205 protein-coding genes, 4 tRNA genes, 3 pseudogenes and 1 CRISPR repeat array are annotated in these 213,698 nt (G+C 70.9%); of the genes and pseudogenes, 66 read left to right on the forward strand and 146 right to left on the reverse strand.

Annotation, left to right across the window (positions count from 1 at the left end; translation table 11 throughout):
• Nucleotides 1-25 precede the first annotated feature (25 nt).
• On the forward strand, nucleotides 26-400 hold the full coding sequence (locus ACWCWD_RS21295; protein WP_450774535.1) for a hypothetical protein: 375 nt from the start codon (nucleotides 26-28) through the stop codon (nucleotides 398-400).
• A gap of 95 nt (nucleotides 401-495) precedes the next feature.
• Here the strand turns inward: ACWCWD_RS21295 and ACWCWD_RS21300 are convergent, their stop codons facing one another.
• The 3 genes from ACWCWD_RS21300 to ACWCWD_RS21310 all read right to left on the reverse strand — a co-directional run bounded on the left by ACWCWD_RS21300 (nucleotide 496) and on the right by ACWCWD_RS21310 (nucleotide 3,014).
• Nucleotides 496-1,065 (reverse strand): hypothetical protein, encoded by a 570-nt coding sequence (locus ACWCWD_RS21300; RefSeq protein ID WP_450774537.1) that lies wholly within the window; start codon nucleotides 1,063-1,065, stop codon nucleotides 496-498.
• Between the two features lie 198 nt (nucleotides 1,066-1,263).
• Nucleotides 1,264-2,118 carry a MurR/RpiR family transcriptional regulator gene (locus ACWCWD_RS21305; RefSeq protein WP_450774539.1) on the reverse strand — a complete coding sequence of 285 codons (855 nt, stop codon included), beginning with the start codon at nucleotides 2,116-2,118 and terminating at the stop codon, nucleotides 1,264-1,266.
• A gap of 188 nt (nucleotides 2,119-2,306) precedes the next feature.
• A complete protein-coding gene (locus ACWCWD_RS21310) occupies nucleotides 2,307-3,014 on the reverse strand; it encodes a B3/B4 domain-containing protein (protein ID WP_450774541.1) in 708 nt (235 codons plus the stop codon).
• Nucleotides 3,015-3,244: 230 nt separating this feature from the next.
• Between ACWCWD_RS21310 and ACWCWD_RS21315 the strand changes: the two genes are divergently transcribed.
• Entirely contained in the window at nucleotides 3,245-3,820 is a 576-nt protein-coding gene (locus tag ACWCWD_RS21315) for a cupin domain-containing protein (RefSeq protein WP_450774543.1), read from the forward strand.
• Between the two features lie 519 nt (nucleotides 3,821-4,339).
• Here the strand turns inward: ACWCWD_RS21315 and ACWCWD_RS21320 are convergent.
• Nucleotides 4,340-5,743 carry a cystathionine beta-synthase gene (locus ACWCWD_RS21320; protein ID WP_450774545.1) on the reverse strand — a complete coding sequence of 468 codons (1,404 nt, stop codon included), beginning with the start codon at nucleotides 5,741-5,743 and terminating at the stop codon, nucleotides 4,340-4,342.
• A 156-nt stretch (nucleotides 5,744-5,899) separates the two neighbouring features.
• Between ACWCWD_RS21320 and ACWCWD_RS21325 the strand changes: the two are divergent.
• From ACWCWD_RS21325 to ACWCWD_RS21335, 3 genes and pseudogenes are all read left to right on the forward strand, one after another.
• Nucleotides 5,900-6,868: pseudogene (locus ACWCWD_RS21325) on the forward strand (SGNH/GDSL hydrolase family protein); the annotation flags it as partial.
• Nucleotides 6,869-7,405: 537 nt separating this feature from the next.
• Complete coding sequence (locus tag ACWCWD_RS21330) at nucleotides 7,406-8,626, forward strand: acetyl-CoA C-acetyltransferase (protein WP_450774547.1); 1,221 nt, start codon at nucleotides 7,406-7,408, stop codon at nucleotides 8,624-8,626.
• Between the two features lie 306 nt (nucleotides 8,627-8,932).
• Nucleotides 8,933-9,841, forward strand: coding sequence for a hypothetical protein (locus tag ACWCWD_RS21335; RefSeq protein WP_450774549.1), 909 nt, complete (start codon nucleotides 8,933-8,935; stop codon nucleotides 9,839-9,841).
• 70 nt (nucleotides 9,842-9,911) lie between these two features.
• Here ACWCWD_RS21335 and ACWCWD_RS21340 read toward each other — a convergent pair whose 3' ends face one another.
• The gene (locus ACWCWD_RS21340) at nucleotides 9,912-10,229 is read right to left on the reverse strand and encodes a hypothetical protein (RefSeq protein WP_450774551.1); all 318 of its coding nucleotides are present in this window, start codon (nucleotides 10,227-10,229) and stop codon (nucleotides 9,912-9,914) included.
• A gap of 119 nt (nucleotides 10,230-10,348) precedes the next feature.
• A complete protein-coding gene (locus ACWCWD_RS21345) occupies nucleotides 10,349-11,212 on the reverse strand; it encodes a Bax inhibitor-1/YccA family protein (protein WP_450774553.1) in 864 nt (287 codons plus the stop codon).
• A gap of 379 nt (nucleotides 11,213-11,591) precedes the next feature.
• Between ACWCWD_RS21345 and ACWCWD_RS21350 the strand changes: the two genes are divergently transcribed.
• Entirely contained in the window at nucleotides 11,592-12,365 is a 774-nt protein-coding gene (locus ACWCWD_RS21350) for an SDR family NAD(P)-dependent oxidoreductase (RefSeq protein WP_450774554.1), read from the forward strand.
• Between the two features lie 124 nt (nucleotides 12,366-12,489).
• On the opposite strand, the gene groL is transcribed toward ACWCWD_RS21350, so the two are convergent.
• The 3 genes from groL to ACWCWD_RS21365 all read right to left on the reverse strand — a co-directional run bounded on the left by groL (nucleotide 12,490) and on the right by ACWCWD_RS21365 (nucleotide 15,830).
• A complete protein-coding gene (gene groL, locus ACWCWD_RS21355) occupies nucleotides 12,490-14,112 on the reverse strand; it encodes a chaperonin GroEL (protein WP_266705118.1) in 1,623 nt (540 codons plus the stop codon).
• Nucleotides 14,113-14,210: 98 nt separating this feature from the next.
• Nucleotides 14,211-14,519 carry a co-chaperone GroES gene (gene groES, locus ACWCWD_RS21360; RefSeq protein WP_028439209.1) on the reverse strand — a complete coding sequence of 103 codons (309 nt, stop codon included), beginning with the start codon at nucleotides 14,517-14,519 and terminating at the stop codon, nucleotides 14,211-14,213.
• Nucleotides 14,520-14,873: 354 nt separating this feature from the next.
• Nucleotides 14,874-15,830, reverse strand: a complete 957-nt coding sequence (locus tag ACWCWD_RS21365) for a polysaccharide deacetylase family protein (protein WP_450774557.1) — start codon at nucleotides 15,828-15,830, stop codon at nucleotides 14,874-14,876.
• A 244-nt stretch (nucleotides 15,831-16,074) separates the two neighbouring features.
• On the opposite strand from ACWCWD_RS21365, the gene ACWCWD_RS21370 reads away from it, so the two are divergent.
• Complete coding sequence (locus tag ACWCWD_RS21370) at nucleotides 16,075-17,310, forward strand: THUMP-like domain-containing protein (protein ID WP_450774559.1); 1,236 nt, start codon at nucleotides 16,075-16,077, stop codon at nucleotides 17,308-17,310.
• On the opposite strand, the gene ACWCWD_RS21375 is transcribed toward ACWCWD_RS21370, so the two are convergent.
• Nucleotides 17,311-17,961: a hypothetical protein gene (locus tag ACWCWD_RS21375; RefSeq protein WP_450774561.1), complete on the reverse strand. Its 651-nt coding sequence runs from the start codon at nucleotides 17,959-17,961 to the stop codon at nucleotides 17,311-17,313. It lies immediately after the preceding gene.
• Nucleotides 17,962-18,135: 174 nt separating this feature from the next.
• Here ACWCWD_RS21375 and ACWCWD_RS21380 point away from each other — a divergent pair, with 174 nt between their 5' ends.
• Entirely contained in the window at nucleotides 18,136-19,962 is a 1,827-nt protein-coding gene (locus tag ACWCWD_RS21380; RefSeq protein WP_450774563.1) for a serine/threonine-protein kinase, read from the forward strand.
• Nucleotides 19,963-20,011: 49 nt separating this feature from the next.
• On the opposite strand, the gene ACWCWD_RS21385 is transcribed toward ACWCWD_RS21380, so the two are convergent.
• The 5 genes from ACWCWD_RS21385 to tsaB all read right to left on the reverse strand — a co-directional run bounded on the left by ACWCWD_RS21385 (nucleotide 20,012) and on the right by tsaB (nucleotide 23,170).
• The gene (locus ACWCWD_RS21385) at nucleotides 20,012-20,476 is read right to left on the reverse strand and encodes a VOC family protein (RefSeq protein WP_450774564.1); all 465 of its coding nucleotides are present in this window, start codon (nucleotides 20,474-20,476) and stop codon (nucleotides 20,012-20,014) included.
• Nucleotides 20,477-20,653: 177 nt separating this feature from the next.
• Nucleotides 20,654-20,923 (reverse strand): hypothetical protein, encoded by a 270-nt coding sequence (locus ACWCWD_RS21390; protein ID WP_266705137.1) that lies wholly within the window; start codon nucleotides 20,921-20,923, stop codon nucleotides 20,654-20,656.
• Nucleotides 20,920-22,029: a tRNA (adenosine(37)-N6)-threonylcarbamoyltransferase complex transferase subunit TsaD gene (gene tsaD / locus ACWCWD_RS21395; RefSeq protein ID WP_450774818.1), complete on the reverse strand. Its 1,110-nt coding sequence runs from the start codon at nucleotides 22,027-22,029 to the stop codon at nucleotides 20,920-20,922. Before tsaD ends, ACWCWD_RS21390 begins: the two co-directional genes overlap by 4 nt.
• A gap of 5 nt (nucleotides 22,030-22,034) precedes the next feature.
• Nucleotides 22,035-22,526 carry a ribosomal protein S18-alanine N-acetyltransferase gene (gene rimI / locus ACWCWD_RS21400; RefSeq protein ID WP_450774567.1) on the reverse strand — a complete coding sequence of 164 codons (492 nt, stop codon included), beginning with the start codon at nucleotides 22,524-22,526 and terminating at the stop codon, nucleotides 22,035-22,037.
• Complete coding sequence (gene tsaB, locus ACWCWD_RS21405; protein WP_450774820.1) at nucleotides 22,523-23,170, reverse strand: tRNA (adenosine(37)-N6)-threonylcarbamoyltransferase complex dimerization subunit type 1 TsaB; 648 nt, start codon at nucleotides 23,168-23,170, stop codon at nucleotides 22,523-22,525. Before tsaB ends, rimI begins: the two co-directional genes overlap by 4 nt.
• 205 nt (nucleotides 23,171-23,375) lie before the next feature.
• Here tsaB and ACWCWD_RS21410 point away from each other — a divergent pair, with 205 nt between their 5' ends.
• The gene (locus ACWCWD_RS21410; RefSeq protein ID WP_450774822.1) at nucleotides 23,376-23,915 is read left to right on the forward strand and encodes a hypothetical protein; all 540 of its coding nucleotides are present in this window, start codon (nucleotides 23,376-23,378) and stop codon (nucleotides 23,913-23,915) included.
• A 31-nt stretch (nucleotides 23,916-23,946) separates the two neighbouring features.
• On the opposite strand, the gene ACWCWD_RS21415 is transcribed toward ACWCWD_RS21410, so the two are convergent.
• The 9 genes from ACWCWD_RS21415 to ACWCWD_RS21455 form a co-directional block, all read right to left on the reverse strand.
• A complete protein-coding gene (locus ACWCWD_RS21415) occupies nucleotides 23,947-24,168 on the reverse strand; it encodes a hypothetical protein (RefSeq protein ID WP_450774568.1) in 222 nt (73 codons plus the stop codon).
• A gap of 204 nt (nucleotides 24,169-24,372) precedes the next feature.
• On the reverse strand, nucleotides 24,373-24,915 hold the full coding sequence (gene tsaE / locus ACWCWD_RS21420) for a tRNA (adenosine(37)-N6)-threonylcarbamoyltransferase complex ATPase subunit type 1 TsaE (RefSeq protein WP_450774570.1): 543 nt from the start codon (nucleotides 24,913-24,915) through the stop codon (nucleotides 24,373-24,375).
• A 1-nt stretch (nucleotide 24,916) separates the two neighbouring features.
• Complete coding sequence (locus tag ACWCWD_RS21425; protein WP_450774572.1) at nucleotides 24,917-26,140, reverse strand: alpha/beta fold hydrolase; 1,224 nt, start codon at nucleotides 26,138-26,140, stop codon at nucleotides 24,917-24,919.
• A gap of 75 nt (nucleotides 26,141-26,215) precedes the next feature.
• The gene (gene alr / locus ACWCWD_RS21430) at nucleotides 26,216-27,355 is read right to left on the reverse strand and encodes an alanine racemase (protein WP_450774574.1); all 1,140 of its coding nucleotides are present in this window, start codon (nucleotides 27,353-27,355) and stop codon (nucleotides 26,216-26,218) included.
• A gap of 63 nt (nucleotides 27,356-27,418) precedes the next feature.
• On the reverse strand, nucleotides 27,419-27,829 hold the full coding sequence (locus ACWCWD_RS21435) for a DUF488 domain-containing protein (protein WP_450774824.1): 411 nt from the start codon (nucleotides 27,827-27,829) through the stop codon (nucleotides 27,419-27,421).
• Between the two features lie 62 nt (nucleotides 27,830-27,891).
• A complete protein-coding gene (locus tag ACWCWD_RS21440) occupies nucleotides 27,892-29,343 on the reverse strand; it encodes an NAD(P)H-hydrate dehydratase (RefSeq protein WP_450774576.1) in 1,452 nt (483 codons plus the stop codon).
• Between the two features lie 107 nt (nucleotides 29,344-29,450).
• Nucleotides 29,451-29,819: a holo-ACP synthase gene (locus ACWCWD_RS21445; protein ID WP_450774578.1), complete on the reverse strand. Its 369-nt coding sequence runs from the start codon at nucleotides 29,817-29,819 to the stop codon at nucleotides 29,451-29,453.
• Nucleotides 29,820-29,848: 29 nt separating this feature from the next.
• On the reverse strand, nucleotides 29,849-31,723 hold the full coding sequence (gene glmS / locus ACWCWD_RS21450; protein WP_450774580.1) for a glutamine--fructose-6-phosphate transaminase (isomerizing): 1,875 nt from the start codon (nucleotides 31,721-31,723) through the stop codon (nucleotides 29,849-29,851).
• A 72-nt stretch (nucleotides 31,724-31,795) separates the two neighbouring features.
• Entirely contained in the window at nucleotides 31,796-32,158 is a 363-nt protein-coding gene (locus tag ACWCWD_RS21455) for a DoxX family protein (RefSeq protein ID WP_450774582.1), read from the reverse strand.
• 116 nt (nucleotides 32,159-32,274) lie between these two features.
• Here ACWCWD_RS21455 and ACWCWD_RS21460 point away from each other — a divergent pair, with 116 nt between their 5' ends.
• Nucleotides 32,275-32,652: a winged helix-turn-helix transcriptional regulator gene (locus ACWCWD_RS21460; protein ID WP_450774584.1), complete on the forward strand. Its 378-nt coding sequence runs from the start codon at nucleotides 32,275-32,277 to the stop codon at nucleotides 32,650-32,652.
• Between the two features lie 45 nt (nucleotides 32,653-32,697).
• Here the strand turns inward: ACWCWD_RS21460 and ACWCWD_RS21465 are convergent, their stop codons facing one another.
• Both ACWCWD_RS21465 and ACWCWD_RS21470 read right to left on the reverse strand, forming a co-directional pair.
• Nucleotides 32,698-33,051, reverse strand: coding sequence for a hypothetical protein (locus ACWCWD_RS21465; protein WP_450774586.1), 354 nt, complete (start codon nucleotides 33,049-33,051; stop codon nucleotides 32,698-32,700).
• Nucleotides 33,052-33,376: 325 nt separating this feature from the next.
• Complete coding sequence (locus tag ACWCWD_RS21470) at nucleotides 33,377-33,808, reverse strand: DUF4265 domain-containing protein (RefSeq protein ID WP_450774588.1); 432 nt, start codon at nucleotides 33,806-33,808, stop codon at nucleotides 33,377-33,379.
• Between the two features lie 574 nt (nucleotides 33,809-34,382).
• On the opposite strand from ACWCWD_RS21470, the gene coaA reads away from it, so the two are divergent.
• Complete coding sequence (gene coaA / locus ACWCWD_RS21475) at nucleotides 34,383-35,378, forward strand: type I pantothenate kinase (RefSeq protein WP_450774590.1); 996 nt, start codon at nucleotides 34,383-34,385, stop codon at nucleotides 35,376-35,378.
• A gap of 68 nt (nucleotides 35,379-35,446) precedes the next feature.
• Here coaA and glmM read toward each other — a convergent pair whose 3' ends face one another.
• From glmM to ACWCWD_RS21495, 4 genes are all read right to left on the reverse strand, one after another.
• Nucleotides 35,447-36,805: a phosphoglucosamine mutase gene (gene glmM, locus ACWCWD_RS21480; RefSeq protein ID WP_450774592.1), complete on the reverse strand. Its 1,359-nt coding sequence runs from the start codon at nucleotides 36,803-36,805 to the stop codon at nucleotides 35,447-35,449.
• A 222-nt stretch (nucleotides 36,806-37,027) separates the two neighbouring features.
• A complete protein-coding gene (rpsI, locus tag ACWCWD_RS21485) occupies nucleotides 37,028-37,552 on the reverse strand; it encodes a 30S ribosomal protein S9 (RefSeq protein WP_266705178.1) in 525 nt (174 codons plus the stop codon).
• A gap of 44 nt (nucleotides 37,553-37,596) precedes the next feature.
• Entirely contained in the window at nucleotides 37,597-38,040 is a 444-nt protein-coding gene (gene rplM / locus ACWCWD_RS21490) for a 50S ribosomal protein L13 (protein ID WP_266705180.1), read from the reverse strand.
• A 407-nt stretch (nucleotides 38,041-38,447) separates the two neighbouring features.
• Entirely contained in the window at nucleotides 38,448-40,067 is a 1,620-nt protein-coding gene (locus tag ACWCWD_RS21495; RefSeq protein ID WP_450774595.1) for an ABC-F family ATP-binding cassette domain-containing protein, read from the reverse strand.
• A 101-nt stretch (nucleotides 40,068-40,168) separates the two neighbouring features.
• On the opposite strand from ACWCWD_RS21495, the gene ACWCWD_RS21500 reads away from it, so the two are divergent.
• Both ACWCWD_RS21500 and ACWCWD_RS21505 read left to right on the forward strand, forming a co-directional pair.
• Nucleotides 40,169-41,026: a hypothetical protein gene (locus tag ACWCWD_RS21500; protein WP_450774597.1), complete on the forward strand. Its 858-nt coding sequence runs from the start codon at nucleotides 40,169-40,171 to the stop codon at nucleotides 41,024-41,026.
• Between the two features lie 133 nt (nucleotides 41,027-41,159).
• Nucleotides 41,160-44,255 carry a glycosyltransferase family 2 protein gene (locus ACWCWD_RS21505; RefSeq protein ID WP_450774599.1) on the forward strand — a complete coding sequence of 1,032 codons (3,096 nt, stop codon included), beginning with the start codon at nucleotides 41,160-41,162 and terminating at the stop codon, nucleotides 44,253-44,255.
• Nucleotides 44,256-44,282: 27 nt separating this feature from the next.
• Here the strand turns inward: ACWCWD_RS21505 and truA are convergent, their stop codons facing one another.
• The 31 genes from truA to rpsJ all read right to left on the reverse strand — a co-directional run bounded on the left by truA (nucleotide 44,283) and on the right by rpsJ (nucleotide 61,647).
• Nucleotides 44,283-45,158 (reverse strand): tRNA pseudouridine(38-40) synthase TruA, encoded by an 876-nt coding sequence (truA, locus tag ACWCWD_RS21510; protein ID WP_450774601.1) that lies wholly within the window; start codon nucleotides 45,156-45,158, stop codon nucleotides 44,283-44,285.
• 130 nt (nucleotides 45,159-45,288) lie between these two features.
• Entirely contained in the window at nucleotides 45,289-45,777 is a 489-nt protein-coding gene (rplQ, locus tag ACWCWD_RS21515; protein WP_450774603.1) for a 50S ribosomal protein L17, read from the reverse strand.
• Nucleotides 45,778-45,933: 156 nt separating this feature from the next.
• Complete coding sequence (locus ACWCWD_RS21520; protein ID WP_024755423.1) at nucleotides 45,934-46,956, reverse strand: DNA-directed RNA polymerase subunit alpha; 1,023 nt, start codon at nucleotides 46,954-46,956, stop codon at nucleotides 45,934-45,936.
• Between the two features lie 142 nt (nucleotides 46,957-47,098).
• Nucleotides 47,099-47,503: a 30S ribosomal protein S11 gene (rpsK, locus tag ACWCWD_RS21525; RefSeq protein WP_003956432.1), complete on the reverse strand. Its 405-nt coding sequence runs from the start codon at nucleotides 47,501-47,503 to the stop codon at nucleotides 47,099-47,101.
• Nucleotides 47,504-47,604: 101 nt separating this feature from the next.
• Nucleotides 47,605-47,985, reverse strand: coding sequence for a 30S ribosomal protein S13 (gene rpsM, locus ACWCWD_RS21530; protein ID WP_266705192.1), 381 nt, complete (start codon nucleotides 47,983-47,985; stop codon nucleotides 47,605-47,607).
• A 194-nt stretch (nucleotides 47,986-48,179) separates the two neighbouring features.
• Nucleotides 48,180-48,293, reverse strand: a complete 114-nt coding sequence (gene rpmJ, locus ACWCWD_RS21535; protein ID WP_009740505.1) for a 50S ribosomal protein L36 — start codon at nucleotides 48,291-48,293, stop codon at nucleotides 48,180-48,182.
• Between the two features lie 60 nt (nucleotides 48,294-48,353).
• Nucleotides 48,354-48,575: a translation initiation factor IF-1 gene (gene infA / locus ACWCWD_RS21540; protein WP_014047798.1), complete on the reverse strand. Its 222-nt coding sequence runs from the start codon at nucleotides 48,573-48,575 to the stop codon at nucleotides 48,354-48,356.
• A 185-nt stretch (nucleotides 48,576-48,760) separates the two neighbouring features.
• Nucleotides 48,761-49,597 (reverse strand): type I methionyl aminopeptidase, encoded by an 837-nt coding sequence (gene map, locus ACWCWD_RS21545; RefSeq protein ID WP_450774606.1) that lies wholly within the window; start codon nucleotides 49,595-49,597, stop codon nucleotides 48,761-48,763.
• 151 nt (nucleotides 49,598-49,748) lie between these two features.
• On the reverse strand, nucleotides 49,749-50,405 hold the full coding sequence (locus ACWCWD_RS21550) for an adenylate kinase (protein WP_450774608.1): 657 nt from the start codon (nucleotides 50,403-50,405) through the stop codon (nucleotides 49,749-49,751).
• Nucleotides 50,405-51,724, reverse strand: a complete 1,320-nt coding sequence (secY, locus tag ACWCWD_RS21555) for a preprotein translocase subunit SecY (RefSeq protein WP_327176184.1) — start codon at nucleotides 51,722-51,724, stop codon at nucleotides 50,405-50,407. Before secY ends, ACWCWD_RS21550 begins: the two co-directional genes overlap by 1 nt.
• A gap of 223 nt (nucleotides 51,725-51,947) precedes the next feature.
• Nucleotides 51,948-52,403, reverse strand: coding sequence for a 50S ribosomal protein L15 (gene rplO / locus ACWCWD_RS21560; protein WP_266705201.1), 456 nt, complete (start codon nucleotides 52,401-52,403; stop codon nucleotides 51,948-51,950).
• 1 nt (nucleotide 52,404) lies between these two features.
• Complete coding sequence (gene rpmD / locus ACWCWD_RS21565) at nucleotides 52,405-52,587, reverse strand: 50S ribosomal protein L30 (protein ID WP_219611742.1); 183 nt, start codon at nucleotides 52,585-52,587, stop codon at nucleotides 52,405-52,407.
• On the reverse strand, nucleotides 52,587-53,192 hold the full coding sequence (gene rpsE, locus ACWCWD_RS21570) for a 30S ribosomal protein S5 (protein WP_266705207.1): 606 nt from the start codon (nucleotides 53,190-53,192) through the stop codon (nucleotides 52,587-52,589). Before rpsE ends, rpmD begins: the two co-directional genes overlap by 1 nt.
• A gap of 47 nt (nucleotides 53,193-53,239) precedes the next feature.
• Nucleotides 53,240-53,623 (reverse strand): 50S ribosomal protein L18, encoded by a 384-nt coding sequence (rplR, locus tag ACWCWD_RS21575; RefSeq protein ID WP_266705209.1) that lies wholly within the window; start codon nucleotides 53,621-53,623, stop codon nucleotides 53,240-53,242.
• Between the two features lie 2 nt (nucleotides 53,624-53,625).
• Nucleotides 53,626-54,165: a 50S ribosomal protein L6 gene (gene rplF / locus ACWCWD_RS21580; protein ID WP_327176185.1), complete on the reverse strand. Its 540-nt coding sequence runs from the start codon at nucleotides 54,163-54,165 to the stop codon at nucleotides 53,626-53,628.
• 22 nt (nucleotides 54,166-54,187) lie between these two features.
• On the reverse strand, nucleotides 54,188-54,586 hold the full coding sequence (rpsH, locus tag ACWCWD_RS21585; RefSeq protein WP_266705211.1) for a 30S ribosomal protein S8: 399 nt from the start codon (nucleotides 54,584-54,586) through the stop codon (nucleotides 54,188-54,190).
• 224 nt (nucleotides 54,587-54,810) lie between these two features.
• Nucleotides 54,811-54,996 carry a type Z 30S ribosomal protein S14 gene (locus ACWCWD_RS21590; RefSeq protein ID WP_030368403.1) on the reverse strand — a complete coding sequence of 62 codons (186 nt, stop codon included), beginning with the start codon at nucleotides 54,994-54,996 and terminating at the stop codon, nucleotides 54,811-54,813.
• Nucleotides 54,997-54,998: 2 nt separating this feature from the next.
• The gene (rplE, locus tag ACWCWD_RS21595; RefSeq protein ID WP_006126888.1) at nucleotides 54,999-55,556 is read right to left on the reverse strand and encodes a 50S ribosomal protein L5; all 558 of its coding nucleotides are present in this window, start codon (nucleotides 55,554-55,556) and stop codon (nucleotides 54,999-55,001) included.
• Entirely contained in the window at nucleotides 55,556-55,879 is a 324-nt protein-coding gene (rplX, locus tag ACWCWD_RS21600) for a 50S ribosomal protein L24 (RefSeq protein ID WP_003966949.1), read from the reverse strand. The genes rplE and rplX overlap by 1 nt, the downstream gene beginning before the upstream one ends.
• 2 nt (nucleotides 55,880-55,881) lie before the next feature.
• Nucleotides 55,882-56,250 (reverse strand): 50S ribosomal protein L14, encoded by a 369-nt coding sequence (rplN, locus tag ACWCWD_RS21605; protein ID WP_003966950.1) that lies wholly within the window; start codon nucleotides 56,248-56,250, stop codon nucleotides 55,882-55,884.
• Between the two features lie 106 nt (nucleotides 56,251-56,356).
• Nucleotides 56,357-56,644: a 30S ribosomal protein S17 gene (rpsQ, locus tag ACWCWD_RS21610; RefSeq protein ID WP_386888020.1), complete on the reverse strand. Its 288-nt coding sequence runs from the start codon at nucleotides 56,642-56,644 to the stop codon at nucleotides 56,357-56,359.
• Nucleotides 56,644-56,868, reverse strand: coding sequence for a 50S ribosomal protein L29 (rpmC, locus tag ACWCWD_RS21615; RefSeq protein WP_014047786.1), 225 nt, complete (start codon nucleotides 56,866-56,868; stop codon nucleotides 56,644-56,646). Before rpmC ends, rpsQ begins: the two co-directional genes overlap by 1 nt.
• Nucleotides 56,868-57,287: a 50S ribosomal protein L16 gene (rplP, locus tag ACWCWD_RS21620; RefSeq protein WP_014047785.1), complete on the reverse strand. Its 420-nt coding sequence runs from the start codon at nucleotides 57,285-57,287 to the stop codon at nucleotides 56,868-56,870. The genes rpmC and rplP overlap by 1 nt, the downstream gene beginning before the upstream one ends.
• Before the next feature lie 5 nt (nucleotides 57,288-57,292).
• Nucleotides 57,293-58,132, reverse strand: coding sequence for a 30S ribosomal protein S3 (gene rpsC, locus ACWCWD_RS21625; RefSeq protein WP_327176188.1), 840 nt, complete (start codon nucleotides 58,130-58,132; stop codon nucleotides 57,293-57,295).
• Nucleotides 58,132-58,479, reverse strand: a complete 348-nt coding sequence (gene rplV, locus ACWCWD_RS21630; RefSeq protein WP_004571827.1) for a 50S ribosomal protein L22 — start codon at nucleotides 58,477-58,479, stop codon at nucleotides 58,132-58,134. The genes rpsC and rplV overlap by 1 nt, the downstream gene beginning before the upstream one ends.
• Before the next feature lie 42 nt (nucleotides 58,480-58,521).
• Nucleotides 58,522-58,803, reverse strand: coding sequence for a 30S ribosomal protein S19 (gene rpsS / locus ACWCWD_RS21635; protein WP_003966956.1), 282 nt, complete (start codon nucleotides 58,801-58,803; stop codon nucleotides 58,522-58,524).
• Nucleotides 58,804-58,815: 12 nt separating this feature from the next.
• Entirely contained in the window at nucleotides 58,816-59,652 is an 837-nt protein-coding gene (gene rplB / locus ACWCWD_RS21640) for a 50S ribosomal protein L2 (protein WP_390960024.1), read from the reverse strand.
• A gap of 50 nt (nucleotides 59,653-59,702) precedes the next feature.
• The gene (gene rplW, locus ACWCWD_RS21645) at nucleotides 59,703-60,026 is read right to left on the reverse strand and encodes a 50S ribosomal protein L23 (protein ID WP_327176189.1); all 324 of its coding nucleotides are present in this window, start codon (nucleotides 60,024-60,026) and stop codon (nucleotides 59,703-59,705) included.
• Nucleotides 60,026-60,676, reverse strand: coding sequence for a 50S ribosomal protein L4 (gene rplD, locus ACWCWD_RS21650; RefSeq protein WP_266705246.1), 651 nt, complete (start codon nucleotides 60,674-60,676; stop codon nucleotides 60,026-60,028). Before rplD ends, rplW begins: the two co-directional genes overlap by 1 nt.
• A gap of 4 nt (nucleotides 60,677-60,680) precedes the next feature.
• The gene (gene rplC, locus ACWCWD_RS21655; protein ID WP_266705248.1) at nucleotides 60,681-61,325 is read right to left on the reverse strand and encodes a 50S ribosomal protein L3; all 645 of its coding nucleotides are present in this window, start codon (nucleotides 61,323-61,325) and stop codon (nucleotides 60,681-60,683) included.
• 13 nt (nucleotides 61,326-61,338) lie between these two features.
• On the reverse strand, nucleotides 61,339-61,647 hold the full coding sequence (gene rpsJ, locus ACWCWD_RS21660; RefSeq protein WP_003948644.1) for a 30S ribosomal protein S10: 309 nt from the start codon (nucleotides 61,645-61,647) through the stop codon (nucleotides 61,339-61,341).
• A 542-nt stretch (nucleotides 61,648-62,189) separates the two neighbouring features.
• Between rpsJ and ACWCWD_RS21665 the strand changes: the two genes are divergently transcribed.
• Together ACWCWD_RS21665 and ACWCWD_RS21670 are read left to right on the forward strand one after the other, a co-directional pair.
• On the forward strand, nucleotides 62,190-63,074 hold the full coding sequence (locus ACWCWD_RS21665; protein WP_450774615.1) for a hypothetical protein: 885 nt from the start codon (nucleotides 62,190-62,192) through the stop codon (nucleotides 63,072-63,074).
• A 79-nt stretch (nucleotides 63,075-63,153) separates the two neighbouring features.
• A complete protein-coding gene (locus ACWCWD_RS21670) occupies nucleotides 63,154-63,981 on the forward strand; it encodes a pyrroline-5-carboxylate reductase dimerization domain-containing protein (RefSeq protein WP_450774617.1) in 828 nt (275 codons plus the stop codon).
• A 151-nt stretch (nucleotides 63,982-64,132) separates the two neighbouring features.
• Here the strand turns inward: ACWCWD_RS21670 and ACWCWD_RS21675 are convergent, their stop codons facing one another.
• The 4 genes from ACWCWD_RS21675 to ACWCWD_RS21690 all read right to left on the reverse strand — a co-directional run bounded on the left by ACWCWD_RS21675 (nucleotide 64,133) and on the right by ACWCWD_RS21690 (nucleotide 66,750).
• Nucleotides 64,133-64,810 (reverse strand): hypothetical protein, encoded by a 678-nt coding sequence (locus ACWCWD_RS21675; protein ID WP_450774619.1) that lies wholly within the window; start codon nucleotides 64,808-64,810, stop codon nucleotides 64,133-64,135.
• Between the two features lie 238 nt (nucleotides 64,811-65,048).
• The gene (locus ACWCWD_RS21680; protein WP_450774621.1) at nucleotides 65,049-65,573 is read right to left on the reverse strand and encodes a hypothetical protein; all 525 of its coding nucleotides are present in this window, start codon (nucleotides 65,571-65,573) and stop codon (nucleotides 65,049-65,051) included.
• 101 nt (nucleotides 65,574-65,674) lie between these two features.
• The gene (locus tag ACWCWD_RS21685) at nucleotides 65,675-66,370 is read right to left on the reverse strand and encodes an NUDIX domain-containing protein (RefSeq protein ID WP_450774623.1); all 696 of its coding nucleotides are present in this window, start codon (nucleotides 66,368-66,370) and stop codon (nucleotides 65,675-65,677) included.
• Nucleotides 66,367-66,750, reverse strand: a complete 384-nt coding sequence (locus ACWCWD_RS21690; protein WP_450774825.1) for a DUF4406 domain-containing protein — start codon at nucleotides 66,748-66,750, stop codon at nucleotides 66,367-66,369. The genes ACWCWD_RS21685 and ACWCWD_RS21690 overlap by 4 nt, the downstream gene beginning before the upstream one ends.
• A 60-nt stretch (nucleotides 66,751-66,810) precedes the next feature.
• Here ACWCWD_RS21690 and ACWCWD_RS21695 point away from each other — a divergent pair, with 60 nt between their 5' ends.
• From ACWCWD_RS21695 to ACWCWD_RS21740, 10 genes are all read left to right on the forward strand, one after another.
• Nucleotides 66,811-67,572 (forward strand): DeoR/GlpR family DNA-binding transcription regulator, encoded by a 762-nt coding sequence (locus ACWCWD_RS21695; RefSeq protein WP_450774625.1) that lies wholly within the window; start codon nucleotides 66,811-66,813, stop codon nucleotides 67,570-67,572.
• 385 nt (nucleotides 67,573-67,957) lie between these two features.
• Nucleotides 67,958-68,482: a DUF6879 family protein gene (locus ACWCWD_RS21700; RefSeq protein WP_450774627.1), complete on the forward strand. Its 525-nt coding sequence runs from the start codon at nucleotides 67,958-67,960 to the stop codon at nucleotides 68,480-68,482.
• Between the two features lie 18 nt (nucleotides 68,483-68,500).
• On the forward strand, nucleotides 68,501-69,349 hold the full coding sequence (locus ACWCWD_RS21705) for a helix-turn-helix domain-containing protein (protein ID WP_450774629.1): 849 nt from the start codon (nucleotides 68,501-68,503) through the stop codon (nucleotides 69,347-69,349).
• A 299-nt stretch (nucleotides 69,350-69,648) separates the two neighbouring features.
• Nucleotides 69,649-69,870 (forward strand): DUF7848 domain-containing protein, encoded by a 222-nt coding sequence (locus ACWCWD_RS21710; RefSeq protein ID WP_450774630.1) that lies wholly within the window; start codon nucleotides 69,649-69,651, stop codon nucleotides 69,868-69,870.
• Between the two features lie 133 nt (nucleotides 69,871-70,003).
• Complete coding sequence (locus tag ACWCWD_RS21715; protein ID WP_450774632.1) at nucleotides 70,004-70,906, forward strand: protein kinase domain-containing protein; 903 nt, start codon at nucleotides 70,004-70,006, stop codon at nucleotides 70,904-70,906.
• 380 nt (nucleotides 70,907-71,286) lie between these two features.
• Nucleotides 71,287-72,657 (forward strand): hypothetical protein, encoded by a 1,371-nt coding sequence (locus ACWCWD_RS21720; RefSeq protein WP_450774634.1) that lies wholly within the window; start codon nucleotides 71,287-71,289, stop codon nucleotides 72,655-72,657.
• 109 nt (nucleotides 72,658-72,766) lie between these two features.
• Entirely contained in the window at nucleotides 72,767-73,357 is a 591-nt protein-coding gene (locus ACWCWD_RS21725; RefSeq protein ID WP_450774636.1) for a GNAT family N-acetyltransferase, read from the forward strand.
• 36 nt (nucleotides 73,358-73,393) lie between these two features.
• Entirely contained in the window at nucleotides 73,394-75,166 is a 1,773-nt protein-coding gene (locus ACWCWD_RS21730) for an RNA ligase family protein (protein WP_450774638.1), read from the forward strand.
• On the forward strand, nucleotides 75,166-77,442 hold the full coding sequence (locus ACWCWD_RS21735) for a poly(A) polymerase (protein ID WP_450774640.1): 2,277 nt from the start codon (nucleotides 75,166-75,168) through the stop codon (nucleotides 77,440-77,442). Before ACWCWD_RS21730 ends, ACWCWD_RS21735 begins: the two co-directional genes overlap by 1 nt.
• Before the next feature lie 169 nt (nucleotides 77,443-77,611).
• Nucleotides 77,612-78,022 (forward strand): SHOCT domain-containing protein, encoded by a 411-nt coding sequence (locus ACWCWD_RS21740; protein WP_450774641.1) that lies wholly within the window; start codon nucleotides 77,612-77,614, stop codon nucleotides 78,020-78,022.
• 72 nt (nucleotides 78,023-78,094) lie between these two features.
• On the opposite strand, the gene ACWCWD_RS21745 is transcribed toward ACWCWD_RS21740, so the two are convergent.
• Nucleotides 78,095-78,646, reverse strand: coding sequence for a cysteine hydrolase family protein (locus ACWCWD_RS21745; protein ID WP_450774643.1), 552 nt, complete (start codon nucleotides 78,644-78,646; stop codon nucleotides 78,095-78,097).
• Nucleotides 78,647-78,805: 159 nt separating this feature from the next.
• On the opposite strand from ACWCWD_RS21745, the gene ACWCWD_RS21750 reads away from it, so the two are divergent.
• On the forward strand, nucleotides 78,806-79,291 hold the full coding sequence (locus tag ACWCWD_RS21750; RefSeq protein ID WP_450774645.1) for a GNAT family N-acetyltransferase: 486 nt from the start codon (nucleotides 78,806-78,808) through the stop codon (nucleotides 79,289-79,291).
• A 254-nt stretch (nucleotides 79,292-79,545) separates the two neighbouring features.
• Entirely contained in the window at nucleotides 79,546-80,517 is a 972-nt protein-coding gene (locus ACWCWD_RS21755; RefSeq protein ID WP_450774647.1) for an ABC transporter substrate-binding protein, read from the forward strand.
• A 119-nt stretch (nucleotides 80,518-80,636) separates the two neighbouring features.
• On the opposite strand, the gene tuf is transcribed toward ACWCWD_RS21755, so the two are convergent.
• The 4 genes from tuf to rpsL all read right to left on the reverse strand — a co-directional run bounded on the left by tuf (nucleotide 80,637) and on the right by rpsL (nucleotide 85,002).
• Entirely contained in the window at nucleotides 80,637-81,830 is a 1,194-nt protein-coding gene (tuf, locus tag ACWCWD_RS21760; RefSeq protein ID WP_327176205.1) for an elongation factor Tu, read from the reverse strand.
• A 161-nt stretch (nucleotides 81,831-81,991) separates the two neighbouring features.
• Entirely contained in the window at nucleotides 81,992-84,118 is a 2,127-nt protein-coding gene (gene fusA / locus ACWCWD_RS21765) for an elongation factor G (RefSeq protein WP_390959998.1), read from the reverse strand.
• Between the two features lie 39 nt (nucleotides 84,119-84,157).
• Nucleotides 84,158-84,628 (reverse strand): 30S ribosomal protein S7, encoded by a 471-nt coding sequence (gene rpsG / locus ACWCWD_RS21770; RefSeq protein ID WP_219611728.1) that lies wholly within the window; start codon nucleotides 84,626-84,628, stop codon nucleotides 84,158-84,160.
• Between the two features lie 2 nt (nucleotides 84,629-84,630).
• Nucleotides 84,631-85,002 (reverse strand): 30S ribosomal protein S12, encoded by a 372-nt coding sequence (gene rpsL / locus ACWCWD_RS21775; RefSeq protein WP_003948652.1) that lies wholly within the window; start codon nucleotides 85,000-85,002, stop codon nucleotides 84,631-84,633.
• Between the two features lie 578 nt (nucleotides 85,003-85,580).
• On the opposite strand from rpsL, the gene ACWCWD_RS21780 reads away from it, so the two are divergent.
• A complete protein-coding gene (locus ACWCWD_RS21780) occupies nucleotides 85,581-86,774 on the forward strand; it encodes a phage baseplate protein (protein ID WP_450774650.1) in 1,194 nt (397 codons plus the stop codon).
• Nucleotides 86,775-86,829: 55 nt separating this feature from the next.
• Here ACWCWD_RS21780 and ACWCWD_RS21785 read toward each other — a convergent pair whose 3' ends face one another.
• The 11 genes from ACWCWD_RS21785 to ACWCWD_RS21835 all read right to left on the reverse strand — a co-directional run bounded on the left by ACWCWD_RS21785 (nucleotide 86,830) and on the right by ACWCWD_RS21835 (nucleotide 101,733).
• Complete coding sequence (locus ACWCWD_RS21785; protein ID WP_450774652.1) at nucleotides 86,830-88,119, reverse strand: N,N-dimethylformamidase beta subunit family domain-containing protein; 1,290 nt, start codon at nucleotides 88,117-88,119, stop codon at nucleotides 86,830-86,832.
• A 207-nt stretch (nucleotides 88,120-88,326) separates the two neighbouring features.
• Nucleotides 88,327-92,226 carry a DNA-directed RNA polymerase subunit beta' gene (locus ACWCWD_RS21790; RefSeq protein WP_327176209.1) on the reverse strand — a complete coding sequence of 1,300 codons (3,900 nt, stop codon included), beginning with the start codon at nucleotides 92,224-92,226 and terminating at the stop codon, nucleotides 88,327-88,329.
• 129 nt (nucleotides 92,227-92,355) lie between these two features.
• A complete protein-coding gene (gene rpoB / locus ACWCWD_RS21795; RefSeq protein ID WP_450774654.1) occupies nucleotides 92,356-95,841 on the reverse strand; it encodes a DNA-directed RNA polymerase subunit beta in 3,486 nt (1,161 codons plus the stop codon).
• Between the two features lie 601 nt (nucleotides 95,842-96,442).
• Nucleotides 96,443-96,826 carry a 50S ribosomal protein L7/L12 gene (gene rplL / locus ACWCWD_RS21800; RefSeq protein WP_450774656.1) on the reverse strand — a complete coding sequence of 128 codons (384 nt, stop codon included), beginning with the start codon at nucleotides 96,824-96,826 and terminating at the stop codon, nucleotides 96,443-96,445.
• Between the two features lie 82 nt (nucleotides 96,827-96,908).
• A complete protein-coding gene (gene rplJ, locus ACWCWD_RS21805) occupies nucleotides 96,909-97,466 on the reverse strand; it encodes a 50S ribosomal protein L10 (RefSeq protein ID WP_327176212.1) in 558 nt (185 codons plus the stop codon).
• Between the two features lie 341 nt (nucleotides 97,467-97,807).
• Entirely contained in the window at nucleotides 97,808-98,719 is a 912-nt protein-coding gene (locus tag ACWCWD_RS21810) for a hypothetical protein (RefSeq protein WP_450774658.1), read from the reverse strand.
• 175 nt (nucleotides 98,720-98,894) lie between these two features.
• Nucleotides 98,895-99,617 (reverse strand): 50S ribosomal protein L1, encoded by a 723-nt coding sequence (rplA, locus tag ACWCWD_RS21815; protein ID WP_390959982.1) that lies wholly within the window; start codon nucleotides 99,615-99,617, stop codon nucleotides 98,895-98,897.
• A gap of 82 nt (nucleotides 99,618-99,699) precedes the next feature.
• Nucleotides 99,700-100,134, reverse strand: a complete 435-nt coding sequence (gene rplK / locus ACWCWD_RS21820) for a 50S ribosomal protein L11 (RefSeq protein ID WP_073740413.1) — start codon at nucleotides 100,132-100,134, stop codon at nucleotides 99,700-99,702.
• Nucleotides 100,135-100,311: 177 nt separating this feature from the next.
• Nucleotides 100,312-101,196 carry a transcription termination/antitermination protein NusG gene (nusG, locus tag ACWCWD_RS21825; protein WP_450774661.1) on the reverse strand — a complete coding sequence of 295 codons (885 nt, stop codon included), beginning with the start codon at nucleotides 101,194-101,196 and terminating at the stop codon, nucleotides 100,312-100,314.
• A gap of 73 nt (nucleotides 101,197-101,269) precedes the next feature.
• On the reverse strand, nucleotides 101,270-101,554 hold the full coding sequence (gene secE / locus ACWCWD_RS21830) for a preprotein translocase subunit SecE (RefSeq protein WP_327176216.1): 285 nt from the start codon (nucleotides 101,552-101,554) through the stop codon (nucleotides 101,270-101,272).
• A 106-nt stretch (nucleotides 101,555-101,660) separates the two neighbouring features.
• Nucleotides 101,661-101,733, reverse strand: a tRNA-Trp gene (locus tag ACWCWD_RS21835).
• Between the two features lie 300 nt (nucleotides 101,734-102,033).
• Between ACWCWD_RS21835 and ACWCWD_RS21840 the strand changes: the two genes are divergently transcribed.
• Complete coding sequence (locus tag ACWCWD_RS21840; RefSeq protein WP_450774664.1) at nucleotides 102,034-103,260, forward strand: pyridoxal phosphate-dependent aminotransferase; 1,227 nt, start codon at nucleotides 102,034-102,036, stop codon at nucleotides 103,258-103,260.
• Nucleotides 103,261-103,396: 136 nt separating this feature from the next.
• Nucleotides 103,397-104,419 (forward strand): adenosine deaminase, encoded by a 1,023-nt coding sequence (locus ACWCWD_RS21845; RefSeq protein ID WP_450774666.1) that lies wholly within the window; start codon nucleotides 103,397-103,399, stop codon nucleotides 104,417-104,419.
• A gap of 18 nt (nucleotides 104,420-104,437) precedes the next feature.
• Here the strand turns inward: ACWCWD_RS21845 and ACWCWD_RS21850 are convergent, their stop codons facing one another.
• The 8 genes and pseudogenes from ACWCWD_RS21850 to ACWCWD_RS21885 form a co-directional block, all read right to left on the reverse strand.
• A complete protein-coding gene (locus tag ACWCWD_RS21850) occupies nucleotides 104,438-105,493 on the reverse strand; it encodes a UDP-N-acetylmuramate dehydrogenase (protein ID WP_450774667.1) in 1,056 nt (351 codons plus the stop codon).
• A 95-nt stretch (nucleotides 105,494-105,588) separates the two neighbouring features.
• Entirely contained in the window at nucleotides 105,589-107,028 is a 1,440-nt protein-coding gene (locus ACWCWD_RS21855) for a DHA2 family efflux MFS transporter permease subunit (protein ID WP_450774669.1), read from the reverse strand.
• A gap of 222 nt (nucleotides 107,029-107,250) precedes the next feature.
• Nucleotides 107,251-107,784: pseudogene (locus ACWCWD_RS21860) on the reverse strand (TetR/AcrR family transcriptional regulator); the annotation flags it as partial.
• Between the two features lie 128 nt (nucleotides 107,785-107,912).
• Nucleotides 107,913-108,341 (reverse strand): MaoC family dehydratase, encoded by a 429-nt coding sequence (locus ACWCWD_RS21865; RefSeq protein WP_450774671.1) that lies wholly within the window; start codon nucleotides 108,339-108,341, stop codon nucleotides 107,913-107,915.
• Nucleotides 108,341-108,793 carry an FAS1-like dehydratase domain-containing protein gene (locus ACWCWD_RS21870; protein ID WP_450774673.1) on the reverse strand — a complete coding sequence of 151 codons (453 nt, stop codon included), beginning with the start codon at nucleotides 108,791-108,793 and terminating at the stop codon, nucleotides 108,341-108,343. Before ACWCWD_RS21870 ends, ACWCWD_RS21865 begins: the two co-directional genes overlap by 1 nt.
• A 123-nt stretch (nucleotides 108,794-108,916) precedes the next feature.
• Nucleotides 108,917-109,081, reverse strand: coding sequence for a 50S ribosomal protein L33 (gene rpmG, locus ACWCWD_RS21875; RefSeq protein WP_003956487.1), 165 nt, complete (start codon nucleotides 109,079-109,081; stop codon nucleotides 108,917-108,919).
• 89 nt (nucleotides 109,082-109,170) lie between these two features.
• Nucleotides 109,171-109,243, reverse strand: a tRNA-Met gene (locus ACWCWD_RS21880).
• 46 nt (nucleotides 109,244-109,289) lie between these two features.
• Nucleotides 109,290-109,362 (reverse strand) — tRNA-Thr (locus ACWCWD_RS21885).
• Nucleotides 109,363-109,703: 341 nt separating this feature from the next.
• On the opposite strand from ACWCWD_RS21885, the gene ACWCWD_RS21890 reads away from it, so the two are divergent.
• On the forward strand, nucleotides 109,704-111,005 hold the full coding sequence (locus ACWCWD_RS21890; RefSeq protein WP_450774675.1) for an amidohydrolase family protein: 1,302 nt from the start codon (nucleotides 109,704-109,706) through the stop codon (nucleotides 111,003-111,005).
• A 56-nt stretch (nucleotides 111,006-111,061) separates the two neighbouring features.
• Nucleotides 111,062-111,718: an SDR family oxidoreductase gene (locus tag ACWCWD_RS21895; protein WP_450774677.1), complete on the forward strand. Its 657-nt coding sequence runs from the start codon at nucleotides 111,062-111,064 to the stop codon at nucleotides 111,716-111,718.
• Between the two features lie 175 nt (nucleotides 111,719-111,893).
• On the opposite strand, the gene ACWCWD_RS21900 is transcribed toward ACWCWD_RS21895, so the two are convergent.
• Nucleotides 111,894-111,975, reverse strand: a tRNA-Tyr gene (locus ACWCWD_RS21900).
• Between the two features lie 185 nt (nucleotides 111,976-112,160).
• Between ACWCWD_RS21900 and ACWCWD_RS21905 the strand changes: the two genes are divergently transcribed.
• The 3 genes and pseudogenes from ACWCWD_RS21905 to ACWCWD_RS21915 all read left to right on the forward strand — a co-directional run bounded on the left by ACWCWD_RS21905 (nucleotide 112,161) and on the right by ACWCWD_RS21915 (nucleotide 114,121).
• On the forward strand, nucleotides 112,161-112,649 hold the full coding sequence (locus ACWCWD_RS21905) for a YajQ family cyclic di-GMP-binding protein (RefSeq protein WP_275493775.1): 489 nt from the start codon (nucleotides 112,161-112,163) through the stop codon (nucleotides 112,647-112,649).
• Between the two features lie 225 nt (nucleotides 112,650-112,874).
• A pseudogene (locus ACWCWD_RS21910) lies at nucleotides 112,875-113,357 on the forward strand (methylated-DNA--[protein]-cysteine S-methyltransferase); the annotation flags it as partial.
• Nucleotides 113,358-113,455: 98 nt separating this feature from the next.
• Complete coding sequence (locus tag ACWCWD_RS21915; RefSeq protein ID WP_450774679.1) at nucleotides 113,456-114,121, forward strand: alpha-ketoglutarate-dependent dioxygenase AlkB family protein; 666 nt, start codon at nucleotides 113,456-113,458, stop codon at nucleotides 114,119-114,121.
• 21 nt (nucleotides 114,122-114,142) lie between these two features.
• Here the strand turns inward: ACWCWD_RS21915 and ACWCWD_RS21920 are convergent, their stop codons facing one another.
• The 14 genes from ACWCWD_RS21920 to ACWCWD_RS21985 form a co-directional block, all read right to left on the reverse strand.
• Nucleotides 114,143-114,415: a GlsB/YeaQ/YmgE family stress response membrane protein gene (locus ACWCWD_RS21920; protein WP_327176228.1), complete on the reverse strand. Its 273-nt coding sequence runs from the start codon at nucleotides 114,413-114,415 to the stop codon at nucleotides 114,143-114,145.
• Nucleotides 114,416-114,505: 90 nt separating this feature from the next.
• On the reverse strand, nucleotides 114,506-114,898 hold the full coding sequence (locus tag ACWCWD_RS21925) for a YccF domain-containing protein (RefSeq protein ID WP_328721247.1): 393 nt from the start codon (nucleotides 114,896-114,898) through the stop codon (nucleotides 114,506-114,508).
• Complete coding sequence (gene htpX / locus ACWCWD_RS21930) at nucleotides 114,895-115,758, reverse strand: zinc metalloprotease HtpX (RefSeq protein ID WP_450774682.1); 864 nt, start codon at nucleotides 115,756-115,758, stop codon at nucleotides 114,895-114,897. The genes ACWCWD_RS21925 and htpX (ACWCWD_RS21930) overlap by 4 nt, the downstream gene beginning before the upstream one ends.
• 225 nt (nucleotides 115,759-115,983) lie before the next feature.
• The gene (locus tag ACWCWD_RS21935; RefSeq protein ID WP_450774684.1) at nucleotides 115,984-116,481 is read right to left on the reverse strand and encodes a large conductance mechanosensitive channel protein MscL; all 498 of its coding nucleotides are present in this window, start codon (nucleotides 116,479-116,481) and stop codon (nucleotides 115,984-115,986) included.
• 161 nt (nucleotides 116,482-116,642) lie between these two features.
• Nucleotides 116,643-118,196 (reverse strand): NADH-quinone oxidoreductase subunit N, encoded by a 1,554-nt coding sequence (locus ACWCWD_RS21940; protein ID WP_450774827.1) that lies wholly within the window; start codon nucleotides 118,194-118,196, stop codon nucleotides 116,643-116,645.
• Nucleotides 118,197-118,270: 74 nt separating this feature from the next.
• Nucleotides 118,271-119,944 carry a complex I subunit 4 family protein gene (locus ACWCWD_RS21945; RefSeq protein ID WP_450774829.1) on the reverse strand — a complete coding sequence of 558 codons (1,674 nt, stop codon included), beginning with the start codon at nucleotides 119,942-119,944 and terminating at the stop codon, nucleotides 118,271-118,273.
• 27 nt (nucleotides 119,945-119,971) lie between these two features.
• Nucleotides 119,972-121,984 (reverse strand): NADH-quinone oxidoreductase subunit 5 family protein, encoded by a 2,013-nt coding sequence (locus ACWCWD_RS21950; RefSeq protein ID WP_450774686.1) that lies wholly within the window; start codon nucleotides 121,982-121,984, stop codon nucleotides 119,972-119,974.
• A complete protein-coding gene (nuoK, locus tag ACWCWD_RS21955; RefSeq protein ID WP_450774688.1) occupies nucleotides 121,981-122,415 on the reverse strand; it encodes an NADH-quinone oxidoreductase subunit NuoK in 435 nt (144 codons plus the stop codon). Before nuoK (ACWCWD_RS21955) ends, ACWCWD_RS21950 begins: the two co-directional genes overlap by 4 nt.
• Nucleotides 122,415-123,134, reverse strand: a complete 720-nt coding sequence (locus ACWCWD_RS21960; RefSeq protein ID WP_450774691.1) for an NADH-quinone oxidoreductase subunit J family protein — start codon at nucleotides 123,132-123,134, stop codon at nucleotides 122,415-122,417. The genes nuoK (ACWCWD_RS21955) and ACWCWD_RS21960 overlap by 1 nt, the downstream gene beginning before the upstream one ends.
• Entirely contained in the window at nucleotides 123,131-123,742 is a 612-nt protein-coding gene (locus ACWCWD_RS21965; RefSeq protein ID WP_450774693.1) for a 4Fe-4S binding protein, read from the reverse strand. The genes ACWCWD_RS21960 and ACWCWD_RS21965 overlap by 4 nt, the downstream gene beginning before the upstream one ends.
• Nucleotides 123,742-124,710 (reverse strand): complex I subunit 1/NuoH family protein, encoded by a 969-nt coding sequence (locus ACWCWD_RS21970; protein ID WP_450774695.1) that lies wholly within the window; start codon nucleotides 124,708-124,710, stop codon nucleotides 123,742-123,744. Before ACWCWD_RS21970 ends, ACWCWD_RS21965 begins: the two co-directional genes overlap by 1 nt.
• Nucleotides 124,707-126,035 (reverse strand): NADH-quinone oxidoreductase subunit C, encoded by a 1,329-nt coding sequence (locus tag ACWCWD_RS21975; RefSeq protein ID WP_450774831.1) that lies wholly within the window; start codon nucleotides 126,033-126,035, stop codon nucleotides 124,707-124,709. The genes ACWCWD_RS21970 and ACWCWD_RS21975 overlap by 4 nt, the downstream gene beginning before the upstream one ends.
• A 23-nt stretch (nucleotides 126,036-126,058) precedes the next feature.
• Nucleotides 126,059-126,733, reverse strand: coding sequence for an NADH-quinone oxidoreductase subunit B (locus ACWCWD_RS21980; protein ID WP_450774697.1), 675 nt, complete (start codon nucleotides 126,731-126,733; stop codon nucleotides 126,059-126,061).
• Nucleotides 126,724-127,125: an NADH-quinone oxidoreductase subunit A gene (locus ACWCWD_RS21985; RefSeq protein WP_386888201.1), complete on the reverse strand. Its 402-nt coding sequence runs from the start codon at nucleotides 127,123-127,125 to the stop codon at nucleotides 126,724-126,726. Before ACWCWD_RS21985 ends, ACWCWD_RS21980 begins: the two co-directional genes overlap by 10 nt.
• A 226-nt stretch (nucleotides 127,126-127,351) precedes the next feature.
• Here ACWCWD_RS21985 and ACWCWD_RS21990 point away from each other — a divergent pair, with 226 nt between their 5' ends.
• The 6 genes from ACWCWD_RS21990 to ACWCWD_RS22015 all read left to right on the forward strand — a co-directional run bounded on the left by ACWCWD_RS21990 (nucleotide 127,352) and on the right by ACWCWD_RS22015 (nucleotide 135,883).
• Complete coding sequence (locus ACWCWD_RS21990) at nucleotides 127,352-128,605, forward strand: sensor histidine kinase (protein WP_450774699.1); 1,254 nt, start codon at nucleotides 127,352-127,354, stop codon at nucleotides 128,603-128,605.
• Nucleotides 128,606-128,942: 337 nt separating this feature from the next.
• Nucleotides 128,943-130,382 (forward strand): sensor histidine kinase, encoded by a 1,440-nt coding sequence (locus ACWCWD_RS21995; protein WP_450774701.1) that lies wholly within the window; start codon nucleotides 128,943-128,945, stop codon nucleotides 130,380-130,382.
• Between the two features lie 70 nt (nucleotides 130,383-130,452).
• A complete protein-coding gene (locus ACWCWD_RS22000) occupies nucleotides 130,453-131,334 on the forward strand; it encodes an aminoglycoside phosphotransferase (RefSeq protein ID WP_450774703.1) in 882 nt (293 codons plus the stop codon).
• Between the two features lie 528 nt (nucleotides 131,335-131,862).
• Nucleotides 131,863-132,522, forward strand: a complete 660-nt coding sequence (locus ACWCWD_RS22005; RefSeq protein ID WP_390959932.1) for a response regulator — start codon at nucleotides 131,863-131,865, stop codon at nucleotides 132,520-132,522.
• 360 nt (nucleotides 132,523-132,882) lie between these two features.
• Complete coding sequence (locus ACWCWD_RS22010; RefSeq protein ID WP_450774705.1) at nucleotides 132,883-134,829, forward strand: 2-oxoacid:acceptor oxidoreductase subunit alpha; 1,947 nt, start codon at nucleotides 132,883-132,885, stop codon at nucleotides 134,827-134,829.
• Nucleotides 134,822-135,883 (forward strand): 2-oxoacid:ferredoxin oxidoreductase subunit beta, encoded by a 1,062-nt coding sequence (locus ACWCWD_RS22015; RefSeq protein WP_450774707.1) that lies wholly within the window; start codon nucleotides 134,822-134,824, stop codon nucleotides 135,881-135,883. The genes ACWCWD_RS22010 and ACWCWD_RS22015 overlap by 8 nt, the downstream gene beginning before the upstream one ends.
• A 201-nt stretch (nucleotides 135,884-136,084) precedes the next feature.
• Here the strand turns inward: ACWCWD_RS22015 and ACWCWD_RS22020 are convergent, their stop codons facing one another.
• Nucleotides 136,085-136,492 carry a winged helix-turn-helix transcriptional regulator gene (locus ACWCWD_RS22020; protein WP_450774709.1) on the reverse strand — a complete coding sequence of 136 codons (408 nt, stop codon included), beginning with the start codon at nucleotides 136,490-136,492 and terminating at the stop codon, nucleotides 136,085-136,087.
• 158 nt (nucleotides 136,493-136,650) lie between these two features.
• On the opposite strand from ACWCWD_RS22020, the gene ACWCWD_RS22025 reads away from it, so the two are divergent.
• The 4 genes from ACWCWD_RS22025 (at nucleotide 136,651) to ACWCWD_RS22040 (ending at nucleotide 141,810) form a co-directional block, all read left to right on the forward strand.
• Complete coding sequence (locus ACWCWD_RS22025; protein ID WP_450774711.1) at nucleotides 136,651-137,511, forward strand: SDR family oxidoreductase; 861 nt, start codon at nucleotides 136,651-136,653, stop codon at nucleotides 137,509-137,511.
• Nucleotides 137,512-137,683: 172 nt separating this feature from the next.
• Nucleotides 137,684-138,691: an EamA family transporter RarD gene (gene rarD, locus ACWCWD_RS22030; RefSeq protein ID WP_450774713.1), complete on the forward strand. Its 1,008-nt coding sequence runs from the start codon at nucleotides 137,684-137,686 to the stop codon at nucleotides 138,689-138,691.
• 70 nt (nucleotides 138,692-138,761) lie between these two features.
• The gene (locus tag ACWCWD_RS22035) at nucleotides 138,762-140,354 is read left to right on the forward strand and encodes an FAD-dependent monooxygenase (RefSeq protein WP_450774715.1); all 1,593 of its coding nucleotides are present in this window, start codon (nucleotides 138,762-138,764) and stop codon (nucleotides 140,352-140,354) included.
• Nucleotides 140,355-140,982: 628 nt separating this feature from the next.
• Nucleotides 140,983-141,810, forward strand: a complete 828-nt coding sequence (locus tag ACWCWD_RS22040; RefSeq protein ID WP_450774717.1) for a Cof-type HAD-IIB family hydrolase — start codon at nucleotides 140,983-140,985, stop codon at nucleotides 141,808-141,810.
• Nucleotides 141,811-141,899: 89 nt separating this feature from the next.
• Here the strand turns inward: ACWCWD_RS22040 and ACWCWD_RS22045 are convergent, their stop codons facing one another.
• The 3 genes from ACWCWD_RS22045 to ACWCWD_RS22055 all read right to left on the reverse strand — a co-directional run bounded on the left by ACWCWD_RS22045 (nucleotide 141,900) and on the right by ACWCWD_RS22055 (nucleotide 145,304).
• Nucleotides 141,900-142,568: a TetR/AcrR family transcriptional regulator gene (locus ACWCWD_RS22045; RefSeq protein WP_450774719.1), complete on the reverse strand. Its 669-nt coding sequence runs from the start codon at nucleotides 142,566-142,568 to the stop codon at nucleotides 141,900-141,902.
• Between the two features lie 226 nt (nucleotides 142,569-142,794).
• A complete protein-coding gene (locus tag ACWCWD_RS22050) occupies nucleotides 142,795-144,054 on the reverse strand; it encodes a LolA family protein (RefSeq protein ID WP_450774721.1) in 1,260 nt (419 codons plus the stop codon).
• A 239-nt stretch (nucleotides 144,055-144,293) separates the two neighbouring features.
• A complete protein-coding gene (locus ACWCWD_RS22055; RefSeq protein WP_450774723.1) occupies nucleotides 144,294-145,304 on the reverse strand; it encodes a polyprenyl synthetase family protein in 1,011 nt (336 codons plus the stop codon).
• A gap of 220 nt (nucleotides 145,305-145,524) precedes the next feature.
• Here ACWCWD_RS22055 and ACWCWD_RS22060 point away from each other — a divergent pair, with 220 nt between their 5' ends.
• The 3 genes from ACWCWD_RS22060 (at nucleotide 145,525) to ACWCWD_RS22070 (ending at nucleotide 149,657) form a co-directional block, all read left to right on the forward strand.
• Nucleotides 145,525-147,519, forward strand: coding sequence for a CocE/NonD family hydrolase (locus ACWCWD_RS22060; protein ID WP_450774725.1), 1,995 nt, complete (start codon nucleotides 145,525-145,527; stop codon nucleotides 147,517-147,519).
• A 174-nt stretch (nucleotides 147,520-147,693) separates the two neighbouring features.
• A complete protein-coding gene (fahA, locus tag ACWCWD_RS22065; RefSeq protein ID WP_450774726.1) occupies nucleotides 147,694-148,926 on the forward strand; it encodes a fumarylacetoacetase in 1,233 nt (410 codons plus the stop codon).
• Between the two features lie 122 nt (nucleotides 148,927-149,048).
• Complete coding sequence (locus tag ACWCWD_RS22070; protein ID WP_450774833.1) at nucleotides 149,049-149,657, forward strand: Uma2 family endonuclease; 609 nt, start codon at nucleotides 149,049-149,051, stop codon at nucleotides 149,655-149,657.
• Between the two features lie 45 nt (nucleotides 149,658-149,702).
• Here the strand turns inward: ACWCWD_RS22070 and recQ are convergent, their stop codons facing one another.
• The 15 genes from recQ to ACWCWD_RS22145 all read right to left on the reverse strand — a co-directional run bounded on the left by recQ (nucleotide 149,703) and on the right by ACWCWD_RS22145 (nucleotide 168,103).
• Nucleotides 149,703-151,805: a DNA helicase RecQ gene (gene recQ / locus ACWCWD_RS22075; RefSeq protein ID WP_450774727.1), complete on the reverse strand. Its 2,103-nt coding sequence runs from the start codon at nucleotides 151,803-151,805 to the stop codon at nucleotides 149,703-149,705.
• Between the two features lie 136 nt (nucleotides 151,806-151,941).
• Nucleotides 151,942-153,606 (reverse strand): NADH-quinone oxidoreductase subunit NuoN, encoded by a 1,665-nt coding sequence (gene nuoN / locus ACWCWD_RS22080; RefSeq protein ID WP_450774728.1) that lies wholly within the window; start codon nucleotides 153,604-153,606, stop codon nucleotides 151,942-151,944.
• Nucleotides 153,603-155,174, reverse strand: a complete 1,572-nt coding sequence (locus ACWCWD_RS22085; protein WP_450774730.1) for an NADH-quinone oxidoreductase subunit M — start codon at nucleotides 155,172-155,174, stop codon at nucleotides 153,603-153,605. The genes nuoN and ACWCWD_RS22085 overlap by 4 nt, the downstream gene beginning before the upstream one ends.
• Nucleotides 155,175-155,178: 4 nt before the next feature.
• Complete coding sequence (gene nuoL, locus ACWCWD_RS22090) at nucleotides 155,179-157,074, reverse strand: NADH-quinone oxidoreductase subunit L (protein WP_450774732.1); 1,896 nt, start codon at nucleotides 157,072-157,074, stop codon at nucleotides 155,179-155,181.
• Nucleotides 157,075-157,085: 11 nt separating this feature from the next.
• Nucleotides 157,086-157,385 carry an NADH-quinone oxidoreductase subunit NuoK gene (gene nuoK, locus ACWCWD_RS22095; RefSeq protein WP_266705390.1) on the reverse strand — a complete coding sequence of 100 codons (300 nt, stop codon included), beginning with the start codon at nucleotides 157,383-157,385 and terminating at the stop codon, nucleotides 157,086-157,088.
• A complete protein-coding gene (locus tag ACWCWD_RS22100) occupies nucleotides 157,382-158,263 on the reverse strand; it encodes an NADH-quinone oxidoreductase subunit J (RefSeq protein ID WP_450774734.1) in 882 nt (293 codons plus the stop codon). Before ACWCWD_RS22100 ends, nuoK (ACWCWD_RS22095) begins: the two co-directional genes overlap by 4 nt.
• Nucleotides 158,260-158,967: an NADH-quinone oxidoreductase subunit NuoI gene (gene nuoI / locus ACWCWD_RS22105; RefSeq protein WP_450774736.1), complete on the reverse strand. Its 708-nt coding sequence runs from the start codon at nucleotides 158,965-158,967 to the stop codon at nucleotides 158,260-158,262. The genes ACWCWD_RS22100 and nuoI overlap by 4 nt, the downstream gene beginning before the upstream one ends.
• Entirely contained in the window at nucleotides 158,960-160,363 is a 1,404-nt protein-coding gene (gene nuoH / locus ACWCWD_RS22110; RefSeq protein ID WP_450774738.1) for an NADH-quinone oxidoreductase subunit NuoH, read from the reverse strand. The genes nuoI and nuoH overlap by 8 nt, the downstream gene beginning before the upstream one ends.
• The gene (locus tag ACWCWD_RS22115; protein WP_450774740.1) at nucleotides 160,360-162,867 is read right to left on the reverse strand and encodes an NADH-quinone oxidoreductase subunit G; all 2,508 of its coding nucleotides are present in this window, start codon (nucleotides 162,865-162,867) and stop codon (nucleotides 160,360-160,362) included. The genes nuoH and ACWCWD_RS22115 overlap by 4 nt, the downstream gene beginning before the upstream one ends.
• Nucleotides 162,864-164,243 carry an NADH-quinone oxidoreductase subunit NuoF gene (nuoF, locus tag ACWCWD_RS22120; protein ID WP_390959892.1) on the reverse strand — a complete coding sequence of 460 codons (1,380 nt, stop codon included), beginning with the start codon at nucleotides 164,241-164,243 and terminating at the stop codon, nucleotides 162,864-162,866. Before nuoF ends, ACWCWD_RS22115 begins: the two co-directional genes overlap by 4 nt.
• A complete protein-coding gene (nuoE, locus tag ACWCWD_RS22125; protein WP_450774835.1) occupies nucleotides 164,243-165,064 on the reverse strand; it encodes an NADH-quinone oxidoreductase subunit NuoE in 822 nt (273 codons plus the stop codon). Before nuoE ends, nuoF begins: the two co-directional genes overlap by 1 nt.
• Before the next feature lie 29 nt (nucleotides 165,065-165,093).
• The gene (locus ACWCWD_RS22130) at nucleotides 165,094-166,416 is read right to left on the reverse strand and encodes an NADH-quinone oxidoreductase subunit D (protein WP_450774742.1); all 1,323 of its coding nucleotides are present in this window, start codon (nucleotides 166,414-166,416) and stop codon (nucleotides 165,094-165,096) included.
• Nucleotides 166,416-167,177 carry an NADH-quinone oxidoreductase subunit C gene (locus tag ACWCWD_RS22135; RefSeq protein WP_450774744.1) on the reverse strand — a complete coding sequence of 254 codons (762 nt, stop codon included), beginning with the start codon at nucleotides 167,175-167,177 and terminating at the stop codon, nucleotides 166,416-166,418. The genes ACWCWD_RS22130 and ACWCWD_RS22135 overlap by 1 nt, the downstream gene beginning before the upstream one ends.
• The gene (locus ACWCWD_RS22140) at nucleotides 167,174-167,728 is read right to left on the reverse strand and encodes a NuoB/complex I 20 kDa subunit family protein (RefSeq protein WP_111337185.1); all 555 of its coding nucleotides are present in this window, start codon (nucleotides 167,726-167,728) and stop codon (nucleotides 167,174-167,176) included. Before ACWCWD_RS22140 ends, ACWCWD_RS22135 begins: the two co-directional genes overlap by 4 nt.
• A gap of 15 nt (nucleotides 167,729-167,743) precedes the next feature.
• Nucleotides 167,744-168,103, reverse strand: a complete 360-nt coding sequence (locus tag ACWCWD_RS22145) for an NADH-quinone oxidoreductase subunit A (RefSeq protein ID WP_266705409.1) — start codon at nucleotides 168,101-168,103, stop codon at nucleotides 167,744-167,746.
• Nucleotides 168,104-169,117: 1,014 nt separating this feature from the next.
• Between ACWCWD_RS22145 and ACWCWD_RS22150 the strand changes: the two genes are divergently transcribed.
• Entirely contained in the window at nucleotides 169,118-169,972 is an 855-nt protein-coding gene (locus tag ACWCWD_RS22150) for a C40 family peptidase (protein WP_450774746.1), read from the forward strand.
• 474 nt (nucleotides 169,973-170,446) lie between these two features.
• Nucleotides 170,447-170,903: a CRISPR direct-repeat array (repeat unit 29 nt; unit sequence GTGCTCCCCGCGCGTGCGGGGATGGTCCC).
• A 359-nt stretch (nucleotides 170,904-171,262) separates the two neighbouring features.
• On the opposite strand, the gene ACWCWD_RS22155 is transcribed toward ACWCWD_RS22150, so the two are convergent.
• The 3 genes from ACWCWD_RS22155 to ACWCWD_RS22165 all read right to left on the reverse strand — a co-directional run bounded on the left by ACWCWD_RS22155 (nucleotide 171,263) and on the right by ACWCWD_RS22165 (nucleotide 174,364).
• A complete protein-coding gene (locus tag ACWCWD_RS22155) occupies nucleotides 171,263-172,477 on the reverse strand; it encodes a lipase family alpha/beta hydrolase (protein WP_450774748.1) in 1,215 nt (404 codons plus the stop codon).
• Nucleotides 172,478-172,742: 265 nt separating this feature from the next.
• A complete protein-coding gene (locus tag ACWCWD_RS22160; protein WP_450774750.1) occupies nucleotides 172,743-173,675 on the reverse strand; it encodes an alpha/beta fold hydrolase in 933 nt (310 codons plus the stop codon).
• Between the two features lie 221 nt (nucleotides 173,676-173,896).
• Entirely contained in the window at nucleotides 173,897-174,364 is a 468-nt protein-coding gene (locus ACWCWD_RS22165; RefSeq protein WP_450774752.1) for an ATP-binding protein, read from the reverse strand.
• 255 nt (nucleotides 174,365-174,619) lie between these two features.
• On the opposite strand from ACWCWD_RS22165, the gene ACWCWD_RS22170 reads away from it, so the two are divergent.
• From ACWCWD_RS22170 to ACWCWD_RS22180, 3 genes are all read left to right on the forward strand, one after another.
• Nucleotides 174,620-175,468 carry a helix-turn-helix domain-containing protein gene (locus ACWCWD_RS22170; protein ID WP_450774754.1) on the forward strand — a complete coding sequence of 283 codons (849 nt, stop codon included), beginning with the start codon at nucleotides 174,620-174,622 and terminating at the stop codon, nucleotides 175,466-175,468.
• A 10-nt stretch (nucleotides 175,469-175,478) separates the two neighbouring features.
• On the forward strand, nucleotides 175,479-175,682 hold the full coding sequence (locus tag ACWCWD_RS22175; protein WP_450774756.1) for a DUF397 domain-containing protein: 204 nt from the start codon (nucleotides 175,479-175,481) through the stop codon (nucleotides 175,680-175,682).
• Between the two features lie 379 nt (nucleotides 175,683-176,061).
• Nucleotides 176,062-176,355: a hypothetical protein gene (locus ACWCWD_RS22180; protein ID WP_450774758.1), complete on the forward strand. Its 294-nt coding sequence runs from the start codon at nucleotides 176,062-176,064 to the stop codon at nucleotides 176,353-176,355.
• Between the two features lie 95 nt (nucleotides 176,356-176,450).
• Here the strand turns inward: ACWCWD_RS22180 and ACWCWD_RS22185 are convergent, their stop codons facing one another.
• The 4 genes from ACWCWD_RS22185 to ACWCWD_RS22200 all read right to left on the reverse strand — a co-directional run bounded on the left by ACWCWD_RS22185 (nucleotide 176,451) and on the right by ACWCWD_RS22200 (nucleotide 180,065).
• Nucleotides 176,451-177,146 carry an NUDIX domain-containing protein gene (locus tag ACWCWD_RS22185; protein WP_450774760.1) on the reverse strand — a complete coding sequence of 232 codons (696 nt, stop codon included), beginning with the start codon at nucleotides 177,144-177,146 and terminating at the stop codon, nucleotides 176,451-176,453.
• Between the two features lie 88 nt (nucleotides 177,147-177,234).
• The gene (locus tag ACWCWD_RS22190; protein WP_450774762.1) at nucleotides 177,235-177,834 is read right to left on the reverse strand and encodes a dihydrofolate reductase family protein; all 600 of its coding nucleotides are present in this window, start codon (nucleotides 177,832-177,834) and stop codon (nucleotides 177,235-177,237) included.
• 189 nt (nucleotides 177,835-178,023) lie between these two features.
• A complete protein-coding gene (locus tag ACWCWD_RS22195; RefSeq protein WP_450774764.1) occupies nucleotides 178,024-178,578 on the reverse strand; it encodes a hypothetical protein in 555 nt (184 codons plus the stop codon).
• Nucleotides 178,579-178,781: 203 nt separating this feature from the next.
• On the reverse strand, nucleotides 178,782-180,065 hold the full coding sequence (locus tag ACWCWD_RS22200; RefSeq protein WP_327176274.1) for a geranylgeranyl reductase family protein: 1,284 nt from the start codon (nucleotides 180,063-180,065) through the stop codon (nucleotides 178,782-178,784).
• 97 nt (nucleotides 180,066-180,162) lie between these two features.
• Between ACWCWD_RS22200 and ACWCWD_RS22205 the strand changes: the two genes are divergently transcribed.
• Nucleotides 180,163-180,702, forward strand: a complete 540-nt coding sequence (locus ACWCWD_RS22205; protein WP_450774766.1) for a GNAT family N-acetyltransferase — start codon at nucleotides 180,163-180,165, stop codon at nucleotides 180,700-180,702.
• 119 nt (nucleotides 180,703-180,821) lie between these two features.
• On the opposite strand, the gene ACWCWD_RS22210 is transcribed toward ACWCWD_RS22205, so the two are convergent.
• The gene (locus tag ACWCWD_RS22210) at nucleotides 180,822-181,514 is read right to left on the reverse strand and encodes a demethylmenaquinone methyltransferase (RefSeq protein WP_450774768.1); all 693 of its coding nucleotides are present in this window, start codon (nucleotides 181,512-181,514) and stop codon (nucleotides 180,822-180,824) included.
• Nucleotides 181,515-181,758: 244 nt separating this feature from the next.
• Here ACWCWD_RS22210 and ACWCWD_RS22215 point away from each other — a divergent pair, with 244 nt between their 5' ends.
• Nucleotides 181,759-182,316 (forward strand): SigE family RNA polymerase sigma factor, encoded by a 558-nt coding sequence (locus tag ACWCWD_RS22215; RefSeq protein ID WP_450774770.1) that lies wholly within the window; start codon nucleotides 181,759-181,761, stop codon nucleotides 182,314-182,316.
• 29 nt (nucleotides 182,317-182,345) lie between these two features.
• Nucleotides 182,346-183,248 carry a hypothetical protein gene (locus tag ACWCWD_RS22220; RefSeq protein ID WP_450774772.1) on the forward strand — a complete coding sequence of 301 codons (903 nt, stop codon included), beginning with the start codon at nucleotides 182,346-182,348 and terminating at the stop codon, nucleotides 183,246-183,248.
• Between the two features lie 50 nt (nucleotides 183,249-183,298).
• Here the strand turns inward: ACWCWD_RS22220 and ACWCWD_RS22225 are convergent, their stop codons facing one another.
• The 4 genes from ACWCWD_RS22225 to ACWCWD_RS22240 all read right to left on the reverse strand — a co-directional run bounded on the left by ACWCWD_RS22225 (nucleotide 183,299) and on the right by ACWCWD_RS22240 (nucleotide 189,308).
• On the reverse strand, nucleotides 183,299-183,952 hold the full coding sequence (locus ACWCWD_RS22225) for an amidohydrolase family protein (protein WP_450774774.1): 654 nt from the start codon (nucleotides 183,950-183,952) through the stop codon (nucleotides 183,299-183,301).
• A 70-nt stretch (nucleotides 183,953-184,022) separates the two neighbouring features.
• Entirely contained in the window at nucleotides 184,023-185,222 is a 1,200-nt protein-coding gene (mqnC, locus tag ACWCWD_RS22230; protein ID WP_390959860.1) for a cyclic dehypoxanthinyl futalosine synthase, read from the reverse strand.
• A 72-nt stretch (nucleotides 185,223-185,294) separates the two neighbouring features.
• Nucleotides 185,295-187,247 carry a serine/threonine-protein kinase gene (locus ACWCWD_RS22235; RefSeq protein ID WP_450774776.1) on the reverse strand — a complete coding sequence of 651 codons (1,953 nt, stop codon included), beginning with the start codon at nucleotides 187,245-187,247 and terminating at the stop codon, nucleotides 185,295-185,297.
• A 1,182-nt stretch (nucleotides 187,248-188,429) separates the two neighbouring features.
• On the reverse strand, nucleotides 188,430-189,308 hold the full coding sequence (locus tag ACWCWD_RS22240; protein WP_450774778.1) for a menaquinone biosynthetic enzyme MqnA/MqnD family protein: 879 nt from the start codon (nucleotides 189,306-189,308) through the stop codon (nucleotides 188,430-188,432).
• 737 nt (nucleotides 189,309-190,045) lie between these two features.
• On the opposite strand from ACWCWD_RS22240, the gene ACWCWD_RS22245 reads away from it, so the two are divergent.
• The 4 genes from ACWCWD_RS22245 to ACWCWD_RS22260 all read left to right on the forward strand — a co-directional run bounded on the left by ACWCWD_RS22245 (nucleotide 190,046) and on the right by ACWCWD_RS22260 (nucleotide 195,214).
• The gene (locus tag ACWCWD_RS22245) at nucleotides 190,046-190,249 is read left to right on the forward strand and encodes a cold-shock protein (protein WP_003967102.1); all 204 of its coding nucleotides are present in this window, start codon (nucleotides 190,046-190,048) and stop codon (nucleotides 190,247-190,249) included.
• A 265-nt stretch (nucleotides 190,250-190,514) separates the two neighbouring features.
• Nucleotides 190,515-191,366, forward strand: a complete 852-nt coding sequence (locus ACWCWD_RS22250; protein ID WP_450774780.1) for a MerR family transcriptional regulator — start codon at nucleotides 190,515-190,517, stop codon at nucleotides 191,364-191,366.
• A gap of 357 nt (nucleotides 191,367-191,723) precedes the next feature.
• Nucleotides 191,724-194,792, forward strand: a complete 3,069-nt coding sequence (locus ACWCWD_RS22255) for a BTAD domain-containing putative transcriptional regulator (protein ID WP_450774781.1) — start codon at nucleotides 191,724-191,726, stop codon at nucleotides 194,790-194,792.
• Between the two features lie 230 nt (nucleotides 194,793-195,022).
• Nucleotides 195,023-195,214 (forward strand): hypothetical protein, encoded by a 192-nt coding sequence (locus ACWCWD_RS22260; protein ID WP_450774783.1) that lies wholly within the window; start codon nucleotides 195,023-195,025, stop codon nucleotides 195,212-195,214.
• A gap of 275 nt (nucleotides 195,215-195,489) precedes the next feature.
• Here the strand turns inward: ACWCWD_RS22260 and ACWCWD_RS22265 are convergent, their stop codons facing one another.
• Nucleotides 195,490-196,068, reverse strand: a complete 579-nt coding sequence (locus ACWCWD_RS22265; RefSeq protein ID WP_450774785.1) for a hypothetical protein — start codon at nucleotides 196,066-196,068, stop codon at nucleotides 195,490-195,492.
• A gap of 346 nt (nucleotides 196,069-196,414) precedes the next feature.
• Between ACWCWD_RS22265 and ACWCWD_RS22270 the strand changes: the two genes are divergently transcribed.
• Nucleotides 196,415-197,035 (forward strand): hypothetical protein, encoded by a 621-nt coding sequence (locus ACWCWD_RS22270; protein ID WP_450774787.1) that lies wholly within the window; start codon nucleotides 196,415-196,417, stop codon nucleotides 197,033-197,035.
• Nucleotides 197,036-197,072: 37 nt separating this feature from the next.
• On the opposite strand, the gene ACWCWD_RS22275 is transcribed toward ACWCWD_RS22270, so the two are convergent.
• Together ACWCWD_RS22275 and ACWCWD_RS22280 are read right to left on the reverse strand one after the other, a co-directional pair.
• A complete protein-coding gene (locus ACWCWD_RS22275; RefSeq protein WP_450774789.1) occupies nucleotides 197,073-199,499 on the reverse strand; it encodes an outer membrane protein assembly factor BamB family protein in 2,427 nt (808 codons plus the stop codon).
• 441 nt (nucleotides 199,500-199,940) lie between these two features.
• Nucleotides 199,941-202,181, reverse strand: a complete 2,241-nt coding sequence (locus ACWCWD_RS22280; RefSeq protein ID WP_450774791.1) for an MMPL family transporter — start codon at nucleotides 202,179-202,181, stop codon at nucleotides 199,941-199,943.
• Between the two features lie 484 nt (nucleotides 202,182-202,665).
• On the opposite strand from ACWCWD_RS22280, the gene ACWCWD_RS22285 reads away from it, so the two are divergent.
• Nucleotides 202,666-203,949, forward strand: coding sequence for a sensor histidine kinase (locus ACWCWD_RS22285; RefSeq protein ID WP_450774793.1), 1,284 nt, complete (start codon nucleotides 202,666-202,668; stop codon nucleotides 203,947-203,949).
• A gap of 96 nt (nucleotides 203,950-204,045) precedes the next feature.
• On the opposite strand, the gene ACWCWD_RS22290 is transcribed toward ACWCWD_RS22285, so the two are convergent.
• The 3 genes from ACWCWD_RS22290 to ACWCWD_RS22300 all read right to left on the reverse strand — a co-directional run bounded on the left by ACWCWD_RS22290 (nucleotide 204,046) and on the right by ACWCWD_RS22300 (nucleotide 206,190).
• Nucleotides 204,046-204,744 (reverse strand): response regulator, encoded by a 699-nt coding sequence (locus tag ACWCWD_RS22290; protein WP_450774795.1) that lies wholly within the window; start codon nucleotides 204,742-204,744, stop codon nucleotides 204,046-204,048.
• A gap of 91 nt (nucleotides 204,745-204,835) precedes the next feature.
• On the reverse strand, nucleotides 204,836-205,249 hold the full coding sequence (locus tag ACWCWD_RS22295) for a hypothetical protein (RefSeq protein WP_450774796.1): 414 nt from the start codon (nucleotides 205,247-205,249) through the stop codon (nucleotides 204,836-204,838).
• A 128-nt stretch (nucleotides 205,250-205,377) separates the two neighbouring features.
• A complete protein-coding gene (locus ACWCWD_RS22300) occupies nucleotides 205,378-206,190 on the reverse strand; it encodes a VOC family protein (RefSeq protein ID WP_450774798.1) in 813 nt (270 codons plus the stop codon).
• Between the two features lie 428 nt (nucleotides 206,191-206,618).
• Between ACWCWD_RS22300 and ACWCWD_RS22305 the strand changes: the two genes are divergently transcribed.
• Both ACWCWD_RS22305 and ACWCWD_RS22310 read left to right on the forward strand, forming a co-directional pair.
• Nucleotides 206,619-207,269: a TetR family transcriptional regulator gene (locus ACWCWD_RS22305; protein ID WP_327176296.1), complete on the forward strand. Its 651-nt coding sequence runs from the start codon at nucleotides 206,619-206,621 to the stop codon at nucleotides 207,267-207,269.
• A 180-nt stretch (nucleotides 207,270-207,449) separates the two neighbouring features.
• A complete protein-coding gene (locus tag ACWCWD_RS22310) occupies nucleotides 207,450-208,136 on the forward strand; it encodes a pyridoxine/pyridoxamine 5'-phosphate oxidase (RefSeq protein ID WP_450774801.1) in 687 nt (228 codons plus the stop codon).
• 40 nt (nucleotides 208,137-208,176) lie between these two features.
• Here ACWCWD_RS22310 and ACWCWD_RS22315 read toward each other — a convergent pair whose 3' ends face one another.
• On the reverse strand, nucleotides 208,177-208,644 hold the full coding sequence (locus ACWCWD_RS22315) for a hypothetical protein (protein ID WP_450774803.1): 468 nt from the start codon (nucleotides 208,642-208,644) through the stop codon (nucleotides 208,177-208,179).
• 229 nt (nucleotides 208,645-208,873) lie between these two features.
• Here ACWCWD_RS22315 and ACWCWD_RS22320 point away from each other — a divergent pair, with 229 nt between their 5' ends.
• A complete protein-coding gene (locus ACWCWD_RS22320) occupies nucleotides 208,874-209,983 on the forward strand; it encodes a tyrosine-protein phosphatase (protein WP_450774805.1) in 1,110 nt (369 codons plus the stop codon).
• A gap of 94 nt (nucleotides 209,984-210,077) precedes the next feature.
• On the opposite strand, the gene ACWCWD_RS22325 is transcribed toward ACWCWD_RS22320, so the two are convergent.
• The gene (locus ACWCWD_RS22325) at nucleotides 210,078-210,863 is read right to left on the reverse strand and encodes a transglutaminase domain-containing protein (protein ID WP_450774807.1); all 786 of its coding nucleotides are present in this window, start codon (nucleotides 210,861-210,863) and stop codon (nucleotides 210,078-210,080) included.
• A 178-nt stretch (nucleotides 210,864-211,041) separates the two neighbouring features.
• Nucleotides 211,042-211,410: an FKBP-type peptidyl-prolyl cis-trans isomerase gene (locus tag ACWCWD_RS22330; RefSeq protein WP_450774809.1), complete on the reverse strand. Its 369-nt coding sequence runs from the start codon at nucleotides 211,408-211,410 to the stop codon at nucleotides 211,042-211,044.
• Nucleotides 211,411-211,564: 154 nt separating this feature from the next.
• Between ACWCWD_RS22330 and htpX (ACWCWD_RS22335) the strand changes: the two genes are divergently transcribed.
• Entirely contained in the window at nucleotides 211,565-212,476 is a 912-nt protein-coding gene (htpX, locus tag ACWCWD_RS22335) for a zinc metalloprotease HtpX (RefSeq protein WP_450774810.1), read from the forward strand.
• A gap of 44 nt (nucleotides 212,477-212,520) precedes the next feature.
• A complete protein-coding gene (gene pspAB, locus ACWCWD_RS22340) occupies nucleotides 212,521-213,105 on the forward strand; it encodes a PspA-associated protein PspAB (RefSeq protein WP_450774812.1) in 585 nt (194 codons plus the stop codon).
• A 37-nt stretch (nucleotides 213,106-213,142) separates the two neighbouring features.
• Here the strand turns inward: pspAB and ACWCWD_RS22345 are convergent, their stop codons facing one another.
• Together ACWCWD_RS22345 and ACWCWD_RS22350 are read right to left on the reverse strand one after the other, a co-directional pair.
• Nucleotides 213,143-213,391, reverse strand: coding sequence for a DUF397 domain-containing protein (locus ACWCWD_RS22345; RefSeq protein ID WP_450774814.1), 249 nt, complete (start codon nucleotides 213,389-213,391; stop codon nucleotides 213,143-213,145).
• Nucleotides 213,388-213,698 (reverse strand): DUF5753 domain-containing protein (locus ACWCWD_RS22350; protein ID WP_450774816.1); only part of this gene is annotated, 311 nt, incomplete at its 5' end. The genes ACWCWD_RS22350 and ACWCWD_RS22345, both read right to left, overlap by 4 nt.

Genomic DNA, 213,698 nt, shown 5'->3' on the forward strand with positions numbered 1-213,698 from the left:
GGTCAGGGAAAGGAAACGAGCACTCATGGCCAACACCGAAACCGCGCTCAAGGAAGCGATGACGTCCATCGAGGGATCCCTCGGTGTCGCTCTCGTCGACTACACCAGCGGCATGGCTCTGGGCACCCTCGGCGGCGGCAAGGACTTCAACCTCGAAGTCGCTGCCGCCGGGAACACCGACGTCGTCCGCGCCAAGCTGCGCACCATGGAGCACCTCGGCCTCAAGGACGAGATCGAGGACATCCTGATCACGCTGAGCGGTCAGTACCACATGATCCGGCTGCTCAAGACCCGCGGCAGCAACGGGCTCTTCCTCTACCTGGTCCTGGACGCCAACCGCGCCAACCTCGCGATGGCCCGCCACCAGCTGAAGCGGATCGAGGCCGACTTGGAGGTCTGAGGACCGCCGGAACCGGCCCGGACGCGCGGATGCCGCCGCCCCTTCCGTGCGAAGGGGACGGCGGCATCGGCATGTTCGGCCCAAGCCCGGCCCGGTCAGACGGTGACCCGGCGCGCGCCGCCGGCCCGCGCGTCGCCCGCCACCGGCCCGGTCGTCCGGTACCCCTTCACCTTCTTGCCGGCGGGCCGGCCGCGCTCCACCCAGTCCGTACGCACCCAGTAGAGGACGTCCTCGCGCTGCTCAAGACGCCCGACGCGTACGGCCCGCAGCAGCAGCCCCGCACCCGCGCCGGCCAGCACCATCCCACCGGCCCCCGGCAGCAGGAAGCCGAGGCCGAGGGCGACCAGGAAGGCGCCGAGCAGCCACCACCGGTGGGTCCGCCGCCAGTTCCGCAACGTCACGGCCCGGTCCTGGAGCACGTCGGTGCGCCCCGCCCGGGCGGACCCCTTCGCCAGCTCCGCGTACCGCTTGACCCCGACCGTCGCCACCAGGGCGAGCGTGATGATGAAGAGCGCCGCGCCCGTGAGCAGCCCGATCCGGCGGCCCGTCCCGGCGGGGACGAGCGCCCCCACGACGACGACCAGGAGACCCGGCCACCACAGGGGTGCGGCCCCGGCCCGCACGATCACGGCCACCCTCGCCAACGACTGCGCCCCGCGCCCCATGTCCGTACCCCTCTCCGCGTACCCACCGGCGCCTCAGGGGTGTCCCTGGGCCGGTTCCTCTGGGCGCGGAGATTAGTGGGTTTATCTGAGTCCTGTCTGAGAATCGGGACATCACACAGGTAGGCGGGTGCTGCCGATGAACAGCCGTCCCCCCACTCCGCCGAAGGGACGGCCCCGACTCCACTGAGGGGACGGCCCCTACTCCACGAACAGCCCCCGCGCCGCCGCCCGTGCGTCGAAGGACTCCAGCCGGGCCTGCGCGTCCGGCAGTCCGTCGCACATCGCCTCAAGCAGGACCCGGCCGAGCAGCATCGGGGCGCAGGCGGTGTCGAAGGCGAGGCCGGTGCCGACCGGGGCCGGGACGAGGAGGTCGCTGAGTGCGGCGACCGGGGCGAAGACCGAGTCGGCGACGGTCACCGTGGTGAGTCCCTGCTCGCGGGCGTGGCCGAGCGCGTCCAGGGTCTCCCTCGGGTGGCGGGGCAGCGCGAAGCAGAGGAGCACCTCGGCACCGGCCCGGCGGGCGGAGTCGATGCGGTCGTGCAGCATCGAGCCGCCCTCGTCGAGCACCCGGACGTCGGGGTGCACCTTCGCGGCGAAGTAGCCGAACCCGCGTGCCTGCGCGGACGCGGCGCGCAGCCCGAGCACCGGGAGCGGGGTCGACGCGGCGAGCAGCCGTCCGGCCCGCTCCACCGGTTCGGGGTCGGCGAGGAGTTCGGAGAGGTGGCGCAGGTTCTCGATCTCGGCGTGGACAGCCTGTTGGTAGGCGTTGTACGTGTACGGGTCCTCGGCGCCGGCCTCCCCGTCGGTGCCGGCGGGCACGGTCTCCCGCAGGTGCCGGCGGAGCGACGGGTACCCGTCGAAGCCGAGCGCCACGGCGAACCGGGTCACGGAGGGCTGGCTGACTCCGGCCAGCTCGGCGAGTTCGACGCTGGACAGGAAGGGGGCGTCGGCGGCCCGGCGTACCAGGGAGTGGGCGATCCGGCGCTGGGTCGGTGTGAGCCGCCGCCCCTCGAAGAGCCGCTGCAACCGTGCCGCGGGTCCGCTCCCGCCCATGCTCCGCCTCCGTACGTCCGTCCCCGTCGCGGCGCGGGCATGAACGCGATCCGCCGCCGTCGCGTCCATTCAGCCAGCAAGCGGAGTGCATGTCCATATACAGAGGAGCGGCGGGCAGCGGTTCCGGTCGGCGCGGTCGTACCGGCGGCGTCCGGCACGGTGAGCGGCTTCGCCGACGCGCCGTGCGCTCAGGCGGTGACCTGCGGGTGGGCCGGATCGAGGTAGTGGACGGTGCTCCCGGTGGAGTGCTCGGCGAGAAGGTCCCGCAGTTCGGCGGCGGCGGTCTTCAGAAGGTGGCCGTCGCGGGTGGCGTGGAGGGTTTCGAGGACGAAGGCGACGTGGGTGGAGTCGTCGGTGACGCGGGTGCGGTGGGCGTCGCGGTGGTTCCAGTGGCGGGTGAGGACGTCGGTGGTGTCGGTGTAGATGATCTCCCCGGCCTTGGGGTTCTCGGCCGTGCCGGGTTCGCCGAGCGGCGTGAAGGATTCGCTGCCGTCGGCGTAACGGATCTCGACGTCACCGGTGACGCGGTCGAGGTCGAAGGCTCCGGCCGGCAGGCCGTGGCGGACGGAGACGGCGTTGTAGGAGTCGACGGCCGCGTTGATCCGGGGCAGGGTGCCCTTCTTCGCCAGGCGGCGGCCGAGGGCGTCGACGCTGGGGCGGACGCGGCGGGGGTTGGTGCCGAAGGAGCGGTAGGCGGTGTGCCACGCCTCGATACGCGGGTCGCTTTCGTCGGCGGGCGCCCAGGTTCCGGCGGCGAGCCGTTGCTCCAGGTCTTCCTGGGCGGCGGTGGTCGCGGGCCAGGGTTCGTGGCCGCGCAGGCCGGTGGCGGTGACGACGGCGACGAGGGTACCGGGGAAGGCGTCGGCGACGGCGGGGCTGAGGCGGAAGGTGGTCATCGCGAAGGGGATCCGTTCCGGGAGTGGAGGGCCGGGTGGCAGGGGCAGGAAGTCGGCGCGTCCACAGGCCGGGGAGCTACCCAGGTTCAGCAGCGGAGCGATCACGGAGGTACATCCCTTACCATCATCAGAACGACTACACCGTACAACGCACCGACCGTAATGCGCCAATCGAACGACCGCACGGTGCAGCGCACTGAACTGTTCCACTGACCGAGAGGGTGGCGGCGATGGCCGAGACCGAAGCGGCGCTGCGGACGCTCGCACACAACGTCCGCGCGGCACGCACCCGCGCCGGCCTGTCACTGGACGAACTCGGCCGGCGCGCCAAGGTCAGCAAAGGTGCCCTGGTCGCCTTGGAAAAGGCACAGGGCAACCCGAACTTCGCCACTCTGGTCCGCCTCGCCGACACCCTCGGCGTCTCCGTCTCCGCGCTGATGGAGGGAAGCTCCGGGCAACGCGTCCGGGTGGTGAGCGCCGACACCGTCATGCCCCTGTGGAAGGGGGAGCGCGGCAGCGAGGCCCGGTTGATGCTGACCACCAGCGGCCCCGCGGCCACCGAGGTCTGGCGGTGGAAGCTGGAACCCGGCGAGGAGTACCCCAGTCACCCCCACCAGCCCGGTGTCGTGGAGACCGTCAGCGTCGTCACCGGACGCATGGTGCTGGTCGTCGACGGCGCCGAGCATCCCGTCGAGGCCGGACAGACCGCCACCTTCGACGCGGACCACGCGCACACCTACCGCGGCTCGGGCGCCGAACCCTGTCACCTGATCATGACCGTCCACCTTCCCCCGGGGCCCGCCTGAGGGGTGGCGCCGGTGGCCGTCCCATTGCCCGGGAGCCCCTTGCGCACGGCATCGGCGCGTCGGACGGGCGGCGGCCCTGTGACCCGCCGACCGGAGGACATGTCGGTCGCCCCGGCCCTTGAGCCCTCCGGCATACCTGCGCCAGGTACACGGCAGAAGGTGGCGTAAAGACGCCTAGGTGATGTCCGAACGCAACGGCGGCCGGCCGGTCGAAACCGGCCGGCCGTCGCCGGAAGCATGTCGCGGGGACCGCCGCACCCCCGGTCGCCCGGGGGGCGGGACGACGGCGGTCCCCGCGAGGGACGCGGTCCGGGTCAGGGCCGGGCACTCGCGTCCTGGCGACTTTGGAGGTCCGGGAGCCGCTCCGTAGTCCATGTCGCCGTCTGTGGTGCCGGCGGGTTTCCCTGCCGACACCCACCAATGTGCCGGACGCGTGTTAAGCGGGTGCTGCGCGGACGTGACGCGCTCGTACCAGTTCTGCGACGAGCCCCGACGGCATCGGACGGCGGCCCGGGAGGATCAGGCGGTGACGCCGCTCTCCTTCGCCAGGAAGGAGAGGAGATCCTGCCTGCTCACGACCCCCTTGGGCTTCCCCTCCACCAGCACGATCGCGGCGTCGGACCCGCCGGAGCCGCTGAGCACCGCCATCAGGTCCTCGACCGGTTCGCCGGATCCGACCTGGGGCAGCGGCGCCGACATGTGTTTCTCCAGCGGGTCGGTGAGCTGGGCCCGCTTGGTGAACAGGGCGTCCAGGAGTTCGCGCTCCACCACCGAGCCGACGATCTCGGCGGCCATCACGTCGGGGTGTCCGGCGCCCGGCTTCACGATCGGCATCTGGGAGACGCCGTACTCGCGCAGTACCTCGATGGCCTGGCCGACCGTCTCGTCCGGGTGCATGTGGACGAGCGAGGGCATCGGGCCCTCCTTGTGGGCGAGCACCGCGTCGACGCGGGCGGAGGGACCGGTGTCCTCCAGGAAGCCGTAGTCGGCCATCCACTCGTCGTTGAAGATCTTGCTGAGGTAGCCGCGTCCGCTGTCCGGCAGCAGGACGACCACCACGTCGTCCGGGCCGAGCCGCCGGGCGACCTCCAGGGCCGCGACGACCGCCATGCCGCAGGAGCCGCCGACGAGGAGCCCCTCCTCCTTGGCCAGGCGGCGGGTCATCTGGAAGGAGTCCTTGTCCGAGACGGCGACGATCTCGTCCGTGACGGTCCGGTCGTAGGCGGACGGCCAGAAGTCCTCGCCGACGCCCTCCACGAGGTACGGGCGCCCGGAGCCGCCGGAGTAGACCGAGCCCTCCGGGTCGGCGCCGACCACGGTGACCGCGCCGTCGCTGATCTCCTTGAGATAGCGGCCGGTTCCGGTGATGGTGCCTCCGGTGCCGACGCCCGCGACGAAGTGGGTGATCCGCCCCTCCGTCTGCTCCCACAGCTCGGGACCGGTGGTCTCGTAGTGGGAGCGCGGGTTGTTCGGGTTGGAGTACTGGTCGGGCTTCCAGGCTCCGGGGGTCTCACGGACCAGCCGGTCGGAGACGTTGTAGTACGAGTCGGGGTGCGAGGGATCGACGGCCGTCGGGCAGACGACGACCTCGGCTCCGTACGCGCGCATCACGTTGATCTTGTCCATGGACACCTTGTCCGGACAGACGAAGACGCACTTGTACCCCTTCTGCTGCGCGACGATCGCGAGGCCGACGCCGGTGTTGCCGCTCGTCGGCTCGACGATGGTGCCGCCGGGCCGCAGTTCGCCGCTCGCCTCCGCCGCCTCGATCATGCGCAGCGCGATGCGGTCCTTCACCGAGCCGCCGGGGTTGAAGTACTCGACCTTGGCCAGGACGGTCGCCTGGATGCCGGCCGAGACGCTTCGCAGCCTGACCAGCGGGGTGTTGCCGACAAGACTGATCATCGAATCGTGGAATTTCACCGTGTGCTCCGGGATCTCCGAGATGGTCCGGCTCAGAGTATGCGTACGGGCACCACATCGGGCGAAGCGATTGGACGCATCCCCCTGCGGGGCAGGTAGGTACGTGTACGGCTGAGTGGCGAGAAGGAGGTGGACCGCACGGTGTCGACGGCAAGAGTGGCACGGCGGATCGCGGCGGGCGCCGCGTTCGGCGGCGGCAGCATCGGGCTCATCGGGGCGGCGACGGTCGGCCTCGTCCTGGCCGAGGTGCAGCTCGCGAAGCGGCAGGTGGGCGGCGGTATCGCCCCGGTACCTCCGAGTGCGGACGGGCGGTACGGCGTCGCCTTCGCCGGGCCCGCCGACCCGCTCCGGCTGGCTCTGCTCGGTGACTCCACGGCGGCCGGTCAGGGGGTGCGGCGGGCCGGGCAGACCCCGGGGGCGCTGCTCGCCTCGGGTCTCGCGGCGGTCGCCGAGCGGCCGGTGGACATGCGCAACGTGGCCCTGCCCGGGGCCAGATCGGACGATCTGGAGCGGCAGGTGGCCCTGTTGCTGGCCGATCCGTCGGGTCACCCGGACGTGTGCGTGATCATGATCGGCGCGAACGACGTCACCCACCGGATGCCCGCCACGCAGTCGGTGCGCTACCTGAACACCGCCGTCCGCAGGCTGCGGACGGCGGGCGCGGAGGTGGTCGTGGCGACCTGCCCGGACCTCGGCACGATCGAGCCGGTCTACCAGCCGCTGCGGTACCTGGCCCGCCGGGTCAGCCGGCAGCTGGCGGCGGCCCAGACGATCGGCGCGGTGGAACAGGGCGGGCGCACGGTCTCGCTGGGCGATCTGCTGGGGCCGGAGTTCGAGGCGAACCCGCGCGAGCTCTTCGGCCCGGACAACTACCACCCCTCGGCCGAGGGGTACGCCACGGCGTCGATGGCGGTGCTCCCGACGCTCTGCGCGGCGCTCGGCCTCTGGCCGGAGACGGACCACCTCGACGGTTCGCGGCGCGAGGACATGCTGCCGGTGGCGAAGGCCGCGTCCCAGGCGGCCCGGGAGGCCGGTACGGAGGTCACGGGGGCGCGCGCTCCCTGGGCCCTGCTCAAGCACCGCAGGCGGCGGCGTCTCCCCGCGCACACGGAGCCCCACCCGCACCCGGCGGACCGGACGGAGGACCGGGCGACGGAGCACCCGGCGGACCACGCGCCGGAGCGCGCGCCGGACGGACGGGAGCCCGGGGAAACCGGTACGCCCCGAAGCCCGGGCCCGGGCACGGACACGGGCACGGACACGGGCACGGCTCACGGTTCCGGGTCCGGGTCCGGTCCCGGGTCCGGGTCCGGTCCCGGGTCCGGTTCCGGTCCCGCCGCACCCGGGGCGAACGCCGACGCCCGGGCGCGCGCGGCCCGGCGGCGCCCGTGAGGGGGACGGTGCGCACGGGGCGTGAACGGCCCGCCGGACCGCCCCGAACAGGCTGAGCAAGCGCTTAGAAAAGAGGCCCGCATCACACGGCCAGGCCGGTGACCCCGGCCTGGCCGCCGGGTAACTTCCCAGACAGTGATGCCGGAACGGTCCGGCGGGGGTCCGCCGTCGGCGGTGGTCCCGCCGGCCGCCCGACCGGCCGTCCGGTCGCGTCCCGCCCGGCCACGGCCGTACCGTCGTTGAGCCTTCCCCTCCCCATGGAGCCGCGTGATGCCCGAAGCCGTGATCGTCTCTGCCGCCCGTTCGCCCATCGGCCGCGCCTTCAAGGGGTCGCTCAAGGACGTCCGGGCCGACGACCTGACCGCCACCATCATCCGGACCGCGCTGGCGAAGGTCCCCGAGCTGGACCCGCGGGACATCGACGACCTGATGCTCGGCTGCGGCCTCCCCGGCGGCGAGCAGGGCAACAACCTGGGGCGCATCGTCGCCGTGCAGATGGGGATGGACCACCTGCCGGGCTGTACGGTCACCCGCTACTGCTCCTCCTCGCTCCAGACCAGCCGCATGGCGCTGCACGCCATCAAGGCCGGCGAGGGCGACGTCTTCATCTCCGCCGGTGTCGAGATGGTCTCCCGCTTCGCCAAGGGGAACTCCGACAGCCTGCCGGACACCCGCAACCCGCTCTTCGCCGAGGCCGAGGCGCGTACCGCCGCCCGCGCCGAGGCGACCGGCACCGACTGGCACGACCCGCGCGAGGACGGGCTGATCCCGGACGCGTACATCTCGATGGGGCAGACCGCGGAGAACCTCGCCCGGCTCAAGGGCATCAGCCGCGCGGAGATGGACGAGTTCGGCGTACGGTCCCAGAACCTCGCCGAGGAAGCCCTGAAGAACGGTTTCTGGGAGCGCGAGATCACCCCGGTCACCACGCCGGACGGCACGGTCGTCTCGAAGGACGACGGCCCGCGCGCGGGCGTCACGCTGGAGGGCGTCTCCGGGCTGAAGCCGGTCTTCCGCCCCGACGGCCTGGTCACCGCGGGCAACTGCTGCCCGCTCAACGACGGCGCCGCCGCCCTCGTGATCATGTCCGACACCAAGGCGCGCGAGCTGGGCCTGACCCCGCTCGCCCGGATCGTCTCCACCGGCGTCTCCGGCCTCTCCCCCGAGATCATGGGGTACGGGCCGGTCGAGGCCAGCAAGCAGGCGCTGAAGCGGGCCGGGCTGACCATCGACGACATCGACCTCGCCGAGCTCAACGAGGCCTTCGCCGCCCAGGTCATCCCCTCCTACCGGGACCTCGGCCTGCCGCTGGAGAAGGTCAACGTCAACGGCGGCGCCATCGCGGTCGGCCACCCCTTCGGCATGACGGGCGCCCGCATCACCGGCACCCTGATCAACAGCCTCCAGTTCCACGACAAGCAGTTCGGCCTGGAGACCATGTGCGTCGGCGGCGGCCAGGGCATGGCCATGGTCATCGAGCGCCTCAGCTGACCGGCTGATCGCGGCCGGGCGGAGGGAGCCCCTCCGCCCGGCCCCTCACGTGCGCCCGGCGCGGACCACCGCGGACCGCGGGCGAACCCCGCCGAGCCCGCACCGTGACCGAAACTGTCCCAGGATGTGATGTGCGTCTTCGGGAGTCATCGTTTCCGCAGGTCAGAGCGGATCGGCCAGATACGCCGGGACCAAAGACCCGTCCAGTTCATGACGTTTTGCACTGACGCTGAGCGGATGGACGGGACAAGCTGATGTAGGAAGTCGGGGGTATCGATAGAGACCGGGAGAATGTCAGTGAGCGCCATGTCGTTTGCCCTGTTGCTGACCACCGCCGCCGCCACGGCCGTGGGCGCCGCTGCCGTGCACTCCGCTCGCGGGCTGCACCGGCAGATCGCCGGGCTGCGCGACGAGCTCGCCAGGGACCGGGACCGCGCCCGTACGGTGCCCGCGCAGGGCCGTGCCGGTGCCGCGCCCGCCGACGAGATACGCGCGGCCGTGTCCGAGGCCCTCGCCGAGGAGCGGGAGCGCGAACTCGCCGAGGCGCGCGCCTTCTGGGCGGCGCAGGAGGCCCGTGACGCGGCCGACGCCCCGTCGCTGCTGGGCGGACTGGCCGGGCTGGGCGAGGACGCCTCGTACTTCCTGCCCCGGCAGGCGGACTTCGCCGGCCTGGAGGCGCTGACCTTCCCGTACGCCGAGGAGGCGGACGAGACCGACGAGACGGCGTACACCGCTTTCGCGGCCCGCCCCGCCCACCCCGAGGACGCGGCCATGAACGACGTGATGCAGGAGTTCACCGAGCCGGCGGAGGAGCCGGGGGCGGCGGAGTTCGCCGACGAGTCCCCCGAGCTGGCCGCCGCCCGCCGCCGTCACCCGTCCCACCCGGACTTCGTCCCGGTCCGGACGCCGGTGGTCACCGACCACGAGCGCACGGTCAACCGCCTGGAGGAGCTCGCCGACACGGGCACCGAGCTGGCGGACGTACGCCCCGGTCCGCTCGGCACCCTGGACGTGTACGTCTTCACCGACGGCACCACGCTCTGCATCACCCCGGGCCACCGGGAGACGGCCGAGCGGCTCGCGGACTCCCTGCGCGCGGGCGAGCAGCCGGTGCTGCTGGGCGGTTCGGGCGTCTCCGGCGCCTACGCGCTGACCTTCTCCTGCGGCACGGACAACGTCTACATCCTCGCGGACCGGGTCATCGCCTCGTTCTGACCCGGACCCGGACAGCTCCCGCGGAGGTCTCCGCGCCGGGCCCCGGGCTCCGGGGGCTGTCCCGCGGCCTTCAGGCGAAGGCCTCCGCCGCCGCCTCCGTCACGTACCGCACGGCCTCGTCCAGCTCCTCGGGCGGGGCCGTTTCCAATGCCACGGCCAGGTCGTGACCGGCGACGGCCACCTGGTCCCCGACGCCGAACATCCCGCCGTCCGGCATGACGTACGGCTCCCGCCCCGGCCGTTCCACGCGCTGCGCGCGGGCGCTCAGCTCCCGCGCGGCCTCCAGCGCCCGTGCGGCGGTGCCCTGCTGGAGGCGGCTCTGCGGGGCGGCCCGCAGCCGGTCGGCGAAACGGTCCACGGCAGTGATCAAGGGGGTTGTATCAAGCACTCCGCGACCCTACGCGCCCCGCACCCGCCCCGGCACACGCCCCGGCACATGCGGACGGCCCGCAGGCGGTGCCTGCGGGCCGTCCGTGGATCGGCGCGACGGGAGTCGGCGGTACGGGATCAGTCGTCGCCGCTGAGGATCGCGACGAGGCGCAGCATCTCCAGGTAGATCCAGACCAGGGTCACGGTGAGGCCGAAGGCGGCCGTCCATGCCTCCTCGCGCGGAGCGCCGTACGCGATGCCGTCCTCGACCACCTTGAAGTCCAGGGCGAGGACGCAGGCGCCGATCACGATGGCGACGATGCCGAAGACGACACCGAGCGCGCCGCTGCGGAAGCCGAGGCCGTCGCCGCCGCCGAAGACGGCGAAGAGGGCGTTGACGAGCATCAGCAGCACGAAGCCGATCAGGGCGGCCATGACGAAGCCGTAGAAGCGGCGGGTCACCCGGATGAGGCCGGTCCGGTACGCGAGCAGGACGCCGCCGAAGACGGCCATGGTGCCGAGCACGGCCTGCATGGCGGCGCCGGGGCTGACGTAGGCGTCGACGACGTTGCTGACGACGCCGAGGAAGATGCCCTCGAACGCCGCGTAGGCCAGGATCAGCGGCGGGGACGGCTTGCGCTTGAACGAGTTGACCATCGACAGGACGAAGCCGATGATCGCGGCTCCGGCGGCGATGCCGTAGGACGTGCCGAGGTTCTCGGTGTCGATCGGCAGGAGCCACCAGGCGAGCACGGCGCCGACGACGACCGTGCCGAGCGTCATCGCGGTGCGGCTGACGACGTCGTCGATGGTCATCGCACCGGAACGGACTCCGGGCGGCGTCTGCTGTGCGTAGGGGTTGGTGGCGTACGGATGGGCGGTGCCCTGCGCGTAGGGGTTCTCACCCGTGACGGTGGCCCCGGCCTGCGGCGCCGCGTACCCCGCGGTACCGCTGTCGCGGCTGAACCCACGTCGCGAGAAGACCGGGTTGCTGCTCCTCATCTCACTCCTCCATGGCCACACAGCGTGGCCTTGCGACAAGAGTAATGGGTAGGCAAAGGATGCACCCTCGTGCCGAGGGAGGATCTTTACGGCTTCGGAACGCCGCGTCACCCTCCTCCCCGCACCGCGCCCTCCGCCCCCGCCGTCCCTCTGTCCGTTCCCGTTTTCCGGTCCCCTGCCCGGAAAGCGCCGGGACAACCCGTTCCGGGGAGGTCGTGGCGCACGCGGTGTTGACGTCCGGTGCCGGAGGGGCGGCACCCGCCCCGGGTGCCGTACGTCAACCGGCCGCCCACCGCGCGCACCGGCGGCGGCGGCCCGCGCACCGGCGACGGTGGGACGGGTGCGCGGGGAGCGGGGCGGGACCACTAACGTGCCGCGCATGACGACTGCACTGATTACCGGCGCGACGGCGGGCATCGGCGCCGCGTTCGCGCGGCGGCTCGCGGGACAGGGGCACAACCTCGTGCTGGTCGCCCGGGACACCGAGCGGCTGCGGGACCAGGCCACCGAACTGCACGACCGGCACGGCATCGAGGCCACGGTGCTCACCGCCGACCTCTCCCGGGACGCCGGGATCGCGGCCGTCGAGGAACGCCTCCGCGACCGCGGCCATCCGGTCGAACTCCTCGTCAACAACGCGGGCTTCGGCAACAAGGGGCGCTATCTGGAGGTGCCGCTCGACGACGAGCTGGCGATGCTGAAGGTGCACTGCGAGGCGGTGCTGCGGCTGACCTCGGCGGCGGCGGCCGGGATGCGCGAGCGCGGCCGGGGCGGGATCGTCAACGTCGCCTCGGTCGCGGCGTTCGTCCCCCGCGGTACGTACGGGGCGTCGAAGGCGTGGGTCGTCCAGTTCACCCAGGGCGCCGCCAAGGACCTGGCCGGGTCCGGGGTGCGGCTGATGGCGCTCTGCCCCGGCTTCGTACGGACGGAGTTCCACCAGCGGGCCGGGATGGGCACCGGGAACATCCCCGGCTGGATGTGGCTGGACGTCGACAGACTGGTGACCGCCGCCCTGGCCGACCTGGCGCGCGGCCGGACGGTGTCGGTGCCGGACGCCCGGTACAAGGCGCTGATGGGGCTGGTGAAGGTGACCCCGCGCAGTCTGCTGGGCGAGATGACCTCGCGGACGGGACGCAAGTACGGCCCGAAGTGAGGATCCGGACCCGGGCGGGACGCCGGCCCCGGTCGGGCCGGGACGCGGCGAAGCCGGTGCCCCCGCGACGGGGGCACCGGCTTCGTGCCGCTCACCGGCCCGGGGGCCGGTGAGCGGGGCGGTACTAGTGGGAGTGACCGTGGCCGTGACCGGCCTCGGCCTCTTCCTCGGCCGGCTTCTCGACGACCAGGGTCTCGGTCGTGAGCAGCAGCGACGCGATGGACGCGGCGTTCTCCAGGGCGGAGCGGGTGACCTTGACCGGGTCGATGACGCCGGCCTTGATCAGGTCGCCGTACTCGCCGGTGGCGGCGTTGAAGCCCTGGCCCTTGTCGAGGTCCGAGACCTTCGAGGTGATGACGTAACCCTCGAGGCCGGCGTTCTCGGCGATCCAGCGCAGCGGCTCGACGGCGGCGCGGCGCACGACCGCGACACCGGTGGCCTCGTCGCCGGTCTTGCCGAGGTTGCCCTCCAGGACCTTGACGGCGTGGACGAGGGAAGAGCCACCACCGGAGACGATGCCCTCCTCGACCGCGGCGCGGGTCGCGGAGATGGCGTCCTCCAGACGGTGCTTCTTCTCCTTGAGCTCGACCTCGGTGGCGGCACCGACGCGGATCACGCACACGCCGCCGGCTAGCTTCGCGAGGCGCTCCTGGAGCTTCTCGCGGTCCCAGTCGGAGTCCGTGTTCTCGATCTCGGCCTTGATCTGGTTGACGCGGCCCTTGACGTCACCGGCGTCGCCGCCGCCGTCGACGATGGTCGTGTCGTCCTTGGAGACGGTCACGCGGCGGGCGGTGCCCAGCACGTCCAGACCGGCCTGGTCGAGCTTGAGGCCGACCTCCTCGGCGATGACGGTCGCACCCGTGAGGGTGGCGATGTCGCCGAGCATGGCCTTGCGGCGGTCACCGAAGCCCGGGGCCTTCACCGCGACGGCGTTGAAGGTGCCACGGATCTTGTTGACGACGAGGGTGGAGAGCGCCTCGCCCTCGACGTCCTCGGCGATGATCAGCAGGGGCTTCGAGCCGCCGGCCTGGATGACCTTCTCCAGCAGCGGGAGCAGCTCCTGGATCGAGCCGATCTTGCCCTGGTGGATCAGGATGTACGGGTCGTCGAGGACGGCCTCCATACGCTCCTGGTCGGTCACCATGTACGGGGACAGGTAGCCCTTGTCGAAGGCCATGCCCTCGGTGAACTCGAGGTCCAGACCGAAGGTGTTGGACTCCTCGACGGTGATGACACCGTCCTTGCCGACCTTGTCCATCGCGTCCGCGATGAGCTCGCCGACCTGCGGGTCCTGCGCGGAGAGCGCGGCCACGGCGGCGATGTCGGACTTGTCCTCGATCGGACGGGCGGTCGCGAGGAGCTCCTCGGACACGGCCTTGACCGCGGCGTCGATGCCCTTCTTCAGGGCGGCCGGGGAGGCACCCGCGGCGACGTTGCGCAGACCCTCGCGGACGAGCGCCTGGGCGAGGACGGTGGCGGTGGTGGTGCCGTCACCGGCGACGTCGTTGGTCTTGGTGGCGACCTCCTTCACCAGCTGGGCACCGAGGTTCTCGAACGGGTCGTCGAGCTCGACCTCGCGCGCGATGGTGACACCGTCGTTGGTGATGGTGGGCGCGCCGAACTTCTTGTCGATGACGACGTTGCGGCCCTTGGGGCCGATCGTCACCTTGACCGTGTCGGCAAGCTTGTTGACGCCGCGCTCAAGGGCGCGACGGGCGTCCTCGTCGAACTTCAGAATCTTCGCCATGGGCTGTTTTCCCTCTCGAACGAACTGCGCCCCTCGCCACCCGGCTTGTTATTTCGCAGGGGGCCAGGGGCGCAGAACACACAGCAAATGTGGGTGAATTACTTCTCGATGATCGCGAGGACGTCGCGGGCCGAGAGGACGAGGTACTCCTCGCCGTTGTACTTCACCTCGGTGCCGCCGTACTTGCTGTACAGGACGACATCGCCGGTCTTGACGTCGAGCGGAAGGCGCTCGCCGTTCTCGAAGCGGCCCGGGCCCACGGCCAGGACGACGCCCTCCTGGGGCTTCTCCTTGGCGGTGTCCGGAATGACCAGGCCGGAAGCCGTGGTCTGCTCGGCGTCGAGCGGCTGGACCACAATGCGGTCCTCGAGCGGCTTGATCGCAACCTTGGAGCTGGTGGTCGACACGATCCGGTCTCCCCCTTCGGAGATCTCACGGGGTTTAACAGTCTTGGGTCGCGCCGGGCCGGATCCGTCGTCGCGGGTGCCGGACCTGCCCTGTCGCGCGGTACTGCTGGCACTCTCCAGGGGGGAGTGCCAGCACCGAGACTATGACCGCGATTAGCACTCGGTCAAGCGGAGTGCCAATTCAGTACCCGTGCGTGGCGCCGCCCGCCCGCCGGGGCGGGCCGTCCGGGCGGCGGCGCGGCCGGGGACGCGCCCCCGACGCCGCGCCGGCCGGTCCCCCCGGGAGTCCGCGGGGACAACGCCGGGGCGGTACGCGGCGTTCCGGGCCGTGGCCTGCCGGACACCGCCCGGGGGTCAGACGTAGTCGTCCAGCCGGGCGACCGCGTACCCCTTCTCCGTGATGACCTTCATGACGTTGCGGACCATGTCGGCCATGGTCCCCTTCCACTGCGCGGGGCCCTGGAAGTGGGTGAGGACGATGTCGCCGGGGTGCAGGTCCCGGTCCCACTCCCGCCAGTCCATGTGGTCGGGGAACGCCTCTTCCGCCCACAGCGGCACGGCCTTGATCCCGCAGGACTTGGCGACGACGAGGGTGTCGCGGTTGTAGTTGCCGTACGGCGGGCGGAAGAGCACCGGCCGCTTGCCGAAGTGCTTCTCGATCCGGTCCTGCTGGTCGCAGATCTCCTTCTTCTGCTCGGCGTAGGAGAGCCCGGGCAGGTAGGGGTGGGTGAGGGTGTGGTTGTTGAGGGCGACGCCCTTCTTCTGCATCCCGGCGAAGTAGCCGTAGTCCTCGCTCGCGAGGTAGTCGCTGAGGAAGGCGGTGTACGGGATCTTCAGCTCGTCCATCATCCGGATGAACTCGGGATCCTTCTCGGCACCGTCGTCGATGGTGAGGAAGACGATCCGCTGGTCGGTGGGGACGGTCGTGAAGACCTGCGGCAGGTCCTCGCCGTCGTCGACCTCGAACCCCTCGCGGCTGGTGATCTCCGGCTTCTCGGCGGGCGGCGCCGGGGCGAGCAGCGGGACCTCGGCCAGCCCCCACTTCTTCGCGACGGCGACCCGCTGCGCCTGGCGCCGCTTCAGCTGTTCGGCGTACGAGACGAGGGCGCTGACCGGGCCGGCCTGCGGGGCGGCTCCGGCCGCCGGGCGGCCGCCCGCGCCCGCCGCGCCCTGGTGGGTCTGCTGGTCGGTCCCGGAGGGGCTCCGGCCGCATCCGGCGGCGAGGGCGGCGCCCAGCAGGGCCGTCAGGACGACCGTGCCGGATCTGCGCCACTTCACTGTGTTTTTTTCCTTTTGTCGTACTAGTTGCATGGCGCCGCATCCTGCCAGCCCGTCCCCCGGCCCCCCGGCCCGACACCGCCGCCCGTCCGGCCGCGTCCCCCGCCTGGCGCACAGCCCCGGCGGGACCGGAACCCGGGGACGCCGGGGGACGCCGCGGGACGCCGGGGGACGCCGCGGGACGCCGGGGGCACGGCCCGGGGCGGCCGGCGCCGCCCGCCCGACGGGAACGGCCGGACACGGCCTGGCCCACAAGCCGGACACGGCCTGGCCCACAATGGGACGGGTGAACGCACCTCTCCCCGCCGGTGACGGCCCCGCCGACCCGCTCGCCTCCTTCGCCGCCCTGCGTACGCCCGAGGGCGCCGCCCTCCTGGACGAGCTGCGGGACCACGACCCGGCGCGCGAACTGGCCACCGCCACCCGGCTGCGCCGCGACCACGCCCCGGACCTGGTCTCGGCCGCGCTGGGGCAGGCCAGGCTCCGGCAGCGGGCGGTGGCGAAGTTCGGCGCCGAGGACGCGTACCGGATGTTCTTCACGCCCGACGGCGTCGAGCAGGCGACCCGTACCTCCGTCGCCACGTACCGCGCCGGACGGTTCGCGGCGCTGGGCGGGGTGCGGCGGGTGGCGGACCTGTGCTGCGGCATCGGCGGCGACGCGATCGCGCTGGCGCGGGCGGGCATCGAGGTGCTGGCCGTCGACCGCGACCCGCTCACCGCCGAGGTGGCCCGCGCCAACGCCGAGGCGCTCGGCCTCGGCGGGCTGATCGAGGTCCGGTGCGCCGACGTGACCGGCATCGACACCGCCGGGTACGACGCCGTCTTCGTCGACCCGGCCCGGCGCGGCGGGCGCGGCCGGATCTTCGACCCGGAGGCGTACTCGCCGCCGCTCTCCTGGGCCACCGCCGCCGCGCTGAAGGCCCCGCGCGCGGCCCTGAAGATCGCGCCGGGCATCCCGCACGAGGCGATCGGCCCGGAGGCCGAGGCCGAGTGGATCTCGGACGGCGGGGACGTGAAGGAGGCGGTGCTCTGGTACGGCGAGGGCTTCGAGGCCGGTTCCTACCGGGCGACCCTGCTGCCGTCCGGCGCCACCCTCGCCACCCGCTCCCCGCTGCCGGCCCCGCCGGTGGGCCCGGTCGGCCGCTATCTGTACGAGCCGGACGGCGCGGTGATCCGCGCCAGCCTGGTCGCCGACATCGTGGCCCGGTGCGGCGGGCGGCTGATCGACGAGACGATCGCCTACGTCACCAGCGACGAGCCGTACTCCTCCCCGTACACCTCCGCGTACGAGATCACCGACCGGCTGCCGTTCAACATGAAGCGGCTGAAGGCGCTGCTGCGGGAGCGGGAGGTCGGGGTGCTGACGGTGAAGAAGCGCGGTTCGGCGGTGGAGCCGGAGGAGGTACGCCGCCGGATGAAGCTCGCGGGGCCGAACTCCGCGACGGTCCTGCTGACCCGGGTCGCCGGCGCCCCGACCATGCTGGTCGGCCGGCCCTTCCGCCCGGCCGGCTGATCAGCCCGCCGCCGGGGCGGTCCGGCGGGACCCGCCGTGCCCGAGCACCCGCACCACCCAGCGGCGGTGCGAGACCGCGGTGACCGCGCCGGTCAGCCCGGTGATCCACGCGCAGAGGCCGACCCCCATGCCGAGGACCACCAGGCCGTACGGGTCCTCGCCCGGCGTGGCCGCCGCCGGGACGGCGAAGCAGGCGAAGAGGCCCACGGCACCCAGGGCGTACGACACCAGCAGCCAGGCGAGTCCGAGGCCGGGCATCCGCAGCGGCGGGTCCCGGTCGGGGTCGTGGTCGAGCGCGCCCCAGCCGGCCAGCAGCGCGCGGACCTTGCGGGCCCGCGCGATGTCGAGGCCGAGGAAGACGGCCGCCGGTACGAGCACGGCGATGCCGACGAAGAGGACGACGACCGCGATCAGGTCGGAGATCGGGTCGAGGGACTCCTCGAAGAAGACCATCGCCGTACCGACGAGCGCCCAGCCGAGGGCGGCGAGTCCGCCCCAGGTCAGCAGCAGGGCGAGCCGTCCGCCGCCGACGTGCAGCCGCACCAGCCCGCCGAGGACCTGGGCCCGGTCGGCGCGCAGGGAGGCACGGTCCGGCCAGGACCGGATCTCCACGGGCGGCGGGGGCGGGGGCAGCGGGGCTCGGGAAGGCATGGCCTCGACCCTACCGACCGTGCGGGCTCCCCCGCCGGAGGACTCCCGCCGCCGGAGGTATCCCGCCGCACCACCCACGTCCGGCGTCGCGCACGCTGCGGGCGCGGCCAACCCCTGCCGGATAAAGTGCCGTTCGTTCGTCTCAGGCACGCTCGACCGGGGGGTTCCACAGCCATGGGCCAGCAACAGCAGGACGGCACAGGGGTGTTCCGCCCCCTGGAGGAGAACGACCCGCGCACGGTGGCCGGTTACCGGCTGACCGCGCGGCTGGGTTCCGGCGGCATGGGCAAGGTCTACCTCTCGTACACACCGGGTGGCCGGCCGGTGGCCGTCAAGGTGATCCGGCCGGACTTCGCCGAGGACCCCGAGTTCCGGCGGCGCTTCCAGCAGGAGGTGGCGGCGGCCCAGCGGGTGCAGGGGCTCTACACCGCGCCGGTCATCGACAGCGACACGGACGGCCGCCACCCGTGGCTGGCGACCGCCTACGTGCCGGGTCCCTCGCTCGCCCAGGCGGTCACCGAGCACGGTCCGCTGCCGGTCCCGACGGTGCTGCTGACCGTCGCGGGCATGGCGGAGGCGCTGCAGGTCATCCACGGGGCGGGCATCGTCCACCGCGACCTCAAGCCGTCCAACGTGCTGCTCGCGGCGGACGGGCCGCGGGTCATCGACTTCGGCATCGCCCGCGCCGCCGACGCGACCTCGCTCACCGGCAGCGGGGTCGCCGTCGGCACCCCGTCCTTCATGGCCCCGGAGCAGGCGGCCGGGCGGCCGGTCACCCCGGCGACCGACATCTTCGCGCTCGGCCAGGTCGCGGTGTTCGCGTCGACCGGGGTGCCCGCGTTCGGCGAGGGCACCTCGCACGGGGTGCTGTACCGGATCGTGCACGAGGAGCCCGTACTGGACGGCGTGCCCGACCGGCTGCGGGAGCTGGTCACCCGCTGCCTGGCGAAGGACCCGGCGGACCGGCCGTCGGTCGCCGAGGTCGTCGCGCTCTGCCGGAGCGCGAGCGGCGAGACCCAGCTGCGCCGGCCGGAGGAGTGGCTGCCGGTCGCGGTGGCCGCCGACATCACGGGCCGTACGGCGGCCCCGGCCCCGGACCGTACGCCCCCGCCGCCGGCCGCCCCGCCGGCCGTGCCCGCCGCGCACCCCGCCCACGCCCCGACCGCCCCGGCGCACGCCCCGGCCGCCGCCGCCCCGCCGGGTGTGCCCGGCGTGTTCGGTGCTCCGGTGGCTCCGGTGCCCGGCTCGTACGGTCCGGTGCCGCCCGGCTCGTACGGCCGTCCGCCGCAGGGTGGCCCGTACCCGGCACCCGCAGCCCAGGGGACGGCCGCCCCGGCGCCCGCTTCCCCGGGGCCCGGGAAGCGGGGCGGCCGGACGGTCGCGCTGGCGGTGGCCGCCGCGCTGGTCGTCGGGCTCGGCGGCGGGGCTGCCGCGTACCGGTTCCTGGACGGCGGGAGCGGCTCCACCGGTGCGAGCGGCTCCCGCCAGGGGCAGGACCGGGCGACCGGGAGCCCGCAGGCCGCCCAGGATGCCGCTCCGACGGCGGACCCGGCCTCCGGCCACGGGACACCGTCCGGCCCGGCGTCACCGGGTGCGGGCGGGGCGGCGGCGCACGATCCGGAGCCGGTCTCCTACCAGGGGATCGACCTCACCGGCGGGTACCACCTGTCGCTGGCGGACGGCACCGACAGCCCGGTGAACGGGTCGAGCGGCGATTTCGCCTACAGCTACGTCAGCGACGCGATACGGACCACGGGGTCGATGGTGCTGCTCGACCCGGGCCAGCAGGGGAGCCTCGACGTCTGCCGGTCCGAGACGCGCTTCACCGACCGGATCGACCTCGCCCGGCTGGTGAAGGGGACGCAGATCTGCGTCCGCACCGAGGCCGGGCATCTGGGGCTGATCGTGGTGCGGGCGCTGCCCTCGGAGACCGCCGCCGCCCACTACATGACGGTGGACGCGACGGTCTGGCGCAACGCCATCGAGGTCGACGACGAGTAACGGGGCCCGTCCTCAGGCGTCTGGGCGGCGTCTCCGCCTCTCCCCGTCCTCAGGCGTTGAGCAGCGCCTCCACGTCGAGCTTGCCCATGCCCATCATCGCCTTCATGGCGCGGTCGGCGCGGTCGCGGTCGGGGCCGCCGAGGATGTCGGGGAGGGCGCGCGGCACGATCTGCCAGGACAGTCCGAACTTGTCCTTGAGCCAGCCGCACTGGCTCTCCTCGCCGCCCTCGGTGAGCGCCGCCCACAGCCGGTCCACCTCGGCCTGGTCCGCGCAGTCCACGGAGAGGGAGACGGCCTCGGTGAAGCGGAAGGCGGGTCCGCCGTTGAGGCCGATGTACTCCTGGTCCGCGAGCTGGAAGCGGACGGTCATCACGGCGCCGGCCTCGCCCGGGGAGCCCTCCGGGTAGTGGCTGGTCTCCAGGACGCGCGAGTCGCCGCCGAAGGCGGAGACGTAGAAGTCGGCGGCCTCGGCGGCTTGGCCGTCGAACCAGAGACAGGGGGTGATCTTCTGCATGGCCTTCTCCTCCAGGGGTCCCGCCGGGCACCACCTGAGCGTGGGCCCGGTCACCGGTCCGGGGCGCTGGAAGGCGGACCCGTCCGGGGCTCTGGAAGGTAGACGCGGCGGGCGCCCGGAACTCATCGGACACGCGGGGCCGCCGCCCGTACGGCGGCGCCCCGCCCCCGGGGGATGTCAGGAGTCGACCGGCCCCAGCGACTCGAAGCGCCAGCGGTGCACCGCGCGGGTGATCAGCCGTTCGTCGGGCTCGGGGAGTTCCGGCAGCTGGTCGCCGTACTCCCCCGGCCACCAGGTGATCACCAGCACCCGGTCCTTCGGGGCGCGCAGCAGCTCGGTGCGGAGCGGGGTGCGGGCGAGTTCACCGGCCCGGGCGCGGGCCCACTCCAGCAGTTCCGTACCCCGCCCGTCGGCGGCGCGGGCCTCCCACATCAGTGCGACGGTCATGAGTACAGGTTGTCCTTGCTGATCTCGTGCACGTGGTCGTGATCGTGGGTGTGACCGTGCTGGGCGCCCGGTACGTGCGGGTCGGTCACCGGCAGCGAGGAGTCGGCGGAGAGCTCCCAGTCGGAGGCGGGCCGGTTGCGGGCGACCATCTCGGCGCCGAGGGCGGCGACCATCGCGCCGTTGTCGGTGCAGAGTCCGGGGCGGGGCACCCGGAGCCGGATTCCGGCGCGCTCGCAGCGCTCCTGGGCCAGTGCGCGGAGCCGGGAGTTGGCGGCGACGCCGCCGCCGATCATCAGGTGGTCGACGCCCTCGTCCTTGCAGGCGCGGACGGCCTTGCGGGTGAGCACGTCGACCACGGCCTCCTGGAAGGACGCCGCCACGTCGCGTACCGGCACCTCCTCGCCGGCCGCGCGCTTCGCCTCGATCCAGCGGGCGACGGAGGTCTTGAGCCCGGAGAAGGAGAAGTCGTACGCGGGGTCGCGGGAGCCGCTTAGGCCGCGCGGGAACGCGATCGCCTTCGGGTCGCCCTCCTTGGCCAGCCGGTCGATGACCGGGCCGCCGGGGAAGCCGAGGTCCAGCACGCGGGCGATCTTGTCGAAGGCCTCGCCCGCCGCGTCGTCGATGGTGGCGCCCAGCGGCCGTACGTCGCTGGTGATGTCGGGGGCGAGCAGCAGCGAGGAGTGGCCGCCGCTGACCAGCAGGGCCATGGTCGGCTCGGGCAGCGGGCCGTGCTCCAGCTGGTCGACGCAGATGTGCGAGGCCAGGTGGTTGACGCCGTAGAGCGGCTTGTTCAGCGCGTACGCGTACGCCTTGGCGGCCGAGACGCCGACGAGGAGCGCTCCGGCGAGGCCCGGACCCGCGGTGACGGCGATGCCGTCGAGGTCGCGGGCGCTGACCCCGGCCGTCTTCAGGGCGCGCTCGATGGTGGGGACCATCGCCTCCAGGTGGGCGCGGGAGGCGATCTCCGGGACGACTCCGCCGAAGCGTGCGTGGGTGTCCACGCTGGACGCGACGGCGTCGGCGAGGAGGGTGGTGCCGCGCACGATGCCGACGCCGGTCTCGTCGCAGGAGGTCTCGATGCCGAGAACGAGCGGTTCGTCAGCCATTGCCATCAGCCATTCTCTGTTCCTTGTACGTGGAGGCGCATGACGAGTGCGTCGATGTTGCCCGGCTGGTAGTAGCCGCGCCGGAAGCCGATCGGCTCGAAGCCGAAGCGTTCGTAGAGCTTCTGGGCGCGGGTGTTGTCGACCCGGACTTCGAGCAGCACGGTGGCGCATTCGAAGGCGGTGGCGTGCTTCAGCAGGTCGGTGAGGAGTTCCGAGCCGAGGCCGCCGCCCCAGTGGTCGCGGGTGACACCGATGGTCTGCACGTCGGCGAGGTCGCCCGCGGCGGCGAGTCCGGCGTAGCCGACGATCCGCCCGGTGTCGGGTTCCTCGGCGACGACGTAGCGCCGGGTGGCGTGCGGGCCCCGGGCGTGGGCGAGCTCGGACCAGAACATCCCGGCCGACCAGGCGTCGTCGGGGAAGAGCTCGTGTTCGAGCTCCAGCACCGGTTCGATGTCCCACCAGCGCATCTCGCGCAGTTCAGCGGTCGGGACGGTCACTTCGGGGTGACCACCTTGTAGTTCTTCGGGACCTGCGCGTCGGGCCTGCGGAGGTAGAGCGGCTGCGGGTCGAGCAGCTTCTCACCGGCGGCGAGGCGTTCGGCGGCGAGCGCGGCGAGCGCCCCGGCCGAGACGTGCTCGGGCCCGCGCGCGTCCGGGAAGGAGTCGGGGTAGAGCACCGCTCCGGCGCCGACGACGGGGAGCCCGGCCAGCTCCTCGGCGATGTCGGCGGGCCGGTCGACGGAGGGTCCGCCGGTCCGGGTGCGGGGGTCCGCGTACCGCGCCCAGTAGACCTCCTTGCGGCGGGCGTCCGTGGCGACGGCGAAGGGCCCGGTGATCCCGGCCTCTCCGGCGGCGTACGCGAGTCCGTCCAGGGTGCACAGCCCGTGCACGGGGACGGAGAGGGCGGAGGCGAAGGTCGCGGCGGTCACCAGGCCGACGCGCAGCCCGGTGTACGGGCCGGGGCCGACGCCCACGACGATGCCGGTCACGGCGTCGAGGGTGGTTCCGGCTTCGGCGAGGACGCGGTCGACGGTGGGGAGCAGCAGCTCCCCGTGGCGTCTGGCGTCCACCTGGCCGGACTCCGCGACGACGGAGGTGCCGTCGTGGAGGGCGACGGTGACGGCGGGGGTGGCGGTATCCATGGCGAGCAAGAGCACGCAAACAGCCTACGGCTCCGGCGACCGGGGCATCGCGCCCGTACGTCGTCCCGGCCCGCCCCGTGGCTGCTGCTACCGTCACCCGGGATAACGCGAGTACGACGTAAACCTTGTACGACATGCGACAGGCGGCATGCGGCGGACCGCATGCGAAAGGGGAGCTCAGGTGGCAAGGGGCAGCTCGGGAATCGTGGCCGGGCTCACGGTGGCGGCCGTCGCCGTGGTCGCATTCCTCGCTTACCAGGCGTCGGCGAACGCCCCGGATTCGGTGGCCGCCCCCTCGACGAGCGCCTCCGCGTCCGCGTCCGCGAAGCCGTCGGCGAAGAAGCCCGCCCCCAAGGTCGACCCGCTCACGGTGCCGGGCGGCTCCGGGACCGGCCTGCGGGTCGTGTACGCGCTCAAGGAGCGCCGGGTGTGGCTGGTCGGCGAGGACGGCAAGGCGTCGCGGACATTCCCGGTGGTACCGAGCGGCATCGACCCGAAGCCGGGGACGTATCCGGTCTTCTCCCGTTCCGGTTCGGGCACGGGCTCGGACGGTGTGCCGGTCGAGCACGTGGTGAGGTTCGCCGAGGCGGCGGACACGGTGGTGGGCTTCAGCGCGGCGCAGGACGGTTCCCTGCCGTCGGCCAATCCGCCGCTGAAGACGGGCGCGGTGCGGATGGCGCGCAAGGACGCCGACGCGGTGTGGTCGTTCGCCACGGTCGCCGTGAACGTGGTCGTCGTCCCGTAGACGGGCTTCCCGACCGTCGGACTTCGGGGACTCAGGCCGCTTCGCGCTGCGCGGGCGGCCTGATTCCGTGCACCCTGGCCCCGAACCCGGCGTCGTCCTCCGCCACGGCGTCGGCGTCGTCCGCCGCGGGTGCGGCCGGGGCCGCGGACGGCGGGGTCGACACGGCGCTGGCCGCCGCACACGACGCGAGCAGATCCTTCATCGGCACCCCGGAGGGGGACGGGTACCGGACTTCTCGCTCGGGCGTCGGCATGGATGCCTCCTGGGCTCCGCTGGAGGAGTAGTTAGGTATACCTAACCAGTTCGCCACCCCATACCACCACGGGCGGGGTCGTCTGCGCAACATTTTACCGACAGCTTGTCGGAAACTCATCGGGAACCCGTCGTCCCTTCACCCCCGGACACGCCTGCGGGGCGCCTCCCCGAAGGAAGACGCCCCGCGCGGAGAGTGCCGGACTCAGGCCGCGTGCCCGCCGATCCGGGTCTCCAGGTCCGCCCAGCGCGCCCCGACCCCCGCGAGGGTCACCTCGCGACGTTCGTCGTCGGTGTCGCCGGTGGCGCGGTCGATGACCACGTGGAGCCGGTCGTCGGAGAGTTCCTCGACCTTGCCGTCGCCCCACTCCACGACCACCACCGAGTCCGGCAGTGACACGTCGAGGTCCAGGTCCTCCATCTCGTCGAGCCCGCCGCCCAGGCGGTACGCGTCGACGTGGACCAGGGCGGGGCCGTCGCCCAGCGGGGGGTGGACCCGGGCGATCACGAAGGTGGGGGACGTGACGGCGCCCCGCACCCCGAGTCCCTCGCCGAGGCCCCGGGTCAGGGTCGTCTTTCCGGCGCCGAGTTCGCCGGTGAGCATCACCAGGTCGCCGGGGGCCAGCAGCCCGGCCAGCTCCCGGCCGAGCTCGGTCATCTGCTCGGGTGACTCGACGGCGATGCGTACGGTGACGGCGTCCGGGGCCGCCGCGATCTCGGCGGCCTGGCCGTTGTGCGGTGCTTCCATGTCAGACCACGTTAGCCGGAGCGGGTACGGCTCCGATCCGCACCAGCAGGTCCGCGAGCCGGTCGGTCACCGTCTCGGGGTGTTCCAGCATCACCAGATGGCCCGCGTCCGGCACGATGACCAGCTCCGCGTCGGGCAGCACGTCGGCGATGGCCTCGCTGTGCGAACTGGGCGTGACCAGGTCTTTGTCGCCCGCCAGGATCAGTACCGGCATGTCCCGGAAGACGGGCAGCGCGGCACTCTTGTCGTGCTCGGTGAACGCCGGGTAGAACTCGGCGACGACGTCGATGGGGGTCGCCTCGATGAGCCGCTCGGCGAACCGGGCGACCGCCGGGTCCACGTCCCGGGAGCCGAACGAGTACCGCTTGATCAGACTCGCGAAGAGGTCGGCGGTCGCCCTGCGGCCCCGCTCCACCAGCTCCGTCTGCGTACCGAGCGCCTTCAGCACCCCGGGGAGCACCCGGCGCACCGCGTTGACGCCCGCGACCGGCAGGCCGAAGCTGACCTCGCCGAGCCGGCCGCTGGAGGTGCCGACGAACGCGGCGGCGGCGACCCGGTCGCGGACCAGCGCCGGGTACTGGTCGGCCAGCGCCATCATCGTCATGCCGCCCATCGAGTGTCCGACCAGCACGAGGCGCCCCTCGGGGGCCGCCGCGTCGATGACGGCCTTCAGGTCCCGGCCCAGCTGGTCGATGGTGACCGGCACCCCGTCGGCCTGTGACCTGCCGCGCGCGGACCGGCCGTGGCTGCGCTGGTCCCAGTGGACGGTACGGACCAGCCCGCGCAGCGCCGCCCGCTGGAAGTGCCAGGAGTCCTGGGCGAGGCAGTAGCCGTGGCTGAAGACGACGGTGACGGGGCCGGGGGACTTGCGGCCGAAGAGGCGGCGCTTGCGCGGACCGGTGGAGCCGCCGCTCCCGGTGGCCGCCGGTTCGGCCTCGTCGATCTCGTAGTACAGCGCGGTGCCGTCGTCGGCGGCCGCCTGGCCGGGGGTGCCGCGCAGCGCCCCGTACGGCCCGGAGGCGTCCAGTGCGAGGCGCGCCCTCTTCCGCATGCCCCGGCCGACCGTGAGGCGTTCCACGGCGACCCCGGCCGCCGCACCCGCCGCGAGCACCCCTATGGCGGCCCCGGCGAACCCGGCCCGGCGCCAACCGCCCGCCGTGGCCGCGGCGGCCGCCGCCACCGCTTCCCCCGCGGCTCCTGCGGCTCCCGCACTGCTGTCGCTCACCGTGCCCGCTCCTCGTCCGTGGTCGTGGTCCGTGGTCGTGGTCCGTGCTCGTCGGTGGTTACGCCCCGAAGGTGCTCACGCGCCGACGTGTACCCGGGGGACCCGCGTACCGATCCTGGTGACGATCTCGTACGCGATGGTGTCCGCCGCCACCGCCCAGTCCTCGGCGGTCGGCTCGCCCCGGTCGCCCGGCCCGAAGAGCACCGCCTCGGCGCCCGGCTCGGTGCGGTCGCCCTCCAGGTCCACGACGAACTGGTCCATGGCGACCCGCCCGGCGACCGTTCGCACCCGGCCGGCGACCAGCACCGGGCCGCGCCCCGAGGCGTGGCGCGGGATGCCGTCGGCGTACCCGAGCGGCACCAGGGCGAGGGTGGTCTCGGCGGGGGTCGTGTAGTGGTGGCCGTAGCTGATGCCGTGCCCGGCGGGGACCTGCTTGACCAGCGCGACGGAGGCGGAGAGCGTCATCACCGGGCGCAGCCCGAAGTCGGCGGGGGTGCCCAGCTCGGGGCTGGGCGAGATGCCGTACATCGCGATCCCGGTGCGCACCAGGTCGAAGTGGGACTCCGGCACGGTCAGGGTGGCCGGGGAGTTGGCGATGTGCCGGACCTCGGGCTCCACTCCGGCCTTCTCGGCGTACGCCACCATGTCGCGGAAGACCGTGAGCTGGGCGGCGATCGAGGGGTGGCCGGGCTCGTCGGCGCAGGCGAAGTGGGACCAGAGGCCGGTGACGCGGACCGCCCCGCTCTCCTCGGCGGTACGCGCCTCGGCGACCAGCTCGGGCCAGTCGGCGGGCTGGCAGCCGTTGCGGCCGAGTCCGGTGTCGGCCTTGAGGTGGATACGGGCCGTCCTGCCCGCCTCCCCGGCCGCGGCGACGACCTCGCGGAGCGCCCAGAGGCCGCTGACGGAGACGTCGATGTCGGCCTCGATCGCCTCGCGCCAGGGGCCGCCGGGGGTCCACAGCCAGCACATGATCCGGGAGTCGAGACCGGCCGCGCGCAGCGCCAGGGCCTCCTGCGGGGTGGCGGTGCCGAGCCAGGTCGCCCCGGCTTCGAGCGCGGCGCGGGCGCAGGGCACGGCGCCGTGGCCGTAGGCGTCGGACTTCACCACGGCCATGAGCTGGGCTCCGCCCGCCCGCGCGCGCAGCTCGCGCACGTTGGCGCGGAGTGCGGCGAGGTCGATCTCGGCCCGGGCTCTCAAGGACGCTTTCTCGTTCATCGCGGCCAGTGTCTCAGGTCGGCGGCCGGGAGCCCGGCGCGCGGGGGCCTACCGCGCCGGTGCTCAGGCGCCGCCGGGGCGGTGGGCCCGCGCGTGCTCCAGGTACTCGACGAGGACCGGCACATGGCTGGCGTCGATGTCCTTGACGGAGGTCAGCAGGGTCACCGGGGTGTCCTCCTCCAGCAGGCCCAGCAGGAGGGCGACCGACTCGGCGTGCGCGGGGTCGTCGAGTTCGGCGCGGTAGCGGTCCACGAACGCGTCGTGCCGGGCGCCGGAGCGGTCCTGGTGGTACCAGCCGCGCAGCTCGTTGGAGGGGGTGATGTCCTTCAGCCACCGGTCGACGGCGGCCCGCTCCTTCGACACCCCGCGCGGCCAGAGCCGGTCGACCAGCACCCGGACGCCGTCCGCACGCGGCTCGGGCGGGTCGTAGACCCTGCGGACCCGGATGCCGCTGCCGCCTTCCTCACCGCTCATGCGTACCGCCTCCCGTTCCAGGGTGGCCCGGACCGACGGCCCGCGCACGCCCCGGGCGCTCCTCAGCCCCTGCGCACGTCGCGCCAGGCGGCCGGGATGCCCTCGGCGATGTCCTGCGCGGAGACGGGTGCCCCGTCCGCGCCGTGCCGTCCGGCGAGGCCGTGCAGGTGGGCGCCGACCGAGGCCGCGTCGCGGGGGGCGAGGCCGGCCGCGAGCAGGGAGCCGATCAGCCCGGAGAGCACGTCGCCGCTGCCCGCCGTGGCGAGCCACGCGGTGCCGGTCGGGTTCACCCGTACGGGGATGTCGCCGGTCTCCGCGATCAGTGTGGTGGACCCTTTGAGGAGGACCGTGGCGCGGTAGCGGGCGGCGAGCTCGCGTACGGCGGCGAGCCGCCCCGCCTCCACCTCCGCGCGCTCCACGCCGAGCAGGGCGGCGGCCTCCCCGGCGTGCGGGGTGAGGACGGTGGCGGCCGTGCGGGCACGCACCGCGTCGCCGTCCATCAGCCGGAGTCCGTCCGCGTCGATCAGTACGGGTACGTCGGTGGCGAGTACGTCCTCGACGGCGGCGGTGGCCGCCCGCCCGTCGCCGAGCCCGGGGCCGACCACCCAGGACTGCACCCGGCCCGCCTGCGAGGGCCGCCCCTCGTGCACCAGGGTCTCGGGGAACCGGGCGATCACCGTCTCCCCGCCCGGACCCGCGTACCGCACCGCACCGGCGCCGCCGCGCAGCGCCCCGGCGACGGCGAGGACCGCCGCGCCCGGGTAGCGCTCGGAACCGGCGACCACGCCGACGACGCCCCGTCCGTACTTGTCGCTCTCCGCGCCCGGCAACGGCAGCAGCGCCGCCACGTCCGCGAACTGGAGCGCCTCCAGGTCGGGGCGCTCCGGCAGCTCCGGGCCGAGGCCGATGTCGACCAGCCGCAGCCCGCCGGCCCGCTCGGCGCCGGGGTCGACGAGCAGACCGGGCTTGTACGCGCCGAAGGTGACGGTGGCGTCGGCGCGTACCGCCTCGCCGTGCACCTCCCCGCTGTCCGCCTCCACCCCGCTGGGCAGGTCCACCGCGAGGACCGGCGCCCCGTGCCCCTCGGTGACCGCCTTCACCAGCGCGGCGGCCTCCGCGCGCAGCCCGCCCCGGCCGCCGATGCCGGTGATCCCGTCCACCACGAGGTCCACGATCCCGGCCTCCTCGGGGCGGTCCAGCACCCGTCCGCCGGCCGCGCGGAGCGCGGTGAGGCCGCCCGCGTGGGCCTGGTCGGGGGCGGTGAGCAGGACGCTGACGCCCGCCCCGCGCCGGGCGAGGCGGGCACCCGCGTAGAGGGCGTCGCCGCCGTTGGCGCCGCTGCCGACGAGGAGCAGCACCCGGGACCCGTACACCCGGCCGTTGCGCCGGAGCAGGTCCCCGCAGGCGACGGCGAGCCCGGCGGCGGCGCGCTGCATCAGGGCGCCCTCGGGCAGCCGCGCCATCAGGGCCCGCTCGGCGGCCCGTACGGTCTCCACGCTGTAAGCGGTACGCATCGGTCAGCCCTTCACGCTTCGGGGAGCAACAGGTCCGGTGATGATCATCCGGCGGGTCGGCTCACACGTACCCGTACGCCCGCCCGCACAAGCCCCGGCCCACCCTCTCAACCTTCCGCGACCACCATGGCCGACGCCACCCCCGCGTCGTGGCTGAGGGAGATGTGCCAGCTGCGGACGCCGAGGGCCTCGGCGCGGGCGGCGACCGTGCCGGTGACCCGCAGGCGGGGCTGCCCGCTCTCCTCGACCCAGACCTCGCAGTCGGTCCAGAGGAGGCCGCCGGGCGCCCCGAGGGCCTTGGCGACGGCCTCCTTGGCGGCGAACCGGGCGGCGAGCGAGGCGATGCCGCGCCGCTCGCCGCCGGGCAGCAGCAGCTCCCGGTCGAGGAAGAGCCGCTCGGCCATCTGGGGCGTACGTTCCAGTGCGGCTTCGAACCGCGCGATCTCGGCCACATCGATCCCGACCCCGATGATCACGGGCCCACCCCTCGTTCTGTGCTCGGTGCCTATTCCACGGTCACGGACTTCGCCAGGTTGCGCGGCTGGTCCACCTCGTTGCCCCGGGCCGTCGCGAGTTCGCAGGCGAAGACCTGCAACGGGACCGTGGCGACCAGGGGCTGAAGCAGCGTAGGCGTCGGAGGAATCGTAATGAGGTGGTCGGCGTACGGGGCGACGGTCTCGTCGCCCTCCTCCGCGACGACGATGGTGCGGGCGCCCCGGGCACGGATCTCCTGGATATTGGAGACGATCTTGTCGTGCAGGACGGACCGCCCGCGCGGGGACGGCGCGACGACGACGACCGGCAGGTCCTCCTCGATGAGCGCGATCGGCCCGTGCTTCAACTCCCCCGCCGCGAACCCCTCGGCGTGCATGTACGCGAGTTCCTTCAGCTTCAACGCCCCTTCCAGCGCCACCGGGTGGCCGACGTGCCGGCCGAGGAAGAGCACGGTGTTCTTGTGCGCGAGGGAGCGGGCCAGCTCGCGGACGGGCTCCATGGTGGCGAGGACGCGTTCGACGGCGTCGGGGACTTCGGAGAGCTGGCGGACGATCGTACGGATCTCGTCGCCGAACTTCGTCCCGCGCACCTGCCCGAGGTAGAGCGCGACCAGGTAGCAGGCGACGAGCTGGGTGAGGAACGCCTTGGTGGAGGCGACCGCCACCTCGGGCCCGGCGTGCGTGTAGAGGACGGCGTCGGACTCGCGCGGGATGGTCGAGCCGTTGGTGTTGCAGATGGCGAGGACGTGCGCGCCCTGCTCCCGGGCGTGCCGGAGCGCCATCAGGGTGTCCATGGTCTCGCCGGACTGCGAGATCGCGACGACCAGGGTGTTCGGCGAGAGGATCGGGTCGCGGTAGCGGAACTCGCTGGCCAGCTCGGTCTCGCAGGGCAGCCGGGTCCAGTGCTCGATGGCGTACTTGGCGATCAGACCCGCGTGGTACGCCGTACCGCAGGCCACCACGACCACCTTGTCGATCTCCCGCAGCACGCTCGGCGGCAGCCGCACCTCGTCCAGGGTCAGCGCGCCCTCGCCGTCGATCCGCCCGAGGAGGGTGTCGGCGATGGCCCGGGGCTGCTCGGCGATCTCCTTGAGCATGAAGGAGTCGTACCCGCCCTTCTCGGCGGCGGAGGCGTCCCAGTCGACGTGGTAGCTCCGCACCTCGGCGGGCGTACCGTCGAACCCGGTGACGGTGACCCGGTCCCGGCGCACCTCCACCACCTGGTCCTGGCCCAGCTCGACGGCGTCCCGGGTGTGCGCGATGAACGCGGAGACGTCCGAGGCGAGGAACGCCTCACCGTCCCCGACCCCCACCACCAGCGGCGAGTTGCGCCGCGCGCCGACCACGGTGTCCGGCTCGTCCGCGTGTACGGCGACCAGGGTGAAGGCCCCCTCAAGCCGTCGGCAGACCCGCCGCATCGACTCGGCGAGCCCGCTGCCCGCCTCGAACTCCTCGGCCAGCAGGTGCGCCACCACCTCGGTGTCGGTGTCCGAGGTGAGGTCGTGCCCGCGCCGGGTCAGCTCGGTGCGCAGGGTCGCGAAGTTCTCGATGATCCCGTTGTGCACGACGGCGACCTTGCCCGCGTTGTCCAGGTGCGGATGCGCGTTGGCGTCCGTCGGCGCCCCGTGCGTCGCCCACCGGGTGTGCCCGATGCCGGTGAGACCGGCGGGCAGCGGGTGGTCCTTGAGCTCCTTCTCCAGGTTGACGAGCTTGCCGGCTTTGCGGGCGCTGGCGAGCCCCCCGTGCGCCCCGTCCGGCCCGTCCGCCCCGGTCGCCAGCACGGCGACCCCGGCGGAGTCGTACCCCCGGTACTCCAGCCGCTTCAACCCCGCGACGACTACGTCCTGCGCCGACTGCGATCCGACATAACCCACGATTCCACACATGTCGGCACGATAAGGCGGGAGAGGCGGTCAGGGCGGGGGTTACGGAAGGGGTGGGCGTGGGGCCCGCCGGCTCTATCTGGCGGCGGCGAGCCAGGCGGCCACGGCGGCGAGCACGATCAGCGCCGCGTTGAGCCCGGTCTCCTTGACCTCACCCCGGGACAGGTGCAGGGCACCCGCGAGGAGTTGGAGCACGACGAGGCCGAGCGCGGCAACCAGCGCGAGGACGGGGGCGATCCCGGTGAGCGGCGGCAGGATCAACCCTGCGGCACCGAGGATCTCGACAACCCCGATCCCACGGACCGCCCCCATCGGCACGGTGTCCACCCAGCCCATCATGGGCGCGAGTTGTTCCTTGCTCTGGGCGACCTTCTTGCCCCCGGCGTAGAGGTAGAAGAACGCCAGCAGCCCTGCGACGATCCAGTACGCGATGTCCATCCTCGTCCTCCGTCATGATGGTGAGCAGACCGGTGCGGACCCACATGATGGGCGCGGACGGAACCGCGTACAAAAGGCACACCGGTGTGCGTGAGACGAGAAGAGGACGGGTGCCCATGTCGAAGAACCGCGGCTCCTGCCTTATCCGCGGCGACGGCGGCCGGACGATCCGAAGCCTCCTGGACCGCATCGGCGACCGCTGGTCCCTGCTGGTCGTGGCCGTCCTCGACGGCGAACGCCTCCGCTTCGGCGAACTCCAGCAGCGCGTCCCCGGCATCTCCCAGCGCATGCTCACCCGCACCCTGCGCAACCTGGAGCGGGACGGGCTGGTGACTCGGACGTCCTACCCGGAGGTACCGCCCCGGGTCGAGTACGAGCTCACGGACCGGGGGCGGACCCTGATCGGTCCGGCGGTGGCGCTGGCGGAGTGGGCCGTGGACCACGGGCCGGCCGTTGAGGCCAGTCGGACCAGATTCGACGCGGGACGGACCTGACCCCGTCCCCCGGCATGGGCGTCCAGAGCATGAGTCCCGATCCGCTCAGCGCCGCCACCATCCATGCGCCTGCCCGCAGGGCGCCGTGCCACCAGGTTTTCTGTCCAAGAAGGTCGGTGACGGATTCCACGGCTTGGGAATCTTGGACGAGCGAAGGCCTTCCGGGTTCGGTGTGGATTGCGGCATCTGCGCGACCGACCACGGGATCTCGCCCGGCCCGCCCGGCTGCATCGACACCCGACCCACCCCGAACGACGGAGAGAAATCCACATCGACGCCGATCGCCAGCCGCTCGCATTTTGCAGGCATGTGCGGGAAGTGCACATTTGAGAAAAGGTCGTCAATGCGACTCCGCGGATCTTCCTGCAAGCCACGAAGAAGCAGCTGACGGTAGCTCACCGCATGGTGCCACATGCGAAATGGGCGCTGACATGCGGCCACGGAATCCGCTTCTGGATCCTAGACACTTAGATCCCACGAGAAAATCACCGGCGACTTTATTACCACCCATGTAAAAGGTAAGCCTACTGGCATCCAGATTTCCCACTCGGTGGGCACACTCCAGGATGACCATCTCCCTCTGCGTGGTATACCAGTTATCTCCTTGCCTCTGACTCACGGCGTCACCGAATAGCCTGACCGGAGAAGCGGCAGCCTCACCACTATTCATCGTGAAGCCGTCAAGGCGAACGTGAATTTGAGTTCAGATACTCACCGCCAGCACTCACCGCCCGTTGGCAGACCTGAATTCCTTGGAGTCACCCCACTCCCAGAGAGCCGTTCCGTTCTGGATTTCCCCCTGAACAGAGTCGAAGATCGGCTGCATCGCAGAGATGTCTGGGACATCAATCGCGACAAAGCGATCACCGTTCCACTCGCTCAGGAGCCCTGCGGAGTCCACGGCCATGCGCAGCGCAGATCGACTGTCCGTCAAGGGTCGCGGCTCAGCAAAGAGGACCCGAAGGACACGACGACCCGACTTCCTGATCAACCGGCTAACGGTTTCCGACTCGCCCTTCTCCACCACATCACCCAGCGCCAGACCGTGGGCATGGAAGGGGATACAGCAAACCTCATAGCCGCCCTCTTCGCCGATCTCCCGAAGCCAAACCTGCTCGAGCATCCCTCGAAGATCGAACGGGGCCAGATCCACCATGGCCACATAGTTCTTCTCGCCCCTCCACGCAGGGGCCTCATGGCTGACGTATGTAACTCCGCCAATCGTGACCTGCAAGATATCCTCCACCACTGAGCCGGAAACAGATTAGCGGCGGGCCACATTGCGGCCCGCCGCATTCAAGTTATGGAATTTTTCTGGGAACCGGTACGGTCGCCTGCATATTCGCCGGCCACCACGGAGGCGGCCAGAGCCCACTGTAGTTCGCTGGCGGATTCAGCGGAGCCACCTGCCGCGCTTAGAGCTGTTGCAGAATGTGCAAGCAGGCGTGGTGTTCGCGTCCGAAAGCCTCCCCCGTCAATCCGTGGCTCCACGTGATCGATAGGCACCGCGATGTTCGTGCGGCAGTATGAACACAGCACTTGATTGAGCGGCGGATGCCGCCGGCCTCCTCTGCGGGCCCGCACCCCACCCCGGGTGCGGGCCCGCAGCCGCGTCCGGGCGAGGCCCGCACCGCGCAACCCCGCCCCGCGCGCCCCGGCCCCGCGCAACCCCACGCCCGCGTGAGGGACCCCACCCCCCGCTCCGTTCAAACTCCCGTAACAATGAATACGTGATCACATCGCCGCCCCGTGGCAGCCAGCGTCGCACCGAGCACGGGCCGACGCCCTATGTCGACCTCTCGCGCGCCGAGTGGAGTGCCCTCCGCGACAAGACCCCGCTGCCGCTGACCGCCGAGGAGGTGGAGCGGCTGCGCGGGCTCGGTGACGTCATCGACCTCGACGAGGTCCGCGAGGTCTACCTCCCGCTCTCCCGGCTGCTCAACCTGTACGTGCAGGCCACCTCGGGCCTGCGCGGCGCCCTGAACACCTTCCTCGGGGACGCGGGCAACGGCCACGGGGCGCAGCGCGGTACCCCGTTCGTCATAGGGGTCGCGGGGAGCGTGGCGGTCGGCAAGTCGACCAGCGCCCGGCTGCTCCAGGCGCTGCTGGCGCGGTGGCCGGAGCACCCCAGGGTGGAGCTGGTGACCACGGACGGGTTTCTGCTGCCGATGAAGGAGCTGCGGGCGCGGGGGCTGACCTCGCGGAAGGGGTTCCCGGAGTCGTACGACCGGCGGGCGCTGACCCGGTTCGTCGCGGACATCAAGTCGGGGAAGGAGGAGGTCACCGCCCCCGTCTACTCGCACCTGATCTACGACATCGTGCCCGGCGAGCGGCTCACCGTGCGCCGCCCGGACATCCTGATCGTGGAGGGGCTGAACGTCCTCCAGCCGGCGCTGCCCGGCAGCGACGGGCGGACCAGGGTGGGGCTCGCGGACTACTTCGACTTCAGCGTGTACGTGGACGCGCGCGCGGAGGACATCGAGAGCTGGTACCTCAACCGGTTCCGCAAGCTCCGCGAGACGGCGTTCCAGGACCCGTCCTCGTACTTCACGAAGTACACCCAGGTCTCCGAGGAGGAGGCCATGGAGTACGCGCGCAACACCTGGCGGACCATCAACAAGCCGAACCTGCTGGAGAACGTGGCGCCCACCCGCAGCCGCGCCACGCTGGTGCTGCGCAAGGGGCCGGACCACAAGGTGCAGCGGCTCTCCCTGCGGAAGCTGTAGGAGCCGCGGAAAACACCGCTGGGCGGCCCCTCATGGGGCCGCCCAGCGGTGACACGCCTTCAGAACCCTCAGCCCAGCGCCGACTTCACCACGTCGGCCAGCCGGCCCGCGATGGCCTGGGCCTGGCCGAAGTCGGCGGCCTCCACCATGACGCGTACCAGCGGCTCGGTGCCGGACTTGCGGAGCAACACCCGTCCGGTTGCGCCGAGTTCACGCTCGGCCTCGGCGACGGCGGCGGCCAGTTCGGCGGAGGTGGAGACGCGCGACTTGTCGACGTCGGGGACGTTGACGAGGACCTGCGGCAGGCGCTGCATGACGCCCGCGAGCTCGGCGAGGGTGCGGCCGGTGGCGGCGACGCGGGCCGCCAGCATCAGGCCGGTCAGGGTGCCGTCGCCGGTCGTGGCGTGGTCCAGCACGATGACGTGGCCGGACTGCTCGCCGCCGAGCGCGTACCCCTCGGCCTTCATGGACTCCAGGACGTACCGGTCGCCGACGGCGGTCTGGACGAGCTCGATGCCCTCGCGCTCCATGGCCATCTTGAAGCCGAGGTTCGACATGACCGTGCCGACGACGGTGTTGCCGCGCAGCTGTCCGGCGTCGCGCATCGCGAGGGCGAGGACGGCGAGGATCTGGTCGCCGTCGATCTCGTTGCCCTGGGCGTCGACGGCGAGGCAGCGGTCGGCGTCGCCGTCGTGGGCGATGCCGAAGTCGGCGCCGTGCTCGACCACGGCGGCCTGGAGGAGGGAGAGGTGGGTGGAGCCGCAGCCGTCGTTGATGTTCAGGCCGTCGGGGTCGGCGCCGATCGTGACGACCTCCGCGCCGGCCCGGGCGAACGCCTCCGGGGAGACGTAGGCGGCGGCGCCGTGCGCCTCGTCGAGCACCACCTTGAGGCCGTCGAGCCGGTTCGGCAGGACGCCGATGAGGTGGGCGACGTACCGCTCGAAGCCCTCGGTGTAGTCGGTGACGCGGCCCACGCCGGCGCCGGTGGGGCGGGCCCAGGGCGCGCCGGTGCGGTGCTGGTCGTAGACGGTCTCGATGCGGTCCTCCAGCTCGTCGGCGAGCTTGTGGCCGCCGCGCGCGAAGAACTTGATGCCGTTGTCGGGCATGGCGTTGTGGCTGGCGGAGAGCATCACGCCGATGTCGGCGCCGAGCACGCCGGTGAGGTACGCCACGGCCGGCGTGGGCAGCACACCGACCCGCAGGACGTCGACGCCCGCGCTGGCGAGACCCGCCACCACGGCGGCTTCGAGGAACTCTCCGGAGGCCCGGGGATCGCGGCCGACCACGGCCGTGGGGCGGTGCCCCTCGAAGGTGCCCGCCTCGGCGAGTACGTGCGCCGCCGCGACCGACAGCCCGAGCGCCAGCTCGGCCGTGAGATCCGCGTTGGCGACCCCGCGCACGCCGTCCGTACCGAAGAGTCGTCCCACTGGTGTCCTCCGAAATGCTCCGACAACCGCAAAAGCACAACAATTAACAACCGACAGAAGAGCCCCAACCGCCACACTTCGCCCGTCAGAAGGCACGAAGGGCCGGATGTGCCGATGAACGTCTTATGCCGTTATACGCCCGTGAGAGGCGATAAACGAACGCCCCGACAGCACGGTGTGTGCCGCCGGGGCGAACGTGTGAAGCAGACGAGCAGGCGGGATTTAGCGCTTGCTGTACTGGGGCGCCTTGCGGGCCTTCTTGAGACCGGCCTTCTTGCGCTCGACCGCACGGTCGTCGCGGGAGAGGAAGCCGGCCTTCTTCAGCGTGGCGCGGTTGTTGTCCACGTCAGCCTCGTTCAGCGCACGGGCAACGCCGAGGCGCAGGGCGCCGGCCTGACCCGAGACGCCGCCACCCGAGATGCGGGCGATGACGTCGTAGCGGTTGTCGAGCTCGAGCACCTTGAAGGGCTCGTTGACTTCCTGCTGGTGCACCTTGTTGGGGAAGTAGTCCTCAAGGGTGCGACCGTTGATCTTCCACTTGCCGGTGCCCGGAACGATCCGGACGCGGGCGATGGCGTTCTTGCGACGGCCAAGGCCGGCGGCGGGCTGCGGGTCGCCGAAGCGGCCGGCGAGCGACTCGGAGGTGTACTCACCCTCGACGGGGACCTCGGACTCGAAGGTGGTCACCTCGGCGAAGGTCTCCTCGCCCTCGGTGCCCTCGACGGTCTCAACAGTGGTCTCGGCCACGATTCTCCTCAGATCTTTCTTATGGTCTTAGGGGGAGGCCGGAACTACTGCGCGACCTGGGTGATCTCGAACGGGACCGGCTGCTGCGCAGCGTGCGGGTGCTGGTCGCCCGCGTAGACCTTGAGCTTCGACAGCATCTGCCGACCCAGGGTGTTCTTGGGGATCATGCCCTTGATGGCCTTCTCGACGGCCTTCTCCGGGTTCTTGGAGAGCAGCTCGTCGTAGCGGACCGAGCGGAGACCACCCGGGAAGCCGGAGTGGCGGTACGCCATCTTCTGGGTCTTCTTGTTGCCGGACAGGTGAACCTTGTCGGCGTTGATGATGATGACGAAGTCGCCCATGTCCATGTGGGGGGCATAGATCGCCTTGTGCTTGCCTCGGAGGAGGTTCGCGGCCGTGGTGGCCAGACGACCCAGGACGATGTCCTGAGCGTCGATGACGTGCCACTGGCGCGTCACATCTCCGGGCTTGGGGCTGTACGTACGCACGGTCGTAGCCTTCGCTTCTTCAGTGAGTGGAGTCCTGACAAGGCCACCCGGACGATTCCACCAGCCTTGGCGGCGCTGCGGGGACGCAACCCGAGTGCCTGCCGCTGGTCATCGGCCCGGTGGACCGGCGTAAGGGCCCCTCGCGTGAGAACGACCAAGCCAATACGCATAACAAACCACGAGAATACCCGGGGGCCCCCGCACGGGTCAAAATGGCCCCCGACCGGCCCCGTCGAACCCCCTGATTACGGGGCGGACGGGGCCCGACGGAAGATCGACGACGCCCCCGACGGGGCCCGGCGGAAGATCGAAGACGCCCCCGACGACGCCCCCGACGAGGGCCCGACGGAAGATCGGCGACGCCGCCGACAGGGCCCGGCGACGGCCCCCGGGAAAGCGCCGGGCGCCTACCGCGCCCGCTCGACCCGTCGCTCGTCCCACACCGGCTCGGTCGTCTCGCGCACCACGCCGTCCGAACCGAAGACGAGGTAGCGGTCGAAGGACTTCGCGAACCAGCGGTCGTGCGTGACGGCCATCACGGTCCCGTCGTACGCCTCAAGGCCGTCCTGGAGGGCCTCCGCCGACTCCAGGTCCAGGTTGTCCGTGGGTTCGTCCAGCAGCAGCGCGGTGGTGCCGGACAGCTCCAGCAGGAGGATCTGGAAGCGGGCCTGCTGTCCGCCGGAGAGCTTCTCGAAGGGCTGGTCGCCCTGGCGCTCCAGCTCGTACCGGCGCAGTACGCCCATGGCGGCGCCCCGGTCCTTGGCCTGCTCGCTCCAGAGGATCTCCACCAGGGTCTTGCCGAGCAGTTCCGGGTGGGCGTGGGTCTGCGCGAAGTGGCCGGCGACGACCCGGGCGCCGAGCTTGAACTCGCCGGTGTGCGCGACCGGCTCCCCGGCGAGCAGCCGCAGGAAGTGGGACTTCCCGGAGCCGTTGGAGCCGAGGACGGCGACCCGCTCGCCGTAGTAGATCTCCAGGTCGAACGGCTTCATCAGGCCGGTGAGCTCCAGCGCGGTGCAGGTCACCGCCCGTACGCCGGTGCGTCCGCCGCGCAGCCGCATCCGGATGTCCTGCTCGCGGGGCGGCTCGGGGGGCGGTCCGACGTCCTCGAACTTCTTGAAGCGGGTCTGCATGGCGTGGTAGCGGTTGGCCATGTCGGGGCTGATGGCCGCCTGCTGCCGCAGCCGCAGGGTGAGGGCGCGCAGCCGGGCGTGCTCCTCCTGCCAGCGGCGCAGCAGCTCCTCGAAGCGGGCGAACCGGTCCTTGCGGGCCTGGTGGTAGGTGTCGAAGCCGCCGCCGTGCACCCAGACGTCGCTGCCGCTCGCGCCGGGCTCGACGCTGACGATCTTCTCGGCGGCCCGGGAGAGCAGCTCGCGGTCGTGGGAGACGAAGAGGACCGTCTTGCGGGTCTCCTTGAGCTTCTCCTCCAGCCAGCGCTTGCCGGGGACGTCGAGGTAGTTGTCCGGCTCGTCGAGGAGCAGCACCTCGTCGGGTCCGCGCAGCAGCGCTTCGAGGACCAGGCGCTTCTGCTCGCCGCCGCTGAGGGTGCGCGCCTCGCGGTACTGCGCCTTCTCGTACGGGACGCCGAGCGCGGCCATGGTGCACATGTCCCAGAGGGTCTCCGCCTCGTAGCCGCGCACCTCCGCCCAGTCGCTGAGGGCCTGCGCGTACGTCATCTGCGCGGCCTCGTCGTCGACGGTGAGGATCAGTTCCTCGGCGGCGTCCACGGCCGCCGCGGCGACCTTGATCTGCGGCTGTGCCACGGAGACCAGCAGGTCGCGGACGGTCTGTCCGTCGCGTACGGAACCGACGAACTGGCCCATCACGCCGAGCCCGCCGCTCACCGAGACCGTGCCGCCGTGCGGCTGGAGCTCGCCGGAGAGGAGGCGCAGCAGTGTCGTCTTGCCCGCGCCGTTGGCACCGACGAGGGCCACCACGGCACCGTCGGCGACCCGGAAGGAAGCGTCGCCGAGCAGCACCCGCCCGTCCGGTAGGTAGTACTCCAGGTGGCCCGCTTCGAGATGTCCCATACCCGCATTGTCGGGTGCGCGGGCGCTGTGACCCAACCGGATTCCCGGAGAGGCCCGCAACCCGGGCCGCTCACTCTCCGAAAACCTCTAGGATGCGCCCCATGAGCTTTGGGCATGGGGGGCCCTCCTGGGGGCCCGGGGGCAGTCAGACTCCGGACTGGGCTGCGCTGGCCGAGGAGTCCGCGGCGAAGAGCCGGCGCCGGAAGTGGCTGCTGATCGGGGGCGGTGTGCTCGCCACGGCGGCCGTCGCGGCGATCGTGGCGACGGCGGTGGTGTCGGCCGGCAAGGGTGATCCGGAGGCCGGTCCGAGCGCGAGCGCGCTGCCGGGTCCCGCGGATTTGCCGCCGGAGTCCGCGGAGCCGGCTCCGTCCTTCTCGTCGGTTGCCCCGGCTCCCCCGCCGGACCCGATGGACTTCATCACGGACGAGAAGAGGGACAAGCAGCCGATCACGGTGGACGGCTTCTTCCCGGGCAAGAAGCTCACCTCCGGCGACCGCGTCCACCTCAAGGGCCCGACGGCCCGCACCACGAAGTGCGCCGCGGGCACCCAGGGCGCGCTGGGCGCGGTGCTCACCAGGAACGGCTGCGACCAGCTGATCCGCGCCACCTACACCAGGGACGGCGTCGCGGTCACGGTCGGCGTCGCGGTGTTCGGTACGGAGGCGCAGGCGAAGAAGGCCGTCGAGGAGTCCTCGGACGGGATCGCCTCGCTCAGCGGCGGCGGTGTGCCGGTCTTCTGCCGGGCCGGGGTGATCTGCCGCCGTACGGCCAACTCCTACGGCCGGTACGCGTACTTCTCGGTGGGCGGCTTCACGAACAGCAGGAACGTCACCAAGGACGACAAGGCCGTGTTCACGGCGGGCGACGACCTGACCAACTTCACCTTCCACCAAATCCGGCACCGGGGCGAGGTCCAGGCGTCGGCGGCGGCCTCCGCGGCCGCGGCACCCGCCGTCTGATCCGCCCGGACCGTCGGCCCGGCGGCTCCCGCCCCACGCGGTTGGGCCGTACCGAGACACCTCCAAGTCACGCCTGTATAAGGTTCGGTTCATCCGCCCGGGACCGGGGGCGGCGACGAATCTGGAGTGGGCTGTGGCAGTCAAGGTGACGGTGGTTGTCCCGACGTACAACTCGGGAAGCCACATCGAGCCGCTGGTCCGGTCGATGCTGGACCAGACGCTGTCGGCCGACGAGTTCGAGGTGCTGTTCGTCGACGACGGCTCCACCGACGACACCCCGGCCCGGCTGGCGGAACTCGCCGCCGAGCACGCCCATTTCCGTACCACCTCCATCCCCAACTCGGGGTGGCCGGGCAGGCCGCGGAACATCGGGGTCGAGCAGGCGCGCGGTGAGTACGTCCAGTTCGTGGACCACGACGACCTGATGGCCCCCGAGGCGCTGGAGCGCCTGCACGCGATGGCGGTCCGCAACGGCTCGGACATCGTCATCGGCAAGGTGGCCAGCAACTTCACCAGCCGGGGCGTGCCGTACGGCCTGATGAGCACCACTCGCGAGAAGTGCACCGTGCGCACGGCCTCGCTGATCGACAGCCTCACCCCGCACAAGATGTTCCGCACCGCGTTCCTGCGCGAGCACGGCATCGTGCACCCCGAGGGCCCGTGGATCCTGGAGGACCAGCTCTTCCTGGTCCGTTCGTACCTCAAGGCCGAGGTCGTCTCGGTGCTGGGCGACTACGTCTGCTACACGTACTGGGCGCGCGACGACGCGGCGAACGCCGGTACCCGGGCGATGGACCCGCGCCGGTACTACGCCAACCTCCGCGAGATCATGGCCACGGTGGCCGACGGCACCGAGCCCGGCCCGGACCGCGACCGGCTGCTGCGGCGCTTCTACCGGGGCGAGATGCTCGGCCGACTGGGCGTTCCGGCGCGCGGGGCGGTCATCGACCCGCACTTCGACGCCGACCCCTTCGAGGCGGTACGGGAGCTGGCCGACACCTTCGTCACCGACGGGATGCACGCCTCCCTCGCCGCCAACCAGCGGGTCCGCTCGGACCTGCTGCGGGCGAACAGGCCCGCCGAGCTGACCGAGTACACCCGGCGGCAGACCGATCTGACCGCGCTCACCACGGTCGGGGAGGCGCGCTGGGACCGCGACCGGCTGAAGGTCTCCTTCACCGCCCGCTTCGCCGAGCGGGAGGACGGCCCGGGGCTGCTGCTGGCCCGCCGGGGCGACCGGTACGTCCTCGCTCCGGCGCTCACCGACGGCGTCCTCGACGAGCCGGTCGACGTGACCGACGAGCTGAAGTCGTTCCGGGTGGACGTCCTGCTCCGGCACTCGGAGACCGCGCACCTGTGGCCCGCCCTCGCCACCGTCCGGCTCACCCTGGAGGAGGAGACGGACGCGGACGGCACCGTGCTGGTACGGCCGGTGCTGACGGGGACCGCCTCGCTCGACCCGGTGCGCGGCGCGGGCGGCAGCCCGCTCGCCGCCGGCACCTGGGACGTGCGGATCCGGGTGATGGGAGCCGGGTTCGACCGTACGGTGCCGCTCGGCAACGCCGGTGCCGAGGCGTCCGCGCTGCCTGCCGGGGAGGTCCTGGCCGGGCACCGCGCCGGACCCGCGGTCGTCGCCGACGCCATGGGCACCGGTACCGGGCTCGCTCTCACGGTCGTCCCCACCACGGATGCCCCGCGCCCCCGCGGGCCGAAGGTCAGCGTCGTCGTGCCGACCGCCGGGGCCACCGCGGAGGCGCTGCGCGAGACGCTCGCCTCGCTGGACGCGCAGAGCCTCCCGCGGGAGGAGTTCGAGACGGTCCGCGTCGGGGACGGCGAGGGCGAGGTGCGCCCGGAGGCCGGTACCGAGCCCCGCAACGCCGGGATCGACGCCGCGCGCGGCGACTACGTCCTCTTCGTGGAGCCGGGCGACCGCCTCGCCCCGGAGGCGCTGGAGCGGATGTACGCGTACGGCATGGCCAACGACACCGACATCGTGGTCGGGAAGCTCGCGGGCAAGGACCGCTCCCTGCCCAAGGAGCTGTTCGTCCGCGACCGGCCTCGGGCCAGTCTCGCCAAGGACCCGCTGGCCGACAGCCTCACGGTCAACAAGCTGTACGACCGCGCGTTCCTGCTCCGGCACGCCCTGCGGTTCTCCGCCGAGGACCTGCCGCTGGCGGACCAGGCCTTCGCCGCGGAGGCGTATCTGCGGGCCGTGCACGCCTCGGTGCTGGGCTCCTACGTCTGCTACCACTACGGCCCGAAGCGGAACACCCCGGCGCCGTCGCCCGCCGACTTCTACGCGGCGGTCGCCCGGCTGATGAAGACCACCGACAGCGTCTCCGAGCCGGGCCCGGCCCGCGACCGGCTGCACCGCCGCTGGCTGCGCGTCGAGGTGCTGGACCGGATCAGCGGCAAGGCGTTCCTGGAGATGGAGGAGGAGGACCGCATCTCCCTGGTGCGCGACGTCCGGGCCGCCCTCGCGGGAGTCGCGTCGGCCGGCGCCGTCGCCGGGCTCCCCCTGGCCCGCCGGGTCACCGTCGGCCTGATCGAGGACGACCGGCCCGAGGACGTGGTCCGGCTCGCCCGCTGGGACCGCTCCCTCGCCTGCGAGCCCTCGCTGACCGGTTTCGAGCGGCGGGAGGACGGGGTCTTCCGGCTGTCGTTCACCGGCACCCCGCGCGCGGCCGAGGGCCCGGTGGGCGTGGTCACCGACGAAGAGGGGCGCCACACCCTGGCCCCGGCCGGACTGCCGCAGACCGTGCTGGACCGGTTCGCCCAGGAGTCGCTGACGGGCGGCGCCGTCCCGGAGAAGGCCACCGCCGTGCTGGTGCTGCGGGAGCGCGAGACCGGTGCCGAATACCGGCTGGCCACCGAATCCGAGGTGCGACGCACCCTGGACGGCGGCCTGACGGTCGCCGGGACGGCCGAGCTGGACCCGTCCTCCGCGGCCGGCGGCTCCGCGCTCGACGACGGCCCCTGGGACCTCTACGTCCGGCTCACCGCGCTCGGCTGGACGAAGACGGCCCGGCTCGGCCGGGACCGGACGGCCGAGGTCTCCGAGGAGCTCACCGCGGCCCCGCACCCGGCCGACCCGGCCCGCACCATCACCCCGTACTGGACCAGGCCGCACCGGGACCTCTCGCTCCGGGTGGAGACACCGGAGCCCGCACCGGCCCCGCCCAAGCAGGGGCTGCTGCGCCGGGTCGCCAAGGCCCTCAAGGGCAAGTAGCCGCCGGGGCACGGGCGTCGGGCCGCCTCAGCAGCAGCCGAAGCCGTCCGGGTCCACGCTGCCGTCGGGCAACGACCGCACGTTACGGGCCTCCTGGGCCCGGGCGGCCAGCAACTCGTCGGCGGGGTAGGCCACTTCCTCCAGGGTGAGCCCGTGCGGCTTCACCACGTGGACACCGGGGTCCCGCACCCTGGCCGCCAGCACCTCGGCGGGCCAGGGCGCGGGGCGCCGCCCGTCGCCCACGAACAGGGCGGCACCGATCAGCGCGCGCACCATGTTGTGGCAGAAGGCGTCGGCCTGCACGGTCGCGGTGAGGACGCCGGACTCCTCGTCCCGCACCCAACTCAGCTTCTGCAGCGTGCGGATGGTCGTCGCCCCCTCACGCTTCTTGCAGTACGCCGCGAAGTCGTGCTCGCCGACCATCGGCGCGGCCGCCTCGTTCATCGCGTCGACGTCCAACGGCCGGTCGTGCCACAGCACATGACCGCGCGTCAGCGGGTCGACCCCGCCGGGCCGGTCGGCCACCCGGTAGGCGTACCGCCGGTGCATCGCGGAGAAGCGGGCGTTGAACCCCGCCGGGGCCTCGGCCGCCCGCCAGATCCGTACGTCCAGCGGCAGCCGCCCCGCCATGCGGCGCAGCAGCTTCTCCCGGTGCTCCTCCCACACCTCGGCCGGCAGATCGACGTGCGCGACCTGCCCCCGGGCGTGCACCCCGGCATCCGTACGCCCCGCCACGGTCAGGTCGTACGTGCGCGAGGAGCGGGTCACGGTGCGCAGCGCGTCCTCGATCTCCCCCTGCACCGTCCGCCGGGAGGTCTGCTTCGCCCAGCCGGAGAAGTCCTTGCCGTCGTAGGACAGGTCCAGCCGTACGCGTACGGAACCGGGCTCTGGCTCGTCGCTCACCCGTGCGTCCTCTCAATCCCAGAAATCACAGAAACCACAGAAACCACAGAAACTGCGGAAGCCGCAGAAACGGAACGGGCCCGCACCGCCCCGAAGGGTGATGCGGGCCCGAACAGTGGTGTCAGAACGCTCAGGCGTCCTTGGACTCCGCGTCGGCCTCGGCCGGCTTGGCGTCCTCGACGGACTCGGCCTTGGCCGCGTCCTCCTTGACCGCACGCTTGGTGGCGGCCTCGGCCTCACCGGTGGCCTGCTGGGCCACGGTCAGGGCCTCGACGAGCTCGATGACGGCCATCGGGGCGTTGTCGCCACGACGGTTGCCGATCTTGGTGATACGGGTGTAACCACCGGGGCGGTTCTCGTACCGGGGGGCGATCTCGGTGAAGAGCGTGTGGACGATGCTCTTGTCCGTGATCGTCTGGAGCACCAGGCGACGGTTGTGGATGTCGCCCTTCTTCGCCTTCGTGACGAGACGCTCGGCGACGGGGCGCAGACGACGGGCCTTGGCCTCGGTCGTCGTGATGCGGCCGTGCTCGAACAGCGACTTCGCGAGGTTCGCGAGCAGCAGACGCTCGTGCGCGGCGCTGCCGCCCAGACGTGCACCCTTGGCGGGACGCGGCATGGTGTTTCTCCTTGTGTGCTGCACCGGCCGTATCAGGTACCGGTGTCAGTTCCCGTGAAGCGGTCGCTCCGCGGAAGTCCGTGGTTCGAGGACCGGGGGTCCTCACGGACGGGCCGACGCCGATGCGTCGGTGTCGGCCCGTCCGGGGGGGTGTTTCTAGTACTGCTCGGTCTCGACGAAGCCCGCGTCCGCGTCGTCGTCGGCGCCGAAGGCGTCGGCGGCGGCGGTCGGGTCGAATCCGGGCGGGCTGTCCTTGAGGGCCAGGCCCATGCCGGCCAGCTTCGCCTTGACCTCGTCGATCGACTTCGCACCGAAGTTGCGGATGTCGAGCAGGTCGGCCTCGGAACGCGCCACGAGCTCACCCACGGAGTGGATGCCCTCGCGCTTGAGGCAGTTGTACGAGCGGACCGTGAGCTCCAGCTCCTCGATCGGCAGCGCCAGATCGGCGGCGAGCGCGGCGTCCGTGGGCGACGGGCCCATGTCGATGCCCTCGGCGTCGATGTTGAGCTCGCGCGCCAGACCGAACAGCTCGACCAGGGTCTTACCGGCGGACGCCATGGCGTCGCGCGGGCGCATGGCCTGCTTGGTCTCGACGTCGACGATCAGCTTGTCGAAGTCGGTGCGCTGCTCGACACGGGTCGCCTCGACCTTGTACGTGACCTTGAGCACCGGCGAGTAGATGGAGTCGACCGGGATACGGCCGATCTCCTGGCCCGCCTGCTTGTTCTGGACGGCGGAGACGTAGCCGCGACCGCGCTCGACGGTCAGCTCCATCTCCAGCTTGCCCTTGCCGTTCAGCGTGGCGAGGACGAGGTCCGGGTTGTGGACCTCGACGCCGGCCGGCGGCGCGATGTCGGCAGCGGTGACCAGGCCGGGACCCTGCTTGCGCAGGTACATCACGACCGGCTCGTCGTGCTCCGAGGAGACGACCAGCTGCTTGATGTTGAGGATGAGGTCGGTCACGTCCTCCTTGACGCCCGGCACGGTGGTGAACTCGTGCAGGACACCGTCGATCCGGATGCTGGTGACAGCGGCACCGGGGATCGAGGAGAGGAGGGTACGGCGCAGGGAGTTGCCGAGGGTGTAACCGAAACCGGGCTCCAGCGGCTCGATGACGAACCGGGAGCGGAACTCGTCGACGACCTCTTCGGTCAGTGACGGGCGCTGAGCGATCAGCATGCTGATTCCTTCAGTCGTGGGCACCCACTATTTGATGCCCGACAGATACAACAAGGGTACGGGCGGTACGCCCCCGAAGGGAGGTACCGCCCGGTCCCACAGGTGTGCGTGAACACAGACGGCCGTCACCGGCCGTCATGCGTCAGACGCGGCGACGCTTCGGCGGACGGCAGCCGTTGTGCGGCGTCGGGGTGACGTCCTGGATCGAACCGACCTCGAGGCCCGTGGCCTGGAGGGAGCGGATCGCGGTCTCGCGGCCGGAGCCCGGACCCTTGACGAAGACGTCAACCTTGCGCATGCCGTGCTCCTGCGCGCGGCGGGCGGCCGACTCGGCGGCCATCTGCGCGGCGAAGGGGGTGGACTTGCGCGAGCCCTTGAAGCCGACGTGGCCGGCGGAGGCCCAGGAGATCACGTTGCCCGAGGGGTCCGTGATCGAGACGATGGTGTTGTTGAACGTGCTCTTGATGTGCGCGTGGCCGTGAGCGACGTTCTTCTTTTCCTTGCGACGCACCTTCTTGGCTGCGCCCTGACGACCCTTGGGGGGCATGTCTTACTCCAGATGGAGAGGGGAGGTGATCGGTCCTACAGCGAAGACCGCTGGTTGCTGCTCGGCCGGAAGTCCGGACCTCGCAGTGCGTCCGCTGAGGACTACTTCTTGCCCGGCTTCTTCTTACCGGCGATGGCGCGACGCGGGCCCTTGCGGGTACGCGCGTTCGTGCTGGTGCGCTGACCGTGCACCGGCAGGCCACGACGGTGGCGAATGCCCTGGTAGCAGCCGATCTCGATCTTGCGGCGGATGTCGCCCTGGATCTCGCGGCGCAGGTCACCCTCGGTGCGCAGGTTGGCGTCGACGAACTCGCGGATCTTGACGAGGTCCTCTTCGGCCAGGTCACGAACGCGGGTGTTCGGGTTCACGCCGGTCGCGGCGAGGATCTCCTTGGACCGGGTGCGCCCGATGCCGAAGACGTAGGTGAGGGCAACCTCCACGCGCTTTTCGCGCGGGATGTCAACACCTGAAACGCGTGCCATTCAATGGCTCCAGTTGTCATATCGGGGGTCTTCCACAGTGCCGCTCCCGACCGCCGACCGTCGATGACAGACGGTGGTACGCCCGGGTCCCCGGCCCCCGCCGGAGGTGTCGTCAGCCGTGGCTTGGACGGGCACTGCGTATGTACGTATTACGTGCGTCGCGCGAAGAACTGCGAGATGCAGGGGGTCGTGCGTCAGCCCTGGCGCTGCTTGTGGCGCAGGTTTTCGCAGATGACCATGACCCGACCGTGACGGCGGATCACCTTGCACTTGTCGCAGATCTTCTTGACGCTCGGCTTGACCTTCATGGGATGTCAGGTTCTCCGGGTCAGTGCCATCACCACGCGGAAGCGGGGTGGGGGCAAGATCTACTTGTACCGGTAGACGATCCGGCCACGCGTCAGGTCGTACGGAGAGAGCTCCACCACGACCCGGTCATCGGGGAGGATACGGATGTAGTGCATCCGCATCTTGCCGCTGATGTGCGCGAGGACCTTGTGACCGTTCTGGAGCTCCACCCGGAACATTGCGTTCGGGAGGGACTCGATCACGGTGCCCTCGATTTCGATGGCACCTTGCTTCTTGGCCACGCTTCGCCTTTCGAATCGGCTACCTTGATCGACTCCCGCTCTGCCCTGTGGCCACCAAGTGGACACACGGATGCACGAGAGCCGACGAGTCAGTCTACGTCAGCGGACCCCAAAAGACGAATCCGTCAAGTTTGCCCACCGGCCGTGATCCTTATGCCCGAACGGGCGAGGGGATCGGCCGGCGCTCAGGCCAGCGGGTCCGGGGCGGCCTCGACGCCGTACTGGGCGAGCTTCTCCCGGCCACCGTCGGGGGCGGTCAGCACCAGCGGGCCCTGCTCGGTCAGCGCGATGGAGTGCTCCCAGTGCGAGGACCAGCTGCCGTCGGTGGTGAGCACGGTCCAGTCGTCGCTGAGCACCTTCGTCTGCGCGGTGCCGAGCGAGACCATCGGCTCGATCGCCAGGCAGACGCCGGGGACCAGCTTGATGCCCTTGCCGCGCTTGCGGGAGACGTAGTTCAGCAGGTGCGGGTCCATGTGCATCTCGGTGCCGATGCCGTGGCCGCCGTAGTCCTCGATGATCCCGTACTTGCCGGTGGCCGGACGGGGCTGGCGGCGGATGTAGCCCTCGATGGCCTTGGAGATGTCGACCAGGCGGTTGTTCACCTTCATCGCGGCGATACCGGCCCACATCGACTCCTCGGTCACCCGGGAGAGCTCGATCAGCTCCGGAGCGTGTCCGGTGCCCACGAAGGCGGTGTACGCGGCGTCGCCGTGCCAGCCGTCCACGATCGCGCCGCAGTCGATGGAGATGATGTCGCCGTCCTTGAGGACGGTCTTCTCGTCCGGGATGCCGTGGACGACGACCTCGTTCACCGAGGTGCAGATGGTCGCGGGGAACCCGCCGTACCCGAGGAAGTTCGACTTCGCCCCGTGGTCGGCGATCACCTTGCGTGCGACCTGGTCCAGATCATGGGTGGAGGCTCCCGGTACGGCGGCCTCACGGGTGGCGGCGTGAATGGCGGCGACCACGAGGCCCGCCTCACGCATCTTGGCGATCTGCTCCGGGGTCTTGATCTGCACCATTGCTGGGCGCCTCTCTGCGTCTGCGTCTGGGGGACGGGGCCGTCGCGGGGAACGGGGGCTGAACCGTCATTCCACGATACGGCGACAAACAGCCGGCCGCGGCGCCCTGGGGCACCGCGGCCGGCTGTGGAAGGTACTGCGTGGGTGGTGCTCAGCCCTCGTCGGACTTGAGCGCCGCCATGGCCCGCTCGGTCACTTCGGCCACCTTGCCGAGGGCGGGGACGGTCACGACCAGTCCCTGCTCGCGGTAGTAGTCGATGATCGGCTCGGTCTGCGAGTGGTAGACCTCGAGACGCGTGCGGACCGTCTCCTCGGTGTCGTCGTCCCGCTGGTACAGCTCGCCGCCGCAGGCGTCGCAGACGCCCTCGGTCTTCGGCTGGTTGTACACGACGTGGAAGACGTGCGAGCTGTCGTTGCGGCAGATGCGGCGGCCCGCGATCCGCTTGACGACCTCGTCCTCGGGGACCTCAAGGTCGAGTACCGCGTCGAGGGAGAGGCCCTCGCTCTTGAGCATCTCGTCCAGCGCCTCGGCCTGGCCGACGTTGCGCGGGAAGCCATCGAGGAGGAAGCCGCCCACCGCGTCCGGCTGGGACATGCGGTCCTTGGCCATCGCGATGGTCACCTCGTCCGGCACCAGCTGACCCTTGTCCATGTAGGACCGGGCCTGCTTGCCAAGGTCGGTGCCCTGGCTGATGTTGGCGCGGAAGAGGTCGCCCGTGGAGATGTGCGGAATCGACAGGTTCTTGGCAAGGTACGCGGCCTGCGTTCCCTTGCCGGCACCAGGAGGCCCGACGAGGACGATTCGCATCAGCGGAGGAACCCTTCGTAATTGCGCTGCTGGAGCTGACTCTCGATCTGCTTCACGGTTTCCAGACCCACACCCACGATGATGAGGATGCTCGTCCCGCCGAACGGGAAGTTCTGGTTCGCACCGCCGAAGCCTGCCAACGCCATCGTCGGCACCAGAGCGATCAGGCCCAGGTACAGCGAGCCCGGCCAAGTGATCCTGTTGAGCACGTAGCTCAGGTACTCGGCTGTAGGTCGACCTGCCCGGATACCCGGGATGAACCCACCATACTTCTTCATGTTGTCGGCTACTTCTTCGGGGTTGAACGAGATCGCCACGTAGAAGAACGCGAAGAAGACGATCAGGAGGAAGTAGGACGCGATGTAGTACGGGTGGTCGCCCTTGACGAAGTGGTCCTTGATCCAGTTCGCCCAGCCCGCGTTGGAGTTGGAGAACTGGACGATCAGGGCCGGGATGTAGAGGAGCGACGAGGCGAAGATGACGGGGATGACGCCCGCCTGGTTCACCTTGAGCGGGATGTACGTGGACGTACCGCCGTAGGAACGGCGCCCGATCATGCGCTTCGCGTACTGCACCGGGATGCGGCGCTGGGCCTGCTCGACGAAGACGACGAGGCCGACCATCACCATGCCGATGAGGATGACGGTGCCGAACTCGATCCAGCCGTCGGCGAGCTTGCCGCTCTCCTTGATGGCCCACAGGGCGCTCGGGAAGCTGGCGGCGATCGAGATGAACATCAGGATCGACATGCCGTTGCCGATGCCGCGGTCGGTGATGAGCTCACCGAGCCACATGACACAGGCGGTGCCGGCCGTCATCGTGACGACCATGACGATCGTGGTGAAGATCGACTGGTTGGGGACGATCTGGTCGCCCACCGAGCAGCTGCTGAAGAGCGCGCCGCTGCGGGCGGTCGCCACCAGGCCGGTGCCCTGGAGGATGGCCAGCGCGACCGTGAGGTAACGCGTGTACTGGGTGATCTTGGTCTGCCCGGACTGTCCCTCCTTCTTGAGGGCCTCCAGTCGGGGGATGACCACGGTCAGCAGCTGAAGAATGATGCTGGCCGTGATGTACGGCATGATGCCGAGCGCGAAGATCGTGATCTGCAGCAGTGCACCACCGCTGAACATGTTGACCAGACCGAAGAGGCTGTTGTTGCCCTTGCTGGCCTGGTCGATACAGGTCTGGACGTTCTCGTAACTCACTCCCGGTACGGGGATGTGTGCCCCGAGCCGATAGAGAACGATGATGCCGAGCGTGAAGAGCAGCTTCTTGCGCAGGTCGGGCGTCTTGAACGCCCGGGCGAACGCGGTGAGCACGGTGCCTCCTGCGACCCCCGCGCTATGCGTAGAGGTGACGGTCTTGAGGTTCGACGGATACAGAAAAGTCAAAGTGTCCCAGGGCGAGTGCCCGAGGGGATAGCACACACAACGAACGCCACCTTACCGGCGACCATGCCCCCCTAGGAACGACCAACCGGGGATGCCTCTTGAAGAGGCATCCCCGGTCGGGTGTTCAGTACATCGAGTTGTCCGAGTTGTCTCAGACGAGCTCGGTGACGGTGCCGCCGGCGGCGGCAATCTTCTCCTTGGCGGAGCCGGAGACGGCGTCAACCGAAACCTGCAGCGCCACGGAGATCTCGCCCTGTCCGAGGACCTTGACGAGGTGGTTGTTGCGCACGGCACCCTTGGCGACCAGGTCGGCCACCGTGACCTCTCCACCCTCGGGGTAGAGCGTCGCGAGCTTGTCCAGGTTCACGACCTGGTACTCCGTGCGGAACGGGTTCTTGAAGCCCTTGAGCTTCGGCAGGCGCATGTGGAGGGGCATCTGGCCACCCTCGAAGCGCTGCGGAACCTGGTAACGAGCCTTCGTTCCCTTGGTACCACGACCTGCGGTCTTACCCTTGGACGCCTCACCACGACCCACACGGGTCTTGGCGGTCTTGGCGCCCGGGGCAGGCCGGAGGTTGTGGGCCTTCAGCGGGCTGTTCTCCGCCATGTCAGTCAACCTCCTCAACCGTCACGAGGTGGCGGACGGTGTGAACCATTCCGCGGAACTCGGGGCGGTCCTCCTTGACAACCACGTCGTGCAGGCGCTTGAGCCCGAGCGAACGCAGGGTGTCGCGGTGGTTCTGCTTGCTGCCGATGTACGACTTCGTCTGCGTGATCTTGAGGCTGGCCATTACGCACCAGCCCCGGCACGGGCACGAAGCAGAGCCGCGGGGGCGACGTCCTCGAGGGGCAGACCGCGGCGGGCCGCGATCTCCTCGGGACGCTGCAGGCCCTGGAGGGCCGCCACGGTCGCGTGCACGATGTTGATCGCGTTGGAAGAACCGAGCGACTTCGACAGGATGTCGTGGACGCCGGCGCACTCGAGCACGGCACGCACCGGACCACCGGCGATAACGCCGGTACCCGGGGAAGCAGGCTTGAGCAGGACGACGCCCGCAGCCTTCTCGCCCGTGATCGGGTGAGGAATCGTGCCCTGGATGCGCGGAACCTTGAAGAAGGACTTCTTCGCTTCCTCGACACCCTTGGCGATGGCCGCGGGAACTTCCTTGGCCTTGCCGTAACCGACACCGACGGTGCCGTCACCATCGCCCACCACGACCAGCGCGGTGAAGCTGAAGCGACGACCACCCTTCACAACCTTGGCGACGCGGTTGATCGCGACAACGCGCTCAACGTACGCGGTCTTCTCGGCGGCGCTGGGGCCACCGTCACGGCCCTTCCGGTCCCGCCGCTCGCCGCCACCGGCACCGCTTCCGCGGCGCTGGGGTCCAGCCATTGGAATTACCTCTCTCTGTTACGTCCGCTGTGCGTAGGAACCGGGGCTTAGAACTTCAGCCCGGCTTCACGGGCGGCGTCAGCCAGAGCGGCAATCCGCCCGGCGTACTGGTTACCACCGCGGTCAAACACGACGGCCTCGACGCCTGCGGCCTTGGCGCGCTCGGCGACCAGGGCGCCGACCTGCTGGGCCTGAGCGCTCTTGTCACCCTCGCCACCACGGATGGAGACGTCCAGGGTCGACGCCGACGCGAGCGTGTGGCCCGCGATGTCGTCGATGACCTGGGCCACGATGTGACGGTTGGAACGCGTCACGACGAGGCGGGGACGCTCCGGCGAACCGGAGACGTGCTTGCGGACGCGGATGTGGCGCCGCTTGCGGGCAGCGCGCTTGTACGCGTCGCCCTTGGCGATCTTCACGCCGTATGCCATGGCTACTTACCAGCCTTTCCGACCTTGCGGCGGATGACCTCGCCCGCGTACTTGACGCCCTTGGCCTTGTACGGGTCGGGCTTCCGCAGCTTGCGGATGTTGGCGGCTACCTCGCCGACCTTCTGCTTGTCGATGCCCTCGACGCTGAGCTTCGTGGGCGACTCGACCTTGAAGGTGATGCCTTCCGGAGCCTCGATGAGGATCGGGTGGCTGTAGCCCAGGGCGAACTCCAGGTTGGAGCCCTTCGCCTGGACGCGGTAACCGACACCGCTGATTTCGAGCGCCTTGCTGTATCCCTGGGTCACGCCGGTGATCATGTTCGCCACCAGCGTGCGGGACAGGCCGTGGAGGGCCTTGTTCTGACGCTCGTCGTTCGGGCGGACGACGTTCAGAACGCCGTCCTCACCCTTGGTGACCTCGATCGGCGCGGCAACGGTGTGCGTGAGGGAACCCTTGGGGCCCTTCACCGCGACCGTGCGGCCATCGATGGTGACGTCCACACCGGCGGGAACCTGGATGGGGAGCTTGCCGATTCGCGACATGAGCTATTCCTCCGATTCCCGACTACCAGACGTAGGCGAGGACTTCCCCACCTACGCCCTTCTTGCTGGCCTGCTGGCCGGTCAGGAGACCGTGGGACGTGGAGATGATCGCCACGCCCAGGCCGCCGAGGACCTTCGGCAGGTTGGTGGACTTTGCGTATACACGCAGACCCGGCTTCGAGATTCGCTTGATGCCGGCGATCGAGCGCTCGCGGTTCGGACCGAACTTCAGGTCGAGAACGAGGTTCTTGCCAACCTCGGCGTCCTCGACCTTCCAGCCGGTGATGAAGCCCTCCTGCTGGAGGATCTCCGCGATGTGCGACTTGATCTTGCTGTGCGGCATCACGACGGAGTCGTGGTACGCCGAGTTCGCGTTGCGCAGACGCGTGAGCATGTCTGCGATCGGATCAGTCATGGTCATGAGTTGGCCTTCGGCCTCTCTCGCCGGGGTTTCCTGTATGCGCCATCCCTCTCCCCACTCAGTGGCGGGACGGGTGCGGTGCGGGGACCTACGGCGTAGTAAGTCGGTCTTGGGCGGCAGGCGCCCAACCCTTCAAGCCTACGGCATGAAAGGAGGGGCTCCTGCCGACCAGATGCTTACCGAGAGTCTCAAGGTGTTCCCAACGCCCAGGGGGCGAGGGGAAGTTACCAGGAGCTCTTGGTCACGCCCGGCAGCTCGCCACGGTGAGCCATCTCACGAAGGCACACGCGGCACAGGCCGAACTTGCGGTAGACGGAGTGCGGGCGGCCGCAGCGCTGGCAACGCGTGTACGCGCGAACGCCGAACTTCGGCTTGCGGGCAGCCTTAGCGATCAGGGACTTCTTCGCCACGGTCAGTTCTCCTTGAACGGGAAGCCGAGGTGACGAAGGAGGGCACGACCCTCGTCGTCGTTGGTCGCCGTGGTGACCACGGTGATGTCCATGCCCCGGACCCGGTCGATCTTGTCCTGGTCGATCTCGTGGAACATGACCTGCTCCGTGAGACCGAAGGTGTAGTTACCACGGCCGTCGAACTGCTTCGGCGACAGGCCACGGAAGTCACGGATACGCGGCAGCGCGAGCGACAGCGTACGGTCCAGGAACTCCCACATCCGGTCACCACGGAGGGTGACGTGGCAGCCGATCGGCTGGCCCTCGCGCAGCTTGAACTGCGCGATGGACTTGCGGGCCTTGGTAACGGCAGGCTTCTGGCCGGTGATCGTGGTGAGGTCGCGCACGGCGCCGTCGATCAGCTTGGAGTCGCGGGCGGCGTCGCCCACACCCATGTTGACCACGATCTTGACCAGGCCGGGAACCTGCATGACGTTCTCGTACGAGAACTCCTCACGCAGCTTGCCGGCGATTTCCTCGCGGTAGCGCGTCTTGAGACGCGGCGCAGTGGTGGCAGTCATCAGATGTCCTCACCAGTCCGCTTGGCAACGCGGATCTTGTTGCCCTCGTCGTCAAAGCGGTAGCCGACGCGGGTGACGACCTTGTTGCCGTCCTTCTCCACAACCAGCTGAACGTTGCTGACGTGAATCGGGGCCTCGGTGGTGACGATGCCGCCGGTCTGCGAACCGCGAGCCGTCTGACCGGCCTTGGTGTGCTTCTTGACCCGGTTGACACCCTCGACGAGGACGCGGTCCTGAGCGGGGTAGGCCACGATGACCTTGCCCTGCTTGCCCTTGTCCTTACCGGTGATGACCTGAACCAGGTCGCCCTTCTTGATCTTCATGCTTACAGCACCTCCGGCGCGAGCGAGATGATCTTCATGAACTTCTTCTCGCGCAGCTCCCGGCCCACCGGGCCGAAGATGCGGGTGCCGCGGGGGTCGCCGTCGTTCTTCAGAATGACGGCTGCGTTCTCGTCGAAGCGGATGTACGAGCCATCCTGACGACGACGCTCCTTGACGGTGCGAACGATGACGGCCTTGACGACGTCACCCTTCTTCACGTTGCCACCGGGGATCGCGTCCTTGACGGTGGCGACGATGACGTCACCGATGCCCGCGTAGCGGCGACCCGAACCACCGAGAACACGGATGGTGAGGATTTCCTTCGCACCCGTGTTGTCGGCGACGCGAAGTCGCGACTCCTGCTGGATCACGTCTATCTCCTGATCGTCTGCCGGTTCCCGGCGGGGGCCGCTCCGTCTCCGGAACGGACCCCACCGAGCCTGGCGGAACCTGCCTGAGGGGAATCCCCCTCAGGAATTACTTGGCCTTCTCGAGGATCTCGACGATGCGCCACCGCTTCGAGGCGGACAGCGGACGCGTCTCCATGATGAGGACGCGGTCGCCGACGCCGGCGGTGTTCTGCTCGTCGTGAGCCTTGAGCTTGTTCGTACGGCGGATGACCTTGCCGTACAGAGCGTGCTTCACGCGGTCTTCGACAGCGACGACGACGGTCTTGTCCATCTTGTCACTGACGACCAGACCCTCGCGGGTCTTGCGGAAACCGCGGTCGGTGTTCGTCTCAGCAGTCACAGTCTTCTCGCTCATCAGACGCTCTCCACCGTCTCGATGCCCAGCTCGCGCTCGCGCATCAGGGTGTAGATCCGGGCGATGTCCTTACGGACGGACTTGAGCCGACCGTGGTTCTCGAGCTGTCCCGTCGCCGCCTGGAAACGGAGGTTGAACAGCTCTTCCTTGGCCTCGCGGAGCTTGTTGAGGAGCTCCTCATTGCCCAGCTCGCGCAGCTCGGACGCCTTGGTACCGGCCGACATCACGACTCACCTGCCTCGCGCCGAACGATCCGGCACTTCATCGGAAGCTTGTGAGCAGCGCGGGTAAGCGCCTCACGAGCAATCTTCTCGTTCGGGTAGGACAGCTCGAACATCACCCGACCCGGCTTGACGTTCGCGATCCACCACTCGGGAGAACCCTTACCGGAACCCATGCGGGTCTCGGCGGGCTTCTTCGTCAGGGGACGGTCCGGGTAGATGTTGATCCAGACCTTGCCGCCACGCTTGATGTGGCGGGTCATCGCGATACGAGCTGCCTCGATCTGGCGGTTCGTCACGTACGCCGGGGTCAGCGCCTGGATGCCGTACTCGCCGAACGCAACCTGCGTGCCACCCTTGGACATGCCGCTGCGCTTCGGGTGGTGCTGCTTGCGGTGCTTGACCCTACGGGGGATCAGCATTTCGGTCAGGCCTCCGTTCCGGTGCTCTCAGCAGCCGGAGCAGCGGCGGCGGGAGCGTCGGCCTTGGGGGCCTCCGCTGCCGAGCCGGTCTGCTGCGGCTTGCGTCCACGACCGCCACGCTCGCCACCGCGGCCACCACGGCCGGCCGGGCGGTCAGCGCCGCCACGGGCCGGGCGGTTGCCGGCGCGGGCAGCAGCGTTCTCGGCGCGGACCTCGGCGATGTTCTTGACGTCGCCCTTGTAGATCCAGACCTTCACGCCGATGCGGCCGAAGGTCGTCTTGGCCTCGAAGAAGCCGTAGTCGACGTTCGCGCGGAGCGTGTGCAGGGGCACGCGGCCCTCGCGGTAGAACTCCGAGCGGGACATCTCGGCGCCGCCGAGGCGGCCACCGCACTGGATCTTGATGCCCTTGGCGCCGGCCTTCATCGAGCTCTGCATGCTCTTACGCATGGCGCGACGGAAGGAGACGCGGGAGGAGAGCTGCTCGGCGACGGCCTGGGCCACCAGCTGAGCGTCAACCTCGGGGTTCTTGACCTCGAGGATGTTCAGCTGGACCTGCTTGCCGGTCAGCTTCTCCAGCTCGCCGCGGATGCGGTCGGCCTCGGCGCCGCGGCGGCCGATGACGATGCCCGGACGAGCGGTGTGGATGTCGACGCGGACGCGGTCGCGGGTGCGCTCGATCTCAACCTTCGAGATGCCGGCGCGCTCCATGCCCTTCGTCATCATGCGACGAATGGCGACGTCTTCCTTGACGTAGTCCTTGTACAGCTTGTCGGCGTACCAACGGGACTTGAAGTCCGTGGTAATGCCGAGTCGGAACCCGTGCGGGTTTACCTTCTGGCCCATTACCGGGTTCCTTCCTTGCTGCTGACGACCACGGTGATGTGGCTGGTCCGCTTACGGATCCGGTAGGCACGGCCCTGAGCACGCGGACGGAACCGCTTCAGGGTCGGGCCCTCGTCCACGTACGCCTCGCTGATGACCAGCGAAGAGGCGTCGGTGTGGTCGTAGTTGTGTGCAGCGTTGGCGATGGCGCTGTCAAGCACCTTGCCAACCGGCACGCTCGCGGCCTGCGGGGCGAAACGCAGGACCGCCTGAGCCTCCGTGGCATCCATGCCACGGATGAGGTCCACCACTCGGCGGGCCTTCATGGGCGTGACGCGGATGTACCGCGCCTGGGCCCTGGCTTCCATGGTTGTCCCTTCGGTGTGAGTCATAGTCGTTTCCACCCCGCGCTAGCGGCGCTTCGACTTCCGGTCGTCCTTGACGTGGCCGCGGAAGGTGCGAGTCGGCGAGAACTCGCCGAGCTTGTGGCCGACCATCGACTCGGTGACGAACACCGGGACGTGGATCTTGCCGTTGTGCACCGCGATGGTGTGCCCCAGCATGGCCGGGACGATCATCGAGCGACGGGACCAGGTCTTGATGACGTTCTTGGTGCCTGCCTCGTTCTGTACGTCCACCTTCTTGATGAGGTGTCCGTCGACGAAGGGCCCCTTCTTGAGACTGCGCGGCATCTAAACCCGCTCCTAGCGCTTCTTGTTCGTCTTGCGGCGGCGGACGATGTACTTGCTCGATGCCTTCTTCGGCGAGCGAGTACGACCCTCCTTCTGACCCCACGGCGAGACCGGGTGACGTCCACCGGAGGTCTTGCCTTCACCACCACCGTGCGGGTGGTCAACCGGGTTCATCGCGACACCGCGGACGGTCGGGCGAACGCCCTTCCAGCGCATGCGGCCGGCCTTGCCCCAGTTGATGTTCGACTGCTCGGCGTTGCCGACCTCGCCGATGGTGGCGCGGCAGCGGGCGTCGACCAGCCGGATTTCACCGGAGGGCATACGAAGGTGGGCCATCGTGCCCTCCTTCGCCAGCAGCTGCACGGAGGCACCCGCGGAACGGGCGAACTTCGCGCCGCCGCCGGGCCGCAGCTCGATGGCGTGGATGGTCGTACCGACCGGGATGTTGCGCAGCGCCAGGTTGTTACCGGGCTTGATGTCGGCGGTCGGGCCGTTCTCGACACGGTCGCCCTGCTTCAGGCCCTTCGGGGCGACGATGTAACGCTTCTCGCCGTCCGCGTAGTGCAGGAGCGCGATGCGCGCGGTGCGGTTGGGGTCGTACTCGATGTGCGCGACCTTGGCCGGCACGCCGTCCTTGTCGTGACGACGGAAGTCGATCACGCGGTAGGCGCGCTTGTGGCCACCACCCTGGTGGCGAACGGTCACACGACCGGCGTTGTTACGGCCGCCCTTGCTGTGCAGGGGGCGGACCAGCGACTTCTCCGGCGTGGACCGCGTGATCTCGACAAAGTCGGCGACGCTGGAGCCACGACGGCCCGGCGTCGTCGGCTTGTACTTGCGGATACCCATGTTTTCTCAGTCCTCGGAAATATTCCGGATCCTGGACGTCCCTACCTCCGTCAGGAGGTCGGGCCGCCGAAGATGTCGATACGGTCGCCCTCGGCGAGGGTCACGATGGCGCGCTTGGTGTTGGCGCGCTTGCCGAAACCGGTCTTGGTGCGCTTGCGCTTACCCTGACGGTTGATCGTGTTGACCCCGGTGACCTTGACCGAGAAGACCGCTTCGACGGCCTGCTTGATCTGGGTCTTGTTGGAGCCCGGCGCGACGATGAACGTGTACTTGTTCTCGTCGAGCAGCGCGTAGCTCTTCTCGGACACGACCGGCTTCACGAGGATGTCGCGCGGGTCCGAGTACGTCTTGCTGGTAACGGTCGCCTCGCTCATCAGGCGTCGCTCCCTTCGGTCTCAGCGGTCTGGGGGCCAGACACGAAGGACTCGAAAGCGGCCTGGGTGAAGACCACGTCGTCAGAGACGATCACGTCGTACGTGTTGAGCTGGCCCGGCTCCAGGATGTGCACCTGGGGCAGGTTGCGCGCGGAGAGCCACGCGGCCTCGTCGGCGCGGTCGACGACCAGGAGCAGGTTGGGGCGCTCCGAGATCTTGCCGAACAGCGTCTTGGCGGCCTTGGTGGAGACTCCACCCTCGACCACGCCGGTGATGACGTGGATGCGGGAGTGACGCGCCCGGTCCGAGAGGGCACCGCGGAGGGCGGCGGCCTTCATCTTCTTCGGGGTGCGCTGCGAGTAGTCACGCGGCTGCGGGCCGTGGACGACGCCACCGCCGGCGAACTGCGGCGCGCGGGTCGAACCCTGGCGGGCGCGGCCGGTGCCCTTCTGGCGGTACGGCTTGCGGCCACCACCACGGACTTCGCCGCGACGCTTGGTCTTGTGCGTGCCCTGACGGGCAGCAGCCAGCTGTGCGACAACGACCTGGTGGATCAGCGGAACGCTGGTCTTCGCGTCGAAGATCTCCGCGGGGAGCTCGACGGTACCGGCCTTGTCGCCTGCCGGCGAAAGGATGTCAATGGTGCTCATTACCTCAAGCCCCCTTGGCCGCGGTACGGACCAGTACGAGGCCGCCGTTCGGACCGGGGACCGCGCCCTTGATGAGGAGCAGACCCTTCTCCGCGTCAACCGCGTGGATGGTCAGGTTCTGGGTGGTGACGCGCTCGTTACCCATCCGACCGGCCATGCGCATGCCCTTGAAGACACGCCCAGGGGTGGCGCAGCCACCGATCGAACCGGGGGAACGGTGCTTGCGCTGGACGCCGTGACCGGCACCGAGGCCCTTGAAGTTGTGACGCTTCATGACACCGGCGAAGCCCTTGCCCTTGCTCTTGCCCGTGACGTCAACCTTGACGCCGGACTCGAACACCTCGGCAGTGACCTCCTGGCCCAGCGTGTACTCGCTGGCGTCAGGGGTGCGGAGCTCCACCAGGTGGCGGCGCGGGGTCACGTCGGCCTTGGCGAAGTGGCCCTTGAGGGGCTTGTTCACCTTGCGCGGGTCGATCTCGCCGAAGGCGATCTGGACCGACTCGTAGCCGTCGTTGTCGTTGGTGCGGACCTGGGTGACGACACAGGGCCCGGCCTTGACGACGGTCACCGGGACGACCCGGTTGTTCTCGTCCCAGACCTGGGTCATGCCGAGCTTCTCGCCCAGGACGCCCTTAATGTTCTTAGCCATCTCGCGCGTCACCTCAGAGCTTGATCTCGATGTCGACGCCGGCCGGAAGGTCGAGACGCATCAGCGAGTCAACCGTCTTCGGCGTGGGGTCGAGAATGTCGATGAGGCGCTTGTGCGTGCGCATCTCGAAGTGCTCGCGCGAGTCCTTGTACTTGTGCGGCGACTTGATGACGCAGTACACGTTCTTCTCAGTGGGCAGCGGCACCGGGCCCGCGACCGACGCACCAGTGCGGGTCACCGTCTCGACGATCTTCTTCGCCGAGGAGTCGATGACCTCGTGGTCGTAGGCCTTGAGCCGGATGCGGATCTTCTGTCCCGCCATGGCTACTAGTAGTCCTGTCTCTCGAAACGCTCTGGAACCCGGGGGTTCTCCTGACCTCCGCATCCGACCCACGCGGTCGGGCGTGTCGCATCCCCTCTACGAAAATCTCCCGAAGGAGATCCCAACCAAGGGGGTGCGGGCCCAAGGACCACGCTGCGCTCAATGAAGAGCAGATCGGGGCGGAACGCCCACCGGGTGCCTGGTCTGTGCCCCACTGACGCTTCCCGGAAGATTCCCGTACTTCCGACCCTTATAGGGCCGACGAGTACTGTGGGACTCGCTTCCGGTCCTCCCGGCGGGAGGCGCGCAGCATTGACACTCAACCGAGCAACCTGGCCAGTGTGCCACACGGAAAGCGGGCCTGGCCAATCGGCCGAGGATCTTACCCCCCGCGGTCGAATGCTCAAACGCGGGCACGCCCCGGCGGGCCCTTCCCGGCCCCGTCGAGCCCCGTCAACCCCGCGGTGACGGGCTTCACGCGTGCGAGGGAACGGGGGTACGTGTGGGTCCGTGCGCGGGCCCCGGTACGTACCGTCCGCCTCATGGTGAATTCCCCCCATGAGGCGATGCACCGCATCTTCCAGGAGGACCCGGGCATCTTCACCCGCTCCTTCCGGGCCCTGGGCGTGCGGCTCCCCGAGCCGGTGGCGGTGTCCCAGCTCCCGACCGACCTCACGGAGATCAAACCGCTGGAGCGGCGGCTCGACACCCTGCTGCGGCTGGACACGGCGGACGGCGGCGGATACCTGCTGGCGGTCGAGGCTCAGAGCAGGAAGGACCCGGACAAGCACGGGAGTTGGGCGTACTACCTGGCCCATCTGTACGCGAAGTACCGGCTCGACCCGGTGCTCCTCGTCGTCTGCCAGGAGGAGTCGACCGCCCGCTGGGCGGAGGGGCCGCTGCGTATCGGGCCGCCGACCTGGCCCTCGTTGACCGTCCGGCCGCTGGTACTGGGGCCGCACAACGTGCCGGTGGTGCGAGACCTCGCGGCTGCGGCCCGAGATGTCCCGCTCGCCGCGTTCTCGGCGATTACGCATGGTAAGAAGCCGTATGCGGTGGAGATACTGACCGCGTTGGCGGGCGCCCTGAAGACCGTCGACCCGGACACCGCGATGATCCTCGGAGAGCTGACCGAACTCGGCCTGGGGGGTACCCCGGCTGCGAAGATCTGGAGGGACCTGATGGGAGCCGATCTCTCATTCTTCCGCTCGGAGACCAGCCAGCGGCTGCGGGAGGAGGGGCGGGAAGAGGGACGCGTCGAGGCTCAAGCGGAGTTCGTACTGCTGACACTCGGCAAGCGCGGCATCACGCTCTCCCCGGAGGACACCCGCCGTATCGCGGGATGCACCGACCCCGACACGCTCCGCCGCTGGTTCGACCACGCCCTCACCGCCACCACGGCACAGGATCTCTTCGCGGAGGACTGACGCCCCGCACGCGTCCCGGCCGGGCCTGTCCCACCGGGACGCCGAAGACGTGGCCCTCGCGTCTGGAAGGCTGACCGCCATGAGCGAGTACAGAGCAGTGGGCGTGGTGGGTCTCGGCCGGATGGGGCTGACCCTGGCGGCCGGTTTCCGTATGGCGGTGGCGCCGGGCCTGCTGTTCGCGGCGGGCCGGTCCCCGGCCAGTGTGGCGCGGCTCCGGGAAGCCGTGCCCGCCGCGACGGTCCTGCCGTTGGCGGAGCTGGCCCGGCACGTGGAGGTGATCGTGCTGTGCGTACGGAACGCGGAGCTGCCGGCCGTTCTCGCCGAGCTGCGGCCCCGGCTCACCGCGCGGCACCTCGTGATCACCGTCAACAACGGTCTGCCGCTCCACACCCTCGCGGAGGCCGTCCCCGGCCCGGTGGCCAAGCTGATCCCGAGCGTCGGCAACGAGAAGGGGGCCGGGGCGACCCTGCTGGTCCCCGGCCCGCGCCTCTCGGCCGAGGCCACCGAGGACCTGCTCGCCCTGCTCCGGGCCTTCTCGACGCCGTTCGTGATCGAGGAGAGCCAGGGCCGGGCAGCGACCGACCTCGCGTCCTGCGGTCCGGCCCTGCTGGCCGGTGCCGCGCGGGCCATGGTCGACGCCCAGGAGGTACGGGGCGCCCCGCTGCCGAGGGAGCTGGCCGAGGCCCTCGTCGCGCAGAGCCTGCACGCCCTGAGCCGGCTGCTCGGGGACGGCGCCTCGCTGGAGGAGGTGGTGGACCGGGTCGCCGTACCCGGGGGCAACACGGCCGCCGGGCTGGAGGCCGCCCGGGACGGCCTCGCCGGGGCGTGGGAGGCCGCGTTCCGGACTACGGAGGCGAACGAACGGTCCAAGTCCGCGCCGGAGTTGGGCGCGGAGCGGGCAGAGTAGGGCCGAGGGCGGGTGGACAGCGATCGACGGCAGGCGGCTGTCACGGCTGCGGCTTCGGCCCGGGAGCGCACCGGGCCCCCGTGACGGGGGTGGTCGGCGCGCACCGGCACGCACCGTGCTCACCAGCGGCGGAGTGCGGGCGCGACAGCCCTCAGGCGTGGACGACCGCGGGGAATGCCGCCGTCGTGTCGACGTAGTACTTGCGGACCAGCGGGCCGAATCCGTCCGGAGACGTGCCGAGGATCATGTTCTTGATGACCTCGGTGCACTTCGCGTCAGTGAACGCCGACACCTTCGCGACGGTGCCCTTGCCGCCGAGGGCGACAGGACCCCACGCCCGCCGGGACTCCGTCGTGGCGCTGACGTCCGGGTCGAAACCCAGAAAGAAGGGGCTTCCGTCGGGCTCCTGCCCGGTGGCCAGAAGCACGATGACGTGAAAGCCGATCCCGTTCTTGGCGAGGAAAGCGCTCTTCTCTCCGCCCACGTGCCCGGGCGGCCCCTTCAGGATCACGGCGCGGTCGCCGTGCAGGATCTCGCCGATCCCTGCCCACTTGACCGCGATGTCCGGCGCCACCGCCAGATCCGCGGGGTTGTAATGCCTCCCCTGATCGGAACTGAGCCGGTCACCCACCTTCTTGGCGCGCACCTCGCAGTCCCTGTCCAGCATTTCCGTAATGAGGGAATCAGTCGGCATCTGCAGCCAGACCTTGAGATGGTCGAGAGCGGTGGCCTCCGCCGTCTCGTCTATCGCCTGCGAGATCCGAGCCCGCAGTGTTGCGATCGCCGGAGTGGTCACGTCCCCGGCTCCGACGTACGCCTGCACGATCATGAAAGCTCCACCCGGTCAACTCCCTTGCTTTCACTATGACTTACGGGGCGTGCCGTCGGTGGCGCAACCGGGGAAGAGGCGGTCGCGGTCGGTGCGGCCAGGTCTGGGACTTCGGCCTCCGGCCTCCCGGGCTTCCAACTCCTCGAACAGTGAGCCCATCCACCAGCCCTCCTCCACCATCACGGTAGAGACCCATCAGCCAGGAATACAGGCCGTCAGTGCCCGGGCAGTTCAGCGCTCAAGGCCGGCCCGGACCCCGGCTGCCGTCGAGCACGGCCGCAAGGTCCTCAAGGATCCCGACGAACTCCTCGGTCGGGACCTCCGCCACGAAAACCCTGCCCGCATGGTCTGGCTGCCTGACCAGGTGCTCCTCGCGCCAGAACTGAAGAGTGAGCACCAAGCGGTCCGCGTCCCCGAAGAGATGAGCGGTCACGTTGTCGGTGGTGGGCCCCCAGCTCAAGACCCGGAACCGGCTGCGGAGCCGGTACTCCTCTTCAGTCTCGTCATCAGCGCCCGCACGGTGCATGAGACGCCGATGGGTGGCTTCCGGGGACAGGCCGTCGAACGGCAACGGCGAGCTGGCTCCGGAGCGCAACCACGCCACCGTCTCCACCACGTCGGAGCGGAACTGCCCGACAAGCGCCATGTTGTCGTCGCAGGTCAGCCACTGCCCCGCCGTCCACAGGTCCACCCGGCGCAGTGAGTGCTCCCACTCACCGACCTCAGCAGCGAACCTGTCCTTGTCGCCCAGAAGTACGGTCACGCCCGGACCCTGACAGGCTCCACGCTCATCCGCAAGCAAGCCGATGTCGTGTGCTTCCCTTCAAAGGAACCGCACCCTCCGCGTTTCCGCCCGCCCGCCGGTCACCCCTGGCCCGGCCGCTGCCGGGGCTGATACCTCCGGGCGAACGGCCCGTCCAGCGCCGCCCATTGCAGCAGCATGATCGTCTTGCCGTCGGCGATGCGCCCGTCCCGGGTCATGGCGAGGGCTTCGGTGAAGGGCACTTCCAGGACCTCGATGTCCTCCCCCTCCTCCTCCACTCCCCCGCCGACCCCGGTCCGGTCGGCCGCCGCGTACGGGGCCGCGAAGAAGTGGAGCCGTTCGGTGACGGACCCGGGGCTCATGTACGCGTCGAAGACGTGCGTGAGCGGGCCGAGGGTGACTCCGAGCTCTTCGGCCGCCTCGCGCCGGACGGCGGTGATCGGATCGTCCTCGTCGAGCAGCCCGGCGGCGGCCTCGACGAGCATGCCGTCGGGGTGGTCGTTGACGTAGGCGGGGTACCGGAACTGCCGGGTGAGCAGCACGCGGCCCCGCTCGGTGTCGTACGGCAGGACGACGGCGCCGTTGCCCCGGTCGTACGTCTCGCGCTGCTGCGTCTCCCAACGCCCGTCGCGGCGGCGGTAGTCGAAGGTGGTGCGGCGCAGGACGTGCCAGCCCCGGGAGGTGAGTTCGACGGCCTGGACCACAACGTCAGGATTGCGGTCCAGGCCGCGCCCCGCCCGATCGAGGCCGATACGGCCCCGATGGTCGGGAGTGTCGATGCCGGGGCGGGCGGTCATGCGGCCTCGCCCGTCGTACGGCGGGGGATCTCGCCCGCCTCGAAGTAGACGGGCAGGCCACGGCCCCGGGCGGTGGCGACGTCCTGATCGGCTCCGGCGGACTCCCCGGGCAGCCGGAGTACGGCGTCGCAGTGGGCGAGCAGGCGGTGCGCGGTCGGGTAGAGGACCTCGTCCGCCAGCGGGTCGGTGGGACCGGCACCGGCGGAGCGCAGTACGGGCAGGGCGATCCACTCGCCGATGACGGGGACGTGCCCGGCGGCGAAGACCGGCCAGGCGGCAGCTTCTAGGCGGGCGAGGTTGTCGGCCATGGCCTGCGGGTCGCCGTCGGTACCGGAGCGGTAGGGACCGGCGATCAGGACGAGTAGTGGCTTATCGGTCATCTTGCTGGTCATGACGGCTACACTACATGCAGAAACGTGCAAGAACAGGAGAGAGTGCGCATGCTGGCTGCTGAACGACACGCCCATCTGCTCGGTCTGCTCGCCCGCGAGGGCAAGATCGTCGCCAAGGACGTCGCCGCCGAACTGGGGATCTCCGAGGACAGCGTGCGGCGCGACCTGCGCGACCTCGCGGCCCAGGGACTGTGCCAGCGGGTCTACGGCGGTGCGCTGCCCGTGTCCCCGGCGGTGGTCGACTACGAGGCCCGGCAGAGCGTTGCTTCGGAGGGCAAGGCGAAGGTCGCCTCGGTCGCCGCAGGCCTGGTCCGGCCGGGCGGCTCACTGATCCTCGACGGCGGAACCACGGCCCTCGCCGTCGCCCGCGCGCTCCCGACGGATCTCGCCTGCACCGTGATCACGCACAGCCCGACGATCGCCGTGGCCCTGCTCGACCACCCGCGCGCGGAGCTCTTCCTGCTCGGGGGCCGAGTCTTCAAGCACTCGGCGGTGACCTGCGGCGCGGCGGCGGTGGAGGCCGCGCAGAACGTCTCCGCCGACCTCTGCCTGCTCGGCGTCACCGGCGTACACCCCGAGGCGGGACTGACGACCGGGGACGCCGAGGAGGCGGCGATGAAGCGCGCCCTCTCGGCGCGGGCCGCGGACACGTACGTCCTGGCGTCCTCGGAGAAGATCGGCACCGCCTCGCAGTTCCGCGTCCTCCCCTGGGAGCGGGTCACCGGGCTGATCACCGACGCCGATCCTGGCAACGCGGTGATCGAGCAGATCGTGGCGGAGATCGGGGTGGAGATTCTCACCGCCGGCTGACGGCCGAGGACCGGTCGAAACAGCGTGCGCCCGGGCAGCTCCGTGCTTCGGAAGCGTGGCCGAGCGCCTCTTGAGGGTGTGGATCAGCGCGAACGGGCCTTCCCGGCCTACCGATTCCGACAAAGTGGAGAGCGCGCAACCAGGCGCGACGAGTTGGACGGGAGGGGCGCCATGGCCCTACGTTTCGTCGGTAAAGATCCCGAGTCCGGCGACCACGGATCACCCGCCGTATGGGTGGACCAAGAGTCCAAGGACCTGGTGATTCAAGGGTGGACGGCCGACGAGCAGACCGTGAGCGAAAGCTCGCAGGATGTGCGAATCCCCGGACATGAATCGGTGATCAGAGTTCCGAAGCGGATGGTCCCGCTTCTCCGGGAGGCGCTTCGTGTCGCAGAGTCTGACTGACTTTTCCGACCTCATCAGGTCCGTGCGGGAGTCAGCCGTCCACCTTGAGATGCGCGATACGTACGGCGTCGAAAACGAGATCGATGGCTTCGCCGCGTGGAAGCAGGGACACCGGCTCTCCACGGAGGACCCGGCTTCTTGGTGGCGCCCCTGGCTCGACCTCGTGCAGGAGGTCACGGCCAAGGGGGTTGTGATCCGACGGGCCCGCATCATCTCGGAGCCCGTCAGCGAATACATCGCCTTCGAGCACTCGGGCACCTTCACGAACGTCGCGGCCGGGGAACAGATCCGTTGGCTGCCTCGTCGCAGCGCCTCGGACCTTGCGCTTCCGGGCAACGATTTCTGGCTGTTCGACGGCCGACTCGTGCAGTTCAACATCTTCGACGGGGTCGGCCGCTGGGTCCACACGGACCAGACGGAGGATCCTGTCGTAGCCGAACTGTGCGCGTCGGCGTTCGAAGCGGTGTGGGAACGAGCCGTCCCGCACGAGAAGTACACCGTCTGATTCCTGACCGGCCGGCTCATGCCCTCTTCTCCACTCTCCAGCGCCCAAGCGGCACGAGCCTCAGTGGCTACCCGCTTGCAGGGCCTCATGCAGGACGCCGGCCTGACAGGGCATGAACTGGCCGTTCGGTGCGGCTGGCACAAGTCGAAGTCGTCCCGGATCGCTCGGGGGAAAACGCCTCCCTCGGACGCGGACATCCGTGCCTGGTGCGCTGCCTGCGGGGCCGGTGACCAGGCGGCTGATCTGATCGCCGCGTCCCGAAACGCAGAGTCGATGTACGTCGAGTGGCGGCAGATCCATCGAGACGGGATGCGACGGATCCACGAGCAGACCGTCCCTCTGTACCAGCGAACCCGCTCCTTTCGCGTGTACGCATCCAACCTGATGCCGGGGATGCTCCAGACTCCCGGCTACGCGACAGGACTTCTGCGGTCCATCACTGCCTTCCAGGGGACGCCCGACGATGTGGCCGAGGCCGTACGGGCCCGCATGCAAAGGTCCCGCGTCATCCGGGAGGGAGACCATCGGTTCGCCCTGGTACTCGAAGAGACGGTTCTCTACTACCGGGTGAGCGACGATGCCGCAATGGCGGCCCAGCTTGAGCACGTGCTCTCGGTGATGGGGCAGCAGAACGTATCTCTCGGCATCATCCCGGCGAGAGCCCGCCGCACTGTCTGGCCGCTCGAAGCCTTCTACGCCTTCGACGATCGGCAGGTGGCAGTCGAGACCCTGACTGCGGAGATCAACCTGACCGCACCGGGCGAGATTTCCACGTACCTCCGAGCCTTCTCCGAACTGGCCAGGACGGCTGTGCGGGGAGCTGAAGCCCGCACTCTCATCACGAAGGCGCTCGCCACCCTCGGGTGAATCTCTGCAACCGCGTGCAACAGCGTGGGCGCTCCCCAGGCGTGCTTCCTACGGTCTGTGCATCGCCCTGCGAAGTTGCACGGAAAGGCACACGGTGTGAGCGACCTACTGCGTACGACCATGAGCGGACCGGTGAACCTGGCCCTTCCCTTGCCGCCCCCGAAACCGGCACCCGGCTGCGAGGTGTGCGAGGCGCTGGCCGCACAACGTCTGGCGGCGCGAGACAGGGGTGACCTGTCGGCGGCCACCGATGCCGACGTGGAGATCAGGAGCCATCCGCACAAGACGAGGCGGACGAGGTGACGCGCTCGATCGCACGGTTCGTGCAGCATCGCATCGCGCAACACCCGGATACGGATGTGACGTTCGAGGCGGAGTGCCTCGGCTGCAAGTGGAAGGCAATGCCTTCGACAGACGGCGCGGCAGTAGATGTGGAGTGCATGAGCCACGCAGGGCGCAGCAACCATCGAGGCTTCCGCCGTATCTGCACGTCGTTCGCGGCGGTCGTCCGCGACGAGTGACCTGGGGAGCCGAGTTGCGTGGCCAGTGCCTCCCGGCTGCGACCCCAAATCCGGCCGCCGCTCTCGCGACAGCTACCGACGCCGGCGGCAACGTCTTGGAGAGCGTCCCCACCCTGTGGAAGGAGATCAGCACATGGGCCTGCCCGTTCCTCCCCCCGACGAGGCAGTCGACGTCCTCACCCGGCACATCGGCCGCATCGACCACCTCGGCGATCCCACCTCGGTCCAGCTCCTGACCGACCGGCGCGGCTCGCGGGCCTGGAGAATCCGAGGGCTCCTGGGCACGGTCGTGTTGAAGGCCAACGACCCCGACAGCGAAGACGCCCGCGCCAAGGCAGCCGAGATGGCGCAGGAGGACGACCACCTCCTGCGCCTCACCGCTGCGGGCGCCCTCGACCCCGGCTACCGCGTCGACGCCGGGACCTTCGACGGCGGGAGGTGGCTGGCCGTCGACTGGATCGACGGCGCACCTCTGTGGCGTGCTCTCGCCCCCGCCCGCAGCCCCGAAGGAGACCGCGCCTCGGCCCGCCCACAGCTCCTGGGCATCGCCCGTACCTGGGCGGAACACCTGTCCCGGATGCACGCCGCAGGATGGGCCCACGCCGACGTCCAGCCGACCAACACCCTCGTCACCGACGACGGCCGCACCGCAGTCATCGACTACGCCCTCGCCTGCGGTCCCGTCGGGCCGCCCCGCCTGCCTTACCGTGGCGCGCTCACCCACACCACGGCCCCCGAGATCGCCGCCGCGATTCTCGACACCCCCGCCGGAGTTCACGTACAGGCGCAGCCGGCCGCCGACATCTGGAGCCTGGGCGCCTCTCTGTTCTGGTCGTGGACCGGCCACCGGCCCGTCGCCTACGACGACACCACCGACCGGATCGAGAAGCTCGCGGTCATCGCCAGGGGCACCACTCTCACGCTGTCCGACGTCCGGCCGTGGAGGTTTCCCGAGTTCGAGGAGGCCGTCACCGCATGCCTGGCGCCCGACCCCGCCGACCGCCCGACCGCGCAGGAGTTGGCCGCCGCTCGGTGATTCTGCGGCCCCCTGAGTACCGACGGTCCTCCACCGGGTCCTGCCTGCCGGGACCCGGTGCGACGGGACCCCGTTTTCCGTGTCCTGGAGAGCAGGGACACGGCGCTTCGGGACTCCAAAAGCTTGAAAGAACTTGAGAAAGAACCAAACCAACCCCCCTCCCCCACCGGCCGGTTCGAGGGCCGATCCACCGGCCTCGGCGTGTCCTCACCCGGACGGGTGAGTTTCGGCAACTCGGCTGGAGTTTCGCCTGGTTGGCAGGCATATGCTCCCCCCAACAGCAGGGGCATAGGCCCCGCACCGAACATAGGACGGCCCCCGTCGGGACCGGAAACTCCCGAGCGAGGGCCTGACCAATCAGGAAGCGAAGACCTTCCCAAATGGATACCCAGAAGACTAGCGCGCGCCCGCGCGCCCAGGCGGTCGTTGACCGCAGCCGTACCCGGACTTCCGGGCTCTCGCACGTGACCGTGCCGCTCACCAGCGAGTTCGTGGTGGTCGGAAACCACCTGGCGCAGCACCCCGAACTCTCGCTCGTCGCGATCGGCATCTCGGTGCACATCCAGTCGCTGCCGCCCGGCCGCCGCGTGGGCATCAAGGCGCTCGCCGAGCGCTTCCAGGAAGGCGCCGAGACCATCGCGCGGGCCATAAGGGAGCTGGAGCGTTACGGGTACCTGGACCGCCCCCGGGACCGGGTCGGCGAGGGCCGGTTCCTGACGCGGACGATCGCGTACAACCACCCCGACGCCGCCTACCAGGACCGCGCGTCCCGGAAGGCGGTGGCCGAGCTCAAGGCGTCCGAGCGGAAGGCGTCCACCCGGACGGCACTCGGGCGGAAGTCCGCTTCCGTTCCCCGTCAGCGGGCGGGTGCCCCGGCCGCTGTCCCGCGTCACGGCACCCGGGCCGCGCACGGAAGGCGCGGTGCGCAGCAGCGTCCCGTACGGGAGATGTGCATGGCGGCCGACGCGCTGCGGGAGCTGTGGGAGCCGGGGATGGCCGCTACGGACGCGCCTGCTGCCGAAGTGCCCGCCGAGGCTCCGCCGCCGCCCGACGCCGTACCCGCCCCGCCTTCCGTACCCGCCCCGCCTGTCGTACCCGCGCTGCCTGCCGTGCCGGAAGCCGAAGTTGCCGCACCGGGGCCGGAAGTCGCCGCACCGGAAGCCGAGGTTGCCGCACCGGAAGCCGAAGTCACCGCACTCGACACCCCAGTTACCGCCCCCGAAACCACAGTCGCCGCCCCCGACGCCTCGACCATCCGCGCCTCCCTCCCCCGGCCCGTCCAGCCGTCCGCGCCCTCGGCCGCAGAGCTGGAGCGGCACGCCACCGCCGTCGCGCTGCTCAGTGGGCTGCGGGGCAGGGACGAGCGGCTGAGGCTCAGCGAGAAGGACGTGGCGAAGCTCGCGCCGTCCGTCGGCGTCTGGCTGGAACGCGGGGTGGAGCCGGACACCCTGTACCAGGCGCTCCTCGGCGAGCTGCCTGTGGTCGTGAAGTACCCGGTCAAGTTCGTCGGCCGCCGACTGATCGACCTCCTGCCCCCGCCGCTCCCCGCCGATCGCGGTCCCGGCCACCCCCACGGCCGCCGAGAGGCGCCCCGTACCCCCGCCGTCACGCCCATGCAGACCTGCGACGGTTGCGACCGGGCGTTCCGCTCCCCCGCCCCGGGCCGCTGCCGCGACTGCCGGCCGGGCGGCGCGGAAAGCACGGACGGCGCGGGGAGCACAGGCAGCACATGCAGCGCGGGACACACGTGAGCCCCGGCCCCGGGATGCTGCTGCTGCCGCCCGGCCGGGCAGACGGCCCCCACCAGTTCTTCTCCGTAACCCGTTGCGGCGGAGAATTCCACGGACCAGCATGACCGCCATGGACCGACCGAGGCACGTCATCGAGTGCGGAGACTTCGTCCTGCGCCGCTGGCGGGGGCAGAGCGATTTCGCCGGGGCGTTCACGTTGATCGAGGAGTCTCTCGACCACCTGCGTCCCTGGGGGTCCTGGGTCGCCCGGCACAGCGCGGAGAGCACCCGGGACTTCCTCGCGGCGGCCGAGTCGAAGTGGGCGAGCGGTGACGTGTACAACTACGCCATCGCCATGGACGGCGCACTCGTCGGCATGTGCCAGACCTACCGCGGGGCCGGTCCCCAGTGCCGGCGCGTGGGGTACTGGCTGCACCCCGCGGCCACTGGCCGGGGCATCGCCACCAGAGCGACGTCGGCCCTGGTCGCCGAGATGTTCACCTTGCCGGAAGTGGAGTACGTGGAGATCGCGCACGACCTGTCGAACACTTCCAGCGCCGCGATACCGAGGCGGCTGGGGTTCACCGAAGTCCTGCGCGAACAGGGAGCGACACCCACGGCTCCCTCGTGCAGCGGGATCGACGTGGTCTGGCGGCTCCACCGCCCTGCGCCGCCCCTCCGAAATCCCGTCGCCTCCCCGCCCCGCCGCTGCGTAGAGTGACGGTCGCTTTTCCATCAGACCGGGGGCCCGACCGTCATGCGTACGCACTATCCGCGCACCCCGCACCTGCCCTGGTCGCCGGGGGCCACCTCCGACGACGTGCGGGTGGTGGACCTGGCGGCGCTCGCCGGACGCGAGGTCGTCGTGACGGAGAAGCTCGACGGCGAGAACACCACGCTCTACGCGGACGGGCTGCACGCCCGCTCGCTGGACTCCGCCCACCACCCCTCGCGGGGGTGGGTGAAGGCGCTCCAGGGGCGGGTGGGTTCCCGCATACCGGCGGGGTGGCGGGTGTGCGGCGAGAACATGTTCGCGCGGCACTCGATCCCGTACGACCGGCTGGACAGCTTCTTCTACGGCTTCTCCGTCTGGAACGACGAGAACGGCGAGGACAGCGGGGGCGGCGAGGGCGGCAGAGTCGGCGAGGCCGGCGGCCGCTGCCTCGGCTGGGACCGCACCACCGCGTTCCTGCGCGGGCTGGGCATCCCCGTGCCGCCGGTGCTCTGGCGCGGGGTGTTCGACGCGCGGGCGGAGAAGGCGCTGCGCAGGCTCGCGCTCGACACCGGGCGGCAGGAGGGGTACGTCGTACGGCCCGCGGAAAGCTTCGGGGCCGCCGAGTTCGGGCGAGTCGTGGCCAAGTGGGTGCGACCGGGGCACGTGACGACGGGCACCCACTGGATGCACGCGGCGGTCGTCCCGAACGCGCTGGGCCCGTCCGCCGCCCTGTGGAACGTACGTTCCGGCGGTGCGGTCGACGCGGACGCCCTGCACGAGGCGCTCTCCACCGGTACTGCGCAGGGGGACACCGCGCCCGACGCCGACGCCCGTACGGCCCACGCCATGGGCTCTGGCGTCATGGGCACCGGCGTCGTCGGCGCCGACGGCTCCGCGCCCTTCGGTGACGAGCGGCTGGCCGGAGTCCTCGCGGGGCTGCTGCACCGTGACCGCCGGACCTCGATCGCGCCCCGCCTCGCCCCGGCCATCGGGCTGGCGCCGGCCGTCCGGGTCGCCGACCTGGTGGGGCTCCACCGTTCACTGCACCGCCCGTACCCGGACGAGGACCGCCGGACCGGGCTGACCCGCATGTCCTGGGCGGCCGATCTGGGGACCCTGCACGCGCTCGCGGCGGCCACCGCCCCGTCGGAGGAGGCGCGCGGGTACGTCGAGTGGTCCGCGCTCCACGCCGAGGAGGTCCGCGAGCCCGCCGGGCTGCGCGAGGTGTTCGACGGGCTGGAGCCGGACGCGGCCGGCCGCTGCCTGGCCGAGGCCCGCGAGGCGTACGCGCGGGGGCGGATCTCGACCGCCGAGGAGGCGGTCGCCGCGACCTGGCGTTGGCGGTCCGGCGACTTCCCGCGCCTGGTGCTGATGTGCGGGCCGTCCGGCAGCGGGAAGAGCACGTACGCCCGCGAACTGCCCGGGGTCACCACCCGCATCGCCCTCGACGACCTGCGCGAGGCGCGCGGCGACCGGGCCGACCAGAGCGCCAACGCCGAGGTGCTGCGGGAGGCGCTGGACCGGCTGGACCGCGCGCTGCAGCCCCGTACGACGACGGTCTGGGACGCCACCTCGCTCACCCCGAGACAGCGCGCGCTGGTGCACGCCGCCGCCGCGCGCCGGGACGCCATGGTCACGCACGTGGTCGCGTCGGTGGGCGCCGCGGAACTGGCCCGGCGCAACACCCGCCGCACCCATCCCGTACCGCCACAGGTGCAGGAGGCGCAGCTGCGACGCTACGTCCCGCCCTACCCCGGCGAGGCGCACCGGACCTGGTACCTGGGCACGAGCGGAACGGTGGAGGCGAGGGCCTGATGCGGACCAGCGACGAGATCTACCACCGGATCCGGTGGGACGCCCGCTTCGATCCGGCGCGGTTCACCCTCGGGGTGGCGCAGCGCGGCCGGGAGCCGAAGCGGGTGCCGATGCCGCGCTTCACGCCGGGCGGGGAGATCCCCTGGCACCGGGTGCTCTTCTTCGAGGCGGACGGCGAGACGGTGTGGGACCGGGCCTCCGGCCTGGACCGGGTGGACACGGCGGAGGCCGGGCGGGTGCGCGAGGCGCGGTCGCTGCCGTCGCCGTACTTCGCCGCCCGGACCCCGCACGCCTACGACGGCCGGGCGTGGACACCCGCACCCGCTTCGACCGAACTCACCGCACCCACAAGCGGATTGACCGTGCTGACCTGGAACACGCTCTGGGACCGGTACGACTCCGAGCACATCGCCACCGACCGCCGCCGCCCGCTCCTGCTCGACGCGCTGCGGGCCGCCGACGCGGACGTCATCGCCCTCCAGGAGGTCGAACCGCCGCTGCTGGATCTGCTGGCGGGCAGCGCCTGGGTCCGCGAGGAGTACGCGTTCGGGGCCGCCCTCGACGGGCGGGACGTCGCCGACTGCGGGCTGCTGCTGCTCAGCCGCCTGCCGGTGCGCGAGGCCGGGTGGCACCCGCTGGGGCGGCACAAGGCGGTCGCGGCGGTCGTGGTGGAGACGGCGGACGGGCCCGTCACCGTCGCGGTGACCCACCTCAGCAGCGACCACTCCCCCGAGGGCGCCGCCCGCCGGGACCACGAACTCGCCGACCTGGCCACGGGGTTGGCGGGCCTGGAGGGTGAGCTCCTGGTGGTCGGGGACTTCAACGACGGCGGCCCGAACCCGCAGTCGCGGCTCGGCCTGACGGACGCCTGGACGGCGGTGCGCGGCCCGGCCGACCGCACCCCCACCTTCGACCCCTCGGTGAACCCGCTGGCCGCCGTGGGCTCGCTCACCGGCCGGGCCTCACGGCTGGACCGGGTGCTCCACCGCCCGGGACGGCTCCGCCCGGTGGCGGCTGCGCTGGTGGGCGCGGCGCCGGACGCGACCGGCCTGTACGCCTCCGACCACTTCGGCGTACGCGTCGAACTGGCCCCGGCCGGAGCCGAATTGACCCCGACCTTCGAACTGGCGTCGACCGGTGCCGAAGCCGCCCCCGAAGTGGATTCCGGCGTCGGCGAGTCGATCCGCCACCGGGTGGCGGAGGCGCTGCCCGGCGGGAGCGTGCACCTCGTCGGGTCGCGGCGGATCGGCGGTGCGCTGCCCGGCGCGGACGTGGACCTGGTGGCGGCGCTGCCCGGCCCGGTCGGGGCCCGGGCTCTCGGGCGTCGGCTGCCGGACGCCGAGGAGGTGCGCGAGGTGGTCGGGGCCCGGGTGCCCGGGCTGCGTTTCGTCCTCGACGGCGTACGGGTGGACCTGGTGACGGTGGTCCCGGACGGGGTTCCCCCGGCCGAGGCGGTCGAGCGGCGCGAGGAGCTGGGCGCCGCGGCGGCCGTCGCGCTGAGCGCGGTGAGCGACGCGGAGGCGGTGCTCGCGGCCACGGCCCCGTACCGCTGGGCGTTCACCGGGCTGGTCCACGACGTGAAGGCCTGGGCGCGGGCGCGCGGGCTCGACTCGGCCCCGTGCGGCGGGCTGCCGGGCCTGGCCTGGACGGTGCTGGCGGCCAGGACGACCCTCGCGGCGAACAGCACGGGCACCGCCCGGCCGACGCGTACGGCGTTGCTGCGGCGGTTCTTCGCCCAGTGGGCGGAGTGGGACTGGGCCCGGCCCGTGGCGTACGCGGGCACCCCCGAAGCCCCCCGCACCGGTGCCGCCGTCACGATCCTGACGCCGACCGCCCCCGTACGTTCCTGCTCCACGCAGGTGTCGGCGGCCGGCCGGGAGCTGCTCGCCGAGGAGCTGTTCCGGGCGTGGGAGGTGCTGGAGGCGGTGGCGGACGCCGAACCCGTCCCGTACGCCCGGCTCTGCGCCCCGCCCCCGCTCCACCTGCGCCACTCCGCCTGGGCGCTGGTCTCCGTACGCGAGGGCGCGGACGAGGGCCGCTTCCGGGGGCGGCTCCTGGCGTTCCTCGACGCCCTCGCCGGGTCCGGTTCCCCCGACACCCACGCCTGGCCGCGCCCGGTCGCCGGGGGCGCGGACGCGGGGTTCGTCCGGTACGCGGTCGGGCTCGGCGCCACTCCCCCGGACACGCAGCGCCTCACGGAGATCGGCGCGGAGATCCTGCGCGGGCTGCCCGGCGCCCGGGTGAACCGGACGGTGGCGCCACCGCGGCTGAGCTGAGGGGCGCGTCTGCCCGCCACCCCCGGCCCCACCGCCGCCTCAACGCCCCGTCCCACCACCCCGTCCCACCGCCGCCGTCTCCCGCTCGCGTGGCCGACTTCCCCGACCGGACGCAGGATGGATGCTCCCGGGGGGAAGTGGCACGGCTACGGCCCGACAGGAGAGAACGATGAGCGACGGCGTGTATCTGGCCTACGACTATCCGGTCCTCGGAGCCTTCTGGACCGCGATGTGGGTCTTCATCTGGGTCCTGTGGCTGGTGCTCCTCTTCCGGATCATCGCCGACATCTTCCGCGACGACGACATGAGCGGCTGGGCCAAGACCCTCTGGCTCCTCATCGTCATCGTGCTGCCGTACATCGGCGTCTTCGCCTACGTCATCGCCCGGGGCAGGGGCATGGGCCTCCGCGAGCACAAGCACGCGAAGGACCAGCAGCACGCCTTCGAGACGTACATCCGCGAGACGGCGGGCGGCTCCGCCACCCCGGCCGAGCAGTTGTCCAAGCTCTCCGAGGTACGGGCACGGGGCGACATCTCGGACGAGGAGTTCGAGCGGGCCAAGGCGAAGATCATCGGCTGACGGCCGCACAGCGACACCGCCGGGCCCGGTCCGCTCCCCGCCACGGGGAAGGGACCGGGCCCGGCGCCGCGCTCAGCCCTTGGCCCACTCCGCCACCGTGACGACCTCGGCCTGCCTCGGGAAGACCTTCTCCGTCAGGACCTGGTGCACCTCGGGATCGGCGTCCGCGCAGGCGTCCGAGAGGACGGTGAGCCGGTAGTCGAGGTCGGCGGCCTGGCGCACGGTCGACAGCACCACCCCGCTGGTGGCGATACCGGCGAGGACCAGGTGCTCGATGCCACCGGCCCGCAGCACCATGTCGAGGTCGCTGCCGGCGAAGGCACTCACCCGACGCTTGACGACCACGACGTCCTCCGGGCGGGGCTCCACCCGGGGGTGGATCGGGTTGGGGTCCACGCCGTCGGGCGCCGCCTGGCGTCCGGCCAGGCCGGCGAACATCTTGTTCCGGGGGTGGATCTCGGGGGCCCCGGGCCGGAACCCGACCGTCACGTGGATCACCGGCATCCCCTCGCTCCGGGCGTGGCCGAGGGCCTCCTCCACCCGGTCCAGGTAGTCCGGCCCGGCAAGCCGCTCGACGATGAGTTTCTGGACGTCCATGATCAGCAGGGCGGTGCGCTCGGACATCGGGTTCCTTCTCTCGTACGGGAGCCAACCGGGTCCGACGAGAGCCACCGAGGGGCAACGGGTTCAACGGCTGCTCGTCGTGGCGACGGTACTGCGGCGCCCCGCTCAACTCCCCCGCAGGGGTGCCCCGTCCCGGTCGCGGCACTACATACTTGACGGATGAACAACAGCACCACCGCCCTCGCCTGGGCCCTGCGCCCCGCGCTCCCCGGCGACCTGGAGACCATCGCGGACCTGCGCGCCGAGACCATGCGGCCGGACCTGGAACGCCTCGGACGGTACGACGACCACCGTGTACGCCAGCGGCTGCGCGACGTCTGGGCGCCCGAGCACACCTCGGTCATCGAGGTCGACGGAGCCTTCGCCGGAAGCGTGACCCTGCGCCCCGTCGAGCGGGGCCGCTGGCTGGAGAACTTCTACATCGCCCCCGAGGCCCAGGGGCGCGGCGTGGGCACAGCGGTCCTCCGCTCGCTGCTCACCCGCGCCGACGAGGCGGGCGCGGAGGTCCGGCTGATCGTCGTCCAGGGCAGCGCCGCCCGCCCGCTGTACGAGCGCCACGGCTTCGTCGAGGAGAGCCAGGACCCGATCGACGTGTTCATGGTCCGCCGGCCGGTCCGTAACGCCTCGGCGGCCGTCACCGACTGAGGCACGGAGGCCAAAGAGCTCACAGAGGCCACAGAGGCCCCAGCAGCCACAGCGGCCACGGAGCAGCACGAGGCTTCTCCCGAACGGCTCCGGTCGGGCGCGGACGCGCGGATAGGCCCGCCCGGATCATGGGCAGGCTCCCGCCGCCCGCGCCTCCCGCCCTCAGCGATCCGGTCAACCGGAATCACAGATTCCAGGCACGTACGTGCGTACGAATCGGGCTACTGTCGCGGGGTAGCGAGTCAAGGAGAAGCATGAACACCCGCATCCGGACCGGTGCACTCGTCGCCGCGGCCTCCGCCCTGCTGCTGGCCACCGCCTGCACGGCCGACGGAACCACCCCCTCCGTCTCGGTCGAGGGCAAACTCGGCACCGCGCAGATCAAGGGAAAGCCACGCAGGGTCGTCGCGCTCGACAGCGCCAGCGCCGACATCGCGCTCTCCCTCGGCTTCAAGCCGACGGCCATGCCCACCGCCGACGAGGGAATACCCGGCGGCATCACGCCCTGGACGAAGAAGGCGCTCTCCGGCAAACAGCCCCACCTGCTCCCGGCCGGCGGCGACGTGGTCGCCGAGGTCGCCTCGTACAAGCCCGACGTGATCCTGGCGACCAGGGACCGCACCCTCGACCCCGTGTACGCGAAGCTCTCCGCCATCGCGCCCGTCGTCCACTACGTCAAGGGCCCCGACGCCGACCCCTGGCAGACCAGCACCCGCCTCATCGCCAAGGCGCTCGGCGTCGAGGACCAGGGCGCCCAGCTGATCAGCGCCGCCGAGCAGACCGCCCTCGACGCCCGCGCTGCCTACCCCGCCATGTCCGGAACCCGCTTCAACCTGCTGATCTCCCCCATGCCCCACGGGGTCGGCGCGGTGAAATCGCGCGAGGACACCTCCACGCGCGTACTGCGCAGGCTCGGAATCAAGCTCAACGAACTCATCTCCTTGCTGCCCGACGCCGGCGACCCGGCACGCACCTACCTCGACTACGCCGACGTCGGCCAGGCCGACACCGACATCGTCTTCGCCACCGGCACCACGGACGCCCTCGCCACCCTGGAGAAGACCCCCGCCTTCCGGAAGATGCCGGCCGTCACCGAAGGCCGGTACATCCCGCTCGGCCCCGCCCTCGCCCAGGCCCTCGCCGAACCCACCCCGCACAGCGTCGAATGGGCGGTCGCGGAACTGGCCCCGAAGATAGGCGCGGCAGCCCTGGCGGCCCGGCGGTAGAACCGCCGTTCATCGAACCGACCGCACAAAGAAGAAGGGCCCCGTCCCACCGCTCGCGCGGCGGGCCGGGGCCCTTCTCGGTGCTCAGTGAGGAGCAACCAGGTCAGACTCTCAAGTAATTACTTGAGGATCTTGGTGACCTGGCCGGCGCCCACGGTCCGGCCACCCTCACGGATGGCGAACTTCAGGCCCTCTTCCATGGCGACCGGCTGGATCAGCACGACGTTCATGACGGTGTTGTCGCCCGGCATGACCATCTCGGTGCCCTCGGGAAGGGTCACAACGCCCGTGACGTCCGTGGTACGGAAGTAGAACTGCGGGCGGTAGTTGTTGAAGAACGGGGTGTGACGGCCACCCTCGTCCTTCGACAGGATGTAGGACTGGGCCTCGAACTCGGTGTGCGGCGTGACCGAACCGGGCTTGATGATGACCTGGCCGCGCTCGACGTCCTCGCGCTTGATGCCACGGAGGAGCAGACCGACGTTCTCACCGGCCTGGCCCTCGTCGAGCAGCTTGCGGAACATCTCGATGCCGGTGACCGTGGTGGTGGTCTTCTCCTGCTTGATGCCCACGATGTCAACGGTCTCGTTGACCTTCAGGACACCACGCTCGATGCGGCCGGTGACGACGGTGCCACGACCGGTGATCGTGAAGACGTCCTCGATCGGCATCAGGAACGGCTTGTCGACGTCGCGCTCGGGCTGCGGGATCGACTCGTCGACGGCGGCCATCAGGTTCAGGACCGACTGGCCCCACTCCTTGTCGCCCTCGAGCGCCTTGAGCGCCGAGACCTTGACGACCGGCAGGTCGTCGCCCGGGAACTCGTACTCGGAGAGGAGCTCACGGACCTCGAGCTCGACGAGCTCCAGGATCTCCTCGTCGTCCACCATGTCGGCCTTGTTCAGGGCGACGACGATGTACGGAACGCCGACCTGGCGGGCCAGGAGCACGTGCTCCTTGGTCTGCGGCATCGGGCCGTCGGTGGCGGCGACCACGAGGATGGCGCCGTCCATCTGCGCGGCACCCGTGATCATGTTCTTGATGTAGTCCGCGTGACCCGGGCAGTCGACGTGCGCGTAGTGACGCGACTCCGTCTGGTACTCGACGTGCGCGATCGAGATCGTGATACCGCGCTGGCGCTCCTCGGGAGCCTTGTCGATCTGGTCAAAGGCCGAGGCCTCGTTCAGGTCGGGGTACGCGTCGTGCAGCACCTTGGTAATGGCGGCCGTGAGGGTCGTCTTACCGTGGTCGATGTGACCGATGGTGCCGATGTTGACGTGGGGCTTAGTCCGCTCGAACTTCGCCTTCGCCACTGGGTCCTCCTGGGGAGTGGTTCTGTACGCCTTGCTTCATCGGCGCCAGGTGATCTTTGCTGGGATGCCGGAACCCGGGGCATCCACCGTTTCCGCTTTCGCATCGACGGTGAATGCCCACCAGGCTCCGGTGACAAGCCTAAAGCGTGAGCTCGGGAGAGTTACTCGCCCTTGGCCTTCGCGATGATCTCCTCGGCGACGTTCCGCGGAACCTCGGCGTAGGAGTCGAACTGCATCGAGTAGCTTGCGCGACCCGAGGTCTTGCTACGGAGGTCTCCGACGTAGCCGAACATCTCCGAGAGGGGCACGAGGCCCTTCACGATGCGAGCACCGCTGCGCTCCTCCATGGCCTGAATCTGGCCACGGCGGGAGTTGATGTCGCCGATGACCTCACCCATGTAGTCCTCGGGCGTGGTGACCTCAACGGCCATCATGGGCTCGAGAATGACGGGAGAAGCCTTGCGCGCGGCCTCCTTGAAGGCCTGCGAACCGGCGATCTTGAACGCGAGTTCGGAGGAGTCGACCTCGTGGTAGCCACCGTCGAGAAGAATGACGCGGACGCCAGTCATCTCGTAGCCCGCCAGGATGCCGAACTGCATGGCCTCCTGCGCGCCCGCGTCCACCGAGGGGATGTACTCCTTGGGGATGCGGCCACCGGTGACCTTGTTCACGAACTCGTACGAGGCGTCGCCGCCCTCGATCGGCTCGATCGCGATCTGCACCTTGGCGAACTGGCCGGTACCACCGGTCTGCTTCTTGTGGGTGTAGTCCAGACGCTCGACGGCCTTGCGGATCGTCTCGCGGTACGCGACCTGGGGCTTGCCGACGTTCGCCTCGACCTTGAACTCGCGACGCATACGGTCGACGAGGACGTCGAGGTGGAGCTCGCCCATACCACCGATGATGGTCTGGCCGGTCTCCTCGTCCGAGTGAACCTGGAAGGAGGGGTCCTCCTCCGCGAGACGCTGGATGGCAACACCCAGCTTCTCCTGGTCACCCTTGGACTTGGGCTCGATGGCGACCTGAATGACCGGCGCCGGGAAGTCCATGGACTCCAGGATGACCGGGTTCTTGTCGTCACACAGCGTCTCACCGGTGGTGGTCTGCTTCAGGCCCATGACGGCGACGATGTCGCCGGCGCCCACCGCGTCGATCTCCTCACGCTTGTTCGCGTGCATGCGGTAGATCTTGCCGATGCGCTCCTTCTTGCCCTTGACGGAGTTCAGCACCGCGGTGCCGGCCTCCAGGCGACCCGAGTAAACCCGGATGAAGGTGAGCTTGCCGAGGTGCGGGTCGCTCGCGATCTTGAAGGCGAGCGCGGCGAGCGGCTCGTCCTCCGAAGGCTTGCGGGTGATGACCTGCTCGGCGTCGGAGACCGCGTGGCCCTCGATGCCCTCGACGTCCAGCGGCGACGGGAGGTAGCGGACGACCGCGTCGAGCAGGGGCTGAACACCCTTGTTCTTGAACGCGGTGCCACAGAACACCGGGGTGACCGTGGTGTCCCCACCCTTGCCGGAGGCAATGGTGATGCGACGGACAGCGGCGTAGATCTGCTCCTCGGTGGGCTCGGTGCCCTCCAGGAACAGCTCCATCATCTGGTCGTCGTTCTCGGCGACGGTCTCGACGAGCTTGGCGCGGTACTCGTCCGCCAGCTCCTGGAGATCGGCCGGGATGTCGACGACGTCGTACATCTCGCCCTTGGACGCGTCGGCGGACCAGACCAGGGCCTTCATGCGGACGAGGTCCACAACACCCTGGAAGTCGGCCTCGGCACCGATCGGCAGCTGCATCACGATCGGGGTCGCGCCGAGGCGGTCCACGATCATGTCGACGCAGCGGAGGAACTCCGCGCCGGTCCGGTCGAGCTTGTTGACGAAGCAGATGCGCGGGACGCCGTAGCGGTCCGCCTGACGCCAAACGGTCTCGGACTGGGGCTCGACGCCGGCAACGCCGTCGAACACCGTCACGGCGCCGTCGAGGACGCGGAGCGAACGCTCCACCTCGACGGTGAAGTCCACGTGACCCGGGGTGTCGATGATGTTGATCGTGTGATCGACATCCTCGAGGGGCCAGTGGCAGGTCGTCGCGGCAGACGTGATCGTGATGCCGCGCTCCTGCTCCTGCTCCATCCAGTCCATCGTGGCAGCGCCGTCGTGGACTTCACCGATCTTGTACGAAACGCCGGTGTAGAACAGGATCCGCTCAGTGGTGGTCGTCTTGCCCGCGTCGATGTGGGCCATGATCCCAATGTTGCGGACCTTGGCCAGGTCAAGCGAAGTGGTAGCCATAAGGCTTCAGTCTTCTCTCGGTCTCGATGTGGGTAACGACTACCAGCGGTAGTGCGCGAAGGCCTTGTTGGACTCGGCCATCTTGTGGGTGTCCTCGCGCTTCTTCACGGCCGCACCGAGGCCGTTGGAGGCGTCGAGCAGCTCGTTCATGAGGCGCTCGGTCATGGTCTTCTCACGACGGGCGCGGGAGTAACCGACGAGCCAGCGCAGAGCGAGGGTGGACGCGCGACCGGGCTTGACCTCGATCGGCACCTGGTAGGTGGCGCCACCGACACGGCGGGACTTGACCTCAAGGGCGGGCTTGACGTTCTCAAGCGCGCGCTTCAGCGTGATGACCGGGTCGTTGCCGGTCTTCTCGCGGAGGCCTTCCATGGCGCCGTACACGATCCGCTCGGCGGTGGAACGCTTGCCGTCGAGCAGGATCTTGTTGATCAGCGACGTGACAAGAGGAGAGCTGTAGACCGGGTCGATGATGACCGGGCGCTTCGGGGCGGGGCCCTTACGAGGCATTCTTACTTCTCCTTCTTGGCGCCGTAGCGGCTGCGGGCCTGCTTGCGGTTCTTGACACCCTGGGTGTCAAGGGAGCCGCGGATGATCTTGTAACGAACACCCGGCAGGTCCTTCACACGGCCACCACGCACGAGCACGATGGAGTGCTCCTGCAGGTTGTGTCCCTCACCCGGGATGTAGGCCGTGACCTCGATGCCGGAGGTCAGACGCACACGCGCGACCTTACGGAGGGCCGAGTTCGGCTTCTTCGGGGTGGTCGTGAACACACGCGTGCAGACGCCGCGGCGCTGGGGCGAACCCTCGAGCGCGGGCGTCTTGTTCTTCTCGACCTTGTCCTGCCGGCCCTTCCGGACCAGCTGCTGGATCGTAGGCACTACTTCTCCGGTTTCTGTGTGCCGTTCGTTGAAACTAACCTGGAACATCGCCGACCCACGCGGTCGGGTGTGTCGAATACTGCAGGCCTCTGCCGGAAAACAACGGATGAGGCGCAGATTGCGGTGGCCCTTTCGCGGACCCGGCCTGCGGCTGAGGACACGCATGCCGAGCCCAGGCACACCCCAGGCACAAGGCTTGAGCGTACCTACCTCATCGACTTGGGTCAAAACAAATGGGGCGCGGCCGGACGCGCGACGACCCGTCCCCCCACGGGGACGGCACCGCGGTGGCGTACGGATGACCGGTCCGGGGCCCTCGGGGAAACGTACCGCGTACTCCGTCCCCCGATCCGTGACGGCCGGTGCGCGGACGGAGCGTGGACACGGCACGGACCAAACGTCGCAGGCCCTTAGGGTGAGGCCGCCCGCAGACCACCCCACCAGGCACACGCGGGGCCCGGCGGCCACGCGGGAACGGGCCCGGCCGCCGCACGCTCCCGGAGAGGCCCGCGCGGCCTCCCGGGGCGGGCACGAGGGCCATCGGCTCAGCGTGCGCCGGCACCGTCGAAGGAAGCACTGTGATCAATCTCGCTGCCCCGGTCAACCCGGTCCTGCTCTCCGCCGCCCCGCTCCGGTCACCCAGCAGTGTGGCCCAGTCGATGTTCTGGGAAGCGACGGATCAGCTCTGGTACGTGTGCCAGCGCTACGTCACCGAGGGCGACCAGGCCCGTCTGCTGGTCAGCAGGCTGCACGCCGACGGCACGCTGCTGGACTCCATGACCCTCCTGAGGGCCGGCCACGGCGCGAACATCGGTGTCGACCGCCGGAACGACGGCATCTATCTCTGGACCGACGCGCTCGTCTCGGAGAGCCTCTGGGCCCAGGCGATAGCCCGGGTGAGATACGTGCCCGAGGGCGTCGCCGACGCGTCCGACCCGCAGTCCGTCGCCCTGCACCAGCCGAGAGCAGGCGTGTACCGGGTGTCGGCCACCGTCGACCCGGTCGCCCGGGAGCTGATCTTCCGGAGCCAGAACAGCAACGTCTCCTCCGCCACGTCCGTCGCTCTCGTCGACCGCTACGACCTCGACGCGGCCGCGGAGGGGGTCTTCGAACCCCTCGGGACCGTCAGCCAGGTGTCCGACCGGACGCTCCAGGGATACGCCAGCCTCGGCGGGTACCTCTACACGCTCTACGGCGACAGCGCGCAGGCCAACACCTACATCACCTGCACGGACTGGCGGTCCGGGAAGGTCGTCGGCGACCAGCACATCACCACGCTGGGTTCGCTCTCCGACCGGGAGCCGGAGGGGCTCTGCGTCTATCAGGCGGCCCCCGGGGACACCGCGTCCGCGACCCTGGCCTTCGGCTTCGCGGACGGGGTACCGGGCGGCCGCACGTTCTACGCGGCCCGCTTCCCCCACCCCGGCACGCCGGCGTGGGTCAAGGTCCCCTACGACACCTCGGTGTACGTACCCAACAGCGACAACTACCCGCCGCAGTACCGGCTTTCCGGGGACCAGGTCCACCTGCACTTCGGGATCTCCCGCATCGACGGGAAGCCCTGGACCAACGGGGAGGTGCTGTTCCGGCTCCCCGTCCCCGCACGGCCCGACCGCACCCAGCGGCTGGTGGGGGTCGTCTCCGGCGCCGGGGTCACCACGGACACCATGGCCGTCCGGTTCGAGGTGACCACCAGCGGCGACGTCGTCATCTACGACGAGCGCCCGCTGACCGGCTGGGTGGGCGGGGACCACAGCTTCTGGCGCTGCTGAGGCCGTTCGCCCCCGGAGAGGTGCCCGGCCCCGACCGCGACAGGGCGTCAGCCCCTCAGGCCGTCGCGGTCGTCGCGGTCCTCCGGGGGCGCTCCCCCACCATCCGGTCGAAGAGCCGGCCCGTGGCACCGCCCACCGTCGCGTCCAGGTGCTCGGGCTCACCGAGCGCCAGGGCCCAGGCCGGTCCGCCCGACACGGCCCCCGCGCGCAGGACGAGGCGGCCCCGGCCGTCCTCGTCCACCCGTACACCGTGTCCGGCGCCGGCAGGGTGGCTCGTGTCCGTCCCGTCCTGCCAGGGCCAGGCGCCGGCACCGGGCACCGTACGCCGGGCCAGCCGGATACCGGCACCGAGGCCGACGGGGCGCCGGCTGAGGAGCCGGGCGGGCCTGCCGTCCGCCGCCGGGGCCAGACGTATCCGCCCCGGGGCGCCGTCCGCGTCGAGGAGTGCCAGGCGCGTCCCGGCTCCGACCGCCGCGACGAGGCCGTCACGCATCTCCCGCGACCAGTTCGCCTCCGGGCCGGACAGCACCACGGCCGTGTAACGGGCCGGATCGACACGCCCTTCGTGCAGGTCGAGGGCGCTCGCGTAGGTCACGTCGTACCCCGCTTCCTCCACCCAGCGCGCGAGAGCGGTGTCCTGAGGGAGCGCGGCGGGCAGTCCCAGTCCCGCGTAGGGGCGGTCGAAGGACACCTGGAGGGGCCCGTCGCCGGACACCGGGCCGGGCGGCAGGGGCCAGGCGTTGTCCGCCTGGTATCCGGTGAACGGCAGCACGATCAGGACGTCCGAGCCGCGGGACTCCTCGCGGACGACGAAGGGGGTGAAGCTGCGGAACCCGTCCTCCGTGGTGAAGACCGCCAGGAAGATTCCGGAGACCCAGTCGGACGGGACGTCCAGCTTCCAGGAGACGGGCCAGTCGCAGGCGACGGCCCCGGTGCGGCGGGAGACCGCCGGCTCGTTCCGCGGGCCCACGGCTACCGGTTCCCCGGTCAGCAGATGCCGTGCCCCGGCTCCCGCGTAGTGGCCCACCCGGTAGACGGAGACCGCGCAGTCCTGGTCCCGGTGGGACGCGAGGTGGAAATCGAGCGAAGCCCCCGGCGCGACCGAGGTGGCGGAGGCGTACCCCTGGATCTCGGGCTTCCGGACGGTCACCCCGCTGGTCTCCCGGTGGCCGACCGACCAGGCGTCGGAACCGGTCGCCAGGTTCTCCCGCACCACCGGGTTGTCCCCGGTACGCGGGCCCGGACGGGCGGCGGACGCGGGGCTCGCGGCGGCCGTCACGCCGCCTCCGGCCACGGTCGCCGCTCCGAGGAAGCGCAGCAGGGACCGGCGCGACACGTGCGGCATTCGAGACCTCCACGGAGCCGTACCGGACGGGTCGGTCCGGTACGCCGGGGCCTCTGCGGCAACGACGGCCCCCGGTCCCGTCGTTGATCACTCATCGTAGAACGCCTGCTCGACCGCACCAGCGGTCCGGGTGATCACGAACCGGAAACGCCGCAGGGCGGCCACCCCAACGGGGTGACCGCCCTGCGGTTCGACTCTGCGACTCGCTTACTGGTTGTACGGACCGTAGTCGTAGTCCTCCAGCGGGACGGCCTGGCCGGAGCCGGTGCCGAACGGCGAGTAGTCGATGTCGTCGTAGCCGACGGCCGAGTACATCGCGGCCTTGGCTTCCTCGGTCGGCTCGACCCGGATGTTGCGGTAGCGGGCGAGGCCCGTACCGGCCGGGATGAGCTTACCGATGATGACGTTCTCCTTGAGGCCGATCAGGGAGTCCGACTTGGCGTTGATCGCCGCGTCGGTCAGAACCCTGGTCGTCTCCTGGAAGGACGCCGCCGACAGCCACGACTCGGTGGCGAGCGAGGCCTTGGTGATACCCATCAGCTGCGGACGGCCGGAGGCGGGGTGTCCGCCCTCGGTGACCACACGACGGTTCTCGGTCTCGAACTTCGAGCGCTCGACGAGCTCGCCCGGCAGGAGCTCCGCGTCGCCGGACTCGATGATCGTCACGCGGCGGAGCATCTGCCGGATGATGATCTCGATGTGCTTGTCGTGGATCGACACGCCCTGCGAGTTGTAGACCTTCTGGACTTCGCCGACCAGGTGGACCTGGACCGCACGCTGGCCGAGGATGCGCAGCACGTCGTGCGGGTTGGTCGCACCGAAGGTCAGCTTCTGGCCGACCTCCACGTGGTCGCCCTCGCGGACGAGCACCTTGGCGCGCTTGGAGATCGGGAAGGGAGTCTCCTCGCTTCCGTCGTCCGGCGTGACGATGATCTTCTTGGTCTTCTCGGTCTCTTCGATCCGGATGCGGCCGGCGGCCTCGGAGATCGGAGCGACACCCTTCGGCGTACGGGCTTCGAAGAGCTCGACGACACGGGGCAGACCCTGGGTGATGTCGTCACCGGCCACACCACCGGTGTGGAAGGTACGCATCGTCAGCTGGGTACCGGGCTCACCGATGGACTGGGCGGCGATGATGCCGACCGCCTCACCGATGTCGACCAGCTTGCCGGTGGCGAGCGAGCGTCCGTAGCAGAAGGCACAGGTGCCGACCGCGGACTCACAGGTCAGGACCGAACGGGTCTTGACCTCCTCGACACCCGCGTTCACGAGGGCGTCGATGAGCACGTCACCGAGGTCCACGTTGGCCGGCGCGATGACCTTGCCGTCGATGACGACGTCCTCGGCCAGCATGCGGGCGTACACCGAGGTCTCGACGTCGTCCGTCTTGCGGAGGACGCCGTCCTCACCCTTGACCGCGATCTTCAGCTTGAGGCCGCGGTCGGTGCCACAGTCCTCCTCGCGGATGATCACGTCCTGCGAGACGTCCACCAGACGACGGGTCAGGTAACCCGAGTCGGCGGTACGCAGGGCGGTGTCGGCCAGACCCTTACGGGCACCGTGCGTGGAGATGAAGTACTCGAGGACGGTGAGGCCCTCACGGAACGACGCCTTGATGGGACGCGGGATCGTCTCGTTCTTGGCGTTGGACACCAGACCACGCATACCGGCGATCTGACGCATCTGCATCATGTTTCCTCGGGCACCCGAGTCAACCATCATGAAGATGGGGTTCACCTTGGGGAAGTTCGCGTTCATCGCCTCGGCAACCTCGTTGGTCGCCTTGGTCCAGATCGCGATGAGCTCCTGCGTGCGCTCGTCCTTGGTGATCAGACCACGCTCGTACTGCTTCTGGACCTTCTCGTCCTGCTCCTCGTAGCCGCGCACGATGGCCTTCTTGGCCTCGGGCACGACGATGTCGGAGACCGCGACGGTCACACCGGAGCGGGTCGCCCAGTGGAAACCGGCCGCCTTCAGGTTGTCGAGCGTCGCCGCCACGATGACCTTGGGGTAGCGCTCGGCCAGGTCGTTGACGATCTCGGAGAGCTGCTTCTTGCCCACCGAGTAGTCGACGAACGGGTAGTCCTCGGGCAGCAGCTCGTTGAAGAGCGCGCGGCCCAGGCTCGTACGCAGACGGAAGGTGTCACCCGGCTGGTACTCGGGCTCGCCCTCCTCGGCGACCGGCGGCACCCAGCCACGCGGCGGGATGGTGCCCACCGGGAAGCGGATGTCGACCTTCGCCTGGAGCGACAGCTCGCGGGCGTCGAAGGCCATGGTGGCCTCGGCCGTGGAGCCGAACGCGCGGTCCGTGCCCTTGACGTTGCGGCCCTCTTCGTCCGTGGTGAGGAAGAAGAGACCCAGCACCATGTCCTGGGTCGGCATGGTGACGGGGCGACCGTCGGCCGGCTTCAGGATGTTGTTCGAGGACAGCATCAGGATGCGGGCCTCGGCCTGCGCCTCCGCGGAGAGCGGCAGGTGCACGGCCATCTGGTCACCGTCGAAGTCCGCGTTGAACGCGGTGCAGACGAGCGGGTGGATCTGGATGGCCTTGCCCTCGACCAGCTGGGGCTCGAAGGCCTGGATGCCGAGGCGGTGCAGGGTGGGCGCACGGTTCAGCAGCACCGGGTGCTCGGCGATGACCTCTTCGAGGACGTCGTACACGACGGTGCGGCCACGCTCGACCATGCGCTTCGCCGACTTGATGTTCTGCGCGTGGTTCAGGTCCACCAGGCGCTTCATCACGAACGGCTTGAAGAGCTCCAGCGCCATGGCCTTCGGCAGACCGCACTGGTGCAGCTTGAGCTGCGGGCCGACGACGATCACGGAACGCGCGGAGTAGTCCACGCGCTTGCCGAGGAGGTTCTGACGGAATCGACCCTGCTTGCCCTTGAGCATGTCGCTCAGGGACTTCAGCGGACGGTTGCCGGGGCCCGTGACCGGGCGACCACGACGGCCGTTGTCGAACAGCGCGTCGACGGCCTCCTGGAGCATGCGCTTCTCGTTGTTCACGATGATCTCGGGGGCACCGAGGTCGAGAAGGCGCTTCAGGCGGTTGTTGCGGTTGATCACGCGGCGGTACAGGTCGTTCAGGTCGGAGGTCGCGAAGCGGCCACCGTCCAGCTGCACCATCGGACGCAGGTCCGGCGGGATGACCGGCACGCAGTCGAGCACCATGCCCTTGGGCTTGTTGCTGGTCTGCAGGAACGCGGAGACGACCTTGAGGCGCTTGAGCGCACGGGTCTTCTTCTGGCCCTTGCCGGAACGGATGATCTCGCGGAGGCGCTCGGCCTCCTCCTCGAGGTCGAAGGACTCCAGGCGCTTCTGCAGCGCGGCGGCGCCCATGCAGCCGTCGAAGTACGTGCCGAAGCGGTCACGCAGCTCGCGGTAGAGCAGCTCGTCGCCCTCGAGGTCCTGGACCTTGAGGTTCTTGAAGCGGCTCCACACCTCGTCGAGACGGTCGATCTCGCGCTGCGCACGGTCGCGCAGCTGCTTCATCTCACGCTCGGCGCCTTCGCGCACCTTGCGGCGCACGTCGGCCTTGGCGCCCTCGGCCTCCAGCTCGGCCAGGTCGGTCTCGAGCTTCTTGGCGCGGTTCTCCAGGTCGGAGTCGCGACGGTTCTCGACCTGCTGACGCTCGACGGAGACGTGCGCCTCCAGCGACGGGAGGTCGCGGGTGCGGCGCTCCTCGTCGACGAACGTGATCATGTACGCGGCGAAGTAGATGACCTTCTCGAGGTCCTTCGGCGCGAGGTCCAGCAGGTATCCGAGGCGCGACGGGACGCCCTTGAAGTACCAGATGTGGGTGACGGGAGCGGCAAGCTCGATGTGGCCCATGCGCTCACGACGCACCTTGGCGCGCGTGACCTCGACGCCACAGCGCTCACAGATGATGCCCTTGAAGCGGACACGCTTGTACTTGCCGCAGTAGCACTCCCAGTCCCGGGTCGGACCGAAGATCTTCTCGCAGAAGAGTCCGTCCTTTTCGGGCTTGAGCGTGCGGTAGTTGATGGTCTCCGGCTTCTTCACTTCGCCGTGGGACCAGGTCCGGATGTCGTCCGCGGTGGCAAGGCCGATCCGCAGCTCGTCGAAGAAGTTGACGTCGAGCACTTGTCGTCAATCCCTCTTTCGGGGGTTCGAGCCCCTCGCCGTGAAGCGTGGAGATGGGGCACTTCAGCAATGGTCTGAACGGGTCCCGGGAGGGCCGGCCGGATCACATGGATCCGGCCGGCCTACCCGTCAGACCTCTTCGACGCTGCTCGGCTCGCGCCGGGACAGGTCGATACCGAGTTCCTCCGCCGCGCGGAAGACGTCCTCGTCCGTGTCGCGCATCTCGATGGACATGCCGTCCGAGGACAGCACCTCCACGTTGAGGCAGAGCGACTGCATTTCCTTGATGAGCACCTTGAAGGACTCAGGGATGCCCGGCTCAGGGATGTTCTCGCCCTTGACGATGGCCTCGTAGACCTTCACGCGGCCGGTCACGTCGTCGGACTTGATCGTCAGCAGCTCCTGGAGGGCGTACGCGGCGCCGTAAGCCTCAAGGGCCCACACCTCCATCTCTCCGAAGCGCTGACCACCGAACTGAGCCTTACCACCGAGCGGCTGCTGGGTGATCATGGAGTACGGGCCGGTCGAACGAGCGTGGAGCTTGTCGTCGACCAGGTGGTGCAGCTTGAGGATGTACATGTACCCGACCGAGACCGGGTCCGGGAACGGCTCACCGGAGCGGCCGTCGAACAGGTTGGCCTTTCCGGAGGGCTGAACCAGGCGGGCGCCGTCGCGGTTCGGGATCGTGGCGTTGAACAGGCCGCTGATCTCGTCCTCGCGCGCACCGTCGAAGACGGGCGTGGCGACGTTGGTGCCGGGCGCGACCTGGTCGGCGCCGATGGCCTGGAGCCGCTGGGCCCACTCGTCACCGAGGCCGGAGACGTCCCAGCCGCGGCTGGCGAGCCAGCCGAGGTGGATCTCCAGGACCTGTCCCGGGTTCATTCGGGACGGGACACCCAGCGGGTTGAGGATGATGTCGACCGGGGTGCCGTCCTCGAGGAACGGCATGTCCTCGATCGGCAGGATCTTCGAGATGACGCCCTTGTTGCCGTGACGGCCGGCGAGCTTGTCACCATCGGTGATCTTGCGCTTCTGCGCGACGTAGACGCGGACCAGCTGGTTCACGCCCGGCGGCAGCTCGTCGCCCTCTTCGCGGTCGAAGACGCGGACGCCGATGACCTTGCCGATCTCACCGTGCGGCACCTTCAGCGAGGTGTCGCGCACCTCGCGCGCCTTCTCACCGAAGATCGCGCGGAGCAGGCGCTCCTCGGGGGTCAGCTCGGTCTCGCCCTTGGGCGTGACCTTGCCGACGAGGATGTCGCCGGCGACGACCTCGGCACCGATACGGATGATGCCGCGCTCGTCGAGGTCGGCGAGGACCTCCTCGGAGACGTTCGGGATGTCCCGGGTGATCTCCTCCGGGCCGAGCTTGGTGTCACGGGCGTCGACCTCGTGCTCCTCGATGTGGATCGAGGAGAGGACGTCGTCCTGCACGAGGCGCTGCGACAGGATGATCGCGTCCTCGTAGTTGTGACCCTCCCACGGCATGAACGCCACGAGCAGGTTCTTGCCCAGGGCCATCTCACCGTTCTCGGTGGCCGGTCCGTCGGCGAGCACCTGGTCGGCGATGACCCGGTCGCCCTCGGAGACGACGACCTTCTGGTTGACCGAGGTGCCCTGGTTGGAGCGCATGAACTTGGCGATGCGGTACGTGGTGTACGTGCCGTCGTCGTTCGTGACGGTGATGTAGTCCGCGGAGACCTCCTGGACCACACCGTCCTTCTCGGCCTTCAGTACGTCACCGGCGTCGGTGGCGCAGCGGTACTCCATGCCGGTGCCGACGAGGGGCGCCTCGCTCTTGATGAGCGGGACGGCCTGACGCATCATGTTCGCGCCCATGAGGGCACGGTTGGCGTCGTCGTGCTCCAGGAAGGGGATCATCGCGGTGGCGACGGACACCATCTGGCGCGGCGAGACGTCCATGTAGTCGACCTCGGCCGGCGGCACGTAGTCGACCTCACCGCCGCGGCGGCGGACCAGGACGCGGGGCTCGGTGAAGCGCAGCTCGTCGGAGAGGGTCGCGTTCGCCTGGGCGATGACGTAGCGGTCCTCCTCGTCGGCCGTGATGTAGTCGACCTCGTCGGTGACCTGGCCGTCGGTGACCTTGCGGTACGGCGTCTCGATGAAGCCGAACGCGTTGACGCGGCCGTACGAGGCGAGCGAACCGATCAGACCGATGTTCGGGCCTTCGGGGGTCTCGATCGGGCACATGCGTCCGTAGTGGGACGGGTGCACGTCTCGGACCTCGAAGCCGGCCCGCTCACGGGAGAGACCACCCGGGCCAAGAGCCGACAGACGGCGCTTGTGGGTGAGACCCGACAGCGGGTTGTTCTGGTCCATGAACTGCGACAGCTGGCTGGTGCCGAAGAACTCCTTGATGGAGGCGACGACCGGCCGGATGTTGATCAGGGTCTGCGGCGTGATCGCCTCGACGTCCTGGGTCGTCATGCGCTCGCGCACGACGCGCTCCATACGGGCGAGACCCGTACGGACCTGGTTCTGGATCAGCTCGCCGACGTTGCGCAGGCGGCGGTTGCCGAAGTGGTCGATGTCGTCGGTCTCGACGACGATCGAACGTCCGGACTCGCCGACCGTCTCGGTCTCACCGGCGTGCAGCTTGACCAGGTACTTGATGGTCGCGATGACGTCGTCGGTGGTGAGCACGCCGGCGTCCAGCGGCTCGTCCGCGCCGAGCTTCTTGTTCACCTTGTAGCGGCCGACCTTCGCGAGGTCGTAGCGCTTCGGGTTGAAGTAGAGGTTCTCGAGCAGCGTCTGAGCGGCCTCACGGGTCGGCGGCTCGCCCGGGCGCAGCTTGCGGTAGATGTCGAGCAGTGCGTCGTCCTGGCCCTGGGTGTGGTCCTTCTCCAGGGTGGCGCGCATCGACTCGTACTCGCCGAACTCCTCCAGGATCTGCTCGGTCGTCCAGCCGAGAGCCTTCAGGAGGACGGTGACCGACTGCTTGCGCTTGCGGTCGATGCGGACACCGACCATGTCGCGCTTGTCGATCTCCATCTCCAGCCAGGCACCCCGGGAGGGGATGATCTTGGCGGAGTAGATGTCCTTGTCGGACGTCTTGTCGATCGAGGAATCGAAGTAGACGCCGGGGGAACGGACGAGCTGCGACACCACGACACGCTCGGTGCCGTTGATGACGAAGGTGCCCTTGTTGGTCATGAGCGGGAAGTCGCCCATGAAGACCGTCTGGGACTTGATCTCGCCGGTCTCGTTGTTGGTGAACTCGGCGGTGACGAAGAGCGGGGCGGCGAACGTGAAGTCGCGCTCCTTGCACTCGTCGATCGAGTTCTTCGGGGGCTCGAATCGGTGGTCGCGGAACGTAAGCGACATCGACCCGGAGAAGTCCTCGATCGGGGAGATCTCCTCGAAGATTTCCTCCAGGCCGGACTTGGTGGGGACGTCTTGTCCACTGTCCAGAGCAGCCTCGACGCGAGCCTTCCAGGCGGCGTTGCCGAGGAGCCAGTCAAAGCTCTCGGTCTGCAGCGCGAGGAGGTTCGGAACCTCGAGGGGCTCCTTGATCTTTGCAAAGGAGATGCGCAGCGGGGCGGTGCTGGCACCGTTGTTCGTATTCGCGGTCGAGGCGTTGCGCGAGGCGGCCAAGAGGGGGTCCTTCCGAGGGCTCGGACTCACTACGCGCGTACCGGTCCCATGCCGACACGAGGACGGAAATCCCAGTTCAGGGAGGTTCTGTCATCGATGCTCAAGCGTGGGCATGCCCCTGGTGACGGGCAGGAGGCAGCTAACAGGCAGCGCAAAGGGACAGTGTAGCCAAGCGGCACACTGATGTCCAGTCGGGGTTCTCAGAGACCCGCGTCGCTGTCAACAGCTGTTCTCAACACCTTTTCAGCCCTCGCGCGGCGACTGCCGCGCGCTTCTTTACTTCCCGCTTCGCTCTCGATCCATGCCTCGGATACGGACCGAGATGAAGACGCGTCCTGAGAATTGCGCGCCGCGTGCGGTTCGTCAAGGCCCCCCGGCCCGCACGCACCTCCTGTGGCCGCGTCTGCGGCTCGGAGGCCCTCTCCGACGCCCTCAGGAGGCGTACGGCGATGATCACCCTACTACCCACCGACGGAAGAGCAAGGCAGCCGCCTCGGGTACGCCGAAGGGCGACCACCCGGTCGGGTGATCGCCCTTCGCGTTCGCGACGGACCCCGCCTCACGGCAGGGGCGTCACAGGTGAGTCAGAAGACTCGTGAAGTCACTTGACCTCGACGGACGCGCCGGCGCCCTTGAGGGACTCGGCGGCCTTCTCAGCGGCCTCCTTGGCGACCTTCTCGAGGACCGGCTTCGGAGCGCCGTCGACGAGGTCCTTGGCCTCCTTCAGGCCGAGGGAGGTCAGCTCACGCACGACCTTGATGACCTGGATCTTCTTCTCGCCGGCACCCGTGAGGATGACGTCGAACTCGTCCTGCTCCTCGACGGCCTCAGCGGCGACACCGGCGCCACCGGCGGCGGCAACGGCGACCGGGGCGGCGGCCGTGACGTCGAACTTCTCCTCGAACGCCTTGACGAACTCGGCCAGCTCGATGAGGGTCAGGGTCTCGAACTGCTCGAGCAGCTCTTCCTGGGACAGCTTCGCCATGATGGCGTCCTTCCACTAAGTCGGCAGGTGCCGGATGTATATGTCGGCGGGCGTACGAAGGGCCCGCTGGACCGCTGAGTGGTTACTCGGCAGCCTCGGCGGGCGCCGGCGTACCGGCACCGCCCTGCTCTTCCTTCTTGGCACGAAGAGCTTCCGCGGTGCGGACGAACTTCGAGGGGAGCGCCTGGAAGAGCGCCGCAGCCTGAGACTGCTTGCCCTTCAGTGCACCTGCCAGCTTGGCGAGCAGAACCTCGCGGGACTCGAGGTCCGCGAGCTTCTTGATCTCATCGGCGGACAGCGCCTTACCGTCAAGGACACCGCCCTTGATGATGAGGTTCGGGTTGTCCTTGGCGAAGTCACGAAGACCCTTCGCCGACTCCACCGGGTCACCGGTGACGAAGGCAACCGCCGTCGGGCCTGCGAACAGGTCGTCCAGCGTGTCGATCCCGGCCTCGTTGGCCGCGATCTTGGTCAGCGTGTTCTTCACCACGGCGTACTGGGCGTTCTCACCGAGCGAACGGCGCAGCTGCTTGAGCTGGGCCACGGTGAGACCCCGGTACTCGGTCAGCACGGCGGCGTTCGAGCTGCGGAACTGGTCCGCGAGCTCGGCTACCGCGGCAGCCTTGTCGGGCCTTGCCATGAGCGTCGGCCTCCTTCCGGGTGATGAGGACCGCTCAGAAGGGGCCGGGAAAGACGAAACGCCCCAGCACAAGTGCCAGGGCGCGGCTCGACCGGAACGAGTCCGGGAGCAGTTCCACAGTCACCTGCGCAGGTCGTCCGTCTGTACGGAACCTTCGGTCGATGCTCCTTCTTGCGAAAGCACACCGACGACCAGCGGTCTTTGGCTTCTCAAGGAGCGTACGCGACCGGGACCGTGCGGGGCAAATCCGTCCGGAATCCGCGGGGTGCGGGAGGTTTGGACCCGCACCCCATGGGCCATGGAGACGTGTCGGAGCCGAGGCTGCGACGGGGGGATAGACGTCAGGAGGCGGTGGTCGCGGCCTGGCCGGCGATCTCCTTGAAGTCCACCGTGTCGCCCGCGTCGGGCATCACGACGCTCACCGCGGCGCCGTAGTCGCTGTAGAACGACGTGGTCTTCATCGCCCCGGTGGCGGTGTCGGCGCTCGTCGACGCCTTGATCGGCAGATCGTTCTTGTCGATCCAGAGATCGACGGTCTCGGTGGTGATCCCCGACTTGTCCAGCTGCTCCTTGAGCTCCTTGAGCTGCTCGGCGTCGAGGTTGGTGCTCGTCCCGGACAGTGCGGCCACGTCGACCACACCGGAGTAGTGCGTGGTCGCGACGCCCCGGACGTTCTCCTCGCCGACCTTCTTGACGGCGCCGGACGCCAGGAGGGGCTCCACGCCCTTCTCGGGCGTGGAGCCCTGCATCTGGTCCTTGAGCACCTCGCCGGAGGCGCCGGCGACCGCGGCGAGGTCCTCGTAGCCGTACCGGATCCAGTGCTTGCCGCCGATGGCCTGCGCGAAGGCGTCGCCCATGTTCGCGTAGTAGGCGTCCTTGAGGTACACCGTCCGCATGGTTCCGTCGGAGCCCATCTTCTTCATGGTCTCCGCCATCGTGCCGCCGGTGTACTTGATGGTGATGTCACCGGTGATGCCGTCGGACCAGTCCATGGACCCGGTCGACGTCATCGACATGGTCGTCCCCACCTCGATGGTGCTTTCGACCTTGGCGGAGTGGGCGCTCCCGCTCTTCTGCTGCACCTTCTTCAGCGCGGCGATCGGCGACACCACGGCCGCCGCGGCCGGGCTCTTGTCGCCGTTCTTGCCGCCGGAGCCGCTCGCCTCGTCGGACCCCCCGCACGCCGCCACCGACGTCAGTGCCGCCATCGTCACGACCGACACGCACACGCGCCGCAGTGTCCTGCTCGTCATCGTTGAACCCCACCCCTCGTACGTACTGTCGACCCACCCTTGCACAGGGGGCTGACAGCAACCGGAGCGGTCCGATCCGTCCGGCCCGTCTCCGGATACGAAGACGGGCCCCGCAACCAAAAGGTTGCAGGGCCCATCTACACGCGTGACGCGGCTACCTGGTGAGCACGGGGGCTCAGACGGCGGCCGGGTCCTCCTCGACGAGGAGGTTGCGGGTGCGGTTCGAGTCCAGCGGGATGCCGGGGCCCATCGTGGTGGCCAGTGCGGCCTTCTTGATGTAGCGGCCCTTGGCGGCCGACGGCTTCAGACGGAGGATCTCCTCCAGCGCGGCGGCGTAGTTCTCCACCAGCTTCGTCTCGTCGAAGGAGACCTTGCCGATGATGAAGTGCAGGTTCGAGTGCTTGTCGACGCGGAACTCGATCTTGCCGCCCTTGATGTCGTTGACAGCCTTGACGACATCGGGGGTGACGGTGCCGGTCTTCGGGTTCGGCATCAGACCACGCGGACCGAGCACGCGGCCGAGGCGGCCGACCTTGCCCATGAGGTCCGGGGTGGCGACGACGGCGTCGAAGTCCAGGCGGCCCTTCGCGACCTCGTCGATGAGCTCGTCGGAGCCGACGATGTCGGCGCCCGCGGCTTCCGCGGCCGCAGCACGGTCACCGGTCGCGAAGACCAGGACCCGGGCGGTCTTGCCGGTGCCGTGCGGGAGGTTCACGGTGCCACGGACCATCTGGTCGGCCTTGCGAGGGTCAACGCCCAGGCGGAAGGCGACCTCGACGGTGCCGTCGAACTTGGTGGTCGCGGTCTCCTTGGCGAGACGGACGGCCTCGAGCGGGGCGTAGACGCGCTCCCGGTCGATCTTCGCGTCCGCAGCGCGGAGGTTCTTGCTGCGCTTCACTGCTGCTCCTGTGTGTTCAGAGTGTGGAGTCGTGGTGCGGACCAGCGCCTGGTCCTACCACTTGAGGCCTGGAAGGCTGGACTCAGCCTTCGACCGTGATGCCCATGGAACGGGCGGTGCCAGCGATGATCTTCGACGCGGCGTCGAGGTCGTTGGCGTTCAGGTCGGGGAGCTTGGTCGTGGCGATCTCGCGGACCTGGGCAGCCGTCAGCTTGGCGACCTTGGTCTTGTGCGGCTCGCCGGAGCCCTTGTCCACACCAGCGGCCTTGAGGATCAGCTTGGCGGCCGGCGGAGTCTTGGTGATGAAGGTGAAGGAACGGTCGTCGTAGACCGTGATCTCCACCGGCACGACCATGCCACGCTGCGACTCGGTCGCGGCGTTGTAGGCCTTGCAGAACTCCATGATGTTGACGCCGTGCTGACCCAGCGCGGGGCCGACCGGCGGGGCCGGGTTGGCGGCACCGGCGTTGATCTGGAGCTTGATAAGCCCCGTGATCTTCTTCTTCTTGGGAGGCATTGCTCTCTCCGGGTCCTAGTGAGAGTGTTTCGCCGCCATTCCGGTCATCCGGACGGAGGCATACCGCACAACGATAACGGGTATAGCTGCGCAACCAAAAACCGAGCAGGTCAGACCGGCTGCGAAGCCTGTCTGACCTGCTCGGTAGGCATGTGTCCAGAAAGGAGACGGAAACCGTCAGTTCTTCTGGATCTGGTCGAAGCTGAGCTCGACCGGGGTCTCGCGGCCGAAGATCTCGACGAGGCCCTTGACCTTCTTCGAGTCGGCGTTGATCTCGTTGATCGTCGCCTGCAGCGTCGCGAACGGGCCGTCGGTGACGGTGACCGAGTCGCCCACCTCGAAGTCGAGCACCTGGACCTCGACCCGACGGGCCGGAGCCGGCTTGCCCGCGGCCTCGGCGGCCTCGCGGGCGGCCTTCTCCTCGGCCTCGGGGGCGAGCATCTTGACGATCTCGTCCAGGGTCAGCGGGTACGGGTCGTAGGCGTTGCCCACGAAGCCGGTGACGCCGGGCGTGTTGCGGACGACGCCCCAGGACTCGTTCGTCAGGTCCATGCGCACCAGGACGTAGCCCGGGAGCTTGTTCTGGCGGACGTTCTTGCGCTCGCCGTTCTTGATCTGGACGATCTCTTCCTCGGGGACTTCCGCCTGGTAGACGAACTCCTCGACGTTGAGCGAGACGGCGCGCTGCTCCAGGTTGGCCTTCACGCGCTTCTCGTACCCGGCGTACGTGTGGATGACGTACCACTCGCCGGGCAGGGTGCGGAGTTCCTCGCGCAGGGCGGCGACGGGGTCGACGGGGGCGGCCGGCTCGGCGGCTTCCTCGGACTCCTCGTCGGCGTCGTCCTCGACGGGCTCGTCGTCGGACTCGGCGGCGAGCGCCTCGTCGTCGTCGGCCTCGTCGGTGTCGAGCTCGGCTTCAGCGCTCTCGTCAGCAGCTTCGACCTGGTCCGAGGACTCGGAGGACTCGGACTCCGAGGCCTCAACGATGTCGTGCTGGTCCTCGGCGGACTCGAAGGCGTCCGTCCCGGACTCGGCGGCGTCGTTCAGGTTCGGGTCAGACACGATGGCTGCTTCTTCCTGGATACAAATGGGTGGAACATGCGAAAGGGGCGCCGGTGAGGCGCCCTCCGCGGGATCAGCCGAAGACGTACTTGATGACCCGCTGGAATCCGAAGTCAATCACGGTAACAAGACCAATCATGACGACTACGAACACAATCACCACGGTGGTGTACGTGCTCAGCTGCTTGCGCGTGGGCCAGACGACCTTGCGCAGCTCGGCGATGATCTGACGGTAAAAGAGCGCGAGACGGCCGAACGGGCCTTTCTTGCCGCGCTTGCCGCCCTTCCGAGCCTTCTTCGACTCGGGCGCTTCATCCTCAGCATCAGGCATGTCGATGGAGCCCACGGCGTCCGTCACGCTACTCACCTGATTCCGGGTCGTGGCCGTGCCGCGCCCGGTGGAGCCGCACGGCTGTGCAATGAAGTACGTACATGCGCACACATCCTGGCGAAGGAGTGTGTAGCAGGGCCGGAGGGACTTGAACCCCCAACCGCTGGTTTTGGAGACCAGTGCTCTACCAATTGAGCTACGACCCTTTGTGGTTTCCCCAACCTACCGCATGTCCCCTGGTGACCAGGAAGTCATTCGGTGCGGCTGGTGAAGGCCAACGACAGGTGAGTGTACGTGTTCATGGGCTCCGCGTCGAACAGAAGTTGAGCGGGCCATCCGGACGAGGGTCGGCGGGGAGTGTCACGGGGCTTCCCCGTGGCTTTCCCCGGGCCTCGTTCCGGCCCTGGCCAGGGCCCGTACGAGGACCCGTACGAGGGCCTTCCGGGCGCTGTCCAGCCGCTGGAACTGCCGCGCCGAGGGGGGTTCCGTTCATGCACCATGGGGGCATGAGCGCTGCAACTTCTCCGTCCGAACGCCGGGTCTCGGTCCGCGTCGGCGCGATCTCCGAGTCCGCCACCCTCGCCGTCGACGCCAAGGCGAAGGCCCTCAAGGCCGCCGGCCGTCCGGTGATCGGGTTCGGTGCCGGTGAGCCCGACTTCCCGACGCCCGGCTACATCGTCGAGGCCGCGGTCGAGGCGTGCCGCAACCCGAAGTACCACCGCTACACCCCGGCGGGCGGGCTGCCGGAGCTCAAGGAGGCGATCGCGGCGAAGACGCTGCGCGACTCCGGCTACGAGGTCGACGCCTCGCAGGTCCTGGTGACCAACGGCGGCAAGCAGGCCATCTACGAGGCCTTCGCCGCGATCCTCGACCCGGGCGACGAGGTCATCGTCCCCGCGCCCTACTGGACCACCTACCCCGAGTCGATCCGGCTGGCCGGCGTTGTCCCGGTGGACGTGGTGGCCGACGAGACCACCGGGTACAAGGTCACGGTCGAGCAGCTGGAGGCCGCCCGCACGGAGCGGACGAAGGTCGTGCTGTTCGTCTCGCCGTCCAACCCGACCGGCGCCGTCTACACCGAGGCCGAGGCCGAGGCGATCGGCCGCTGGGCCGTCGAGCACGGGCTCTGGGTGCTGACCGACGAGATCTACGAGCACCTCGTCTACGGCGACGCGAAGTTCACCTCGCTGCCGGCCCTGCTGCCGGAGCTGCGGGACAAGTGCATCGTGGTCAACGGTGTCGCCAAGACGTACGCGATGACCGGCTGGCGGGTGGGGTGGATCGTCGGCCCGAAGGACATCGTGAAGGCCGCTACCAACCTCCAGTCGCACGCCACCTCGAACGTCTCCAACGTCGCCCAGGTCGCCGCGCTGGCCGCCGTCTCCGGACCGCTGGACGCGGTCGCCGAGATGCGGACCGCCTTCGACCGCCGGCGGAGGACGATCGTGCGGATGCTCAACGAGATCGACGGGGTCCTCTGCCCCGAGCCCGAGGGCGCGTTCTACGCGTACCCCTCGGTGAAGGGCCTGCTCGGCAAGGAGATCCGCGGCCGGCGCCCGGCGAGCTCGGCCGAGCTGGCGGCGCTCGTCCTGGACGAGGCCGAGGTCGCCGTCGTTCCCGGTGAGGCCTTCGGCACGCCGGGTTACCTCCGGCTCTCCTACGCGCTGGGCGACGACGACCTGGTCGAGGGCGTCTCGCGGATCCAGAAGCTGCTGGCGGAGGCGCGCGACTGACCCCGTACCGAACACGGGAGGGTGCCCCCGGTCCGCGGACTTCATGTCCCGGGCCGGGGGCGCTTTTTTGTTCGCCCCCCTCCTCGAAAGGGGAAGCGGCTTCCGCTCCGGGGCGCGGGTGCGGCAGGATCTTCCAATGGAGCGTGATGTACGTCTGTTGCCCAAGGCCCACCTGCACCTGCACTTCACGGGGTCGATGCGGCCGACCACCCTGCTCGAACTCGCCGACAAGTACGGCGTACGCCTGCCCGAGGCCCTCACCGGCGGTGAACCTCCCGAACTGCGGGCGACCGACGAGCGGGGCTGGTTCCGCTTCCAGCGGCTCTACGACATCGCCCGGTCCTGCCTGCGGGAGCCGGAGGACATCCAGCGCCTGGTGCGGGAGACCGCGCGGGAGGACGTCGCGGACGGTTCCGGCTGGCTGGAGATCCAGGTCGACCCCACCTCGTACGCACCGCTGCTCGGCGGGCTGATCCCGGCGATCGAGATCATCCTGGACGCCGTGGACAGCGCCTCCCGGGAGACCGGGCTGGGGATGCGGGTGGTGATCGCGGCGAACCGGATGAAGCACCCGCTGGACGCCCGCACGCTGGCCCGGCTGGCGGTGCGGTACGCGGACCGGGGGGTCGTCGGGTTCGGGCTCTCCAACGACGAGCGCCGGGGCATGGCCCGGGACTTCGACCGCGCCTTCGCCATCGCCCGCGAGGGCGGGCTGATCGCGGCCCCGCACGGCGGCGAGCTGGCCGGTCCTTCCAGCGTCCGGGACTGCCTGGACGACCTGGACGCGTACCGGATCGGGCACGGGGTGCGGGCCGCCGAGGACCCGCGGCTGATGCGCAGGCTGGCGGAGCGCGGGATCACCTGCGAGGTCTGCCCGGCGTCCAACGTGGCGCTGGGGGTCTACGAGAAGCCCGGCGACGTGCCGCTGCGGGCCCTGTTCGACGCGGGGGTGCCGATGGCGCTCGGCGCGGACGACCCGCTGCTCTTCGGCGCCCGGCTGGCGGACCAGTACGACCTGGTGCGCAAGCACCACGCCTTCACCGACGAGGAGCTCGCGGAACTCGCCCGGCAGTCGGTGCGCGGCTCGGTGGCGCCCGAGGACGTGCGGCGGAAGCTGCTGGACGGGATCGAGGAGTGGCTGGCCCCGCAGGCCGCCTGAGCGGCCCGCGCGGCTGCCTCAGAGGCTGACGCCGACCGTCACCGGTTCGTTGACGAGGGTCACGCCGAACGCCTCGCGCACCCCGGCAACGACCTCGCGGGCGAGGGCGAGGAGGTCCTCGGTGGTGGCCTCGCCCCGGTTGGTGAGGGCGAGGGTGTGCTTGGTGGAGATGCGGGCGGGCCCGGTGCCGTACCCCTTGGTGAAACCGGCCTTGTCGATCAGCCAGGCGGCCGAGGTCTTGGTCCGCCCGTCGCCCGCCGGGTAGGCGGGCGGGGCGGTGTCCGGGCCGAGGCGCTCGGCGGCGCGGGCGAGGAGCTCCGCGTACTCCCGCTCGTCGAGCTCCGGGTTGGTGAAGAAGGAGCCGGCGGACCAGGTGTCGTGGTCCTCGGGGTCCAGCACCATGCCCTTGCCCGCGCGCAGGGCGAGGACGGTCTCGCGGGCGGCGGCGGCCGGGACCCGGTCGCCGGGTTCGACACCGAGGGTGCGGGCCATCTCCGCGTACTTGACGGGCGCCGACAGCCCTTCCGCGTCCTCCAGCTCGAAGCGGACGCGCAGGACGACGTACCGGTCGGGGTGGTGCTTGAAGGTGCTGTGCCGGTAGGAGAAGCCGCACGCGGCGTTGGAGAGGGTGACCGTCTCCCCGGAGCGGCGGTCGTAGGCGACGACCTCGCTGATGGTGGCGGCGACCTCCTGGCCGTACGCCCCCACGTTCTGGATCGGCGTGGCACCGGCGGATCCGGGGATTCCGGCGAGGCACTCGATGCCCGCGAGCCCGGCTTCGACGGTACGGGCGACGGCGTCGGTCCAGACCTCGCCCGCCGCGAGTTCGAGGCGGGTGCCGGTGAGCTCGAAGCCGGTGGTGGCGATGCGCAGGGCGGTGCCGTCGAAGCCCTTGTCGCCGATGACGAGGTTGGAGCCGCCGCCGACGATCAGCAGCGGGGTGCCCGCGTCGTCGGCCTCGCGGACGGCCGCGATCACCTCGGCGTCGGTCGTCGCGGTGACGAGCCGGGTGGCCGGGCCGCCGAGCCGGAAGGTCGTCAGGGGGGCGAGGGGGGCGTCGTGGAGTACCTGCACGGGACCAAGAGTACGGGCCCCGGTCCCGCCGGCCCCGTCGCTCGGGTGGGGTCGGCGGGACCGGGGCCCGTACGACGGGGCGGGCGGGGCGGCCGTCAGGCCGGGACGCGGACGCCCGGGGCCGCGGGCTCGGGCTCCGGCGCCGGCGAGCCGCCCCGGCGGCCGGGCACCAGCAGGGCGACCAGCGCGGCGAGCGCCACCACACCGGCCCCGATCCAGACCGCGGGCACGGTCCCGTCGGTGAACTGCTGCGGGGAGCCGTAGCCGCCCCGGGCGGAGAAGACGGAGGCCAGTACGGCGACCCCGAGGGCGCCGCCGACCTCGCGCAGCGCGTTGTTGGCGCCGGAGGCGATGCCCTGCTCGCCGGGCCGGACGCTGGACATGACGAGTCCGGAGGCGGGCGCGAAGTACATCGCCATGCCGACGCCGCCGATGATCAGGCCGGGCAGCTGGGCGGTGTAGGCGACGTCGGGGCTGAGGACCCGGGCGAAGAGCGCGAGGCCCACGGCCTGGAGCACGAGTCCGGTGACGACGACGGGGCGGCCGCCGAACCGGTCGCTGAGGTAGCCGGCGACGGGCGCGACCAGGATCGGCATGCCGGTCCAGGGCAGCATCCGCAGTCCGGCCTCGGTGGGCGAGTAGCCGAGGGCGCTCTGCAGGAACTGGCTGAGCAGGAAGATCGAGCCGAACATCCCGAGGAACATCAGCAGGCTCGCGATGTTGATGCCGAAGAAGGCCCGGCTGCGGAAGAGCCGCATGGGGAGCATCGGGCGCTTCGCCCGGAAGCCGTGGACGACGAAGGCGGCCAGGAGCACGCTGCCGGCGATCAGACCGGTGAGGACGGGCGCGCTGGTCCAGCCCTCGGAGTTGGCGCTGACGAGGGCGTACACGATCCCGAAGAGGCCGCCGCTGACCAGCAGGGTGCCCGGGACGTCGAGCCGGGCGTCGGGGGCGTACGACTCCGTCAGCCGCAGCCGGGCCAGCGGCAGCAGGACGAGGCCCACGGGCACGTTCAGCCAGAAGATCCACTGCCAGGAGATGTGCTCGGTGATGCTGCCGCCGATCAGCGGGCCGCTCGCCACGGCGAGGCCGGTGACCGCGCTGTAGATGCCGAGCACCGCGCCCCGGCGGGCGGCCGGGACGGCCGCCGTGAGGAGCGTGAGGGTGAGCGGCATCATGATCGCGGCGCCGACGCCCTGGACCGCCCGGAAGGCGATGAGTTCACCGATGCCGGGCGAAAGGGCCGCCGCGGCGGAGGCGCCGGTGAAGACGGAGAGCCCGACGAGGAAGAGCCGGCGGCGGCCGAACCGGTCGCCCAGGGCCGCGCCCGTCATCAGGAGGACCGCGAAGGTGAGCGTGTAGGCGTTCACCGTCCATTCGAGCTCCTTCAGCCCGCCGCCGAGGCTCACGCGGATGGACGGCAGGGCCGTGGTCACGACGAGGTTGTCGAGCGCCGCCATGAAACTGGCGAGGCTGGTGACGACGAGAGCCCAGAGGGCTCCCCCGCGCAGAGCTGTGGGCGTGGGCTGGTTCATGGTTCCCCCGATGACGAGTGATTAGTTATTGATGACTAACTTTTGCGGGCAGAGAGCGGGGCGAGCTCCGGACGAGGTGTCCGCCGGGGCCCGGTCGCGCTGTTCTCAGCCGGGGACCGGCCCGGAGCCGGCCCCCTCGGTGTCGCCGGTGTCGCCGGTGTCGCCGGTGTCGCCGGTCGCGCCGGTCTTGTCGGTGTCGCTGCTCTCGCCGGTCTCGCCGGACATCGGGCGGGCGGTGTCCCAGAAGGACGACCAGACCCGGTGGCCGGCCGGGAAGCCGAGCGAGGTGAGGGTGTTGATGAGCATGCCGTGGGCGAAGTAGTTCTTGGTCTCCTCGTCGTCGGCACCGAGAGCGAGGTGGACCTCGTCCCACATGCGCGCCCAGCAGGCCCGCACCGAGACGCCGAACTCGTGGTCCCCGGACGCCTCGGCCGCCGCGACCGCCGCATACGTCTGCATCTGCATGAGCAGCTTGTCGGGATCCTCGGCGATCAGCCGCCCGTACGCCGCCGCCATGCACTGGGCGGCGTCTTCGGCCTCGCCCGCCTCCAGGAGGATGCCCATGGTGTCCGTCAGGCAGCGTTCGGCGGCGGCGAGGAACATCGCCTGCTTGCTGGGGAACAGGCGGAAGAGATACGGCTGCGAGACGCCGACGGCCCGCGCGATCGTCTCGGTGGAAGTCCCGTCGTACCCGCCGCGTGCGAACGCGGTGATCGCCGCATGGATGACGCTCTCGCGCCGCTCGTCCGCACTCATTCTCACCATGGACGTAAGTTATTGCTCAATCACTAACCACGTCAAGGGGTGTACCGGAACACGCGGAAGGGGCACCCGCCGAAGCGGGTGCCCCTTGCCGTACACCTGTGGGCGACCGTACGGAGTACTCAGGCGAGGCGGACCACGGCGCGGGACATGCCCAGCACCTTCTGGCCGTCGCACACGGCGACCAGGTCGACCCGGACCTGGTTGTCGTCCAGCTTGGCGGCGACCTTGCCGCTGACCTCGATCAGCGCGCCCTTGTCGTCGTTCGGCACGACGACTGGCTTGGTGAAGCGCACGCCGTACTCGACGACCGCGCCCGGGTCGCCGGCCCAGTCCGTGACCACCCGGACCGCCTCGGCCATGGTGAACATGCCGTGCGCGATGACGTCCGGCAGTCCGACCTCGACCGCGAACCTCTCGTTCCAGTGGATCGGGTTGAAGTCGCCGGACGCACCCGCGTACCGCACCAGCGAGGCCCGGGTGACCGGGAAGGAGCGGGACGGCAGCTCCGTACCGACCTCGACCGACTCGTAAGCGACCTTCGCCGTCATCACGCCTCCTCGGCGGCTCGCGCCACCAGCTTCGTCCAGGCCGTCACGACGTGTGCGCCGGACTCGTCGTGGACCTCGCCGCGGATGTCCAGGATGTCGTTCCCGGCCATCGACTTGATCCGCTCGATCGTCGAGGTGACCGTCAGCCGGTCCCCCGCCCGCACCGGGCGCGCGTAGGCGAACTTCTGGTCGCCGTGCACGACCCGGCTGTAGTCGAGCCCCAGCTGCGGGTCCTCGATCACCTGCCCGGCGGCCTTGAACGTGATGGAGAAGACGAAGGTGGGCGGCGCGATCACGTCCGGGTGACCGAGCGCACGGGCCGCCTCCGCGTCGACGTACGCCGGATGGGTGTCGCCCACCGCCTCGGCGAACTCGCGGATCTTCTCCCGGCCGACCTCGTACGCCGGGGTGGGCGGATAGGTCCGCCCCACGAAGGACTGGTCGAGCGCCATGAGCTCGCTACCTCCTGATGAAGTGAAAAAAAGGGGTCGAGGGAAGCCGAAGGACCATCCCACGACCCCATACAACGACACGAGGCCGCCCCCAGTGGGGACGGCCTCGTGTACGAGCCTGTTTCAGCGCGTTTCGCGGTGCGCAGTGTGCGAGTTGCAGCGCGGGCAGTGCTTCTTCATCTCAAGACGGTCCGGGTTGTTACGCCGGTTCTTCTTGGTGATGTAGTTCCGCTCCTTGCACTCCACGCAGGCCAGCGTGATCTTCGGGCGGACGTCGGTGGCAGCCACGTGAGTGCTCCTAAGACGGACGGATGGACGGATGAACGCATAAAAGAGTAGCCGATCGAAGGACCGACCCCACAATCGGCTACCGTTTGTAGCGGTGACCGGACTTGAACCGGTGACACAGCGATTATGAGCCGCTTGCTCTACCGACTGAGCTACACCGCTTTGATGAAAAGGTCCCCCTGCCGAAGCAGGGTTTCCCGATCACCAGAGCCCCAATGCGGAATCGAACCGCAGACCTTCTCCTTACCATGGAGACGCTCTACCGACTGAGCTATTGGGGCGAGCGAGGAAGACATTACACGGTTCTCCGCCGATCCCCCAAATCCGTTTCCGCGGCCCCCCTCGCGGGCCCTCCCCAAGGCGGCCCCGAGGCCCCGCCAGGCCTCTGATCAGGGGCTGAACCCCGGGGCGCGGAACCCCAGCAGCCCCACGGAACCCCTCCGTCCGGGGCGCCCCGCACCGCCTCGCCGGTATGACTATTTCGCTCCTCCCTGGGACAGGTCGGACTCCGCCCTAGGCTCAGGCCGGTTCGATCTTGAAAACGGCCGTTCCGGCGGCGTTCCGGCACCGTTCCGGCGGCCGTCGGGGCGTGGCGGGACCACCACCCCTCCCAGGAGCGCCAATGCCCGACAGCCGGCCGGGGCGACCCGGCCACGACCCGGTGGACGGCCCCGGCGCGGCCCCCGAGCCGCTCCTGCTGTGCGGCGCACGGCTCGCCGACGGCCGCCCGGTGGACGTACGGGTGGCGGGGCCGCGGATCGAGGCCGTCGGGGACCCCGGCAGCCTCGGCACCCGGGGCGCGCGGGTCGACCTGCGCGGCTACCTGCTGCTCCCCGCCCCCGCCGAACCCCACGCCCACGGCGACACCGCCCTCACCGCCTCCGACTGCGGCGCCGACCCGCGCGGCCCCCAGGACCTGCGCCGGCGCGCGACCGAGGCCGCCCTGCTCCAGCTGGGCCACGGCGCGACCGCGCTGCGCACCCACGTGCGGGTGGGCGGCACGCAGGGCCTCGGGCCGCTGGAGGCCGTCCTGCAGGCCCGGTACGCGCTGCGCGGGCTGACCGACCTCACGCCCGTGGCGGTCCCCAGGCGCCTCACCGGAGCCTCCGGCGGGGACGGTACGGCTCTGCTCAGGGACGCCGTGGCGATGGGCGCGGGCGTGATCGGCGGGCGCCCGGACCTCGACCCCGACCCGGACGGGCACGCGGAGCGGGCCCTCACCGTCGCCGCCGAGCACGGGCTCCCGGTGGACCTGCACACGGACGCCTCCGACCCCGCCCGGCTGGCCCGGTTCGCCGCGATGGCGGCCGACCTGCGAGCGGGTCCGGGACCGGAGGCGGGGGGTGGATCCTCGCCGCAGGGGCCGAGGGTGACCATCGGCCCCTGCGGCGGCCTCTCGCGGCTGCCGCCCGAGCTCGTGGCTCAGGCGGCCCGTCAACTCGCGGCGGCGGGAGTGGCGGTGGTCTGTCTGCCCCAGGGCTGCTGCTCCGGCGCGAAGCGCCGACTCACCGCCCCCGTACGCCTGTTGCGCGCGGCCGGGGTCATCGTGGCGGCGGGCAGCGGGGCGTTGCGCGACACGGTCAACCCGGTCGGGCGCGGGGACCCGCTGGAGGCGGCGTACCTGCTGGCCTCGCAGCACGGACTGCCCGTCAGAACCGCGTACGACGCCGTCGCGAACACCGCCCGGCAGGCGATGGGGCTGCCCGAAGTGCGGGTGGAGGCGGGCGCCCCGGCCGAACTCCTCGCCGTGCGCGGCGACGGCCTCGCGGGCGTGCTCTCGCTCGCGTACAGCCGGATCGTGGTGCACCGGGGGCGGATCGTCGCCCGGACGAGCGCGGTGCGCGAGTACTGCGATCCGGAGCTGCCGGAGCCGTACGGGCTGCCGCGCCAGGGCCGGCCGGGCCCCGGTCCGGGCCCTGGTTGACCAAGAGCCGGGCGCGCTCCCGGCGGGCGGGCCCGGTCCGGCGTACGGTCGTGACCATGCGCATTGTCATCGCAGGTGGACATGGTCAGATCGCACTGCGGCTGGAGCGTCTGCTCGCCGCGCGCGGGGACGAGGCGGTCGGCATCGTCCGCGATCCGGGTCAGCGCGGGGACTTGGAGGCGGTGGGCGCCCGAGCGGCCGTGCTGGACCTCGAATCGGCCTCCGTGGACGAGGTGGCCGAGGTGCTCGGGGGCGCCGACGCCGTGGTCTTCGCGGCGGGCGCGGGCCCCAACAGCGGTGCCGCGCGCAAGGACACGGTGGACCGGGACGCGGCGGTGCTCTTCGCCGACGCGGCCGAACGCGCGGGCGTCCGGCGCTACGTCATGGTCTCGGCCATGGGGGCGGACGCCTCGCACCCGGGCGACGAGGTCTTCGACGTGTACCTGCGGGCGAAGGGCGCGGCGGACGACGCCGTACGGGCACGCTCCGGCCTCGACTGGACGATCCTCCGCCCCGGCCTGCTCACCGACGACGCCGGCACCGGCCTGGTCCTGCTCTCCCCGTCCACCGGCCGGGGCCCGGTCCCCCGCGACGACGTGGCGGCGGCCCTCGCGGAGCTGCTGGACACCCCGAGCACGGCGGGCCTGACCCTGGAGCTGATCTCCGGCAACGTGCCGGTGGCGGTCGCGGTCAGGAACGTCTCGGGGAACTGAGCGGCGGGGGCCTGCGGCGGGCGTACGGAATACCCGCCGCAGGTCCACGCGCCGCCGTCCGGGCGTGAAAGCCGGACACGCAGAAGGCCGGACATGAAGAAGGCCGGACATGGAGAAGGCCGGACATGAAGGAAGCCCCCGCCCACATTGCTGTGGACGGGGGCTTCCCGTTCGGTGGCGGCGCCAGGGTTCGAACCTGGGTAGGCTGAGCCGGCAGATTTACAGTCTGCTCCCTTTGGCCACTCGGGCACACCGCCTCGAACATCACTTCGGAGCCCCGCTGGGGAACTCCTTGGCGACGACGTAAACGATACCCGATGCTCAGGGGTGCTCCGCCACTCGATTGATCAGCGTCCGGACGCGGGGCCAGCCTTTAGGCTTCCTCCTGCATCGCATTGCATCCCACGCTTACGCACGATCACGACGCAAGGAGCCACACGTCATGGCCGACTCCAGTTTCGACATCGTCTCGAAGGTCGAGCGGCAGGAGGTCGACAACGCCCTCAACCAGGCCGCCAAGGAGATCTCCCAGCGCTACGACTTCAAGGGCACCGGCGCGTCGATCGCCTGGTCCGGCGAGAAGATCCTGATGGAGGCGAACGGCGAGGAGCGCGTCAAGGCGATCCTCGACATCTTCGAGACCAAGCTGATCAAGCGCGGGATCTCGCTGAAGTCGCTGGACGCGGGCGAGCCGCAGCTCTCCGGCAAGGAGTACAAGATCTTCGCCACCATCGAGGAAGGCATCTCCCAGGAGAACGCCAAGAAGGTCGCCAAGGTCATCCGCGACGAGGGCCCCAAGGGCGTCAAGGCGCAGGTCCAGGGCGACGAGCTGCGGGTCAGCTCGAAGAGCCGCGACGACCTCCAGGCCGTCCAGGCGCTGCTCAAGGGCAAGGACTTCGACTTCGCCCTGCAGTACGTCAACTACCGGTGACGGACGGGCTGTTGCCCGTACTCCCGCGCAGATCCTGAGGTTCCCCACGGCGGTGTCGTTCTCGGCACCGCCGTGAGCCGTGTCCGGACGCGGGGTGCGCGCGCCGGATGCCTGATGTCGGATTTCCGCCAGCCGGACGGTGCGCCGGTGACGCAGACTCGTAGGTACGGGGCCACCACCGGGACCACTTCGGGCCCGGGTGGCGCGCGAGAGGGATGACGGTCGATGGGCACGGTGTACACGAGGTTCGACAGCCCGCTGGGCGAACTGCTGCTGGTCGGCGACGAGGCGTCCGGGGGCCTGCTCTCCGTGTCCGTACCGGAGCAGAAGGGCGGGGCGGTCGTCCTGGCGGGGTGGCGGGAGGCGCCGGAGGCCTTCGCGGAGGTCCGGGCACAGCTCTCGGCGTACTTCGCGGGGCGGCTGACGCGTTTCGAGCTGCCGTACGCGCCGGGGGCGGGTACGGAGTTCCAGCGCCGGGTCTGGGGGGCGCTGGAGGAGATCCCGTACGGCAGGACGGTGTCGTACGGCTGGGTGGCGGCGCGGGTCGGCGTCGCGGGGGCCGGGGTACGGGCCGTGGGCACCGCGATCGGGCGCAATCCGCTGCTGGTGGTGCGGCCGTGCCACCGGGTGATCGGCGCGGACGGTTCGCTGCGCGGGTACGCGGGCGGGCCGGAGCGCAAGGAGCGGCTGCTGACGTTCGAGGGCGCCTGGGCCGACGGCCGGGCGACGGAGGACGCGGCGGACGCGGCGGTGCGGGGGACCGTGCGGAACACGGCCGGGCGGAACACGGCCGGGCGGGACTGACCGTGCCGGCGGGGCTGTTTCCGAGGGAGCGGCGGACCGTCGCTCCCGGTGCGGTGCACGTGCCGGGGTGGCTGTCGGTGGAGCGGCAGCGGGAGCTGGTGACGGCCTGCCGGGCGTGGGCGCGGGGGCCGGTGCCGCTGCGGCACACGGAGCTGCCGGGCGGCGGGGTGATGTCGGTGCGCACGGTGTGCCTGGGCTGGCACTGGCTGCCGTACAGATACGTCCGTACGGCCGACGACGTGAACGGCGCCCGGGTCGCGGACTTCCCCGGGTGGCTGGCGGAGCTGGGCCGGGCGGCGGTGGCCGAGGCGTACGAGGACGAGGCCGCGGGGCGGGCGTACGCGCCGGACGCGGGGCTGGTGAACTTCTACGACGCCACGGCCCGGATGGGCATGCACCAGGACCGGGAGGAGCTTTCCGGGGCCCCGGTGGTGTCGCTCAGCATCGGCGACACCTGCGTCTTCCGGTTCGGGAACACGGAGGACCGGGGACGGCCCTGGACGGACGTGGAGCTGGAGTCCGGTGATCTCTTCGTGTTCGGCGGACCGTCGCGGTTCGCCTTCCACGGGGTGCCGAAGGTGTACCCGGGGACGGCCGGCCCGGATACGGGGATGCGGGCCGGCCGGCTCAATCTGACACTGCGGGAGACCGGTCTCGACGACCGGTGACCGGCGGGCGGGCGGCGCGGGTCAGCGGCGTTCGCGGGAGTTCCCGAAGAGCAGCCGGTAGACGATGAGCAGCACCAGGGAGCCCGCGATGGCGGCCACCCAGGTGGCGAGGTCGAAGAAGTCGTCGTTGATGGGACGGTCGAGGAACTTCGCGGAGAGCCAGCCCCCGACGAACGCTCCGGCGATCCCGATGAGGGTCGTGATGATGATGCCGCCGGGATCGCGTCCCGGCAGCAGGACCTTGGCTATGACTCCGGCGACAAGCCCGAGGATGATCCACGCGATGATGCCCATGTGACCCGCTTACCCCTTTCCTGGTTACGGAATCAGGGACGCGGGCGGGGACGGATCGGTTGCCCGGCGGGTCGTGCCGAGGGGCCGTCGCTACCGGGCGGCGAAGGGCTGGTCGGTGGGGACGACCTCCTTGCCGAACGGCATCAGCGACACCGGGATCAGCTTGAAGTTCGCGATGGCCAGCGGGATGCCGATGATGGTGACGAAGAGCGCGATGCCGGTGACGATGTGGCCGAGCGCCAGCCACCAGCCGGCGAGGACCAGCCAGAGGACGTTGCCGACGCAGGAGGCGCCGCCCGCGTCGCGACGGTCGACCACCATGTAGCCGAAGGGCCAGAGGGCGTAGAGGCCGATACGGAACGCGGCCACGCCGAAGGGGATGCCGATGATCGTGATGCAGAGGACGAGACCGGCGGCGAGGTAGCCGAGGCACATCCAGAACCCGCACAGGACCAGCCATATGACGTTCAGGATCGTCTTCACGGTCGATGACCTGCCATCTTCTCTAGTCGGGCGATGCGCTCCGCCATCGGCGGATGCGTGGAGAACATCTTGGACAGACCCTGGCCGGGCCGGAACGGGTTCGCGATCATCATGTGGCTCGCGGTCTCGATGCGCGGCTCGGGCGGCAGCGGGAGCCGCTTGGTGCCCGCGTCGAGCTTGGCCAGGGCGCTCGCCAGGGCGAGCGGGTCACCGGTGAGCTGGGCTCCGGAGGCGTCGGCCTCGTACTCGCGGGAGCGGCTCACTGCGAGCTGGATGACGGAGGCGGCGAGCGGGCCCAGGATCATCACGAGGAGCAGGCCGAAGATGCCGGGCCCCTCGTCGTCGCTGGAGCGGCCGACCGGGATCAGCCAGGCGAAGTTGACCAGGAACATCACGACGGAGGCGAGTGCTCCGGCGACGGAGGAGATCAGGATGTCGCGGTTGTAGACGTGGCTCAGCTCGTGGCCGAGGACCCCGCGCAGCTCGCGTTCGTCCAGGATCTGGAGGATGCCGTCGGTGCAGCAGACGGCGGCGTTGCGCGGGTTGCGTCCGGTGGCGAAGGCGTTGGGTGCCTGGGTGGGCGAGATGTAGAGCCGGGGCATCGGCTGGCGGGCGGCGGTGGAGAGCTCGCGCACGATGCGGTAGATCGTGGGGGCCTCGAACTCGCTGACGGGCCGCGCCCGCATCGCCCGCAGGGCCAGCTTGTCGCTGTTCCAGTACGCGTAGGCGTTGGTGGCGACCGCCACGAGGAGCGCGACGATCAGGCCCGTACGCCCGAAGAAGCTGCCGATGACGATGATCAGTGCGGACAGGCCGCCGAGGAGTACGGCGGTCTTGAGCCCGTTGTGCCGGCGGTGCACGGTACGCCCTCCAAGTGGTGCAGCAGGGGAACCCTTGCTCGATAGGGGTCCACTTATCAGTGGAACTTCCCGTTCTGGTCAACGCCAGGCGAAGTGAGCTAGTTCCCTTGTGCGCGGGCCCGGAGGGCGGGGCCCGCGCGGCTGCGGAAGACCCCAGGACCGTAAAAGGCCCTGGGTGAGCCGTACGGGTGGCCGCGGGGCCGTCCGGCAGGCTCTGTGAGGCCGTCAGCGCTGGGCGGGGAGCTTCTGGGCCCCCACGGGCTTCCCGGTGATCTGCTCGGCGAGCGCCACGGCGGCCGGGTCGGGCTCGACCTCACTGGTGCAGTGGCCGCAGCGCGAGGCGATGGCCGGGATGGCGGTGTAGCAGCGCGGGCAGTCGCGCAGGGCCGCCTTGATGTCGGCGGGCTCGTCGGCCTTCTTCGCGGTGAAGCGGTCCTGGACCTTCTGCATGGGGACGACGACGCAGAAGTAGAGCACGGCGGCGGTGATGACGAAGGCGATGGCCGCGGCGATGAAGAGGCCGTAGGGGAAGGTGACGCCCTCGACGTCGAACGACGCCTTGTTGAAGTCGCCGGTACCCCGGGTGATGACGCCGATGAGCGGCACGATGAAGGCGTTGCTGAATCCGGTGACGACGGCGGTGAAGGCCGCTCCCACGGCGAGGCCGATCGCCATGGAGATGACGTTGCCCCGCAGGATGAAGTCCTTGAATCCGTTCAGCACCGCGCTGTCTCCCTCGTTCCGCTCTTCGCGCTCTCCGCGCGCTCCGCACTCTCCGCGCCGGGTCTCGCCCGGTGCGTGATGCCTGCACGGAGACCCTGCCCTGTCCCGGCCCGCCGGGGCAAACCCGCGAGGTGAGGGCCGGGACGGGGGTCCGGGAAGCGTCAGAAAAGCGTTCCGCCGGCGAACCTCAGAACGATCTGCGGCGCCCCGGAGAGGACCAGCGCCGCGGCGGTGGTGAGGACGAGCGCGGCGACGAGGGGGGCCGGGGCGGCGACGGCCGTACGGCCCTCCGCGGCCACCGGGGCCGCGTCCGGGGCGGCCTCCGCCGGGCTCGGGGCGGCCTCCGTGCCCCGGAAGAGCAGCGCGGTCCACCGGAGGTAGTAGGCGAGGGCGATCACCACGTTGACGGCCATCACGACGGCGAGCCAGCCCAGGCCCGCGTCGACGGCTGACCGGAAGACGGTGACCTTGGCGAAGAGCCCGATGATGCCCGGCGGCAGGCCGGCCAGGCAGAGCAGGAAGAAGGCCAGCGCCAGGGCGGTCAGCGGGCTGCGGGCGTAGAGGTTCCGGTAGTCGGTGAGGCGGTTGCCGGGGCTCGTACGGGCGACGAGCGCGGCGACCGCGAAGGCGCCGAGATTCACGACGGCGTACATCAGGGCGTACGCGACGGTGGAGCCCGCCTGGAGACCACTGGTGTACGCGCCTGCGGCGACCGGCACCAGGAGGTAGCCGGCCTGGCCGACGGAGGACCAGGCGAGCAGGCGTACGGCGCTGCGGGAGCGGGCGGGGTCCTGGCGGAGGGCCGCGACGTTCCCGACGGTCATGGTGAGCGCGGCGAGGACGGCGAGGGCCGGTCCCCAGACGTCGGAGTAGGCCGGGAAGGCGAGCACGGTGACCAGGATCAGTCCCGAGAAGCCGACCGCCTTGCCGACGACGGAGAGGTACGCGGCGATCGGCAGCGGGGCGCCGACGTAGGTGTCGGGGACCCAGAAGTGGAAGGGCGCGGCGGCGGTCTTGAAGGCGAAGCCGACGAGGGTGAGCGCCACGCCGGTCGCCGCGAGGGTGGTGAACCGGGGGGGTACGTGGTCGAGGGCGTCGGCCAGCTCGGTGAGGTGGGTGGTGCCGGTGGCCGCGTACACGAAGCTGACGCCGAGGAGCATCACGGCGGTCGCGGTGACGGACGACAGGAAGAACTTGAGGGCCGCCTCGGAGGAGCGGCGGTCGCCGCGCTTGATGCCGACGAGGGCGAAGGCCGGGAGCGAGGCGACTTCCAGGGCGACGACAAGGGTGATCAGGTCGCGGGAGGCGGGCAGCAGCACCGCGCCGGAGGCCGAGGAGAGCAGCAGGAACCAGAACTCCCCGGCGGGCAGCTTCCGGGTGTCGTCGAGCGAGAGCAGCGCGGTGAGCAGCGCCCCGACGAGGACCAGGGCCTGGATCACGAGGGCGAAGCCGTCGGCGGTGTAGCTGCACGCCCGGCCCGCGCCGGGGGCGGTGGCGTCCACGCAGAAGGTGGAGCGGTGGTCGCCCAGCAGCGGGACCAGGAAGGCGAGGGCGACGACGAGCCCGGCGACGGTGGCGTACCCGAGGAGCGGTTTGTGGCGCTCGGCGAGGAAGAGGTCGGCGACGAGGACGGCGAGGGCCAGCACCGCGACGACGAGCGGAGGCGCGACGGCGAGCCAGTCGACGGACTGGACGAGTCCGGCGGCCGACTCCACCGGTGTGGCTCCGGCCGGTCCCGTCGTGGCGGGGCCCGGGGCCGCTCCGACGGCGGCGGTCACGAGGTCCGTGATCACGACTTGCCTCCTGCGAGGAGCTTCTGCACGGCCGGGTCGGTGAGTCCCAGGAGGACGGCGGGCCAGAGTCCGGCGAGGACGGTGAGGGCGACGAGCGGGGTCCAGGCGGCGAACTCGTACGGGCGGACGTCGGCGATCTCCGCGGTGGCGGCCGCCCGGTCGACGGTGAGCGTGGCCACCGCGGTCGCCGTGGTGCCCGCGGTCACCTCGGTGCCCTCGGGTGCCGAGGGCTCCTGCTGCGTGGTGCCGAGGCCGGTGCCGCCGCTCGGGCGCGCGGGCGGTTCGCCCATGCAGACCCGGCGGACCACGACGAGCATGTACGCGGCGGTGAGCAGGGTGCCGAACGCGCCGATCGCGGTGAACGTCAGGAACGCGGGGCGGCTGAGGCCCCCGGCCGGGTCGAACGCGCCGAAGAGGGTGAGCATCTCGCCCCAGAACCCGGCGAGGCCGGGGAGCCCGAGGGAGGCCACGGCGGCGAAGGCGAGCAGGGCGCCGAGGCGGGGGGCGCGGCCGTAGAGGGCGGCGCCGGTGGCCCCGGCGAGGGTGTCGAGGTCGGCGGTGCCGTGCCGGTCCTTCACCGCGCCGACCAGGAAGAACAGCAGGCCGGTGATGAGGCCGTGGGCGATGTTGGCGAAGAGCGCGCCGTTGACGCCGGTGGGGGTCATCGAGGCGATGCCGAGGAGCACGAAGCCCATGTGGCCGACGGAGGAGTACGCGATCAGGCGCTTGAGGTCGCCCTTGGCGCCCGGGCGGGCGAGGGCGAGGCAGGCGAGCGATCCGTAGACGATCCCGGCGACCGCGAGGGCGCCGAGGTACGGCGCGAAGGTGTGCATGCCCTCGGGGGCGACCGGCAGGAGCACGCGGACGAATCCGTACGTGCCCATCTTCAGCATCACGCCCGCCAGCAGCACCGAGCCGACCGTGGGGGCGGCGGTGTGCGCGTCGGGGAGCCAGCTGTGCAGCGGCCACATCGGGGTCTTCACGGCGAGCCCGATCCCGATCGCCAGAACGGCGATGACCTGCACGGACGTGGAGAGGCCGCGGCCGTTGTCAGTGGCGAGTGCCACCATGTCGAACGTGCCGCTGTTCACTCCCACGAGCAGCAGTCCGAGCAGCATGACCACGGAGCCGAGCACCGTGTAGAGGACGAATTTCGAGGCCGCGGCCTGCTTGCCCTCGCCGCCCCAGCGGGCGATGAGGAAGTACATCGGGATGAGGACCATCTCGAAGGCGAGGAAGAAGAGCAGCAGGTCCAGCACGGCGAAGGTCGCCAGCGTGCCGGACTCCAGCAGCAGGATCAGGGCGACGAAGGCCTTCGGGGACGGGCCCGCGGGCATCTTGAAGTAGCTGTACAGCGCGCAGAGGAAGGTCAGGAGCGCGGTGAGCACGACCAGGGGGAGAGAGATGCCGTCGATGCCGAGGTGGATGCGGACGTCCAGCGCCGGGATCCAGCCGATGTCGGTGGTGGCCTGCATCGTCGACGCGTGGTCGCGGTCGAAGCCGGCCGCCAGCACCAGGGTGACGAGGAGGATCGCGCCGGTCACGGTCACGCCGTGGCGGAGCACGGCCTGGTCGGGGTCACGGCCCTTCAGTCCGGGCGGGGCGGGGAGCAGGGCGGCGACGGCGCCCACCAGCGGGCCGACGACGGCCAGTGCCAGCAGGGCCTGCATCACGGACGGGCTGATATCGATCACGGTTCACGCCCCGGCGTTGACGTTGGCATAGACGACGACGGCGATCGTCAGGACGAGGGACCCGGCGAGCAGGGCGGAGACGTAGGTCTGCGCGTTGCCGGTCTGGGCGCGGCGGACGGCGGTGCCGAGCAGCCGTGCGGTGGTGCCCGAGCCGCGTACGTACGTGTCGACGACCTCGCGGTCCAGGAAGCGGACGAGGCGGGCGGCGGACAGCACGGGGCGCACGAAGAGCCGTGAGTACAGGGCGTCCAGGTGGAATCCGGCTGCCGCGGGGGCGTGCAGGGGGCCGAGCAGCAGGCGTCCGGGGTCGGCCGGGTCGGCGGCGTCCGCGATGTCGTCGTGGACGGCGGCGTGGGCGCTGATGGCCTCGGCCTCCACCAGGGCGGGCTCGGCCTCCGGGTGGGCGCTGACGGCGTCGGTGTACGGCGAGGGCGCCCCGGCGGCGGCGTGCGCGGTGGTGTGCCGCCACGCCGCGTAGGTGACGAGTCCGCCGATGAGTCCGACGCCCGTGGAGAGGATGGCGGTGGTCAGCGTCGGGGTGAGGCGGTGTCCGTCGAACCAGTCGCCGATCACCCCGACGGTCAGGCCGAAGCCGAGGGTGGGGACGGCCAGGACCCAGAGCACGGAGGTCATCGCGGCGGGCTGCCTGCCGTGGTCCGGCACGGCGGGGCCGCGGCCCCGGAAGGTGAGCAGCCAGAGCCGCATGGCGTATCCGGCGGTGAGCACGGCGGCCAGCAGCCCGGCGATCAGGATCGTCCAGCCGGCGGCGGCCGGGGCGACGTGGCGGTCGCCGAGGGCGGTGTGCTCGGCGGCGACGAGGACGGCTTCCTTGGAGAAGAAGCCGGCGAACGGCGGGATGGCGGCCAGTGCCAGCAGGGCGACGGTCATCGTCCAGTAGGCGTCGGGGATGCGCTTGGCCAGGCCGCCCATGCGGGACATGGCGGCGAGCGAGTTGGTGCCGGTGGCGTGGATGACGACCCCGGCGGCGAGGAAGAGGACTGCCTTGAAGGCACCGTGCGACAGGAGGTGGAAGACGGCGGCCCCCCGGTCGCCGACGGCCAGCGCCCCGGCCATGTAGCCGAGCTGGCCGAGGGTCGAGTAGGCGAGGACGCGTTTGATGTCGTCCTGCGCCAGCGCGGCCAGGCCGGAGCCGACCATCGTGACGGCGGCCATCACGGAGAGGACGACGAGAGCGGCGCCGGAGGCGGCGAAGACGGGCAGCAGCCGCGCCACGAAGTAGATCCCGGCGGCCACCATCGTCGCGGCGTGGATCAGCGCGGAGACGGGCGTCGGACCGGCCATCGCGTCGGGCAGCCAGGTGTGCAGCGGGAACTGCGCGGACTTGCCCGCCACCCCGGCGAGCAGCAGCAGCGCGATGACGGTGGGGTGGTCGAGGCCGCCGTTCGCGACCGCGCCGAGGATGCCGGTGATGCGGAAGGTGCCGGTGTCGGCGGCGAGCGCGAAGAGGCCGATCAGGAAGGGGACGTCGCCGAGCTTGGTGACCAGGAACGCCTTGAGGGAGGCGGCGCGCGCCTCGGGCGTCTCCCAGTAGTGGCCGACGAGGAAGTACGAGCAGATGCCCATGACCTCCCAGCCGACCAGCAGCACCATCAGGTCGCCGGAGTAGACGACGAGCAGCATCGCGGAGGTGAAGAGGGAGACGAGCGCCGCGTAGGAGGGGTAGCGGGGGTCGTCGCGGAGGTACGCGAGCGAGTAGACCTGCACGCAGGTCGCGACGAGCCCGACGAGCACCGCGACGAGCACCGCGAAGCCGTCCAGGTGGAGGGCGAGGTCGATCGGCACCGAGCCGGTGGGGGTCAGCCGGGTCGAGGCGTCGATGGCCCGGCCGCCGCCCTGGCCGACGGCGACGACCACGGCGAGCACGGCCGCGGCGAGCACCGGGAGGACGGCGAGCGGCCGGACGAACCCGGGGACGGTGCGGCCGAGCAGCAGCCCGGCGACGGCCCCGAGGAAGGGCAGCAGGGGGACGAGGACGGCGAGGGTCGTGGTGGTCACGCGGTGGCCTCTGTCTTCCTTGCCTTCCCCGCCGGGGCGGCCGGGTCTGCGGTGGTGCCGGGGGCGCCCTCGCCGAGGGGTTCGCCGTCGCCGGTCCACTCGTCGGGAAGGGCCTCGGCGTCGTCGGTCTCGGCGGTGTCGCGGAGCCGGTCGACGTCGGAGGTGCCGCGGTTGCGGTACACGGCGAGCACGATCGCCAGGCCGATGCCGATCTCGGCCGCGGCGATGGCGATGGTGAAGAGGGTGAGGGCCTGGCCGGCGTGGAGCGAGTCGCGGAGCCAGACGTCGAAGGCGACCAGGTTGAGGTTGACGGCGTTGAGCATCAGCTCGACGGACATCAGGACCAGGATCGCGTTGCGGCGGGCGAGCACGCCGTAGACGCCGACGCAGAAGAGGAGGACGGCGAGCACGGCGGGATAGGCGAGGTGCATCAGCTGGTCCCTTCTTCCGGGGTGCCGGGGGCGGCCGGGTCTCCCGGGGCGCCGGGCCGGTGACCGGCGCGCGTACGCCCGGGGGCGGCGGAGCGGCGGGCGGTGGTGCGGGTGCCGGGTGTGCGGCTGCCGGACGTACGCCGGGCTCCGGGGAGGGCCGCGCGGGTCTCGGGGTCCCGGCGGGACAGCACGATCGCTCCCACCAGGGCGGCGAGCAGCAGCACGGAGAGCGCCTCGAACGGCAGCACCCAGTGGCGGAAGAGGAAAGTCCCGGTGACGGCGGTGGAGCCCTGCGCGGGCCCGTCCAGCCCGATCCACGTGGTGCGGAACGCGTCCACGACGACCCAGACGAGGGCCGCCGCCGCGGCGGCCGCCACGCCGAGCGCGACCCACCGGTTCTCCGAGTCGGCGTCCGGTGAGCGGCCGATCGGGGCTCGGGTGAGCATCAGGCCGAAGAGGAGGAGGACCACGACGGAGCCGACGTAGATGAGCACCTGGACCCAGGCGATGAACTCCGCCGTGAGCAGGAGGTACTCGACCGCGAGGCCGCCGAGCGTGACGACGAGCCAGAGCGCGGCGTGCACCAGCTGACGGGTGGTGACGGAGACGAGAGCCGCTCCGAGGGTGACCAGGCCGACCAGGACGAACGCGATCTCGACGCCGGACGGGGAGAGGAAACCGGGGTGGGCCGCCGCGCTCGCGGCGAGTGCGGGCATCATGCCTGGCCCTCCTCGTCGTGCGGCTGCTCCTGGGTGGCCTGCCCGGCCTCCCGGGCTGCCTGTTCCGCCTGCTCCTCCTGGACGCGCTGGGCTTCGAGCTTCTCCGCCGTCTTGCGGGCGGCGGCGATCTCCTTCGGCTCCTCGGCGCCCGGGTCGAGCGCGGGAGGCTCCGGCACGGTCCACATCCAGTCGCGGAGCTTGTCGCGCTCGTGGGTGAGGTCGCGGATGTCCGTCTCGGCGTACTCGAACTCCGGCGACCAGAAGAGGGCGTCGAAGGGGCAGACCTCGATGCAGATACCGCAGTACATGCAGAGGGAGAAGTCGATGGCGAAGCGGTCGAGAACGTTGCGGGAGCGCTCGCGTCCGCCGGGGGCGGCGGGCGGGCTCGTCTCCTTGTGCGAGTCGATGTAGATGCACCAGTCGGGGCACTCACGGGCGCAGAGCATGCAGACCGTGCAGTTCTCCTCGAACAGCCCGATGACGCCCCGGGAGCGCGGCGGGAGTTCGGGCTGCGCGTCCGGGTACTGCGCGGTGACCGTCCGCCTGGTCATGGTCCGCAGGGTGACGGCGAGACCCTTGGCCAGGCCGGAGCCGGGGATCGGAGGCACTAGTTGATCGCCACCTTCACGATGCCGGTGAGCGCGATCTGCGCGAGGGCGAGCGGGATGAGCGTGGTCCAGGCGAGCTTCTGGAGCTGGTCCTCGCGCAGGCGCGGGAAGGTGACCCGCAGCCAGATGACGACGAACGCGAGGATCACCGTCTTCACCAGGGTCCAGAGCCAGCCGAGGCTCTCCCCGCCGAACGGGCTGTGCCAGCCGCCGAGGAAGAGCACGGTGGTCAGACCGCACAGGACGACGATCCCGGCGTACTCGGCGAGCAGGAAGAGCGCGAAGCGCAGCCCGGTGTACTCGGTGTACGCGCCGAAGATGATCTCCGAGTCGGCCACCGGCATGTCGAAGGGGGGCCGCTGGAGTTCGGCGAGCCCGGCGACGAAGAAGATCAGGCCGCCGGTGATCTGCCAGGGCAGCCACCACCACTCGAACGCGTCCACGATCCCGGGCAGCGACACCGTCCCGGCGGCCATCGCCACGGAGGCGGCGGCGAGCAGCATCGGCAGTTCGTACGCGAGGAGCTGGGCGGCGGTACGGAGCCCGCCGAGCAGCGAGAACTTGTTGGCGGAGGCCCACCCGGCCATCAGCGAGCCCAGGACGCCGATCCCCATGACGGCGAGCACGAAGAAGATCCCCGCGTCGACGGTCTGGCCGACCGCGCCCTCCTGGGGCCCGACCGGGATGGCGAGCACCACCAGGAGGTACGGCAGCAGCGCCACGGCCGGCGCGAGCTGGAAGATGCGGCGGTCGGCGTCGGCCGGGACCACGTCCTCCTTCTGCGCGAACTTGACCCCGTCCGCGACGAGCTGCGCCCAGCCGTGGAACCCGCCCGCGTACATGGGGCCGAGGCGGCCCTGCATGTGCGCCATCACCTTGTGCTCGGTCTGGCCGACGACGAGCGGGAAGACCAGGAAGACGACGAAGACGATGAGGAGCCGGAGGGCGACGTCGAGTACGTCGTTCACGCGGTATCGCCTCCGGAGGAACGGTGATCGGGGTCTTCGGGCACGTCGGGGGTCACTTCGGGACTTTCGGGCTCTGCGGGCTGTACTGCGGGTTCTGCGGGTTCTGCGGGTTCTGCGGGTTCTGCGGGTTCTGCGGGTTCTGCGGGTTCTGCGGGTTCTGCGGGTTCTGCGGGCTCTGCGGGTTCTGCGGGCTCTGCGGGTTCTGCGGACGGGGTTTCCGGTTCGGGCTTCGCCACGGGCTCGGGTTCCGCCACGGGCTCGGGCTTCGCCTCCGCCTCGGGCTTCGCCGCGCCGGTCCCGTCGTCGAACGCCGGGCGGGCGTGGTGCCAGGGGGCGTCCGCGCTTCCGGCCGTCCGGCGCGGAGCCGGGCTCTCCGGGGTGCCGGAGTCCGGCGCCGGGCCGGTCCGGCGGGTGGCCCCGGTGTCCGTCGCGGGGGTCTCCGTACCGTCCGGGGTGCTCTCCGCGCGCTGGCTGGCGGAACCGGCCGAGACGCTGCGGGACCTGCGCGCGGGCCGTGCGGCCGGTGCGCCCTCGGCCGGGGTCTCCGGTGCGGCCGAAGGTCCGGCCGAAGGTGCCGCCGGGGGCGCGGTCGGGGGTTCGGTCGGCGGTGCGGGCGTGGTGCGCTGTCCCGCCGAGCCCTCGGTGACGCTGCGGGCGCGGCGTACCGGTCGCTCCCCGGCAGCGGCGGCGCCCGCGCGGGCGCCCCGCGCGGGGCGGGCCGGGGCGGGAGGCAGCTGGCCCTTGAGCGGGCCCCACTCGTTCGGGTCGGGGACGCCCGGCGGGAGCATGGTGCGGCGCTTGGGCCCGCCGTGCTCGGACTCGCCGGGCTCCTTGGCGCCGGGCCAGGCCTTGGCGACCCGGGCCGCGAGGACGAAGTCCTTGCGCAGCGGGTGGCCCTCGAAGCCTTCGGGCAGCAGCAGGGGCACCAGGTGCGGGTGGCCCTCGAAGCGGATGCCGAACATCTCGTGGGTCTCACGCTCGTGCCAGGCGGCGCCCGCGTAGACGGCGATCGCGCTGGGCAGCACGGCCTTCTCGTGCGGGACGGTCGTACGGACCAGCAGCCGCCGGACCGTACCGGAGGAGAGCGCGGCCACGTGGGCGCCGACCTGGAAGCCGGTGCCCGGTTCGTCGACGGCGCTCAGCCAGTCGAAGTAGGTGCAGCCGAGCCGGTCGCGCGCGGTTTCCAGCGCGGCGGTCCAGGTGTCGGCGGGTACGTCCACGGTGAGCAGGTCGTACGCGTACGCGGCGGTCGCCCCCTCGCCGAAGAGCCCGGTGACGGCCTCGGCGACGGCCGCCGCGTCGGCGTCGAGCAGCCGGTCGTACAGGCGCGCGGGGTTCTCGGAAGCGTTCACCGCGACTCCCCGGGCTCTGCGGGCTCGGCGGGTGCGGCGGGTGCGGCGACCAGCCCGCTGGTCAGCGCGGCGGTCGAGGGCCGGGCGGCGGGGTCCGTCGCGTAACGCTCCGCCAGGGACTCGCGGGCGATCCGGTCCTGGAGCTTGAGGATGCCCTGGAGCAGCGCCTCGGGCCTGGGCGGGCAGCCGGGTACGTACACGTCGACGGGGATGATCTGGTCGACGCCCTTCGTGACGGAGTACGAGTCCCAGTACGGGCCGCCGCAGTTGGAACAGGCGCCGAAGCTGATCACGTACTTCGGCTCGGGCATCTGCTCGTACAGCCGTTTCACGGCCGGGGCCATCTTGTCCGTCACCGTGCCGGAGACGACCATCAGGTCGGCCTGGCGCGGGCCCGGGGCGAAGGGGATCACGCCGAGCCGCATGAAGTCGTGCCGGGACATCGAGGCGGCGATGAACTCGATGGCGCAGCAGGCCAGGCCGAAGTTGAAGACCCAGAGGCTGTAGCGGCGGCCCCAGTTCAGGACCACCTTCATCGGTTCCGGCGCGAGGCGGGACAGCACGCCGAGCCGTCTGGGTTCCGGCAGCGGGACCGGCCCGGGGCCGGTCACCGCTTCCTGTGTTCCGTTCGCGGGCTGCGGCTCGGGGGTCGGCCGGCTCGTCACGCCCATGTGAGGACGCCCTTCTTCCATGCGTAGAGCAGTCCCACGGCGAGGAAGCCGAGGAAGACGAACATTTCCACCAGGGTGGTCGCGCCGAATCCGGGCGCGGCGAACACGGTCGCCCAGGGGAAGAGGAAGACCGAGTCGACGGCGAAGATCACGTAGAGGAAGGCGTAGACGTAGTAGCGGACCTGGGTGTGTGCCCAGCCCTCTCCTACGGGGTCCACGCCGCACTCGTAGGTGAGGAGTTTCTCGGGCGTCGGTACCACGGGCCTGAGCAGGCGTCCTGCCCCGAAGGCGGCGGCGACGAAGAGCACGCCGACGAGGGCGAGCAGTCCGACCACCGAGTAGCTGTGGAAGTAATCCGACGCGAGAACGGTCGGCTCCGGCAGTTCCGGCACGTCCGCCACGTCCGTTCCTCGCTCCCTCGAACCGTTCGACGATCTGTACGCACGGGAGTCTAGGCCCTGTTAAAGAGACGGTAAGCAGCCGCGTCCCGGGCGGGGACGGGGCAGAGCGCGGCAGAGCGCAGGCTAGGGGTGCGGGGCGGGGGTGGGGTTATCCCCACTTCTTCGCACCCACGAGCCCCATGGCGTGCGCGGGGGTCGGACCGGCAGGCTGGGACACATGACGACGAGCCCCTCCGAGCCCCCCGCCGAGAGCCCTGCCGAGCGCCCCGCCGAGCCCCCCGCCGGAATCACCTCGGCGAGCCTCTCCGAGCCGGACGACCCCCGGCCGCCCCGGCTGCGCCCGGCCCTCGACGTATGGACGTGGAAGGAGATCGCCCATCTGCTGGCGAACCTGCTGACCACGATCATCGGCTTCGTCTACGCGATCGTGCTGGTCAGCGTGGGTGCCGGGCTCTCCGTCACGGTGATCGGGCTGCCGCTGCTCGCCCTCGGCATCCAGGGCTCGCGCGGGCTGGGCAGGTTCGAGCGCGCCCGGGCCCGCGTTCTGCTCGGGGTCCATGTCGGGGAGCCGGGCGCGATCGCGCGGACCCGCCGCGAGAAGGGGTTCTTCGCCTGGCTCTGGTCGGGTCTCGGCGACCGGGTGGGCTGGCGGGCGCTGCTGTATTCGTTCATCCGACTGCCGTGGGGTGTGGTGACGTTCACCGTGACGCTGGTCGGATTCTTCACCTTCTGGCCGGTGCTCCCCTATGTGACGCGGGCGCTCGCCAACGTCGACCGCGCGATGGTCCGGACGCTGCTGGCGCCCTCCGACGAGCTGGAGCGGCGGATCGCCGAGCTGGAGTCGGACCGGGGTGTGGTGGTGGACACGGCGGCGGCCGACCTGCGCCGGATCGAACGCGATCTGCACGACGGCGCCCAGGCCCGGCTGGTGGCGCTCGCCATGGACCTCGGGCTGGCGAAGGAGAAACTCACCGACGACCCGGAGGCGGCGGCCCGGATGGTCGACGAGGCGCACGGCGAGGTGAAGGTGGCCCTCCAGGAGCTCCGCGACCTCGCCCGGGGCATCCATCCCGCCGTCCTCACCGACCGGGGCCTGGACGCGGCGCTCTCCTCGATCGCCTCGCGGTGCACGGTGCCCGTGACGGTCGGCGTCGATCTGCCGGGCCGTCCGGCCCAGGCGATCGAGGGCATCGCCTACTTCACCGTCTCCGAGCTCCTCCAGAACGTCAGCAAGCACAGCCGGGCGCGCTCGGCCGCCGTGGACGTGTGGCGCGCGGGCGACCGGCTGATGCTCCAGGTACGGGACGACGGGCAGGGCGGGGCGCGGACCGGGGGCGGTACGGGGCTGGCCGGTCTGTCGGAGCGGCTGGGCGCGGTGGACGGCCTGCTGGTCGTGGAGTCGCCGGAGGGCGGCCCGACCTCGGTGACGGCCGAGCTGCCGTGGCGCGACGGGGCGGCCGGCCCCGGCTGACACCACCGGAGACCGGAGACCGGAAACAGGAGACCGGAGACCGGAGACCGGAAACAGGAGCCGGAAGCGGCGCGGAGGGTCGGGGCGCGTGTGCCCCGGCCCTCCGCCGTGCGTGCGGCGCGCACGCCGGGGTGGGGGTAACCCCCCGCCGGATACGGAGACCGCCCTCATGGTGCGGCGCGCCCGTACGGAAGAGGCTGGAGTCCTCGGCTGGGAAGCCGCGCGCGGGCCGTGACCACGGGTCCCGTGAGAACGGCATGTGAGGAACGGCCCGTCGTCGGGCTCACCCATCGGGCTCCCCCATGGACTCACCGGAGAACGGAAACGGACGGCAGCGATGGCCACGGCATTCGGATCGGACGCACGGGACGGGCAGGGCGGTGGCTCCACCGGCTCCTGGGACCGCCCCGACGAGAAGGACCGCCCCGTCGAGAAGCACTTCTTCCCGGCCGTGCTCCGCGCGCCGGTCGAGTCGCGGACCTGGCGGGAGTTGCTGTACCTCCTGCTGAGCCTGCCGATCAGCACGGTGCTCTTCGTCCTCGTGGTCACCACGGTCTCGCTGAGCGCCGGCCTGATGGTCACCTTCCTCGGCATTCCGGTGCTCGCGGCGGGCCTGGCGGTGTGCCGGGGCTTCGGCGTCCTGGAACGCCTGCGGGCCCGCGCCCTGCTGCGGCTCGACGTCACCGACCCGGAGCCCGTTCGGGGCCGTACCGGCGGGGTGTTCTCCTGGGCCGGCGCGGCACTCCGCAGCGGCACCTCCTGGCGCCACCTGCTCTACGGGTTCCTGCACTTCCCGTGGGCGGTCTTCGCGTTCACCGTCTCGGTGACGGTGGTGACGACCGCGTGGAGCATGTTCACGTACCCGCTCTGGGCCTGGGTCTTCCCGGCGTACGTGGGGGTCGACGGCCTCCAGCTGTACGGGGACGCGACGCACCGGGTCTACCTGGACTCGGCCTTCGAACTGACCGGGACCTGCGGTGTCGGGCTGGTCCTCGTGCTCGTGTCGCCGTGGATCGTCCGGGGGCTGGCCTCCGTGGACCGGGTGATGGTCGGCGGGCTGCTCGGCCCGTCCCGGCTGGTCTCCCGCGTGGTGGAGCTGGAGTCGGACCGGGGCGTGGTCGTGGACACGGCGGCGGCCGACCTGCGCCGGATCGAACGCGAACTCCACGACGGCGCCCAGGCCCGGCTCGCCGCCCTCGCGATGGAGCTCGGGCTGGCGAAGGAACGCCTCACCGAGGACCCGGACGCGGCGGCACGACTGATCGACGGGGCGCACGGTGAGGTGAAGGTCGCCCTCCAAGAGCTCCGCGACCTCGCCCGGGACATCCACCCGGCCGTCCTCACCGACCGGGGCCTGGACGCCGCCCTCTCCTCCGTCGCCTCCCGCTGCGCCGTCCCCGTCTCCGTCGACGTGGAGCTGCCGCTCCGCCCGGCCCGTGCCGTCGAGAACCTCGCGTACGTGACGGTCTCCGAGCTGCTCCGCAACGTCACCCGGCACGCGGGCGCCACCCGCGCCTCGGTCACGGTGCGTCAGACGGCGGACCGGCAGAAGACCCAGAAGGGTCACGACCTGTCCGGCCGCCCGGGACACCTGGACCGCCCGGACCACCTGGTGATCCGGGTCGACGACGACGGGCGGGGCGGCGCGGACCTGACGGCGGGCGGCGGACTGGCCGGCCTCGCCGAGCGGCTGCGGGCCGTGGACGGCAGCCTCACCGTGCAGTCCCCGGCGGGCGGCCCGACGACGGTGACCGCGCGGCTCCCGTGGCGGGACTGACCGGGGGCTCCCGGCACGTGGGCCGGAATGCGGGTGCGCCGGGCGCGGTGGCACGGGCAGGATGCCCGGCATGACCGAGCAGCCGAGCGCCCCCGTCCCGCCCCGCGCCGTCCTCGACGCCTTCGGAGTCGCGGGCACGCCCGTCCCCCTGGCCGGTGGCCAGGGGCAGAGCGTTCTCGTCGGCGGGTACGTGTTCAAGCCCGACGGGGGAACGGAGGCCGAGGCCGAGTGGGCCGCCTCCCTGTTCGAGGCGTTGGCGCCGGGCCCCGGGTTCCGTGTCCCGCGCCCGCTCCGGGCCACCGACGGCCGGGTCCTCGTGGACGGCTGGACCGCCCACGCGTTCCTGGCCGGCACGCCCGGTCCGGAAGGTCACTGGGCCGAGGTGCTGAGCGCGGGCCGGGCCTTCCACGCCGCGCTGCGCGGTCTCCCCCGGCCCGGCTTCCTCGGCCGGCACACCCACCCCTGGGCGGTGGCCGACCGGGTGGCCTGGGGCGAGCAGGACGCCGAGGTGATCGCCGACCTCGCCGGCCCGTTCTCGGCTCTGCTGGCGCTGAGGCGTCCGGTGCGGCAGGACGCGGCCCAGCTCGTCCACGGCGACCTCACCGGCAATGTGCTCTTCGCGCCGGGCCAGGCGCCCGTGGTGATCGACTTCTCGCCGTACTGGCGGCCCCCGCTCTTCGCCGAGGCCGTGGTGATCGCGGACGGGCTGCTGTGGTTCGGCCTTCCGTCCGGCTTCCCCTCCGGGCACGGGTCCGGGCTTCCGTCCGGGCTTCCGGCGACGGGCGGGGGTCACCCGGACTGGCAGCAGATGCTGATCCGCGCGCTGATCTTCCGGCTCGTCGCGGAGAGCGAGAACGCGGGGCCGGGTGGCCGGGCGCGCCCCGGGGAGGCGGATCGGTACGTCAGGGCCACCGAGACCGTGCTCCGGGGGCCGGAGGCGCACGGGGGGTGAGCCGGGGGGTGAGCCGGGGGTGAACCGCCCGCCCCGTGCCCGTGCCACCGCGCCCTGTCTTTTCCCGACGACCACCACATTCACATGATCGGATTTCCGCATTCCTCTCTGCCGGCCCGATTACCGCCCCGAGTGCCGACCCGAGTGCCGACCCGAGTGCCGACCGACTTCCGACCCGACGAACACCCCCAAAATGCCGAAATCACCGAGACCGCCGAGACCGGCGGGAACGCCGAAATCCCGGACGCGCCGAAAAGTGGCCCATACATGGATAACGGCCCCGGAAAACCGGGCGACAGAAATCCGCCGCACCCACCAACCGCACCCTTTCCCACCAGCTTCTTCTCACCCGCGGATGAACGCACTGCACGCTCTGTCGACGTACGCCCGTACCCCTGCGGGAAACGACCCGACCCCGTTCCGCCCGCACCTCCCCCGGGCTGGGATGCTGGAGACGGACGAGAAAACGCCGGGTGACCGGCTCAGGACGACGACAGCGGTGGGGGAAGCGGCAACGTGGAGAACAAAGTGCGCGTAGTCATCGCCGAGGATTCGGTGCTGTTGCGGGAGGGCCTGACCCGGCTGCTCACCGATCTCGGGCACGAGGTCGTCGCCGGGGTGGGGGACGCGGAGGCGCTGCTCGCGCTGCTGGCGGAGCTCCACGCACGGCAGGAGCTGCCGGACGTGGTGGTCGCGGACGTACGGATGCCGCCGACCCACACCGACGAGGGCGTCCGGGCCGCGGTGCGGCTGCGCAAGGACCACCCGGGCGTCGGGGTGCTGGTGCTGTCGCAGTACGTGGAGGAGCGGTACGCCACCGAGCTGCTGGCCGGCAGCACGCGCGGGGTGGGCTATCTGCTGAAGGACCGGGTCGCCGACGTACGGGACTTCGTGGACGCCGTGGTGCGGGTGGCCGGGGGCGGAACCGCGCTGGACCCCGAGGTGGTGGCGCAGCTGCTGGGCCGGAGCCGTAAGCAGGATGTGCTGGCGGGGCTCACGCCGCGCGAGCGGGAGGTCCTCGGCCTGATGGCGGAGGGGCGGACGAACTCCGCGGTGGCCAAGCAGCTCGTGGTGAGCGACGGCGCGGTGGAGAAGCACGTCAGCAACATCTTCCTCAAGCTCGGTCTCGCGCCGAGCGAGGGCGACCATCGCCGGGTGCTCGCGGTGCTGACGTACCTGAACTCGTAGGGCCCGGGTGCCGGCGCACCTGAACCCGCAGGGCCGCGCCGGGCCGCTCCCGGGCGGCCCGGACCGCCGGCCCGCCCCTCCGAATTCCGGACACCGCGCATTCTTGAACGGTGGTCGGCGCGTTCAATCCTCCCCGGACCGGAAATGTGCGGCCTACGCCAAAAAGACGGGAACGCATCAGCCCTCCGACCTGCCACGGAAGGCTGTAATCGGCAGGAAAATCGGAGTGAACCCGCCTCCCTTCCCGATGTCCCCCATATGATCGACGGAGGAAGGCGCCCCTTACCGACGTAGTGTGGGCCACGGGACCGCCGGTGGACCGGCTGTTCCGCGGCCGCCGCCCACGGGAGGTCCAGTTCAGTGACCAGCCAGGTCAGTAGCCAGGCCGATACGACCGACGAAGCTGTCGTGGGGGAGCAACGTGCTCCCCGTGCGACGAATGCGGAGGTCGGCGTGAAAGAAATCCGTCGACTGGATCGGGTGATCATTCGATTCGCCGGGGATTCCGGCGACGGTATGCAGTTGACGGGCGACCGTTTCACCTCGGAGACGGCGTCGTTCGGCAATGACCTGTCGACCCTGCCGAACTTCCCGGCCGAGATCAGGGCGCCCGCCGGGACGCTGCCCGGAGTCTCGTCCTTCCAGCTGCACTTCGCGGACCACGACATCCTCACGCCCGGCGACGCGCCGAACGTCCTGGTGGCGATGAACCCGGCGGCCCTGCGGGCCAACATCGGGGACGTCCCGCGCGGGGCCGAGGTCATCGTCAACACCGACGAGTTCACCAAGCGCCCGATGGCGAAGGTCGGTTACGCCACCTCCCCGCTGGAGGACGGTTCACTGGAGGCGTTCAACGTCCACCCGGTGCCGCTGACCACGCTGACGATCGAGGCGCTGAAGGACTTCGGCCTCTCCCGGAAGGAGGCCGAGCGGAGCAAGAACATGTTCGCGCTGGGCCTGCTGTCGTGGATGTACCACCGGCCGACGGAGGGGACGGAGACGTTCCTGCGGCAGAAGTTCGCGAAGAAGCCGCAGATCGCGGAGGCGAACGTGGCCGCGTTCCGCGCGGGCTGGAACTTCGGCGAGACGACCGAGGACTTCGCGGTCTCCTACGAGGTCGCCCCGGCCTCGAAGGCGTTCCCGACGGGGACGTACCGCAACATCTCCGGCAACCTGGCCCTCAGTTACGGGCTGATCGCGGCGTCCCGGCAGGCCGGGCTGCCGCTCTACCTCGGCTCGTACCCGATCACTCCGGCCTCCGACATCCTGCACGAGCTGTCCAAGCACAAGAACTTCGGTGTGCGGACCTTCCAGGCCGAGGACGAGATCGCCGGGATCGGGGCGGCGCTGGGTGCCGCGTTCGGCGGGTCCCTGGGGGTGACGACGACCTCGGGGCCCGGGGTGGCGCTGAAGTCGGAGACCATCGGGCTGGCCGTCTCGCTCGAACTGCCGCTGCTGATCGTGGACATCCAGCGGGGCGGTCCGTCCACCGGGCTGCCCACCAAGACCGAGCAGGCGGACCTGCTCCAGGCGATGTACGGCCGCAACGGCGAGGCCCCCGTCCCGGTGGTCGCGCCGAGGACCCCGGCGGACTGCTTCGACGCCGCCCTGGAGGCCGCCCGGATCGCCCTGACCTACCGCACCCCTGTCTTCCTGCTCTCCGACGGCTACCTCGCCAACGGTTCGGAGCCCTGGCGCGTCCCGGACCCGGAGCAGCTCCCCGACCTCCAGGTCACCTTCGCCACCACCCCGAACCACACCCTCGCCGACGGCACCGAGGTGTTCTGGCCGTACAAGCGCGATCCCGAGACGCTGGCCCGCCCGTGGGCGGTGCCGGGGACGCCGGGGCTCGAACACCGTATCGGCGGGATCGAGAAGCAGGACGGCACCGGGAACATCTCCTACGACCCGGCCAACCACGACTTCATGGTCCGCACCCGTCAGGCGAAGATCGACAACATCGCGGTCCCGGACCTGGAGGTGGACGACCCCGCCGGGGCCACCACCCTCGTGCTGGGCTGGGGTTCGACCTACGGGCCCATCACCGCCGCCGTACGGAGACTCCGCGCGGCCGGCGACACGATCGCCCAGGCCCATCTGCGCCACCTCAACCCGTTCCCGCGCAACCTCGGCGAGATCCTCCAGCGGTACGAGAAGGTCGTGGTGCCCGAGATGAACCTCGGCCAGCTCGCGACCCTGATCCGCGCCAGGTACCTGGTCGACGCCCACTCCTACAACCAGGTCAACGGCATGCCCTTCAAGGCCGAACAGCTCGCCATCGCCCTGAAGGAGGCCATCGATGGCTGACACCGCCCACCCCCTCCTCAAGCTCGTCCCCAAGGCCGAGACGCCGCAGACGATGAAGGACTTCAAGTCCGACCAGGAAGTCCGCTGGTGCCCCGGCTGCGGCGACTACGCGGTGCTCGCCGCCGTACAGGGCTTCATGCCCGAACTCGGGCTCGCCAAGGAGAACATCGTCTTCGTCTCCGGCATCGGCTGCTCCTCCCGCTTCCCGTACTACATGAACACCTACGGGATGCACTCCATCCACGGCCGCGCCCCCTCCATCGCCACCGGCCTCGCCACCTCGCGGCGGGATCTGTCGGTGTGGGTGGTCACCGGTGACGGCGACGCCCTCTCCATCGGCGGCAACCACCTCATCCACGCCCTGCGCCGGAACGTCAATCTGAAGATCCTTCTGTTCAACAACCGGATCTACGGACTGACCAAGGGTCAGTACTCGCCCACCTCCGAATTCGGCAAGGTCACCAAGTCGACCCCGATGGGCTCCCTCGACGCCCCGTTCAACCCGGTGTCCCTGGCGCTCGGTGCGGAGGCGTCCTTCGTGGCCCGGACGGTGGACTCCGACCGCAAGCACCTCACCAGCGTGCTGCGGGCGGCGGCCGACCACCCCGGCACGGCACTGGTGGAGATCTACCAGAACTGCAACATCTTCAACGACGGCGCCTTCGAAGCCCTCAAGGACAAGGAACGCGCCCAGGAAGCGGTCATCCGCCTCGAACACGGGCAGCCGATCCTCTTCGGCACGGACGGTTCGAAGGGCGTCGTCCGCGACCCGGCCACCGGCGACCTCCAGGTCGTCGCGGTCACCGAGGAGAACCGCTCCCGCGTCCTGGTCCACGACGCCCACGCCGACTCCCCGACCACCGCGTTCGCGCTCTCCCGCCTCGCCGATCCCGACACCCTCCACCACACCCCGATCGGAGTGCTGCGCAGCGTCGAACGCCCCGTCTACGACACGCTGATGTCCCAGCAGCTGGACACCGCCGTCGAACAGCAGGGCAAGGGCGACCTGGCCGCACTCCTCGCGGGCAAGGACACCTGGACGGTCGTCGGCTGAGCACCGGCACCACGCCCGGCGCACCGGAGCCCGGGTTCCGCTCCCCCGTCACGCGGGGCCGCGGGACCCGGGCTCAGTCGTTCCCGGACTCAGTCACCGTTCCCGGGCTCGGTCACCGTTCCCGGGCTCGGTCACCGTTCCCGGCCTCAGTCGTTCCCGGACTCCGGACCACTCCGGACTCCGGGCCGCGGCCTTCTCCGATCACGCCTCGCGCGCGTCGTACGCCGCCCGCGCGGCGGCGACCGCGTCCACCTGGTGCTCGGACCAGCGGGCCAGCTGCCACACGCGCTCGGCGGCCTCGCGGCCGAGCGGGGTGAGGGAGTAGTCCACCCGGGGCGGGATGACCGGCTGGGCGTCCCGGTGCACGAACCCGTCGCGCTCCAGCGTCCGCAGGGTCTGGGCCAGCATCTTCTCGCTGACGTTCTCGATGGCGCGGCGCAGTTCGCTGAAGCGGTACGGGCGTTCCAGCAGGGCCGCGAGCACCAGCACGCCCCAGCGGCTGGTGACATGTTCCAGCACGACCCGGGACGGGCACATCGCGCGGTTGACGTCCGCTTCGCGGGCTGCCGCCGCCACGAGCTCTCCGGGGGTCTCCGTACGTACCGTCATGACACCACCTTACTTCAAAGTGGGTACTTCCTCAGAGTAAGTACACCTCTTAGGGTGAGTGGAGTAAACAGCCGCGAGTCACCCGATAGCGGGTGAATCACCCATGCGGGACCATGCCGGACCGTGCGGAACCCTGCGCCACGAAGGAGAACCACCCCATGAGCATCGTCGTCACCGGAGCCACCGGACAGCTCGGACGCCTGGTCGTCGAGCAGCTGCTCGCCACCGTCCCGGCCGACCGGATCGCCGCGGTCGTACGCGACGAGGAGAAGGCCGCCCCGCTCGCCGCCCTCGGTGTCGAGCTGCGGGTCGCCGACTACGGCCGGCCCGAGACGCTCAAGGCGGCCTTCCGGGCCGGCGACCGGGTGCTGCTGATCTCCGGCAGCGAGGTCGGCAAGCGCGTGGAGCAGCACACCGCGGTGATCGGGGCGGCGAAGGAGGCCGGCGTGGCACAGCTGGCGTACACGGGCGTCCTGGGCGGGCCCGCGGCCGACTTCCTGCTGGCCGGGGAGCACAAGGTGACCGAGCAGCTGATCCTGGACTCGGGGCTGCCGTACACCTTCCTGCGCAACGGCTGGTACACCGAGAACTACACGGCGAACCTCGCCCCGGTGCTGGAGCACGGCGCGGTGGTCGGCAACGCGGGCGAGGGGCGCATCGCCTCGGCGACCCGGGCCGACTTCGCCGCCGCCGCCGTCGCCGTACTGACCGGCGAGGGCCACCTGAACACCGCGTACGAGCTGAGCGGCGACACCGCCTGGTCGCTGGCGGAGTACGCCGCCGAGATCGCCCGGGCCACCGGCAAGGAGATCGCGTACAAGGAGGTGCCCGCCGCCGTGCACCAGGAGATCCTGGTCGGCGCCGGGCTGCCCGCGGGCTTCGCCGAGATCCTGGTCGACGTGGACGAGGCGATCGGGCGCGGTCTGCTCGCCGGCACCAGCGGCGACCTGGCCCGGCTCATCGGCCGGCCCACCACCCCGCTCGCCGTGACGGTCGCGGAGGCCGTGGCCGCCGCCTGACCGCCCCGCGTACGGGGCGCTCGCGAGGCTCGTACGAGGCGCACGCGCGCCCCGTACGACCGGAGGATGCTCGTGTCATGACCGTTTCCGCGATACGGCAATGACGCGAGCCCTCTTCCGGAGCTACCTTCATGGCGTCGGCGACCGCCGGCCCACGCATGAGGGAGGCCCCGTGGAGGGGAAGGACGAGCAGCGGGCAGGGCTGCTCTACGGAATCGGCGCGTACGGGATGTGGGGACTCGTCCCCCTCTTCTGGCCCCTGCTGAAGCCGTCCGGGGCGGCGGAGATCCTGGCCCACCGGATGGTCTGGTCGCTGGCCGTGGTCGGCGTCGCCCTGCTCGTACTGAAGCGCTGGGCCTGGATCGGCGAGCTCGTCCGCCAACCGCGCAAGCTCGCCCTGATCACCGCCGCCGCGGCCGTGATCACGGTCAACTGGGGCCTGTACATCTGGGCCGTCAACAGCGGCCACGTGGTCGAGGCGTCCCTCGGCTACTTCATCAACCCGCTGGTCACCATAGCCATGGGCGTGCTGCTCCTCGGTGAACGCCTGCGGCCCGCCCAGTGGATCGCGGTGGCGACCGGATGCGCCGCCGTGCTCGTACTCGCCATCGGATACGGCCGCCCGCCGTGGATCTCCCTGGTGCTGGCCTTCTCGTTCGCGACCTACGGTCTGGCGAAGAAGAAGGTCAACATGGGCGGCCTGGAGTCGCTCGCCGCCGAGACGGCGGTCCTCTTCCTCCCGGCCCTCGGCTTCCTGCTCTGGCTCGGTGCGCGCGGGGAGACCACCTTCACCTCCGGCGGGGGCGCCGGGCACGGGCTGCTGCTCGCCTCCACCGGGCTGGTGACGGCGATCCCGCTGATCGCCTTCGGGGCGGCGGCGATCCGCGTACCGCTGTCGACGCTGGGCCTGCTCCAGTACCTCGCGCCGGTCTTCCAGTTCGGGCTCGGGGTGGCGTACTTCCACGAGGAGATGCCGCCGGAGCGCTGGGCCGGGTTCGCGCTGGTATGGCTTGCGTTGACGCTGCTGACCTGGGACGCACTGCGTACGGCACGGCGCGGCCGGGCGGCGGCGCTCCGGCTCGCGGCCGCGGCGGCCGCCGGGACAGGGGCGACGGTGCCGCCCGCGGGCGGCGCGGACGCCGCCGCCCCGGCCGCCACCGGCAGCCCCGCCGAGAAATAGTTACCCGGTTGCGTTTTTGCCTTGGTTGCGTTTTCCTTGGGGGTCTCGTACCCCTGCCCGAGGAGCAGCCATGACCACCGACGTACCGGTCGCCGACGTACTGATCGTGGGCGCCGGCCCCACCGGCCTGACCCTGGCGTGCGACCTCGCGCGCCGGGGGATCGCCGTCCGGATCATCGACAGGTCCGCCGCGCACCCGCGCAGCTCCCGGGCGAAGGGGCCGAACCTGCGGTCGCTGGAGGTCCTGGCGAGCCTCGGGGCGGCCGAGGAGGTGCTGGCGTCCGGGTCGCTGCCGCTGACCATGCGCAAGTACCGCGACCACGTCCCGGTCTCCGACTTCGACCCGTACGCCGACCCCGCCCCGGTCCCCGCCTCCGCCTTCGACTGGCCCCGGCTGATCGCCCAGTGGCGCCTGGAGGAGATCCTCCGCGACCGGCTGGCGAAGGACGGCGTCCAGGTCGAGCTGGGTACCGAGCTGACCGGCCTCGACCAGCACGCCACGGGCGTGACCGCGACTCTCACCGGCGGCGGGACGGTCACGGCGCGGTACGTGGTGGGCTGCGACGGCGCGCACAGCCCGGTGCGCAAGCTGCTCGGCATCCCCTTCACCGGCGAGACGCAGACCGACCAGGTGATGGTCTGCGGTGACGTCGAGATCGACGCGGACGCGCTCGACCGGGACATCTGGCACCAGTGGTTCGACGCCACGGGGGCCGTGATGCTCTGCCCGATCCCGGGCACCCGGGACGGCTGGTGGTTCCAGGCGGGGCCCGAGCGGGACGCGGCGGGCGTGCCGCAGCCGCCGACCGAGGAGGGCTTCCGCCGCCTCCTCGCCCGGCACACCGGGCTCCCGGGCGAGGTCCTCCGGCGAGCCACCCTGCTCTCCACGTACCGCGTCAACGTCCGCATGGCCGAACGCTTCCGGGACGGCCGGGTGCTGCTCGCCGGGGACTCGGCGCACGTCCACTCGATCGCGGGCGGGATGGGCATGAACACCGGCATCCAGGACGCCTTCAACCTCGGCTGGAAGCTCGCCCACGTACTGACCGGGCTCGCGGCACCGGCCCTGCTCGACACCTACGAGGAGGAGCGGCTGCCCGTCGCCGCCTGGACCCTGGAGTTCACCTCCGAGCGGCTGGCCGAGACGATGGCCGCCATCCGCCGCCCCGGCGGCGGCCTGGACTCGGCGACCGCCCCCGAGGCGAGCGGCCTCTCCACCGGCTACCGGTGGAGTTCGCTCGCCGCCGGAGCCCCGGAGACCGGCCCCCGCGCCGGGGACCGGGCGCCGGACGCGCCGTGCCGGTCGGTGGCGACCGGTGCGCCGGCCCGGCTGCACCACCTCTTCGCCGAGCCGCACCCGGTCCTCCTCGGCTTCGGCCCGGAGAGCGAGCCGGTCCTCCGCGCGGCGGTGGAGGCGTACGGCGACACCGTCCGCGTCCACCGGGTGTACGGCCCCGGCGAGGTGCCGGACGGCCCGGCCGGCGTGCTCGACCACGAGGGGCGGGCCCGCGCCGCGTACGAACCCGGCGCGGACGGCACCGTCGTGGTGGTCCGCCCCGACCACCACCTCGGCCTCGTCGCCCCGGCGGCGGAGGCGTCCCGGGTGCGGGAGTACCTGACGGTGCTGTGCGGCGGGGCGGAGGCGGCCACTCCCCGGGGGTGACGTCCGCGGGGCCCCCACGGGGCTCCACGGGGCTCCACGGGGCTTCAAGGCGTCGGAGTGCGGCGCCCGCTGGGCTCCCCGGTGTCGGAGTGCGGAGTCGGAGTGCGGCGCCCGCTGGGCCGAACGGGCGTCGGAGGATCGTTTCGTCAGGGGCTCACGGTTCCCCCGCGGGCCCGCCCGGGCAGACCAAGGGCACCCCCCCCTCGTCGGCAGCTCCGCCGGACCCCCGGCCCGTCGGCACCGGTGTCGCCCTCGCGCTCGCACCGGTGCCGGGGCACCGGCGTCGGCCCCACCGACGCACCACCTCCCGTCGCGGCGCGCGAAGGGCTGCCCGTACCCATCAGGGTCGCCGGGGCAGCCCCGGGCGCCGTACCTGTCCCGCACGCACGTTCCCCCCGGGCCGCGCGGGCGACCCGTACAGGCGTCCGACCGGCGCCGCGCACGGGAGGCAGGGGTTCCGGTTCGCTCCGGTACGCGTTTCCCCCACGGCGCGTACCGGGGCCAATCCCCCAAGATCATCTTTTTTCCGCCGCCCCGGCGGCCGACCGCGTCCCCACCGGCCGGAAAGCTGACCGTCGCCCCAGGTCAGCGCCGTCCGGCGAAAAGCCGATCTCCCTACGCTGGAACCATGCATTCGTCACCCGCGCCCGCGCACGTCCGGGTCGCGCACACCCTCGTCGCCACGGACCTGGACGGCACCCTGCTGCTGCCCGACGACTCCGTGAGCCCCCGCACGCACGCGGCCCTCCGGCGCGCGGCCTCGGCCGGCGCCCGGCACATGATCGTCACCGGCCGGGCGGTCCCGGGGATACGCGCCCTCCTCGCGGAACTGGACTACCGGGGCCCGGTCGTCTGCGGGCAGGGCACCCAGGTGTACGACCCCGAGTCGGCCCGGATGCTCCGCTCGGTCCCGCTCGACCGGGAGCTGGCCGACATGGCGCTCGGGAAGATCGAGGCGGAGGCGGGTCCGGTCTTCGCCGCCGTCGACCAGGACGGCCCGGCCGGGCTGACCCTGATCGAGCCCGGCTACCGGATGCCGCACCCGACGCTCCCCGCCCAGCGGGTCGGGCGCCGCGACGACCTCTGGGCAGAGCCCGTCATCAAGGTGATGGTGCGCCACCCGGACCTGACCGACGACGAGCTCGCCGCTCTCGGCCGGGCCGCCGTGGGCGATCTGGCGACGGTCACAATGGCCGGCCCCGGCACGGTCGAACTCGCCCCCTACGGCGTGCACAAGGGCACCGGACTCGCGGTGGCGGCGGAGCTCCTGGACCTGGACCCGGCGGACGCCATCGCCTTCGGCGACATGCCCAACGACCTGCCCATGTTCGGCCTGGTCGGGCACGGGGTGGCGATGGGCAACGCCCATCCGGAGCTGAAGGCCGCCGCCGACGAGGTCACGCTGGCGCACACCGAGGACGGCATAGCGGTGGTGCTGGAACGCCTCTTCGGCTGACCGGCCGCCTCCTCGGCCGACCGGCCGCCTCTTCGGCTGACCGGCCGCCTCTTCGGCTGACCGGCCGCCTCTTGGGCTGACCGGCCGCCTCAGGCGAGGCCCGCTTCCGCGACCGGCGCGGCGACCGGCACGGCGTCCGGCCCTCCGTACGGCTCCCCGCCCTGCGCCCCGCCCGCCACCGCTCCCGGCCCGCGCAGCACCACGGCGACCAGTGCGGCGATCGCCGCCTCGTCCTGGGGCGGCTTGCGCAGGATGTGGCGGTAGTACACCGGCCCGTAGAGCAGTTCGACCATCAGCCGCGGGTCGGCGTCGGCCGTGATCTGGCCCCGGTCCTGGGCCCGGGCCAGCAGGGTGACCGCCATGTCGACCCGCGGGTCGACGACCCGCTCGGCAAGGTCCCGGGCGAGGTCCTCGTCGTGGTGGAGCTCGGAGAGTATGCCCGCGTACGCCGGTCCGTACGGGGGTGTGCCGAGGAGCTGTACCGCCAGTCCGATGTGGCGCCGCAGATCGGCCTCGATGTCGCCGGTGTCGGCGAAGGGGGCGGCGTCGGAGAGGACGTCGGTGAAGATCTCCATCAGGATGCCGCTCTTCGCGGGCCACCACCGGTAGATCGTCTTCTTGCTGACGCCGGCCCGGGCGGCGATGGCCTCCACGGTCACCCGCCCGTAGCCCCTCTCCGTGCAGAGCTCCAGCGCCGCCTCCAGGATCGCGCGTCGGGACCGTTCGCTGCGTCGCACAGAACTCGGCAATCCGCTCATTCCGTGAGCATAGGACCCCTCTCACCACTCCTTGTTGACAGGTCGTCGCCAAAAGTCGAACATGAGCGAGGCGGAAACGGAACGTACCGTGTCGGCTCCGCTGTTCGCACCGTTCGTGCCGTTCGTGCCGCGACGAGCCGATCGGGGGACGGCTCGGCCGGCCGACGGTACGGACGGCCCCGGAGCCGATCCCGTCCTCTGCCGACCGGCCCCGGTGCCCCGCGCGTCAGTGGTCCGCGTTCGCCGCCCGTACGAGGGCGTCCCGCGTCACCGCGCCGACGTAGACCTTGCCCTGATCGGTGACGAGGGCGTTCACCAAGCGCGTGCTGAAGACCGTGCCGGAGCCGAACTTCCCCGTGGCCTTGTCGCCGAAGGCGTCCAGCAGCGAGGAACTCCCCTTCGCCGAGGCCAGGTCAGCACCACCGGGCACCTCGGCGCGCAGGATCGTGGTCCAGCCCTCGCCGACCGTCGTCACGCCTCCGGCTGCCCCGGCACCCGCGGCGCCGTCCGCGCCCTCCGCGCCCTCCAGCCCTGCGAGGCCGCCGGGCAGCAGGTCCGCGAGGGGGCCGCCGCCCCTGCCCGCGGCCTCCTGGCCGGCGGCGTCCCCGGCCTCGGTCACCTTGGCGCCCTTGGGCGGGGTGAACTCGAAGACCGAGGCGGCGGGCTTGCCGAAGTCCACCTTGCTGAAGCCCACGTTGGCGGCGGCCTTCCCGCCGGAGCTCGGGCTCAGGGTGAACCGCAGCGGTACGCCGTTCTCCGCGTCCACCGCGATCCGGACGGAGCCGATGGTCGAGCCGGACTGCTTCGGCTCGATGAGCAGCTGGTACGCGTCGCGCCCGGCGACCCGCACGGTGCCGTCGACGGTGACCGACGTAGTGTCACCGACCGCCTTCAGCGCCTGGTCGGCGAACTGCCGGGGTGTGCCGTCGGCGGCGGCCCCGCGGCTGCTCTCCTCGTGCCCGCCCGCACCGGTCTTCGCGTGGAAGACCTCGTCGGACCCACTCTCGTGGGCCCAGACCTCGTCGGTGTCGTGGATCAGGCTGTACTCGGAGGAGTTGCCGAGGATGGTCAGCCGCTGCTTGTCGGGGCCGTCGGCGGCCACCTTCAGGGTGTGGGTCCCCGAGGCGAGTTCGGTCAGCCGGTCCTCGGGTGCGGCGCTTCCCGACGACGCCCCGGCGCCCTGGCCGAGGGAGCCGGCGAGGCCGCCGAGCGAGGGGATGCCGAGGTCGGTGGTGATCTTCACCGTGCCGGAGAGCCGCTGGGTGTCCGAGGCGGCGATCTTCTCGACGAGCTGCTGCGCGGTGATCTTCGGCAGGTCCGGGTCGCCGCTGTCGGCGAGTGCGGGGACGAGCCCGATGGTCGCGGCGGCCACTCCCGCCACCGCGACGGGGACGAGCGTGCGGGACGCCTTGCGGCGCATGCGATCGGCGCGCGTGGTCGCGCCGGTGGGGTCGCCCTGGGTGTCCGCGCTGTCGATGGGTGCCATGGTGTGCCCTACCTCCGTGGTCGGCGGCTTCCGTCTCTGCGGTCGCGTTCGTCCACTCCCCGCCGCGCTTCTCACCCGACGCTTCTCACCCGATGGGGTCAGGAGGAGTGGTTGTTCTCCATCTGACCGCATCGGGGGATGTCACGCGTCAGCCCGCGGACTCAACTCCGCGTACGGCTCGGGTATGACGTCACTCCACCGGAGGTACGTCCGCCCCCGGGAACTTCCCCTACGGAACGTCAGCCCGCGCGGTGCACCACGAGGTCGCACAGCTCGGCGAGCGCCGACTTGGCGTAGCAGTCGGGCAGCGGGTTGAGGGCCGCCCGGGCGTCCTCGGCGTACCGGACGGTGTCGCGGCGGGCCTGCTCCAGCGCCGGGTGGACGCGCAGCCGGCGCAGCGCCTCGGCGAGGCGGGCGTCGTCGGCGAGGTCGCCGTCGAGCAGCTCCACCAGCTCCAGGTCGTCCGGCTTGCCGTCGGCGGCGGCCTGCGCGCGGAGCAGCAGCACGGGCAGAGTGGCGATGCCCTCGCGGAGGTCGGTGCCGGGGGTCTTGCCGGACTCGTGGGAGTCGGAGGCGATGTCGAGGACGTCGTCGGCGAGCTGGAAGGCGACGCCGAGCCTTTCGCCGTACTGGGTGAGGACGTCGACGGTCCGCTCGTCGGCGCCGGACATGAGGGCGCCGAAGCGGCCGGAGACGGCCATCAGGGAGCCGGTCTTGCCGCTGAGGACGTCCATGTAGTGGTCGACGGGGTCGCGGCCGTCGCGCGGGCCCACCGTCTCCAGGATCTGTCCGGTGACCAGCCGTTCGAAGGCCTCGGCCTGGATGCGGACGGCCTCGGGACCGAGGTCGGAGAGGATGTGCGAGGCGCGGGCGAAGAGGAAGTCGCCGGTGAGCAGGGCGACGGAGTTGCCCCAGCGGGCGTTGGCGCTGTCCACCCCTCGGCGGACTTCGGCCTCGTCCATCACGTCGTCGTGGTACAGCGTCGCCAGGTGCGTCAGTTCGACCACGACGGCCGAGGGCACCACGCCCGGGGCGTCGGAGTCGCCGAACTGGGACGCCAGCATCACCAGCAGGGGCCGGAACCGTTTGCCTCCGGCCCGGACCAGGTGCTGCGCGGCCTCCGTGATGAAGGGGACGTCGCTCTTGGTGGCATCGAGGAGCCCGGCCTCGACAGCGGCCAGGCCGGTCTGGACATCGGCCTCAAGAGCCTGGTCCCGCACGCGCAGCCCGAACGGCCCGACGACGGTCACGAGAGGGTCTCCTGTCTGCTGACGATCACACGAATGTCGATCTGTCGGCTGTCTTCACTCATGCCAGCGTATCCGGTCCCCTTTGGATCACCGTGGGCGGCTTCCCGCCACCGCCGGTATGTTCGGGATCGGCTCATACGATCACGAGTTGCCGCTTTGTCGCACCGCACGGAGACCGCCGGTTCCCCCGGGCCGCCGGACCCGCCCACCGAGGTACGCCATGCACATCCGGACCGAGTTCCCGTACGAGACCGTCCGCGAGGATCACCGCGTCCCGCTGCCGGACGGCACCCTGCTGTACGCGCGGGTCTGGCGGCCCGTCACCGAGGAGCCGGTGCCCGCGCTGCTGGAGTACCTGCCGCACCGGCTCGGCGACGGGACGGCGCCCCGGGACCGCCAGCGCCACCCCTGGTACGCGGGCCACGGCTACGCCTCGGTGCGGGTGGACGTGCGGGGCCACGGGAACAGCGGGGGCCTGCCGGGCGACGCGTACGCCGACGCCGGGGTGGCCGACGGGGTGGCGGTCATCCACTGGCTGGCGCAGCGGGAGTGGTGCTCGGGCCGGGTCGGGATGTTCGGCATCTCCTGGGGCGGGGCCGCCTCGCTCCGGCTCGCCGCGGTGGCCCCGGACGCGCTGCGGGCGGTGGTCGCGGTGTGCTCCACGGACGACGGGTACGACAACGGCGGGCAGTACTGGGGCGGCTCGGTCCTCGCCTCGGACCTTCACGCCCGGGCCGCCGGGCTGCTCGCGGCGGCCGCCGAGCCGCCCGATCCCGAGCTCGTCGGGGATGGCTGGAAAGAGATGTGGCTGGAGCGGCTGGAGTCCCTCGACCCGCTCGTCCACACCTGGCTGGCCCATCAGACCCGGGACGACTACTGGCTGCGCGCCGGCGTCCGTGAGGAGTACGGCGCGATCCGGGCCGCAGTCCTCGCGGTGGGCGGCTGGCACGATCCGTACCGGGACACCGTGCTGCGGCTGGTCGAGCACCTGGACCCGGCCCGGGTGCGCGGGCTGATCGGGCCCTGGCCGCACGGGTACCCGGACCGGGGCCGGGCCCCCGGTCCGGCGATCGGCTTCCTCCAGGAGACGCTGCGCTGGTGGGACCAGCACCTGAAGGGCCAGGAGACCGGGGTGATGAGCGAGCCCCTGCTGCGGTCCTGGATCAGCGGCTCCCACCCGCCCGCCACCCGGTACGAGACGCTGCCCGGCCGCTGGGTGGGGGACGCGGTCTGGCCCCCCGCGAGCGTCACCCCGGTGGCGTACGCCCTGCGGGGCGGCGCCCGGATCGTCCGCTCGCCGCAGCAGACCGGGCTGGACGCGGGCCGGTTCTCGCCGTGCGGGAACGACGCCGACCTGCCGCCCGACCAGCGCGACGAGGACGCCAAGTCGGTCGCATTCGAGTTCCCGGTGGAGGGGGCGCCGGTCGAGATCCTGGGCCGTCCCCGGGTACGGCTGCGGCTGACCCTGGCGGTGCCGCGCGGCCAGGTCGTCGCCCGGCTCTGCGACGTGGCGCCGGACGGCTCCTCCGCCCTCGTCACCCGGGGCGCCCTCAATCTGGCCACCCGCCACGGCCGCGACCGCGCCGAGGACTGGCCGCCCGGCACGTCCGAGGACGTCACCTTCGAACTGGGCGGCATCGGGCACGCCTTCGCGCCCGGCCACCGCATCCGGCTGGCCGTCTCCTCCTCGTACTGGCCGTGGGTCTGGCCGCAGGCCGACTCGGCGGGGTTCACCCTCGACGCGGACGGCAGCCTGGTGGAGCTCCCGGTCCGCCGGCCCACCGAGGACCCGGCCCCCGTCTTCGGCGAGCCCGAACAGGCCGAGCCGCTCGGCGAGGCCGTACCGGCCACCCTGGACGGGGAGCGCCCGGAGCGGCGGATCGTGCGGGACCTGGCCCGGGGCGAGTGGCGACTGGAGGCCGACCCGCACCCGGGCGGGACGCGCTTCCACCCGGACGGCCTGGAGATCACCGAGGACGCCCTCGACACCTTCACCATCCAGCAGGACGACCCGCTGTCGGCGCGGGCCAGGTCGGACCGCGTGGTCCGGCTGCACCGGCCGGAGACGGCCTGGCGGACGGAGATCACGACCCGCTCGGAGACCGGCGCGGACGCGACGCACTTCGTCACCTCCGACGAGGTGGTCTGCAAGGACGGCGACGAGATCGTCTTCCACCGCACCTGGGAGAAGCGCATTCCGCGCACGGCCGGCTGACCGCACCCGGGCTGACGGGCCGTTCGCGGGCTGAAGGGCCGTTCGCAAGCTGACGGGGCGTCATGCGCGGGTCGCTTTCCGGACGAACCCGGCCGGGTACGAGGTCCGCGTACGGACGCGGTCCGTGCGCACCGACGTAACGTGTCCCGCACAGCGACTGGAAGGCAGCACCCCATGCCCGAGCAGAGCAGCCCGCTCGACACCGACGAAGGCGACCCCTTCGGCCCGCACAACCTTCCGTACGGCGTCTTCTCCGTGCCGAGCGATGCCTCCGGTGAGCGGCGGGTCGGTGTCCGGATCGGCTCCCACGTACTGGACGCCGGGGCGGCGGCCCACGCCCTCGGCTCCCCGTACGCCGGGCTGCTCGCGCGGCCCAGCCTGATGCCGCTGCTCGCGGCCGGGCGTATCGCCTGGCGGGACGTGCGCCGCGCGCTCACCGGGTGGCTGACCGTCCCCTCGCACCGCGCCCAACTGGAGCCGCTGCTCCACCCGGTCGACGCGGTGACGCTCCATCTGCCGTACGAGGTCGCCGACTACGTCGACTTCTACGCGAGCGAGCACCACGCCACCAACGTCGGCCGGATCTTCCGCCCGGACGGTGCCGCGCTGACGCCCAACTGGAAGCATCTGCCCATCGGTTACCACGGAAGGGCAGGTACGGTCGTGGTCTCCGGCACGGACGTGGTGCGCCCGTCGGGGCAGCGCAAGGCGCCCGCCGACGCGGCGCCCGTCTTCGGGCCCTCGGTGAAGCTGGACATCGAGGCCGAGGTCGGCTTCGTGGTGGGCGTTCCGTCCGCGCGGGGCACGGCGGTGCCGCTGGCCGACTTCCGCGAGCACGTCTTCGGTGTCCAACTGCTCAACGACTGGTCGGCGCGCGACATCCAGGCCTGGGAGTACGTCCCCCTCGGCCCGTTCCTCGGCAAGTCCTTCGCCACCTCCGTCTCCGCCTGGGTGACCCCGCTGGAGGCGCTGGACGCGGCCCGCACCGCCCCGCCCGCCCGGGACGCGGAGCTGCTGCCGTACCTCGACGACGCGGACGAGGAGGAGCCGGGTGGCATCGACCTGCGGATCTCCGTCGCGGTCAACGGCACGCTCGTCGCCGAACCGCCGTTCTCCACCATGTACTGGACGGCGGCCCAGCAGCTGGCGCAGATGACGGTGAACGGCGCCTCGCTGCGCACCGGTGACCTCTACGGCTCCGGCACGGTGAGCGGGCCCGAACCGCACCAGCGCGGTTCGCTGTTGGAGCTGACCTGGAACGGCCGCGACCCGCTCGAACTGCCCGGGGGCACCCGGACCTTCCTGGAGGACGGCGACACGGTGACGATGACCGCGTGGGCGCCGGGTCCGCACGGCACCCGGGTGGGGCTCGGCGAGGTGACGGGGACGATCCGGGCGGCGGGGTGAGGGGGCCGGGGTGCCCACCGAGGTCAACGCCGACGGGTCCGTTCACCTGTTCGCAGGACTCTTGCCCCGTTCCGTCCCGATACGGCGGTCGCGTCGGTGAGACTCCGGCCATGGGAGCACCGATGAACGTCGGACCCGAGGTACCGGAACCTCGGTGGGCGGTCCCGCCCGAGGGCGGCTGGACCGCTGATGACCTGGACACCCTGCCGAATCTGCCTCCGCACACGGAGCTGATCGACGGGAGCCTCGTCTTCGCGTGTCCGCAGACTCTTTTTCACAGCCTGGCGATCAGCTTCCTCGGCCGACAACTCCAGGTACGGGCACCGAAAGAACTGGAAGTCCTGAGCCGCTTCACCATCGACATCGACCGCCACAACCGGCCCGAGCCCGATGTGCTCGTCGTGGACGCCCAGGCTCTGGCGACGATGGACCAGACCCGGGTCCCCGCCGAAGCGGTCTCGCTGGCGATCGAGGTCGTCTCGGCCGAATCCCGTTCCCGGGACCGGGAGACGAAGCCGGTGAAGTACGCCCGGGCCCGCATCCCGCACTTCTGGCGGGTGGAGAACCAGGACGGGCGGGCCGTGGTGTACGTCTTCGAGCGGGAGCCGGCCACCGGTGCGTACACGTCGACAGGGATCTTCCACGACCGGCTGAGGGTGTCCGTGCCGTTCCCCATCGACCTCGATCTCACGGCGATCGCACCGCCGAGCCGGACGGCGGAACCGGAGTAGCCCCGGCTCCCCCGCCCCCGTCTCCGCCCCCGTCTCCGTCCGAGCTCACTCGTACTCCGGGGGCTCCTCGTCGTCCCAGCCGAATTCGGCGTCGGCGAACGGGTGGCCCGTGTCGGCCGCCGTACGCGCGGGCTCCCGCACCGGAGCCGGAGCATCGGCCGCCCGCACCGGAGCCGGAGCATCGGCCGCCCGCGCTGGAGCGGGTGCGTCGGCGGCCTCCGCCGCAGGTGCTCCCAGCCCCGCCAGGACCTCCAGCACGCCCTCGCCGTAGGTCGCCAGCTTCTTCTCGCCCAGGCCGCTGACCCCGCCCAGCTCGGACAGGGACGAGGGGTGGAGGGTGGCGATCTCGCGCAGGGTCGCGTCGTGGAAGATGACGTACGCCGGGACGCCCTGCTCCTTCGCCGTCGCCCCGCGCCAGGCGCGCAGCGCCTCGAAGACGGGTACGGCGGAGGCGGGCAGATCGGCGGCGGCAGCGGCCGACTTGGCGCGGCGTTCGCCCTTGGCGGCCGTACGCTCGGTGACCCGCTTGGGCTCCTTGCGCAGCAGGACCTCGCGCTCGCGGCCGAGGACCGTGGCGCTGGCGTCGGTCAGCACGAGGGTGCCGTACTCCCCCTCCACGGCGAGCAGGCCCTGGGCCAGCAGCTGGCGGACCACGCCGCGCCACTCGGCCTCGGCCAGCTCCTCGCCGATACCGAAGACGGAGAGCTGGTCGTGGTCGAACTGGATGACCTTCGCGGTCTTGCGGCCCAGCAGGATGTCGATGATCTGCCCGGCGCCGAACTTCTGGTTCCGCTCGCGCTTCAGCCGCACCACGGTGGAGAGCAGCTTCTGCGAGACGACCGTGCCGTCCCAGGTCTCCGGGGCGACCAGGCAGGTATCGCAGTTGCCGCAGTTGGCGGCGGTGGGCTCCTGGCCGAAATAGGTGAGGAGCTGGGCGCGGCGGCACTGGACGGTCTCGCAGAGCGCCAGCATCGAGTCCAGGTGGGCGGAGGCGCGGCGGCGGTGCGCATCGTCGCCGTCGCCGCCCTGGATGAGCTTGCGCTGCTGGACGACGTCCTGGAGGCCGTACGCCATCCACGCGGTGGAGGGGGCGCCGTCACGCCCGGCGCGGCCGGTCTCCTGGTAGTACCCCTCGACGGACTTGGGGAGGTCGAGGTGGGCGACGAACCGGACGTCCGGCTTGTCGATGCCCATGCCGAAGGCGATCGTCGCGACGACGACGAGCCCCTCCTCGCGCAGGAAGCGGGACTGGTGGGCGGCGCGGGTCCCGGCGTCCAGGCCGGCGTGGTACGGCACGGCCTCGATGCCGTTGCGGCAGAGGTACTCGGCGGTCTTCTCGGTGGAGTTGCGGGAGAGGCAGTAGACGATGCCCGCGTCCCCGGCGTGCTCCTCCTTGAGGAAGGTGAGCAGCTGCTTCTTCGGGTCGGACTTGGGGACGATGCGGTACTGGATGTTGGGCCGGTCGAAGCTGGCCACGAAGTGCCTGGCGTCCGGCATGCCCAGGCGGCGGGTGATTTCCTGGTGCGTGGCGTCCGTCGCGGTCGCCGTCAGGGCGATGCGCGGGACGTCCGGCCAGCGCTCGCCGAGGACGGAGAGGGTGAGGTAGTCGGGGCGGAAGTCGTGGCCCCACTGGGCGACGCAGTGCGCCTCGTCGATCGCGAAGACGGAGACCGTGCCCCGGGAGAGGAGCGAGAGCGTGGAGTCCAGGCGCAGCCGCTCGGGCGCGAGGTAGAGGATGTCCAGCTCTCCGGCGATGTACTGCGCCTCCATGGAGCGGCGCTCGTCGAAGTCCTGGGTGGAGTTGATGAAGCCGGCCCGGACACCGAGGGCGCGCAGGGCGTCGACCTGGTCCTGCATGAGGGCGATCAGCGGGGAGACGACGACGCCCGTACCCGGGCGGACCAGGGCGGGGATCTGGTAGCAGAGGGACTTGCCGCCGCCGGTGGGCATCAGGACGACGGCGTCGCCGCCCGCGACCACGTGCTCGATGATGTCGCCCTGCTCGCCGCGGAACGACTCGTACCCGAAGACCCGGTGCAGGGTCCGCCGGGCCTCGCTCTCCGCGCCGCCGGTGGCCCCGGCACCGAAGCCTTCGCCGCCGGTGGCCCCGCTGCCGGTGGCCCCGGTCACGGCCTCGGTCACATCCATGGTTCCGCCCGTCCTGCTCGTCGCTCTGCTCGCCGTCGTCCGACCCGTCCCCTTCACCATAGGCGGCCCGTACGACAACGCCGGACGGGCTTGACTCCAGCCCGTCCGGCGTTGGTGGCACAGTGTCGTACGCGCGCTACCGCACGAAGATCCCCGCCTGGCTCGCCAGGTCCAGGAAGTACTGCGGGGCGAGGCCCAGCACCAGGGTGACCGCGACGCCGACGCCGATGGTGGTCATCGTCAGCGGGGACGGGACGGCGACCGTGGGGCCGTCCGCCTTCGGCTCGCTGAAGAACATCAGGACGATGACCCGGATGTAGAAGAACGCGGCGATCGCCGAGGAGATCACACCGACCACCACGAGTCCGCCCGCGCCGCCGTCCGCCGCCGCCTTGAAGACGGCGAACTTGCCGGAGAAGCCGGAGGTGAGCGGGATGCCGGCGAAGGCCAGCAGGAACACCGCGAAGACGGCGGCGGTCAGTGGGGAGCGCCGGCCGAGCCCGGCCCACTTCGACAGGTGGGTCGCCTCGCCGCCCGCGTCGCGCACCAGGGTGACGACGGCGAAGGCGCCGACCGTCACGAAGGAGTAGGCGACGAGGTAGAAGAGGACCGAGGAGATGCCCTCCGGGGTGGTCGCGATGACACCCGCGAGGATGAACCCGGCGTGCGCGATCGAGGAGTAGGCGAGCAGCCGCTTGATGTCGGTCTGGGTGATCGCGACGATCGCGCCGCCCAGCATGGTGACGATGGACACGCCCCACATGACCGGCCGCCAGTCCCAGGTGAGCCCGGGGAGCACGACGTACAGCAGGCGGAGCAGCGCGCCGAACGCGGCGACCTTGGTGGCGGCGGCCATGAAGCCGGTGACCGGGGTCGGTGCGCCCTGGTAGACGTCCGGGGTCCACATGTGGAACGGCACGGCGCCGACCTTGAAGAGGAGCCCCATCAGGATCATCGCGCCGCCGATGAGGAGCAGTGCGTCGTTGCCCATGGTGGAGGCGAGGGCGGGGTCGATCTCGGTGACCGAGCCGTCGACGACGCTCGCGATGGTGGCGTACGAGACGGAGCCCGCGTAGCCGTAGAGGAGGGCGATCCCGAAGAGGAGGAACGCCGAGGAGAACGCGCCGAGCAGGAAGTACTTCACCGCGGCCTCCTGCGACATCAGCCGCTTGCGGCGGGCGAGGGCGCAGAGGAGGTAGAGCGGCAGGGAGAAGACTTCGAGCGCGACGAAGAGGGTCAGCAGGTCGTTGGCGGCCGGGAAGACCAGCATGCCCGCGATGGCGAAGAGGACGAGCGGGAAGACCTCGGTGGTGGTGAACCCGGCCCTGACCGCCTGCTTCTCGCTGTCGCTGCCCGGGACGGATCCCGCCTGCGCGACGAAGGAGTCGACCCGGCTGCCGTGCGACGCGGGGTCGAGCCGCCGCTCGGCGAAGGTGAAGACCGCGACGATCGAGGCCAGCAGGATGGTGCCCTGCAGGAAGAGCGCCGGGCCGTCCACCGCGATGGCGCCCATCGCCGCGATGTGGGCCTTGGTCGTGCCGTACCCGCCGGCCGCGAGCCCGACGACCGCGGCGAACGCGGCGGCCAGGGCGACGACGGTGAGGAGGACCTGCGTGAGGTACCGGGCCCGGCGGGGCACGAAGGCTTCCGCCAGGACACCGAGCACCGCCGCGCCGACCACGATCAGGACGGGTGCGAGCTGGGCGTACTCAATGGTGGGGGCCGTGAACTTCACGTCCGGGGCGGCCGTCGTCACCCCGCCCGCCACGGTCCACAAGCTGTGGACAGCTGTTGCGCTCACTTGGCGGCCTCCACCTCGGGCTGGGGGTCCTGCTTCTGTACGTCGGACATGGTGTGCTGCACCGCCGGGTCGACGATCTCGGTGAGCGGCTTCGGGAAGACGCCCAGGAAGAGCAGCAGCGCGATCAGGGGGACGACCACCACCAGCTCACGGACCCGCAGGTCCGCCATGCCCTGGACGGTGGCCTTCACCGGGCCGGTCATGGTGCGCTGGTACAGGACCAGGACGTAGAGCGCGGCGAGCACGATGCCGGTGGTGGCGATGATCCCGGCGACCGGGTAGGCGCTGAACACCCCGACCAGGACCAGGAACTCGCTGACGAACGGGGCGAGCCCCGGCAGCGAGAGGGTGGCGAGGCCGCCGACGAGGAAGGTGCCCGCGAGGATCGGGGCGACCTTCTGCACTCCGCCGTAGTCGGCGATCAGGCGGGAGCCGCGCCGGGTGATGAGGAATCCGGCGACCAGCATCAGCGCGGCGGTCGAGATGCCGTGGTTGACCATGTAGAGCGTGGCGCCCGACTGGCCCTGGCTGGTCATCGCGAAGATGCCCAGGATGATGAAGCCGAAGTGCGAGATCGACGCGTAGGCGATCAGCCGCTTGATGTCGCGCTGGCCGACCGCGAGGAGCGCGCCGTACACGATGGAGACCAGCGCGAGGGCGAGCACCACCGGGGTGGCCCACTTGCTGGCCTCCGGGAAGAGCTGGAGGCAGAAGCGGAGCATCGCGAAGGTGCCGACCTTGTCGACGATCGCGGTGATCAGCACGGCGACGGGTGCGGTCGCCTCGCCCATGGCGTTGGGCAGCCAGGTGTGCAGCGGCCAGAGCGGGGCCTTCACCGCGAAGGCGAAGAAGAACCCGAGGAAGAGCCACCGCTCGGTGCTGGTCGCCATCTCCAGGGAGCCGTTCGCGCGGGCCTCGGCGATCTCGGAGAGCGAGAAGCTCCCGGCGACGGCGTACAGCCCGATGACGGCGGCCAGCATGATGAGGCCGCCGACCAGGTTGTAGAGGAGGAACTTCACGGCGGCGTACGAGCGCTGGGCCGCGGCGTTCTCGTCGGTGCCCGCGTGGGCCCGGTCCCCGAAGCCGCCGATGAGGAAGTACATCGGGATGAGCATGGCTTCGAAGAGGATGTAGAAGAGGAAGACGTCGGTGGCCTCGAAGGAGAGGATCACCATCGCCTCCACCATCAGGATCAGGGCGAAGAAGCCCTGGGTGGGGCGCCACCGGGAGGAGTGCGTCTCCAGGGGGTCGGCGTCGTGCCAGCCGGCCAGGATCACGAACGGGATGAGCAGCGCGGTGAGCGCGAGGAGCGCCACCCCGATGCCGTCCACGCCGAGTTCGTACCGGACGCCGAAGTCGGCGATCCAGGCGTGCGACTCGGTGAGCTGGTAGCGGGCGCCGCCGGGCTCGAAGCGGACGAGCACGATCGCCGCGAGGACCAGGGTGGCCAGCGAGACGAGCAGCGCCAGCCATTTCGCGGCGGTGCGCCGCTGGGCCGGGACGGCGGCGGTGGCGATGGCGCCGATCGCGGGGAGTGCCGCCGTCGCTGTCAGGAGGGGAAAGGACATGTGATCAGACCGCCCTCATCAGCAGGGTCGCGGCGATGAGGACCGCCGTACCGCCGAACATCGAGACCGCGTAGGAGCGGGCGTAGCCGTTCTGCAGTTTGCGCAGCCGGCCGGAGAGCCCGCCGACCGTGGCGGCCGTGCCGTTGACGACGCCGTCGACCAGGGAGTGGTCGACGTAGACCAGGGAGCGGGTGAGGTGCTCGCCGCCGCGGACCAGGACGACGTGGTTGAAGTCGTCCTGCAGGAGGTCGCGGCGGGCCGCCCGGGTGAGCAGCGAACCGCGCGGGGCGAGGGCGGGCACCGGCCGGCGGCCGTACATCGCCCAGGCGATGGCGACGCCGATGACGAGCACCACCATGGTGGCGCCGGTGACGGTGGTCGCGCCGACCGGGGAGTCGCCGTGGTCGTGGCCGGTGACGGGCTCCAGCCAGTGCAGGAACCGGTCGCCGATCGAGAAGAAGCCGCCCGCGAAGACCGAGCCGAAGGCGAGCACGATCATGGGGATCGTCATCGACTTCGGGGACTCGTGCGGGTGGGGCTCGTGGCCTTCGGCGTCGGGCTGCCAGCGCTTCTCGCCGAAGAAGGTCATCAGCATCACGCGCGTCATGTAGAACGCGGTGATCGCGGCGCCCAGCAGGGCGACGGAGCCGAGGATCCAGCCCTCGGTGCCGCCCTTGGCGAAGGCCGCCTCGATGATCTTGTCCTTGGAGAAGAAACCGGAGAGGCCGGGGAAGCCGATGATGGCGAGGTAGCCGAGGCCGAAGGTGATGAAGGTGACCGGCATGTACTTCCGCAGGCCGCCGAACTTCCTCATGTCGACCTCGTCGTTCATGCCGTGCATGACCGAACCGGCACCGAGGAAGAGCCCGGCCTTGAAGAAGCCGTGCGTCACCAGGTGCATGATCGCGAAGACGTATCCGATGGGGCCGAGGCCCGCGGCGAGGACCATGTAGCCGATCTGCGACATCGTCGAGCCGGCCAGCGCCTTCTTGATGTCGTCCTTGGCGCAACCGACGATCGCACCGAACAGGAGCGTGACCGCTCCGACGATCGCGACGACGAGCTGGGCGTCCGGGGCGGCGTTGAAGATCGCTCCGGAGCGGACGACGAGGTACACGCCCGCGGTGACCATGGTCGCGGCGTGGATGAGGGCGGAGACCGGGGTCGGGCCCTCCATCGCGTCGCCGAGCCAGGACTGCAGGGGCACCTGCGCGGACTTGCCGCAGGCGGCGAGCAGCAGCATCAGGCCGATCGCGGTGAGCTTGCCCTCGCTGGTGTCCCCGGTCGCTCCGAGCACCGGGCCGAAGGCGAAGGTGCCGAAGGTGGTGAACATCAGCATGATCGCGATGGAGAGGCCCATGTCGCCGACCCGGTTGACCAGGAAGGCCTTCTTGGCGGCGGTGGCCGCGCTGGGCTTGTGCTGCCAGAAGCCGATGAGGAGGTACGAGGCGAGGCCGACGCCCTCCCATCCGACGTACAGCAGCAGGTAGTTGTCGGCGAGGACCAGGATGAGCATCGCCGCGACGAACAGGTTGAGATAGCCGAAGAAGCGGCGACGGCGTTCGTCGTGCTCCATGTAGCCGATCGAGTAGATGTGGATCAGGGTGCCCACACTGGTGATCAGCAGGACGAACGTCATCGACAGCTGGTCGAGCTGGAAGGCGACGTCGGCCTGGAAGCCCTCCACGGGAATCCAGCTGAACAGCTTCTGGTGCAGCAGGCGTTCTTCGGCGCCCTTGCCGAGCATGTCGGCGAAGAGCACCACGGCCAGCACGAACGACACGGCGGCGAGCAGGGTGCCGAGCCAGTGTCCGGCCCGGTCGAGACGGCGGCCCCCGCACAGCAGGACGGCCGCTCCGAGCAGGGGCGCCGCGATGAGCAGCGCGATCAGGTTCTCCACGATTCAGCCCCTCACAGCTTCATCAGGCTGGCGTCGTCGACCGAGGCCGAATGGCGGGAGCGGAACAGCGACACGATGATCGCCAGCCCGACGACGACTTCCGCGGCGGCGACGACCATCGTGAAGAACGCGATGATCTGGCCGTCGAGGTTGCCGTGCATGCGGGAGAAGGTGACGAAGGCGAGGTTGCAGGCGTTGAGCATCAGCTCCACGCACATGAACACCACGATCGCGTTCCGCCGGATCAGCACCCCACAGGCACCGATGGTGAACAGCAGGGCTGCCAGGTAGAGGTAGTTGACGGGATTCACTGGGTGTCCTCCCCGTTCCCGGCGCGGTCGGTCGGGCGCCCCGAGGGCCCTGAAGCGCCCCGGGCGGAGAGGGCGGTGGAGCGTCCGAGACGCTCACCGGACCGCTGTTCCAGTGCCTTGAGGTCGGCGAGCGCCTCCTCGGAGACGTCGCGGATCTGGCCGCGGTCGCGCAGGGTGCGCATCACGGTCAGCTCGGACGGGGTGCCGTCGGGCAGCAGACCGGCGATGTCCACGGCGTTGTGCCGGGCGTAGACGCCGGGGGCGGGCAGCGGCGGCAGGTGGTTCGAGCGGACCCGGGCCTCGGACATCTCCCGCTGCGTCTGCGCGCGTTCGGTGCGTTCCTTGTGGGTGAGCACCATCGCCCCGACCGTCGCGGTGATGAGCAGGGCGCCGGTGATCTCGAACGCGAAGACGTACTTGGTGAAGATGAGGTTGGCGAGTCCCTCGACGTTCCCCCCGTGCACGGCGTTGGCGGTGCCGAGGCCGTTGAAGCTGTTCAGGGAGGCGTTGCCGATGCCGGCGACGAGCAGCACCCCGAAGCCGAGACCGCATCCGGCGGCCAGCCAGCGCTGGCCCTTGAGGGTCTCCTTCAGCGAGTCCGCGGCGGTGACGCCGACGAGCATCACGACGAAGAGGAAGAGCATCATGATCGCGCCGGTGTAGACGACGACCTGCACGATGCCGAGGAAGTACGCGCCGTTGGCGAGGTAGAACACCGCCAGCACGATCATGGTCCCGGCGAGCGAGAGCGCGCTGTGCACGGCCCGCTTCATCAGGACGGTGAAGAGGGCGCCGAGCAGGGCGACCGTACCGAGGATCCAGAACTGGACGGCCTCGCCGGTCGAGGTGGTGGAGGCCGCTGCGGCCAGCGCGCTCATGCGCCCGCTCCCCTCTGACCCTGCGAACCGTGTCCGTGCGAACCGTGGCCGTGGCCCGCGTGCGCGTGGTCGTGTTCGTGGGACGCGGCGGCGGCGGCCTCGGAGCCGGGCTCGTCCGCCTTCTCGCCCTTGGTCACCGCCGTCTGGCGCTCGGTGCCGGGGGCGGCCTCGGTCACCAGGCCCCGGTAGTAGTCCTGTTCGTCCATGCCGGGGAAGATCGCGTGCGGGCTGTCGACCATGCCCTCCTCCAGTCCCGCGAGCAGCTCGTCCTTGGTGTAGATGAGGCTGGCGCGGGTGGTGTTGGCGAGCTCGAACTCGTTGGTCATCGTGAGCGCCCGGGTGGGGCACGCCTCGATGCAGAGACCGCAGAGAATGCAGCGCGCGTAGTTGATCTGGTAGACGCGGCCGTACCGTTCGCCCGGGGAGTACCGCTCCTCGTCGGTGTTGTCCGCGCCCTCGACGTAGATGGCGTCGGCCGGACAGGCCCAGGCGCACAGCTCGCAGCCGATGCACTTCTCCAGGCCGTCCGGGTGCCGGTTGAGCTGGTGACGGCCGTGGAAGCGCGGCGCCGTCACCTTCGGCGTCTCCGGGTACTGCTCGGTGAGCCGCTTCTTGAACATGGCCTTGAAGGTCACGCCGAAGCCGGCCACGGGGTTCTGGAACTTGTCGCTCGACGACCCCGAGGGGTCTGGTGCCTCAGACACGGTCGGCCTCCTTTCCGTCACTCACGTTTCCGTCACTCTGAGTATCGGGGCCACCACTGACAACGAGCTCCCGCTCGCGGCGCGGGGTGCGCCGGGGCACGGGCGGCAGGGTCTGTCCGGGCAGCGGCGGTACGGGGAATCCGCCCGCCATCGGGTCGAACTCGGGCGGCGGGCCCGCCTTCGCCTCCTCCTCGCGGCCCTTGCGGTCGCGGAAGGAATCGGCGAGGAAGGAGATCAGCAGCACGGCGATCACGGCACCCGCCACGTACAGCACGATCCTCGAGAAGTCGTACCCCTCGTTGTTCAGGGCGCGCACGGTGGCGACCATCATCAGCCAGACCACGGAGACCGGGATGAGGACCTTCCAGCCGAGCTTCATCAGCTGGTCGTAGCGGACGCGGGGCAGCGAGCCGCGGAGCCAGATGAAGAAGAAGAGGAGCACCTGGACCTTGACGACGAACCAGAGCATCGGCCACCAGCCGTGGTTCGCGCCCTCCCAGAAGGTGCTGATCGGGTACGGGGCCCGCCAGCCGCCCAGGAAGAGGGTCGCGGAGACCGCGGAGACCGTCACCATGTTCACGTACTCGGCGAGCATGAACATCGCGAACTTGATGGAGGAGTACTCGGTGTTGAAGCCGCCGACGAGGTCGCCCTCGGACTCCGGCATGTCGAACGGGGCGCGGTTGGTCTCGCCGACCATGGTGACGATGTAGATGATGAAGGAGACCGGCAGCAGGATGATGAACCAGCGGTCGTGCTGGGCTTCCACGATCTTCGAGGTCGACATCGACCCGGAGTAGAGGAAGACCGAGGCGAACGCGGCGCCCATCGCGATCTCGTAGCTGATCATCTGGGCGCAGGACCGGAGCCCGCCGAGGAGCGGGTAGGTCGAGCCGGAGGACCAGCCGGCGAGGACGATGCCGTAGATGCCGACCGAGGCGACCGCAAGAATGTAGAGCATCGCGATCGGCAGGTCGGTGAGCTGCATCGTCGTACGGTGGCCGAAGATCGACACCTCGTTGCCGGACGGGCCGAACGGGATAACGGCGATCGCCATGAACGCCGGGACGGCCGCGACGATCGGCGCGAGGATGTAGACGACCCGGTCGGCGCGCTTGACGATCAGGTCTTCCTTCAGCATCAGCTTGACGCCGTCGGCGAGCGACTGGAGCAGCCCCCAGGGGCCGTTCCGGTTGGGGCCGATGCGCAGCTGCATCCAGGCGACGACCTTGCGCTCCCAGACGATCGCGAAGAGCACGGTCACCATCAGGAACGCGAAGCAGAAGACCGCCTTGACGACCACCAGCCACCAGGGGTCGGTGCCGAACATCGAGAGGTCCTCGGCGGCCAGCGGGGCACTGCCGGGCGCCGTGGCCAGGTGAGCGAGGCTGTTCACGCTCGCACCTCCGGTGAGTGGGCGGGGGCTGCGGTGGTGGCGGGGCCGATGCGGACCAGGCCGCCGGGGCGGGCGCCGGTCTGCGCGGGGACGCCGCGTCCGGTGGAGTTGAGCGGCACCCAGACCACCCGGTCCGGCATCTCGGTGATCCGCAGCGGGAGTTCGACGCTGCCGGCCGGTCCGGTGACGGCGAGCAGGTCGCCGTCCTTCACCCCGGTCTCGGCCGCGGTGTGCGCCGAGAGCCGGGCGACGGCGGCGTGCCGGGTGCCGGCCAGCGCCTCGTCGCCCTCCTGGAGCCGGCCGAGGTCGAGCAGCATGCGGTGGCCGGCGAGGATCGCCTCGCCGTCGCCGGGCCGGGGCAGCGGGCGTCCGATCTCCCTCGGGACGCTCGCGTGCGAGCCGGTCCAGCCGCCGAGCCGGTCGAGTTCGCGCCGGGCGGAGGCGAGGTCGGGCAGCCCGAGGTGGGTGTCGAGGGCGTCGGCCAGCATGTGCAGCACCCGGCCGTCGGTCGGCGCGAGGGTACGGGTCATCTGCTCGGGCTTCAGCGCCGCCTCGAACATCCGGGCGCGGCCTTCCCAGTTGAGGAAGGTGCCGGACTTCTCGACGACGGCGGCGACCGGCAGCACCACGTCGGCGCGGTCGGTGACCTCGCTGGGCCGCAGCTCCAGCGAGACGAGGAAGCCGACCTGGTCCAGCGCGGCGAGCGCGGCGGCCGGGTCCGGCAGGTCGCGGGGTTCGACGCCCGCGACGAGCAGTGCGCCGAGTTCGCCGGTGGCGGCGGCGCCGAGGATCTGGCTGGTGTCGCGCCCGTGGCGGGCGGGCAGGTCGCCGAGGCCCCAGAGGGCGGCGACCTCCTGGCGGGCGTGCGGGTCGGTGGCCGGGCGGCCGCCGGGCAGCAGGGTCGGCAGGGCCCCGGCTTCCAGCGCCCCGCGTTCCCCGGCCCGGCGCGGAATCCACACCAGGGCGGCGCCGGTGGCGGTGGCGGTGCGCAGGACGGCGGTCAGCGCGCCGGGGACCCCGGCGAGCCGTTCGCCGACGACGATGACGGAGTTCTCGCCGCGCAGCGCTTCGGCGGCGGCCGCTCCGGCCTCGTCGAGTCCGACGCCTCCGGCGAGCGCGTCCAGCCACTCGGTCTCGGTGCCGGGGGCGGCCGGCAGCAGGGTGCCGCCCGCCTTCTCCAGCCCGCGGGTGGCGTGCGAGGCGAGCGCCCAGGTCCGCTGGCCGTGCTTGCGGTGGGCCTTGCGGAGCCGGAGGAAGACGCCGGGCGCCTCCTCCTCGGACTCGAATCCGGCGAGCAGGACCGCCGACGCCTTCTCCAGCGAGGTGTAGGTGACGCCCTCGCCGTCCAGGTCGCGGCCGCGTCCGGCGACGCGGGCGGCCAGGAAGTCGGCCTCCTCGCCGCTGTGGACGCGGGCCCGGAAGTCGATGTCGTTGGTGCCCAGGGCGACCCGCGCGAACTTGCTGTACGCGTACGCGTCCTCGACGGTGAGCCGGCCTCCGGTCAGCACCCCGGCCCGGCCGCGTGCCGCGCCGAGTCCCGCCGCGGCGGCGGCGAGCGCCTCCGGCCAGGACGCGGGTTCGAGGTCGCCGTCGGCGTTGCGGACCAGCGGGGTGGTGAGCCGGTCGCGCTGCTGGGCGTAGCGGAAGCCGAAGCGTCCCTTGTCGCACAGCCACTCTTCGTTGACCTCGGGGTCGTTGGCCGCGAGGCGGCGCATGACCTTGCCGCGCCGGTGGTCGGTGCGGGTGGCGCAGCCGCCCGCGCAGTGTTCGCAGACCGAGGGCGAGGAGACCAGGTCGAAGGGGCGCGACCGGAAGCGGTACGCCGCCGAGGTGAGCGCCCCGACCGGGCAGATCTGGATGGTGTTGCCGGAGAAGTACGACTCGAAGGGGTCGCCCTCGCCGGTGCCGACCTGCTGGAGCGCGCCGCGTTCCAGCAGCTCGATCATGGGGTCGCCGGCCACCTGGTTGGAGAACCGGGTGCAGCGGGCGCAGAGCACGCAGCGTTCGCGGTCCAGCAGCACCTGGGTGGAGATGGGGACGGGCTTCTCGAACGTCCGCTTGCGCCCGTCGAAACGGGATTCGGCGGTGCCGTGCGAGAGCGACTGGTTCTGCAGCGGACACTCGCCGCCCTTGTCGCAGACCGGGCAGTCCAGCGGGTGGTTGATGAGCAGCAGCTCCATCACACCCTTCTGGGCCTTCTCGGCGACGGGCGAGGTGAGCTGCGACTTGACGACCATGCCGTCGGTGCAGGTGATGGTGCAGGAGGCCATCGGCTTGCGCTGGCCCTCCACCTCGACGATGCACTGGCGGCAGGCGCCGGCCGGGTCGAGGAGCGGGTGGTCGCAGAACCGGGGGATCTCGATGCCGAGTTCCTCGGCGGCGCGGATGACGAGGGTCCCCTTGGGGACGCTGGTCTCGATGCCGTCGATGGTCAGCGTGACGAGGTCCTCGGGCGGTACGGCCGCCTGTCCGCCCCCGGAGGGCGCACTCGTGGTGACTGTCATGCGTTCACCCCCCGGTGAGCGTCTTGGTCGTCGGTGTCTTTGTCGTCGGCCCAGAGGGTCGACTTCGCGGGGTCGAAGGGGCAGCCCTTGCCGGTGATGTGCTGCTCGTACTCCTCGCGGAAGTACTTCAGCGAGGAGAAGATCGGCGAGGCGGCACCGTCGCCCAGCGCGCAGAAGGACTTGCCGTTGATGTTGTCGGCGATGTCGTTGAGCTTGTCGAGGTCGCCGGGGCGGCCCTTGCCCGCTTCGATGTCGCGGAGCAACTGGACGAGCCAGTAGGTGCCTTCGCGGCAGGGTGTGCACTTGCCGCAGGACTCGTGGGCGTAGAACTCGGTCCACCGGGTGACGGCCCGCACCACGCAGGTCGTCTCGTCGAAGCACTGGAGCGCCTTGGTGCCGAGCATGGAGCCGGCGGCGCCGACGCCCTCGTAGTCGAGGGGGACGTCGAGGTGTTCGTCGGTGAACATCGGGGTGGACGAGCCGCCCGGGGTCCAGAACTTGAGGCGGTGCCCGGCGCGGATGCCGCCGCTCATGTCGAGCAGCTGGCGCAGCGTGATGCCGAGCGGGGCCTCGTACTGGCCGGGGCTGGTGACGTGGCCGCTGAGCGAGTAGAGCGTGAAGCCCGGGGACTTCTCGCTGCCCATCGACTTGAACCAGTCCTTGCCGCGCTGGAGGATCGCGGGAACCGAGGCGATGGACTCCACGTTGTTCACCACGGTGGGGCAGGCGTACAGACCGGCGACCGCGGGGAAGGGGGGCCGCAGCCGGGGCTGGCCGCGCCGTCCTTCGAGGGAGTCGAGCAGCGCCGTCTCCTCGCCGCAGATGTACGCCCCGGCGCCCGCGTGCACGGTCAGTTCGAGGTCGAGTCCGGGGCCGAGGGCGTCCTTGCCGAGGTAGCCGGCCGCGTACGCCTCGCGGACGGCTTCGTGCAGCCGCCGCAGGACGGGCACGACCTCGCCGCGCAGGTAGATGAAGGCGTGCGAGGAGCGGATCGCGTAGCAGGCGATCACGATGCCCTCGATGAGGCTGTGCGGGTTGGCGAAGAGGAGCGGGATGTCCTTGCAGGTGCCGGGCTCCGACTCGTCGGCGTTGACGACGAGGTAGTGCGGCTTGCCGTCGCCCTGCGGGATGAACTGCCATTTCATCCCGGTGGGGAAGCCGGCGCCGCCGCGTCCGCGCAGACCGGAGTCCTTGACGTACGCGATCAGGTCGTCGGGCGTCATGGCGAGGGCCTTGCGCAGGCCCTCGTACCCGTCGTGGCGGCGGTAGCTCTCCAGCGTCCAGGGTTCCGCTTCGTCCCAGTGGGCGGAGAGGACCGGGGAGAGGAGCTTCTCGGGGCTGGTCCCGTTCCTGTCGATCTCGGCGGCCAAGGTCATCACTCCCCCTCCTCGGCTGCGGGTCCGGCCGGGTTGTCCGGGTCGGAGGCCGATGTCTGCTGCGGTGCGTCGTGCGAGCTGAGGTGCTCGGACGGCGAGGGGTCGTGCGGCCGGCCGGCGGGGACGTCCCGGCGCTGGGAGACGACCCGGTGTCCCGGGGTGGTTTCGCCCTTGGCGAGGCGGAGCCCGACCAGGGAGGCGGGTCCGGCGCCGCCGCTCGCGGCGACCGCGCCGGGGCGCTCGTCGGGGAACCCGGCGAGGATGCGGGCGGTCTCCTTGTACGAGCAGATCGGGGCGCCCCGGGTGGGTTCGACGGTCCGCCCGGCGATGAGGTCGTCGACGAGCTTCGTCGCGCTCTCGGGGGTCTGGTTGTCGAAGAACTCCCAGTTCACCATCACGACGGGCGCGTAGTCGCAGGCCGCGTTGCACTCGATGTGTTCGAGGGTGACCTTGCCGTCGTCGGTGGTCTCGTCGTTGCCGACACCCAGGTGCGTCTTGAGCCGGTCGAAGATGGCGTCGCCGCCCATGACCGCGCAGAGGGTGTTGGTGCAGACACCGACCTGGTAGTCGCCGCTCGGCTTGCGCCGGTACATCGTGTAGAAGGTCGCGACGGCCGTGACCTCCGCCGTGGTGAGCCCGAGGAGTTCGGCGCAGAGGGCCATGCCCGTACGGGAGACGTACCCCTCCTCGGACTGGACGAGGTGGAGCAGCGGCAGCAGCGCGGAGCGGCTGTCGGGGTAGCGGGCGATCACCTCCCGCGCGTCCGTTTCGAGCCGGGCCCGTACGTCGTCGGGGTAGGCGGGGGCGGGGAGCTGCGGCATCCCCAGACTGACCTCTTGATTCGCTGCGGTCACCGGTCGACGCCTCCCATCACGGGGTCGATGGACGCGACGGCGACGATGACGTCGGCGACCTGGCCGCCCTCGCACATCGCCGCCATGGCCTGGAGGTTGGTGAACGACGGGTCGCGGAAGTGGACCCGGTAGGGGCGGGTGCCGCCGTCGGAGACGACGTGCACGCCGAGTTCGCCCTTGGGCGATTCGACGGCGACGTACGCCTGCCCGGCGGGGACCCGGAATCCCTCGGTCACCAGCTTGAAGTGGTGGATCAGGGCCTCCATGGAGGTGCCCATGATCTTCTTGATGTGTTCGAGCGAGTTGCCGAGCCCGTCCGGTCCGAGCGCGAGCTGCGCGGGCCAGGCGATCTTCTTGTCGGCGACCATGACCGGGCCGGGCGCCAGCCGGTCCAGGCACTGCTCGACGATCCGCAGCGACTGACGCATCTCTTCCACACGGATGAGGAAGCGCCCGTAGGAGTCGCAGGTGTCGGCGGTCGGCACGTCGAAGTCGTACGTCTCGTAGCCGCAGTACGGGTCGGTCTTGCGCAGGTCGTGCGGGAGGCCGGCGGACCGCAGGACCGGGCCGGTGGCGCCGAGCGCGACGCAGCCGGCGAGGTCGAGGTAGCCGACGTCCTGCATGCGCGCCTTGAAGATCGGGTTGCCGGTGGCGAGCTTGTCGTACTCCGGCAGGTTCCGCTTCATGGTGGTGACGAAGGAGCGGATCTGGTCGATCGCGCCGGGCGGCAGGTCCTGGGCGAGGCCGCCGGGGCGGACGAACGCGTGGTTCATCCGGAGCCCGGTGATCAGCTCGAAGAGGTCGAGGATCAGTTCACGGTCGCGGAACCCGTAGATCATGATCGTGGTGGAGCCGAGCTCCATGCCGCCGGTGGCGATGCACACGAGGTGCGAGGAGATCCGGTTCAGCTCCATGAGCAGGACGCGGATCACGCTGGCGCGGTCGGGGATCTGGTCCTCGATGCCGAGGAGCTTCTCGACCGCGAGGCAGTACGCCGTCTCGTTGAAGAACGGCGTCAGGTAGTCCATGCGCGTGACGAACGTGGTGCCCTGGGTCCAGTTCCGGAATTCGAGGTTCTTCTCGATGCCGGTGTGGAGGTAGCCGATGCCGCAGCGGGCCTCGGTGACGGTCTCGCCGTCGATCTCCAGGATCAGCCGCAGCACGCCGTGCGTGGACGGGTGCTGGGGCCCCATGTTGACGATGATGCGTTCGTCGTCGGACTTGCCGGCCGCCTCGACGACCTCGTCCCAGTCGCCGCCGGTGACTGTATATACAGTCCCCTCGGTCGTGTCGCGGGGCGTTGCGTGGGAAGTGGTCATCAGGAGTACGACCTCCGCTGGTCCGGAGCCGGGATCTGGGCGCCCTTGTACTCGACGGCGATGCCGCCGAGCGGGTAGTCCTTGCGCTGCGGGAAGCCCTGCCAGTCGTCCGGCATCATGATCCGGGTGAGCGCGGGGTGCCCGTCGAAGACGAGCCCGAAGAAGTCGTACGCCTCGCGCTCGTGCCAGTCGTTGGTCGGGTAGACCGCGACCAGCGAGGGAACGTGCGGGTCGCTGTCGGGCGCGGACACCTCCAGCCGGATCAGCCGGCCGTGGGTGAGGGACCGCAGGTGGTACACGGCGTGCAGCTCGCGGCCCTTGTCGCCGAGGAAGTGGACCCCGCTGACGCCGGTGCAGAGCTCGAAGCGGAGCGCCGGGTCGTCGCGCAGGGTGCGGGCGACGGTCACCAGGTGCTCGCGCGCGATGTGGAAGGTCAGCTCGCCGCGGTCGACCACGGTCCGCTCGATGGCGTTCTCGGGTACGAGCCCCTGCTCGTCCAGGGCGCCTTCGAGCTCGTCGGCCACCTCGTCGAACCAGCCGCCGTACGGGCGGGGGCTCGCGTGCGGCAGCCGAACGGTGCGGACGAGTCCGCCGTAACCGGAGGTGTCGCCGCCGTTGTTGGCGCCGAACATCCCCTTCCGTACGCGGATGACCTCGCCTCCGTCGCCCCGGGGGGTGGGGAGGGCGGCGCCGTTCTGGCCGTTGGCGCTGTTCTGGCCGTCGGCGGCGGCGCCGTTGCCGCCGCTGGGGTTGTCGCTCACCGGAGGAGCCCCTTCATCTCGATCAGGGGGAGCGCCTTGAGGGCCGCCTCCTCCGCCTCGCGGGCGGCTTCCTCCGCGTTGACCCCGAGCTTGGAGCCCTGGATCTTCTGGTGGAGTTTGAGGATGGCGTCCATCAGCATCTCGGGACGCGGCGGGCACCCCGGCAAATAGATATCGACGGGGACAATGTGGTCAACACCCTGAACAATGGCGTAATTGTTGAACATACCGCCCGATGAAGCACAAACCCCCATGGAAATGACCCACTTGGGATTCGGCATCTGGTCGTAGACCTGCCGCAGCACGGGCGCCATCTTCTGGCTGACCCGCCCGGCGACGATCATCAGGTCCGCCTGGCGCGGCGACCCCCGGAAGACCTCCATCCCGAAGCGGGCGAGGTCGTACCGCCCGGCTCCGGTCGTCATCATCTCGATGGCGCAGCAGGCCAGACCGAAGGTGGCGGGGAAGACCGAAGACTTCCGTACCCATCCGGCGGCCTGCTCGACAGTGGTCAGTACGAAGCCACTTGGCAGTTTCTCTTCGAGTCCCATGTGCCCCTCAGCCCCTCAGTCCCATTCCAGGCCGCCGCGCCGCCACACGTACGCGTAGGCGACGAAGACGGTGAGCACGAAGAGCAGCATCTCCACGAGCCCGAACATCCCCAGGGCGTCGAAAGTGACGGCCCAGGGATAGAGGAAGACGATCTCGATGTCGAAGACGATGAAGAGCATCGCCGTCAGGTAGTACTTGATGGGGAAGCGACCGCCTCCGGCGGGAGTCGGAGTGGGTTCGATACCGCACTCGTACGCTTCGAGCTTTGCCCGGTTGTAGCGCTTGGGGCCGATAAGCGTGGCCATGACCACGGAGAAGATCGCAAACCCTGCCCCGAGGGCGCCGAGCACGAGGATGGGCGCGTAGGCATTCACGCTCCTCGCTCCTTCCAGTCGTCCTTGACCGTTGGACCGCATCGGGCGACCGGCTCCCCACCTCACCAAGATCGTGCACATGTGAGGCAGTTCACAAGCCCGACTGCCCCGCATACTATGCCCGCTGTCCTGTGATCTGCGACACGGGGTACACCAACGCCTTTGTGATCTCCACCACCTGACGAACGATCATGAAGTCGGATGAGCGGAGATGTTCACACGAGAAGCGGCCAAGTGATCACGAGTGGTGACATTCGAAGTTGTTACCGCTGGTCAAGGCGGTGGCGCACTATCAACGGATTGCCGCTGCGCGCAAATTGGCGATGGACAGGCACGGGTGATATAGGGATTCGCCGGATTCGATGCCACTCGGACGAGGGATTGCGCGGAACGATGTGGACATCGCACCGCAAGCGCGAACTTCCGGGCGTACGGGGCGCGGAGAGGTGCCGGCCGAGGCCGGGGCGAGGTGACCCGAGGGCGGCCGGAGCCGACGGAAGCCGTCCGGAACCGATCGGGAGTCCGTCGGTGAGCGAGTCTGTGAACGGGGGCACGAGCGCCGGGGCGACCTCCGGGCACTCACGCAGAGAGCGTCGGGGCGACTCCGGCTGAGCGCATGGAAGGTGTCGGGCGGGGGTGCGCACGGACACGCGCCGAGGCTCCCGGGGAGAGCGCGGGGGCACCCGCCGGAACGCGCCCGTCGAGGTCGGGCGTGGACGCGGGGCCCGCGCGCGCGGTTGCCCTTCACAGGTGGCACATACAGTGACCTGCGTCACGTCGTACCTGCCCCGAATCAAGCGGGCTTGGCCACCGGGGTGAACAGATGGTAAGCGACGGGCAATTCGGGCGTATTGCCAAAACCCCGTGATCACAGCGTTATGGATGCGTGTCCAATTTGCCCGTTACGGGGTCAATAAAGGTTCCACGCAAGCGGATTCTCAGATTCCGGACGTAACTGTGGCGCAACACACGTTTCTTGATGGGAGCCATACAGCCCTGATAGCGCTAGTACTCATGTCCCACACCGCTCACATACCCAGCCACCGGAAGCCCCGTCAGCGATCGTCCAGGACGACGCTGCGGGCCGGAGTTGCCGGTGGCGTGCTCAGCACCATCGCGGTCGCAGGCGCTGCCGGCCCCGCGCAGGCCGAGCCGGTGACCCAGACCATCGAGATGCCCACGATCACCGTCGGCCTCTCCACCGCCCTCGACGCCTCCGTACAGGCCACGCAGCAGGTCGCCCTCGACCTCCAGACGCGTGCCTCCGAGGATGCTGCGGCCGAGAGCGCCGCGAAGACGGCGACCAAGGCCAAGGCCGAGGCCGTCCGCAAGGCAGAGGCCAAGAAGAAGGCCGAAGCCGCCGCGAAGGCCAAGGCGGAAGCCGAGGCCAAGGAGGAGGCCGCCGCGCGCGCCTCCCGCAGCGCCGCGCGCACCACGCTCAGCGCCTCCTCCGGCTCCTCCGCCACCGCGACGACCATCGCCGCCTCCTCTTCGTCCTCCTCGTCGAGCGTCTCCGGCTCCGCCGCCGCGGTGGTCGCCTTCGCCAAGGCGCAGATCGGCGACGCGTACGTCTCCGGCGGCACCGGCCCGAACTCGTGGGACTGCTCGGGCCTGGTCCAGGCCGCGTACGCCTCGGTCGGCGTCAGCCTGCCGCGCGTCTCCCAGGACCAGTCGGTGGCCGGTACGCAGGTCTCGCTGGACAGCCTCCAGCCCGGCGACATCCTCTACTGGGGCAGCGCTGGCAGCGCGTACCACGTGGCGATCTACGTGGGCGACGGCCAATTCGTCGGCGCGCAGAACTCCAGCACCGGCACGGTCCAGCGCGACCTGAGCTACGACCAGCCGACGGGCGCGGTGCGGGTTCTCTGACGGGTCGGGTCCGGTCGGGTCGGGTCGGCCCACGGTCGGCTGTCGGCGCTTCGCGTTGGGCCTGGACGTCTCTCGCCGACTGGCTCGGGCTGAGTGCGTTCACTGATTCACAAGCTCGCTCACGGCGGCTCGTCGTCGAGCCGAGCACGGCCAAGGGCCGCCCCTCCCCCGCTCGGGAGGGGCGGCCCTTGGTGCGTTGGGGCCTTGCTGTGTCGGGGGCCCTGCCGTGTTGGGCGGCGGTGGTGTGGAGGCGGATCTGCGGAGGCGGCCGAAGGCGGATCGACGGAGGCGGCGGCGGTGCGGGTGGCCGCTGGGTACGCTCGGGGATCAGGGGCGACGCGGCCCCCCTCTACGGCGAGGTGACGGACCGCGAGGTGCGCCCGAAGCCAAGGAGGCAGAATGCACCAAATGCCGGACTCGGTGAAGTTGGCCTCCAGCGGCCTTCCTGCTTTGTAACGCCGCAGGTCAGGAAGAGTGCTCCCCGCGCGTGCGGGGATGGTCCCAACCTCACCGTCGACGAGCAGCGCGAGGCGTGGTGCTCCCCGCGCGTGCGGGGATGGTCCCCCGGGTGTCGACGTCGATACCGATGCGGACGCGTGCTCCCCGCGCGTGCGGGGATGGTCCCCCTGCTCCCTGAGATGGGCTTCCAACTCAGCCGGTGCTCCCCGCGCGTGCGGGGATGGTCCCTTGGGGAGCAAGTCGTCGACGACTGTGCGGATGTGCTCCCCGCGCGTGCGGGGATGGTCCCTTGACGTTCAGGTATGGCGGGAAGGGCGGGAAGTGCTCCCCGCGCGTGCGGGGATGGTCCCGGGTCGGAGGCCGGCGTGTCGTTGTCGCAGTAGTGCTCCCCGCGCGTGCGGGGATGGTCCCTTCGGGGCGCCCTCGACGATGGCGAGCCCGTCGTGCTCCCCGCGCGTGCGGGGATGGTCCCCCGCTCCAGCTGTCAAAGACGATGCGGGCCCGGTGCTCCCCGCGCGTGCGGGATGGTCCCGAGTGCGTGGCCCCGATCCACACCAGCGCGGCGTGCTCCCCGCGCATGCGGGGGACCAGCCCCGCCAACGCTGCTCTTACAAAGCAGACGTCGGGTGCTCCCCCGCCAGGCCCTTCGTACACAGCACCGCCAAAGCCCCTGCCGGGGGCGGGTCCGCAAGCGAACCCGCCCCCGGGCAGAACCCTGCTGCCCCACCCGCCCACCCCTCCGCTCGGCTGCCAGTCGGGGTGGGCGGTGGCCAGTGAGGCCCGAGTGGGCCAGTGGGCCCGGGCGGGCAAGTGAGGGGCCGGGCGGGGGAACTACTCGGGCAGGCGCTCCAGGAGCCAGCTGCCGAGCTGCTCGGTGATCCGGGTGTGCCCGGTGGTCTCGGACGAGCAGAGGAACTCGTCGAAGTCGCTCTCCTCCGGCGGCAGCCCGTCGACGTTCGCGTAGAGGTCGTCCGGCTGGTCGATGTCGCGGATGGCGACGGCGCTCACCGTCGGGACAAAGCAGATGTCGGGGTGGTTGAGTTCGATCTCGGCGCCGAACTTCTCCAGCATCGCGCCGAGGATGCCGTACGAGTCGAGCGTGCCGCCGGGCGCACCGTCGAGCTCCGGGAAGCCGCTGGTGGTGATGGTCTTCTCGGCCGCCGGGAAGAGCCGCTTCAGTTCGGCGACGACGACCTCGTGGCCTTCGCCCTGGGTGTAGAAGGTGGTGCCGGGGTAGATCAGCCGGCCGACGCTGGCGAGCGCTACCTGGCCCGGGTTGATGGCAGGCCCCTGGCCGTCGCCGCGGCCGTTGGCCACCGCGATCAGGCGGGGGATCTGCGGCCAGAATCCGACCGAGCGGAGCTCCGCGAGGAACTTCTCGCGCTCGGGGGCGACCCCGACGGTCTCGGTCTCCCGGTCGTAGTGGCGCCAGAGCATCTCGCGTGCGGCCGGGCTGTCCATCTGCTGGGCGAACTTGTTGGCCAGCGGGATGAAGTAGGAGAAGGCCTGGAGCCCGATGGGGATGACGGCGCCCCGGTGCGGGCTGTCGTAGGAGAAGTAGAGGGCCGTCTGGTGGTCGATGCCCTGGCCCTCCAGCTTGGCGAGGACGTAGCGGCTGATGATCCCGCCCATGCTGAAGCCGCCCACGGTCAGCGGGGCGTTCCCTTCCCGCTCGGCGATGGTGCGCTGGATCGCGGCGGTGACGGTCTTGGCGTTGTCGAGGAGGGAGGCGCTGCGCTCGTCGTAGCCGATGAGGACGACGTCCCGGCCGGACCGGCGGATCTCCGTGAGGAGGGAGTACTCGCCTCCGTCCAGGCCGAGGAAGAGCTTCTCCAGGTCGGACGGCCCGAGGTTGAACCCGTCGGCCAGGAGGACCGGCCTCCGGATGCCGCCGTTGTTCTCGCCGTAGAAGACGTGGGCGAAGCCGTTCGGGAGTTCCCATTCCTCGTCGGGCCGGGGCGCCGGGCCCGTGGTCTGCGCCTCGAAGTGGGCCGTCCCGCCGACCGCGAACTCACCGACACCTTGCTCAGCCTGCTGACCGGACAATGTGATGCTCCTCCGTCTGCGCACGCCCCAGCGGCCCGCCGGAACGGCGGGCACGGAAACTGAGGGACGTCACCGAGACAGGGCACATCATGATCAGGCCCTGAACCCCCGGGCGAGAGGATGCGTCCCGGTTCATCCCTATAGGGGACGTGGGACGTGCAGGTTTACCGGCCCCTGCGCCCCCGTCCGACCGGCCCCGCGCACCCACCCCACCGGCCCGCGCGCACCCGCCCGACCAGCCCGTGCGCACCCGCACGCGGCAGGGTCAGCCCTGCGCCGACACCATCTTCTCGATCTGCTCCACCACGAAGTCGGGCCGGTCCTTCGGGACGTCGTGCGAGCTGCCGGTCGCGGTGACGAGCGTCCGGTTCGGCGCCTGCTGGACGAACGTCGCGGCGGCGTCGCGCCAGCGCTGGGCGTCCTCGGGCGACCTGTCGAAGGGGGTCTTCTCCGACACGATGACGTCTGCGGGGACGCTGTCCGGCCAGGACATCTTGTTGTACGCCTGGTGCGCCGGGGTGAAGTTCTCGGCGGTCTCGATCAGTTGACGGTTCGCGGGCTTGGTGGGGTCCTTCTTCGCGGCGTCCACCTCCGGCTGGCTCGCGGCGACGAGCCGGGCGATCTCCTCGTCCGTGAAGAACGGGGGCAGGTTGGCGTCAACGAGTACGGAGGCGGAGACCATCTTCGGGTTCTCCTTGGTGAAGTACGTCGCGACCTCGCCGGCCTGCGAGTGGGACACCAGGATCACGTCCTTGGTGACCCCCAGCTCGGTGAGCCCCGTCTTCAGGTCGCTGACGGCGCCCTCCACGTCCCACGGCCCGGGCACCACCTCGCTCTGACCGAGGCCGGCCCGGTCGTACGTGATGACCGTCGCACCGGTGTCCGCGTGGAGCCGGGGAGCGATGTCCTTCCAGTACGAGGAGTCCTCCCCGCCGCCCGAGTCGAGGACGATGGCCGGGCCGTGCCCCGCGGTGATGTGGAACGCGACGCGGTGGCCGTCGCTGTCGACCATGCGCAGCTTCGACGCGTCCGCCTGAGCCGTCCCCGCGGACTTGGACGCGGTCGCCTTCGGGCTCGCCTTCGGAGCAGCGGAATCCTCCTGGCCGCAGGCCGTGACGATCCCGCCGGTCACCGCCAGGAGGGCTACGGCGGACAGTGCGCGGCGGGTACGTCGGTGGGGCGGGCGGATGTGTGACATGGGTGGTCCTCGGTGCCTGGTCTGGATTGCCATCGGATGTCATTCATCCTCCGGCGGTGACCGTCCCGGGAACATCCGGTTGGCACGCCGATCGGTGGTGCTGCTGGGGCCAGCGAGCGGGGTGGGGATATCCCCAGGAACGGCCCGTTCGGACGGGCCGCCGACCACCGGCAGCCCGCTCGACGGCCCCCGCCGGTCCAGTACGGCCACGGCGGCATGGGCTACGGGGCGGGCTCCGGTACGGGTGCCGTCAACACGAACCAGACCGTCTTCGTCTGCCGCGTCCCCCGCCCCTGCACGGTGGCTCCCCAGCGCACGGCCAGCCGGTCCACGATGAGCAGCCCCCGGCCGCTCTCCGCGCCGGGTCCCGGAGCGGAGAGCGGCAACGGGTCCGGCTGGTCGTCGGTCACGTGGACCCTGATCTGGTGCGGGGCGATCGCCACGTCCACGCGGATCAGCCGTGACCGCGTGTGGCAGTACACGTTGCCCACCACCTCGCTCACGCACAACCGGGCGTCGTCAACCAGCCCGGGATGCCCGGTCATCCGTAGGAGTGTGGCGACGAAGTCCCGTACCAGCTTGGGGGCGTGGGCGTTGTTCGGCGCCACCACCCGGTAGCGGTCGCCGCGTCGCGGCAGTGGCGATCCCACGGGCGGAGCGGACGGGGGCGGGGTCGTTACGACGGCCATGACGAGTTCTCCCTACGCGAGCAATTCTCCGGGACCGAGCCGACAAGGCTGACGCCGTGGCAATGGCCGCGCCAGGATCCTCAATAGGGCTGCGCGCAGCTGCACTTCGACATGACCAACGCCGACTTCCAGCAATCCGGACGCTAGGGCACAACGATGGGACGGCACAACATTGGGACTCCCGTAACACCCATACGAGTGGACCGGCGGCAGGGAGGCGCGGCACACTCGTAGCCGCACCAAGGGGAGGACCCAATGCCGCCACGGAGCTACCCGACCGCCCGCCAGAGGCGGTTGGGCGCAGAGCTACGCAAGTTGCGCGAGAGGGCTGGCCTGTCAGGGAGTCAGGCCGCCGCCTATCTCGGCGGCGAGCGCGCCCAGATCAGCCACATCGAATCAGGTCGATATGGAGTGAGCGACGAGCGCGTGCGCCGGCTCGCCGCTCACTATTCATCCACCGATAAGCACCTCATCGACGCGCTCGCAAGCATGGCCGAGGAGCGACCCAAGGGATGGTGGGACGAGTATCGCGGAATACTCTCGCCAGGATTCCTGGATCTCGCCGAGCTCGAATACAAGGCAACACACCTCCGCGCGATCCAGATGCTCACGATCCCTGGAATCTTCCAGACCGAGTCGTATGCGCGCGACCTCATCCGCAGCGGAATCTCAGACCTGCCTGCCGCTGAGCTGAACGCGAGAGTCGAACACCGCACCCGACGACGCGACATCTTCGACCGCCCCGCACCCACCCCCTTCGAGGCGTTCATCCACGAGGCGGCCCTGCGCATGCAGTACTGCGACGCTGCGGCGATGCAGGAGCAACTCGCCTTCCTCTGCACAGTCTCATCGTGGCCGTCCGTAACGATTCGCGTCATCCCGTTCAGCGCGCGGATCACCGGCTCGGTGCACTCGATGCTCTACGCCGGTGCAGCCATCCCCGCCCTGGACACGGTTCAGCTGGACAGCGCGTTCGATGCCGGGTTCCTGGACGCCGAGGCGCAACTCGCACGTTATCGAGCGCTTCTTGACTCCATCGAGTCGATCTCACTCAGCACCGAGAAGTCGACAGAATTCATCCAACACATCGCACAGGAAATGTGAGCCCATCGGCATGACCGACGCAATCAAGTGGCAGAAATCCTCCTTCTCAGGGGCCGATGACAACCAAAGCTGTATCGAGCTGGCACCCGTTGACGGATCGATCAGAGTGCGCGAGAGCGACGAACCCGAAGTCGTCGTCACAACGAGCGTCACCAAACTGCGCGCATTCATCCTCGGCGTCAAAGCGGGCGAGTTCGACCACCTGATCCGATAGTGCACGATCCCCCTGTCTGCGACCTCAGGCAGGGGGCAGCCCGCCAGATCGGCCCAACATTGGGACGTCCCACGGTTGCACCCAACGGCGCAGTGACGCTACCGTCACCGTACGTCGCACCCGGTCGCCGAACCGCACTCCGTTCGGCGCCGGGCCGACCCGAAATGCCCTGCCCGCATGTTGGTTGACGGTCAGGGCTTCCCTGACCGCTCTTCGCCCCCGGCGTCAGCCAAGCAGCCCAGGGGAAGGGCAGCCCGACGCCGCGATCGGACGGTCCACCATGCGCACCTCGCTCCGAACAACCTCCAGCCCCGCCGAGGCACACCGGCACACCGGATTACCTTTCGAAGTGCTCTGTTACGGGCCCGCGAGCGGATTCGTGCCCGAGCCGGTGGACCTCCGCGTGCTGCCGGAACCGCTGGACGCCATCCGCGTCATCCGCAGCCAGCTCCGCGCGAGCCACGTCCTCGGCCTGCCGCCGCACGAGGCCGACAGGGCGCGCCGGTGGGCGGATCACGGCGGCTGGATCCCCGCTCTCGGCGCGCTGCACCGGGGCGAGCCCTGCGGGTTCGTACTCAGGCTCCGCAAGGGCCGCCACCTGGAGTGGAACGTGCGCCCGTTGACGTACGTACTGCTGTCGCACGCGGGGTGCGACGCGCACCGCGCCCCGTGACCGGCCACCCGCGACCGGCCACCCGCGACCGGCCACCCGTGACCAGCCCGCCGACCTACCCCGCCGACCGGCCCCGACTGGCCACCACTCCCTGACTACCAGGTACAGGGCTTCCCCAAGTCCTTGACACTGTCTGCTAGTTCAACCGGAACTATGGGCCAGCCGGCGTGCTGCCAGTGGGCGATGCGCCAGCTCAGCCGCCGGGGCCAGAGCGCGGTCCCGGGCAGGTCGGCGACGGGCCTCCACACGGGCCGGCCGCCGTAGTTGTCGAGTTGGTCCTCGGCGCCGACCTCCCCCTCGGCGTGTACGAGGAAGTAGTGCTGCCGGGTCCCCTCCTTCCAGACCCGGGCCACCTCCCCCGCCACGCTCCCGTCGAGAGCGGTCTCCTCCCGCAACTCCCGAACCACCGCCTCGTGCAGGGTCTCCCCCGCCTCCACACCGCCGCCGGGGATCTCGTACCAGGTGTAGCGGCGGTCGGACTGCCGGATGAGGAGAATCTGTCCGTCGCGGATCACGATCGCTCCGGCTCGTACGCGCTTCGGCACGGCGGTGGTCGGGTCCGCCCATCGCGCCGGGCCGTTCTTCGGGCCGCCGACCGCCCAGTCGCGGAGTACCGCCTCCGCCGTACCGACCGGCCGGATGCGCACGTGCAGCGCCTCCGCGAGGGTGAGGGCCCGGCGGCGGCTCTCGTCCACCGGTTCCCCGGCGCGGGGCAGGTGGTAGAGGCCTTCCTCCGTCGGATCGCTCGTCAGCACCAGGGCATCGTCGTCGTACCGCACGTCAGCTCTCATGGACCCGATGGTGTGCGGCACCCGGACGCGGCGCAAGGCATTACCCGGCCGAGGTCACCACACTCGACCAGGCGTTCGTACGAGTCGATCAGGCATGCGTGGCGGCCGGGCGGTAGGTGCACACGTTCACCCCGGCGGGGCTGGTGACCGTCGAGACCAGTTCCAGAGCGCGCAGGCCGCCGTCCGCCGGGAAGATCGTCTTACCGCCGCCGAGCAGCACCGGCATGATCATCAGCCGCAGCTCGTCGACCAGGCCCTCGCTCAGGAGGGTCCGGGCGAGGGTGGGACTGCCCATGACCGCCAGATCGCCGCCTCCGGCCTCGCGCAGGGCGCGGATGCGGCCGACCGCGTCGCCGCCCGGGATGAGCGTGGTGTTCGCCCACACCAGGTCCTGGGCGGAGAGCGTCCCCGACACCACGTACTTCTCGATGGTGTTCATCCGGTCGGCGAACGGGTCGCCCGCCCGGTCCGGCCACGCCCCGGCCATCGTCCGCCAGGTACGGCGCCCGAAGAGCAGCGCGTCTGCCTTGGCCAGGACGTCGTCGAAGGTCCCTCCCACGATCTCCGGGTCGAAGTACGGGTGCGACCAGCCGCCGTGCGCGAACCCGCCGTCCGTGTCCTCCTCCGGACCGCCCGGCGCCTGCACGACGCCGTCGAGGCTGATGAATTCACTGATGACGATGCGCACGGGCTCGCTCCCTGGTCTTCCGACCGGTCTTGCGCCGGTCTTCCGTCGTCCACTCGCGGTGTACGTAAGAAGACAGTCGGCGCAACGAGAACTCATCGCGGCACGCCGGGCGTACGACGATCGGGCCTGATCGGGCCGCTCGTCGATCCACCTGCGTAACCGTTCGCCGGTGGCCGGGCTTGCCTCACCTCAATGTTCGGGCGCGCCCGTGACGCCGAGGTCCTGCCGCATGGCAACCAGCATCTCGCCCATGACGTCCCACAGCCGGAGCAGGAAGGCATGCGCCTCCTGCCAGTCTTCAGGCGTGTAGGAGCTCCCGCCCCGCAGGGCATCCATCATTTTCCGCGCTTCGGCGAGGGCGACACGCACCGCACGCGAGGGGCCCAGGACCGAATCGGGCACCAGCATCTGCGCCTCGGCGTATGTGCTCTGGAACTCCGCCCGCACCCCCTCCGTCGGATCGTCGGACTCGAGCAGCGTCCCGGCCTGTATGGCGCGAAGTTCGTCCATCATCTGCAACCGATAGCGGCGCGCGACGGAGTTGAGAGCCACGTATATCGTGCGTCTGCGCTCCACATTCTCCTTGGCGTCTTCCACCTGCCGGTTGACCTTGTCGGCGCTCTGTTGGAACTCGAACTCCTGCCGACGCGTACGTGCACTCACCCAGGCTGTGGTGACCGGGGCGAGGAGCGTGCCCAACACACCGACGACAGCCACCAGCAGAGCGACAACCCCTGTGCTCATGTCTCCCCCAGAACACGCTCCCGTTGACTGCCTTCTCCGGCCCCATCCTCGCCACGACCAGCCGTGTACACAACAAGGAGGGTGTCGACGACCCGGTCCTGAGCACGAAGGCCCCTGTGGCGGCACATCCGCCAACCCCGGAGCCGTCCGTCACTCCCGTCACTCACCACGGGACACGAGCGCCCGAGCGCCCACCCCCCGCCTCAGGCCTTCGGTGCCACCTTCGACAGCCCGTTGATGATGCGGTCCATCGCGTCGCCGCCCGTCGGGTCGGTGAGGTTGGCCAGCATCTTCAGGGTGAACTTCATCAGCAGCGGGTGGGTGAGGCCGCGCTGCGTGGCGATCTTCATGATCTTCGGGTTGCCGATGATCTTCACGAACGCGCGGCCCAGCGTGTAGTAGCCGCCGTAGGTGTCCTTGAGGATCTTCGGGTAGTTGTGCAGCGCCAGTTCGCGCTGGGCCGGAGTCGCGCGGGCGGTGGCCTGCACGATGACGTCGGCGGCGATCTGGCCGGACTCCATGGCGTACGCGATGCCCTCGCCGTTGAACGGGTTGACGAGACCGCCCGCGTCACCGACGAGCAGCAGGCCCTTGGTGTAGTGCGGCTGGCGGTTGAAGGCCATCGGGAGGGCGGCGCCGCGGATGGGCGTCGTCATGTTCTCCGGGGTGTAGCCCCAGTCCGCCGGCATCGACGCGCACCAGGCCTTGAGGACCTCGCGCCAGTCCAGCTCCCGGAACGCGGAGGAGGAGTTGAGGATGCCGAGGCCGACGTTGGAGGTGCCGTCGCCCATGCCGAAGATCCAGCCGTACCCGGGGAGCAGGCGGTCCTGCGGGCCGCGCCGGTCCCAGAGTTCGAGCCAGGACTCCAGGTAGTCGTCGTCGTGGCGCGGCGAGGTGAAGTACGTACGGACCGCGACGCCCATCGGGCGGTCCTCGCGGCGGTGCAGGCCCATGGCGAGGGAGAGCCGGGTGGAGTTGCCGTCGGCGGCGACGACCAGCGGGGCGTGGAAGGTGACCGGGGTCTTCTCCTCGCCGAGCTTGGCGTTGACGCCGGTGATGCGGCCGGTGCGCTCGTCGATGATCGGGGCGCCGACGTTGGCGCGCTCGTAGAGTCGCGCGCCGGCCTTCTGCGCCTGCCGGGCGAGCTGCTCGTCGAAGTCGTCGCGCTTGCGCACGAGGCCGTAGTCCGGGTACGAGGCGAGGTCGGGCCAGTCGAGCTGGAGGCGGACGCCGCCACCGATGATGCGGAGGCCCTTGTTCCGCGACCAGCCGGCCTCTTCGGAGATGTCGATGCCCATGGAGACCAACTGCTTGGTCGCGCGGGGGGTGAGACCGTCGCCGCAGACCTTCTCCCTGGGGAACGCGGTCTTCTCCAGCAGCAGGACGTCGAGCCCGGCCTTGGCGAGGTAGTACGCGGTCGTGGAGCCGGCTGGGCCCGCTCCGACGACAATCACGTCCGCGCTGTGTTCGGAGAGGGGCTCGGTCACGGTCGGATCTCCCGAAGACTCGAAATCGCGTGCCGCGGGGCACCGGTCCCATGCAGTCTATGGGGACCGGCAGATCAACTTACCGAAGGGCTCCCCGATGACGATCGCGCCTTCCTCCCACCCGGCGGTCCGCCTGCGGGTCCCCACCGACGAGGACACCCTGAGCTGGTACCGGGTCTTCGACGACCCGGAGGTGATGGAGTTCCACGGCGGCCGGAGCGCGGAGTTCTCGGTGTACGAGGAGTTGACCGCGCGCCAGCGCCGGCACGATGCCGAACTCGGCTTCTGTCTCTGGACGGTGACCGACGAGGCCGGCGAAGTCCTGGGATTCACCGGCGCGCAGCCATGGCCGCACCCCAGCTTCGGGCCGGTCGGAGCGATCGAGATCGGCTGGCGGCTGGGACGCACCGCCTGGGGCCACGGCTACGCGACCACCGCGGCCCGCACCACGCTGGAACGCGTACGGGCGGCGGGCGTCACCGAGGTCGTGGCGATGATCGACTCGCGCAACCGCCGCTCGGTCGCGGTCGCCGAGCGGCTCGGGATGCACCACGCCGAGTCGTACGAGATCACCACCGGGGTCCCGCGTACGGCGCTCTGCTACCGGCTGGAGCTGGGGAGCGCGCCAGGAGCATGACCGCCTGACGGAAATCCCACTCGGCACCCGGACACTCGGCACCCGGAACCACCCGCCGCACGCGCGGGGGTGCGTCCGGGTGCCGCCCGTTTCCGTGAACGTACCGGCGTCCGCGGCACTCAGGCGCGTACGCCCCGGTGCAGCGCGACCACGCCGCCGGTGAGGTTGCGCCACGCGACGCTCGACCAGCCGGCCTTCTGCAGCAGGGTCGCGAGTCCGACCTGGTCGGGCCAGGCGCGGATGGACTCGGCGAGGTAGACGTACGCGTCCGGGTTGCTGCTCACCGCGGTGGCGAGGGGCGGCAGCGCCTTCATCAGGTACTCCATGTACACCGTGCGGAACGGCGTCCAGGTGGGCTGCGAGAACTCGCAGATCACGACCCGGCCGCCGGGCTTGGTGACCCGGTACAGCTCGCTCAGGGCGGCGGCGGTGTCCTGGATGTTGCGGAGCCCGAAGGAGATGGTGACCGCGTCGAAGGTCTCGTCCTTGAACGGGAGCTTCGTCCCGTCGCCCGCCGTGAACGGCATCCAGGGGTGGCGCTCCTTGCCCACCTTCAGCATGCCGATCGAGAAGTCGCAGGGCACGACGTAGGCGCCGGCCTGCGCGAAGGGCTGCGAGGAGGTGGCCGTACCGGCGGCCAGGTCCAGGATCTTCTGCCCCGGGCGCGCGTCGACCGCCTTGGCGACCTCCTTGCGCCAGAGCCGGGCCTGTCCGAGCGAGAGCACGTCGTTGGTCAGGTCGTACCGTCGCGCCACGTCGTCGAACATCGAGGCGACTTCGTGCGGCTGCTTTTCCAGGGATGCTCGGGTCACCCTCCCATTCAAGCAGCCCGCTCCCCGCGACCCGACGGCGGCGCTGCCCGGTCGCCGCACCTCCGTGCGGGAGCGCCCGGAATCTCCGTGCGCGGCGCCCGGAACGTTCATGGGCGGCGCACGGAAACGCCGTGGGCGGTGCCGGGAAACTGCGTGAAATTCGTCCTCAACCTTTCGGCTGCGGGAGCACTCAAGAAGGGGTGAAGAACGACAGAGGTGAAGACGACAGAGACGAGGGGGAAAGATGAGCACATCACGAGGCCGGGACTCCACACCCGTTCCCGACCGCACCCGTACACCGGCGCAGGGCTTAGCGGTCCAGGATTTCGAGGAGTTCGCGCGAGCCGCCCAGCGCGGGCTGTACCGCACGGCCTATCTCCTCTGCGGTGACGCGGAGGCAGCCCGGGACCTGACACAGACCACGCTGGCGAAGCTGTTCCAGCACTGGCGTCGGGTGGTCGCGGCCGAGCATCCGCACGCGTACGCCCGCACGGTCCTCACCCGCACCTACCTCGCGGAGCGGCGTCGCCGTCTCCGCGATCTGATCGCCCACTCGCGCGCTGACCCGGCCCCTTCTCCCGTGAGGCCCGAGCTGACGGTGACGCTGCTCTCCGCGCTCTCCGAACTGCCGCCGCGCGCCCGGGCGATGGTCGTCCTGCGGTACTGGGAGGACCTGAGCGTCGCGACGGTCTCCCGGCTGATGCGGTGCAGCGAATCCACGGTCAAGAGCCAGTGTTCGCGCTCGCTGGCCCGGCTGCGGACGCGGCTCGGCGACGCCCACCTCTATTCCCACCAGGCATGAGACGCACGAACACGAAGAGGAGTACGACCATGCTGACCGACCCCACGGACTTTGAACGGGAGACGAGCGCGGCGCTGCTCAGGGCCGCCATGGAGCGCACCTCCGATCAGGCCCAGCTTCCTGAGGATCTGGTGGCCGGTGCGGTGGCCCAGGGACGCCGGCGCCGTGCCCGCGCCCAGGTCGTCATGGGCGCGGGGGTGACCGCAGCAGTGGCGCTGGGGATCTTCGCGGTGACGGCCCCCTGGTCGAGCGGCGCCCCCGCCCAGGCCACAGGGGTGGGCTCCGCATCGGATGCCGGTCAGACCTCCGGCCCGGCATCAGGTCCGGCATCAGGTCCGACGTCAGGTCCGGGCTCGGACCCCTCCGCCGGGTACCGCACGCCCGTGCACGTGGTGCCCTCGCCCGGCGAGTCCTCGATGGCGGACCTGTCGGCCGCCGAGCGGAAGCGGCAGGAGAGGTTCCAGCAGACCGCCGCGAACACGATCGATCTTCTGCTCCCCGGCACCGGGACGATCCGGCCGGTGGACCTCAGGGTCGATCAGTATCAACTGGCGGACGGCACCGCCGCCTTCCCGCTCACCTTCTCCGTGCGACCCGCGAAGGAGGCCGAGGACCGCCACGCGGCGGCGTGTGTGAACGACCCGGCGAAGCACTCCACCTGCCAGGAGGTCGTATTGCCCGGTGGCATACACGCGACGGCCCGGACAGCGGCCATGAACAGCGCCACCACGACGGGCGTCAGCGTCGAATTCCGTTACGCCGGCAGCCTGGTCGGGCTCAGCATCTCGCCGGACGACCTCCACGCAGCCTCCGCTCCGGTCACGGTGGAGCAGTTGACCGCGATCGCCGGCGACGCCGACTTCCTGCGGCTGGTGGCGTACGCCGACGAGCACCCCATGGAGGAGGAAGGGACCACCGTCGTCGGCGGCTGACACCGTCGTCGGTGGCTGGCACAGCCAGGTGCGGCCCCGGGGCCGTACCGTCAGCGCCGCCGGTGGACCATCCGTCCGCCGAGGACGGTGACGACACAACAGGCCGCACCCACCCCGAGGAGGGTCTCCTCGTCGGGGGCGTCGAAGACCGCGAAGTCCGCGGCCCGGTTCTCGGCGTCGAGCGCCGGAGCGGCAAACGTCTCGGCTGCCGTACGACGCCACGCGAGCGGGTCCAGCGAGGGCCGCGTGCCGGTCTCCTCGGCCGGGGCCCCGCCGAGGATGCGCATCCCCGACCGCTGCACCGCGTCCGCCACCGCGGGCCGGCTGAGCGGTCCCACCACGGCGACGGTGCCGTGGGCGAGCATCCGCTGCACCCCGCGCCGCGCACTCGCGCCCCACCGGCTGTCGTCCATGTCCACGCCGCCCAGCGCCGCGCCGGTCAGGGGCTCGGTGCCGAGGACGTCCGACTCCTGGGGGTCGGGGTGGTAGGCCCGTTCCAGCAGCGCGCTGCCCTGCGGCTGGACGAGCCCGGGCGTCAGCAGCCCCGGCCAACGGCGTACCCGGGCCGTCGGATGCCCGGCGGCGAGGTCCTCGTACGGGCCGACGGCCGCGAGTGCTCCGTCCCTGACGAGCACCGCACCACCGGCGACCGCCCGCCGCCCGGGGCCGGGCAGCAGCAGATCGGCGGCATGAATCGTCAGCACGGTGAGCACCTGGCCCGGAGCGGTCGGGGAGAGACGGAAGGAGGACGGAATGCCGGTCGCGCGACAGAACTCAGTTGGCGTCGAGGAGCTTCAGCTCGGGGTGGGCGGTGCCGCCCTCGATGGCCGTGGACGAGATGTGCGAGACGACACGGTCGTCGACCGGGTCCAGCGCCGGGTCCTCGTGGACGACCAGGTGCTCGTACGTCGTGGCACGCTGCGCGGGCACGCGACCGGCCTTGCGGATCAGGTCGATGATCTCCAGGCGGTTGGAGCGGTGCTTGGCACCCGCGGAGGAGACGACGTTCTCCTCCAGCATGATCGAGCCGAGGTCGTCCGCGCCGTAGTGCAGCGACAGCTGGCCGACCTCCTTGCCGGTGGTCAGCCAGGAGCCCTGGATGTGCGCGACGTTGTCCAGGAAGAGGCGCGCGATGGCGATCATGCGGAGGTACTCGAAGAGCGTCGCGTGCGTGCGGCCCTTCAGGTGGTTGTTCTCCGGCTGGTAGGTGTACGGGATGAAGGCGCGGAAGCCGCCCGTACGGTCCTGCACGTCACGGATCATGCGGAGGTGCTCGATGCGCTCGGCGTTGGTCTCGCCGGTGCCCATCAGCATGGTGGAGGTGGACTCGACACCGAGGTTGTGCGCGATCTCCATGATCTCCAGCCAGCGCTCACCGGACTCCTTGAGCGGAGCGATCGCCTTGCGCGGGCGGGCCGGCAGGAGTTCGGCGCCGGCACCGGCGAAGGAGTCGAGACCGGCGGCGTGGATGCGCTGGATCGCCTCTTCGGCGGACACCTTGGAGATCCGGGCCATGTGCTCGATCTCGGAGGCGCCCAGCGAGTGGATCACCAGCTGCGGGAACGCCTTCTTGATGGCGGAGAAGTGCTCCTCGTAGTACTCCACGCCGTAGTCCGGGTGGTGGCCGCCCTGGAACATGATCTGGGTGCCGCCCAGTTCGACGGTCTCCGCGCAGCGGCGCAGGATGTCGTCGAGGTCGCGGGACCAGCCCTTGGCGGTGTCCTTCGGCGCGGCGTAGAAGGCGCAGAACTTGCACGCCGTGACGCACACGTTGGTGTAGTTGATGTTGCGCTCGATGATGTACGTCGCGATGTGCTCCGTACCCGCGTAGCGGCGTCGGCGCACGGCGTCGGCCGCTGCTCCGAGCGCGTGCAGCGGGGCCGACCGGTACAGGTCGAGCGCCTCCTCCGCAGAGATCCGCCCGCCTTCGGCGGCGCGGTCGAGGATGGGCTGAAGGTCGGCCTTCTCGGTCACCGGGCTGTCACCTTTCGGCGGTGTTTCGACGGATCCACGGACCGAATCAGCCTACGCCAGCCCTTGCCGGGTTCAGCGGCCGGACCGGCTCAGCGTGCCGGTGGGAAGTCCGGCGGCCTCCTCGTAGGACCGGTAGGCGAGGGTCCCGTCGTCGTTGAGGGTGAAGGTCAGCTCCGCCTCGGCCCCGGTGCAGAAGAGGCTGGCGGAGCTGTCGGCGACCGAGCGCTCATGGATCTTCAGCACCTTCTCGGTACCGGAGGAGAGCATCCCGATGCTGGAGCAGGAGACCTGCGAATCGAGGAAGGTGATCGACTGGGTCATCCGGACTACGTCCTGCCCCTTCTTCCCCTCGGTGAAGACGGCGGTGAGGATGCCGTGCGAGGCGCCCGAGCGTTCGAGGGTCGGCCCGGACCAGGTCCCAACGAACACCTTGGGCAGGGCAGCGATCCCGTCGTCGCTCCCCCCGCCCCCGCTTCCTTCGCCGCTGTCTCCTTCACCGCCGGGAGCGGGCGAGGAGGAGGTGCCGCCGGACGGTGTGCCCGAGCCGGTGCCGGTGGAGGAGCCCGTGGGCGAGTCCGTGGGGCCGGAGGGAGAGGTGGAGGGCGGCGAGGCGGCGCTGTCGGTGCTGCGCTTGTCGGCATCGCCGGAGCCGCCCCAGGGCAGCAGGTCGCCGAGCATGCCGGAGGTCAGGCCCACCACGGCCAGCGCACCGGCGACGGCCAGCGCGACGGTGCAGCTCACCCTCCGCCCCGCCCGGGCCCCGGGCCGTTGCTCGGGCAGTCTGTCGGCGCTCATGGAGACGGAGAACCGCGGCCCGTGCGGGGAGTGGGGCGGGTCCGACGGGGAGCGGCCCCCGGCCCGGTCGGCCGGCAGCGGGATCGGTGGGCCGAAGACGCCGAGAGCACCGGCGGACGGGGCGCCGACGGACTGCGCACCGTCGGACTGCGCACCGGAGGACCACGCGTCGGAGGGCATGGCTTCGGAGGGCTGGGTGCCCGCGTGCGCGCTCTGTTCGCCGCTGCCGTCGGCTGGTGCCGTCGTACGGCTCTCAACGCCTCGCCCGTCGGCGGGAGGTACGTCGAGCGAGGCGCTGCTGAAGGGGACGGGGCCGGACAGCACCGGACCCTCCTGGGGTTCGAGGTCGAGCAGCGCCACGGCGTCCCGGCTCACCTCATGGACGAGCTCGGCGGGCAGCCAGCCCGCCGCCACCAACACCGCGGCCCCGGCGGGGGCGAGAGCGCGGGCGATGTCGGGCGGCGAGGGCCGGGCGTCCGGGTTCTTCGCCAGGCACGCGGCGATGAGGTCCCTCAGTTCGCCCCGAAGATCGCCGAGTTCGGGCTCCTCGTGGACCACCTTGTACAGGAGCACGGCGGAGGAGTCGCCGGGGAAGGGTGCGGAGCCGGTGGCGGCGTACGCGAGGACCGCGCCGAGCGAGAACACGTCGGCCGCTCCGGAGATGTCGCCTCCCCGGATCTGCTCGGGTGCCATGTAGCCCGGCGATCCCACGGAGGCCCCCGTGGAGGTGAGCGAGACGGTGGCGCCGAGGGCCCTGGCGATGCCGAAGTCGATGAGCCGGGGCCCGTCGAGGGCGAGGAGGACGTTGGAAGGCTTCACGTCACGGTGGACGATGCCCTGCTGGTGCACGGCGCCCAGTGCCTCCGCGAGGCCGCCGCCCAGCGCCCGCACGGCCTGCTCGGGCAGTGCGCCGTGCCGGGTCACCGCCTGCGAGAGGGACGGCCCCGCCACGTAGCCGGTCGCCACCCATGGCACCGGAGCGTCGGGGTCGGCGTCCAGAACGGGAGCGGTCCACCGGGCCCCGACGCGCCGCGCGGAGTCCACCTCGCGCCGGAACCGGGCCCGGAACTGCTCGTCGAGGGCGAAGTGCGGGTGCACCACCTTCACCGCGACCGTGCGGCCCCCCGCGCTCCGCCCCAGGTAGACCCGCCCCATGCCGCCCGCGCCGAGTCTGCCGAGCAGCCGGTAGGCGCCGATGGTGCGCGGTTCGCCGGCTTCCAGCGGCTGCATGGCGACTCCCCCTGTGAAGCGACCGGACCTCGACCGAAGCGTAAGGGCTGCCCGTCGCCCGGTCACAGGAAAACGTGCCACCGGTTCCCCCTGCCGGGAAGCATGCCCCTCCACGAGATGCGGAATGCTGAATTCCACTTTTGCGCGCCTCTGCCCGTCGTCTACCGGGACAGCGAAACGGCTCGCCTCCCCCAGGCGCTCCCCCGATCGGAGAGAAAAGCGAAAAAGTTACCGACGGGCCGAGAAAGCATGACCGAAAAGAGAAGAACGGGGAACCGGAACGCACGGAAACGCAGAACTTCGAGGTATCAGCGAAGAGGCAACGACACAGAGATGGAGGAAAGTAAATGCGGGTGACCTGAAGGCAACGTCGACGGGAATGAATGGCAGCCATCCGGTGCGCACACCAAAGGTCCCCCTCATCATCCGGCCATTCCCGCGGAGGCGTGAGAGAGGCGACCCGCACAGGAGTCCCGGGCTGATCCCCGCACACCTCCGCACGCCCTCTGCGGCTCCGCGGCCCGCTTTCACCTCGGACACCCCGCACCGAGCGTGAGAACGACATCGAAGAATCGGGCGTTCTGGAAGAAAGCCGCGAAAGGCGGCGAAAGTCGAGAAGCGCGAGGAAGGTGCGCGAGAGGGCGAAGAACGCGAAGAGGAAGGAACGGATCGCCACCGAATCGGTCCGCCGCGACGGACCGCATCGCGCGGGCGCCCGTACGCCGACGCCGCGTACGGGTTCGGCACTCCGAGGACATCCCGAGGTTGCCATCGGGGACCGCCCCGAGCCCGTCCCAGCGGTCGCCCGAGGGGGCGCACCGGGACGGGGTGCGGGACGGCTCCGGGGCGGCTCGGGACCGGGCGGCGGCTACCGGTCCGAGCGCATGCGGCAGGGCGCGTACCGGCCGGAGCACATGGGCGGCGGACGGTACGCGCTCACCACACGGCGGGACCGCGAGGCGGGACCGCGGGGCTGTATGGCCTGGGGTCGTCAGGCACTGGGGGCCTGCGGGACCGGGAGTCGTGGGGGCCGAACCGGAAACGGTCCGTCTCCGACCCCACCGCCCGGCGCCCACCGCCCGGCCACCAGACGTCGGCCCACCGCCCGGATGCCCAAGCGTTCCGGTCCCGTCGTCCGGCCACCCAGAGGCCTGGGCGGCCGGACGGCGGGGCGGTGCGGGGTCAGCTGCCGAGCAGCTCGACGTGCACGTCGTCGGGGTAGCCGGTGGTGCCGCCGGTCCGCCGGGCGAACTCCTTCACGCCCGCGAGCTGGTCGGGGCCGAAGCGGAAGTCGAGGGTGGTGAAGTACTTCTCCAGCACCTCCGCGTCGAAGGCTTCCCAGCGTGAGGCCTGCTCGGCGACCTTGGTGACCTCTTCGAGGGACACGTCCCGCGAGGCCAGGAACGCCTGGTGCACCTTGTCGACGTACTCCGGTTCGGCGGCCAGGTAGTCCTTGCGGGCGGCCCAGACGGCGAAGACGAACGGCAGCCCGGTCCACTCCTTCCACATCTGGCCGAGGTCGTGGACCTGGAGGCCGAGACGCGGGGCGTCGTGCAGGTTGGCGCGGAGTGCGGCGTCGCCGATCAGCACGGCGGCGTCCGCCTCCTGCATCATCGCGGCGAGGTCGGGCGGGCAGGTGTAGTAGTCGGGCTGCACCCCGTAACGCTCGGCGAGCAGCAGCTGAGCCAGCCGGACGGACGTGCGGGAGGTCGAGCCGAGAGCCACCCGTGCCCGGTCGAGCTGCTCCAGGGGCACCTGCGACACGATCACGCACGACATGACGGGGCCGTCGCAGCCGACCGCGATGTCGGGGAAGGCGACCAGGTCGTCGGCGTTGCGCAGGAACTCCACCAGGGTGATGGGGCCGATGTCCAGGTCACCCTTGACCAGCTGCTCGCTGAGCTTCTCCGGGGTGTCCTTCGACAGCTCCAGATCGAGCAGGGTCCCTGTCCGTGCCAGCCCCCAGTAGAGGGGAAGGCAGTTCAGGAACTGGATGTGGCCGACGCGGGGCCGGCTGCGGCGATGGCCGCCTTCGACGGGAGAGACGGTTGAATTGTCCACATCGCGAGGCTAGACCTGCGTCCGGGCGACAGCATCACCGGGGCGATCGGGGGGCCACCGAAGCGGTGATCGGGGGCCATCACAGCAGCGATTGTGGGGCCGGCACCACACCGGCAGCCCCATCCCGACCCCCTGCCGGCAGCTCAACCCGGCCCGCACCGACAGCCCAACCCAACCCATATGACGGTCCCGCACCGACAACCTCGGTTCGAAGCCTTACGCCGGTACGCCGGTACGCCGGTCCACCGACACCCGATCCCCACCCCCGCCCCCGGCCCCGGCCCCGCCCCGGGGGCCGCTCCTCCCGTGTCCCGCCGCCCACTTCGCGCACCTCTCCGCACCACGTTCCGCGCCCCCTCGCGCCCCTCACCGCCGCCCTCCGCGCGCCCCCTCCGCGCCCCTCCACACAGGCCGCCCCGGATCGCCCCCGCATCCACCCTCCCGGCCGCCTTCACACCCACCCCCGCACCCGCCTCCGCACCCGCCTCCGCACCCGCCTCCGCACCCGCCGCGCGACGTGCCGGTCACCTATCGGATCGCCCAATCAAACATTCGAGTGAAGTGATCTTTCCCTCTACCGCTCCCCAGAGGCTGCGTGCTAGGCTCGCCCGCAAGTTGCAGTTTGGTTTCCCTTGCAGTACAAAGCCTGCGGATCATGTAACCCGCAGGCTTTTGTAGTTTTCAGACTTCTTTGCAGGTTCTGGAGCAGGGCAACCCTTTGGCCCAAGGAGGGCTTTATGGCTACCGGAACCGTCAAGTGGTTCAACGCTGAAAAGGGCTTCGGCTTCATCGCCCAGGACGGCGGCGGCCCGGATGTCTTCGTTCACTACTCCGCGATCAACGCGTCCGGGTTCCGCTCCCTCGAGGAGAACCAGGTCGTGAACTTCGACGTCACTCAGGGTCCGAAGGGCCCGCAGGCTGAGAACGTCACCCCGGCCTAGTTGCCCGGGTCGGCCGATCGCGGCCGGTAAGCAGTACCCAAGGAGCCCCGCCCTTTGCTTCGGCAAGGGACGGGGCTCCTGCCTTTACCCCGCCGCGCATCACTCCCCGCCCGCCGACTTCTCCCCCGTCGCCGTCCTGTTCCCCGTCGCCGTCCTGTTCCCCGTCGCCGTCCTGTTCCGCGCCGCCGTCCTGTTCCGCGCCGCCGTCCTGTTCCGCGCCTCCCTTGACCCTCACACCGTGTGAAGCCGTGCACTCGGAGACATCATGTTCACCATCGGAGATTTCGCCCGGTACGGACGGGTATCGCCCCGCATGCTGCGCCATTACGACGCGATCGGGCTGCTGCGTCCAGACCGTACCGACCCGGCCAACGGCTACCGCTTCTACGGCGCCGCCCAACTCGCCCGCCTCAACCGCGTCATCGCGCTCAAGGACCTCGGCTTCACGCTCCAGGAGGTCGGGAGCATCCTCGACGACGAGATCACCGCGCAGGAGCTGCGCGGGATGCTGCGGCTGCGGCGTACGGAGCTGGAGGCGGCGATGGCAGCGGCGGCGGCGCGGCTGAGCCAGGTGGAGGCGCGACTCCGGTCGATCGAGAGTGAGGGACGCATGGACACCGACGACATCGTCATCAAGCGGGTTCCGGCGGTACGGGTCGCCGAGCTGACCGGCACGGCCGCCGGCTACCGGCCGCAGGACATCACCCCGGTGATCGTCCCCCTGTACGAGCGGCTGTTCCCGTTGCTGGCCGCGGCGGGCCTCACGCCCTCCGGCCCGGGAATCGCCCGGTACGAGGACGCCCCGGCCGAGGACGCCCCGGACGGGAACGCCACGGTGGGCGCGGTCCTCGTGCACGCCGGGGTGACGGTCTCCGCACCGGTCGGGCCGGTCGGCGACAGCGATGTCCGGGTGGTGGAGTTGCCCGCGTTCGAGGCGGCCACCCTCGTACACCGGGGCTCGATGGACTCCGTTCTCTCCACGGAGCAGGTACTCGCCCGTTGGCTGGACACCAGCGGTTACCGGCCCGTCGGTTACATCCGGGAGGTCAACCTCGAGTGCCCCGAGGAGAAGGAGAAGTGGGTGACCGAGCTCCAGCAGGCGATCGTCAAGGCCTGACCCCACACCCGTACCCCACCCCCGTAGCCCCACCCCGGCCGGGGCCCACCACACCCCCGGCCGGGGCCCGGCCCGAGGGCGCCCGGCCCACGCGCGGCAGACGCCCGGCCGACGCCCCACCGCCCCCGCCAACCCCCGGTCCGCCGGGCAAGGTTCCGCGATCGTTGTCGAAGCCTTGTGCAGAGCATCACGCAGTGCTGACGGGGTAGCCCGCGACAAGGCAGACTGTCGACAGCGGTACCAACGGTACGGAGCGATCCGGAAGCGCCCTCACGTCACACCCGGGTGCTCCCCTGCGTCCCGGTGCCGGCGACCACAGCAGGAACGTGCGGGGCGAAGGCAGGACAGGGGGCATCAATGGACCGTGACAACGGGCCACGCGTGCGCGTTCCGGAGCAGCGCGCCACGCACGGACCGGTGTCCGGGGCCGAACCGCACCCCGCGCCGGAAGCCCGAGCCCACGACGAAGCCGACGACCAGGCCTCCACACCAACTCCCACCCCCGCATCCGCCCCCACCCCCGCCCCCGAGTTGCACTTCGCCGTCCTCGGGCCCGTACGCGTGCGGCTCGGTGAGACTCCGCTGGCCTCCGGATCCCCGCAGCAGCGGGCCCTGTTGGCGGCGCTGCTCCTCCGGGACGGCCGTACCGCGACCGCCTCCGAGTTGATCGACGCCATCTGGGGCGAGGAGTCGCCGCCCCGGGCGTTGGCGGCGATCCGTACGTACGCGTCCCGGCTGCGCAAGGTGCTCGGGCAGGACGTGCTGGTCAGCGAGTCGGGCGGGTATGCGATCCGGCTCCGCGAGGGTTCCCTCGACGTGCGTCTGGCCCAGGAGTGGGTGGGTGCGGCGGAGAAGGCGCGGGCGTCCGGCGAACGGGCGCGGGCCCGGGACCTGATCGCGGAGGCCCTGGCCTCGTGGGACGGGGAGACGCTGGCGTCCGTGCCCGGGCCGTACGCGGAGAACCAGCGCACCCGCCTGGAGGAGTGGCGTCTCCAGCTGACCGAGGCACGGCTCGATCTGGATCTGGAGCTGGGCAACCACGCGGAGGCGGTCTCCGAACTCACGGCGCTCACCGCCGCGCATCCGCTGCGGGAGCGGCTGCGTGAGCTGTTGATGCTGGCGCTGTACCGCGGCGGTCGGCAGTCCGAGGCGCTCGCGGTGTACGCGGACACCCGGCGGCTCCTCGCGGAGGAGCTGGGGGTCGATCCGCGCCCCGAACTCTCGCGGCTCCAGCAGCGGATCCTCTCCGCCGATGAGGAACTGGCCCGTCCGGTCGAGGACTCCGCACCGGTGGCGCCGGTCGCCGTGCGTCCCGCCCAGCTTCCGGCCGCGGTCGCGGACTTCACCGGGCGCGACTCCTTCGTGCGTGAGCTCGGTGACCGGCTGGCGACGGCCGAGGGTTCGGTGATGGCGGTGTCGGCGCTGGCGGGCATAGGGGGCGTCGGCAAGACCACGCTCGCCGTGCACGTCGCCCATCGGTCCCGGAACCACTTCCCGGACGGCCAGTTGTACGTGGACCTCCAGGGTGCGGGGGCCCGGGTCGCCGAGCCGGAGACCGTGCTCGGGGCGTTCCTGCGTGCGCTGGGCACCCCGGAGTCGGCGATTCCGGACTCGCTCGACGAGCGGGCCGCGCTGTACCGGTCGGCGCTCGACGGCCGCCGGGTCCTGGTGCTGCTGGACAACGCCCACGACGCCGCGCAGGTACGGCCGTTGCTGCCGGGGACTCCCGGGTGTGCCGCCCTGGTGACGAGCCGGGTGCGGATGATCGACCTGGCCGGGGCGCATCTGGTGGATCTGGACGTGATGTCTCCGGCGGAGTCCTTGCAGCTCTTCACCCGGATCGTCGGTGAGGAGCGGGTGGGCGCGGAGCGGGAAGCGGCTCTGGACGTGGTGGCCGCCTGCGGGTTCCTGCCGCTGGCGATCCGTATCGCCGCCTCGCGGCTGGCCTCCCGCCGTACCTGGACGGTGTCGGTGCTGGCGGCGAAGCTCGCCGACGAGCGGAGCAGGCTGGACGAGCTGCGGGCGGGCGATCTCGCGGTGAAGGCGACGTTCGAGCTGGGTTACGGCCAGTTGGAGCCCGCTCAGGCCCGTGCGTTCCGGCTCCTCGGTCTGGCGGACGGCCCCGACGTGTCGCTGGCGGCCGCGGCGGCGCTCCTCGATCTGGAGCCGCAGGTGGCCGAGGACATCCTGGAGTCGCTGGTCGACACCTCCTTGCTGGAGTCGGCCGCACCGGGGCGTTACCGGTACCACGATCTCGTCCGCCTCTACGCCCGTGCGTGCGCCGAGCGCGACGAGCATCCTCCGGTGGAGCGGGAGCGGGCGCTCTCCCGGCTGATCGACTTCTACCTCGCGACGGCGGCGGGCGTGTACGCGCTGGAGCGGCCGGGCGACCGGCTGGTGGACCATCTGGAGCCCACCGGCCGGGCCGGGCTGGTCTTCGCCGACCGGCACGCGGCGCTGGACTGGCTGTACGCGGAGGCGGTCACGATCCTCGCCTGTGCCCGCCAGTCCGCCGGGGCCGCGACCCTGCGGCGTGCGGTGGACCTGTTGTGGGCGGCGCTGGACCTCGGGGAGTCGGGGGCCAACGCGAAGGAGTACGAGACGACGGCGCTGGCGCTGCTGAGCGCGGCGTCCGGCTGCGGTGACCGCCGTGCGGAGGTGCGCGCGCTGGTCACCCTCGCCGATGTGCACCACGCCTCGGGCCGCTTCGACCAGGCCGAGCAGGAGGCGGCGCGGATCATGGCGCTCGTCGATCCGGCGCTCGACCCGCTGCCGGGGTGCTGGGCCTCGAACGCGCTCGGGATCATGGCGCTCTACCAGAGCCGTCACGACGACGGCGAGACGTACTTCTCCCAGGCCATCGACGCGTTCCGGCTGGTCGGGGACCGGCCGGGCGAGGCGAGCGCGCTGTGCAACCTGTCCCGTATCCACCTGGCGACCGGCCGTACCGGCAGCGCGGTGGAGCTGGCGCAGCGGGGCACGGACATCTACGACGGCATGGGCCATGCCCTGCGGAGTGCCAACGGCCGTTACGCCCTGGGCATGGCACTGACCGAGAGCGAGTCGTTCGCCGATGCCACGGACCGGTTGCAGGAGGCGCTGGTGGTCTTCCGCGAGAGCCGGCAGCGGCTGTGGGTGGGGATGACGCTGTTCCGTCTCGCGGAGGTCGATCTCGCGGCCGGCCGCGCGGTGCAGGCCGCCGCCGGGGCCGAGCAGTCGCTGACCTCGCTGCGCGGGATCGGGGGCGACTGGCGGAAGGCCAACGTGCTCACCGTGCTGGGCCAGGCCCTGGTGCGGATCGGCCAGTTCGGCCGGGCGCAGGTCTGCTGGCACGAGGCGCTCGGGATCTACGACGGGCTGGGCTCCCACGAGGCCGCGGAGGTGCGCGCGCTGCTGGACCGGTTCGCGTCCGTGCTGCCCGCGTGACGCCCCGGCACCCGCGTATCACGCCGGCAGCGGACGTTCATCATTCGTTTATCGCGGACCGGCACTCTTCCTTCTAGTCGATCCGTCGCGTCGGGGGGCAGACGGGGCGACCGCGGGCCGTGGCATTAAGGTGAGCGGCTCTTGGCGAGGCCCGTACGGCAGTCGGTTTTCGGGGGAACTGCCGTACGGGCCTCGTCCACCCGATACGAAGGATCACAGGGGAGCGGAACATGGCGGACGCCAAGAAGGACTCCAAGCTCACGACCCAGGACATGCACGCCACCGGCACCGAGGTCGCCGCCGAGGAGCTGACCACGCTGGACATGCACGCCACGGGGACCTCGAAGCTGCTGACCGCGCAGTCCACCGGCGGTACGGCGACGACCGACGACATGCACGCCACGTCGGAACCCGTCACCTGACAGACTTTTTTCGCTACGGGGGCCCGGGGATCGGGGGAGCCGCGGGACACGGGGGAACGGCCGCGGTGGCGCGGAGGGGGAGCCACCGCGGCCGTCGTGCGTCCGGAACCAGAACCGGAGACAGAACCGGAGACAGAACCGGAAGCAAAACCGGAGCCGGAGCCGGAACCAGAATCAGGAGCCGGAACCGGAGCGGAATCCCGGTGTACGGGAACGGGAGAGGCCCGTCGCGACCTGGTCGCGGCGGGCCTCTCGGCGTCGTCCGTTCCGGGACGTCAGTGGGCGAGGACCGCCGTGGCGTCGCAGCGGTACACCTCGTCCACCTTGGCGGGGGACGCCATGGGCACCGTGAACGTCTTCGGGTCCATCCCGTAGGTGCCGTCGAGTTCGACCTTCTTGTGGGCCGTGTCGAGCAGGTTGCCCGCGGAGTCGAAGAACGTCACGGTGATCGCGACCTTGGAGGTGCCGAGGCTGGTCGGGGTGAGTTCGACCTGCGAGGAGGTCACCGCCTTGCGCGAACCGTCCGCCGGCTGGGCGCACTTGACCACGCGCGCGGTCGGGTCGGAGCTGGCCGACGCCGTGTAGTCGGTGGTCGGATCGTCCGTGGGTGTGCTGTAACCGGAACTCGATCCGGAGCCCGAACCGGAGCCGTAGTCATCGTCGTCGTCGTCGTAATCGTTGTTGCTGGTGCTGCTGTTGTAGCCGCCGTTGGACGTCCTGGAGCTGGAGCAGCCGCCGCCGGAGCCGTGGCTCGACCCGCTGTGGCCGTGTCCGTGGCTGGACTTGGAGAACCCGGTGAGTGAGAGCACCACCACCGCCAGGACCGCCGCCAGTTTTATCTGTTGCCGCATCATGGATGCAGCCCCCCTCGTGTCTCGTCTTCTTCGCGACGCCTTCTCCCGGCGCCTTCTCCCGACGTTCGTTTCCGGACCAGCATCGGGGTGCAGACCCCGTGCCGCGTCATGACCCTGTCACGGATTGGTCATGGTGTGCCTGGCAGGGCTGAAACCCATGGGTGAGGCGGGCCGAAAGTGGCGCACGGGACGGGCGTACGACAAAGGGGGGCGGGGAGGAGGCCGCGGTACCGCTTCGAAGTCGCGGAGGCGGAGTGTCGGGCGTAGCGTCGAGCGCGAGAGCGTCACGCAGATGTCCGCGCGTGCGCCGTCGGTACGTACGCGCACATGGCGCAGGAGGCTGACGATGATCCGCAACGTCCTCGGCTCCGTGGTCGCTCTCGCAGGAGCGGCGGCCGTCGTCCTGAGCCCCTTCCGTGACTGGTACGACGGCCGCCCCGGGCACGATTACCGTGTGCGGGACCTCTTCGAGGGGATCACCACCACCTCGTCGGCGGTGATGGTCTCCTTGTTCCTGCCCTTCCTGTTCGTGGCGGTGCTGGCCCTCGCCGGGGTCGTGCTCCGCTCGCGGCTCGTGGTGGCGCTCGCCGGGGTGGTGGCGCTCGGCTTCACCGTGCTGTGGATGGTCCGCCAGGGCCAGGCGACGGGGAGCCTGACGGTGGACCCGGACGGTTCCGGGCTCCAGTGGGGGGTGGCGCTCGCCCTGGGCGGCGGCCTCCTGCTGCTGATCGGGTCCCTGGTGATGTCGGGCCGGCGCCGACGCGGGCGCGGACGGGACGCGGGTACGGGCGGCACCCCGGACTACGACGCGCGCACCGCGCCGTACCCCACCCCCGGTTACGAGCACCCGGACACCTGGCCGCCCACGCAGGAGCCGGGCCCGTCCACGCAGACGAGCCCGTATCCGGAACCGGAACCGGACCCGTACACCGGTCCGGAGGACCCGCGCCGGCACGACGGCCCCTGACGTACCCGACACGGCCGAGGCGCAGCCTGAGCTCGCCCTACCGCGCCCGGTTGTTCCCCGTCCCCGTGCCCTTCACCGCGTCCAGCGCGTAGACGCACCGGTCCTTGCTGCAGGCGTAGACGACTCCGGCGCGGGCGACCGGGGAGCCGGTGATCTCGCCGCCGGTGGCGAGCTTCCAGCGCAGGGTGCCGCCCGCCGCGTCCAGGGTGTAGAGGACGTGGTCGGCGGAGCCGAAGTGCACGCGCCCGTCCGCGACGACGGGGCTGCCGACCACGTCGCCGCCGGCCGCGAACCGCCACTTCGGGGTGCCGGTGACCGCGTCGAGGGTGTAGAGCGCGCTGCCGCTTCCGACGTGCACGTTCCCGCCGGTGACCAGCACGGGTTCGATGGAGTGGCGGGCTTCCGTGGCGATGCGCCAGCGGTCCTTGCCGTTCGCGGCGTCGAGCGCGTAGACCGTGCCGAGGTAGTCCGCGAGGTAGACGCCTCCCCCGGTCACCGCCGGGCCGGGCGCGAACGCGGGCGGCGAGAGGAAGACGGCGGGCGCCTCGAAGTGCCAGCGCACATGGCCCGAGGCGCTCTCCACGGCCAGCACCCGGGTGCCCGCCGCGATGTAGACGTTGCCGTCCGGCGCCGGGGTCACCCGGACCGGGACGCCGCCGCAGGAGGCCGCGTCGCCGACGGGGTACGACCAGCGCTCGGAGCCGGTACGGGCGTCGAGGGCGCGCAGCCGGGCGTCCTGCCAGACGTACGCGATCCCGTCGTGGAGCGCCGGACCGGCCTCGGCCGTCTCGAAGTCGGTCTGGGCGCCGGAGATCTCCCAGAGCTGTTCGCCGCCGCCCGCGTCCCATGCCTGGACTCCGCCGCCCCGGGTCCCGGTCAGAAGGGTGCCCCGGTCTGCCTTGAGGGAGTAGACCCAGGCGTCGGTCCGCCGCCGCCACCGTTCGGTGCCGCTCATGGCGTCCAGCGCGTAGAGGGAGGGACCGTCGGAGGCGTGGATCGTCCCGCCGTCGACGGCCATCGCCCAGGCCACGTCCCGGGTCTTGAACTGGCGCCGGCCGTTGCCGATGTCGAGCGCGTGGATCTCGAAGGACGTGACGTAGAGCAGGCCGCCCGCGACGACCGGGGTGCCCCAGACGTCGTTGGACATGCGGAAACGCCAGGGGCGCCAGCGGTCCGGTGCGGCGGGCGCCGCCTCGGGGGCGGTGGCCGGTGCCGGTACGGGCGCGGTGACCGGGGCCGGGAGCGCACCGGCGAGCCCGGCGGGCGGGCGGACCCACCCGGTGGCGGCGGCCGGGTGCGCGGCGGCGGCGCCCCGGATCTCGGCGGCGCGGGGTCCGGGCCCGATCGCGACCTTCGCGCCGATCAGGTGGACGGGCCCGCCGTCCGTCGAGGGCGCTGCCGGTGCCTGGGGGCCTGCCGAGGGGCCGGGGCCCACGGGCAGTGCGGGGCGGGCGGGCGGCGGGGGCATCGGGGCGGTCTCGGGCAGCCGGTTGGTGTCCCAGTCGCCGACCGGCGGGCGCGGGGGTGGCGGCGGGGCCACCACCTGCGCGGGGGCGGGTGCCATGGTGCGTCCGCCGCCACGCCGCTGCTCGATCATCGCGGTGGCCCGGCCGGGCAGCCAGGCGGAGGCGGTGCCGCTGTCGTCGCTGCCCGAGGCGAACAGGTGCGGGGCGAGCTGCGCCTGGAGGTCGGCGGGGCTGGGGCGGCGGGTCGGGTCCATCTGCATGCAGGACTCGATCAGCGGGCGGAGCTCGTCCGGCAGCCCTTCGGTGTCGGGGCCTTCGCGCAGCAGCATGAACACGGTCTCCACCGGGTTGGCGCCGTGGAAGGGCGCGTGGCCGGTGGCCGCGAAGACGAGGGTCGAGCCGAGCGAGAAGATGTCGCTCGCGCCGGTGACGCTGCGCGAGTCGCGGGCCTGCTCGGGCGACATGTAGGCGGGGGTGCCCACGGCGACGTTCGTCATGGTCAGCCGGGTGTTGGACACCCCGGAGGCGATGCCGAAGTCGATGACCCGGGGGCCGTCCTCCACGACGAGCACGTTGGACGGCTTCAGGTCGCGGTGGACGAGCCCGGCACCGTGGATGGACTGGAGGGCCTCGGCGATGCCGGCGGCCAGCCAGCGGACGGCCTGGGTGGGCATGGGCCCGCACTCGTTCACTATCTCTTCGAGCGAGGGGGCCGGTACGTACGCGGTGGCCAGCCACGGCACGGCGGCACGCGGGTCGGCGTCCACCACGGCGGCGGTGTAGAACCCGCTCACCGCGCGGGCGGCCTCCACCTCGCGGGTGAACCGGACGCGGAAGAGCTGGTCCTCGGCGAGCTCGGTGCGGACGGTCTTGATCGCGACCCGTCTGCCCGACGCCGAGCGTGCGAGATAGACGAGCCCCATGCCGCCGGCCCCGAGCCGTCCCAGCACCTCGAACGGGCCGATCCGTCTCGGGTCGTGCTGCGTCAGCTGTTCCACTTGCCTGCCACCTCCCCGTACGAGCCCTGGTCCCACGACCCCGGCCCGCGAATTCCCGCCCCGTGCGGTGTCTCACCACCGGGCACCACCTGGCGGTGCGCACCCCGATTCTTCCTGGCGCGGCCCCCAGTTGCGAACCCGGGGGCGAATCGGGGTGTCATCAGCCCTTGTCGGTGGCAGGAGGGCGGGGCGCGCTGCTATGGGAGCGGGCCCGCACAACCGCCGTACGGGCGAAGGACTGGAGTACGCGGCGCGCGGGCGGGGACGAAGTACGCCGGGGCGAACCGGTGTTGTACGGGTCCTGCGCATTCCGGACGTACACGCCCGGCGCACCCGGAACGCGAGCGGGGGCGCGCACAGCACCACTGTGCACGCCCCCAACCCCGGTGCCCGGGACCGCGACCCCGGGGCCCGCGACCGCGCGGGACCCGTCATGCCCCGTCAGTACCGGCCGCTGAGCTGCGGTACGGCGTCCGGGGCCGGGTCCTCCCCGGCGGCCGGGTCGCGGCGGGCCAGCTTCTCGCCCTCGATGTCGACCTCGGGCAGGATGCGGTCGATCCAACGCGGCAGCGTCCAGGCGTGCTTACCGAGGAGGGTGAGGACGGCGGGCACGATCGTCATGCGGACGACGAAGGCGTCCAGGGCGACGGCGACCGCGAGGGCGAAGCCCAGGGCCTTGATGATGGCCTCGTGCGAGCCGATGAAGCCGGCGAACACCGAGATCATGATGAGGGCCGCGGCCGTGACGACCTTCGCGCTGTGGCGGAAGCCGGTCTCGATCGCCGTACGGGGGTCGGCGCCGTGGACGTACGCCTCGCGCATCCGGGTCACCAGGAACACCTGGTAGTCCATGGCGAGTCCAAAGACGATGCCGACCAGCAGGATCGGCATCAGGCTCATGATCGGACCGGTCTGCTCCAGGCCGACGAGGTCCTTCAGCCAGCCCCACTGGAAGACGGCGACGAGTGAGCCGAGCGAGGCCAGTACGGAGAGCAGGAAGCCGAGCGCGGCCTTGACCGGCACCAGGATCGAGCGGAACACCAGGATCAGGACGAGGAAGGCGAGTCCGACGACGAGGACGAGGTAGGGCGCGATGGCCGCGCTGAACTTGTCCGAGACGTCGATGTTGAGCGCGGTGGTGCCGGTGACCATGGCGCGGGCGCCGTTCTCGGCCCGGGACTTCCCGGCCAGCGAGCGGATGCTCGCGACGAGGTCCTTGGTGGCGTCGGTGGTCGGTCCGCTGCCGGGGACGACGGTGATGATCGCGGTGTCGCCGGCCTTGTTGAAGGCGGCGGGCGACACGCCCTTCACGTCGGGCAGCGCGGCGATGTCCTTGCCGAGGGAGGCGGCGGTGTCGGACGCGGTGGCCGGGGTGCGGTCGTCGACGGTGACGATCAGGGGCCCGTTGAAGCCGGGGCCGAACGACTCGGAGAGCAGGTCGTACGCCTTGCGCTGGGTGGACGAAGGAGCCTTGGAACCGTCGTCCGGCAGCCCGAGCTTGAGGTCGGCGGCGGGCAGCGCGAGGGTGCCGAGGGCGACGACGGCGAGGACCAGGACCGCGGCGGGCCGGCGCATCACCAGGGCTATCCAGCGACGGCCGACCGTGACCTTCGCGGCCGGGGCGGTCGCGGACGCCGGGGCGGTCGCGGGGGCGGCGGCGCGCTTGCGCGCCCGGCCGAGGACCCGCTCGCTGCCGAAGCTCAGCAGGGCGGGGACCAGGGTGATGGCGACCAGTACGGCGATGACGACGGCACCGGCGGCCGCGAGGCCCATGGCGGTGAGCAGCGGCAGGTTGACGACGGCGAGCCCGGCGAGGGCGATGATCACGGTCACGCCCGCGAAGACGACGGCGGAACCCGCCGTTCCGTTGGCGCGGGCGGCGGCCTCCCGTGCGTCGTAGCCGTCGGCGCGTTCGGCGCGGTAGCGGGACACGATGAAGAGCGCGTAGTCGATGCCGACGGCGATGCCGAGCATCGAGGCCAGCGAGGAGGTGCTGCTGTCGAGTTCGAAGGTGGCGCTGACCGCGGTGATCACCGAGGTGCTCACGCCCACCCCCACCAGGGCGGTGAGCAGCGGGAAGCCCGCGGCGACCAGCGACCCGAAGGTGATGACGAGGACCAGGGCGGCGAGCAGGAAGCCGATCGCCTCGGCGGTCATCGACTGCTCGGGTTCGGCGAGTGCGTTGCCGGAGGCCTCCACCGTCAGGCCCTTGTCGCGGCCGGCCTCCAGCGCCTTGTCGATGCCGGTGTGGTCGGCGTCGGTCAGGTCGGTGGCCCCGACGGTGTAGGTGACCTGCGCGTAGGCGGTGAAGCCGTCGGCGCTGACCGTCTTGGCGGCGAAGGGGTCGCTGACCTGCGCGATGCGGGAGGAGGAGTCCTTCAGCTCCGTCAGGACCTTTTCCATGGCGGCCCGGTTGCCGGCGGCGTCGATCCGCTGCCCCTTCGGCGCGCGCACCACGACCCGGGCGCTCGCGCCCTCGGCGTTGGCGGCGGGGAACTTCTCGGCCAGGAGGTCGAAGGCGCGCTGGGACTCCGTCCCGGGCAGCGACAGGCCGGCGGACGCCGTGTTCGTGGTGCCGGCGGCGACGGCACCGACGGCGCCGAGGAGGACGGCCCACAGGAGAACGACCAGCCAGCGCCGCCGGAAGGCGAAGCGGCCGATCCTGTGCAGGAAGGTAGCCATGAGAGTGGAGGACTCCGTAAGTGGTGCGTGCGTGCGCGTGGTGCGTGCGCACGGAAGAAGCCGAGGGCTGAACGCTCTGAACGGTCTGATCGGACTGAACGGTCTGGAGGTCCGGGGGCGGCCCGGGAAACGGGGACGGCCCGGAAGCCGGGACGGCCTCGGCGCTGAGGAACCGTCACGTTGAGCTGCCGGGACGTTGAGGGACCGGGATACCGGGGGCCGTGGTTCCCGTGCCGCGTGCGGGCGACGGGAACCACGGCGGTACCGGCCCCCGTCCCCACGGGCGGCGGTACCCCCGGCACCGTCGCCGCGTGCGACGGTACGACCGCCGTCGGCCGTGCTCGGGGGAGGGCACGGCCGCCGGTGGTCACCATGGTGTCGCGTGCGGGCGTCCGGGCGTGTCGGCCGCAGGTACCGTTCGGTGTCCGGTCTGTCGGTCATTCGGCCGACACCGCCCGCCGGACGGGTCCTTACGCTGGGGCGCGTGGACTGGCATCTTCCGTTTACTCCGGCCGTCAATCGGCTCATCGCCGTGTTCGGCCTGCTCGCCTTCGCGCTGACCTGGATGGCGGACCTCGCTCTGCTGAGCTTCGCGCCGGACGCGTTCTCCCTCGCGACCAACTGGCTGTCCGTCCTGGTCACCGGACCGCTCACGATGCTCGCCGTCGCCGAGCCCCGGCGCACCCGGTTCCCCGTCGCGACGAGCCGCCTCGCGCCACCGCTGCTGCCCCGCGTCTGGTGCGTCGTCGCGATGTCGCTGACGCTGACGGGCGTCTGCCTGGCCGCGCCGCCGAAGGAGTCGTCCGTCGGCATGCTGGAGTGCGCGGGCCTGCTCGCGCTGGTGATCCGTACCGTCGCGCAGACCCCGAGCGCGCGGAAGGCGGCCACCTCGGCGGCGGCCCTCAGCCTCGCGGTGCTGGCGCTGCCCGTACGGATGAGACTGTGGTCGGTGATCGTCCCAGGGGGTTACGTCCTGACGGTGGCGCTCGCCATCACCATCACCCTCGGCTGCGCCATCCGCGCCCTGGAGGCCCGGCGCCGCCGCAACATCGCCGACGTCCGGCAGGCCGAACGGCTGGCGCTCGCCCGCGATCTGCACGATCTGATCGCCCACCACATGACCGGCATCATCGTCCAGGCGCACGCGGCGACGGCCATCCACGCCACCTCCCCGGAGAAGGTCGAGCCGATCCTGCGGAACATAGCCCAGGCCGGTACGGAGACCCTCGAATCGATGCGCCGGCTGGTACGGGTGCTGCGCGAGGACAACCACGTCCCGCAGCGGCCGGGCGATCTGCTGAGCGAGCTCGCGGAGCTGACGGCCGCCCACTCCGCGCCCGCCACGGCCGGTGCGCCGGGCGGCGCCGCCCGGCTGGAGGCGACCGCCGCGGCGCGTACCGCGCATCTCACACCGGAGGTGGAGATCTCCGCGTACCGGGTCGTGCAGGAGGCCCTCACCAACGTCCGCGGCCACGCCCCCGGCGCCCGGACCGCCGTACGCCTCGACGCGGACGCGGCGTGGCTCTGGGTCACGGTCACCAACGGCGCCTCCCCCAAGGGCCTCCCGTCCGGGAACCACAACGGCTTCGGCGGGCACGGCGGCTTCGGCCTCATCGGGCTGCGCGAACGCGTGGAGGCCCTGGACGGAACCCTGCGGACCGGCCCGCTGCGCGACGGCGGGTGGGAGGTACGGGCGGGCTTCCCGCTCAAGTCGCCTCCCCCCACGACAGCCACCGCGCTCTGCGGCGGCTCCCCGAAGGTGGCCTGACGACGGCGGGACGGGCACGGCGGTACGAGGACGGCGGTACGGGGGCGGCGGTACGGGCAGAGCGGTACGGCCCGCACCGCCGTCCCCGTACCGTCCTCATCCGCGCGGCCGGACCACCCCGTGCTCCCAGGCCCACGCGGCGACCTCGACCCGGTTGCGGGCGTCCAGCTTGGCCTGGATGCGGCCCAGGTAGGTCTTGACCGTCGACAGCGACAGGAACAGCTCGTCGCAGATCTCCTGGTTGGTGCGGCCCACCGCGACGAGCCGCACGATGTCCCGCTCCCGGGTGCTGAGCAGCCCGTGCGGCTCCGGGCCCGGCGCGTGCGCCGAGGGCGCCGCGGGTTCCGCGCCCTGTTCCGCGCGCTCCAGCCGCCGCAGCAGCCGTACCGTCACCGCCGGGGACACCAGTGCGTCGCCCCGGGCCGCCGCGTGCACGGCCTCCACCAGCAGGGCCGGGGTGGCGTCCTTCAGCAGGAACCCGCAGGCCCCGTTGCGCAGGGCGCCGCGCACGTAGTCGTCCTGGTCGAAGGTGGTGATCACCACGACGTTCATCGGGTCGGCGACCCCGGGGCCGGCCAGCAGCCGGGTCACCTCCAGACCGTCCAGGCGCGGCATCCGGATGTCGGCCAGCACCACCCTCGGCCGCAGCCGGCGGGCCAGCTCCACGCACTCGACGCCGTCGGCCGCCTCGCCGACCACCTCGATGCCCGGCTGCGCCTCCAGGATCATGCGGAACCCCGCCCGGACCAGCTCCTGGTCGTCGGCTATCACCACGTCGATCTTCGTACCGGACACGGGCCCGTCCTATCACGGGGGCCCTGCGGAACCACCGGGGCGGTACGGAACCACCGGGCGGTACGGAACCACCGGGGCGGGCGGCGCGGCGTCAGACGCGGGCGTCGAGGCGGTGCTGCAGGGAACCGTCCGGCCCGAAGACGTCCATCAGATAGCCCTTCTCCAGTGAGAGTCCCTCGTGCTCCGCCAGATAGCGGGTGACGGACTCCTTGAGTTCCTGGAAGGGCCGGTCGTCCTCGTCCGGGTCGTGCGTCCACACGGTCAGCAGCGGCACCCCGTCCCCGTCAAAGCCGCGCCCGATCCCGAACACGTCCGGCACCCCTCCGGCCCTGCGGTACCGCTCCGCCAGCCGCGCGGCCACGTCGGGCGCGACGGTGGTGGTCGCGACGGGCCCGCGTGTCCCGGCGCTGTCCTCCCGTTCCGGCGCGGAGTTGGCAGTGCATCCGGTCAGCAGCACGGCGCATCCGACGCAGACGAGTACGGCGCGGCAGGCGAGGTTTCTCATCGCGCCATTGTGGGTGATCTCCCGTACAAGATAAGGGAGTTGCGGCCATCAACATGGCGCGAAGTGGCCGGATCACCGGGCACGTACGGCCGGCACCTCGCGCGCGGATCGCCGCCTACCCCTCCGGTCTACGGCAGCATCAGCTCCGCCGGCTGGAGCACGGCGAACGCGGCGCTCTGGTCGTCCTGGAACGCCGCCATCCGCCCGTACGGGATGTCGAACGGTACGGCGGTGACGCGGCCGCCCAGCTCCGTCACCCGTTCGGCGGTGCGGTCGCAGTCGGCGACGGCGAAGTACGTCAGGAAGTGGCTGGGCATCATCTCGGGGAACGCGTCCGTGATGACGCTCCGGCCGCCGATCGCGGTGTCGGGACCGGGGGTGGCGCCGGGCGGGGACCACATGCGGAAGTCGATGCCGCTCTCGGCCGTCCCGGGGTCCCCACTGGCAGCGGCGTCCAGGTCGGCGCTCCGGAAGCCGAAGACGTTCGCGTAGAAGGGGTCCACCCGGTCGGGGCGGCGGGTGTAGAGCTCGGTCCAGCAGTACGAACCGGGTTCGTTCTGCTTCTCGAAGCCCGGCCGCTCCTCCGCCTGCCACAGCCAGAAGGCGGCGCCGTCCGGGTCGACGGCCTGCGCCAGGATCCCGGCGCGACCGGCGCGGACGGGGTCGGTGATGATCTGGCCGCCCTCCGCGCGGATCGCGTGGACGGTCGCCCGGATGTCGTCGGTGGCGAAGTGGACGCCCCAGGTGGTGGGCATCCGGCCGTCCGTCTTGGCGGCGAGCGCGGCGACGAGCCGGCCTTCGCTGTAGGCGTCGGCGAAGGGCATCCCGTCCCCGGCGCGGAAGGTCCAGCCGAAGAGCCCGCCGTAGAAGCGCTTGCCCGCTTCGAGGTCGGAGAGGTGCACCTCCACCCAGCAGGGCACGGAGTGCGCGAATGCCGCCATGGGCCGGGTCCTTCCCTCGCCGGGAGCGCGCGGTCCTGCCGCGCGGCCGGGCGCGTCACGTGTGCGTGACACCTGTCCCCGCCAACGTAACGGCGCCCGCGCTCCCCCGCGAGAGGGAACGGGAGCGAGACGGGAGGCGACGGACTCGACGGACTCCGCGCGCACGCGGCGGATTCACCGAACCGGAGGGGAAAGTTGTCCACCGAAGTTTTCCACAGGCTGTTGATAACACTTACTCGCGCATCGACCCACCCCCGGAACCTCTTGCGGAGACGCACGTCGCAAAGGCAACAGAAGTATCCACCGGCCTCTTCGGATCACACGAAAAAGATGGCTGAAATACCACCCGTCGCCCTCTGCGCGCTGGGTAATTCCCCATTTGCACTCGGCCGAATCGCGCTCCGTTCACCCGTCGGTAAGCTGACGGCATGACAGGACAAGTACGCACCGTCGACGGCCGCGTGGCCGGTCGACGCGGTCAGGCGACGCGGCAGAAGCTGCTCGATTGCCTCAGCGAGATGCTCAGCTCCTCGCCGTACCGGGACGTCAAAGTCATCGACGTCGCACGGAAGGCGGGGACTTCACCCGCGACTTTCTACCAGTACTTCCCGGACGTGGAAGGCGCTGTCCTCGAAGTCGCCGACGAACTGGCCAAGGAGGGCACCGGGCTGAATGAACTGGCCTCCGGACGCTCGTGGGTCGGTAAGGCCGGCTGGCAGGCGGCCGAGGAACTCGTCGACGGATTCCTCGACTTCTGGCGACGCAACGACGCGATTCTCCGCGTGATCGACCTCGGTTCGGCCGAGGGCGACAAGCGGTTCAACAAGATCCGCGTGAAGATCCTCAGCTCGTTCACCAACTCCCTGACGGACGCGGTGAAGGAGCTCCAGGGCAAGGGCAAGGTCGACAAGGACGTCAACCCCGCCGCGGTGGCGGGATCACTGGTCGCCATGCTGGCCGCCGTCGCCTCGCACCAGAAGGCCCTGACCACGGGCACGGGTGTGAAGGTAGGCGAACTCCGCCCGAACCTCGCCCTGTTGGTGCACCTCGGCGTCACCGGCAAGAAGCCGACGAAGTAGGCGCCCGCGACGGATCCACCCCCTTCACCGGGCGGCGCACGGCCAACCCCGGACGCCCGGCATCCTGTCTCACCGACGGCGGGCCACACGCGCGATGTGGCCCGCCGTCGGTGTACCCGGGACATGCCGCGTCCGGCGTCCCGCGCCTCCTCCCCCGTCGCGGCCTGCTGCAATGGCGCCATGAGCGACGACGACGCGTCCCGCACCGACGCACACACGGCCTTCCTCCGCCTGCTGCACGCCCAGCGCGTGTGGGACACCGAGCTGCCCGGGTTCGATCCGGCGACCGCGCCCGACGCGCCCGTCCCCCTCTTCCACGCCTGGTTCGCCGAGGCCGTGGCCGCCGGGCAGCCCGAGCCGCACACCATGGCGCTGGCGACGGTCGACGCGTACGGCCACCCGGACGTGCGGACGCTGATGCTGCACGACGCGGACGAGCGCGGCTGGCGTTTCGCGACCCACGCCACCAGCGCCAAGGGCCATCAGCTCGCCGCCCACCCGCACGCGGCGCTCACCTTCTACTGGCCGGTGCAGGGCCGGACGGTACGGGTACGAGGGCCGGTCGCCCTCGGGTCGCCCGAGGAGAGCCGGGCCGATCTGCACGCCCGCTCCACCGGCGCGCTCGCCTCCGGCCTGGTCGGCCGGCAGAGCGAGGTCCTGGACGACCTGGCGGAACTGGCCCGCGCCTCCGACGCCGCGTGGCGGCGGGCGCGGGACGAGCCCGAGGCGGAGGTGGCGAGCTGGCGGCGGTACGTCGTCCAGCCACAGGAGGTCGAGTTCTTCCAGGGCGACCTCCGCCGCCGCCACGTACGGCTCCGCTACCGCCGCCGGGGGGCGGGGTGGGTGCGGGAGCTGCTCTGGCCGTGACGGCCGGCCCGGCGACGGAGGACGGCCCCGGCAGCCGCCCCTACCGGCCGGGGGGATTCGGGCTCAGTCCCCGGGCATGGCGGGCGGCCTCCCGCACCAGAGCGCCGAGACGGGCGGTTCCTTCGGCCTGAGGGATGTCGGCCTGCCAGGCATCGACGGAGAACCACTCGCCGTCGGTGAGCGGCGGGAGGCTGCCGCCCGACACGAGGTTCTCGGGGGGAGTGGCCACCCGGACCAGAACGATGCCCGTGCCGTACGCGACCGCCGCGGCCACACCTCCGACCGAGAGGACCGGCACACCGTAGGCGGACCCCACCGGATGGCCCGACGCGAGGGCGATGAAGCGTTCCTGGAGATCAGGGTGGGTGTGCAGCTGCCACCCGTCGAGTTCCATGTCGTACGGACCGCTGGGCCGCGCGGCCCGTGCGCGGAGGCAGTCGAGCAGGGCGAGGTTCTCGGGGCGGTCCGGGTCCGGAGGTACGGGTGGCCTGCGTCCTCTCCGCGTCATGCGGGCGACGGTAGCGGCGCTGCGCCACCCATGGCAGGGGAATGGAGGGTTCCGGGCCCCGCCCGGTCCGCACGTCGACCGGGCCCCGCCCGGTCCGCACGACGCCGGACCCCGCGTTCCGGGTCTCCGGACCCCCCGCAGCACACCGGACCAGAGGTGCAGCTCAGCTTTGTCGGCAGTTCATCCAGGGTTTCCCCCTCGCTCGTCCGGCAAAAGCAGGCTCACCCCCATGAACACCATGAACCGCGCCAAGGTCTCCGCGGCCGTCGCCGCCGCCGCTCTGCTCGTCGGGGCCGGCGCCTCGGCCGCTTCGGCCGCCCCCCACCACGCTCCGGCCCACCGGGGCAAGCCGTCCGCCTCGCACGAGCAGCAGCGTCAGCAGCGGATACCGTTCACCGCCGCGAACGTCACGGCGAACGACGACGGTTCGTACACCCTGACGTGGACCGCCCCCGGGGTCCGCGGCGTGGTCGTCAAGGCGAACGGCAAGGTCGTCGCCCAGGGCGGCAGCCGCGCCACGGTCACCGTCAGGCACCTGCCGGCCGCCGACCGCCAGTGGTTCGACTTCGTCCCGTCGAAGGGCGGCTCGCTCCACCTCGCGGACCGGGAGATCGCACTCCAGGGCGCGGTCAACTTCCGTGACGCGGGCGGCTACCGCACCAGCACGGGCCAGTGGGTCAAGATGGGCGAGGTCTACCGCTCCGGCGCCCTGAACACCCTGACCACCGCCGATGTCGCCAAGCTGAACCGGCTCGGCATCAAGGTCGACTTCGACCTGCGCACCGCCGGTGAGCGCACCTCCGCCCCGGACACCGTGCCGGCCGGCGCGAAGTACGTGGTCGCCGACGTCATCGGTGGCGACGTCACCTCGGCGATCGACCTCTCCTCGGCCGAGAAGTCCGCCCAGTACATGGTCGACGGCGAGAAGTCGATGGTCAGCTCGGCCACCGGCAAGGCCGCCTACCAGCAGGTCTTCGCCGGTCTCGCCGACGACGACCAGCACGCGGTGCTCTTCCACTGCTCGGCCGGCAAGGACCGCACGGGCTGGGCGAACGCCGCCCTGCTGACCGCGCTCGGCGTGCCGAAGGCCACGGTGATGCAGGACTACCTGGCCAGCAACACCTACCGCGCCGAGGCGAACGCCGCCGCGCTGGCCGCGATGCCGGCCGAGATGGCCGCCGCGTACAAGCCGATGCTGGACGTCCGCGCCGAGTACCTGAACTCCGGCTTCGACGAGGTCGAGGCCAAGTTCGGCTCGTTCGCCACCTACGAGAAGAAGGGCCTCGGCCTCTCCTCGAAGGAGATCAAGGAGCTGAAGTCCTCGCTGCTCGTCGGCTGACCCCGGAAGGACTCCGGTCGGTGGCGCCCCTCCGGCGGAGAGGGGCGCCCCTGCGTGCGTGACCCGGGCCGGCGGTCGGCCGACGCACGCGGGGTCAGACTCCCGCCGCCCGCCGCCCCAGGACGGGTTCGGCCAGGAGCCTCGCCGTGCCGCACAGGGTCTGCCCGTGCCGGGCGAAGAGTTCGTCCCGGGAGTCGACGTGCCCGAGGTCCGCGAGCAGGTATGCCGAGAGATCGCACGAGGCGTCGGACGCGGGGCAGACCGAGGGGCCGTCCCAGTCGACCGCCGTCCGGGACAGGGCCTCGAAGAGCGTCTCGGGGCCCTCGTTCGTGAAGCCTCCGCCACGCGGGCCCTGCGGAGCGACGGCTCCGGCGAAGAGTTCGGACACGGTCAGCCAGCGTGCGGCGGCGCCGTCCGGCAGTCCGTCGATACGGAACTCCGGCCACGCCAGGATCACTTGGGCGGGGACGATGCGACGCAGCCGGGGAAAGCGCGGGTACCAGAACGTGCCGTCCACCACCAGTCCGCGCACCCGGGTGGGAGTGCCCCAGGCCCTCGCGACCGCTTCCAGTACGGCCATCCGCTGGCTGCACGAACCCCGGCCGAGGCGCAGGACCCGGGACACCGGCCGCGCCTCCTCCACCGAGTAGACGGGGCGCACCTCCTCGGAGATCCACCGGTGGGCGCGGCGGAGTGCCGCCACCGTCGCCTCGGGGCCGTCCCCCTCACGGTCCGCGGTGCCGATGCTCCGCACGGCGGCCCGGACACGCGGGTGCTCGTGGTCGAGAATCCGCGTCGGCCCCGCCCCTCCGCCCGCCCCGGACTCGCCGGGCACAGCTCGTCGGCCCGTTCGGCACGGTGTCAGCAGAGTGCTCACCACGATCGGCCCCCTCCATCGGCTGCGACCAGCGTCCCAGGTTTCTTGAACGCGTTCAAGTACGGAGGACCGGAATTCAAGTGCGGAGGACCGGGGTGCCGGTGCCGGGGGGCCGGGGTGCGGGGGCCGGAGGACCGGGCGCCCGCGACACGTGCGGAGTGCCGCAGCGCCGGCACCCGGGTCAGGACACCTGGACCAGGTCCACGACGAAGACGAGCGTCGAGCCCGGCGGGATCAGCGAGGAGGGCGACTGCTTGCCGTAGGCGAGGCGCGGCGGGATGACGAGTTCGCGGCGGCCGCCGACCTTCATCCCCACGATGCCCCGGTCCCAGCCCTTGATGGCCCGGCCGCCACCGAGGGCGAACTTGAACGGCTCGTCCCGCTCCCAGGAGGAGTCGAACTCCTTGCCCGTCGCGAAGGTGACTCCGACGTAGTGGACCCGGACCACCTGGCCGCGCTTCGCCTCCTTGCCGTCGCCGACGACGATGTCCCTGATCCGCAGTTCGGTGGGCGGATCGCCCACCGGGGGATCGATATCGGGCTTCTCCATCGCAGCCTGACTCCTGTCCGTTCTCCGGGCGCCGGGGTGTCCGTACGCCGCTGATCACGCTATCCGGCGGGACCCGTGTGCGGGACTCGTCCCGTTTCCGCCGGACAGGAGCACCATGGAGTCAGAGAAGGCATGTGTGGCATGGGAGGCACCGATGGCCAGAGCCCGTTCCCGTTACGCCCCCGACCGGGGGCTGACCACACGCATGGTGTCGACCATGTTCTTCATCGGCCTGCTTTACGTGGTCCTGGTCGGGGTGCTGCTGGCCGTGCTGCCCGGCTCGTGGGCGGTGATCCTGATCATCACCGGCGGACTGTTCGTCGTGCAGTTCTGGTTCAGCGACAGGATCGCCGCGTTCGGGATGGGGGCCCGCGAGGTCACCCCCGAGGAGGCGCCGGAGCTGCACGGGGCGATCGACCGGATCTGCGCGCTGGCGGACATGAAGAAACCTCGCGTGGCCATCGCGCAGAGTGACGTACCGAACGCGTTCGCGACCGGCCGGAACGAGAAGTCGGCCCTGGTCTGCGCCACCACCGGACTGCTGCGGAGACTGGAGCCCGAGGAGCTGGAGGGCGTCCTCGCGCACGAGATGTCGCACGTCGCCCACCGAGACGTGGCGGTCATGACCATCGCGTCGTTCCTGGGCGTGCTGGCGGGGATCATCACCCGGGTGGCCCTGTGGGGCGGCTTCGCCCGCAACAGCCGGGGCAACGACCCGGCGGGCATCATCATCATGCTGATTCCGCTGATCAGCGCGGTCGTCTACGCGCTCAGCTTCCTGCTGACCCGGCTGCTCTCCCGCTACCGCGAGCTCTCCGCCGACCGCACCGCCGCCCTGCTCACCGGCCGCCCCTCGGCACTCGCCTCCGCGCTGACGAAGGTCAGCGGGCAGATGGCGCGCATACCCACCGAGGACCTGCGGAAGGCTGAACCGTACAACGCTTTCTACTTCGTCCCCGCCTTCTCCTCGAAGGAGAGCTTCAGCCGGCTGATCTCCTCGCACCCGACGCTGGAACAGCGTCTCGACCAGCTGGCCCGCATCTCCGCCGACCTGTCCCGCCCGTAAGCCCGGTAGTCCCGGTAGTCCCGGTAATCCTGGAGGAGCCCCACGTGGGTCTGTTCGACGCGATCCTCGGCCGGAGCAAGCCGGTCCGTCCCGATCTGGACCAGCTCTTCGCCGTACCGTCCGCCGCCCTGACTCTCCAGGCCGTCACCGGCTTCACCCCGTCCGGGCTGGGCTCGGTCTGCTTCGCGGGGGTGGAGGGCGCGAACTTCGCCCGGCTCCAGGACGACGTACGGGAGCTGCTGGACGCCGACACGGACCGGGGCGGGATCCCGGTGGAGTTCAGCCAGGACGCGTACGGCTACACCTGGCTGCTCGCCCAGCAGCCGCCGGAGGACCCCGCCGCGCTCGTCAACGACCTGCACGCGGTGAACACCCTGCTCCAGGACGGCGGCTTCGGCCCGCACCTGCTCTGCTCGCTGATCGGCTTCCGCGACCCGGAGGGCCGCTCGCTGGCGCTGGTGTACCTGTACAAGCGCGGCACCTTCTACCCGTTCGCCCCGGCTCCCGGTGGCGCGGAGAAGCGGGACAACGGCCTGGAGCTCCAGGTCCGCGCCGCGCTCGGCGACGACCTGCGGGTGGAGAAGGAGCTGGCCCGGTGGTTCCCGGTATGGGGCGCGCCGGGCCTGTGAACCGTACGCGGGTGAGTACGGGAGCGAGCGGTACGGATCAGGCGCCGGCGGTCCCCGCGAGGAACGCGGTCCAGGCGTCGGGGGCCACGGCGAAGGTCGGGCCGTCGGTCACCTTGGAGTCCCGGACATGGACGGCCTGGGGACAGGCGGCCACCTCGACGCACTCGCCGCCTTCATTGCCGCTGTAGCTGGACTTGCGCCAGGTGTAGGCGACCTCGATGCAGGCACCGCCCTCGTTGCCGCTGTAGCTGGACTTGAACCACGCCAGTCCGGAACCGGTGCTCACAACTGCCCCGCCTTCTTCTCGATGAGCTCGGCGGACTCCCAGGGGTTGAGCGCCTGGGCCCGCAGCATGCCGAAGAGGTCGAACAGGTCGCTTACCTGCTCGGGTTTGGAGATCAACCTATCTCCGCCCTGCGCCTCCACATACACCAGACTGCGGCCCTCCGCCGTGTTCATCAACTGCATCGGCCCCATCAGTCCTGCGTGGGTGTGCTGGTCGGAGGGAACGACCTGCACGGTCAGATGGTTCAACCGCTCGATGCAGTCGAGGAGATGGAGCAGCTGCTCCTTCAGCACCGCCGGTCCGCCGA

It is taken from the genome of Streptomyces sp. NPDC001493 (assembly GCF_053597235.1).

Excerpts from the sequence above, each read along its gene's own strand:
- ACWCWD_RS21295 (WP_450774535.1), top strand. The coding sequence starts at position 26 with ATGGCCAACACCGAAACCGCGCTCAAGGAAGCGATGACGTCCATCGAG.
- ACWCWD_RS21300 (WP_450774537.1), bottom strand. The coding sequence starts at position 1,065 with ATGGGGCGCGGGGCGCAGTCGTTGGCGAGGGTGGCCGTGATCGTGCGG.
- ACWCWD_RS21305 (WP_450774539.1), bottom strand. The coding sequence starts at position 2,118 with ATGGGCGGGAGCGGACCCGCGGCACGGTTGCAGCGGCTCTTCGAGGGG.
- ACWCWD_RS21310 (WP_450774541.1), bottom strand. The coding sequence starts at position 3,014 with ATGACCACCTTCCGCCTCAGCCCCGCCGTCGCCGACGCCTTCCCCGGT.
- ACWCWD_RS21315 (WP_450774543.1), top strand. The coding sequence starts at position 3,245 with ATGGCCGAGACCGAAGCGGCGCTGCGGACGCTCGCACACAACGTCCGC.
- ACWCWD_RS21330 (WP_450774547.1), top strand. The coding sequence starts at position 7,406 with ATGCCCGAAGCCGTGATCGTCTCTGCCGCCCGTTCGCCCATCGGCCGC.
- ACWCWD_RS21335 (WP_450774549.1), top strand. The coding sequence starts at position 8,933 with ATGTCGTTTGCCCTGTTGCTGACCACCGCCGCCGCCACGGCCGTGGGC.
- ACWCWD_RS21345 (WP_450774553.1), bottom strand. The coding sequence starts at position 11,212 with ATGAGGAGCAGCAACCCGGTCTTCTCGCGACGTGGGTTCAGCCGCGAC.
- ACWCWD_RS21350 (WP_450774554.1), top strand. The coding sequence starts at position 11,592 with ATGACGACTGCACTGATTACCGGCGCGACGGCGGGCATCGGCGCCGCG.
- groL (WP_266705118.1), bottom strand. The coding sequence starts at position 14,112 with ATGGCGAAGATTCTGAAGTTCGACGAGGACGCCCGTCGCGCCCTTGAG.
- ACWCWD_RS21365 (WP_450774557.1), bottom strand. The coding sequence starts at position 15,830 with ATGCAACTAGTACGACAAAAGGAAAAAAACACAGTGAAGTGGCGCAGA.
- ACWCWD_RS21370 (WP_450774559.1), top strand. The coding sequence starts at position 16,075 with ATGGGACGGGTGAACGCACCTCTCCCCGCCGGTGACGGCCCCGCCGAC.
- ACWCWD_RS21375 (WP_450774561.1), bottom strand. The coding sequence starts at position 17,961 with ATGCCTTCCCGAGCCCCGCTGCCCCCGCCCCCGCCGCCCGTGGAGATC.
- ACWCWD_RS21380 (WP_450774563.1), top strand. The coding sequence starts at position 18,136 with ATGGGCCAGCAACAGCAGGACGGCACAGGGGTGTTCCGCCCCCTGGAG.
- ACWCWD_RS21385 (WP_450774564.1), bottom strand. The coding sequence starts at position 20,476 with ATGCAGAAGATCACCCCCTGTCTCTGGTTCGACGGCCAAGCCGCCGAG.
- ACWCWD_RS21390 (WP_266705137.1), bottom strand. The coding sequence starts at position 20,923 with ATGACCGTCGCACTGATGTGGGAGGCCCGCGCCGCCGACGGGCGGGGT.
- tsaD (WP_450774818.1), bottom strand. The coding sequence starts at position 22,029 with ATGGCTGACGAACCGCTCGTTCTCGGCATCGAGACCTCCTGCGACGAG.
- tsaB (WP_450774820.1), bottom strand. The coding sequence starts at position 23,170 with ATGGATACCGCCACCCCCGCCGTCACCGTCGCCCTCCACGACGGCACC.
- ACWCWD_RS21415 (WP_450774568.1), bottom strand. The coding sequence starts at position 24,168 with ATGCCGACGCCCGAGCGAGAAGTCCGGTACCCGTCCCCCTCCGGGGTG.
- tsaE (WP_450774570.1), bottom strand. The coding sequence starts at position 24,915 with ATGGAAGCACCGCACAACGGCCAGGCCGCCGAGATCGCGGCGGCCCCG.
- alr (WP_450774574.1), bottom strand. The coding sequence starts at position 27,355 with ATGAACGAGAAAGCGTCCTTGAGAGCCCGGGCCGAGATCGACCTCGCC.
- ACWCWD_RS21435 (WP_450774824.1), bottom strand. The coding sequence starts at position 27,829 with ATGAGCGGTGAGGAAGGCGGCAGCGGCATCCGGGTCCGCAGGGTCTAC.
- ACWCWD_RS21440 (WP_450774576.1), bottom strand. The coding sequence starts at position 29,343 with ATGCGTACCGCTTACAGCGTGGAGACCGTACGGGCCGCCGAGCGGGCC.
- glmS (WP_450774580.1), bottom strand. The coding sequence starts at position 31,723 with ATGTGTGGAATCGTGGGTTATGTCGGATCGCAGTCGGCGCAGGACGTA.
- ACWCWD_RS21455 (WP_450774582.1), bottom strand. The coding sequence starts at position 32,158 with ATGGACATCGCGTACTGGATCGTCGCAGGGCTGCTGGCGTTCTTCTAC.
- ACWCWD_RS21460 (WP_450774584.1), top strand. The coding sequence starts at position 32,275 with ATGTCGAAGAACCGCGGCTCCTGCCTTATCCGCGGCGACGGCGGCCGG.
- ACWCWD_RS21470 (WP_450774588.1), bottom strand. The coding sequence starts at position 33,808 with ATGGTGGATCTGGCCCCGTTCGATCTTCGAGGGATGCTCGAGCAGGTT.
- ACWCWD_RS21495 (WP_450774595.1), bottom strand. The coding sequence starts at position 40,067 with ATGGGACATCTCGAAGCGGGCCACCTGGAGTACTACCTACCGGACGGG.
- ACWCWD_RS21500 (WP_450774597.1), top strand. The coding sequence starts at position 40,169 with ATGAGCTTTGGGCATGGGGGGCCCTCCTGGGGGCCCGGGGGCAGTCAG.
- rplQ (WP_450774603.1), bottom strand. The coding sequence starts at position 45,777 with ATGCCGCGTCCCGCCAAGGGTGCACGTCTGGGCGGCAGCGCCGCGCAC.
- ACWCWD_RS21520 (WP_024755423.1), bottom strand. The coding sequence starts at position 46,956 with ATGCTGATCGCTCAGCGCCCGTCACTGACCGAAGAGGTCGTCGACGAG.
- rpsK (WP_003956432.1), bottom strand. The coding sequence starts at position 47,503 with ATGCCCCCCAAGGGTCGTCAGGGCGCAGCCAAGAAGGTGCGTCGCAAG.
- rpsM (WP_266705192.1), bottom strand. The coding sequence starts at position 47,985 with ATGGCACGCGTTTCAGGTGTTGACATCCCGCGCGAAAAGCGCGTGGAG.
- rpmJ (WP_009740505.1), bottom strand. The coding sequence starts at position 48,293 with ATGAAGGTCAAGCCGAGCGTCAAGAAGATCTGCGACAAGTGCAAGGTG.
- map (WP_450774606.1), bottom strand. The coding sequence starts at position 49,597 with ATGGTGCAGATCAAGACCCCGGAGCAGATCGCCAAGATGCGTGAGGCG.
- ACWCWD_RS21550 (WP_450774608.1), bottom strand. The coding sequence starts at position 50,405 with ATGCGAATCGTCCTCGTCGGGCCTCCTGGTGCCGGCAAGGGAACGCAG.
- rplO (WP_266705201.1), bottom strand. The coding sequence starts at position 52,403 with ATGGCGGAGAACAGCCCGCTGAAGGCCCACAACCTCCGGCCTGCCCCG.
- rpmD (WP_219611742.1), bottom strand. The coding sequence starts at position 52,587 with ATGGCCAGCCTCAAGATCACGCAGACGAAGTCGTACATCGGCAGCAAG.
- rpsE (WP_266705207.1), bottom strand. The coding sequence starts at position 53,192 with ATGGCTGGACCCCAGCGCCGCGGAAGCGGTGCCGGTGGCGGCGAGCGG.
- rplR (WP_266705209.1), bottom strand. The coding sequence starts at position 53,623 with ATGGCATACGGCGTGAAGATCGCCAAGGGCGACGCGTACAAGCGCGCT.
- rplF (WP_327176185.1), bottom strand. The coding sequence starts at position 54,165 with ATGTCGCGAATCGGCAAGCTCCCCATCCAGGTTCCCGCCGGTGTGGAC.
- rpsH (WP_266705211.1), bottom strand. The coding sequence starts at position 54,586 with ATGACCATGACTGATCCGATCGCAGACATGCTCACGCGTCTGCGCAAC.
- rplE (WP_006126888.1), bottom strand. The coding sequence starts at position 55,556 with ATGACTGCCACCACTGCGCCGCGTCTCAAGACGCGCTACCGCGAGGAA.
- rplX (WP_003966949.1), bottom strand. The coding sequence starts at position 55,879 with ATGAAGATCAAGAAGGGCGACCTGGTTCAGGTCATCACCGGTAAGGAC.
- rpsQ (WP_386888020.1), bottom strand. The coding sequence starts at position 56,644 with ATGAGCGAGAAGACTGTGACTGCTGAGACGAACACCGACCGCGGTTTC.
- rpmC (WP_014047786.1), bottom strand. The coding sequence starts at position 56,868 with ATGTCGGCCGGTACCAAGGCGTCCGAGCTGCGCGAGCTGGGCAATGAG.
- rplP (WP_014047785.1), bottom strand. The coding sequence starts at position 57,287 with ATGCTGATCCCCCGTAGGGTCAAGCACCGCAAGCAGCACCACCCGAAG.
- rpsC (WP_327176188.1), bottom strand. The coding sequence starts at position 58,132 with ATGGGCCAGAAGGTAAACCCGCACGGGTTCCGACTCGGCATTACCACG.
- rplV (WP_004571827.1), bottom strand. The coding sequence starts at position 58,479 with ATGGAAGCCAGGGCCCAGGCGCGGTACATCCGCGTCACGCCCATGAAG.
- rpsS (WP_003966956.1), bottom strand. The coding sequence starts at position 58,803 with ATGCCGCGCAGTCTCAAGAAGGGGCCCTTCGTCGACGGACACCTCATC.
- rplB (WP_390960024.1), bottom strand. The coding sequence starts at position 59,652 with ATGGGTATCCGCAAGTACAAGCCGACGACGCCGGGCCGTCGTGGCTCC.
- rplW (WP_327176189.1), bottom strand. The coding sequence starts at position 60,026 with ATGAGCGAGGCGACCGTTACCAGCAAGACGTACTCGGACCCGCGCGAC.
- rplD (WP_266705246.1), bottom strand. The coding sequence starts at position 60,676 with ATGAGCACCATTGACATCCTTTCGCCGGCAGGCGACAAGGCCGGTACC.
- rplC (WP_266705248.1), bottom strand. The coding sequence starts at position 61,325 with ATGGCTAAGAACATTAAGGGCGTCCTGGGCGAGAAGCTCGGCATGACC.
- rpsJ (WP_003948644.1), bottom strand. The coding sequence starts at position 61,647 with ATGGCGGGACAGAAGATCCGCATCCGGCTCAAGGCCTACGACCACGAG.
- ACWCWD_RS21665 (WP_450774615.1), top strand. The coding sequence starts at position 62,190 with ATGGTGAATTCCCCCCATGAGGCGATGCACCGCATCTTCCAGGAGGAC.
- ACWCWD_RS21670 (WP_450774617.1), top strand. The coding sequence starts at position 63,154 with ATGAGCGAGTACAGAGCAGTGGGCGTGGTGGGTCTCGGCCGGATGGGG.
- ACWCWD_RS21675 (WP_450774619.1), bottom strand. The coding sequence starts at position 64,810 with ATGATCGTGCAGGCGTACGTCGGAGCCGGGGACGTGACCACTCCGGCG.
- ACWCWD_RS21685 (WP_450774623.1), bottom strand. The coding sequence starts at position 66,370 with ATGACCGCCCGCCCCGGCATCGACACTCCCGACCATCGGGGCCGTATC.
- ACWCWD_RS21690 (WP_450774825.1), bottom strand. The coding sequence starts at position 66,750 with ATGACCGATAAGCCACTACTCGTCCTGATCGCCGGTCCCTACCGCTCC.
- ACWCWD_RS21695 (WP_450774625.1), top strand. The coding sequence starts at position 66,811 with ATGCTGGCTGCTGAACGACACGCCCATCTGCTCGGTCTGCTCGCCCGC.
- ACWCWD_RS21705 (WP_450774629.1), top strand. The coding sequence starts at position 68,501 with ATGCCCTCTTCTCCACTCTCCAGCGCCCAAGCGGCACGAGCCTCAGTG.
- ACWCWD_RS21715 (WP_450774632.1), top strand. The coding sequence starts at position 70,004 with ATGGGCCTGCCCGTTCCTCCCCCCGACGAGGCAGTCGACGTCCTCACC.
- ACWCWD_RS21720 (WP_450774634.1), top strand. The coding sequence starts at position 71,287 with ATGGATACCCAGAAGACTAGCGCGCGCCCGCGCGCCCAGGCGGTCGTT.
- ACWCWD_RS21725 (WP_450774636.1), top strand. The coding sequence starts at position 72,767 with ATGGACCGACCGAGGCACGTCATCGAGTGCGGAGACTTCGTCCTGCGC.
- ACWCWD_RS21730 (WP_450774638.1), top strand. The coding sequence starts at position 73,394 with ATGCGTACGCACTATCCGCGCACCCCGCACCTGCCCTGGTCGCCGGGG.
- ACWCWD_RS21735 (WP_450774640.1), top strand. The coding sequence starts at position 75,166 with ATGCGGACCAGCGACGAGATCTACCACCGGATCCGGTGGGACGCCCGC.
- ACWCWD_RS21740 (WP_450774641.1), top strand. The coding sequence starts at position 77,612 with ATGAGCGACGGCGTGTATCTGGCCTACGACTATCCGGTCCTCGGAGCC.
- ACWCWD_RS21745 (WP_450774643.1), bottom strand. The coding sequence starts at position 78,646 with ATGTCCGAGCGCACCGCCCTGCTGATCATGGACGTCCAGAAACTCATC.
- ACWCWD_RS21750 (WP_450774645.1), top strand. The coding sequence starts at position 78,806 with ATGAACAACAGCACCACCGCCCTCGCCTGGGCCCTGCGCCCCGCGCTC.
- ACWCWD_RS21755 (WP_450774647.1), top strand. The coding sequence starts at position 79,546 with ATGAACACCCGCATCCGGACCGGTGCACTCGTCGCCGCGGCCTCCGCC.
- fusA (WP_390959998.1), bottom strand. The coding sequence starts at position 84,118 with ATGGCTACCACTTCGCTTGACCTGGCCAAGGTCCGCAACATTGGGATC.
- rpsG (WP_219611728.1), bottom strand. The coding sequence starts at position 84,628 with ATGCCTCGTAAGGGCCCCGCCCCGAAGCGCCCGGTCATCATCGACCCG.
- ACWCWD_RS21785 (WP_450774652.1), bottom strand. The coding sequence starts at position 88,119 with ATGCCGCACGTGTCGCGCCGGTCCCTGCTGCGCTTCCTCGGAGCGGCG.
- rplL (WP_450774656.1), bottom strand. The coding sequence starts at position 96,826 with ATGGCGAAGCTGTCCCAGGAAGAGCTGCTCGAGCAGTTCGAGACCCTG.
- rplJ (WP_327176212.1), bottom strand. The coding sequence starts at position 97,466 with ATGGCAAGGCCCGACAAGGCTGCCGCGGTAGCCGAGCTCGCGGACCAG.
- ACWCWD_RS21810 (WP_450774658.1), bottom strand. The coding sequence starts at position 98,719 with ATGACGAGCAGGACACTGCGGCGCGTGTGCGTGTCGGTCGTGACGATG.
- rplK (WP_073740413.1), bottom strand. The coding sequence starts at position 100,134 with ATGCCTCCCAAGAAGAAGAAGATCACGGGGCTTATCAAGCTCCAGATC.
- ACWCWD_RS21840 (WP_450774664.1), top strand. The coding sequence starts at position 102,034 with ATGAGCGCTGCAACTTCTCCGTCCGAACGCCGGGTCTCGGTCCGCGTC.
- ACWCWD_RS21845 (WP_450774666.1), top strand. The coding sequence starts at position 103,397 with ATGGAGCGTGATGTACGTCTGTTGCCCAAGGCCCACCTGCACCTGCAC.
- ACWCWD_RS21855 (WP_450774669.1), bottom strand. The coding sequence starts at position 107,028 with ATGAACCAGCCCACGCCCACAGCTCTGCGCGGGGGAGCCCTCTGGGCT.
- ACWCWD_RS21865 (WP_450774671.1), bottom strand. The coding sequence starts at position 108,341 with ATGACGGCGAAGGTCGCTTACGAGTCGGTCGAGGTCGGTACGGAGCTG.
- ACWCWD_RS21870 (WP_450774673.1), bottom strand. The coding sequence starts at position 108,793 with ATGGCGCTCGACCAGTCCTTCGTGGGGCGGACCTATCCGCCCACCCCG.
- ACWCWD_RS21890 (WP_450774675.1), top strand. The coding sequence starts at position 109,704 with ATGCCCGACAGCCGGCCGGGGCGACCCGGCCACGACCCGGTGGACGGC.
- ACWCWD_RS21895 (WP_450774677.1), top strand. The coding sequence starts at position 111,062 with ATGCGCATTGTCATCGCAGGTGGACATGGTCAGATCGCACTGCGGCTG.
- ACWCWD_RS21905 (WP_275493775.1), top strand. The coding sequence starts at position 112,161 with ATGGCCGACTCCAGTTTCGACATCGTCTCGAAGGTCGAGCGGCAGGAG.
- ACWCWD_RS21920 (WP_327176228.1), bottom strand. The coding sequence starts at position 114,415 with ATGGGCATCATCGCGTGGATCATCCTCGGGCTTGTCGCCGGAGTCATA.
- ACWCWD_RS21945 (WP_450774829.1), bottom strand. The coding sequence starts at position 119,944 with ATGCAGGCCCTGCTGGCACTGGCCGTCGTCGGCCCGCTGGTGGGCGCC.
- nuoK (WP_450774688.1), bottom strand. The coding sequence starts at position 122,415 with ATGCACCTCGCCTATCCCGCCGTGCTCGCCGTCCTCCTCTTCTGCGTC.
- ACWCWD_RS21960 (WP_450774691.1), bottom strand. The coding sequence starts at position 123,134 with ATGATGCCCGCACTCGCCGCGAGCGCGGCGGCCCACCCCGGTTTCCTC.
- ACWCWD_RS21980 (WP_450774697.1), bottom strand. The coding sequence starts at position 126,733 with ATGGGCGTGACGAGCCGGCCGACCCCCGAGCCGCAGCCCGCGAACGGA.
- ACWCWD_RS21990 (WP_450774699.1), top strand. The coding sequence starts at position 127,352 with ATGACGACGAGCCCCTCCGAGCCCCCCGCCGAGAGCCCTGCCGAGCGC.
- ACWCWD_RS21995 (WP_450774701.1), top strand. The coding sequence starts at position 128,943 with ATGGCCACGGCATTCGGATCGGACGCACGGGACGGGCAGGGCGGTGGC.
- ACWCWD_RS22000 (WP_450774703.1), top strand. The coding sequence starts at position 130,453 with ATGACCGAGCAGCCGAGCGCCCCCGTCCCGCCCCGCGCCGTCCTCGAC.
- ACWCWD_RS22015 (WP_450774707.1), top strand. The coding sequence starts at position 134,822 with ATGGCTGACACCGCCCACCCCCTCCTCAAGCTCGTCCCCAAGGCCGAG.
- ACWCWD_RS22020 (WP_450774709.1), bottom strand. The coding sequence starts at position 136,492 with ATGACGGTACGTACGGAGACCCCCGGAGAGCTCGTGGCGGCGGCAGCC.
- ACWCWD_RS22025 (WP_450774711.1), top strand. The coding sequence starts at position 136,651 with ATGAGCATCGTCGTCACCGGAGCCACCGGACAGCTCGGACGCCTGGTC.
- ACWCWD_RS22035 (WP_450774715.1), top strand. The coding sequence starts at position 138,762 with ATGACCACCGACGTACCGGTCGCCGACGTACTGATCGTGGGCGCCGGC.
- ACWCWD_RS22040 (WP_450774717.1), top strand. The coding sequence starts at position 140,983 with ATGCATTCGTCACCCGCGCCCGCGCACGTCCGGGTCGCGCACACCCTC.
- ACWCWD_RS22045 (WP_450774719.1), bottom strand. The coding sequence starts at position 142,568 with ATGAGCGGATTGCCGAGTTCTGTGCGACGCAGCGAACGGTCCCGACGC.
- ACWCWD_RS22050 (WP_450774721.1), bottom strand. The coding sequence starts at position 144,054 with ATGGCACCCATCGACAGCGCGGACACCCAGGGCGACCCCACCGGCGCG.
- ACWCWD_RS22060 (WP_450774725.1), top strand. The coding sequence starts at position 145,525 with ATGCACATCCGGACCGAGTTCCCGTACGAGACCGTCCGCGAGGATCAC.
- fahA (WP_450774726.1), top strand. The coding sequence starts at position 147,694 with ATGCCCGAGCAGAGCAGCCCGCTCGACACCGACGAAGGCGACCCCTTC.
- ACWCWD_RS22070 (WP_450774833.1), top strand. The coding sequence starts at position 149,049 with ATGAACGTCGGACCCGAGGTACCGGAACCTCGGTGGGCGGTCCCGCCC.
- recQ (WP_450774727.1), bottom strand. The coding sequence starts at position 151,805 with ATGGATGTGACCGAGGCCGTGACCGGGGCCACCGGCAGCGGGGCCACC.
- ACWCWD_RS22085 (WP_450774730.1), bottom strand. The coding sequence starts at position 155,174 with ATGTCCTTTCCCCTCCTGACAGCGACGGCGGCACTCCCCGCGATCGGC.
- ACWCWD_RS22100 (WP_450774734.1), bottom strand. The coding sequence starts at position 158,263 with ATGAGCGCGCTGGCCGCAGCGGCCTCCACCACCTCGACCGGCGAGGCC.
- ACWCWD_RS22115 (WP_450774740.1), bottom strand. The coding sequence starts at position 162,867 with ATGACAGTCACCACGAGTGCGCCCTCCGGGGGCGGACAGGCGGCCGTA.
- nuoF (WP_390959892.1), bottom strand. The coding sequence starts at position 164,243 with ATGACCTTGGCCGCCGAGATCGACAGGAACGGGACCAGCCCCGAGAAG.
- nuoE (WP_450774835.1), bottom strand. The coding sequence starts at position 165,064 with ATGCCGCAGCTCCCCGCCCCCGCCTACCCCGACGACGTACGGGCCCGG.
- ACWCWD_RS22130 (WP_450774742.1), bottom strand. The coding sequence starts at position 166,416 with ATGACCACTTCCCACGCAACGCCCCGCGACACGACCGAGGGGACTGTA.
- ACWCWD_RS22140 (WP_111337185.1), bottom strand. The coding sequence starts at position 167,728 with ATGGGACTCGAAGAGAAACTGCCAAGTGGCTTCGTACTGACCACTGTC.
- ACWCWD_RS22150 (WP_450774746.1), top strand. The coding sequence starts at position 169,118 with ATGTCCCACACCGCTCACATACCCAGCCACCGGAAGCCCCGTCAGCGA.
- ACWCWD_RS22160 (WP_450774750.1), bottom strand. The coding sequence starts at position 173,675 with ATGTCACACATCCGCCCGCCCCACCGACGTACCCGCCGCGCACTGTCC.
- ACWCWD_RS22165 (WP_450774752.1), bottom strand. The coding sequence starts at position 174,364 with ATGGCCGTCGTAACGACCCCGCCCCCGTCCGCTCCGCCCGTGGGATCG.
- ACWCWD_RS22170 (WP_450774754.1), top strand. The coding sequence starts at position 174,620 with ATGCCGCCACGGAGCTACCCGACCGCCCGCCAGAGGCGGTTGGGCGCA.
- ACWCWD_RS22175 (WP_450774756.1), top strand. The coding sequence starts at position 175,479 with ATGACCGACGCAATCAAGTGGCAGAAATCCTCCTTCTCAGGGGCCGAT.
- ACWCWD_RS22185 (WP_450774760.1), bottom strand. The coding sequence starts at position 177,146 with ATGAGAGCTGACGTGCGGTACGACGACGATGCCCTGGTGCTGACGAGC.
- ACWCWD_RS22195 (WP_450774764.1), bottom strand. The coding sequence starts at position 178,578 with ATGAGCACAGGGGTTGTCGCTCTGCTGGTGGCTGTCGTCGGTGTGTTG.
- ACWCWD_RS22205 (WP_450774766.1), top strand. The coding sequence starts at position 180,163 with ATGACGATCGCGCCTTCCTCCCACCCGGCGGTCCGCCTGCGGGTCCCC.
- ACWCWD_RS22215 (WP_450774770.1), top strand. The coding sequence starts at position 181,759 with ATGAGCACATCACGAGGCCGGGACTCCACACCCGTTCCCGACCGCACC.
- ACWCWD_RS22220 (WP_450774772.1), top strand. The coding sequence starts at position 182,346 with ATGCTGACCGACCCCACGGACTTTGAACGGGAGACGAGCGCGGCGCTG.
- ACWCWD_RS22235 (WP_450774776.1), bottom strand. The coding sequence starts at position 187,247 with ATGCAGCCGCTGGAAGCCGGCGAACCGCGCACCATCGGCGCCTACCGG.
- ACWCWD_RS22245 (WP_003967102.1), top strand. The coding sequence starts at position 190,046 with ATGGCTACCGGAACCGTCAAGTGGTTCAACGCTGAAAAGGGCTTCGGC.
- ACWCWD_RS22250 (WP_450774780.1), top strand. The coding sequence starts at position 190,515 with ATGTTCACCATCGGAGATTTCGCCCGGTACGGACGGGTATCGCCCCGC.
- ACWCWD_RS22255 (WP_450774781.1), top strand. The coding sequence starts at position 191,724 with ATGGACCGTGACAACGGGCCACGCGTGCGCGTTCCGGAGCAGCGCGCC.
- ACWCWD_RS22260 (WP_450774783.1), top strand. The coding sequence starts at position 195,023 with ATGGCGGACGCCAAGAAGGACTCCAAGCTCACGACCCAGGACATGCAC.
- ACWCWD_RS22265 (WP_450774785.1), bottom strand. The coding sequence starts at position 196,068 with ATGATGCGGCAACAGATAAAACTGGCGGCGGTCCTGGCGGTGGTGGTG.
- ACWCWD_RS22270 (WP_450774787.1), top strand. The coding sequence starts at position 196,415 with ATGATCCGCAACGTCCTCGGCTCCGTGGTCGCTCTCGCAGGAGCGGCG.
- ACWCWD_RS22280 (WP_450774791.1), bottom strand. The coding sequence starts at position 202,181 with ATGGCTACCTTCCTGCACAGGATCGGCCGCTTCGCCTTCCGGCGGCGC.
- ACWCWD_RS22295 (WP_450774796.1), bottom strand. The coding sequence starts at position 205,249 with ATGAGAAACCTCGCCTGCCGCGCCGTACTCGTCTGCGTCGGATGCGCC.
- ACWCWD_RS22300 (WP_450774798.1), bottom strand. The coding sequence starts at position 206,190 with ATGGCGGCATTCGCGCACTCCGTGCCCTGCTGGGTGGAGGTGCACCTC.
- ACWCWD_RS22305 (WP_327176296.1), top strand. The coding sequence starts at position 206,619 with ATGACAGGACAAGTACGCACCGTCGACGGCCGCGTGGCCGGTCGACGC.
- ACWCWD_RS22310 (WP_450774801.1), top strand. The coding sequence starts at position 207,450 with ATGAGCGACGACGACGCGTCCCGCACCGACGCACACACGGCCTTCCTC.
- ACWCWD_RS22315 (WP_450774803.1), bottom strand. The coding sequence starts at position 208,644 with ATGACGCGGAGAGGACGCAGGCCACCCGTACCTCCGGACCCGGACCGC.
- ACWCWD_RS22320 (WP_450774805.1), top strand. The coding sequence starts at position 208,874 with ATGAACACCATGAACCGCGCCAAGGTCTCCGCGGCCGTCGCCGCCGCC.
- ACWCWD_RS22330 (WP_450774809.1), bottom strand. The coding sequence starts at position 211,410 with ATGGAGAAGCCCGATATCGATCCCCCGGTGGGCGATCCGCCCACCGAA.
- htpX (WP_450774810.1), top strand. The coding sequence starts at position 211,565 with ATGGCCAGAGCCCGTTCCCGTTACGCCCCCGACCGGGGGCTGACCACA.